At 71.7% G+C, this 180935-nt stretch carries 170 protein-coding genes, 1 tRNA gene and 1 pseudogene (2 of these 172 running past the window's edge); 73 read left to right on the top strand and 99 right to left on the bottom strand.

Annotated elements, in window-relative coordinates:
- The 4 genes from MUY22_RS23730 to MUY22_RS23715 all read right to left on the bottom strand — a co-directional run.
- Positions 1-891, bottom strand: the 5' portion of a protein-coding gene (locus MUY22_RS23730; protein WP_247062633.1) for a low temperature requirement protein A. 303 nt of this gene lie to the left of the window's left edge; 891 of the gene's 1194 nt are visible here — the first part of the coding sequence; it begins with the start codon at positions 889-891; the stop codon falls past the left edge of the window.
- 427 nt (positions 892-1318) lie between these two features.
- On the bottom strand, positions 1319-2803 hold the full coding sequence (locus MUY22_RS23725; protein WP_247064080.1) for an MFS transporter: 1485 nt from the start codon (positions 2801-2803) through the stop codon (positions 1319-1321).
- A gap of 109 nt (positions 2804-2912) precedes the next feature.
- On the bottom strand, positions 2913-6500 hold the full coding sequence (dnaE, locus tag MUY22_RS23720; protein ID WP_247062632.1) for a DNA polymerase III subunit alpha: 3588 nt from the start codon (positions 6498-6500) through the stop codon (positions 2913-2915).
- A gap of 199 nt (positions 6501-6699) precedes the next feature.
- Positions 6700-9174, bottom strand: coding sequence for a GH92 family glycosyl hydrolase (locus tag MUY22_RS23715; protein WP_247062630.1), 2475 nt, complete (start codon positions 9172-9174; stop codon positions 6700-6702).
- A 241-nt stretch (positions 9175-9415) separates the two neighbouring features.
- Here MUY22_RS23715 and MUY22_RS23710 point away from each other — a divergent pair, with 241 nt between their 5' ends.
- The 4 genes from MUY22_RS23710 (at position 9416) to MUY22_RS23695 (ending at position 14126) form a co-directional block, all read left to right on the top strand.
- Positions 9416-10063: a FadR/GntR family transcriptional regulator gene (locus MUY22_RS23710; RefSeq protein WP_247064078.1), complete on the top strand. Its 648-nt coding sequence runs from the start codon at positions 9416-9418 to the stop codon at positions 10061-10063.
- A 4-nt stretch (positions 10064-10067) separates the two neighbouring features.
- Positions 10068-11504: an amino acid permease gene (locus MUY22_RS23705; RefSeq protein ID WP_247062628.1), complete on the top strand. Its 1437-nt coding sequence runs from the start codon at positions 10068-10070 to the stop codon at positions 11502-11504.
- Positions 11501-12415 (top strand): asparaginase, encoded by a 915-nt coding sequence (locus MUY22_RS23700; RefSeq protein ID WP_247062626.1) that lies wholly within the window; start codon positions 11501-11503, stop codon positions 12413-12415. Before MUY22_RS23705 ends, MUY22_RS23700 begins: the two co-directional genes overlap by 4 nt.
- Positions 12416-12500: 85 nt before the next feature.
- The gene (locus MUY22_RS23695; protein WP_247062624.1) at positions 12501-14126 is read left to right on the top strand and encodes a CocE/NonD family hydrolase; all 1626 of its coding nucleotides are present in this window, start codon (positions 12501-12503) and stop codon (positions 14124-14126) included.
- A gap of 86 nt (positions 14127-14212) precedes the next feature.
- Here the strand turns inward: MUY22_RS23695 and MUY22_RS23690 are convergent, their stop codons facing one another.
- Entirely contained in the window at positions 14213-14965 is a 753-nt protein-coding gene (locus MUY22_RS23690; RefSeq protein ID WP_247062618.1) for a metallophosphoesterase, read from the bottom strand.
- Positions 14962-15594: a GntR family transcriptional regulator gene (locus tag MUY22_RS23685; protein WP_247062611.1), complete on the bottom strand. Its 633-nt coding sequence runs from the start codon at positions 15592-15594 to the stop codon at positions 14962-14964. The genes MUY22_RS23690 and MUY22_RS23685 overlap by 4 nt, the downstream gene beginning before the upstream one ends.
- Positions 15595-15639: 45 nt before the next feature.
- On the opposite strand from MUY22_RS23685, the gene MUY22_RS23680 reads away from it, so the two are divergent.
- Positions 15640-16818: an aminotransferase class V-fold PLP-dependent enzyme gene (locus MUY22_RS23680; protein WP_247062609.1), complete on the top strand. Its 1179-nt coding sequence runs from the start codon at positions 15640-15642 to the stop codon at positions 16816-16818.
- Here the strand turns inward: MUY22_RS23680 and MUY22_RS23675 are convergent.
- Together MUY22_RS23675 and MUY22_RS23670 are read right to left on the bottom strand one after the other, a co-directional pair.
- Positions 16815-17765 carry an SDR family NAD(P)-dependent oxidoreductase gene (locus MUY22_RS23675; RefSeq protein WP_247062608.1) on the bottom strand — a complete coding sequence of 317 codons (951 nt, stop codon included), beginning with the start codon at positions 17763-17765 and terminating at the stop codon, positions 16815-16817. The genes MUY22_RS23680 and MUY22_RS23675 overlap by 4 nt on opposite strands.
- A gap of 38 nt (positions 17766-17803) precedes the next feature.
- Complete coding sequence (locus MUY22_RS23670; protein ID WP_247062607.1) at positions 17804-18940, bottom strand: acyl-CoA dehydrogenase family protein; 1137 nt, start codon at positions 18938-18940, stop codon at positions 17804-17806.
- A gap of 31 nt (positions 18941-18971) precedes the next feature.
- Here MUY22_RS23670 and MUY22_RS23665 point away from each other — a divergent pair, with 31 nt between their 5' ends.
- Together MUY22_RS23665 and MUY22_RS23660 are read left to right on the top strand one after the other, a co-directional pair.
- Positions 18972-20465 carry an AMP-binding protein gene (locus MUY22_RS23665; protein ID WP_247062605.1) on the top strand — a complete coding sequence of 498 codons (1494 nt, stop codon included), beginning with the start codon at positions 18972-18974 and terminating at the stop codon, positions 20463-20465.
- Between the two features lie 7 nt (positions 20466-20472).
- Positions 20473-20889 (top strand): cupin domain-containing protein, encoded by a 417-nt coding sequence (locus tag MUY22_RS23660; protein WP_247062603.1) that lies wholly within the window; start codon positions 20473-20475, stop codon positions 20887-20889.
- On the opposite strand, the gene MUY22_RS23655 is transcribed toward MUY22_RS23660, so the two are convergent.
- Entirely contained in the window at positions 20886-21350 is a 465-nt protein-coding gene (locus MUY22_RS23655) for a MarR family winged helix-turn-helix transcriptional regulator (RefSeq protein WP_247062601.1), read from the bottom strand. The genes MUY22_RS23660 and MUY22_RS23655 overlap by 4 nt on opposite strands.
- 125 nt (positions 21351-21475) lie before the next feature.
- Between MUY22_RS23655 and MUY22_RS23650 the strand changes: the two genes are divergently transcribed.
- Positions 21476-21979, top strand: a complete 504-nt coding sequence (locus MUY22_RS23650) for a carboxymuconolactone decarboxylase family protein (protein WP_247064076.1) — start codon at positions 21476-21478, stop codon at positions 21977-21979.
- A 95-nt stretch (positions 21980-22074) separates the two neighbouring features.
- Here MUY22_RS23650 and MUY22_RS23645 read toward each other — a convergent pair whose 3' ends face one another.
- Positions 22075-22290 (bottom strand): hypothetical protein, encoded by a 216-nt coding sequence (locus tag MUY22_RS23645; protein WP_247062600.1) that lies wholly within the window; start codon positions 22288-22290, stop codon positions 22075-22077.
- Positions 22291-22319: 29 nt separating this feature from the next.
- On the bottom strand, positions 22320-22781 hold the full coding sequence (locus MUY22_RS23640) for a hypothetical protein (protein WP_247062598.1): 462 nt from the start codon (positions 22779-22781) through the stop codon (positions 22320-22322).
- A 147-nt stretch (positions 22782-22928) separates the two neighbouring features.
- Here MUY22_RS23640 and MUY22_RS23635 point away from each other — a divergent pair, with 147 nt between their 5' ends.
- On the top strand, positions 22929-24386 hold the full coding sequence (locus MUY22_RS23635; protein ID WP_247062590.1) for an MFS transporter: 1458 nt from the start codon (positions 22929-22931) through the stop codon (positions 24384-24386).
- On the opposite strand, the gene MUY22_RS23630 is transcribed toward MUY22_RS23635, so the two are convergent.
- From MUY22_RS23630 to MUY22_RS23615, 4 genes are all read right to left on the bottom strand, one after another.
- On the bottom strand, positions 24339-25085 hold the full coding sequence (locus MUY22_RS23630) for a hypothetical protein (RefSeq protein WP_247062588.1): 747 nt from the start codon (positions 25083-25085) through the stop codon (positions 24339-24341). The genes MUY22_RS23635 and MUY22_RS23630 overlap by 48 nt on opposite strands.
- 46 nt (positions 25086-25131) lie before the next feature.
- A tRNA-Val gene (locus tag MUY22_RS23625) sits at positions 25132-25203 on the bottom strand.
- Positions 25204-25248: 45 nt separating this feature from the next.
- Complete coding sequence (locus MUY22_RS23620; protein ID WP_247062586.1) at positions 25249-25710, bottom strand: peroxiredoxin; 462 nt, start codon at positions 25708-25710, stop codon at positions 25249-25251.
- A gap of 72 nt (positions 25711-25782) precedes the next feature.
- Complete coding sequence (locus MUY22_RS23615) at positions 25783-26214, bottom strand: DUF3052 domain-containing protein (protein WP_247062584.1); 432 nt, start codon at positions 26212-26214, stop codon at positions 25783-25785.
- A gap of 418 nt (positions 26215-26632) precedes the next feature.
- On the opposite strand from MUY22_RS23615, the gene aceE reads away from it, so the two are divergent.
- Positions 26633-29428, top strand: coding sequence for a pyruvate dehydrogenase (acetyl-transferring), homodimeric type (gene aceE / locus MUY22_RS23610; RefSeq protein WP_247062582.1), 2796 nt, complete (start codon positions 26633-26635; stop codon positions 29426-29428).
- Positions 29429-29499: 71 nt separating this feature from the next.
- Complete coding sequence (locus MUY22_RS23605) at positions 29500-30711, top strand: alpha-hydroxy acid oxidase (protein WP_247062580.1); 1212 nt, start codon at positions 29500-29502, stop codon at positions 30709-30711.
- Positions 30712-30717: 6 nt separating this feature from the next.
- Here the strand turns inward: MUY22_RS23605 and MUY22_RS23600 are convergent, their stop codons facing one another.
- Positions 30718-31467 (bottom strand): SDR family NAD(P)-dependent oxidoreductase, encoded by a 750-nt coding sequence (locus tag MUY22_RS23600; protein ID WP_247062579.1) that lies wholly within the window; start codon positions 31465-31467, stop codon positions 30718-30720.
- 87 nt (positions 31468-31554) lie between these two features.
- On the opposite strand from MUY22_RS23600, the gene MUY22_RS23595 reads away from it, so the two are divergent.
- Both MUY22_RS23595 and MUY22_RS23590 read left to right on the top strand, forming a co-directional pair.
- On the top strand, positions 31555-32145 hold the full coding sequence (locus tag MUY22_RS23595) for a TetR/AcrR family transcriptional regulator (RefSeq protein WP_247062578.1): 591 nt from the start codon (positions 31555-31557) through the stop codon (positions 32143-32145).
- 241 nt (positions 32146-32386) lie between these two features.
- Entirely contained in the window at positions 32387-33997 is a 1611-nt protein-coding gene (locus tag MUY22_RS23590; protein WP_247062577.1) for an L-lactate permease, read from the top strand.
- Here the strand turns inward: MUY22_RS23590 and MUY22_RS23585 are convergent.
- The 5 genes from MUY22_RS23585 to MUY22_RS23565 all read right to left on the bottom strand — a co-directional run bounded on the left by MUY22_RS23585 (position 33978) and on the right by MUY22_RS23565 (position 38513).
- Positions 33978-34622: a nicotinamide mononucleotide transporter family protein gene (locus tag MUY22_RS23585; protein ID WP_247062575.1), complete on the bottom strand. Its 645-nt coding sequence runs from the start codon at positions 34620-34622 to the stop codon at positions 33978-33980. The two genes, MUY22_RS23590 and MUY22_RS23585, sit on opposite strands and share 20 nt — an antisense overlap.
- 163 nt (positions 34623-34785) lie before the next feature.
- Positions 34786-35091 carry a hypothetical protein gene (locus MUY22_RS23580; protein ID WP_247062574.1) on the bottom strand — a complete coding sequence of 102 codons (306 nt, stop codon included), beginning with the start codon at positions 35089-35091 and terminating at the stop codon, positions 34786-34788.
- A gap of 196 nt (positions 35092-35287) precedes the next feature.
- Positions 35288-36064: a hypothetical protein gene (locus MUY22_RS23575; protein WP_247062573.1), complete on the bottom strand. Its 777-nt coding sequence runs from the start codon at positions 36062-36064 to the stop codon at positions 35288-35290.
- 323 nt (positions 36065-36387) lie between these two features.
- Complete coding sequence (locus MUY22_RS23570) at positions 36388-37608, bottom strand: ABC transporter permease (protein WP_247062572.1); 1221 nt, start codon at positions 37606-37608, stop codon at positions 36388-36390.
- Positions 37605-38513, bottom strand: a complete 909-nt coding sequence (locus tag MUY22_RS23565; RefSeq protein ID WP_247062571.1) for an ABC transporter ATP-binding protein — start codon at positions 38511-38513, stop codon at positions 37605-37607. The genes MUY22_RS23570 and MUY22_RS23565 overlap by 4 nt, the downstream gene beginning before the upstream one ends.
- Positions 38514-38634: 121 nt before the next feature.
- Between MUY22_RS23565 and MUY22_RS23560 the strand changes: the two genes are divergently transcribed.
- From MUY22_RS23560 to MUY22_RS23540, 5 genes are all read left to right on the top strand, one after another.
- Positions 38635-39846, top strand: a complete 1212-nt coding sequence (locus MUY22_RS23560; RefSeq protein ID WP_247062570.1) for a CdaR family transcriptional regulator — start codon at positions 38635-38637, stop codon at positions 39844-39846.
- Positions 39847-40052: 206 nt separating this feature from the next.
- Positions 40053-40976: an ACP S-malonyltransferase gene (locus MUY22_RS23555; protein ID WP_256475973.1), complete on the top strand. Its 924-nt coding sequence runs from the start codon at positions 40053-40055 to the stop codon at positions 40974-40976.
- The gene (locus MUY22_RS23550; RefSeq protein WP_247062569.1) at positions 40973-41956 is read left to right on the top strand and encodes a beta-ketoacyl-ACP synthase III; all 984 of its coding nucleotides are present in this window, start codon (positions 40973-40975) and stop codon (positions 41954-41956) included. Before MUY22_RS23555 ends, MUY22_RS23550 begins: the two co-directional genes overlap by 4 nt.
- 71 nt (positions 41957-42027) lie before the next feature.
- Entirely contained in the window at positions 42028-42273 is a 246-nt protein-coding gene (locus tag MUY22_RS23545; protein WP_004559006.1) for an acyl carrier protein, read from the top strand.
- A 28-nt stretch (positions 42274-42301) separates the two neighbouring features.
- Positions 42302-43552, top strand: a complete 1251-nt coding sequence (locus MUY22_RS23540) for a beta-ketoacyl synthase (protein WP_247062568.1) — start codon at positions 42302-42304, stop codon at positions 43550-43552.
- 52 nt (positions 43553-43604) lie between these two features.
- Here MUY22_RS23540 and MUY22_RS23535 read toward each other — a convergent pair whose 3' ends face one another.
- Together MUY22_RS23535 and MUY22_RS23530 are read right to left on the bottom strand one after the other, a co-directional pair.
- Positions 43605-44198 carry a hypothetical protein gene (locus tag MUY22_RS23535; RefSeq protein WP_247062567.1) on the bottom strand — a complete coding sequence of 198 codons (594 nt, stop codon included), beginning with the start codon at positions 44196-44198 and terminating at the stop codon, positions 43605-43607.
- A gap of 52 nt (positions 44199-44250) precedes the next feature.
- The gene (locus MUY22_RS23530) at positions 44251-44754 is read right to left on the bottom strand and encodes a DUF3145 domain-containing protein (protein WP_247062565.1); all 504 of its coding nucleotides are present in this window, start codon (positions 44752-44754) and stop codon (positions 44251-44253) included.
- A 265-nt stretch (positions 44755-45019) separates the two neighbouring features.
- Between MUY22_RS23530 and MUY22_RS23525 the strand changes: the two genes are divergently transcribed.
- Positions 45020-47839 (top strand): hypothetical protein, encoded by a 2820-nt coding sequence (locus MUY22_RS23525; RefSeq protein ID WP_247062563.1) that lies wholly within the window; start codon positions 45020-45022, stop codon positions 47837-47839.
- A 1-nt stretch (position 47840) separates the two neighbouring features.
- Here MUY22_RS23525 and MUY22_RS23520 read toward each other — a convergent pair whose 3' ends face one another.
- Positions 47841-49235, bottom strand: coding sequence for an NAD(P)/FAD-dependent oxidoreductase (locus tag MUY22_RS23520; protein ID WP_247062561.1), 1395 nt, complete (start codon positions 49233-49235; stop codon positions 47841-47843).
- Positions 49236-49336: 101 nt separating this feature from the next.
- On the opposite strand from MUY22_RS23520, the gene MUY22_RS23515 reads away from it, so the two are divergent.
- The gene (locus MUY22_RS23515; protein ID WP_371827637.1) at positions 49337-49864 is read left to right on the top strand and encodes a histone-like nucleoid-structuring protein Lsr2; all 528 of its coding nucleotides are present in this window, start codon (positions 49337-49339) and stop codon (positions 49862-49864) included.
- A gap of 74 nt (positions 49865-49938) precedes the next feature.
- On the opposite strand, the gene MUY22_RS23510 is transcribed toward MUY22_RS23515, so the two are convergent.
- The 5 genes from MUY22_RS23510 to MUY22_RS23490 form a co-directional block, all read right to left on the bottom strand.
- Entirely contained in the window at positions 49939-50670 is a 732-nt protein-coding gene (locus MUY22_RS23510; protein ID WP_247062557.1) for a lipoate--protein ligase family protein, read from the bottom strand.
- Entirely contained in the window at positions 50667-52055 is a 1389-nt protein-coding gene (locus MUY22_RS23505; protein WP_247062555.1) for an NAD(P)(+) transhydrogenase (Re/Si-specific) subunit beta, read from the bottom strand. Before MUY22_RS23505 ends, MUY22_RS23510 begins: the two co-directional genes overlap by 4 nt.
- Entirely contained in the window at positions 52052-52366 is a 315-nt protein-coding gene (locus tag MUY22_RS23500) for an NAD(P) transhydrogenase subunit alpha (RefSeq protein ID WP_247062553.1), read from the bottom strand. Before MUY22_RS23500 ends, MUY22_RS23505 begins: the two co-directional genes overlap by 4 nt.
- On the bottom strand, positions 52363-53475 hold the full coding sequence (locus MUY22_RS23495; protein WP_247062551.1) for a Re/Si-specific NAD(P)(+) transhydrogenase subunit alpha: 1113 nt from the start codon (positions 53473-53475) through the stop codon (positions 52363-52365). The genes MUY22_RS23500 and MUY22_RS23495 overlap by 4 nt, the downstream gene beginning before the upstream one ends.
- A 122-nt stretch (positions 53476-53597) precedes the next feature.
- Positions 53598-54251, bottom strand: a complete 654-nt coding sequence (locus MUY22_RS23490) for a TetR family transcriptional regulator (protein WP_247064072.1) — start codon at positions 54249-54251, stop codon at positions 53598-53600.
- 91 nt (positions 54252-54342) lie between these two features.
- Between MUY22_RS23490 and MUY22_RS23485 the strand changes: the two genes are divergently transcribed.
- The 5 genes from MUY22_RS23485 (at position 54343) to MUY22_RS23465 (ending at position 58930) form a co-directional block, all read left to right on the top strand.
- Entirely contained in the window at positions 54343-55413 is a 1071-nt protein-coding gene (locus MUY22_RS23485; protein WP_247062541.1) for a ferredoxin reductase, read from the top strand.
- 11 nt (positions 55414-55424) lie between these two features.
- Positions 55425-56540 (top strand): acyl-CoA desaturase, encoded by a 1116-nt coding sequence (locus MUY22_RS23480; protein ID WP_247062532.1) that lies wholly within the window; start codon positions 55425-55427, stop codon positions 56538-56540.
- Between the two features lie 13 nt (positions 56541-56553).
- A complete protein-coding gene (locus MUY22_RS23475; protein ID WP_247062530.1) occupies positions 56554-56763 on the top strand; it encodes a hypothetical protein in 210 nt (69 codons plus the stop codon).
- A gap of 201 nt (positions 56764-56964) precedes the next feature.
- Positions 56965-58275 (top strand): sensor domain-containing protein, encoded by a 1311-nt coding sequence (locus MUY22_RS23470; protein WP_247062528.1) that lies wholly within the window; start codon positions 56965-56967, stop codon positions 58273-58275.
- A gap of 10 nt (positions 58276-58285) precedes the next feature.
- Positions 58286-58930 carry a response regulator transcription factor gene (locus tag MUY22_RS23465; protein WP_247062526.1) on the top strand — a complete coding sequence of 215 codons (645 nt, stop codon included), beginning with the start codon at positions 58286-58288 and terminating at the stop codon, positions 58928-58930.
- On the opposite strand, the gene MUY22_RS23460 is transcribed toward MUY22_RS23465, so the two are convergent.
- The gene (locus MUY22_RS23460; RefSeq protein WP_247062524.1) at positions 58915-59565 is read right to left on the bottom strand and encodes a TetR/AcrR family transcriptional regulator; all 651 of its coding nucleotides are present in this window, start codon (positions 59563-59565) and stop codon (positions 58915-58917) included. The two genes, MUY22_RS23465 and MUY22_RS23460, sit on opposite strands and share 16 nt — an antisense overlap.
- 53 nt (positions 59566-59618) lie before the next feature.
- Between MUY22_RS23460 and MUY22_RS23455 the strand changes: the two genes are divergently transcribed.
- Genes MUY22_RS23455 through MUY22_RS23445 form a run of 3 tightly spaced genes read left to right on the top strand, consistent with a single transcriptional unit; the run spans position 59619 to position 61649 of the window.
- Complete coding sequence (locus MUY22_RS23455) at positions 59619-60011, top strand: cupin domain-containing protein (RefSeq protein WP_247062522.1); 393 nt, start codon at positions 59619-59621, stop codon at positions 60009-60011.
- The gene (locus tag MUY22_RS23450) at positions 60008-61228 is read left to right on the top strand and encodes an MFS transporter (protein WP_247062520.1); all 1221 of its coding nucleotides are present in this window, start codon (positions 60008-60010) and stop codon (positions 61226-61228) included. The genes MUY22_RS23455 and MUY22_RS23450 overlap by 4 nt, the downstream gene beginning before the upstream one ends.
- A 10-nt stretch (positions 61229-61238) precedes the next feature.
- Positions 61239-61649, top strand: coding sequence for a secondary thiamine-phosphate synthase enzyme YjbQ (locus MUY22_RS23445; RefSeq protein WP_247064070.1), 411 nt, complete (start codon positions 61239-61241; stop codon positions 61647-61649).
- Here MUY22_RS23445 and MUY22_RS23440 read toward each other — a convergent pair.
- A pseudogene (locus tag MUY22_RS23440) lies at positions 61590-62579 on the bottom strand (ABC transporter permease); the annotation flags it as partial. The gene MUY22_RS23445 and the pseudogene MUY22_RS23440 sit on opposite strands and share 60 nt — an antisense overlap.
- 36 nt (positions 62580-62615) lie before the next feature.
- On the opposite strand from MUY22_RS23440, the gene MUY22_RS23435 reads away from it, so the two are divergent.
- Together MUY22_RS23435 and MUY22_RS23430 are read left to right on the top strand one after the other, a co-directional pair.
- Positions 62616-63311, top strand: a complete 696-nt coding sequence (locus MUY22_RS23435; RefSeq protein WP_247062518.1) for a haloacid dehalogenase-like hydrolase — start codon at positions 62616-62618, stop codon at positions 63309-63311.
- Between the two features lie 123 nt (positions 63312-63434).
- Positions 63435-65561, top strand: a complete 2127-nt coding sequence (locus MUY22_RS23430) for a bifunctional lysylphosphatidylglycerol flippase/synthetase MprF (RefSeq protein WP_247062516.1) — start codon at positions 63435-63437, stop codon at positions 65559-65561.
- Here MUY22_RS23430 and MUY22_RS23425 read toward each other — a convergent pair.
- From MUY22_RS23425 to MUY22_RS23415, 3 genes are read right to left on the bottom strand one after another with little or no spacing between them, the layout of a single operon-like run.
- Positions 65539-66201: a hypothetical protein gene (locus MUY22_RS23425; protein ID WP_247062513.1), complete on the bottom strand. Its 663-nt coding sequence runs from the start codon at positions 66199-66201 to the stop codon at positions 65539-65541. The two genes, MUY22_RS23430 and MUY22_RS23425, sit on opposite strands and share 23 nt — an antisense overlap.
- A 26-nt stretch (positions 66202-66227) precedes the next feature.
- Positions 66228-67226, bottom strand: coding sequence for a hypothetical protein (locus MUY22_RS23420; RefSeq protein WP_247062511.1), 999 nt, complete (start codon positions 67224-67226; stop codon positions 66228-66230).
- A complete protein-coding gene (locus MUY22_RS23415; RefSeq protein ID WP_247062509.1) occupies positions 67226-68974 on the bottom strand; it encodes a proline--tRNA ligase in 1749 nt (582 codons plus the stop codon). The genes MUY22_RS23420 and MUY22_RS23415 overlap by 1 nt, the downstream gene beginning before the upstream one ends.
- A gap of 123 nt (positions 68975-69097) precedes the next feature.
- On the opposite strand from MUY22_RS23415, the gene MUY22_RS23410 reads away from it, so the two are divergent.
- Positions 69098-69454 carry a VOC family protein gene (locus tag MUY22_RS23410; RefSeq protein WP_247062508.1) on the top strand — a complete coding sequence of 119 codons (357 nt, stop codon included), beginning with the start codon at positions 69098-69100 and terminating at the stop codon, positions 69452-69454.
- A 56-nt stretch (positions 69455-69510) separates the two neighbouring features.
- The gene (locus tag MUY22_RS23405) at positions 69511-70416 is read left to right on the top strand and encodes a 2-hydroxyacid dehydrogenase (protein WP_247062507.1); all 906 of its coding nucleotides are present in this window, start codon (positions 69511-69513) and stop codon (positions 70414-70416) included.
- Here MUY22_RS23405 and MUY22_RS23400 read toward each other — a convergent pair.
- Positions 70394-71359, bottom strand: coding sequence for a GNAT family N-acetyltransferase (locus MUY22_RS23400; RefSeq protein WP_247062506.1), 966 nt, complete (start codon positions 71357-71359; stop codon positions 70394-70396). The genes MUY22_RS23405 and MUY22_RS23400 overlap by 23 nt on opposite strands.
- 55 nt (positions 71360-71414) lie before the next feature.
- Here MUY22_RS23400 and yaaA point away from each other — a divergent pair, with 55 nt between their 5' ends.
- The gene (yaaA, locus tag MUY22_RS23395) at positions 71415-72161 is read left to right on the top strand and encodes a peroxide stress protein YaaA (protein WP_247062505.1); all 747 of its coding nucleotides are present in this window, start codon (positions 71415-71417) and stop codon (positions 72159-72161) included.
- 449 nt (positions 72162-72610) lie between these two features.
- Here the strand turns inward: yaaA and MUY22_RS23390 are convergent, their stop codons facing one another.
- Entirely contained in the window at positions 72611-73693 is a 1083-nt protein-coding gene (locus tag MUY22_RS23390) for an FAD-binding oxidoreductase (protein ID WP_247062504.1), read from the bottom strand.
- An 84-nt stretch (positions 73694-73777) separates the two neighbouring features.
- On the opposite strand from MUY22_RS23390, the gene MUY22_RS23385 reads away from it, so the two are divergent.
- Positions 73778-74332 (top strand): suppressor of fused domain protein, encoded by a 555-nt coding sequence (locus tag MUY22_RS23385; RefSeq protein ID WP_247062503.1) that lies wholly within the window; start codon positions 73778-73780, stop codon positions 74330-74332.
- A 30-nt stretch (positions 74333-74362) separates the two neighbouring features.
- Here the strand turns inward: MUY22_RS23385 and MUY22_RS23380 are convergent, their stop codons facing one another.
- Positions 74363-75898 (bottom strand): NAD(P)/FAD-dependent oxidoreductase, encoded by a 1536-nt coding sequence (locus MUY22_RS23380; protein WP_247062500.1) that lies wholly within the window; start codon positions 75896-75898, stop codon positions 74363-74365.
- An 811-nt stretch (positions 75899-76709) separates the two neighbouring features.
- Here MUY22_RS23380 and MUY22_RS23375 point away from each other — a divergent pair.
- The 3 genes from MUY22_RS23375 (at position 76710) to MUY22_RS23365 (ending at position 80768) form a co-directional block, all read left to right on the top strand.
- The gene (locus tag MUY22_RS23375) at positions 76710-77555 is read left to right on the top strand and encodes a serine protein kinase RIO (RefSeq protein WP_247064068.1); all 846 of its coding nucleotides are present in this window, start codon (positions 76710-76712) and stop codon (positions 77553-77555) included.
- Positions 77556-77882: 327 nt separating this feature from the next.
- Positions 77883-79490 (top strand): DEAD/DEAH box helicase, encoded by a 1608-nt coding sequence (locus tag MUY22_RS23370; protein ID WP_247062499.1) that lies wholly within the window; start codon positions 77883-77885, stop codon positions 79488-79490.
- Positions 79491-79592: 102 nt separating this feature from the next.
- Positions 79593-80768, top strand: a complete 1176-nt coding sequence (locus MUY22_RS23365) for an 8-amino-7-oxononanoate synthase (RefSeq protein WP_247062497.1) — start codon at positions 79593-79595, stop codon at positions 80766-80768.
- Between the two features lie 194 nt (positions 80769-80962).
- Here MUY22_RS23365 and MUY22_RS23360 read toward each other — a convergent pair whose 3' ends face one another.
- Together MUY22_RS23360 and MUY22_RS23355 are read right to left on the bottom strand one after the other, a co-directional pair.
- Positions 80963-81394, bottom strand: a complete 432-nt coding sequence (locus tag MUY22_RS23360; protein WP_247062494.1) for a GNAT family N-acetyltransferase — start codon at positions 81392-81394, stop codon at positions 80963-80965.
- Between the two features lie 17 nt (positions 81395-81411).
- A complete protein-coding gene (locus MUY22_RS23355) occupies positions 81412-82227 on the bottom strand; it encodes a trypsin-like serine protease (RefSeq protein ID WP_247062492.1) in 816 nt (271 codons plus the stop codon).
- Between the two features lie 168 nt (positions 82228-82395).
- Between MUY22_RS23355 and MUY22_RS23350 the strand changes: the two genes are divergently transcribed.
- Positions 82396-83268, top strand: coding sequence for a M15 family metallopeptidase (locus MUY22_RS23350; RefSeq protein ID WP_247062491.1), 873 nt, complete (start codon positions 82396-82398; stop codon positions 83266-83268).
- Positions 83269-83363: 95 nt separating this feature from the next.
- Positions 83364-84758: a mycothione reductase gene (locus MUY22_RS23345; protein WP_247062490.1), complete on the top strand. Its 1395-nt coding sequence runs from the start codon at positions 83364-83366 to the stop codon at positions 84756-84758.
- A 61-nt stretch (positions 84759-84819) separates the two neighbouring features.
- On the opposite strand, the gene MUY22_RS23340 is transcribed toward MUY22_RS23345, so the two are convergent.
- From MUY22_RS23340 to MUY22_RS23330, 3 genes are all read right to left on the bottom strand, one after another.
- Complete coding sequence (locus MUY22_RS23340) at positions 84820-86643, bottom strand: proprotein convertase P-domain-containing protein (protein ID WP_247062489.1); 1824 nt, start codon at positions 86641-86643, stop codon at positions 84820-84822.
- 83 nt (positions 86644-86726) lie between these two features.
- On the bottom strand, positions 86727-87635 hold the full coding sequence (locus MUY22_RS23335; RefSeq protein ID WP_247062488.1) for an XRE family transcriptional regulator: 909 nt from the start codon (positions 87633-87635) through the stop codon (positions 86727-86729).
- A gap of 52 nt (positions 87636-87687) precedes the next feature.
- A complete protein-coding gene (locus MUY22_RS23330; RefSeq protein ID WP_247062487.1) occupies positions 87688-88917 on the bottom strand; it encodes an MFS transporter in 1230 nt (409 codons plus the stop codon).
- Between the two features lie 49 nt (positions 88918-88966).
- Between MUY22_RS23330 and MUY22_RS23325 the strand changes: the two genes are divergently transcribed.
- From MUY22_RS23325 to MUY22_RS23305, 5 genes are all read left to right on the top strand, one after another.
- Positions 88967-89650 carry a FadR/GntR family transcriptional regulator gene (locus tag MUY22_RS23325; protein ID WP_247062486.1) on the top strand — a complete coding sequence of 228 codons (684 nt, stop codon included), beginning with the start codon at positions 88967-88969 and terminating at the stop codon, positions 89648-89650.
- A gap of 92 nt (positions 89651-89742) precedes the next feature.
- Positions 89743-90234: a hypothetical protein gene (locus MUY22_RS23320; RefSeq protein WP_247062485.1), complete on the top strand. Its 492-nt coding sequence runs from the start codon at positions 89743-89745 to the stop codon at positions 90232-90234.
- A 68-nt stretch (positions 90235-90302) separates the two neighbouring features.
- Positions 90303-91145 carry a DUF4097 family beta strand repeat-containing protein gene (locus MUY22_RS23315; RefSeq protein ID WP_247062484.1) on the top strand — a complete coding sequence of 281 codons (843 nt, stop codon included), beginning with the start codon at positions 90303-90305 and terminating at the stop codon, positions 91143-91145.
- Positions 91146-91173: 28 nt separating this feature from the next.
- The gene (locus MUY22_RS23310; protein WP_247062482.1) at positions 91174-92130 is read left to right on the top strand and encodes an ATP-binding cassette domain-containing protein; all 957 of its coding nucleotides are present in this window, start codon (positions 91174-91176) and stop codon (positions 92128-92130) included.
- Positions 92130-92933 carry an ABC transporter permease gene (locus MUY22_RS23305; protein WP_247062480.1) on the top strand — a complete coding sequence of 268 codons (804 nt, stop codon included), beginning with the start codon at positions 92130-92132 and terminating at the stop codon, positions 92931-92933. Before MUY22_RS23310 ends, MUY22_RS23305 begins: the two co-directional genes overlap by 1 nt.
- A gap of 519 nt (positions 92934-93452) precedes the next feature.
- Here the strand turns inward: MUY22_RS23305 and map are convergent.
- From map to MUY22_RS23290, 3 genes are all read right to left on the bottom strand, one after another.
- Positions 93453-94310, bottom strand: a complete 858-nt coding sequence (gene map, locus MUY22_RS23300) for a type I methionyl aminopeptidase (protein ID WP_247062477.1) — start codon at positions 94308-94310, stop codon at positions 93453-93455.
- Between the two features lie 23 nt (positions 94311-94333).
- Positions 94334-96130 carry a penicillin-binding transpeptidase domain-containing protein gene (locus MUY22_RS23295; protein ID WP_247062475.1) on the bottom strand — a complete coding sequence of 599 codons (1797 nt, stop codon included), beginning with the start codon at positions 96128-96130 and terminating at the stop codon, positions 94334-94336.
- Between the two features lie 61 nt (positions 96131-96191).
- The gene (locus MUY22_RS23290; protein ID WP_247062473.1) at positions 96192-97046 is read right to left on the bottom strand and encodes a GNAT family N-acetyltransferase; all 855 of its coding nucleotides are present in this window, start codon (positions 97044-97046) and stop codon (positions 96192-96194) included.
- 100 nt (positions 97047-97146) lie between these two features.
- On the opposite strand from MUY22_RS23290, the gene MUY22_RS23285 reads away from it, so the two are divergent.
- On the top strand, positions 97147-97353 hold the full coding sequence (locus MUY22_RS23285; RefSeq protein WP_247062471.1) for a DUF4177 domain-containing protein: 207 nt from the start codon (positions 97147-97149) through the stop codon (positions 97351-97353).
- 738 nt (positions 97354-98091) lie between these two features.
- Here MUY22_RS23285 and MUY22_RS23280 read toward each other — a convergent pair.
- Complete coding sequence (locus tag MUY22_RS23280; RefSeq protein ID WP_247062469.1) at positions 98092-98484, bottom strand: VOC family protein; 393 nt, start codon at positions 98482-98484, stop codon at positions 98092-98094.
- On the bottom strand, positions 98481-99287 hold the full coding sequence (locus MUY22_RS23275; RefSeq protein ID WP_247062467.1) for an AraC family transcriptional regulator: 807 nt from the start codon (positions 99285-99287) through the stop codon (positions 98481-98483). The genes MUY22_RS23280 and MUY22_RS23275 overlap by 4 nt, the downstream gene beginning before the upstream one ends.
- A gap of 83 nt (positions 99288-99370) precedes the next feature.
- On the opposite strand from MUY22_RS23275, the gene MUY22_RS23270 reads away from it, so the two are divergent.
- The gene (locus MUY22_RS23270) at positions 99371-99625 is read left to right on the top strand and encodes a hypothetical protein (RefSeq protein WP_247062465.1); all 255 of its coding nucleotides are present in this window, start codon (positions 99371-99373) and stop codon (positions 99623-99625) included.
- Between the two features lie 6 nt (positions 99626-99631).
- Here the strand turns inward: MUY22_RS23270 and ispG are convergent, their stop codons facing one another.
- From ispG to dxr, 3 genes are all read right to left on the bottom strand, one after another.
- On the bottom strand, positions 99632-100783 hold the full coding sequence (gene ispG / locus MUY22_RS23265) for a flavodoxin-dependent (E)-4-hydroxy-3-methylbut-2-enyl-diphosphate synthase (RefSeq protein ID WP_247062463.1): 1152 nt from the start codon (positions 100781-100783) through the stop codon (positions 99632-99634).
- A gap of 118 nt (positions 100784-100901) precedes the next feature.
- Positions 100902-102116 (bottom strand): RIP metalloprotease, encoded by a 1215-nt coding sequence (locus MUY22_RS23260; RefSeq protein ID WP_247062460.1) that lies wholly within the window; start codon positions 102114-102116, stop codon positions 100902-100904.
- A 3-nt stretch (positions 102117-102119) separates the two neighbouring features.
- Positions 102120-103322: a 1-deoxy-D-xylulose-5-phosphate reductoisomerase gene (gene dxr, locus MUY22_RS23255; protein ID WP_247062458.1), complete on the bottom strand. Its 1203-nt coding sequence runs from the start codon at positions 103320-103322 to the stop codon at positions 102120-102122.
- 95 nt (positions 103323-103417) lie between these two features.
- On the opposite strand from dxr, the gene MUY22_RS23250 reads away from it, so the two are divergent.
- Together MUY22_RS23250 and MUY22_RS23245 are read left to right on the top strand one after the other, a co-directional pair.
- The gene (locus MUY22_RS23250) at positions 103418-103672 is read left to right on the top strand and encodes a DUF2631 domain-containing protein (RefSeq protein ID WP_247062457.1); all 255 of its coding nucleotides are present in this window, start codon (positions 103418-103420) and stop codon (positions 103670-103672) included.
- Between the two features lie 26 nt (positions 103673-103698).
- Positions 103699-104361 carry a peptidylprolyl isomerase gene (locus tag MUY22_RS23245; protein ID WP_247062456.1) on the top strand — a complete coding sequence of 221 codons (663 nt, stop codon included), beginning with the start codon at positions 103699-103701 and terminating at the stop codon, positions 104359-104361.
- Positions 104362-104506: 145 nt separating this feature from the next.
- Here the strand turns inward: MUY22_RS23245 and MUY22_RS23240 are convergent, their stop codons facing one another.
- Both MUY22_RS23240 and MUY22_RS23235 read right to left on the bottom strand, forming a co-directional pair.
- Entirely contained in the window at positions 104507-104674 is a 168-nt protein-coding gene (locus MUY22_RS23240; protein ID WP_247062455.1) for a hypothetical protein, read from the bottom strand.
- Positions 104675-104779: 105 nt separating this feature from the next.
- Positions 104780-105667 carry an SUKH-3 domain-containing protein gene (locus MUY22_RS23235; protein WP_247062454.1) on the bottom strand — a complete coding sequence of 296 codons (888 nt, stop codon included), beginning with the start codon at positions 105665-105667 and terminating at the stop codon, positions 104780-104782.
- A gap of 156 nt (positions 105668-105823) precedes the next feature.
- Here MUY22_RS23235 and MUY22_RS23230 point away from each other — a divergent pair, with 156 nt between their 5' ends.
- Positions 105824-106924: an acyltransferase gene (locus MUY22_RS23230; protein WP_247062451.1), complete on the top strand. Its 1101-nt coding sequence runs from the start codon at positions 105824-105826 to the stop codon at positions 106922-106924.
- 141 nt (positions 106925-107065) lie between these two features.
- Here the strand turns inward: MUY22_RS23230 and MUY22_RS23225 are convergent, their stop codons facing one another.
- Together MUY22_RS23225 and MUY22_RS23220 are read right to left on the bottom strand one after the other, a co-directional pair.
- On the bottom strand, positions 107066-108835 hold the full coding sequence (locus MUY22_RS23225; RefSeq protein WP_247062449.1) for an MFS transporter: 1770 nt from the start codon (positions 108833-108835) through the stop codon (positions 107066-107068).
- Between the two features lie 167 nt (positions 108836-109002).
- Positions 109003-110463 (bottom strand): PLP-dependent aminotransferase family protein, encoded by a 1461-nt coding sequence (locus MUY22_RS23220; RefSeq protein ID WP_247062446.1) that lies wholly within the window; start codon positions 110461-110463, stop codon positions 109003-109005.
- A gap of 28 nt (positions 110464-110491) precedes the next feature.
- Between MUY22_RS23220 and MUY22_RS23215 the strand changes: the two genes are divergently transcribed.
- On the top strand, positions 110492-111292 hold the full coding sequence (locus tag MUY22_RS23215; RefSeq protein ID WP_247062444.1) for a methyltransferase: 801 nt from the start codon (positions 110492-110494) through the stop codon (positions 111290-111292).
- Positions 111289-111516: a hypothetical protein gene (locus MUY22_RS23210; RefSeq protein WP_247062442.1), complete on the top strand. Its 228-nt coding sequence runs from the start codon at positions 111289-111291 to the stop codon at positions 111514-111516. The genes MUY22_RS23215 and MUY22_RS23210 overlap by 4 nt, the downstream gene beginning before the upstream one ends.
- Here the strand turns inward: MUY22_RS23210 and MUY22_RS23205 are convergent.
- Entirely contained in the window at positions 111450-114719 is a 3270-nt protein-coding gene (locus MUY22_RS23205; protein WP_247062440.1) for a tetratricopeptide repeat protein, read from the bottom strand. The two genes, MUY22_RS23210 and MUY22_RS23205, sit on opposite strands and share 67 nt — an antisense overlap.
- A gap of 243 nt (positions 114720-114962) precedes the next feature.
- Positions 114963-115691 (bottom strand): alpha/beta fold hydrolase, encoded by a 729-nt coding sequence (locus MUY22_RS23200; protein WP_247062438.1) that lies wholly within the window; start codon positions 115689-115691, stop codon positions 114963-114965.
- A 46-nt stretch (positions 115692-115737) separates the two neighbouring features.
- Between MUY22_RS23200 and MUY22_RS23195 the strand changes: the two genes are divergently transcribed.
- The 3 genes from MUY22_RS23195 (at position 115738) to MUY22_RS23185 (ending at position 118742) form a co-directional block, all read left to right on the top strand.
- Entirely contained in the window at positions 115738-116997 is a 1260-nt protein-coding gene (locus tag MUY22_RS23195) for a cytochrome P450 (protein WP_247062437.1), read from the top strand.
- Complete coding sequence (locus MUY22_RS23190) at positions 116997-117899, top strand: LysR family transcriptional regulator (RefSeq protein WP_247062436.1); 903 nt, start codon at positions 116997-116999, stop codon at positions 117897-117899. The genes MUY22_RS23195 and MUY22_RS23190 overlap by 1 nt, the downstream gene beginning before the upstream one ends.
- A 96-nt stretch (positions 117900-117995) precedes the next feature.
- On the top strand, positions 117996-118742 hold the full coding sequence (locus MUY22_RS23185) for an SDR family NAD(P)-dependent oxidoreductase (RefSeq protein ID WP_247062435.1): 747 nt from the start codon (positions 117996-117998) through the stop codon (positions 118740-118742).
- A 101-nt stretch (positions 118743-118843) separates the two neighbouring features.
- Here MUY22_RS23185 and MUY22_RS23180 read toward each other — a convergent pair whose 3' ends face one another.
- The gene (locus MUY22_RS23180; protein ID WP_247062434.1) at positions 118844-119638 is read right to left on the bottom strand and encodes a DUF1295 domain-containing protein; all 795 of its coding nucleotides are present in this window, start codon (positions 119636-119638) and stop codon (positions 118844-118846) included.
- A 30-nt stretch (positions 119639-119668) separates the two neighbouring features.
- On the opposite strand from MUY22_RS23180, the gene MUY22_RS23175 reads away from it, so the two are divergent.
- A complete protein-coding gene (locus MUY22_RS23175) occupies positions 119669-120160 on the top strand; it encodes an emopamil-binding family protein (protein ID WP_247062433.1) in 492 nt (163 codons plus the stop codon).
- Between the two features lie 20 nt (positions 120161-120180).
- Positions 120181-121392: a threonine synthase gene (locus MUY22_RS23170; protein ID WP_247062432.1), complete on the top strand. Its 1212-nt coding sequence runs from the start codon at positions 120181-120183 to the stop codon at positions 121390-121392.
- Here the strand turns inward: MUY22_RS23170 and MUY22_RS23165 are convergent.
- On the bottom strand, positions 121389-121742 hold the full coding sequence (locus MUY22_RS23165; RefSeq protein ID WP_247062431.1) for an arsenate reductase family protein: 354 nt from the start codon (positions 121740-121742) through the stop codon (positions 121389-121391). The genes MUY22_RS23170 and MUY22_RS23165 overlap by 4 nt on opposite strands.
- A 53-nt stretch (positions 121743-121795) precedes the next feature.
- On the opposite strand from MUY22_RS23165, the gene MUY22_RS23160 reads away from it, so the two are divergent.
- The 3 genes from MUY22_RS23160 (at position 121796) to MUY22_RS23150 (ending at position 124461) form a co-directional block, all read left to right on the top strand.
- Positions 121796-122389, top strand: a complete 594-nt coding sequence (locus tag MUY22_RS23160) for a TetR/AcrR family transcriptional regulator (RefSeq protein ID WP_247062429.1) — start codon at positions 121796-121798, stop codon at positions 122387-122389.
- Positions 122386-123015, top strand: a complete 630-nt coding sequence (locus MUY22_RS23155) for an enoyl-CoA hydratase/isomerase family protein (RefSeq protein WP_247062427.1) — start codon at positions 122386-122388, stop codon at positions 123013-123015. The genes MUY22_RS23160 and MUY22_RS23155 overlap by 4 nt, the downstream gene beginning before the upstream one ends.
- Before the next feature lie 240 nt (positions 123016-123255).
- Positions 123256-124461 carry an IS110 family transposase gene (locus MUY22_RS23150; protein WP_247064066.1) on the top strand — a complete coding sequence of 402 codons (1206 nt, stop codon included), beginning with the start codon at positions 123256-123258 and terminating at the stop codon, positions 124459-124461.
- Positions 124462-124704: 243 nt separating this feature from the next.
- On the opposite strand, the gene MUY22_RS23145 is transcribed toward MUY22_RS23150, so the two are convergent.
- From MUY22_RS23145 to MUY22_RS23125, 5 genes are all read right to left on the bottom strand, one after another.
- Entirely contained in the window at positions 124705-125913 is a 1209-nt protein-coding gene (locus tag MUY22_RS23145) for an RNA polymerase sigma factor (protein WP_247064064.1), read from the bottom strand.
- Positions 125914-126014: 101 nt separating this feature from the next.
- Complete coding sequence (locus MUY22_RS23140) at positions 126015-126365, bottom strand: YciI family protein (protein WP_247062425.1); 351 nt, start codon at positions 126363-126365, stop codon at positions 126015-126017.
- Between the two features lie 100 nt (positions 126366-126465).
- Positions 126466-127287 carry a M48 family metalloprotease gene (locus tag MUY22_RS23135; protein ID WP_247062423.1) on the bottom strand — a complete coding sequence of 274 codons (822 nt, stop codon included), beginning with the start codon at positions 127285-127287 and terminating at the stop codon, positions 126466-126468.
- 174 nt (positions 127288-127461) lie between these two features.
- Positions 127462-127827: a YciI family protein gene (locus MUY22_RS23130; RefSeq protein ID WP_247062421.1), complete on the bottom strand. Its 366-nt coding sequence runs from the start codon at positions 127825-127827 to the stop codon at positions 127462-127464.
- 122 nt (positions 127828-127949) lie between these two features.
- Complete coding sequence (locus MUY22_RS23125) at positions 127950-129302, bottom strand: MFS transporter (protein WP_247062420.1); 1353 nt, start codon at positions 129300-129302, stop codon at positions 127950-127952.
- A gap of 25 nt (positions 129303-129327) precedes the next feature.
- Here MUY22_RS23125 and MUY22_RS23120 point away from each other — a divergent pair, with 25 nt between their 5' ends.
- Entirely contained in the window at positions 129328-129759 is a 432-nt protein-coding gene (locus tag MUY22_RS23120; protein WP_247062419.1) for a MerR family transcriptional regulator, read from the top strand.
- Here MUY22_RS23120 and MUY22_RS23115 read toward each other — a convergent pair.
- From MUY22_RS23115 to MUY22_RS23095, 5 genes are read right to left on the bottom strand one after another with little or no spacing between them, the layout of a single operon-like run.
- Positions 129749-130483 carry a BPL-N domain-containing protein gene (locus tag MUY22_RS23115; protein WP_247062418.1) on the bottom strand — a complete coding sequence of 245 codons (735 nt, stop codon included), beginning with the start codon at positions 130481-130483 and terminating at the stop codon, positions 129749-129751. The genes MUY22_RS23120 and MUY22_RS23115 overlap by 11 nt on opposite strands.
- Positions 130480-131667: a heparan-alpha-glucosaminide N-acetyltransferase domain-containing protein gene (locus tag MUY22_RS23110; RefSeq protein WP_247062417.1), complete on the bottom strand. Its 1188-nt coding sequence runs from the start codon at positions 131665-131667 to the stop codon at positions 130480-130482. Before MUY22_RS23110 ends, MUY22_RS23115 begins: the two co-directional genes overlap by 4 nt.
- Entirely contained in the window at positions 131664-132329 is a 666-nt protein-coding gene (locus tag MUY22_RS23105; protein ID WP_247062416.1) for a BPL-N domain-containing protein, read from the bottom strand. Before MUY22_RS23105 ends, MUY22_RS23110 begins: the two co-directional genes overlap by 4 nt.
- Positions 132326-133129 (bottom strand): dimethylarginine dimethylaminohydrolase family protein, encoded by an 804-nt coding sequence (locus MUY22_RS23100; protein ID WP_247062414.1) that lies wholly within the window; start codon positions 133127-133129, stop codon positions 132326-132328. The genes MUY22_RS23105 and MUY22_RS23100 overlap by 4 nt, the downstream gene beginning before the upstream one ends.
- Positions 133126-137106 carry a Pls/PosA family non-ribosomal peptide synthetase gene (locus MUY22_RS23095; protein WP_247062411.1) on the bottom strand — a complete coding sequence of 1327 codons (3981 nt, stop codon included), beginning with the start codon at positions 137104-137106 and terminating at the stop codon, positions 133126-133128. Before MUY22_RS23095 ends, MUY22_RS23100 begins: the two co-directional genes overlap by 4 nt.
- Before the next feature lie 350 nt (positions 137107-137456).
- Between MUY22_RS23095 and MUY22_RS23090 the strand changes: the two genes are divergently transcribed.
- Both MUY22_RS23090 and MUY22_RS23085 read left to right on the top strand, forming a co-directional pair.
- Positions 137457-139625, top strand: coding sequence for a hypothetical protein (locus MUY22_RS23090; RefSeq protein WP_247062409.1), 2169 nt, complete (start codon positions 137457-137459; stop codon positions 139623-139625).
- Positions 139626-139723: 98 nt separating this feature from the next.
- Complete coding sequence (locus MUY22_RS23085) at positions 139724-140938, top strand: GNAT family N-acetyltransferase (RefSeq protein ID WP_247062407.1); 1215 nt, start codon at positions 139724-139726, stop codon at positions 140936-140938.
- A gap of 54 nt (positions 140939-140992) precedes the next feature.
- On the opposite strand, the gene MUY22_RS23080 is transcribed toward MUY22_RS23085, so the two are convergent.
- Entirely contained in the window at positions 140993-141268 is a 276-nt protein-coding gene (locus tag MUY22_RS23080) for a hypothetical protein (RefSeq protein ID WP_247062405.1), read from the bottom strand.
- Positions 141269-141304: 36 nt separating this feature from the next.
- Positions 141305-142411, bottom strand: a complete 1107-nt coding sequence (rlmN, locus tag MUY22_RS23075; RefSeq protein WP_247062403.1) for a 23S rRNA (adenine(2503)-C(2))-methyltransferase RlmN — start codon at positions 142409-142411, stop codon at positions 141305-141307.
- A 121-nt stretch (positions 142412-142532) separates the two neighbouring features.
- Between rlmN and MUY22_RS23070 the strand changes: the two genes are divergently transcribed.
- Both MUY22_RS23070 and MUY22_RS23065 read left to right on the top strand, forming a co-directional pair.
- Positions 142533-143726 (top strand): glycosyltransferase, encoded by a 1194-nt coding sequence (locus tag MUY22_RS23070; protein WP_247062402.1) that lies wholly within the window; start codon positions 142533-142535, stop codon positions 143724-143726.
- Between the two features lie 107 nt (positions 143727-143833).
- On the top strand, positions 143834-144454 hold the full coding sequence (locus MUY22_RS23065) for a hypothetical protein (RefSeq protein WP_247062401.1): 621 nt from the start codon (positions 143834-143836) through the stop codon (positions 144452-144454).
- On the opposite strand, the gene MUY22_RS23060 is transcribed toward MUY22_RS23065, so the two are convergent.
- Both MUY22_RS23060 and MUY22_RS23055 read right to left on the bottom strand, forming a co-directional pair.
- Complete coding sequence (locus tag MUY22_RS23060; protein WP_247062400.1) at positions 144451-146760, bottom strand: pyruvate dehydrogenase; 2310 nt, start codon at positions 146758-146760, stop codon at positions 144451-144453. The two genes, MUY22_RS23065 and MUY22_RS23060, sit on opposite strands and share 4 nt — an antisense overlap.
- A 105-nt stretch (positions 146761-146865) precedes the next feature.
- Positions 146866-147351 carry an Lrp/AsnC family transcriptional regulator gene (locus tag MUY22_RS23055; protein WP_247062399.1) on the bottom strand — a complete coding sequence of 162 codons (486 nt, stop codon included), beginning with the start codon at positions 147349-147351 and terminating at the stop codon, positions 146866-146868.
- A 112-nt stretch (positions 147352-147463) separates the two neighbouring features.
- Here MUY22_RS23055 and MUY22_RS23050 point away from each other — a divergent pair, with 112 nt between their 5' ends.
- Positions 147464-148099, top strand: a complete 636-nt coding sequence (locus tag MUY22_RS23050) for a PadR family transcriptional regulator (protein ID WP_247062398.1) — start codon at positions 147464-147466, stop codon at positions 148097-148099.
- Here the strand turns inward: MUY22_RS23050 and MUY22_RS23045 are convergent.
- Complete coding sequence (locus MUY22_RS23045; RefSeq protein ID WP_247062397.1) at positions 148036-148848, bottom strand: class I SAM-dependent methyltransferase; 813 nt, start codon at positions 148846-148848, stop codon at positions 148036-148038. The genes MUY22_RS23050 and MUY22_RS23045 overlap by 64 nt on opposite strands.
- Before the next feature lie 110 nt (positions 148849-148958).
- Between MUY22_RS23045 and MUY22_RS23040 the strand changes: the two genes are divergently transcribed.
- Positions 148959-149804 (top strand): VOC family protein, encoded by an 846-nt coding sequence (locus MUY22_RS23040; RefSeq protein WP_247062396.1) that lies wholly within the window; start codon positions 148959-148961, stop codon positions 149802-149804.
- On the opposite strand, the gene MUY22_RS23035 is transcribed toward MUY22_RS23040, so the two are convergent.
- Positions 149792-151117, bottom strand: a complete 1326-nt coding sequence (locus tag MUY22_RS23035; RefSeq protein WP_247062395.1) for an MFS transporter — start codon at positions 151115-151117, stop codon at positions 149792-149794. The genes MUY22_RS23040 and MUY22_RS23035 overlap by 13 nt on opposite strands.
- A 94-nt stretch (positions 151118-151211) precedes the next feature.
- Between MUY22_RS23035 and MUY22_RS49630 the strand changes: the two genes are divergently transcribed.
- On the top strand, positions 151212-152177 hold the full coding sequence (locus MUY22_RS49630) for a LysR family transcriptional regulator (RefSeq protein ID WP_305879378.1): 966 nt from the start codon (positions 151212-151214) through the stop codon (positions 152175-152177).
- Here the strand turns inward: MUY22_RS49630 and MUY22_RS23025 are convergent.
- The 5 genes from MUY22_RS23025 to rpsB all read right to left on the bottom strand — a co-directional run bounded on the left by MUY22_RS23025 (position 152127) and on the right by rpsB (position 156650).
- Positions 152127-152963, bottom strand: a complete 837-nt coding sequence (locus MUY22_RS23025) for a CDP-archaeol synthase (protein WP_247062393.1) — start codon at positions 152961-152963, stop codon at positions 152127-152129. The genes MUY22_RS49630 and MUY22_RS23025 overlap by 51 nt on opposite strands.
- A gap of 410 nt (positions 152964-153373) precedes the next feature.
- Complete coding sequence (gene frr / locus MUY22_RS23020; protein ID WP_247062391.1) at positions 153374-153931, bottom strand: ribosome recycling factor; 558 nt, start codon at positions 153929-153931, stop codon at positions 153374-153376.
- Positions 153932-153981: 50 nt separating this feature from the next.
- Complete coding sequence (pyrH, locus tag MUY22_RS23015) at positions 153982-154725, bottom strand: UMP kinase (RefSeq protein WP_247062389.1); 744 nt, start codon at positions 154723-154725, stop codon at positions 153982-153984.
- A gap of 118 nt (positions 154726-154843) precedes the next feature.
- A complete protein-coding gene (gene tsf / locus MUY22_RS23010; RefSeq protein WP_247062386.1) occupies positions 154844-155659 on the bottom strand; it encodes a translation elongation factor Ts in 816 nt (271 codons plus the stop codon).
- 100 nt (positions 155660-155759) lie between these two features.
- Positions 155760-156650 carry a 30S ribosomal protein S2 gene (gene rpsB / locus MUY22_RS23005; protein ID WP_247062384.1) on the bottom strand — a complete coding sequence of 297 codons (891 nt, stop codon included), beginning with the start codon at positions 156648-156650 and terminating at the stop codon, positions 155760-155762.
- A 1085-nt stretch (positions 156651-157735) separates the two neighbouring features.
- Between rpsB and MUY22_RS23000 the strand changes: the two genes are divergently transcribed.
- Positions 157736-158410 carry a M23 family metallopeptidase gene (locus tag MUY22_RS23000; protein WP_371827680.1) on the top strand — a complete coding sequence of 225 codons (675 nt, stop codon included), beginning with the start codon at positions 157736-157738 and terminating at the stop codon, positions 158408-158410.
- Here the strand turns inward: MUY22_RS23000 and MUY22_RS22995 are convergent, their stop codons facing one another.
- The 17 genes from MUY22_RS22995 to ffh form a co-directional block, all read right to left on the bottom strand.
- Entirely contained in the window at positions 158411-159259 is an 849-nt protein-coding gene (locus MUY22_RS22995; RefSeq protein WP_247062382.1) for a FliA/WhiG family RNA polymerase sigma factor, read from the bottom strand. It abuts the gene before it with no gap.
- Positions 159260-159368: 109 nt separating this feature from the next.
- Positions 159369-160343, bottom strand: coding sequence for a tyrosine recombinase XerC (locus MUY22_RS22990; RefSeq protein ID WP_247064060.1), 975 nt, complete (start codon positions 160341-160343; stop codon positions 159369-159371).
- A gap of 103 nt (positions 160344-160446) precedes the next feature.
- Positions 160447-161679 carry a DNA-processing protein DprA gene (gene dprA, locus MUY22_RS22985; RefSeq protein WP_247062380.1) on the bottom strand — a complete coding sequence of 411 codons (1233 nt, stop codon included), beginning with the start codon at positions 161677-161679 and terminating at the stop codon, positions 160447-160449.
- Entirely contained in the window at positions 161676-163187 is a 1512-nt protein-coding gene (locus tag MUY22_RS22980; RefSeq protein WP_247062379.1) for a YifB family Mg chelatase-like AAA ATPase, read from the bottom strand. Before MUY22_RS22980 ends, dprA begins: the two co-directional genes overlap by 4 nt.
- Complete coding sequence (locus MUY22_RS22975) at positions 163187-163564, bottom strand: YraN family protein (RefSeq protein WP_247062378.1); 378 nt, start codon at positions 163562-163564, stop codon at positions 163187-163189. The genes MUY22_RS22980 and MUY22_RS22975 overlap by 1 nt, the downstream gene beginning before the upstream one ends.
- Positions 163565-163850: 286 nt before the next feature.
- The gene (locus MUY22_RS22970) at positions 163851-164174 is read right to left on the bottom strand and encodes a DUF2469 domain-containing protein (RefSeq protein ID WP_003096226.1); all 324 of its coding nucleotides are present in this window, start codon (positions 164172-164174) and stop codon (positions 163851-163853) included.
- A complete protein-coding gene (locus MUY22_RS22965; RefSeq protein WP_247064058.1) occupies positions 164171-165013 on the bottom strand; it encodes a ribonuclease HII in 843 nt (280 codons plus the stop codon). Before MUY22_RS22965 ends, MUY22_RS22970 begins: the two co-directional genes overlap by 4 nt.
- Before the next feature lie 90 nt (positions 165014-165103).
- A complete protein-coding gene (lepB, locus tag MUY22_RS22960) occupies positions 165104-166042 on the bottom strand; it encodes a signal peptidase I (RefSeq protein ID WP_247062377.1) in 939 nt (312 codons plus the stop codon).
- 31 nt (positions 166043-166073) lie between these two features.
- A complete protein-coding gene (gene rplS / locus MUY22_RS22955; RefSeq protein ID WP_247062376.1) occupies positions 166074-166436 on the bottom strand; it encodes a 50S ribosomal protein L19 in 363 nt (120 codons plus the stop codon).
- A 176-nt stretch (positions 166437-166612) separates the two neighbouring features.
- A complete protein-coding gene (trmD, locus tag MUY22_RS22950; protein WP_247062375.1) occupies positions 166613-167368 on the bottom strand; it encodes a tRNA (guanosine(37)-N1)-methyltransferase TrmD in 756 nt (251 codons plus the stop codon).
- A gap of 1 nt (position 167369) precedes the next feature.
- Entirely contained in the window at positions 167370-167882 is a 513-nt protein-coding gene (rimM, locus tag MUY22_RS22945; RefSeq protein WP_247062374.1) for a ribosome maturation factor RimM, read from the bottom strand.
- 22 nt (positions 167883-167904) lie between these two features.
- Positions 167905-168144: an RNA-binding protein gene (locus MUY22_RS22940; RefSeq protein WP_003103110.1), complete on the bottom strand. Its 240-nt coding sequence runs from the start codon at positions 168142-168144 to the stop codon at positions 167905-167907.
- Positions 168141-168584 carry a 30S ribosomal protein S16 gene (gene rpsP / locus MUY22_RS22935; protein ID WP_247062372.1) on the bottom strand — a complete coding sequence of 148 codons (444 nt, stop codon included), beginning with the start codon at positions 168582-168584 and terminating at the stop codon, positions 168141-168143. The genes MUY22_RS22940 and rpsP overlap by 4 nt, the downstream gene beginning before the upstream one ends.
- Before the next feature lie 184 nt (positions 168585-168768).
- Positions 168769-169584, bottom strand: coding sequence for a CPBP family intramembrane glutamic endopeptidase (locus MUY22_RS22930; protein WP_247062371.1), 816 nt, complete (start codon positions 169582-169584; stop codon positions 168769-168771).
- A 100-nt stretch (positions 169585-169684) separates the two neighbouring features.
- Positions 169685-170410, bottom strand: a complete 726-nt coding sequence (locus MUY22_RS22925) for a CPBP family intramembrane glutamic endopeptidase (RefSeq protein WP_247062370.1) — start codon at positions 170408-170410, stop codon at positions 169685-169687.
- A 146-nt stretch (positions 170411-170556) separates the two neighbouring features.
- Positions 170557-171633, bottom strand: a complete 1077-nt coding sequence (locus tag MUY22_RS22920) for an amidohydrolase family protein (RefSeq protein ID WP_247062369.1) — start codon at positions 171631-171633, stop codon at positions 170557-170559.
- A complete protein-coding gene (gene ffh / locus MUY22_RS22915; RefSeq protein ID WP_247062368.1) occupies positions 171630-173174 on the bottom strand; it encodes a signal recognition particle protein in 1545 nt (514 codons plus the stop codon). The genes MUY22_RS22920 and ffh overlap by 4 nt, the downstream gene beginning before the upstream one ends.
- A gap of 217 nt (positions 173175-173391) precedes the next feature.
- Between ffh and MUY22_RS22910 the strand changes: the two genes are divergently transcribed.
- Positions 173392-175182, top strand: a complete 1791-nt coding sequence (locus MUY22_RS22910; RefSeq protein ID WP_247062367.1) for an ABC transporter ATP-binding protein — start codon at positions 173392-173394, stop codon at positions 175180-175182.
- Between the two features lie 10 nt (positions 175183-175192).
- A complete protein-coding gene (locus tag MUY22_RS22905; RefSeq protein WP_247062366.1) occupies positions 175193-175657 on the top strand; it encodes a MarR family winged helix-turn-helix transcriptional regulator in 465 nt (154 codons plus the stop codon).
- Between the two features lie 271 nt (positions 175658-175928).
- Here the strand turns inward: MUY22_RS22905 and MUY22_RS22900 are convergent, their stop codons facing one another.
- Both MUY22_RS22900 and MUY22_RS22895 read right to left on the bottom strand, forming a co-directional pair.
- Positions 175929-176807 carry a Ku protein gene (locus MUY22_RS22900; protein ID WP_247062364.1) on the bottom strand — a complete coding sequence of 293 codons (879 nt, stop codon included), beginning with the start codon at positions 176805-176807 and terminating at the stop codon, positions 175929-175931.
- Positions 176808-176859: 52 nt separating this feature from the next.
- The gene (locus tag MUY22_RS22895) at positions 176860-177228 is read right to left on the bottom strand and encodes a hypothetical protein (RefSeq protein ID WP_326951816.1); all 369 of its coding nucleotides are present in this window, start codon (positions 177226-177228) and stop codon (positions 176860-176862) included.
- A gap of 121 nt (positions 177229-177349) precedes the next feature.
- On the opposite strand from MUY22_RS22895, the gene MUY22_RS22890 reads away from it, so the two are divergent.
- From MUY22_RS22890 to MUY22_RS22880, 3 genes are all read left to right on the top strand, one after another.
- Complete coding sequence (locus tag MUY22_RS22890) at positions 177350-177937, top strand: TetR/AcrR family transcriptional regulator (RefSeq protein WP_247062360.1); 588 nt, start codon at positions 177350-177352, stop codon at positions 177935-177937.
- 22 nt (positions 177938-177959) lie between these two features.
- Entirely contained in the window at positions 177960-178712 is a 753-nt protein-coding gene (locus tag MUY22_RS22885; protein ID WP_247062359.1) for a glucose 1-dehydrogenase, read from the top strand.
- Positions 178713-179255: 543 nt separating this feature from the next.
- Positions 179256-180560 (top strand): GGDEF domain-containing protein, encoded by a 1305-nt coding sequence (locus tag MUY22_RS22880; protein ID WP_247062358.1) that lies wholly within the window; start codon positions 179256-179258, stop codon positions 180558-180560.
- On the opposite strand, the gene MUY22_RS22875 is transcribed toward MUY22_RS22880, so the two are convergent.
- Positions 180557-180935 carry the 3' end of a DUF262 domain-containing protein gene (locus MUY22_RS22875; RefSeq protein ID WP_247062357.1) on the bottom strand. 1325 nt of this gene lie beyond the right edge of the window, so the window shows 379 of its 1704 coding nt (coding positions 1326-1704); the start codon falls outside the window, past its right edge; it ends in the stop codon at positions 180557-180559. The two genes, MUY22_RS22880 and MUY22_RS22875, sit on opposite strands and share 4 nt — an antisense overlap.

Genomic DNA, 180935 nt, shown 5'->3' with positions numbered 1-180935 from the left:
CGCGGACGCGAAGATCAGGTAGTGGCCGTAGCCCCAGCTCATCGTCGTGAACAGGGTCGGCCGGCGGACCAGCCGCGCGTGGCCCGGCTGGTCGAAGTACAGCCACCACATGGCGAACACCAGCACCAGGCCGGCCGCGGCGAGCGAGATGAGCCCGCCGACGTGCTCCGCCTCGGCGGCGCCCTCCTTGATCGCGGTGGTCGCGCCGAGGATCACCTCGCCGAGCACGATCAGCGTGAACAGGCCGTACCGCTCGGCGATGTGGTGCGGGTGCCACGTGGTGCTGAAGCGGCGCTCCGCCCACAGCGGGACGGCGAGCTCGAGCACGACGAGCACGAAGAACGCGACGACGGCCGGCGTCCCCGACAGCCACAGCCGGGCGATCCACAGCACCTGGACGGCGGTGATCCCGACGGCGTAGCGCAGGGCGGCGGGCCGGCAGGGCGGGTCCGACCGCGCGGCGCGCAGCCACTGCGTCACCATCGACAGCCGCATCAGCACGTAGCCGGCGACCATCAGCCGGAAGTCGCCCTCGAAGGCGGTCTCCACCCCGGCCGCGACGGTCAGGCCACCGGCGATCTGCACCAGCGTCGCCAGGCGGTACGGAACGTCGTCGGTGTCGAAGGCCGAGGCGAACCAGCTGAAGTTCAGCCAGCCCCACCAGATCGCGAAGAAGACCAGGGCGAAGGAGAACACGCCGTGGCCGATGTGGCCCTCGGCGAAGGCGTGGTGCAACTGCGCGGCCGCCTGGCCGACGGCGACCACGAAACACAGGTCGAACAGCAGTTCCAGCGGCGTCGCGACGCGGTGGCGCTCACTTCGGTCGCGCGCCAGCATCGGCCGGTGCCACAGGCGGATCCGGCTTCCGGGCCGCGGCGGCTGCTCGGTCATGGACCCTCCCGGGCTCGTGCCTGTCGGATCCGGTCATCCCAACATGATCACGAGCAGCGGGAAAGCGCGACACGGGCGAAAAGGACGGGCGGGCCCGGTTCCCCCTCACCCGGGCCCGCCCGCCGCCGTCACGCGCGCTGCGGCCGGCCGATGGGCAGCCCTTCCGCGAGTGCCGGACGGTCCCCCGCGGACGCCGACACTCACTGGACGGAAGGTGACCGAGTGTGTCCACTCCCTCGAACTCCGGACGCTTCGGTCGCTCGGACCGGTCACCCCATCCCCGGGTGGCCGATCGATTGCCACTGTCGGTAGCCGAAGCCGCGCAGTGAAGGCTCCATAAGATCTACCTGGTCGCTCTGCGTAGCACCAGTGCCTTTCCGTGCTCGTCACTCGTTTGGAGCATCGCGAATCTGCGGAAAGTAGTGTCCTAGCCCCGGTGGACGTCCGCGGCGGACGTCTCGGCCTCGCCGGCCGCCCGATCGTCCCCGGAAAGCTGCGCACGGTGTCTCCGCGCCCGCAGTTCGGCCACGGCGAGCCCCAGCGCGCCGCACGTCAGGACGGCCGCGCAGCAGAGGGCGACGGTGAGCGCCACCTGGTAGTCCCCCGCCGCGACGACGACCGCGCCGAAGACCGACGCCAGCACGGCCGTGCCGATCGCCGTGCCGATCCGCTGCCCGGTCTGCAGCGCGCCGCCGGCGACGCCGGCCAGCCGGACCGGGACGCACTCCAGCGTCAACGTCGTGTTCGGCGAGATCACCATGCCGCCGCCGACGCCGGCCAGCACCAGCGGCAACGCGAACGCCCAGCCCGCGGCCGCGGGCGGCACCAGCTGGGCCAGCAGCGCGACGATCAGCAGGCCGAGGGCGACCAGCGCCAGCCCGGTGACGGTGAGCCGGCGGCCGAAGCGCGGCACCAGCCGGCCGGCGACGGCCGCGGCCACCGCCGAGCCGAGCGCGAACGGCGTCACCGACAGCCCGGACTGCAGGGGTGTGTAGCCGAGGCCCTGCTGGAAGAACATCGCGAAGACCAGCCAGATCCCGGCGAACCCGCAGAAGTAGAGCGCACCCACCGCGGCGCCGCTGGCGTACCCCGGGGTGCCGGTGAACAGCCGGGTGTCCAGCAGCGGCGACCGGCCGCGCCGGACCAGCGAGTGCTCCCAGCGCACGAAGCCGGCGCCGAAGACCAGCGCGATGACGAACATCCACCACAGCCGCGCCGGACCGCCGTCGTCGGACTCCACCACCGGGAGCAGCACGCCGAGGACCGCGACGGCGAGCAGCAGGATCCCGACGAAGTCGATCTCCGACCGCAGCCTGAGCCCGCTCTTCTCGCTGCGGGGCAGCAGCCGCAGGGCCAGGGCGAACGCGAGGACGCCGATCGGGACGTTGACGTAGAACACCCAGCGCCAGCCGTCCGGATCGCCGAAGACGGCGAGGATCACGCCACCGAGGATCGGGCCGACCGCCGTCGAGATGCCGACGACGGCGCCGAACACGCCGAACGCGCGGCCGCGCTCGGGCCCGCGGAAGAGGTCCTGGATCAGGCCGGTGTTCTGCGGCGTGAGCATGCCCGCCGCCATGCCCTGGGCGAGCCGCGCGAGCACCAGCGTCGTCTCGTTCGGCGCCGCGCCGGCCAGTGCGCTGGTGGCGACGAACGCCGCGAGCGCGCCAAGGAACATCTTCCGGCGGCCGAACGCGTCGCCGAGGCGGCCGCCGGTGACCAGGACCAGGCCGAACGCCAGCGCGTACCCCGAGACGACCCAGCGGATCCCGCCGGCGCTCGCGCCCAGGTCACGCTGGATCGACGGCAGCGCGACGTTGACGATGCTGACGTCGAGCAGGCCCATGAACCCGGCCGTCAGCGAGACGGCCAGCGCCTTCCAGCGCTTCGGGTCGGGTTCGTAGTCGTCCATCGAGGGGCTGACCTCACCGGTGCTCACGGGGCGGGGATACCCACTCAGCAAACACGAAGGGCCGGATCCGCGCGCGGTGTGCGCGGATCCGGCCCGTTCGAAGCCGTGCTCAGGTCGACGCGGTGATCCCGCGGATGCCCTTCAGCTCGCCGATCAGCATCGAGCTGACCTTCACCGGGTAGTCGTGGAGCGCGAACACCGTCTGGTTCCGCCCGACCAGCTTGAGGTGGACCATCGTCTCGCCCTTGTGCGCGAGCAGCGTGGAGCGCAGCTCGCTCACCACCGACTGGTCGATCTTCTCCGCCGCGGCCAGCAGGACCAGCGGCGGCTCGTCGTCACCGTTGCCGGTGCCGACCTCGGACAGGTCCAGCGTCGCCAGGCCGCCGCCGAAGATCGACATCTTGTCTTCGCGCCAGTTGATCCGGCCCTTCACCAGCACCGCGTTGTCCTCGATCAGCTCGGAGGAGAACAAGGCGTACGACTTGGGGAAGAACAGCACCTCGAGCGAGGCGTCCATGTCCTCGACCGTGCAGATCGCCCAGGGCTCGCCCTTCTTGTTGACCCGCCGTTCGAGCGACGTGATCAGCCCGGAGATGACGAGCTCGCCCTCCCGGGGCGGGTCGGCCAGGATCCCGGCGATCGGCTTCGGGGCGTGCTTGCGCAGGATCCGCTCGGCGCCGTCGAGCGGGTGGGCCGAGACGTACAGGCCGAGCATCTCGCGCTCGTAGGCGAGCAGCTGCTTGCGCGGGTACTCCTCCTCGCCGAACTTCAGGTGCGCGAGCGGCGACGAGGACGGCGCGGCCTCTTCGCCGTCTTCCCCGCCGAAGCCGAACAGGTCGAACTGGCCCATCGCCTCCTGGCGCTTGAGCGGGACGACGGCCTCGACCGCGTCTTCGTGGACCTGGATCATCGACAGCCGCGTGTGGCCGAGCGAATCGAACCCGCCCGCCTTGATCAGCGACTCGATGACCCGCTTGTTGCAGACCACGAGCTCGGACTTGTCGAGGAAGTCGGTGAAGGTGGAGTACTTCCCCTTCTCCGCGCGGGTCTTGATGACCGACTCGACGACGTTCGCGCCGACGTTGCGGACCGCGCCGAGGCCGAAGCGGATGTCCTCGCCGACGGCCGCGAACCGCAGGGCCGACTCGTTGACGTCCGGTGGCAGCACCTTGATGCCGAGGCGGCGGCACTCGGACAGGTAGACCGCCGACTTGTCCTTGTTGTCGCCGACCGACGTCAGCAGGGCGGCCATGTACTCGGCCCGGAAGTTCGCCTTGAGGTAGGCGGTCCAGTACGAGATCAGGCCGTACGCGGCCGCGTGGCTCTTGTTGAACGCGTAGCCGGCGAACGGGAGGATCGTGTCCCAGAGCGCCTTGACGGCCTCGGCGGAGAACCCGCCGTCGAGCAGCGGGCTGGCCTTCATGCCGGCCTCGAAGCCGTCGTACTCGAGGTCGAGGACTTCCTTCTTCTTCTTGCCCATCGCGCGGCGGAGCACGTCCGCGCGCCCCATCGTGTACCCGGCCACCTTCTGGCCGATGTGCATGATCTGCTCTTGGTACACGATCAGGCCGTAGGTGTCGGCCAGGATCTCCCGCAGCGGCTCGTCGAGCTCCGGGTGGATCGGCTTGACCTTCTGCCGGTTGTTCTTGCGGTCGGCGTAGTCGTTGTGCGCGTTCATGCCCATCGGGCCGGGGCGGTAGAGCGCGCCGACCGCGACGATGTCGTCGAACACCGTGGGCTCCATGCGGCGCAGCAGGTCGCGCATGGGCCCGCCGTCCAGCTGGAACACGCCGAGCGTGTCGCCGCGGGCGAGCAGCTTGTAGGTTTCCTTGTCCTCGACGCCCAGGGTGTCGAGGTCGATGTCGATCCCGCGGTTGGTCTTGATGTTGTCGATCGCGTCACCGATGACCGTCAGGTTCCGCAGGCCCAGGAAGTCCATCTTCAGCAGGCCGATGGCCTCGCACGACGGGTAGTCCCAGCCGGTGATGATCGAGCCGTCGTCACGCTGCCAGAGCGGGATCGCGTCGGTCAGCGGGTCGCACGACATGATGACCGCGCAGGCGTGCACGCCCGCGTTGCGGATCAGGCCTTCGAGACCACGGGCGGTGTCGAAGATCGTCTTGCACTCTTCGTCCGTCTCGACCAGGGCGCGGACCTCGGCGGCCTCGCCGAAGCGCTCGTGCTTGTTGTCGACGATGCCCGAGAGCGGGATGTCCTTCGCCATGATCGGCGGCGGCAGCGCCTTGGAGATCTTGTCCGCGATCGCGTAACCGGGCTGGCCGAAGTGGACCCGCGCCGAGTCCTTGATCGCGGCCTTGGTCTTGATGGTGCCGAAGGTGATGACCTGGGCGACCTTGTCGACGCCGTACTTGTCGGTGGCGTACCGGATCATCTCGCCGCGCCGGCGGTCGTCGAAGTCGATGTCGATGTCGGGCATCGAGACGCGCTCGGGGTTCAGGAACCGCTCGAACAGCAGCTTCTGCGGGATCGGGTCCAGGTTGGTGATACCGAGCACGTACGCGACCAGCGAGCCGGCGGCCGAACCACGGCCGGGGCCGACGCGGATGCCGACGCGGCGGGCGTAGCTGATGAGGTCGGCGACGATCAGGAAGTAGGCCGGGAAGCCCTTCCCGATGATGACGTCGAGCTCCTTCTCGATCCGCTCGTCGTAACCCTCGGGCGGACCGGCCGGGAACCGCCAGGCCAGGCCCTTCGCGACCTCTTCGCGCAGCCAGCCGCCCTGGTCGTAGCCCTCGGGCACCTCGAAGAACGGCAGCCGGTCCTTGTGCGAGTAGACGTCTTCGTAGGACTCGACGCGCTCGGCGATCAGCAGCGTGTTGTCCGACGCGCCGGGGACTTCCTTGTCCCAGTACTCGCGCATCTCGGCGGCGGCCTTGAGGTAGTAGCCGTCACCGTCGAACTTGAACCGGGTCGGGTCGTTGAGCGTCTTGCCGGCCTGGACGCACAGCAGCGCCGAGTGCGTGTCGGCCTGGTCCTTGGTGACGTAGTGCGAGTCGTTCGTCGCGATCGGCTTGAGGTCGAGCAGCCGGCCGACCTCGAGCAGGCCCTCGCGGACCGACCGCTCGATCGGCAGGCCGTGGTCCATCAGCTCGAGGAAGAAGTTGCCGGCGCCGAAGATGTCCTTGTAGTCGGACGCGGCCTGGATCGCCGCTTCCTTCTGGCCCAGCCGCAGCCGGGTCTGCACCTCGCCCGACGGGCAGCCGGTGGTCGCGATGATCCCCGAGTGGTTCTCCGAGATCAGCTCGCGGTCCATCCGGGGCTTGCGGTAGTAGCCCTGCATGCTGGCCAGCGAGGACAGCTTGAACAGGTTCCGCAGGCCGGTCGCGTTCTGCGCGAGCATCGTCATGTGGGTGTACGCGCCGGCGCCCGAGACGTCGCCGCCCTCGCCCAGCTCGTCGGACCCGCGCTGGTTCTGCTGCCCCCAGAAGACGGGCTTCTTGTGGAAACGGCTCTCCGGCGCGACGTAGGCCTCGATGCCGATGATCGGCTTGATGCCGTGCTTCTTGGACTGTTGGTAGAACTCGTCGCCGCCGTACATATTGCCGTGGTCGGTCATGCCGACCGCGGGCATGCCGAGGCGCGCCGCCTCCGCGAAGAGGGGAGCGATCTTCGCCGCACCGTCGAGCATCGAGTACTCGGTGTGGACGTGCAAGTGGACGAAGGAATCGTTCGACACCAGCGAAAACCTCCCCTAGGTGAATGGGACCGGCGCGCCCGGATCCCTCACCCTAACCCGTGGCACCGACAGTCCTCGCACGCGCTCTTCGCGCTCGATTCTGCTCCTCGCCGGGACGGTTCCGGCGGTGCGACGCGCCACCGCTTCGAGCGGTGATGATCACTGCGCCGGACCGTGACCGGGTGGTCGCCGGGCGGGGTCAGCCGGCGGGGGTGACGAGGCTCCTCGTGGCCTTCGGCGTCACGGCCGGGGCCGCCACGTTCGGGTGAAATGCCGGGAGCGCGGCCTGCGGCGGGGCGTCCGCGGCCGCCGTGCCCCACGTCGGGTTCGGCGTCGTGGACAGGTCGTAGGTGATCGTGCCGCCGTTCGCGACGAACGACTCCGCCACCCACGGCTTGGACGACGGCGAGCCGTTCACGCGCACGCCCTGGACGTAGTACGTGTCCGCCGAGGCACGCGGGGCTTCGACCGTGATCGTCGCGCCGTTGCCGCGGTGGACGACCGCGCGCGGGAACAGCGGCGACGCGAGCACGAGGTCGGCGCGGCTCGGGACCTGCGGGAACATGCCGAGCGTGGCGAAGACGTACCAGGCCGACATGGTGCCGAGGTCGTCGTTGCCCGGCAGGCCGCCGGTGCCCGGGCCGTAGACCGTGTTCACGATCTGGCGGACCGTCTGCTGCGTCTGCCACGGCCGGCCGAGGTAGTCGTAGAGCCAGGGCGCGTTGATGTCCGGCTCGTTGCCCGGGTTGTAGCGGACGTCGTCGACGCCCGACAGTGCCCAGTTGCCGGCCGCGTCGTGGAAGAAGCCGTCGAGGCGCTTCACCGTCGCGGGCGCGCCGCCCAGGCCGCCGACCACGCCGGCGACGTCGTGCGAGGCCATCCACGTGTACTGCGCGCTGCTGCCCTCGACGAAGCCCGTGTCCGTCGACGGCTGGAACGGCGTCACCCACGAGCCGTCGGCCTTGCGCGCCTGGACGTACGGGCCTTCCGGGCTCGCCTGCGGGTTGACCAGGTTGCGCCAGTAGCCGGAGCGCGTGAGGAACGCGGCCGGGTCACTGCCGATGCGGGACGCCCAGTCCGACAGCGCGAAGTCGGCGACGGAGTCTTCGAGCGTCTCGGCGGCCGAGCCCCAGCAGTGGCAGGCGTCGTCCGGCGCGTAGTGGAGCTTCAGGTAGTCGGCCAGGCCGGGCCGCTGGCCGACGCACTGGATCGGGCAGCCGGCGTCGCGGGTGTCGTTCGCGGTCGGCACGGTGGCCGCGCGGGCCAGCGAGCCGAAGGCGCCCTGGACGTCGAAGCCGCGGGCGCCGAAGGCGTACATCCCGGCCAGCGCGGGCGCCGACGGGTCGCCGGACATCACGTGCGTGCCACCGTTGTTGTGCAGCCACCGGTCCCACTCTCCGCCGTTCTGCCCGGCGAAGTTGTAGAGCGACTGCGCGTAGTCGCTCGCCCGGCCCGGGTCGAGGAACGCGAGCAGCTGGACCTGCCCGCGGTAGACGTCCCAGCCGGAGAACGTGCCGTACTGCGCGTGCTGGCCCTTCGCGAGCCGGTGGACCTTCCGGTCGCTGCCGAGGTACTCCCCCGTGACGTCGCTGGCGAGGCTCGGCTGCTGCAGCGCGTGGTAGAGCGCGGTGTAGAACGTCGTGAGCTGCGCGTGCGTGCCGCCGCCGAGCTCGATCTTCGTCAGCTGGTCCTGCCAGGCCTTCCGGGCCGACGCGCGGACGCCGTCGAACGACCGGCCGGCGGGGATCTCGGCGTCGGCGTTGCGCTGGGCGTTGGCGGCGCTGACGTAGGAGATGCCGATCCGCGCGGTGACCGGCCCCTTGCTCGCGTCGAAGCCGACGTAGCCGCCGGAGCCCTTGCCGGCGCGTGCGGCGTCGGTGTAGCCCTCGCCGCCGGTCGCGCTGCTCGTGCCGGGTCGCAGGGTGCCGTCGACCCAGGTGCCCTGGCCGGTGATCGGCTGGTCGAAGGTGACGCTGAAGTGCAGCGTGTAGTAGGAGCGCTGGTTCTCCTCGCCGCCGGTGGTGCGGCCGCAGAAACCGCCCGAGTCGACCGAGCCGGTCACCCGCCGGTGCGCCGCGTCGATGCTGATCGAGGCGTTCGAGCTGCCCGGCAGCGAGTTCGACACCCGGAAGAGCAGGTTCGCGGGCTTGTCCGCGGGGAAGGTGAACCGGCCGAGCCCGGCCCGGTCGGTGGTGGTGAGGTCCACGCCGACGCCGTTGGCCAGGCCGACGCCGTAGTGGCCCGGCTCGGCGGTCTCGTCGGCGTGCGAGAAGTCGCTGGCGAAGACCTGGTCGGTGCGGTCGGCCGACGGCGAGGACAGGACGGCGCCGGGGAACGGCATGATCGGCACGTCGCCGGACGCGCCCGGCGTGCAGCCGGTGCCGTTGAGGTGGGTGAGGCTGAAGCCGCGCACCCGGGTGACGTCGTACTGGTAACCGCCGGCGGCGCCGGTCCCGTTCTGCAGGCCCTTCGTCGTGGTCGGGCTCCAGGCGATCATCCCGAACGGCGTCGTCGCGCCGGGGTAGGTGTTGCCCGCGTTGGTGCTGCCGATCAGCGGGTCGACGTAGGACGCCGGGTCGGCGACCAGCTCGACGCCGGCCGCGGCGGGCGTCGCGAACGCCGTCGCCGCGAGGGCCACCGCGCCGAGCAGGGTCAGGATCTTCCGCGCGGCCATGGCCCGCCCTTCGCCGGTGAACCCGAAGCGACAACGTTGTCGGAATTGACGCTGCGCAACGCTACGGTCACCCGTTTGCACCCGTCAACGACCCGGTGAACTTCTGTCCGGTTGTCAGGGTGGCCGGTGAAGTGAGCCACAAGCGCGTGGTCCCGCGTTGACACCGCCGCGGCCGGGACCGAGCATCCGATCCATGAACCTGTCCGACAGCCGGACAGCCGGTCCCCGGCGGGTGAGCGCCATGGAGGCCGTGCTGGCCCACCTGCGCCGCCGGATCGAACGCGGCGAGTACGCCGTCGGCGACAAGCTGCCGTCCGAGGCCGCGCTGGGCAAGGAGTTCGAGGTCAGCCGCTCGGTGGTCCGGGAGGCGCTGCGCGGGCTGCAGGCGCTCGGGCTCACCGAGTCGAAGTCCGGCAAGGGCACCTTCGTCACCGCGACCGGGCCTGCCGAGCACCCGGTGTTCGGGCCGTACTCGGCCCGCGACCTGATCGAGGTGCGCCGGCACGTCGAGATCCCCGTCGCCGGGTACGCGGCGCTGCGGCGCTCCGCCGACGACCTCGACCTGCTCGGTCACCTCGTCGAGCGGATGGCCGCCGAGACCGACAACACCGCGTGGGTCGCGCTGGACTCGCTCTTCCACATCACCATCGCCCAGGCGTCGGGCAACCCCGTGTTCGGGAAGGTGATCGAGGAGATCCGGGACGCGCTGGCCCGCCAGTCCGCCTTCCTCAACCAGCTCGGCGACCGCCGGCACCGCTCGAACGTCGAGCACTGGGCGATCGTCACGGCGATCGCCGACGGCTCGGAAGCCGCCGCGGTCGAGGCCATGACGGCCCACCTGCGGCACGTCGAAGCCACCTTGACCAGCATCGTGAACGGGGACGAGTAGCACCTTGACCGAACAGACCCTGGCCCCCGAGGTCACCCCGGAAACCACCGCCGACGCGGGCGACGCCGGTTACCGCAAGGCCCTGAAACCGCGGCACGTCACCATGATCGCGATCGGCGGCGCCATCGGCACCGGCCTGTTCCTCGGCGCGGGCGGCCGGCTCGCCCAGGCCGGACCGGCGCTGGCGATCGTCTACGCCGTCTGCGGGCTCTTCGCGTTCTTCGTGGTCCGCGCGCTCGGCGAGCTCATCCTGTACCGGCCTTCGAGCGGCGCGTTCGTCTCCTACGCGCGGGAGTTCATGGGCGAGAAGGGCGCGTACGTCGCCGGCTGGATGCACTTCCTGAACTGGTCGACCACCGGCATCGCCGACATCACGGCCATCGCGCTCTACGCGCACTTCTGGTCGTTCTTCACGCCGATCCCGCAGTGGGTGCTCGCGCTGATCGCGCTCGCCGTCGTGCTGACGCTGAACTTGGTCTCGGTGAAGCTGTTCGGCGAGATGGAGTTCTGGTTCGCCATCGTCAAGGTCGCCGCGCTGGTGTTGTTCATGGTGATCGGGATCGTGCTGCTGGCGACGCGGACGCCGATCGACGGCGTCGCGGGCGGGCCGCAGCTGATCACCGGCCACGGCGGGATCTTCCCGGCCGGGCTGCTGCCGATGGTCATGATCGTGCAGGGTGTGGTGTTCGCCTACGCGTCCATCGAGCTGGTCGGCGTCGCCGCGGGCGAGACCGAGCACCCGGAGAAGATCATGCCGAAGGCGATCAACTCCATCATGTGGCGCATCGCCGTGTTCTACGTCGGCTCGGTCGTGCTGCTGGCGATGCTGCTGCCGTGGAGCTCCTACACGAAGGAGCAGAGCCCGTTCGTCACCGTGCTGTCGCACCTGGGCGTGCCGGCCGCGGACAGCGTGATGAACCTCGTCGTGCTCACCGCGGCGCTGTCGAGCCTGAACTCGGGGCTGTACTCGACCGGGCGGATCCTGCGGTCGATGGCCGCGGCCGGGTCCGCGCCGAAGTTCACCGGCGTGCTGAACCGCAACCAGGTGCCCTACGGCGGGATCCTGCTGACGGCGTCGGTCTGCGTGCTCGGCGTCGGCCTGAACTACCTGGTGCCGAAGGAGGCCTTCGACATCGTGCTGAACTTCGCCGCGATCGGCATCCTCGCGACCTGGGCCATCATCGTGCTCTGCCACCTCCTGTTCGTCCGCAAGACCGAGCGGGACGGCCTGGAGCGGCCGTCGTTCCGGCTGCCGTTCTCGCCGTACACCGAGATCGTGACGCTGGTGTTCCTCGCCGCCGTCGTGGTGCTGATGGGCTTCGACGAGACCGGCCGGATCACGCTCATGGCGTTGCCGGTGATCGCGCTCGCGCTGGTCGCCGGCTGGTTCGCCGTGCGGAAGCGGATCGACATGAAGGCGTTCGACAAGGCGGGCCTGTGAACCACGAACTCCTGGTCGAGCTGGTGCGCGACGGCATGGTCGAGGGCGGGCACCACGGCTCGGTGATCGTGCTCGCCCCGGACGGCACCACCCTGTTCGACGCCGGCGCGCCGGACGCCCCGATGTACCCGCGGTCGACGGCGAAACCGGTGCAGGCCACGGCGATGGCGCGGCTCGGGCTGCGCCTGCCGCCCGCCGGGTTCGCCATCGCGGCCGCCAGTCACTCCGGCGAGCGGATGCACCTCGACGCCGCGTCCGCGGTGCTCGGCGGGCGCTCCCCCGGCGAGCTGGGCAACCCGGCCGACCTCCCGTACGACCCGGTCGAACGCGACACCTGGGTCGCGGCCGGGCGGGCGCCGAGCAAGCTCGCGCACAACTGCTCCGGCAAGCACGCGGCGATGCTCGCGACCTGCGCGCTCAACGGCTGGGCGGCCGAGGGCTACCTCGGCCCGGCCCACCCGCTGCAGCGCGCGATCGCCGCCACCTTCGAGGACCTGACCGGCCGCGCGATCGACCGGGTCGCGGTCGACGGCTGCGGCGCGCCGCTGTTCGCGACCACGCTGCGCGGGCTCGCCACGGCCGTGTCGAAGATCGCCACCGCCGCGCCGGGAACGCCGGAGCACCTGGTCGCCGACGGGATCCGCCGGCACCCCGAGCTGGTCGGCGGCAGCCGCCGCGACGTCACCGCCGTGCTGCGCGCGGTGCCCGGGCTCATCGCGAAGGACGGCTTCGAAGCCGTCCAGGTCGCGGCCCTGCCCGACGGCACGGCGATCGCGATCAAGATCGCCGACGGCGGCGACCGGGCCCGGCGGCCCGTGCTGGCCGCGGCGCTGGCGCTGTGCGGGGTGCGCGTGCCGCCTGGGCCGGACAACCTGCGCGTCACCGGGGCACTCGCCGTGGGGAGTCGCTGAGCCACGTCGCTCCGGTTGCCAGGCGCACGACCTCGGGTACCGTCGGATCCGGAAGGTGTTACTCCGCTTCGGAAGGCGTGTGCCCGTGCTGGACCGACTTGTCGACAGAGCTCTCGGACTCCCCCGCGCCGAAGGACCGAAACCGGTCATCACGCGCGACCTGCCGGTGCCGATGCCCGACGGCGTCACGCTGCTCGCGGACAGGTACGCCCCGGCGGGTGACACGCCCGCGCCGGTGGTGCTGATCCGCACGCCGTACGGGCGCGCCGGCCTCCTGTCGAAGCTGTTCGGGAACACGTTCTCGCGGCACGGGCTGCAGACGGTCATCCAGAGCACCCGCGGCTCGTTCGGCTCCGGCGGCGAGTTCCGGCCGTTCCACCTCGAGCGGGAGGACGGCGTCGCCACCGCCGAATGGCTGCGCGCGCAGCCGTGGTGCGACGGCAACCTCGCGATGGCGGGCGCCAGCTACCTCGGGCACACACAGTGGGCGCTCGGGCCCTACCTCGACCCGCCGCTGGCCGCGATGTGCCTCGGCATCACGGCGTCGGAGTTCGTCTCGACGTTCTACCCGGGCGGCGTGCTCGCGGCGGACAACATGGTGTCGTGGTCGGCGATGATCGGCCGCCAGGAAGAGCGCTTCGGCGCGTTCCCGAACCCGCTGCAGGCGCGCAAGACGCGCCGCGCGATGGCGCACCTGCCGCTCAGCGGCGCCGACGTCGCCGCGATCGGGAAGCCGGTGCGGTTCCTGCAGGACATCACCGAGCACTTCGTGCCGGACGACACCTACTGGGCGATGTCCGACCACAGCGCCGACGTCGAGAAGCTCGACGTCCCGGTGTCGATGGTCACCGGCTGGTACGACCTGTTCATCCGCGGGCAGCTGCAGGACTTCCGGCGGCTCGCCGAGGCCGGGAAGGCGCCGCGGATCACGATCGGCCCGTGGTCCCACGGCGAGCCGGCCAGCATGCGCCCGATGATCCAGGACCAGCTCGGGTTCCTGCGCGCCCACCTGCTCGGCGACCGCACGTTCCTGCAGCGCGCGCCGGTCCGGATCTTCCTGCAGGGCGCGGACACCTGGCTGGACTTCGAGGCGTGGCCGCCGCCGTCGACCGCGACGGCGTCACACCTGCGCCCGATCGGCGGCCTCGGCGAGGTGGGCGGCGGCGAAGCGCGGCCGACGACGTTCACCTACGACCCGGCGGACCCGACCCCGGCGGTCGGCGGGCCGCTGCTGACGGGCGTGACGAAGCAGCGTGACAACCAGGAGGTCGAGGCCCGGCCGGACGTGCTGGTCTTCACCGGCGAGCCGCTGGCGTCGGACCTGGACGTCATCGGCGAGGTGGCCGCGACCGTGCACGTGCGCACCGAGCTCGGGCACGCCGACGTCTACGTCCGGCTCTGCGACGTCGACGCGGGCGGTGTCTCCCGCAACGTCACCGACGGGATCCTCCGGCTGCGGCCGGGCTTCCCCGAGGCGGACACCGACGGCGTGGTGACGGCGGAGGTCACGCTCGACCCGACGGCCTACCGCTTCCGCCGCGGCCACCGCCTGCGCGTCCAGGTGGCGGGCGGCGCGTTCCCGCGGTTCGCCCGCAACCACGGCACGGACGAGCCGGTCACCGCGGCGGTGGACGGCAAGCCGAACCGCTTCGAGATCTTCCACGACGCGGCCCGGCCGTCCCGGATCACGCTGCCGATCTTCACTCCCTAGGACGCCACTTTCCCCGGGAAAGTGGCGTCTCAAGGGCCTGAGGCGTCACTTTCCCTAGGAAAGATGCGTCGTTTGGGAGGGAAGTCTCAGTATGTGGGCGTGCGGTGGTGCGTGGTCACCCGGCCGTCGTCGTGCAGTGCGTGCAGCAGCAGCGACGGCGGCCGGTCGTGCTCCAGCGGGCCGCCCTCGTCCCAGCCGCGGTCGCCGCCCGGCTCGACCGGCAGCAGCGACGTCGACACGACGCCGGGCGCGATCCGCAGCGGCACGCCGGCGAACGTCGTCGACGCGCCCGTGTGGACGTGGCCGGCCAGCAGCGCCACCACGCGCGGGTGCCGGGCCAGTACCGCGGCCAGCCGCTCCTCCCCCGTCTGGCGGATGCCGTCCACCAGCGGGAGGCCGACCTCGACCGGCGGGTGGTGGAAGGCGACGAACGCCGGGCCGTCGCCGCCGGACAGCACGCCGTCGAGCCAGGTGAGCGTCTCGTCGGCGAGGTAACCCGCGCCGCGGCCGGGGATCGTCGAGTCGCACATCGCGAACAGCACGCCGTCGACCTCCCGGGCGAGATCGATGGGCGCGTCGGACGCGGGCAGGTCGAGCAGGCCGGTCCGGAAAGCCGCGCGGACGTCGTGGTTGCCCGGACAGACCAGCACCGGTGCCGGGTGCTTCAGCAGTTCGGCGGCGCGTGCGTACTCCGCGGCCGCGCCGTGGTCGGCGATGTCGCCGGTGACGACGACGGCGCCGACCGCCAGCCCGTCCAGGTACGCCATCACGGCGGCGACGCGTTCTTCCGCGCGCGGCCCGTCGTCGAGGTGCAGGTCGCTCAGGTGCGCGATGATCATCTTTGGTCCTTCCCCAGGTAGGCCAAGGCTTTCACCCAGTTGCGGACGAGCACCGCGGACGCCGTCGGCAGGTCGCCGTCCCGCAGTGCCGCGGCGATCCGGCGGTGCTCGCCGATGCTCTCCCCGGCGCGGGCCGCCCCGCCGAAGTAGCACGATTCGTACCGCTTGAGCAGCGGCTTGGTCTGCTCGATCAACCGCAGCAGGTGCGGGTTCGGGCAGCGGGACAGCAGCAGCGCGTGCCACCGTTCGTCCACTTCGGACAGATCCTCGCCGCGCTCCAGCGCCGCGGCCATCCCGTCGGCGACGACGTCGAGCGCGTCGGGCAGCCCGGCGAGCTCCAGCGGCGACGTCCAGCGCAGGGCGAGGGCCTCCAGCTCGGCGACCAGCGGGTAGAGCCGGCGGGCCTCGTCCGGGTCGAACGGCGGCACGAGGAAGCCGCGCCCCGGCTCGGAAACGAGCAGGCCGCGGCCGGCGAGCCCGATCAGCGCCTCCCGCAGCGGCGTCCGGCTGACGCCCAGCTCACGGGCCAGGTGCACCTCGTTGACGCGGGCGCCGGCGGCGAGCCGCCCGTCGAGCACGCGGGTGGTGATCTCCTCGATGAGATCGCTGCGCAAAGGGGTGCGGGCCATCCGGGCAGTATTGCATGCAATCGGGTCGTACTGTATTCAGTTTGCATGACCTTTGACGGCTTCGATGTCGACCGCGCCCGCCGTGAGACCCCCGGCTGCGCGGAAGTGGTCCACTTCAACAACGCCGGATCCGCCCTGCCCCCGGCCGTCGTGACGGACACGGTGGTCGGCTACCTGCGCCACGAAGCGCTGATGGGCGGGTACGAAGCGGCCGCCGAAGCCAAGGACAGGCTGGCGGCGGTGTACACGTCGGCGGCGAGGCTGGTCGGCGGCGAACCCGACGACATCGCCATCACCGACAACGCGACGCGGTCCTGGCAGGCCGTCTTCTACGCGCTGCCGTTCGCCGCGGGCGACCGGATCCTCACCTCCACCGCCGAGTACGCCAGCAACGCGATCGCGTACCTGCAGATCGCCCGGCGCACCGGCGCGGTCGTCGAGGTGGTCGGCGACGACGAGTCCGGCCAGCTCGACGTCGAGGACCTGAAGCGCCGGATCGACGGCAGCGTCAAGCTGATCGCCGTCAGCCACGTGCCCACCCAGGGCGGGCTGGTCAACCCGGCCGAGGAGATCGGCGAGGTCGCCGAAGCCGCCGGGATCCCGTTCCTGCTCGACGCGTGCCAGTCCGCGGGCCAGCTCGACCTCGACGTCTCGCGCCTGAAGTGCGACGCGCTGTCGGTGACCGGCCGCAAGTACCTGCGCGGGCCGCGCGGCACCGGTTTCCTGTACGTCCACCCGCGGCTGCGGGAGGGGCTGGAGCCGGCGATGCTCGACCTGCACTCGGCGGTCTGGACGGCGCCCACGGAGTACGTCGTCGACCCGACCGCCAAGCGCTTCGAGGTGTGGGAACGCGACTTCGCCGCGGTCTTCGGCCTCGGCGCGGCGATCGACTACGCGCTCGAGTGGGGCCTGCCGGCCATCGAAGCCCGCGTCGCTGCCCTGGCCGGGACGCTGCGCGGCCGGCTCGCCGACGTCGGCGCCCAGGTGCGCGACGTCGGCGTGAAGAAGTGCGGCATCGTCACGTTCAGCGTCGAGGGCACACCCGCCGCGGACATCAAGGCACGGCTGGCGGAGGCGGGGATCAACACGTCGGTGTCGTCGCGCACGTCCGCGCAGTTCGACTTCACCGCGCGCGAGCTGCCGGACCTCGTCCGGGCGTCGGTGCACTACTACAACACCGAGGACGAGATCGAGCTGCTCGTGAAGGCGGTCGAGAAGCTCTAGAAGGCGTTGACACCGGTCAGTTCGGCCGACACCGTCCACAGGCGCTCGGCGAGCGCCGGGTCGATCGCGTAGTCGCGCACGCCGACGCGCGTGCCGTCGGCCGGGGTGGGCTCGGCGACCTCGCAGTCTTCGAGGCAGACGCCGCCGAGGCCGTCGAGCTGCGGGGACGTCGCCGCCCAGACCTGGGTGGCGGCGCCCTGCTCGGGCGTCTTGGCCCCGATTCCGGTGACCTGCCCAGTGTCGTCGACCATGCCCGCGTCGATCAGCTCCTGACGGCTCAGGTGGCGCACCAGGTCGGTCAGGATCCGGCCCGGGTGCAGGGCGAACGCGCGCACGCCGTGGCCCTGCGCGAGCTTGTCGAGCTGGACCGCGAACAGGACGTTCGCCGTCTTCGCCTGGCCGTAGGCGAGCCACTTGTCGTACCCCTGCTCGAAGTTCAGGTCGTCGAAGCGGACCGGGCCGAAGTGGTGGCCGCGCGAGGACACCGAGACGATACGGGCGCCCGGGTTGAACGCGGGCCAGAGCCGGTTCACCAGGGCGAAGTGGCCGAGGTGGTTGGTCGCGAACTGCGCCTCCCAGCCCGGGCCGACGCGGGTCTCCGGCGCCGCCATGATCCCGGCGCTGCCGATGAAGACGTCGATGCCGCGCCCGGACGCGACGAATCGCTCGGCGAACGCGCGGACGCTGTCGAGGTCACCGAGGTCCAGCTCGACGATCTCGACGTTCTTCAAGTCCCGCAACGCTTCCTCCGCCGTCACGCGGCGGCGGGCCGGGACGACGACGTGCGCGCCCGCCTGCGTCAGCGCGCGCGTCGTCTCGAGCCCGATGCCGGAGTAGCCGCCGGTGACGATCGCGAGCTTGCCGGTCAGGTCGATGCCGGCCAGGACGCCGGACGCCGTGCTGGTGGCGTCGAAGCCCGAGCCGATCTTGTGCTGTGCAGTGGTCATACCCCGACGTTAAGAGCTGGAGTGCACTCCAGCGCAAGTCAGCCCTTGAGCAGCTGCCGCGCGATCACGAGCTTCTGGATCTCGCTGGTGCCCTCGTAGATCCGGAACAGCCGCGCGTCGCGGTAGATCCGCTCGACCGTGACGCCCCGGACGTACCCCATCCCGCCGTGCACCTGCACCGCGCGGTCGGCGACCCGGCCGAGCATCTCGGTGCAGAACAGCTTCGCCGACGACGGCCCGAGCTTGCGGTCCTCGCCCGAGTCGTACTGCGCGGCGGCGTCGTGCACCATCGCGCGGCCGGCCGCGAGCTCGGCGTACGACTCCGCCAGCAGCGCCTGCACCAGCTGGAACTCCCCGATCGGGTGACCGCCCTGGCGGGCCGTGCGCGCGTACTCGACGGCTTCGGCCAGCGCGCGTTCCGCCATGCCGACGCAGAGCGCCGCGATGTGCAGCCGGCCGCGGGCGAGCGAGGCCATCGCGATGCCGAAGCCCTTGCCCGCCTCGCCGACGAGCGCGTCCGCCGGCACCTCGACGTCGTCGAAGACCACCTCCGACGTCCACGCGCCGGCCTGGCCCATCTTGGCGTCGTGCGGGCCGACGGTGACGCCGGGCGCGCCCGCGGGCACCAGCAGCGCGGAGATGCCGCGGCTGCCCGCGCTGTCCGGTTCGGTGCGCGCGAACACGACGAAGACCTCGGCGAGCGGCGCGTTGGTGATGAACCGCTTGGTGCCCGAGAGCCGGTAGCGGTCGCCGTCGCGGACCGCGCGGCTGGTGAGCCTGCTGGGGTCGGAGCCGGCTTCGGCCTCGGTGAGCGCGAACGACGCGATCGCCTGGCCGGCGGCGAGCCGGGGCAGCCAGCGGGTGCGCTGATCCGGCGTCCCGTAGTGCACGATCGCCTGGCCCGCGATGCCGTTGTTGGTGCCGAACAGGGACCGGAACGCGGGCGTCGTCCAGCCGAGCTCGACGGCCAGCCGGACGTCTTCGGCCATGCCGAGGCCGAGGCCGCCGTACTCCTCGGGCAGCGCCCAGCCGAACAGGCCCAGTTCGGCCGCTTTCTCCCGGATCTCGACGGGGATTTCGTCGGTTTCGTCGATTTCCGCCTCGCGCGGGACGACCTCCTTGCGCACGAACTCCCGCACCGCGCCGAGCACCTGCCCGAAAACGTCCACGTCCATGCGTCGCACCGTACCCGGTAGCGTGCGGTGCGTGAGCACCTTCTACGACGTCGCCGCACAGCACCCGGACCGGCTCGCGGTGCTCGCCCCGGACGGGCGGTCCGCGACCTTCGGCGAGCTGGCCGCGCGGGCGAACCGGCTGACGCACGCCCTGCACCGGCTCGGCCTCGGCGCGGGCGACGGCGTCGTCGCGATCGTCCACAACGGACTCCCGTACTTCGAGCTGCTGTTCGCCACCCTGCAGGCGGGGATGTACTTCACGCCGGTCAACTACCGGTCCTCCGCCGAGGAAATCGCCTATGTCGTCGGCAACAGCGGCGCGCGCGTCGTCGTCGCGGACGCGGACATCGCGCGTTCCTGCCCGCCTTTGGACTCCGTAGAACGCTTTTCGGTCGGCGCGGCGGACGGCTGGGCGGACTACGCGTCCTGGGGCGAGGACGAGCCGTCGACCGCGCCGGAACCGCGGACGGCCGGGCAGACGATGCTCTACACGTCGGGCACCACGGGCCGGCCGAAGGGCGTCCGCCGCGCGCTCAGCGGGAAACCGCCGTCCCTGCACGAAATCCACCACGACCTGCTCGCGATGATGGACGTCCACGAGGGCCCGGGCGTGCACTTGGTCGCTTGCCCGCTCTACCACGCCGCGCCGGGCTCGTTCAGCGTCAACGCGATGCACCTCGGGCACTCCGCCGTGCTGATGGACAAGTTCGACGCCGAGGAGACGCTGCGGCTGATCGAACGCCATCAGGTGACGAGCACCCACCTCGTGCCGACCATGTTCCACCGGCTGCTGCGGCTGCCCGACGACGTCCGCGCGCGGTACGACCTGGCGAGCCTGGTGAGCGTGATCCACGGCGCGGCGCCGTGCCCGCCCGAGGTCAAGGAGCGGATGATCGCGTGGCTCGGCCCGGTCGTGCACGAGTACTACGGCGCGTCGGAGGGCCTGATCTGCGGCGTCACCGCGGCGGAGTGGCTGGCGGCGCCGGGCACGGTCGGCCGGCCGCTGACCGGCGTGCGGCTGAAGATCGTCGACGACGACGGCGCCGAGGTGCCGGCCGGCGAGCCCGGCACGATCTACTTCAGCTCGGCGCACACCGCGCTCGACTACCTCGGCGACCCGGCGAAGACAGCGGCCGCCCGATCGGGCGAATTCCTGACGGTGGGCGACTTCGGCCACCGCGACACCGAAGGCCGCGTGTTCCTGCTCGACCGCCGCACCGACCTGATCCTCTCGGGCGGGGTCAACATCTACCCGGCCGAGATCGAGGCGCGGCTGCTCTCCCACCCGGACGTCGCCGACGCGGCGGTGATCGGCGAGCCGGACGACGAGTGGGGCCAGCGGGTGATCGCCGTCGTCCAGCCGATCCCCGGCGTGCCGGGTGACGACGCCCTGGCCGCGCGGCTGGCCGAGCACTGCCGCGCCGCACTGGCCGGGTTCAAGACCCCCAAACGGTTCGACTTCACCGAGCAGCTGCCGCGCACGGAGTCGGGCAAGATGCTGCGGCGCACCCTCCGGAAGGACTGAACGCCCGATGCGCAAGCCGATCGCCGTCACCACCGCCGTACTCGCGGCCTTGCTGGTGCTGCCCGCCACCGCGTCCGCGACGCCGGGCAGCGGGGTCACCGGCACGATCCTGTCGCAGAAAACGATCGGCCACACCGACTACACGCTGCGGGAGATCACCATCCAGCCCGGCGGCTACACCGGCTGGCACTTCCACGACGGCACGCTCTACGCGTACGTGAAGGCGGGAACGCTGACGCACAACCTGGCCGACTGCTCCTTCGACGGCCGCTACCGCACCGGGCAGGCGTTCACCGAGCGGCCCGACCAGGTGCACATCGGCCGCAACCTCGGGACGACGCCGATGGTCCTCGAAGTCCTGTACGTGCTCCCGGCGGGCAGCCCGCTCTCGGAGGACGCGCCGAACCCGGGCTGCGGCTTCTAGCTCGTGAACCAGCCCGCCGCGTCGAGGCGGTAGGCCGCCGGGCCGACGACGGCGCGCAGGTCGGTCTCCAGCGCCGCCATCCGCTCGGTGCCCACCGTGCGTGCCCAGTCGGCGCGCAGCTCGTCGAAGATCTCCGCCGACTTCGTGAGGGCGTCGACGCCGTGCGCGGTGAGCCGCACGATCTTGCGGCGCGCGTCGGCCGGGTCGTCGGCTCGCTCGGCGTACCCCAGCGCCTCGAGCCGCTCGACTGTCTTGCCCGCCGCCTGCTTGGAGACGCCGAGGCGCCGGCCGATCTCGGACGCCGTCGCGCCCTGGACGCCGATGGCCTGCATCGCGAAGCCGTACGACGGCCGGACGCCCGCGTGCCCGCGGCGCGCGAGCTCGGCGTGCAAGCGGTCGATGAGCGTGCGGAAGCCGCCGAAGAGCAGGAACGGCAGCTCGTAGCCGGGTACGTCGGTCATAGCCCCTTGCCAAGTTCGACAACCAGGTTTACGGTTTCGACAACCACGTTGTCGATCCTACGTCTGGAGACGTCTTGTTCCCCGATCACACCCCGAAGTCTGCTCCCCCGGCCGCCCGGCCCGCGATGGCGGCCACGGCGAAGAAGTTCGGCGGCCACGTCCCGGCCGCCGTCGCCCGCCTGGCGACGTCACCCGAACTGCTGAACGGCTTCCTCAAGCTGAACGCGATCTTCGAGTCCACCACCCTGCCGGCGCTGGACCGCGAGGTCCTGATCATGACGGTCGCCGCCCGCAACGGCTGCCACCTCTGCGTCGCCATGCACACGGCTTCCCTGCACGGCCTCGCCGCCGCACCGGAACTGGTCACGGCGCTGCGTGCGGAGTCGGCGCTGCCCTCACCGCGGCTGGAGGCGTTGCGCGGGTTCGTGCACGCGGTCATGGACACGACCGGCGAGGTCCCGCCGTCTGCGCTGGACGCGTTCACCGGCGCGGGTTACACGCCGCGGAACGCGCTGGAAGTGGTGCTGGGTATCGGAACCTACACGCTGTCGACGTTCGCGAACCGCCTGACGGGAGCACCGCTGGACGACGTCTTCGCCGCCCACGCCTGGCACGCTACCGCGGCCTGACGATCGTTCCGTTCGCGTCGCCTTCGACGAGGTCCCGGTAGGCCTCGGCGACGACGGCCACCGGTGTCCCGCGGTGGCCGTCTTCGCCCATGGCTTCAAGGGTTTCGCTGATCCAGCCCGGGCTGACGACGTTGACGCGCAGCCCGCGCGTCAGCTCGGCGGCCGCGCAGGTCGTCGAGCACCTGGTCGTCGGTGAGGTCGGCGCGGACCGGCGACGTCCGTGAGACGGGCACGATCTCGTGGCGCGGCCCGAGAGCGGCGACGACGGCCCGGCCGACGAGCCCGGTAGCGCCCAGCACGACGATCTTCACGTCGTCGACGTTAGCAACCCTTTTCCGGGTCAGAACGGGCGCCAGAAGTGGCCCACGACGTCACACTCGCGCGGGCTGCTGTCCTTGAGGCGGTAGAGGCACCGGGTGATGCGAATCCGGTCGAACCCGCCGACCAGGCCGGGGTCGCCGAGGGTGAAGTGGATGCTCCGCACGCCGTTCGGGTAGTCGTTGAAGGTGACGGTCCGGCTCTCCGAGGCGATCCGCGTGGAGCCCTTCATCGCCTCGAAGACGATCTGGGTCGTCTCGATCGGGTTGTCCTCCCCGGTCATGACCGGGTTCTGGGTGCTGATCGCCCCCTGCACCTCGGTCGTCCGGTTCCACCACGTGAACGAGCCGTCGGCACCGTAGCCGTACCCCACGTCGAACGTCGTCGAGTCGCCGACCTGGCCGGCGCTCGCCGTGCCGGTGGCGGTCATGAGGCCACCCGCCAGCGCCAAGCCCAGGAACAGCGCGCGCAGCTTCCGATTCATCGATGACCCCTTCGCGTCGGTTTCGTCGCCGACTACTCGCCGGAGAAGGCCGGCCGGTTTATGTGACCCAGCTCTCACCGAGCCGTGTCCGGTCTCCCGCCGCGGCTTCGACTCCTTGGTGTTCGCACCCACCGAGAAGGAGTCGAAATGGACAAGCCGGCCGGCCGGCGCGAGTGGCTGGGGCTGCTCGTGCTCGTGCTTCCCACCCTGCTCGTCGCGATGGACATGACCTCGCTGTTCCTCGCCTTGCCGGAACTGAGCGCCGACCTGGGCGCGAGCGGTACCGAGCAGCTCTGGATCACCGACAGCTACGGCTTCCTCGTCGCCGGGTTCGTGATCACCATGGGCACCCTCGGCGACCGGATCGGCCGGCGGCGGCTGCTGCTCATCGGCGGGGCGGCTTTCGCGGCCGTCTCCGTCGTCGCCGCGTTCGCCACCACTCCCGGGCTGCTCATCGCCGCCCGCGGGGCGCTGGGGATCGCCGGGGCGACGCTCATGCCCTCGACGCTCGCCCTGATCACGAACATGTTCCGCGACGAGCGGCAGCGCGGGAAGGCCATCTCGATCTGGGCCACCTGCCAGTTCGCCGGCGGCTCGCTCGGCCCGGTCCTCGCCGGGTTCCTGCTCCAGCACTTCGCGTGGGGCTCGATCTTCCTGATCGCCGTGCCCGCCATGGCCGTGCTGCTGATCGCCGGGCCGATCCTGCTGCCCGAGTTCCGCACACCCGCGCCGGGACGGCTCGACTTCGGCGGCGTCGCGCTCTCGCTCGCCGCGGTCCTGCTGGTCGTGTTCGGCCTCAAGCAGCTGACCACCGGCGCCGGCCTGCTCGTGCCGCTGGGCGCGATCGTCGCCGGGACCGTGCTGGGTGCCGTGTTCGTCCGCCGCCAGCTGAGGCGCCCGGTGCCGCTGCTGGACCTGCGGTTGTTCCGGAACCGTCCGTTCACCGCCGTGCTGGTCGCGCTGGTGTTCGCGGGCGTCGCGATGGCGGGCGTCGGCCTGCTGGTCACCCAGTACCTGCAGGGTGTGCTCGGGTACTCGCCGCTCGCGTCGGCCCTGCTGTTCGCGCCGATGGGCATCGGCGTCGCGGCGGGCACGACGGTGGCGCCCGCGCTGGCCCGGCGGCTGGCCCCGGTGACGGCGATCGCCGGCGGCCTGGTGGTCTCGGCGGCCGGCGGCCTGCTGCTCGCCTTCACCGACGGGCTCCCGCTGGTCGTCGCGGGGATCGCGGTGCTGACGCTGGGTACCGGCCCGCTGTTCGCGCTGGGCATCGGCCTGGTCGTCGGCTCGGTGCCGCCGGAGCGCGCCGGGTCGGCCGCGTCGATGGCCGACACCGGCAACTACCTGGGCGGCTCGCTGGGGCTGGCCTTCATCGGCCTGGTCGCCACGGCCGTCTACCACCACACGTTCCCGGCCGGCACCACCCTCGCCGCCGACGTCGCCCGCGCGGACGTCGCGGACCAGGCGAAGACGGCGTTCACGACCGGCCTGAACGTCACGGGCGTGATCGCGGCGGTGCTCTTCGCGGGCTTGGCGGTCCTGGTGACGCGGATGCGGACCTCAGCCGAGCGCGCCGAGGAACTGCAGGACGCCCAGCAGGCCCGCTAGGGCGCCGAAGAACTGGTAGATCCCGAAGCTGCCGCCCACCCGGCGGACGGACGCCTCGGCGCGCGGGTCGAGCAGCACGGCGACGGTCTTCCCGACGCGCGGCGACACGAAGGTGTACCGCCCGGCCCACGCCGAGCGCGTCCGTCCGTAGACGGTGTATTGGACCTTGGGCTCGCTCGGTGCGCGGTTCAGCCACCGCCGCTCGTCGACGACGTCACCTTCGATCTCGCGGGCTCGCCGTCCGAAGCGCAGGCGGCCCGCCGCGATCCCCGCGGACAACGCCCCGAACAGGGTGAACACCCAGGCCACGAGCAGGTAGGACGCGGTGACGTCGCCGGCCAGGCCCAGCTGCCCGGCGGCCAGGCCGAACGCCACCAGCAGCACCCCGCGCACGACGAAGGCGACGGGCAGCGCGGTCCGGGGCGTGGGCAGCAACCGCACCCGGCCGCTTCCGGCCGGTCCGCACCGAACGACGTCGTCCACCAGCACGGGCACGGTGGTGCGCAGCAGTTCGCGCTCCCCGCCGCTCAGCTCGTCGACGACGGTGCCGGCCGCGAAGGAAACCCGCAGGACCGACGGCAGCGGACGCACCGCCGTCACGCGGTACCGGCGCAGCCCACGCGCGAACCACCACCGGAACGACGACCAGGCCACGCCCGCGATCGCCTCGATCGAGCCGGCCACCAGGAAGACCCACACCGCCGCACCGTGCACGCGTTCAGCCGGGTCCCTTCGAGGATTCAGGTGGGCGCAGCAGGGTTCGAACCTGCGACCGCTCGGGTGTAAACCGAGTGCTCTTCCGCTGAGCTATGCGCCCGGACGGCGGCGGTCCACCCGCAAGGGGGACCGCCGCCGTGGAGCCTCACGCCAGTTCGGCGACGGCCTTCTTCCAGCCCTGCTGGTCGCGTGCCTCGCCCGGGGCGTTCACCTCGGCGAAGCGGACCACGCCCTCCTTGTCGACCAGGAAGGTGCCGCGGACCGCGAGACCCGCCTGCTCGTTGAAGACGCCGTACGCGCGCGCCACGTCACCGTGCGGCCAGAAGTCGGACAGCAGCGGGAACTGGTAGCCCTCCTTCTCGGCCCACGCCTTGAGCGAGAACGGCGTGTCGACCGAGACGCCCAGAACCTGGACGCCCTTGTTGTCGTAGTCGGCGAACTCGTCGCGGAGCTGGCACAGCTCGCCCGTGCAGATGCCGCTGAACGCGAACGGGTAGAAGACCACCAGCACCGGCTTGTCGCCCCGGAAGGACGACAGCTGCACCGGCTGCTTGTTGTAGTCGTTGAGCGTGAAGTCAGGGGCCTCAGAACCGACCTCGACGGTCATACCGCGTTTCCTCTCCCGTACGGACACGTGCCTGCGACGACAACCCTATCGTGTCAGCCGGGCGGGGCCGGTTCAGCGCTGTTTCGACTTCGACTTCGGGGACACCAGCCTCGTGCCGATCCAGTTCGCGCCGACACTGATGTTGGCGGTCTGGGCCAGCCCGACGACGGGCACCGCTTCCGCGATCTCACTCGGCTCGACGTGCCCGGGCTGTCCCGTCTTCGGGGTCAGCACCCAGATCACGCCGGTCTCTTCCAGGGGGCCCCTGGCGTCGATGAGCGCGTCGCCGAGGTCGCCGTCGTCCTGGCGCCACCACAGCAGCACCACGTCGATGACCTCGTCGGCTTCCTCGTCGAGGATGTCCCCGCCGATCTGCTCCTCGATCGCCGCGCGGACGTCGTCGTCGACGTCCTCGTCCCAGCCGATCTCCTGGACCACCATCTCGGGCTTGATGCCGAGCCTCTCGGCGACGCCGGTCTGATCAGCGTCTCCCGCGGCGACCACTGCTTTCACTCCTCCAACTACGACGGAGCGTGGCGCTCGAGCACCCTCGTGGAGGGTACGGCTGCGCCACACTCGGCTACCCGGTTGCCGATAGCGAACACTGGTGTGGCTCTGCGCGCAACCGTCCACACCGGATCCGTGACAACTCGTGTCGCAGGATACGGGCCGCGGGGCCCCCGCCGCGACGGCGTATCGGGTACCTCGGGGACCGGTCTGCCACCCCGCCGGAGCCCGTCCCCTAGGGTGATGAGGAAGAAAACGCGCGCGCGGATACACCGCGCGCGGGGAGCGACTCGATCGGGTCGGCTGATGTTACCGCCTAGTAGCAGTGCGGAAGCCGGGAGGGAAGACGACGATGGAGAGTCGTACACCCCCGAGTACGAGCACCACCGGCTACAACTTTTCGCAAGGAGACCCCTTGGCCCCGCAGAACGACGGCGCCTCCGGCAAGGAGACCCCGGCACGCGTACGCGTAATCCGTGACGGATTGGCTGCGCACCTGCCCGACATCGACCCGGAGGAGACCGCCGAGTGGCTGGACTCCTTCGACGAGGCGCTGGCCAGGGGAGGCCAGCAGCGGGCCCGGTACCTGATGCTGCGCATCCTGGAGCGCGCTCGTGAACGCAACGTCGGTGTGCCCGCGCTGACCTCGACGGACTACGTCAACACCATCCCCACCGAGAACGAGCCGTGGTTCCCCGGTGACGAGGAGATCGAGCGCCGCTACCGGGCCTACATCCGGTGGAACGCCGCGATCATGGTGCACCGGGCGCAGCGCCCCGGCGTCGGCGTCGGCGGCCACATCTCGACCTACGCCTCGTCCGCCGCGCTCTACGAAGTCGGGTTCAACCACTTCTTCCGCGGCAAGGACCACTCCGGCGGCGGCGACCAGATCTACATCCAGGGGCACGCCTCCCCCGGCATCTACGCCCGCGCGTTCCTCGAGGGCCGGCTGTCCGAGCAGCAGCTCGACGGCTTCCGCCAGGAGTACTCGCACGCCGGCGAGGGCGGCGGCCTGCCGTCGTACCCGCACCCGCGGCTGATGCCGGAGTTCTGGGAGAACCCCACGGTGTCGATGGGCCTCGGCCCGATGAACGCGATCTACCAGGCGCGGTTCAACCGCTACCTGCGCGACCGCGGCATCAAGGACACCAACGACCAGCACGTCTGGGCGTTCCTCGGCGACGGCGAGATGGACGAGGCGGAGTCGCGCGGCCTGATCCACATCGCGGCCGGCGAGGGCCTCGACAACCTGACCTTCGTGATCAACTGCAACCTGCAGCGGCTCGACGGCCCGGTGCGCGGCAACGGCAAGATCATCCAGGAGCTGGAGTCGTACTTCCGCGGCGCCGGCTGGAACGTCATCAAGGTCATCTGGGGCCGCGAGTGGGACTCGCTGCTGCACGCCGACCGCGACGGCGCCCTGGTCAACCTGATGAACGTGACACCGGACGGCGACTACCAGACGTACAAGGCCAACGACGGCGCCTTCGTCCGGGAGCACTTCTTCGGCCGCGACCCGCGGACGAAGGACCTGGTCAAGGACCTCTCCGACGCCGACATCTGGAACCTCAAGCGCGGCGGCCACGACTACCGCAAGGTGTACGCGGCCTACAAGTCGGCGCTGGAGCACCACGGCCAGCCGACGGTGATCCTGGCCCACACCATCAAGGGCTACGGCCTGGGCCCGGCGTTCGAGGGCCGCAACGCCACGCACCAGATGAAGAAGCTCACCCTCGACGACCTCAAGCTGTTCCGCGACTCACAGCGGATCCCGATCAGCGACGAGGAGCTCGAGCGCGACCCGAAGCTGCCGCCGTACTACCACCCGGGCAAGGACTCGGCGGAGATCGAGTACCTGATCGGCCGCCGCAAGGCGCTCGGCGGCTTCCTGCCGGAACGCCGCCCGAAGTCGGCGAAGGCGCTCGTGCTGCCCGGCGACAAGGTCTACGAAGGCGTCCGGAAGGGCTCGGGAAAGCAGGAGGTCGCCACGACGATGGCGTTCGTCCGGCTGGTCCGCGAGCTGGCGAAGGACTCCGAGATCGGCAAGCGCGTCGTCCCGATCATCCCGGACGAGGCCCGCACCTTCGGCCTCGACTCGATGTTCCCGACGGCCAAGATCTACAACCCGCACGGCCAGACGTACACGTCGGTCGACGCGAGCCTGATGCTGGCCTACAAGGAGTCCGAAAAGGGCCAGCTGCTGCACGAGGGCATCAACGAGGCGGGCTCGACCGCGTCGTTCACCGCCGTCGGCACGTCGTACGCGACGCACGGCGAGCCGATGATCCCGATCTACATCTTCTACTCGATGTTCGGGTTCCAGCGCACCGGTGACGGCCTCTACGCCGCCGCCGACCAGATGGCCCGCGGGTTCGTCATCGGCGCCACCGCCGGGCGCACCACGCTGACCGGTGAGGGCCTGCAGCACGCCGACGGGCACTCGCTGCTGCTGGCCTCGACCAACCCGGCGGCCGTGGCGTACGACCCGTCGTGGTCGTTCGAGATCGCGCACATCGTGAAGGACGGCCTCCGCCGGATGTACGGCGAGACCGGCCCGGACGGCAACGGCGAGAACGTCTTCTACTACATGACGATCTACAACGAGCCGTACCAGCAGCCCGCCGAGCCGGCGAACCTCGACGTCGACGGCCTGCTGAAGGGCCTGTACAAGTACGCCGACGCCCCCGAGGGCGACGGCGCCGAGGTGCAGATCCTGGTCTCGGGCGTCACGATGCCGGACGCGCTGAAGGCGCAGAAGCTCCTCGCCGAGGAGTGGGGCGTGCGGGCGGCCGTGTGGTCGGCGACGTCGTGGACCGAGCTGCGGCGCGAGGCCGTCGAGATCGACCACGACAACTTGCTCTACCCGGGCAGCGAGCCGCGCGTGCCGTACGTGACCGAAGCGCTTTCGGGCACGAACGGGCCGGTCGTGGCGGTGTCGGACTGGATGCGCTCGGTGCCGGACCTGATCCGCCCGTGGGTCCCGACCGACATGCTCACGCTGGGCACGGACGGCTTCGGCTTCTCCGACACCCGGCCCGCCGCGCGGCGGAAGTTCCTGGTCGACGCCGAGTCGATCACGATCGGCGCCCTCTCGGCGCTGGCCAAGCGCGGCGAGGTCGACCAGGCGAAGGTCCTCGAGGCGGCCACGAAGTACCGGATCGACGACATCTCGGCCGCCGGGCCGCAGACGTCCGATTCCGGCAGCGCGTGACCTGGTGCTAGAAAGGGACCCGGCAGACATCCGATGTCTGCCGGGTCCCGCTTGCTAGGGAGTTGATGAAGGTGACGAAGCGCCGACTGCCGAAGCCGGACGAGCTGAAGCAGCTCCTGCGGCCCAAGCCGATCGTGCTCAACCCGACCGACCGGCGGCTCGGCAACGCGCACACCATCGCCGACCTGCGCACGGCCGCGCGCAAGCGGACCCCGCGGGCGGCCTTCGACTACACCGACGGCGCGGCCGAGCTCGAAGACAGCCTGCTGCGCGCCCGCCAGGCCTACCGGCGGGTCGAGTTCCACCCGAACGTCCTGCGCGGGGTGTCCGATGTGGACACCACGCGCGAGATCCTCGGCAAGACCTCGGCCCTGCCCTTCGCCTTCGCCCCCACCGGTTTCACCCGGATGATGCAGCACGAGGGCGAGAGCGCGGTGGCCCGCGTCGCCGAGCGCAACGGCATCCCGATGGGGCTCTCGACCATGGCGACGACGTCGATCGAGGACCTCGCCGCCGCCGCGCCCGGGGCCCGCAAGTGGTTCCAGCTCTACGTCTGGCGCGACCACGGCGCCGGCGAAGATCTGATGAATCGCGCGTGGGAACACGGCTTCGACACGCTCATGCTGACCGTCGACACCCCGGTCGGCGGCGCCCGGCTGCGCGACGTCCGCAACGGCCTGACCATCCCGCCGGCGCTCACGCTCAAGACGTTCCTCGACGGCGCGACGCACCCCGCGTGGTGGTTCAACCTGCTCACCACCGAGCCGCTGAACTTCGCCTCGCTCAGCCACTTCGACGGCACCGTCGCCGAGCTGCTGAACAAGCTGTTCGACCCGACGCTGAACTACGACGACCTCGACTGGGTGCGCCGCACCTGGCCCGGGAAGCTCGTGGTCAAGGGCGTGCAGAACGTCGACGACGCGCGCGACGTCGTCAAGCACGGCGCCGACGCGGTGCTGATCTCGAACCACGGCGGCCGCCAGCTGGACCGCGCGCCGACGCCCCTGGAGCTGCTCCCGGCGGTGCTCGACGAGATCCAGGGCGGCGCCGAGGTCTGGATCGACACCGGCATCCTGTCCGGCGGCGACATCGTCGCGGCCATCGCCCGCGGGGCCGACGCCGTCCTGGTCGGCCGCGCGTTCCTCTACGGCCTGATGGCCGGCGGCGAGCGCGGCGTCCAGCGCTGCGTGGACATCCTCCGCACGGAGATGGTCCGCACGATGCAGCTGCTGGGCGTCCGCACCCTCGCCGACCTCAAGCCGTCACACGCGACGCTGCGCTGAGCCCGGTCAGACCTGCGCCTGGCCGCCGTCGACGAAGAATTCGACGCCGTTGACGAAGCTGGCGTCGGGTGAGGCCAGGAACAGTGCCGCGCCGGCGATCTCGGACGGGTCGCCGATCCGGCCGAGCGGGACGTCGGCCTCGAACATGTCGAGCATCGCCTGCTGGGCGGCGGGCTCGGCCAGGCCGAGCAGGCCCGGGGTGCGCGTCGGTCCCGGGCTGAGGACGTTCACGCGGACGCCCTTGCCCTTCAGGTCGAGCGCCCAGGTCCGCGCGAAGTTGCGGACGGCGGCCTTCGTCGCGGCGTAGATGCTCATGCCCGGCGCCACGCGCGTCGACGTCGTCGAGCCCGTGATGATGATCGACGCGTTCTCGTTGAGCAGCGGCAAGGCCTTCTGCACGGTGAAGACGACGCCCTTGACGTTCGTGGCGAACGTGCCGTCGACCTGCTCCTCGGTGATCTCGCCGAGCGGGGCGACGGTGCCGCCGCCGGAGTTGGCGACGACGACGTCGAGGCCCTTCCCGCGCTCTTCGACGGCCCGGTAGAGCGCGTCGAGGTCGGCGAGGTTCGAGGAGTCGGCGCGGATCGCCTGCACGCTGCCGCCGATCTCGGCGACGGCGTCGTCGAGGACCTCCTTGCGCCGCCCGGTGATGAACACGTGCGCGCCTTCGGCCGCGAACCGCTTCGCGATGGCGAGCCCGATGCCGGTCCCGGCGCCGGTCACGACGGCCGTCTTGTCCTTCAGTGTGCTGGTCACGATGCTCCCCTGGTCGAGTTCTTGACTGTCTCGTCCAGAACCTACGCCGTTATGGACGAGACAGTCAAGAATGGGTACGCTGAGGCCATGGCACGACCCCGGAGCTTCGACCAGGACGCGGTGCTGCGCGCCGCCAGGGACCAGTTCTGGGCGACCGGTTACGCGGGCACGAAGATCGACGACATCGCCGCCGCGACCGGCCTCGGCAAAGGCAGCCTCTACGGCGCCTTCGGCGACAAGCACGCGCTGTTCCTGCGCGTCTTCGACGACTACTGCACCGAGTCCGCCGAGGCGACGCGCCGCGCGCTCGAAGGTCCCGACAGCGGCGCCCGCCAGCGGATCCGCGACTACGTCGCAGGGATTGCCGAGTCCACAGCGGCCGACCGGGACCGGCGCGGCTGCATGCTCGCGAAGGGCACCGCGGAGTGCGCAGAGCACGACGAAGCCGTCGCGGCCCGCGCCCAGCGCGTCTTCCACGAGCTGCGGGAGCAGCTGACGGCGGCCGTCGCGGCCGCCCAGCGCGCGGGCGACATCGCCGGCGACCAGGACCCGGCCCACCTCGCGAGCCTGCTGCTGGCCGTCACCCGCGGCATCGAAGCCCTCGGCAAAGGCGGTTCGAGCCCCGCCGAACTCCGCGCGATCGCGGACACGGCCCTAGCCGTCCTCCCCCAGCCGTAACCCACGTGATCAGACCCGTGACTCGCGTGATCAGACCCGTCATTGACGTGATTGGGGCCGGAACTCGCGAGTTCCGGCTTCGATCACGTGAGTTCCGGCTTCGATCACACGAGTGACGGGTTCACGACCGGCCAGTTGCGCTGATCGGCCGCAAGTTGTTGACGTAACGCCCGGTTTGTGAGGAGGATCACGGGCACTCGCGGAAAGGCCGTTTTCGCATCGTGGAAAACGGAGGTCGCCCGTGTTCGTGCAAGACGTGACTCCCCTCGGCTCGCTGGGCCTGTCGGCGCTCGTCGCCGTGCTGCCCCTGGCCACCGTGCTCGTCCTCCTCGGCGTCGTCCGGATGAAGGCGCACCACGCCGCCCTGATCGGGCTGCTCGTCGCGCTCGTCGTCGGGATCGCCGCGTTCGGGATGCCGATCGTCCAGGCCGTCTCCGGCGCGCTGTCCGGCGCCGCGTTCGGCCTGTGGCCGATCATGTGGATCGTCGTCAACGCGCTGTGGATCTACCGGCTCACCGTGCGGACCGGGCACTTCGACGTGCTGCGCCGCTCGTTCGGCCGGATCTCCGACGACCCGCGCATCCAGGCGCTGATCATCGCGTTCTGCTTCGGCGCGCTGATGGAGGCCCTCGCGGGCTTCGGCGCGCCCGTCGCGATCAGCGCCGTGATGCTGGTGGCCGTCGGCTTCCACCCGGTGAAAGCCGCGGTCGTCGCGCTGGTCGCGAACACCGCGCCGGTCGCGTTCGGCGCCATGGGCACGCCGGTCGTCACGCTCGCCCAGGTCACCGGGCTGCCGCTGGAGCAGGTGTCGTCGATCGTCGGGCGCCAGACGCCGTTGCTCGCCCTGGTCGTGCCGCTGCTGCTGGTGATCATCGTCGACGGCAAGCGCGGCCTGCGCGACACGTGGCTGCCCGCGCTGGTCTGCGGGGTCGCGTTCGGGCTCGTGCAGTTCCTCGCGTCCAACTACGTCTCGCCGCAGCTGGCCGACATCGGCGCCGCGCTCGCCGGCGCGGCCGCGCTGGTGGCGCTGCCCCAGACCCGCCGTCCGGTGCCCGAAGCCGTCCGCGTCGGGCTGGGCGGGACGACGACCACCGAAGCGCCGCCGGAGGACGCGCGCGGCGACGTCGTGAAGGCGTACCTGCCGTACGCGCTGATCATCGTGATCTTCTCCCTCGCCGTGCTGCCGCCGATCAAGAAGCTGCTCGACAAGGCGACCTGGAAGTTCCGCTGGCCCGGGCTGAACGTGGCCGCGCCGAACGGGAAACCGGTGTCCGGCAACACGTTCTCGCTGCCGTTCCTCAACACCGGCGGCACGCTCGTGCTGATCGCCGGGATCATCACGGCGGCGGTGCTGGCGGTGTCCGCGAGCGGCGCGGTGAGCGAATGGCTGGCGACGGTGAAGGAACTGCGCTTCGCGATCCTCACCGTCACCAGCGTGCTCGCGCTGGCCTACGTGATGAACCTGTCCGGCCAGACCAGCACCATCGGCACGTTCATCGCGGCCGCCGGCGCCGCGCTCGCGTTCCTGTCCCCGGTCCTCGGCTGGTTCGGCGTCGCCGTCTCGGGGTCCGACACGTCGGCCAACGCGCTGTTCGGCGCGCTGCAGGTGACCGCGGCCCACCAGACCGGCCTGCCCGCGGACCTGCTCGCCGCGGCCAACAGCTCCGGCGGGGTGCTCGGCAAGATGGTCTCGCCGCAGAACCTCACCATCGCCTGCGTCGCGGCGAACCTGCCCGGTGAAGAGGGCAAGCTGCTGCGCAAGGTGCTGCCGTGGAGCCTCGGGCTGCTGCTGGTGATGTGCCTGATCGTGTGGGGTCAGAGCACGCCGGTGCTCAGCTGGATGCTGCCATGACGCCGTGGTCGCGGGCCGCGACGCGCTGCTTGGCCGAGCGGTTCCAGGTCCACCAGCCGTGCACGACCAGCCCGGCGAACACGATGTAGATCGCGGCCGAGAAGTAGAGCCCGGACGAGATCTGCAGCGGCACGCCGATCGCGTCGACGACCAGCCAGACCAGCCAGAACTCGACCAGCCCCGCGCCCTGCGCGCCGAAGGCGACGAGGGTGCCGACGAAGATCGCGGCGTCCGGCCACGGCGCCCACGACGCGTGCAGCGCGTCGAGGACCAGGGCCATCACGGTGGTGCCGGCGACGAACGTGCCGAGCATGACGAGCCGTTCGGTGAGCCGGCCCTGGCGCACGACGACGCCGAACACCGGGTCCTTGCGGCGCGTCCAGGCCCACCAGCCGTAGACGGAGATGGCGAGGATGGCGACCTGCCGGGCGGCGAGCCCGCCGAGGTGCGCGGAGGCGTAGACGGCGAACAGCAGCACGGTGGCGCCGACCTGCACCGGCCACGTCCACAGGGTGCGACGTTGCGCGAGGAACACCACGGCCAGCGCGAACACCTGCCCGGCGAACTCGGCGATGGAGATCCACTGTCCGAGCACCCGGAAGCCGTGTTCCAGCAGGTAGTTCACGTGACGCCCCTTTCGTCCTACCGGTCACCAACATGCTCCGGGAGGGGCGCATTCCCCAGGGACTGTGAGGCGCGGAACATCCCACGTCGTGGACGTCGCCGACGCGGACGGTGCCGCCACGGACTTGCCGTCCGGGTCGCGGCCAGGACACCGCGGTCCCGGGTCAGGAGATCGGGATCGAGGTGCAGACGTCGCCACCGACCTGGGTGAACAGACCCGGCCCGTCGTATCGCCAGAACCGCAGGCAGATCAGCGACTTGTCCGGGAAGGTCTTGTGCACCTCGATGGTGCTCTCCAACGCCGTGTTGGTGGGACCGGTCTTCTTGTAGGAGCCCGGACCGAAGACCTCGAAGAACCCGACCGCCCCCGTGCCCTTGCTGCGCTGGGCCACAACGTAGTCGACGCGCGTACCGGCGCCGTAGGTGAGATTGCACAGCGTGTGCTTGCTGTGGCACGCGAATTGCAGCACGGTGACGGCTTGATTCCCATGAGTTCTCCTCCGGCCGGCGGGCCCGGCCGTTCCGAATCCGCCGGCTGGACCACTCCCCCGGGCCCCCGCGGCGTTGATCCCCGAGCCGGCACACCACCCGAACGGACCTCATCCGCACAACGAAACGGGCCCGGCAGCTTCCTCGTCTGCCGGGCCCGTCTCGTCACTCCGCTGCTCAGATCTGCGGGCGCGGGGTCCCGACCGGCGGGGTCGGGGTGTTGTCGGCGCCGACCATCGCGTGGGGGGCCTCACTGCGGCCCATCTCGCCCGTGCGCTGCTGCGGCGTCTCCGCCAGCTGCTGCTGCATGTTCGCCATCCAGCCGCGCCAGCGGTCCTGCGCCGGCTTGATCAGGCCGCCGCCGAAGCCGACGACGATGACGCCGCCGATGGTGGCCAGCACGGCGATCAGCACCGGGCCGGTGATCGCGGTCGCGATGTTGACCTGGCCGAGCGCGGCGATGATGCCGAACGCCATGATCAGCCAGTAGGCGCCGGTGGCCAGGTACCGGCCGGCCGGGCGGCCCGACATCGCCGACGTCACGACGTCACGCACGACCTTCGCGATGGCCGCGGCGACCACGATCAGCACCAGCGCGACCACGATCCGCGGCAGGAACGCGATGATGTCGTTGAGCAGCTGGCTGACCGGGTTGGTCGGTCCGAACACGCCGAACGCCAGCTGCAGCGCGATCAGCAGGATGAAGTAGTAGACCAGTTTCACGAGGATCCCGGCCGCGTCGATCTTCTGCTGGCCGATGCTGGCGGAAAGGCCGGTCTTCTCGATCAGCTTGCCGAACCCCACCTTTCCGAGAACGAGGCTCAGGCCCTTCGAGACGGCCTTCGCGATCAGCCAGCCGATCAGCAGGATGATCAGGAAACCGACGAGTTTCGGGACGAACGTGGCCACGAGGTTCCACGCTTGTCCCAGTCCGTCCTTGAGTTGCTGGCCCATGCCGACTCCCTCTTGATGTTTCGCACCGAATCGCGCCGCGATTCGGGTGGTGCCGCTGTTGTGCACCGGATCGTTGATCAGGTACCCAGCGGCGGCAACTCGTGCGCCCCACGATCGAGTGAGACGACTGGCGCGCAAAGATCGTTGGCAGCCATACTGGTTCTACCGGTGGGGACCGGGGAGACGAGGCCGTCCGGCGCAGCGTAAACCGCAAGCGCCGGGCGGCCTCGAGCATTTGGGGGAATCCCGGTGTCACGGGCCGAGAACAAACCGGCCCCCGGACGCCGAAGCGGTCCGAGGGCCGGATGAACAACCGGGAAACGTCAGGCGGCGCGCAGCGCGTCCCGCAGTTTCACCTTCGCGCCACTGCGCATGACGGCGTTGCGGTAGATCCGCGCGGCGAGCCAGATCAGTACCGGGATCATCAGCACCACCAGCCCCACCGACAACACGGCTTCCCACACCGGCACCCCGCCCATCGCCAGCCGCATCGGCATCAGCGTCGGCGCGAACACCGGGATCACCGAAAGCACTTCGGCGAACGTGTTGCCCGGATCCGACGGCAGCACGGAAATCCCCACCACGTACCCGGCGATCACGAACATCAGCGCCGGCATCACCGCACCGCCGACGTCCTCCTGCCGGGACACCAGCGCACCCAGCGCGGCGAACACGATCGAGTACATGAAGAACCCGAGCAGGTACCAGACGATCAGCCAGACGACCGTGCCGACGGCCGCCGAAACGGACACCGTGAGCACGCCCGTGGCCAAGCCGGCGATCACCCCGCCGGCCCCGATGACGACCATCTGGATCAGCCCGACCACCCCGATGCCGAGCACCTTCCCGGCCATCAGCTGCCACGGCTTGATCGTCGAGAGCAGCAGCTCGACGACGCGGGACGTCTTCTCCTCGACGACACCCTGGGCGACGCTCTGGCCGTTGATCATCAGCGAGAGGTAGATCAGGATGCCGGCGACGATGCCGAGCACCAGCTGCTGGCCGTTGTAGTCGTACGGCTCCTCCAGCGGCGGGTCCTCGACGAACTTCGCGGCCGAGACGGTGGCCTCGAACTGGGCCGGGTTGCCGCCGAGCGTGGTGATCTGCTGGTCGAGCGCGACCTGGCGGGACAGCAGCTGCAGCACGTTCGCGAGCTTGCCGTCGAGGTCCTTCTTCACCTGGACGTGCACGCTCTTGCCGTCGCCGGTGAGCAGCGCGTCGATCGAGCCGTCGGCCAGCTTCGCGCGCCCGGCGGCCTCGTCGGCGACCTGGGTGACGTCGATGCTCTGGTCGACGGCCTTGCCGGTCGCCTGCAGCGGCGCGCTGAACCCGGCGGTGGCCGGGGTGTAGCCGATCGTCGCGTCGGCGCCCCCGCCGCCCGAGATCAGCTTGATCACGACGATGCCGACGACGATCAGCAGCAGCATCACGACGGTGGTGACGCGGTAGGCCTTGGAGCGGACGCGGGTGCCGATCTCGCGCGAGGCGACCAGCCCGACGGCGCCCGCCGCGCTCATCCGGACGTCCGGAACCGGGGTACTCATGCGGGGACCTCCTCGGTCGTCACGACGGAACGGAACAGGTCGGCCAGCGTCGGCTGCTCGCGGGCGAACTCGCGCACCGGCCCGGTGGCCAGCGCGGCCCGGAGCACGGCCTGGTCGTCCGCGCCGTCGGCCAGCTCCAGCTCGGTCGCGGTGCCCTTCCGGCCGAGCACCTTGACGCCGGCGAGGCCGTCGGCCCAGCCGTCACCGGCTCCGGGCACGTCGACGCGCAGCCGCACCGCACCGCCGGAACGCAGCTCTTCGACCGTGCCGACCTCCACCATCTGTCCACTCCGGACGATGCCGACCCGGTCGCAGAGCCGCTCCACCAGGTCGAGCTGGTGGCTGGAGAACACGACCGGCACGCCGTCGCCGGCCTTCTCCTTGAGCACCTGGCTCATCACGTCGACCGCGACCGGGTCGAGGCCGGAGAACGGCTCGTCGAGCACCAGGATCCGCGGCTCGTGCACCAGCGCGGCGGCCAGCTGGACGCGCTGCTGGTTGCCGAGGCTGAGCTTCTGCACCTCGTCGTCGCGGCGCGCGGCCACGCCCAGCCGTTCCGTCCACTTCTCCGCCGACGTCTTGGCGTCGGACGCGGACATCCCGTGCAGCCGGGCCAGGTACGTGAGCTGCTCCCCCACCTTCATCTTCGGGTACAGCCCGCGTTCCTCGGGCATGTAACCGATGTGGCGGCGCGTTTCGTGCGTCACGGGCTCGCCCGCGTAACGCACTTCGCCGGCGTCGGCGGAAAGGACGCCCAGCGCGATGCGCATGGTCGTCGTCTTCCCGGCGCCGTTGCTGCCGACGAAGCCGAACAACTCGCCCGGCCGGACGTCGAACGTCATTTCGCGCAAAGCGACCACGTCGCCGTAGCGTTTGGAGATCGCGTCGATCTCTAGACCGGTCATCCCGGTGCCCCCATTTCCTCCGCTTGGCTGCGATCGTAGGCAGCCGGTAGACGCGCCGCATAGCGACCCGCGTTGCCATCGCGGGCTACGAAAGTTGCGGGCCACGTAGGATCGCGTCGAAATGGCCGAACCCACCACACGGCGTGTGCCGAAGCACCACGGACTGTCCGCGAAGACGCTCCGGCGGCTGGAGCACGCGTCCGGCAGCCTGGCGAGCGCCAGCATCGCCGTCATGGAACAGCGGTTGCCGTGGTTCGCCCGGCTGCCCGCCGACCAGCGCGCGAGCGTCCTGCTGATCACCCAGGCCGGCGCGGCGGGGTTCGTCGGCTGGCTGCGGGACTCCAAAGAGGCCTTGAAGCTCACGACCGAGGCGTTCCGCGACGCGCCGGCGGAGCTGTCGCGGTGGGTCAGCCTGCGCCAGGCCGTCGGCATGGTCCGGCTCGCCATCGAGGTTTTCGAGGAACAGCTGCCGGACTTCGCGGCGAACGAGGCCGAGCGGGCCGCGCTGATCGAGGGAATCCTGCGCTACGGCCGGGAAATCGCCTTCGCCGCGGCCAACTCCTACGCCGCCGCGGCCGAGGCGCGCGGCGCGTGGGACGCCCGGCTGGAGGCCCTGGTCGTCGACGGCATCGTCCGCGGCGACGCCGAAGAGTCCGTTCTCTCGCGCGCGACGGCGCTGGGCTGGGACCCGACCGCCGCGGCGACGGTCCTGGTGGGCAACCCGCCGTCGGAGGACCCGCCGACGGTCGTGTTCGAGGTCCGCAGCCGCGCCGCTCGTGTGGGGCGGCCGGTGCTGCTGTCCGTGCAGGGCTCGCGGCTGGTGGTCGTCATCGGCGGCGCGACCGAGGGCGGGGTGAAGGAACGCGAGATCCTCGGCCGGATGGCGGTGGCCTTCGCCGACGGCCCGGTGGTGGCCGGCCCGACGGTCCCGACGCTCGCGGAGGCGCACCACAGCGCGACGGAGGCGTTGTCCGGCCTGCGGGCGGTGGTCGGCTGGCCGGGCGCGCCCCGCCCGGTGCGCTCGGCGGACCTCCTCCCGGAACGCGCGCTCTCGGGCGACGCCGAAGCCGAGCGGCTGCTGGTCGACACCATCGCCCGCCCGCTGGAGGAGGCCGGCCCGACGCTGCAGCGCACGGTGGAGGCCTACCTCGAGAGCGGCGGCGTGCTGGAGACGTGCGCGAAGACGCTGTTCGTCCACCCGAACACGGTCCGCTACCGCCTCCGCAAGGCGGCGGACCTGACGGGCTGCCAGCCGACCGACCCCCGGGACGCGCTGGTGCTGCGGATCGCGCTGGCGGTGGGCCGGCTGGCCCGCGCCCGCGGCCTCTGGTGACCGGCTCCCCACGCCGTCCGAGACCCTCTCACGAGAGCCCCGTCACGTGATGGACTTAACAGCGAAAGGTGATTGAACCCGACAAGGCTTCCGGGTTACGTGCGAGGTCGCACGGCGCGTCTTTGGAGGTTTCCGACAAAGACGCGCGGCAGACACTGTGAGCGTCAGCATCCCCAGACAGCACCGTCCCCGTGTTGTCTTAGAGGGTGACGTCAGCAGTGCTCGCTCCCGGCCAGGGATCCCAGGCCCCCGGCATGTTCACGCCCTGGCTCGACCTCGACGGCGCGCGCGAGCGCGTCGCCCAGTGGTCCGAGCGCGCGGGGCTCGATCTGCTGCGCCTCGGCACGGAAGCCGGCGCCGAGGAGATCCAGGACACCGCGATCGCGCAGCCGCTGATCGTCGCGCTGTCGCTGCTCACCTTCGAGCACCTCCAGGCCACCGCGCCGGTCCCCGCGGACGCGCCGGTCGCCGGGCACTCGGTGGGTGAGCTGGCCGCCGCCGCGATCGCCGGGGTGCTGAAGCCCGAAGAGGCCGTCGCGCTCGCCGCCGTCCGCGGGGCCGAGATGGCGAAGGCCTGCGCGATCGAACCGACGTCGATGGCCGCGGTGATGCTCGGGGACCCCGAGCAGGTCGTCGCGTGGCTGGGCGAGCAGGGCCTGACCGCGGCGAACCGCAACGGAGCGGGGCAGATCGTCGCCTCCGGCGCGGCCGACGCAATCGCCAAGATCGTCGCCGAGCCCCTGGAAGGCACGAAGATCCGCGCCCTCAAGGTCGCCGGCGCGTTCCACACGCGCTACATGGCGCCCGCCGAAGAGGCGCTGCGCGCCCACGCCGCCGAGCTGACGCCGGCCGATCCCACCCGCCCGCTACTGTCCAACGCGGACGGCGCCGTCGTCACGAGCGGGGCCGAGTACCTGGAGCGGCTCGTCGCGCAGGTCACCCGGTCGGTCCGCTGGGACCTGACGATGGACGGCCTGGTCTCGCTCGGCGTCACCCGCACCGTCGAACTCGCGCCCGCGGGCACGCTGACCGGCCTGGTCAAGCGGCAGCTCAAGGGCGTCGTCACCACTACCACCGCGCTGAAGACGCCGGCCGAACTGGCCGCGCTGCGCCAGGAGGACGCCTCGTGACCGACCGACCGGCCCTGAGCCTCAACCCGGGCTCCCGCGGCAGCCGCGTGCTGGGCGTCGGCAGCTACCAGCCCGAGCGGATCGTCAGCAACGACGACCTCTCGAAGACGATGGACACCAACGACGAGTGGATCCAGACCCGCGTCGGCATCATCGAGCGCCGCTTCGCCGAGAAGGACGAGCTGCTCACCGACATGGCGGTCGCCGCCGGCACCGCCGCGCTGGCCGACGCCGGGGTCGACCCGTCCGAAGTGGACACGGTGATCCTGCCGAACTGCACGATGCCGACGCAGATCCCGAACGCCGCCGCGCAGGTCGCCGCCCGGATCGGCATCCCGAGCCCCGGCGCGTTCGACCTCAACGCCGCGTGCGCCGGGTTCTGCTACGGCCTGGGCGTCGCGTCGGACCTGATCCGCGCGGGCTCCGCCAAGAAGGTCCTCGTGATCGGCGCCGAGAAGCTCACCGACTCGGTGAACCCGACCGACCGCGCCAACGCGATCATCTTCGCCGACGGCGCGGGCGCCGCGGTCGTCGGCGCGTCCGACGAGCCGCTGATCGGCCCGGTCTCCTGGGGCAGCGCCGGCGACCTCGTCGACCTGATCGGGATGACCGAGGACAAGTTCATCTACCAGGAGGGCCAGTCGGTCTTCCGGTGGGCGACCACGCAGATCGCGCCGATCGCGCTGCGCGCGCTCGAGGTCGCCGGGCTGAAGGCGTCCGATGTGGACGTGCTGATCCCGCACCAGGCCAACCTGCGCATCGTCGAGGCGATCGCGAAGAAGCTGCGGGCCAACGGCGCCCGTGACGACATGGTCGTCGCCGACGACATCAAGTACTCCGGCAACACCTCGTCGGCGTCCATCCCCCTCGCGCTGGACCACATGCGCAAGGCCGGGACGGCGAAGTCCGGCGACGTGGTGCTGGCCGTCGGGTTCGGCGCGGGCTTGTCCTACGCCGGGCAGGCGTTCATCTGCCCCTGACCGTTACGCTCCCGGCGGGCACTCGCCCGCCGGACAAGAACCCCAAGTAAGACCGAGAAGGGAACTACCCCATGGCTGACAACGCTGAGATCCTCGCCGGCCTCGCCGAGATCGTCGAAGAGGTGGCCGGTGTGGCTCAGGACGACGTCACCGCCGAGAAGTCGTTCGTGGACGACCTGGACATCGACTCGCTGTCGATGGTCGAGATCGCCGTGCAGGCCGAGGACAAGTTCGGCGTCAAGATTCCGGACGACGAGCTCGCCAACCTGAAGACCGTGGGCGACGCCGTCAACTACGTGTCGGCCAACTCGAAGTAAGTCCTCTTCCCTCCTTGAGGAGACACCCATGAGCAACATCGACGTCGTGATCACCGGTCTCGGCGCCACCACACCGCTCGGCGGGGACGTGACGTCCACCTGGGACGGTCTGCTGGCCGGGCGGAGCGGGGTCCGGACGATCGAAGCCGACTGGGTCGAGGAGCTGCAGCTGCCGGTCAAGATCGGCGGCGTGCTGGCCGTCGATCCCTCGGAAGTCCTGCCGCGGGTCCAGGCCCGCCGGATGGACCGCTGCGAGCAGGTCGCGATGATCGCCGCCCGTCAGGCGTGGGCCGACGCCGGCTTCACCGAACCGACGGACGAGCACACCGACGTCGACCCCGACCGCCTCGGCGTGTCGATCGGTACCGGCGTCGGCGGCCCGGTCACCCTGCTCACCCAGAACGATCTGTTGCACCAGCAGGGTCTCCGCAAGGTGTCGCCGCTGACCGTGCCGATGCTGATGCCGAACGGCCCGGCCGCGCACGTCGGCATCGACCTGAAGGCACGGGCCGGGGTGCACTCCCCGGCCTCGGCCTGTGCCTCCGGTGCCGAGGGCATCGCGAGCGGGGTCGAGATGATCCGCTCCGGGCGTGCCGACGTCGTGGTCGCCGGGGGTGCCGAAGCGTGCATCCACCCGATCACGCTCGCCGGGTTCGCCCAGGCCCGCACGGTGTCCACGCGCAACGACGACCCGGGGGCCGCGTCGCGGCCGTTCGACGCGAACCGGGACGGCTTCGTCCTCGGCGAGGGCTCGGGCGTGGTCATCCTGGAGCGCGCGGACCTGGCGAAGGCCCGCGGGGCGCGCGTCTACGCGACGATCGCCGGGCACGGCATCACCTCGGACGCCTACCACATCACGGGCAACCACCCCGAGGGCATCGGCCAGATCGCCGCGATGCGCGCGGCGATGAAGATGGCCGGCGTCACCCCGGCGGAGGTCGGGCACGTGAACGCGCACGCGACGTCCACTGTGGTCGGTGACATCGGCGAGGCGGCGGCGATCCGCAAGGCGGTCGGCGACCACGCGATCGTCACGGCACCCAAGGGTTCGATGGGTCACCTGGTCGGCGGGGCCGGCGCGGTCGAGGGGATCATCACGATCCTCTCGCTGTACCACGGCATCGTGCCGGCCACGATGAACCTGACCGACCTGGACCCGCGGGTGCAGCTGGACGTCGTGTCGGGCGAGCCGCGCAAGGTCGAGCTGACCGCGGCGATCAGCAACTCGTTCGGGTTCGGCGGGCACAACACCGCTCTGCTGTTCACCCCGGCGGCCTGAGCACGCTGACAAAACGAGAAGGGGCCCGGCTTCGGCCGGGCCCCTTCTCGTTTCAGCACTTCTGGTGTTCGGGGGGCGGGCCGTTGTCGACGGCGGCGATCTTCAGCGCGGACTTCTCGATGACCATCGGCAGCACGAGCCGCCACTGGATGCACGGCTCCGGGAACCAGGCCGGGGCGTCTTCGACCGCTTGGCGGCTCCGGAAGCCGACCAGGACCCGCAGCGACGTGCCGGAGCCGCGCTCGATCCGGTAGACGACGGCGTCGCTGTCCTTTGTGGTCTTGATGCCGTCCTTCCACGTGCCGAGCGGCTGCTGCGCCACCCGCTCCGTGGTGACCACGGTCATCCACCTCGAGTACTGCTGGGTGTTGATGGCCGAGAAGTACGTCTCCAGCACCTTGCGCACCTCGTCGGCCCGCGGGTGCGACTGCGCGTCCGGCGTCATCCCGACGATGTCGGCACCGGTCGGCTGGCTGCCGGTCGCCGACTGGGGCACCGTCACCGGCGCCGAGGTGTCGCCGGCGGGCTGGTCGGGACGGCGGTAGAGCTCGCGCGCGAGCAGGCCGCCGCCCACGGTCACGGACAGCACCACGACCACGACGGGCACCAGCCAGCGCTGGCGGGGGCTGGAGGCGGGGGTCGTCACGCGGAAGAGCGTACCGGCCCCGCCACCGGTCCCGTGCTGCCGGAGTCCGGTGTCAGCCGACCTGGTGCAGCCAGGTCACCGGAGCACCGTCACCGGCGTGACGGTACGGCTCGAGCGCTTCGTCCCAGCTCGCGGCCAGGAGTTCGTCGAGCTTGTGCGCCAGCGACTCGCCGCCGCGGGTCATGCTCACGAGTGCGCGCAGCTGGTCCTCGCCCACCACGATGTCGCCGTTGGCGCTGGTCCGTCCGTGCCACAGGCCGAGCCCGGGCGCGAAGCAGAACCGTTCGCCGTCGACGCCCGCGCTGGGCTCTTCGGTGACTTCGAACCGAATCATCGGCCACGCCTTGAGGGCCGCCGCCAATCTGGCGCCGGTGCCCGCGGGCGCGCGCCAGCCGCATTCGGCGCGAAGCTGACCCGGACTGGCCGGCTGCGCCGTCCACTTCAGGTCGACTCGGGCGTTGAGGGTGCCCGAAATAGCCCACTCGACGTGCGGACACACCGCAGACGGCGACGAGTGGACGTACACCACACCTCGGGTGCTGCCACGGGTGCTCACTGCTACCTCCGCTTGCTCGACGAGGGACGTCTTCCCCTACGCCCTGAAATCGAGCTGCGTGGCCTCAGTGCGGCTCCCGAATACCGCCTCCGATGCGTTGTAGCACATTCTGCACCCCAACCGTGCTGTTTGGCCACATGAACACCACAAGTCACCCGCAGCACCACTTTCGGTGGGACGCGGCCGCGTCGTCCCCGTGTCGCGCCTCGGATACGACCGGGCGCGCTAGCGTGATGCTCCGGAACGACGAGCAGGGGAGATTTCGGTGCGACTGGTGCGCCTCGAGCGGCAGCAGTCCCGGGTGGCGGACGACATCCGGGCGGCACTGGCGTCCCTGGGCCGCGGCAGCACCGTCGTCGGCGGGATCGCGCTGATCGGCGTCGGGACGGTGACGGATCGCCCGGTCGAGGCGGTGGTTCTGCTGCCCCACGGCGTGATCATCGTCATCGGCGTCGACCTGCCGGACCCGGCGCTGCGGCTGGAAGCCCCGCTGGGCGCGGAATGGAAGGCCGACGGCTGGCCCCTGGTGGCCGACGACGACGCGATCAACCCGGCCACGGAGGCCCTGGACCTGTCCCAGGTGTGCGAAAGCCGCATCGCGGAACTGGTCCCCGGCACGGCACCGGTGGGCACGATCGTGGCGGTCGGCCCGTACGTCGAGACGGTCGACCAGCCCGCGAGCGACCTGGCGGGCCCGGTGCGGGTCCTGCACCCCACCCCGACGACGATGCTGGCGGCAGCGGTCTCCCTGGCGACGGCCCACCGCCCCCGGTCGGTCGACCAGGTGCGCGCGCTGATCCGCGGCCTGGCCCCCGACGCGCCCGACTTCTCGGACGAAATCCTGCTGGGTGAGGGATTCAGCCGGTTCAGCGACGACACGCCGCCGGAGTCCCTTTGGGACACTGCGCCGCGGTCGCCCGGAACGGTGGCCACCGCTAGGCCGCCCGCGGGCTGGCGAACCGAGACCCCATCTGCAAGTGGCCGAACGCAACTGGCCGACCCGCCGGCAGCGGTCGCCGAAGCCGATCACGTCCTGGATCACGCGAGTTCCGGCGTGGATCACGCAAGTTCCGGTCTTGAGGCCACGGTTGTCCCGCCGGGGGCCACGGTTGCCGAGCCGGAGCCCGAGAGTTCCGCCCTGGATCACGCGAGTGTCGAGCCCGATCACGCGAGTTCCGGCCCGAATCACGCGAGTTCCGCCCTGGATCACGCGAGTGTCGAGCCTGGTCACACGAGTTCCGCCCCGGGGCACGCGAGTGTCGAGCCTGGTCACACGAGTTCCGCCCTGGGTCACGCGCCAAGCACGAGTCTCGCGGCAGAGACCGACACGGCCACCGACTCCGCCGCAGGCGAAGGCGAAGGCCTTGGTGCGCTTGGCATCCCAAAGCCCGCCGAGCCCAGCGTGCCCGCGGATTCCGCCCCGGTGAAAGCTTCCGCGACGGCTTCGGAATCGGCGATCCGTCCCGACACCACGGAATCCGCGGCCGAGACCGAGACTTCGGCGAGTTCTCCCCCGGCACGGACCCCTGCCGGGGCCCAGAACACAGCCGCGGCGACCAGCACAGCCACTGATCCCGCTCCGACGCAGACCTCCGCGAAGATTCCGGACACCGACGCCGCGAAATCCGTCGCGCTCGGCAATTCCGGCCTGCCGCGAACCTCCGCGATCACTCCGGGCACGGCCGATGCGCCCGGTGCTCCCGCAGATTCCCCCCAGACGCAGACCTCCGCGAAGACTTCTGACGCTCCCGGTGCTCCCAGCGCTTCCCCTCAGACGCAGACCTTCGCGATGGCTTCGGACGCTCCCGGCGTCTCCCCTCAGACACAGTCTTCCGCGATGACGTCGGACGCTCCAGGTGCTTCCCCTCAGACGCAGACCTCCGCGATGGTGTCGGACACCGCCGCCGAGTCTGGCATCCCCGCCTCGGCGCAGACTCCCGCCGCGGCTCTTTACACCGTCGCGGCCGTCGGCGCCACAAAATCTGCCGCTGAGCCCAGCGCCGCCAACGGTTCCGCCTTGGAGCAGTCCGCTACCGCTCAAAACACGACCGTGGCCCCTGGCGCTGCGCAGGCCACGGGAGCGAGCACCGACCTGGCCGCCACGCAAAAGGTGGCCGCGGCTTTTGCCGACGCCACGGACTCCACGGTTTCCATTCCAGCTCCCACCGCGGCGACGAATTCGAACGCCGCAACCCGCGCCAGCGCCACGAAATCCGCTGAACCCGAGACCTCTTCGGATTTTGCGGACTTCGAACGCACCGAGACTCTCGGCAAACCTCCCACGGCGCTGCCCGTCTTCCCCGGGGCCGAACAGATCCCGCCCTACCGTCCGGCCGCGGACACCGAGCGGACCGAATCCCTCGAGCTACCCAGCAGCACCAGCACCGAGACCCTCCCGCGCCCGACGGCTGCCCCGGCGGAGTCCTACCCGCACTCCCAGCCGAACCCCGCCCCGCGGCAGAAACCCCCGGCGCCCACCTCGCGGACCGTCCGGTGGCTGCCGCTGGGGGCGATCGGGTTGCTGGTCGTGCTGGTCGTCGCCGCGGTGGTCGTCGCCACCCGTGGGGACGACACCGCCGCCGCGCCCGTCACCCCGCCGCCCGCTCCCGCCAGCCGGCCGGTCTCGCAGCAGCCGGCCAGTGTCGCTCCTGCGCAGAGCCTGCAGTTCTCGCTGCGCGCCGCAGACGGGGACCAGCGGTGCGCGTCGCACGCTTTCGGGGACGCGCAGGCCAGCCTGCAGCAGACCAGCTGCTCGGGCGTGCGGCGGGCGAGCTACGCCACGACCGTCGACGGGCGGGCCGGCGCGGTGACCGTCGGCATCGTCGCCTTCCCCGATGCCGCGCAGGCCGCCGCCTTCAAGGCCGTCGCCGACACTCCGGGCGGTGGCGGGATCCTCGACCTCGCCGCCGAGACCGGCAAGTGGGGCACGCCGGCGCCGCGGTTCGAGAACGCCGCCTACACCAGCCGGCTCGAAGGCACGTCCGTCCGGGTGGTGCAGGCGGTGTGGGTGCCGGGACCGTCCACTGCGGACGATCCCGGCCTGGTCCGGGCGGCGAAGGCCGCCCTGGACCTGCCCGCGCGGTAGCTCAGAGCCCGTAGGCCTCCAGCAGCCGCAGCCACACCTCGCTGATCGTCGGGAACGCCGGCACCGCGTGCCACAACCGGTCGAGCGGCACCTCGCCGACGATCGCGATCGTCGCCGAGTGCAGCAGCTCCGAGACGTCCTGGCCGACGAACGTCACGCCAAGCAGCACGTTCCGCTCGGTGTCGACGACGATCCGGGCCTTGCCCTGGTACCCGTCGGCGTGCAGCGACGAGCCCGCCACCGCGATGTCGATGTCGACGACGCGGTCGTTCGAGCCCTCACGGGCGTCCGACAGGCCGACGGAGGCGACCTCCGGGTCGGTGAACACCACCTGCGGCACGGCGTGGTGGTCGGCGGTCGCGGTGAACGGGCTCCACGGCGAGGTGTCGACCTTCTCGCCCTTCGCCAGCGCCGCCACGGTGTCGCCCGCCGCGCGGGCGCCGTACTTGCCCTGGTGGGTCAGCGGGGCGCGACCGGTGACGTCGCCGGCGGCGAACAGCCAGTCACCGTCCACTGCGGACACCTTGCCGGTGTCGTCGACGGTCAGCGGGCCGCCGGCTTCGACGCCGAACTTCTCCAGGCCGAGCCCGGCCGTGCCGGGACGCCGTCCGGTCGCCACCAGGAACTCGTCGACGACGAGCACCTCGCCGTCCTTCAGCGTCAGCTCGGTGCCGCTCTCGCCCGCGGCGACGCGCTCGACACCCGACATCGTGTGGACGAACACGCCCACCTCCCGCAGGCCCGCCAGCACGAGGTCGCCGACGAACTCCGCGTTGCGCGGCAGCGGGCGCTCGCCGGTGATCACCAGGTGCACCTCCGCGCCGAGCGTCGCCCAGGCCTGCGCCATCTCGACACCGACCACGCCGCCGCCGAGGACGCCGAGCCGGGCCGGCACGGCCGAGGCCGACGTCGCCTCGCGCGAACCCCACGGCCGGATCGTGTCGATCCCCGGGATCTTCGGGGTGTTCGGGACGCTGCCGGTGCACACGATCACCGCGTGCCGCGCGGTCAGGACGCGGTCGCCGTCCACGGTGACCTCGCGCTCACCGGTGAGGACGCCGTGCCCGCGGACCGGCTCGATGCCCGCGCCGCGGGCCCACTCGACCTGGCCCGCGTCGTCGCCCTTGCCGGTGAACCAGTCCCGGCGGGCGAACACCTGCGCCGGGTCGACCGCGTCGCCGACGGGCACCCCCGGGATCCGTTTGGCCGCGGCGAGGAGATTTCCCGGCCGCAGCAAGGCCTTGCTCGGGATGCAGGCCCAGTAGGAGCACTCGCCCCCGAAGCGTTCGTGCTCGACGAGCGCGACCTTCAGGCCCCCGCGAGCCGCTCGCTCGGCGGCCACTTCGCCCACCGGGCCCGCGCCGATCACCACTACGTCAAAAGTCTGTCCGGACATGGCATCAGCGCACACCACCACGCGGGATCACGCAAGCCAACGGCTATCCTCGTCAGGAAGCCGCAAGCTGTCGGCGGCCCCGGAGTGTCGCCGGATCCCGGGTGCCGCGCATCACACGTTCGAGTAACGGGAGGTTTGTCGTGGCCAGGAACACGGCTGTGCGGGTGCTGGATGACCTGACCGGCGAGGCCGCTGGGGAGACCGTCGGGTTCGCGCTGGACGGCATCGACTACGACATCGACCTCTCCTTCGCCAACGCCGAGGCGCTGCGCGTGCTCTTGCAGCGTTACGCCGACGCCGGCCGCCGCAGTGGTGGCCGCAAGCGCCGGCCGCGGCTCGTCCCGGGCGCGAAGAAGCCGCGTGCGAAGGCCGCCCCGAAGACCGCGAAGCCGGTCGCCGGCCGTCGCACCGCCGTCGCCACCAAGGCCGCCCCGGCGCGCGTCACCAAGGCGACGCCGAAAGCCGCCGCGGCCAAAGCCGCCCCGGTGAAGGCGGCCACCCGCGCGAAGACCACCGCCGCCGAGCCCGCGAAGACCACTCGCGCGCGGAAGACGGCGGAGCCGAAGAAGACGACCCGCGCGTCCGCCCGCAAGGTGCCGACCGTGACGTTCTCGGCGGCCGAGAAGTAAGTCCACAGTAGACAGAAGGTCCGTGAAGGCCTCCTTACCGGCTCTTATGGCCGGGAAGGAGGCCTTCACGGCTTTCAGGCCGCGCGCTGGGCGCCGTCCGCGTGCCAGGACGGGTACCGGTAGCGGGTGTGCAGCAGGGTCCGCTGCACGGTCAGCTCGGCCGCGGACGGCGGGCGCGGCACGAACGTCCCGAGCAGCTGCGACGCCGCCGCGCGCACCGCGGCCTCGACCGCCGGGAAGCCGGGCCGCAGGCCGTGCTCGGCCAGCGACGCGACCGGGCTGCGGTGGGAGTCGAGCGGGCGCGGGTCCGGCGGCGCGCTCGTCAGGTACCGGCCGACGAGGGCGGCGGACGTCTCGACCAGCAGCGTCGAGTGGGCCAGCAGCCCGCCCTTGGTGCGGAACACGGCGAAGCCGCACAGCTTCGCGTCTTCGACGAACAGGCCCCGGTCGCCGATCCGCGGCACCAGCCCGAGCTGGTCGACGGCGGCGCTCATCACCTGGCCGAGCGCTTCGAGGGGCTTCTCGGGCGGGCCGGGCAGGACCAGCGTGACGTTGAGGTTGCCCGGGTCGTGGAACACGGTGCCGCCGCCGCTCGCGCGCCGCAGCACCGGGACTCCGTCACGCTCGCACGCCTCGACGTGCACCTCACGCGCGATCCGCTGGCCGCGCCCGACCACGACGCACACCGGGTTGCGCCAGAGCCACACGACCGGTGACTCCGGCGCGACCCGGAGGAGTGCTTCGTCGAACGCGAGGTTCTCGGCCGGGTCGGTGAACGCCGCACGCACATCCGACCCGCTCGTCATAACGCCTTGAGTTCCTCCACGATCTCGCCCACCGACGTCTTGGCGTCGCCGAAGAGCATGCTGGTCTTCGGATCGTAGAACAGGTCGTTGTCGATCCCGGCGAAGCCCGAGCTCATGCCGCGTTTCAACACGATCACGGACCGGCTCTCGTTGACCTTGAGGATCGGCATCCCGTAGATCGGCGAGGTCGGGTCGGTCTGCGCGGCCGGGTTGGTGACGTCGTTCGCGCCGATCACCAGCGCGACGTCGGTCTGGGCGAACTCGGAGTTGATCTCGTCCATCTCCTTGAGCTGCTCGTACGGCACGTCGGCCTCGGCGAGCAGCACGTTCATGTGCCCGGGCATCCGGCCGGCGACCGGGTGGATCGCGTACTCGACCGTGATGCCCTTCTTCTCCAGCAGCTTCGCCATCTCGCGGACGGTGTGCTGCGCCTGCGCCACGGCCATGCCGTAGCCCGGCACCACGACGACCTTGCTGGCGTACGCCATCTGGATCGCCGTGTCGGCCGCACTCGTCGAGCGCACCGGGCGCTCTTCCTTCGCGCCACCGCCGGACGCCACCGCCGGACCGCCGCCGAAGCCGCCCGCGATGATCGCCGGGATGGACCGGTTCATCGCCTTGGCCATCAGGTTGGTCAGGATCGAGCCGGACGCGCCGACGATCATCCCGGCCACGATCAGCGCGGTGTTGTCCAGCGCCAGGCCCATCGCCGCGGCCGACAGCCCGGTGAACGCGTTGAGCAGCGAGATCACCACCGGCATGTCCGCGCCGCCGATCGGCAGCACCACGGTGAGGCCGAGGATGCCCGCCGCGACGAGCAGCCCGACGATCAGCAGCCAGGAGTCGCCGCCGGCGACGATGACCACCGCGCAGCCCAGCGCGATCAGCAGGAGCAGCGCGTTGATCGGCTGCTGCAGCTTGCCCATGCTGATCGGGCGGCCGCTGATCAGCTCCTGCAGCTTGCCGAACGCGATGTTCGAGCCCCAGAAGGAGATCGACCCGATGATCGCGGCGAACAGCGACGCGATCGCGATGTACGTGGGCTCGTGCGCGTAGCCGTCCGTGGAGTTGAACTCGACCCACGCGATGAGCGCGACCGCGCCGCCGCCGACGCCGTTGAACAGCGCCACCATCTGCGGCATCGCGGTCATCTTGACCTTGCGCGCGGACGGCACGCCGACCAGCGCGCCGATCGCGACGCCGAGGACGATCAGCAGCCAGTTGCCCATGCCCGGGGTGAGCAGGGTGGCGAGCACCGCGACGCCCATGCCGACCGCGGCGATCCAGTTGCCGCGGACCGCGGTGCGCGGGCCGGTGAGGCCCATCAGGCCGTAGATGAAGAGCGCGAACGCGACGATGTAGAGGATCGCGACGAAGTCGGTCACTTCTCGTCCTCCTCGTCGGCGGGTGCGGGCTTCTTGGCCTTGAACATCGAGAGCATCCGGTCGGTGACCAGGAAGCCGCCGACGACGTTGATCGTGCCGAAGGCGATCGCGATCACCAGCAGGATCTTGTTGAACACGCCGTCGACGCCGAGGCCGAGCACGACCAGCCCGCCCAGCAGCACGATCCCGTGGATCGCGTTGGTGCCTGACATCAGCGGCGTGTGCAGGGTGTTGGGCACCTTCGAGATGACGGCGAAGCCGACGAACCCGGCGAGCACGAGCACCGCCAGGTTCTGCACGAGTGGGCTCACGCGACGCTCCCTTCGCGCCCGGCCACGCAGGCACCGGCGACGATCTCGTCCTCGAAGTCCAGCTTCAGCTCGCCTTCCTTCGTCACGAGCAGCTCCAGCAGCTCGGTGACGTTGCGGGCGTAGAGCTCACTGGCGTGCGAAGGCATCTCGGCGGGCAGGTTCAGCGGGGACGAGATGGTGACGTCGTGCTCCACGACGTCCTCCCCCGGCTTGGTCAGCTCGCAGTTGCCGCCGGACTCGCCGGCCAGGTCGACGACGACCGAACCGGCCGGCATGCCCTTGACGGCGTCCGCGGTGACCAGGGTGGGCGCCTTGCGCCCGGGCACCAGCGCCGTGGTGATCACGACGTCGAACCGGGTGATCGCCTCGGTGAGCCGGCGTTGCTGCTCCTCGCGCTCCTCCGCCGTCAGCTCGCGGGCGTACCCGCCTTCGCCGACCGCTTCGATGCCGAGGTCGAGGAACTGCGCGCCGAGCGACTTGACCTGCTCGCCGACCTCGGGCCGGACGTCGTAGCCGGTGGTCTGCGCGCCGAGCCGCTTCGCCGTGGCCAGTGCCTGCAGCCCGGCGACGCCGGCGCCGAGCACCAGCACCTTCGCCGGCGGCACGGTGCCGGCCGCGGTGGTGAGCATCGGGAAGAACCGCGGGAGTTTCTGGGCCGCGAGCAGCACCGCGCGGTAGCCGCCGATGCTGGCCTGGGACGACAGCGCGTCCATCGCCTGGGCGCGGGAGATCCGCGGGACCGCCTCCATCGCGAACGCGCGGAGACCGGCCTCCTCGAGTTTCGCGAGCCCCTCCGGGTTGCCGCGCGGGTCGAGGAAGCCGATGAGCACGGTGCCCCGGCCCAGCTTCGCGACCTCCCCCGGCGCGGGTGGGTTCACCTTGACGACGACGGGTGCGCTCCAGGCGTCGCCGAGTTCGGCGCCGGCCTGGATGAACGCGTCGTCGCTGAGGTGCGCCCCGGCCCCGGCACCCGGCTCGACGAGGACGCGCAGCCCGCGTTGCGCGAGCCTCCCGACGAGTTTCGGCACCATGGCCACCCGGCGCTCCCCGGGGCGTGACTCGGTGACCACACCCACGGTGAGCTGCTGATGCTGTTCGCTGTCCGCCACACGACCTCCTCATCGGCGAGGAACGATCCGTGGGTTGTACCACGCCGGACCGACAGTCCCCACTGACCTGAGTCGGAAGTCTCGCAGTTGTCCGGTAATCCGGGCGTTGTGCGGAAATATGTTCAGCGAGTCTTCCAGTGTGGAACACCCAGAAGGATCAAGCGCAGGCGTTTTTCCGCCATTCCGGTGATTTTCGGATCTTCACCGGGCCGTGCTTCCAGCAGTTCGACAATCGTCGCCAGCATCACGGAAACGATCAAGTCGGCCAGCATGTGCAGGTCGTCGGTCGTCCAGGACCGCAGCGTCGCGAACCGGGCGAGGTCGATCGCGAGGTCGCCGGAGAACATCCGCAGCTCGACGCCGATGGCCCGGGCGAGCGGGCCGCCGCCGTACCGCTCGCGCGTCAGGAACCGGAAATGGTCCTCGTGCGCGCGCACGAATTGGTGCAGCGTGGCCACCGAGGCGCTGATCATCCCGTGGTAGGTGTCCGGGTCGGTGCGCGCGGACCGGATCATGCCGCGCAGCGTGCGCGTCGCCTCTTCGACGAGTGCGACGCCGAGTTCCTCCATCGACGCGAAGTGGCGGTAGAACGCCGTCGGCACCAGGCCCGCGCCTTTCGCGACCTCGCGCAGCGAAAGGCTGGCGAACGGGCGGTCGGCGAGCAGTTCGAGGGCCGCGTCCAGCAACGCCTGGCGCGTGCGCTGCTTGCGCTCTTGACGGCTCACCGGCTCTTCGGACACGGGGTCCAGCGTACGGATGTCCACCGCGTTGCTCACGTCACATCCTCCGCCTCTCGCGTTGACAGGTTGTCCACTCATGCCGTGCACTGTTGAGTGTACAGTCGTTCACTGTAATCGAGGAGGTCCGATGACGGCGCTCTTGCCCAAGCGGGTCCGCCGGCTCGCCTCGCTCGCCGAGGCGCTGCTCACGCCCCACGGAATGGACCGGTATCTCGAGCTCGTCGACCCGATGCTGGTCCGCCGGGAGGTCCGCGGGCTGGTCACGGCCGTGCGGAAGCAGACACCCGACAGCGTCACCCTCACCGTGCAGCCGAGCCGCGCGTGGCCCGGCTTCACCGCCGGCCAGTACGTCCGCCTGCAGGTGGCGATCGACGGCGTCCGCCGGACGCGCTGCTATTCGCCCTGCGGGTCGCAGTACACCGGCGAACTCGAGTTCACGGTCAAGGAGCAGGGCCTGGTCTCCGGGCACCTGAACCGCGAGATCGGCGTCGGCTCCGTGGTCGGACTGTCCACACCGGACGGAACGTTCACCCTGCCCGCCACCCGGCCGGAGCGGCTGCTGCTGATCGGCGGCGGCAGCGGGATCACCCCGGTGCTCGCCATGGCGCGCACCCTCGTCGACGAGGGCCACCCCGGCGAGATCGTGTTCCTGCTCTACTCGAACGGCCCGTCCGACGTCCTCTACCGCACGGAGCTGGCCGAGCTCGCCGCCCGGCACCCCGGGCTGCGGGTCGTGCACGCCTACACCCACGCGAAGTCCGGCGGCGACCTGCGCGGGTTCTTCTCGCCGGCACACCTCGATGAAGCCGCGCCGTGGTACCGCGACGCGGAAACGTTCGTCTGCGGCCCGAAGCCGCTGATGGACGCCGTCCGCGAGCAGCTCGGTGAACGCGTGCACACCGAAGAGTTCACGCCGCCCGCGTTGACCTTCGACACGGGGAACGCCGAGGGCCAGGTGCGCTTCAAGCGCAGCGGCCGCGAGTGCGCCAACTCCGGGAAGCCGTTGCTGGAGCAGGCCGAGGAAGCCGGGCTCTCGCCGGAGCACGGCTGCCGGATGGGCATCTGCTTCTCCTGCACCCAGCTCAAGACCGCCGGCCGCGTCCGCAACGCCAAGACGGGCGAGGTTTCCGGCGAAGAAGACGAAGAGATCCAGCTCTGCATCTCCGTCCCCGTCGGGGACGTCGAGATCGACGCTTAAGGAGTACCGCCATGACCGGTCTGCAGGACCGACTCACCCCGGCCCAGGTCGAGGAGTTCGGCCGCGAGCTCGACGCGCTGCGCCAGCGGGTCGTCGAGGACCTCGGCCAGGAGGACGTCGACTACATCCACAACGTCATCAAGACCCAGCGCGGCCTCGAGGTCGCCGGCCGGGCGCTGCTGTTCGCCGGGTTCTTCCCGCCCGCGTGGCTCGCCGGTGTCGGCGCGCTGTCGCTGGCGAAGGTCCTCGACAACATGGAGATCGGCCACAACGTCATGCACGGCCAGTACGACTGGACGCGCGACCCGGCGCTGAGCTCACAGCGCTTCGAGTGGGACAACGTGGCGCCCGCCGAGAACTGGCGGCACTCGCACAACTACATCCACCACACGTACACGAACATCCTCGACAAGGACCGCGACATCGGTTACGGCGTCCTGCGGATGGATCCCGCCCAGAAGTGGCACCCGTACTACCTGGGCAACCCGGCGTACGCGGTGGCGCTGGCGGTGTTCTTCCAGTGGGGCGTGATGCTGCACGACCTGGAGTTCGACCGGATCGTCAAGGGCGAGCGCACGTGGTCCGACACCACCGGGGTCGTCCGGAAGATGGTCAAGAAGGCGTCCCGGCAGGTCGGCAAGGACTACGTGCTGTTCCCGCTGCTGACCGGCCCGCTCGCGCCGCTGACCTTCGCCGGCAACGCGACCGCGAACCTGGTCCGCAACCTCTGGTCGTTCTCGATCATCTTCTGCGGGCACTTCCCCGCCGACGTCGAGAGCTTCACCGAGGAGGAGACCGAGAACGAGTCGCGCGGCCAGTGGTACCTGCGCCAGATCCTCGGCTCGGCCAACATCACCGGCGGCCCGCTGTTCCACATCATGAGCGGGAACCTGTCGCACCAGATCGAGCACCACCTGTTCCCGGACATCCCGGCCCGCCGGTACCCGGAGATCGCCGGCGAGGTGCGCGCGCTCTGCGAGAAGTACGGCCTGCCGTACCACACGGGCCCGCTGCACAAGCAGCTCTGGTCGGTGGCGAAGAAGCTCACGAAGCTCGCGTTGCCGTGGAACGGCGCCCCGCGCGCACGCGCTACGGTAGAGCGCGACCAGGAACTCCGCGCGGCATAGAAGGACGATGCTCATGGTCGGGCAGTTCGAGAGCGGCAAGGACACGGTCCAGGTGATCACCGAGTCGGCCGCCACCCACATCGGCAACATCGCGACCATCATCACCGGCGCGGTGCGCGACATCGCCCGCGAAACCGGTGACTGGCTCACCGACGTCATCGAGATGCGCGAAGCGGCGCAGAAGGCACGCGAAGACCGCGAAGAGCCGGAACTCGACGTCTGAGAGTTTCCGCGAAAGCCGCTTTGAGGGCTGAAGGGTCCTCGAAGCGGCTTTCGCGCGCTTCCGGCAAAGCCGTGAGGGGCACCTTCAGGGACGCCAGGTCCCTGAAGGTGCCCCTCACGGCTTTGCGGCGACCGGAACCGTCGGTGCCGCCGGGTAGCGTGGAATTCGGGGGCGCCCCCGCCGGGCATGGGGGAAATCCGGATGGGCAGCGCGGTGCGGACCGGTGAGACTGGAGCCGTGACCAGCCTTGAACTGCCTCGTCCCCACCTGCTGCGGCGGGTGTTCGGGCCGCTGGCCGCGCGGGACTTCTGGGCCGAGTACGCGTGGCTGTGGCTCTCCGGTCCGCTGACGCTGTTCTCCCTGGTCAGCGTGCTCGCCGTGCTCGTGCTCGGCCTGTGGCTGACGCCCGTGCTCATCGGGTTCCTCGTGCTCGCCGGCGCCCTGCTCTACGCCCGCGGCCTCGGCGCCGCCCACCGCGGGCTGGCGCGGGTGCTGCTCGGCGTGAGCGTGCCCGCCCCGCGCCGTCCCGAGCTGAAACCCGGGCTCTGGAGCTGGGTGAAGGCGCGCGTCGGCGACCCGGCGGGCTGGCGGACGGCCGGTTACCTGCTGCTGCGGCTCCCGCTGAGCTTCGCCGGGCTGCTCACGGTGTTCTCCGCGACGCTCTTCGGCCTGACCGCGACCAGTTACGCCTTCCTCTGGTTCCCGCTCGGCGAGCAGCACCTGCCGGCCTTCGGCATCCGCGCCGAGGGCTGGGCCGGCGCGCTCGCCTGGTCGGCGTCCGGGCTGCTGGTGCTGGTGGCGCTGCCGTGGGTGGTGCACGCCTTCGTCGCGCTCGACCGGCTGCTCGTGGTCGGGCTGCTCGGTGAGCGCGTGCTGTCCGAACGCGTCCGCGACCTGGAGGCGAGCCGGGCGACGGCGGTCGAGGACTCGGCGTTGCGGCTGCGGCGGATCGAGCGCGACCTGCACGACGGCGCCCAGGCCCAGCTGGTGGCGCTGGCGATGAAACTGGGGCTGGCCAAGGATGAGCTGAAGGCCGACGACCTCGACGTCGCCCAGGTCCGGCAGCTGGTCACCGCGGCGCACGCCAACGCGAAGCAGGCCCTGACCGAGCTGCGGGACCTCGCCCGCGGCATCCACCCGGCGGCCCTGGACGCCGGCCTCGACGTGGCGCTGGCGACGCTCGTCGCGACGTCCGGGATGGACGCGCGGGTCACTGTCACGCTGCCCCGGCGGCCACCGCCGTCGCTGGAGACGATCGTCTACTTCAGCGCCGCCGAGCTGCTGACGAACGCCGCGAAGCACGGCGGCGCGACGCTGGTCGAGATCCGCGAGGAGCGGGACGCGCTGTGGCTGCTGGTGCGCGACGCCGGCGCGGGCGGGGCCCGGGTCGTGCCCGGCGGCGGGCTGGCCGGGGTCGCCGAACGGCTGCGGACGGTCGACGGCGAGCTGGCCGTGACCAGCCCGCCGGGCGGTCCGACCGAAGTGACCGCGCGGGTCCCGCTGCCCCGCTAGGGTCGGCGGCATGCGGATCGTCATCGCGGAGGACTCCACCATCCTGCGCCAGGGCCTCGTGGAGCTGCTGACCTTCCGCGGCCACGAGGTCGTCGCCGCGGTGAAGGACGCCGAGACCCTGCGCGCCGCGGTGACCGGGCACGCGCCCGACGTGTCCATTGTGGACATCCGGATGCCGCCGTCGCACACCGACGAGGGCCTGCGGGCGGCGATCGCGTTGCGCGGCGAACTGCCCGGCTGCGCGATCCTGCTGTTCTCCCAGTACGTCGAGACGAAGTACGCGTCGCAGCTGCTGGCCGACCGCGCGGGCGGCGTCGGTTACCTGCTGAAGGACCGCGTCGCCGAGGTGTCGGACTTCCTGGACGCGCTGCGCCGGGTCGCGGACGGCGAGACCGTCTTGGACCCCGAAGTCGTCCGCCAGCTGTTCGCGGCGACGCGCCAGACGGACGCGCTGAGCGGGCTCACCCCGCGCGAACGCGAGGTGCTGGGCCTGATGGCGGAAGGCCGGTCGAACTCCGCGATCGCGGCGGAGCTGTTCCTCTCGGCCGGTTCGGTGGAGAAGTACGTGACGTCGATCTTCGGCAAGCTGGGGCTGTCACCGTCCGAAGGGGACAATCGCCGGGTGCTGGCCGTGTTGCGCTACTTGGACTCCTGAGCGAGCATCCCGTCGACGAACGCGCGTAGGCCGCGCGCGAAGGTGTCGCGTTCGGCCAGTTCCGGCCAGCGCTCCCCGATCGCCGAGAGGCTGGGGAACCGGGTCGCGTCCAGCTTCTCGAAAACCGTGTCGCGGTAACGTGGCCGGCCCGCTGCGGCGCGGCGCGCGGCGCGCACGCGGACCAGGATCTCCCCCGCCGTGTAGTACCAGATGTTCCGGTACAGCTCCACGGCCTCCTCCGGGGTGCGGCCACAGCCGATCGCCCCGCCGACGATGGCGTCGACCATCCACAGGGCCGACTCGCCGAGCAGGTCGTCGGCCGTCAGGACCTCCACCGCCTCCGGCCAGGCGGCCAGCGCGGTGTGCATCACGGTCGCCGCGACGACGATCCGCTCGCGCGGGTCCGCCGGCATCTCGGGTCGCTTGAGCCGGGAGGCGTAGTAGTCGAGCAGCTGGATCAGCAGGTCGTCCTTGTCGCGGACGTGGTGGTAGAGCGTCGTCGTGCCGACGCCCAGCTCGGTGGCCAGCCGCCGGACCGTCAGCTTGTGCCAGCCCTCGCCATCGAGGATCACCCGCGCCGCTTCGAGGATCTGCGAGCGCGAGGTCGTCGGCGGGCGGCCGATGGGTCGTGGCATGCCGTCCATCATGCCGGTCGACACCTGTCCGGCGCGCGTGCTACTTTCGGAACATGTTCGAAAACTACGACCTGTTCAAGACCATGATCCACCTGCGACCCGGCGGCGTCGTCGAGGCGTCCGGCCCGGGCGGCCGCCGCGAGGCGCTGGCGGGTGACGCGGCGAGCCTGTGGAGCCTCGGCGCGTTCCACGCCGAGAGCGACACCGCCGTGCACGCCGACTATTGGGAGCGGCACCCGAACGGGCACGAGGTGCTCTTCGTCTTCGCCGGCGCGTTGCGCGTCTACCTGAGAGACGAGGGGCCCGAGCCCGTGACCACGCTGAGGGCCGGGCAGTCGTTCATCGTCCCGCCCGGCCGGTGGCACCGGCTGGCTGTCGAAGAGCCCGCCGACCTGCTGTCCATCACGCCGCGGTCGGGCACCGAGCACGAGAGGGCCGCGGCGTGAGCGCGAACCGGCGAGGCATCCTGGTGGTGTGCCTGGCCGTGTTCGGGTTGATGGCGGGGCAGCAGATGCTGAACCCGATCCTGCCGCCGCTGGCCCGCGAGTTCGGGTTCAGCGAGCTGGCGCTGGGCGCCGTGTGGGCCGTCGGCGGGGCGGGCGTCGTGCTGGCGAGCCCGTTCTGGGGGCGCCGCGGTGCGTCATGGGGCCACCGGCCGGTGCTGCTGATCTCCCTGGCCGGCGCGATGATCGCGCTCCTGGCGTTCGCGCTCGTCGCCCGGCTCGGGCTCGGCGGCACCCTGGCGGTGCCGGTGCTGTTCACGCTGGTGCTGCTGACCCGCGGGGTCGTGTTCGGGCTCGCGTGGGCCGCGACACCGGTGACAGCGCAGTCGTACATCGCCGACCTGACGTCGGGGCCCGCCGAGCGGGTGCGGGGGATGTCGATGTTCGGTGCCGCGCAAGGACTCGCGCTCGCGGTCGGGCCGGCGCTCGGCGGCGTGCTGAGCCTCGCCGGGCTGACCGTGCCGATCTACGTCGCGCCGGCCATCCTGGCCGTGATCGCCGTGCTGGTCGCGATCGGCCTGCCGAAGCCACCGGCGCGGGAAGTGCGGGCTCCCCTGGTGAAGGTCAGCCCGGCCGACCGGCGGTTGTGGCCGTTCCTGCTCATCGGGTTCGGCCTGTATCTCGCGCTCGCGATCGTGCTCATGACCGTCGGCTTCCTGGTGCAGGACCGGCTGGGCCTGGCCGCGCAGGACACGAGCCGGGTGACCAGCCTGGTCATGCTGGCCGGTGCCGGGCTGATCATCCTCGTCCAGGTGCTGGCCGTGCCGCGGCTGAAGTGGACACCGGTGCGGCTCATCCGGGTGGGCGCGGTCGTCATGACCGGCGGGATGCTGCTGGTGACCGTCGCTTCCGGCGGGCTCCTGCTCGGCGCGGGCGTCGCCGTGCTCGGGGCGGGGATGGGGTTCGCCACCCCGGGGTTCATGTCCGCGCCGACGCTGCTCGCGACGCGCGAGGAGCAGGGCGCCGTCGCCGGGCTGGTCGGGTCCGCCAGCGCACTGGCGTTCATGGGCGGGCCGTTGCTGGGCACCGGGCTGTACGAGATCTCGCCGACGGTCCCGTACGCCGCCGGCGCGGTGCTGCTGGCGGGGCTGGCCGTCTTCGCCTTCACCCGCCTCGGCTCCTTGACCCGGCAACCCGCGGAACCGGTGGCCGCTCCTTAGGCTGGAGTCCATGTACTCCACCGAGATCGAGGTCCGCACCGGCGCCGAGGCCGTCGTCCACGACCTCACGCACGAGGCCGAGTCGTTCCTGCGCGACGCGGACGCGCACGACGGGCTGCTGCACGTCTGGGTCCCGCACGCCACCGCGGGCCTGGCGATCCTCGAGACGGGCGCGGGCAGCGACGAAGACCTGCTGACCGCGCTCGACGGGATCCTCCCCCGCGACGGCCGCTGGCGGCACCGGCACGGGAGCCCGGGTCACGGCCGTGACCACGTGCTTCCCGCTCTGGTGCCGCCCTACGCGACGGTCCCGGTGCTCGGCGGCGTGCTCGCGCTGGGCACCTGGCAGTCGATCTGCCTGGTGGACACCAACGTCGACAACCCGGTCCGCCGCGTGCGGTTCAGCTTCCTCGCGGGCTGACCGGCCGGGCCGGAGCGCGACCGCGAGCCCGGCGGCCAGCAGCGCGCCGAGCACCCGGACGCCGGTGGTGACGTCAGGCGCGTCCGGTACGCCCTGCAGCAGGCTGCGCAGGCCTTCGGCCGAGAAGCGGAACGGCGTCCACGACCAGAGCAGCGTGCGGTAGGCCGGGTTCAGCAGCTCCGGCACCTGCCCGGCGACCGCGGGCGCGACCAGGTAGAGCGGACCGAGCACGGCCATCGCGCGCAGGCCGAGCAAGCGCAGCAGGCCGGCTTGCACGGCCGCGAACGCCGTCGCGGCGAGGAACACGAAGCCGAGAACTCCGGCGGTCAGCGGCAGCGCGGCGTCCCACAGCGCGAAGAACCCGGCCACCACGGCCGTGATCAGCACGCCGGCCCCGGTGATCTGCAGCAGCCGGGCGCCCGCGCCGAGGGTGCGTCCGGTGCGCTTCGCCAGCTGCGTCACCGCGAGCCCGGCGACGAGCGCGCCGATCCAGGCGAGGGCGCTCGCGGCCGGCGGCGCGGTTCGCCCGGCGAGGCTCACCGGGTGCAGCACCTCCTGCTTCGGCGCGCCGGTCAGCGCCTGCTGCGCGACCTGGGTGCCCGCCGGGTTGACCGCGCCCGAGGTGACGACCGTCGCGGACGGTCCCGGCCCGAGTTCGAGCACGCAGTAGACCTTCTTGTCCTCCAACAGCTTCCGCGCGTCGGCCGGGGTCGCGATGGTCCACGCGAGCCGGCCGCCGCCGTGCGCGGCGATGCGGTGCGCGACCTCCGGCGGGGCGGCGACCGCGACCGGGACGCCGTCCGGCGCGACGGTGGCCTGCGCGCCGAAGGTGAGGAACCCGAGCACCACCGCCACCAGCGCGCCGGCCACGGCGGCGACCAGGGCGAGGGCCCCGGCGCTCGAGGTAGGAGCCGTCGCCGAAGAAGTCAAAACGTGTTGAATAGTGACGCCGGTAACCTCGGACCCGTGACGAAGACGCGGCTGGTGCTCTGGGACATCGACCACACGCTGGTGGACTACACCGGCCTCGGCGCCGCTTGGTACACCGCGGCCCTGGCCGCGACGACCGGCGCCGAGCTGAAGACCTACCCCGACTTCGGGGGCCGCACCGAGCGGGCGATCAGCAGCGACCTGCTCACCGCGCACGGCATCGAGCCGACCGAGGAGCTGCTCCAGGCGCTCTGGAAGGCGCTGATCGCGGAGTCCGAGCGCGCCGTCGTCCACCTGCCCACCAGCGGCCGGGCCCTGCCGGGCGCCGCGGCGGCGCTGACCGCGTTCGCCGGGCACGACGAAGTCGTCCAGTCCCTGGTCACCGGCAACCTGCCGGAGATCTCGCGGCACAAGCTCGCCGCGTTCGGCCTGGACGAGCACCTCGACCTGGAGATCGGCGGTTACGGCACGCTCTCGGCGCACCGCCCGGACCTGGTCCCGCACGCCGTCGCGCAGGCGGTGGCCAAGCACGGGACGCCGTTCGCCGCCGACGCCGTGGTCGTCATCGGCGACACCCCGAGCGACGTCGAAGCCGCGCTGGCCCACGGCGCGATCGCCGTCGCCGTCGCGACCGGGCACTACCCCGCGGCGGAGCTGCGAGCGGCCGGTGCGCACACCGTGCTGCCGGATCTGGCCGACACCGACGCCGTGCGGAGTGCCGTCCTCGGCTGACGACCCCGAAGGTCATCGTCCTCGGGACCGGGATGACCCTCACTCCGGAGGAGGACTCCCCTAAGGGAAATCTCGCTCTGGCGTCGGATGTCCGGAGCGGCCGCGCTCGCCAGACTTCTGAGCATGACTGAAACAGCGTCGGTGGGCCTGCCCGCCGGAGGGGGACGCATCCGCGGCACGGTCGCGGTACTGAGGCGACGACTGCCGTTCACCAGCGGTGTCGTCCTCGCCATGCTCGTGCTGGCCGTCGCGACCGGGGCGCTCTGGAGCGCCGCCGAAGACCGCGCGGCCTACCCGTTCGTCGCCTACGGATTGCCGTCGCTGGAGGTGGGCCGCTGGTGGACGATGCTCACCGGGCCCTTCTTCGCCGTCATCCCCTGGTACTACCTCCCGATGGTCGGCAGCTTCGCGCTCTTCGCGGGCTTCGCCGAGTGGCAGCTGGGGACGCGGCGCGCGATGGCCGTGACGATCGGCGGCCAGTTCGTCTCGGTGCTCGTCGCCACCCAGTTCCTCGCGCTGAGCCGCAACTCCGGCTGGCTGTGGGCCGAGCGGATGGCGGGCAGTCTCGACGTCGGGTTCTCCGGCGGCGCGCTCGCTGCCGTCGCGGTCGCCAGCGCGACGCTGCGGCCGCCGTGGCGCCTGCGGCTGCGGGCCGGGCTGTGCGTGTACGCCGGCGTCGCGATCATCTACGTCGGCACGCTCGCCGACCTCGTGCACTTCTTCGCGCTGGCGCTGGCCATCCCGCTCGGGAAGCGGCTCGTCGGCCCGCGCGGCACGACCGACACCGCGGGACCGAACGTGCGGGAGTGGCGGCTGCTGACCGTCGCCGGCCTGCTGCTGCTCACCGTCGCCGAAGTCGTGATGTTCCTGGTGCCCGGCGACGGCCCCTTCGGTTCCGCGGAAGGCGTTTCGCTGACGGCGCCGGAGCTGGCGATCCTCGTCCTGCTGGTGGTGCCGATGCTCAACGGCCTGCGCAAGGGCGGCCGGGTCGCGTGGCGCTGGGCCGTCGCGCTCTCGGTGTTCGTGACGCTGCAAGGGCTCGCGGCCGCCACCCTGATCGGGCTGGCCGACGTCTTCGGCGGCGACTACGACACCGCCGGCCTGCCGCTGTTCTTCGTGGACAATCTCTTGTGGACGGTCGAGCTGATCGTCCTGATCGCCGGACGTCACGCTTTCCGGGTGCCTTCGCGACGCCGGCTGCGGCGCCACGCCCAGGGCCCGGGGGTGGCACTGGCCCGCACGCTGCTCGGACGGCACGGCGGCAGCACGCTGTCGTGGATGACGACGTGGCCGCGCAACACGTACTTCGTCCGCGAGGACGGCCGCTCCTACCTCGCCTACCGCAAGCACGCGGGCGTCGCCGTCGCGCTCGGCGACCCGATCGCGCCGGACGGCACCGCGGCCGCGACGGTCACCGAGTTCGCCGCCATGTGCGAGAACTCCGGCCTGGTGCCGTGCGTGTTCTCGGCGACCGAGGCCACCGTCGCGGCGACCGGCGAGCTGGGCTGGCAGCACGTCCAGGTGGCCGAGGACAACGTGCTCGACCTCGACGGCCTCGAGTTCCGCGGCAAGGCGTGGCAGGACGTCCGGTCCGCGCTGAACAAGGCGGCCAAGCAGCACATCGACTTCCGGCTGGTCCGCTTGGCCGACCAGCCGGAACCCATCCTCGCCCAGGTCCGGGCGTTGTCGGAGGAGTGGATGTCGGACAAGGCCATGCCGGAGATGGGTTTCACCCTCGGCGGCCTCGACGAGGCGATGGACCCGGCGACCCGCGTCGGCCTCGCGGTGGACGCCGAGGGCGTCGTCCACGGCGTGACGTCCTGGCTCCCGGTCTACACGGGCGCGGGCAAGGTCGGCGGCTGGACGCTGGACGTCATGCGCCGCAGCGCCCACGGCTTCCGGCCGGTGATGGAGTTCCTCATCGCGTCGGCCTGCGTGGCCTTCCGCGAAGAGGGTGCCCGGTTCGTTTCCCTGTCCGGTGCTCCGCTGGCCCGCAGCGCCGACGGGGCGCCCACGCGCACGATCGACCGGACGCTGGAGTCGCTGGGCCGCGTGATGGAGCCGTACTACGGGTTCCGCTCGCTGCACGCGTTCAAGGCGAAGTTCCAGCCGCGGCACGTCCCGCTGTACCTGGCGTTCCGCGACGAAGCCGACCTGCCGCGCATCGGCCTGGCGCTGAGCCGCGCGTACCTGCCGGACGTCCGGCTGCGCGAACTGGCGAAGCTGGTCAGTAGCTCTCGGGGACGCTGATCCGTTGCGGGAAAAGGATCCTCCGGCGGCTGACGACGTTCTGGTCCTTCTCGATCAGGGCGCCGTCGGTCAGCCGGAGCCAGTGCCCGTTGTGCGAGTCGCTGAACGCGACCATCACCCCGGGCGTCAGCTCCGTGCCGAGCCGCGCTTCGGGGACCGCCATGCGCCACTTCCCCGGCGGCAGCACGGCGTAGAGGTATTCGTCGTCTTCGATCTCCGGCCCGCGGTGCAGGGTGGAGCCGGTCATCGGCAGGCTCCGCACGAGGTCGAACGACACGACGACGTGGTTGATCGCCTCGGCATTGGCGTTGGCCACGACCATGCAGGTCCGGTGCTCGACCCGTTCGATCCACGCGGTGACCTTCGCGGCCTGCTCCTGCCGCTCGCGCGCGTCCCGCTGCCGCCGGTCCTTCCGGGCCACCCGCCCGTCCCGGATGGCGATCCACAGCGCGACGGCCACGGCGGCGACGGTCCCGACGGCCCCCGCCCACTGCCCGGCCGCACCCCACCACTCCGGGCTGCGGCTCCGCGTCGTCCAGCTCCAGGCCTTGGCCAGCAGCGGTCCGAAGAGGAGCAGGAACCCGGCGACGCCCAGGACGCCGAACGCACCGGCGCGAAGCCGTGCGAGCCGCTTGTCCATGGGCCCAGCCTGCCGGACCCCGGCGTTCAGCGGTAGGTGGTCGGCGGCGGCGTCATCGTGCCGCGGTCCGCCGCCGGGACGAACCGATAGCTCTGGAGGATCCGCACCAGGTCGTCGCGGATCGTGGGGCCGGAACGGTCGGCGTCCGCGTACGCCACCACGACACCGGACGTCACGGCGTCGGCACCGGTGAAGGCCATGGCCGCGACCACCGCGTGCTTCGCCGCGCATTCCCCGGTGTCCGACGGGATCACGTCGGCGACGACGATCCGGGCCGGCGCCTTGGTGCCGTCGGCCTTCGTGACCTGGGCGTCCGTGCCCGCGTCCGGCGTCACCGCGGCCGGCGGCCCGTTGTCCGGGCTGTACGCGCTGACGCCGAGGTCCGTGACGGCCTTGCGCGCCGCGGCGCCGGGGTCGCCCAGGGGTTCGGTCTTGACGCCCGCACCGCCGAGGTCGCTCTTCCGGCAGAAGTTCCGGCCCAGGAACGCGCTCGTGACGAGCGTGATGCCCGGGGCCGCGCCGGTCTTCTCCCAGCCGTGCACGGTGGTGGGTGCGGGTTCCCAGTTCGGCGGCACGTCGTAGGCGTACGAGCCGTCCTTGCCTGCGACGGACAGCCAGCCGCTCACCGCGGCGGGCACGGTCACCCGCGGCGACGGCGTCACGACCAGCGGCGGCAGCGGCGCCGGCGTCGACGACGGCCGGTGCGGCTTGCCGACGCCGAAAGCGTTCAGCACCCCGGCGATCAGCGCGATCAGGACCAGCCCGACCCACGGCGCCCGCGACGAGCGTCGCCACTTCGGCGGCTTCGCGGCGGGACGGATCCGCTTCGGCTCAGCACGCGGAATCTCAACGTGCGGAGTCTCGATGTGCGGAGTCTCGACGTGGGGCGCTTCGGCCGGTGGAGTCCCGAAGCCGCCGGATGGGAAGCGCGGCGCGTCCGCGGGCTCGTAACCACCGAACCCGCGGAGCGCCGCGTTGTCCTCGTACCCCGGCGTTGTCCCGTCACGCCGCCGGAACCGGCCCATTACGACCGGACGAGCTTGACCAGGTGCTCGACGACGGCGTCGACCGCGATCTCTTCGCGCTCGCCGGTGCGCCGGTCCTTGACCTCGACGACGCCGTTGGCCAGGCCGCGCCCGACCACCAGGATGGTCGGCACGCCGACCAGCTCGGCGTCGGCGAACTTGACACCCGGGGTCGCCTTGCGGTCGTCGAGGATGATCTCGAGACCGGCCGTGTCGAGCTCGGCGGCGAGCTTCTCGGCGCCGGCGCGAACCGCGTCGTCCTTGCCCGCGATGACGATGTGCACGTCGAACGGCGACACCTCGCGCGGCCAGATCAGGCCGAGCTCGTCGTGGTTCTGCTCGGCGAGCACGCCGACCAGCCGCGAGACGCCCACGCCGTAGGAGCCCATCGTGATCCGGATCGGCTTCGAGTCGGGGCCGAGCGCGTCCAGCTCGAAGGCGTCGGCGTACTTGCGGCCGAGCTGGAAGATGTGCCCGATCTCGATGCCGCGCGCGGCGACCAGGGTGCCGTGGCCGTCCGGCGACGCGTCGCCCTCGCGGACCTCGGCGGCCTCGATGGTGCCGTCCGGGGTGAAGTCGCGGCCCGCGAGCAGGTCGACGACGTGGTGGTCGGCCTTGTCGGCCCCGGTGACCCAGGCGGTGCCGGGCGCGATCCGCGGGTCGGCGAGGTAGCGCACGCCGTTGTCCTGCAGCGCCTTCGGGCCGATGTACCCCTTGACCAGGAACGGGTTCGCCTTGAAGTCGGCCTCTTCGAGCAGCTCGACCTCGGCGGGCTCGAGCGACGCTTCGAGGCGCTTCATGTCCACTTCGCGGTCACCGGGGAGCGCGACGCAGACCAGCTCCCACTCCTTCGCACCCGGCTGACGCGCCTTGAGCATGACGTTCTTCAGCGTGTCGGCGGCGGTGAACTCGCGGCCGAGCCCGGCCGCGTTGAGGAAGTTCACCAGCGACTCGATGGTCGGCGTGCCCGGCGTGTGGTGCTCCTGCGCCTCGGGCCGGCCTTCGGTCGGCTGCGCGGCGGGCGCGGGCGTCACGACGGCTTCGACGTTCGCCGCGTAGCCCGACTCGGTGCTGCGGACGTAGGTGTCCTCACCCGTCTCGGCGACCGCGAGGAACTCCTCCGACGCCGAGCCGCCCATCGCCCCCGACGTCGCCTTGACCACGACGTACTCGAGGCCGAGGCGGTCGAACAGCTTGGTGTAGGCGGCGCGGTGCGCCTGGTAGGAGCGCTCGAGGCCCTCGTCGTCGAGGTCGAAGGAGTACGAGTCCTTCATGACGAACTCGCGGCCGCGCAGGATCCCGGCGCGGGGGCGCGCTTCGTCGCGGTACTTCGTCTGGATCTGGTACAGCGTGACGGGGTAGTCGCGGTACGAGCTGAACTCGCCCTTGACCGTTAGGGTGAAGAGCTCTTCGTGGGTCGGGCCGAGCAGGTAGTCGGCGCCTTTGCGGTCCTTCAGGCGGAAGAGGCTGTCGCCGTACTCGGTCCAGCGGCCGGTCGCCTCGTAGGGCTCCTTCGGCAGCAGCGCGGGGAACTGGATCTCCTGCGCGCCGATGGCGTTCATCTCGTCGCGCACGACGGCCTCGACGCGGCGCAGCACGCGCAGGCCCAGGGGCAGCCACGAGTACCCGCCCGGGGCGACCCGGCGGACGTAGCCGGCGCGTACCAGGAGCCGGTGGCTCGGTACCTCGGCGTCCGCCGGATCCTCGCGCAACGTGCGAAGGAACAACGACGAAGTCCTGGTGATCACTGCGGGGCTCCCTGCGCCAGGCGGGTGTGAAAGTCCCGTTCAGGGTAGTCACTCCCCCCGCCGTGACTCCAACGGGTTACTCGACGCCCGTTTTTGTCGGTGGTGATCGCTAGCGTTCCGGTCATGAAACTTCGCATGGCCATGATCACGATCGACTGCGCGGATCCGCGCGGGCTGGCGGAGTTCTGGACAGCGGCGCTCGGCACGACCGTCGCCCAGGACTTCGAGGGCGAGTTCCTGTTCCTCGCCCCACCGGAGGGCGGGCTGTCGCTGGGGCTCCAGCGGGTGCCCGAACCACGCGCGGGCAAGAACAGGGTCCACATCGACCTCGGTGCCGAAGACCGGGAACAGGAGGTGAAACGGCTGGTGGCGCTCGGCGCGACCGAGCAGGCGCAGCACGAGGTGCCGGGCTTCGCGTGGACGGTGCTCTCGGATCCCGAGGGCAACGAGTTCTGCGTGTCCGGTTCGCACGACGGGTAGTTCCCGGCTGCCGGTCCACTCCGCGTCGCCGCGGCGGCGCGGGTAGAACTGGCGGCATGAGCGCTCGCGTACTGCTGCCGTGGACCGATATCGAAGTGCCGGAGGGGATCGAGGCCGCGTATTACGACGGTCTTGGCGCGCCTCCGCCGGCCCTCGACGGTGTCGAGTTCTACGTGCTGCCGTACGACCGCGGACCGGAACCACCCCGGCTGATCAAGGACCTGCCCTCGTTGCGCGTGGTGCAGGCCCTGTCGGCCGGGGTGGAGGCCCTGGTCCCGCTGCTGCCCGCCGGCGTCCGCCTGGCCAACGGACGCGGCCTGCACGACCTGAGCGTCGCCGAGCACACCCTGGCGCTGATCCACGCGAGCCAGCGGGACCTGCCCCGCTGGTTCGCCCAGCAGGAGCGCCGGGAGTGGGTTCGCGAGCACACGCGGTCGCTCGCGGACAGCCGGGTGCTCCTGGTCGGCTACGGCTCGATCGGGCAGGCGATCGAGCGCCAGCTGCTGGCGGCCGAAGCTCTGGTGACCAGGGTGGCGAGCCGCGCGCGTCCGGACGCGGGCGTGCACGGCGTCGCCGAGCTGCCCTCGTTGCTGCCCGAGGCCGACATCGTGGTGCTCGTGCTGCCCGACACCCCCGCGACGCGCGGCCTGTTCGGAGCCCCCGAGCTGGCCACGCTCCCCGAGGGCGCCCTGGTGGTCAACGTCGGCCGCGGCACGGCGATCGATACGGAAGCCCTGCTGGCGCAGACGCGAGCCGGGCGGCTCCGTGCCGCCCTCGACGTCGTGGACCCGGAGCCACTGCCGGCCGGCCATCCACTGTGGACGGTGCCGGGCGTCGTCCTGACGCCGCACATCGCGGGTGGCTCGGCGTCGTTCTACCCGCGCGCCAAGAAGCTGGCCGCGGACCAGCTGCGGCGGTACGCGCGGGGCGAGGAGCTGCTCAACCTCGTGCCACCGGCTTGACGTACACGTGCCATTCGTCTTCGACGCGGAACCCGCACCGTTCGTAGACGCCGAGCGCCCGGTGCGCGTTGTCGACGTCGACGTTCAGCGCCGACCGCTCGAACCCGGCCGCCTTCGCCGCCTGGACGGTGTGACCGAGCAGCCCGGAGGCGACCCCGCGGCCGCGCAGCGCGTCCCGGGTGCCCACCCAGGTCGCGTAGTGCTCGCGGATGCCGGTCGCCTCGGCTTCGGACGCGTAGAAGTGGCTGAGCACGAAGGCCAGGACTTTCTCGCCGTCGAGCACGAGGAACGACAGGTCGGGCCGGAAGTCCTTGGAGCCGGTGACGAGGTGGCGCCAGGCGTCGGGTTCGTAGGCGGTGCTGCCCCAGTGGTCGCCGAAGGTGTCGTTGCGGGCGTCGAGCGTCGCGAGGTCGTACGCGAAGTCGAACGGCACGGGCTCGACGCCGTCCGGCAGCGGTGGCTGCGGCGGCAGGTCGGCGAGGCCGACGCGCATGTCCACCATCGTCCGCTGGTGCTCGTAGCCGGCCGCGGCGAGCACTCCGGCGATCCAGCGCTCGTTCTGGTGGCCGGCGTGGTGCAGTTCGAGCGGCGCGCCCGGGAAGGCGCGCTCGTGGACCTCGCGACTCGTCCGGGTGAACCACTCGGCCAGGTGCGCGCCGACGGCGTCGTCGCGGTGGTCCGGGTGCACGACCGACTGGAGCCGGATCATGTGCACCGGGTTCGCGGCGTCCCGGCGGCGGACGAGGCCGTAGCCGACGAGCCGATCGCCCGCCCAGGCGCCGGTGCTGGCCGTGGCCAGGTCGATGTTGGGGCCTTCGAGCTCCTCGCGGAGGTCTTCGGTGCTGAAGTGCTCACCCGTGCGGTCGACCTCCTCGGCGGCGGCGTAGAGCCGGGCGAGGGCCGCGTCGTCGTCGAGCGTGAGGGGACGCCAGGTCAGGTCCATGCGCCGAGGCTAGGCCGGGCGGCACCGGCCACGCATCCCGATTTACGCTCAGTGCGTGCTGGTGCTCCTCCCCCCTTCCGAGACCAAGGCCGACGGCGGCCGCGGCGCCCCGCTGGACCACGCCGCCCTGTCGTTCCCCGAGCTGAACCCGACGCGCGCGAAGCTCGCCGACGCGCTCGTCGAGCTGGCGGGCGACGTCCCGGCCAGCATCGCGGCCCTGGGCATCACCGAGCGCCAAGCCGGCGAGGTCATCCGCAACGCGCAGCTGTGGACGTCCCCGACGATGCCGGCCCTGCGCCGCTACACCGGCGTCCTCTACGACGCACTGGACGTCAAGAGCTTCACGAGAGCCGGGCTGGCCAAGGCCCACCGCCGCCTGGCGGTGACGTCCTCGCTGTTCGGCGTGGTCTCGGCGACCGACCCGATCCCGGCGTACCGCCTCTCGGGCGGCAACTCCCTGCCCGCGCTCGGCACCATCCGCGCCATGTGGAAGCCGGTGCTCGAGCCGGTGCTGCAGAACATCGACGACCTGGTGGTCGACCTCCGCTCGGGCACGTACTCGGCGTTCGCCAACCTCCGCCCGGACGCCGTGACGGTCCGCGTGGTCACCGAAAACGCCAACGGCGAGCGCGGAACGGTCAGCCACTTCAACAAGGCGTACAAGGGCCGCCTGGCCCACGTGCTGGCGGTCACCCGCGCCGAACCGTCCACTGTGGACCAGCTGGCCAAGGTGATCCGCAAGGCGGGCCTGGTGGTCGAACGCACCGGCGACCACGCCCTGGACCTGATCACCGAAGGCTGACACTCCCCGCCGGCACCGGGGCCACGCTCGGCGCCGATCACGGCACAGCACGGTCGTCTCTGCCGCGACGCCCGCTGGCTCATTCCGGACGTGCCCGCAACCCGGCGCCGCCGACCCGATCCACACCGGAACCGACCGCGACTCGACGCGGCCGTCCCGACCCCCACCAGAACCGGCCGCGACTCGAAGCGGCCGTCCTGACCCGCACCGGAAACGGCCGCGAGTCGGCGCCGCAGACTCGATCCGCACCAGAACCTGCGACTCGGCGTGGCCGATCGCGAGCCGGATCGGATCCGTCGACAGCCGCCCGGTCGGACACCGCCGGCCCGCGGGTGAAGCGTTCAGGACGGCAAGCGGTCCGCGATCTGGCCGTGCCATGGGCTGGAGCCAGTCCGCAGACTGAACCAGCCCGTGAGAGAAAGCAGTCCGCAGGCGGACGCAGTCCAGGGCTAGAAGCGGTCCAAGGCGAACGGGCTCAGGTCGAAGCCCGGGTCCTCGCCCAGCGCTACCGCCGCCACCAGCTTTCCGGCGAACGGGGCGTTCGTCAGGCCGCCTGCGCCGAAGCCCGTCGCGATCGTCAGGCCCGGGCGGATGTGGCCCAGCACCGGGAGGCCGTCCGGGGTGCCCGGGCGGAAGCCCACCCGGGTCTCGGCGAGGGTGGCTTCCGCCAGGCCGGGTGCGATCGTCAGGGCGTTGTCCAGCACCTCACGCTGGCCGGCGGCGGTCACCCGGTAGTCGAAGCCGGACTCCGTCTCGCGTGTCGCGCCCGCGACCACCCGGCCGCCGCCGAAGGCCAGCAGGTAGTGGCTGGTGCGCGGCAGGACCACCGGCCAGGCCGACGTGTCGGTCCCGGGCAGGTCGAGGTGGCTGATCTGGCCGCGGTGGGGCGTCACCGGCACGTCGACGCCCAGTGGCGCCAGCAGCTCGCGGCTCCACGCGCCGGCCGCCACCACCACGCTGTCCGCTTCGAGCGGGCCCGCCTCGCCCGCCACCGTGCCGTCGGCGCGGAAGGCGACCTCGCCCTCGACGAACTTCGCGCCCTTCCGCTCGGCGGCGGCCAGCAGGGCCCGGCGCAGCTGGTGCCCGTCGACGCGGCCGGCGCCGGACAGGTGCACCGCGCTCAGCCCGGGCGCCAGCGCCGGGAACAGCTCCCGGGCCTGGGCCGGGTCGAGTGAGCGGACCTCGCCGATCTCCGGCGCGTCCGCCGCCCGCGCGGCCAGCCGCTCCCGCGCCTCGGCCAGCTCGGACTCCTCGGCCGAGACGATCATCCCGCCGACGACCTCGAACGACGACTGCTCGCCCAGCTCGGCCAGGTCCGCCGTGAACTCGCGGTAGTACCGGCCCGCGGCCGCCGCGAGCGGGTACACCGCGTCCTCCCAGCGTGAGGTCCACGGACTGACGATCCCGGCGCCGGCCTCGGTGGCCGTGCCGGGACGGGCTGCGTCCGCCACGATCACTTCCGCACCCCGGCCCGCCAGGTGGTAGGCCGTGGCGGCACCGCCGATTCCGCTTCCGATCACGAGCACTCGCATGCTCCCCACCCTGCCCGACCGTGCCGCGCCGGGGCGACCCGGATTCCCCCGCGCGGGCACCCGGACCGCCGTATGCTGCGCGCCATGCCGAGCCGTGCCGAGCGGTATGTCGCCCATCTCGACACCCTGACCGGGAGTACCGACCCCCGGCTGCAGCCGATCCCGTCCACCCACGCCGGGCTCGACGACGTCATCTCGCTCGTCTACGCCGACGAACCCGAGCCGCGCTACCTGACGGGCGCGACCTACGGCCTCTCCCTCGCCGACCACGCGGAGTGGCACGGGGTGAAGCCGGAGCTGTGGATCAGCGTCCGCTCCGACGACCCGGTCTGGGCCCTGGCCATCGGTTACCTGGCCGAACACCTGCGCGGCACCTGCCCGTTCGTCTACGGCGACACCATCGACTTCGGCGAGCCGATCGCGCCGGAGTCCGACATGACCGCGTTCGCCGTCTCGGCGCCCGCCGGCCTCGACGCGGACCAGTACACCCTGCTCGACTGCGGTGGCGCGCCCATCAGCATCGCCGGTTGCTTCCCGGTGCACGACATCGAGCGGGAGTACATCCGCGAACACGGCATCGACGCGTTCTGGCAGCTGGACTGGGACCTCTACGACGTCCGCCGCCCGCCGGTGGTCTAGCCCGAACCGACCGCCGGTGCAGGGCGCGGGTCAGGAACCCTTTCCCAGCACGGCCATCGCCGCGTTGTGGCCGGGGATGCCGCTGACACCACCTCCTCGCACCGCTCCCGCGCCGCACAAGAGCACGCGCTCGTGCGGCGTCTCGACGCCCCAGCGGCCGGCCTGCGCCGGGTCCACCGCGAACGGCCACGCCAGGTCCCGGTGGAAGATGTGCCCGGCCGGCAGTCCGAGCTCGGCCTCCAGGTCCAGCGGCGTTTTCGCCTCCACGCACGGTTTCCCGTCCGGCCCGGTCAGCAGGCAGTCCTCAATCGGCTCCGCGAGCACGGTGTTCAGCGACGCCATCGTCGCGCGCGACGCCTCTTCGCGCGCTTCGTCGTTGCGTCCCTCGAACAGCCGCGCGGGCATGTGCAGGCCGAACAACGTCAACGTCTGGGCTCCGGCCGCCCGCTCGGCCGGACCCAGGATCGACGGGTCGGTCAGCGAGTGGCAGTAGATCTCGCACGGCGGCAGCGTGGGGATCTTCCCCGCCGCCGCCTCGCGATATGCCGTCTCGAGCTGGGTGAAAGTCTCGTTGACGTGGAACGTGCCGCCGAACGCCTCGGCCGGGTCGACGCCCGGATCCCGCAGCTTCGGCAGCCGGGACAGCACCATGTTCACCTTCAGCTGCGCCCCCTCCGGCCGGTCGGCGCTCTCCTCCCCCAGCAACCGCGCCAGGGTGGGCGGTGCGACGTTCGCCAGGACGTGCTCACCGCGCACGACGTGCTCGGCGTCGGCGTGCCGGTAGCGCACCTCGCCGCCGGGGTCGATCGCCAGCACCTCGGCGCCGGTGACGAGCTTCGCGCCCGCAGCGGAAGCCACCGCGGCCAGCGAGCCGGTGACCGCGCCCATGCCGCCGACCGGCACGTCCCAGTCGCCCGTCCCGTTGCCGATCACGTGGTAGAGCAGGCAGCGGTTCTGCCGGAGGTCCGCGGCATCCGCGGCGGCGAACGTTCCGATCAGCGCGTCGGTCAGCACCACGCCGCGCACCGTGTCGTCTCCGAACCACGAGGTGAGCGCCTCGCCGATCGGCCGCTCGAACAGCATCGACCACGCTTCGGCGTCGTCGACCCGGGCCCGGAAGTCCACTTCGGACAGAAGAGGCTCGGTGAGCGTGCCGAAGGTGCGTTCGGCGACTCGCCCGGTCAGCTCGTAGAACCGGCGCCACGCCGCGAAGTCCGCGGCGGAGCCGGTGAGCGCCCGGAACGACTCGGCGGTCCGGCCTTCGTCGCCCGTGTCGACAAGGAGACCCGAGTCGCCGGAGGGCGTGTACGACGACATCCGGCGCCGCCGCAGCGCCACGTCCAGACCGAGGTCCGCGATGATCTTCCTGGGCAGCAGGCTGACCAGGTACGAGTAGCGCGACAACCGGACGTCGACGCCGTCGAACGCGCGGAACGACACGGCGGCGCCACCGGTCTCGCCGCGCCGCTCCAGCACGAGGACCGACCGGCCGGCCCGCGCCAGGTAGGCCGCCGCGACCAGCCCGTTGTGCCCGCCACCGACGACCACGACGTCGTACGCATCCATCCCGCTCCTCCTCGTTCGGCCTGCCTGATCATCGTGACCACCGCGGCGGCCGGAATTCAAGGAAAGGGCACGAACGGACCGTTCGCGCAATTCGGTTGCGCGGCGCCGGGGCGGCCGGGCAAGCTGGGAGACGTCCGGCAGGGAGCCGGGGTGTGAGCGAGCGGGGAGGTGCCTGTGGTGATGACTGTGCGGGCCCGTCTGCGCCCAAGCCCACCCGCCCCCCGAGGCTGATCACGCGCCCGGTGGGGCATCCCTGAACCAGGAGAACCCACCAGTGCGCTTGCACGACTTCGAAGATCACGACCGATTCGACGAACGACCTCCGCGCCGCCGCGAGCGGTTCGGCGGCGACGACCACCACCGCACCCCGCTCCTCTCGCGGTTCGCCGACGAAGGCGACCGATCGCCCTCGCGGCTCGACGAGGAGCCCGACTGGCAATCCTCGGACCGCCACACACGGTTCGACGACGAAAACGACCGGCAGCCCTCGCTTCGCGGCGAACACTTCGGCGACGACGAAGACGAGCAACGATCGTCTCGCCGCCACGGACAGTTCGGCGACGAGGACGACCCACAGCCCTCGGACGGCTACACGCCCTTCAAGGACGAAGACGACCTACAGCCCTCGCACCGCCACTCGCCGTTCAGCGACGAGTCCGACCTACAGCCCTCGCACCGCCGCGGGCAGCTCGACGACGAAGACGACCCACAACCCTCACGCCGCCGGGCGCGAGCCGGGGACGAAACTGACCAGCGGGCCTCCCGGCGTGCTCGGTTCGACGACGAACCCGAACCCACCCGGCGCGGGCGGCTGACCGAAGGCGAACGCGTCCGGCTCGCGAAACTGCGGGACGACGCCTACACCGAAAACCAGCTGCCCGACGGCGCCGATCGCTGGTCGACCTGGGACGACGCCGAACACGGCCCGCTGCCCCGGCCGGACTGGGTCGTCACCGAGCTCGCCGCGGTCGACACCGACCTCGGCGTCCTCAAGACCGGCAAGGAGGCCGATGTCCACCTGCTGCGGCGCGGGCTGCCCGGCACTCCCGGCGGGCTGCTCGCCGCGAAGCGGTACCGCAGTGACGAGCACAAGCTGTTCCACCGTGACGCGGGCTACCTCGAAGGGCGGCGGATGCGCCGCTCCCGCGAGACCCGGGCCATGGCGCAGCGCACCGCGTTCGGCCGCAACCTGATCGCCGAGCAGTGGGCCGTCGCGGAGTTCGCCGCGCTGAGTCGCTTGTGGACGATCGGGGCGCCGGTGCCGTACCCCGTCCAGCGCAACGGGACCGAACTGCTGCTCGAGTTCCTGGGCGAAGACGACGGGACCGCGGCTCCCCGGCTGGCCCAGGTCCGGCCGGAACCGGACGAACTGAAGGACCTGTGGTTCCAGGCCACCGCGGCGCTGGAGCTGCTCGCGTCCGAGGGGCTCGCGCACGGTGACCTCTCGGCGTACAACCTGCTCGTGCACCGGGGGCGGCTGGTGGTGATCGACCTGCCCCAGGTCGTCGACGTCGTGGCCAACCCGGGCGGGGTCGACTTCCTGGCGCGGGACGTGCGCAACCTGGCCGGCTGGTTCCACTCGCGGGGGCTCGGCGAGCACGTCACCAGGCCCGATGAGCTGCTGGCGGAACTCGTGTCCGGCGCCGGGATCGGGTGATCGCGGGGCGGCGTCGCGGATGTGGTGTGGAACACGTCTGCGACGCCGCCCACAACAGGTGACCTCAACGAGTAGTCCCGGCCCCACCTCGGGTACAGTAAGTACAGACCGCAACCGGCGGCGTGGATGAGTTGGTGTCCGTCGCCTCCAGAGCCACCGAATGGCTCGCGGTGATCCGTAATCCCAAAGCGGCTCGCAGTGTCGTGAAGCGACAAGACACAGTGCGCCGGGGTCCGTCCCTGTGAACGCCCACCGCACACCATCTTGCCCTGCCTGCGCGCGGGGAGCCCGGGCCTCCTTGTGACGAACCATGTCCGAGAGGCATTTGTGACAGTCACGTTCAACTCTGGTACCACCTCGACGTCCGCGCACGCGGACCGTCCCGACCGCCGGCCGCGTCAGCGCCCCGCCGGTGGGGACACGCTGCGTGATGACGCTGTCGAGACCGTGGAGACCAGGACTTTCGCCGAGCTGGGCCTGCCGGAGCCGCTGCTCCGCGCGCTGGCCGAGGCCGGCATCAACAGCCCGTTCCCGATCCAGTCCGCGACCATCCCGGACGCCCTGGCCGGCCGCGACGTGCTGGGCCGCGCCCAGACCGGTTCCGGCAAGACCCTCGCCTTCGGCCTGGCCATGCTGGCCCGGCTCGCCGACGGCAAGGCCCGCCCGAAGCGCCCCCGCGCGCTGATCCTGGTGCCGACCCGCGAGCTGGCCATGCAGGTGGCCGACTCGCTGACCCCGCTGGCCAAGTCCCTCGGCCTGTGGTGCCGCACCGCCGTCGGCGGGATGGCCTTCGCCCGCCAGGCCGACGCGCTCGCCCGTGGCGTCGACCTGCTGATCGCCACCCCGGGGCGGCTGTCGGACCACGTCCGGCAGGGCACCGCGCACCTGGGCGACTGCAACTTCATCGCCCTCGACGAAGCCGACCAGATGGCCGACATGGGCTTCATGCCGCAGGTCCGCGAGATCATGGACCTCACCCCGCCGGGCGGGCAGCGGCTGCTGTTCTCGGCGACGCTCGACGGTGATGTCAACCGCCTCGTCCGGCAGTACCTGAGCGACCCGGTCACGCACTCGGTCGCGCCGTCGACCGCGAGCGTGACGACCATGGACCACCACGTGCTCCAGGTCTCGCACCAGGACAAGCAGGACGTCATCACCCACATCGGTGCCCGTGAGGGCCGCACGATCATGTTCGTGCGCACCAAGCACCACGTGGACCGCCTCGCCGAGCGCCTGCGTGAGCAGGGTGTCAACGCGGCGGCGCTGCACGGTGGCAAGACCCAGGGTCAGCGCAACCGGGTGCTCGCGGACTTCAAGGAAGGCCACACCCCGGTGCTGGTCGCCACGGACGTCGCCGCGCGCGGCATCCACGTCGACGACATCTCGCTGGTGCTGCACGTCGACCCGGCGGCCGACCACAAGGACTACCTCCACCGCGCGGGCCGCACGGCGCGCGCCGGGGCGTCCGGGGTCGTCGTCACGGTGGTCACCAACGACCAGCGCCGCATGGTCAAGCGGATGACCGACCGGGCCGGCGTCCGCGCCGAGTCCACGATGGTCCGTCCGGGTGACGACGCGCTGACCCGCATCACCGGTGCCCGCGAGCCCAGCGGCGAGCCGGTCATCGAGCGTCGGCGTGAGAGCCCGCGTCGTGGTGGCGGCGGCGGTGGCTTCCGTGGCGACCGCGGCAGCTTCGGCGGTTCGAGCCGTGGCGGTTACCGCGGCGGCAGTGGCGGCGGCAGCAGCAGCCACGCCGGCAGCGGTGGCGGCTACGCCGGCGACCGTGACCGCGGTGGCGACCGTGGCGGCTACAGCCAGGGCTCGCACGAAGGCCGTTCCGGCGGCTTCAGCGGCCGCGGCCGTCAGCCCCGTTCGGGTGGCGGTGGCGGCTACGGCCGGCCGAGCCGTGGCCCGCGTCGCGGCTACGACAGCTGATTTCTCCCGGAAGCCCCGGGCCGGCACTCGCCGGTCCGGGGCTTCCGGCGTTTCCAGGCCCGCTTCACGGCCGCGCGAGGCCCGGGTGGGAGACTGCGGGACGTGACTACGCCGCCGACGCTTCCGCCCGACCAGGTTTTCGACTGGCTCGACGTCGAGGCGGAAAAGCGTGCGGGCGCGGGTCTGGTGCGGCAGTTGCGGCCACGCCCCGCCAAGACCGACGAGCTGGATCTCGCCGGCAACGACTACCTCGGGCTGGCCCACGACAAGCGCGTCGCCGGAGCCGCCGCGGCCGCCGCGCTGCGGTGGGGCGCGGGCTCGACCGGCTCACGGCTGGTGACCGGCTCGACCGAACTGCACACCGAGCTGGAGATGGAGCTCGCCCGGTTCTGCGGCGTGCAGGCCGCGCTCGTGTTCTCGTCGGGCTTCACGGCCAACCTCGGCGCGGTGACGGCGTTGTCCGGCAGCGAAGCCGCGATCGTCACCGACAAGTACATCCACGCGTCGCTCATCGAAGGCTGCCGGCTGTCGCGGGCGGACATCGCCGCCGTCGCGCACGCGACGCCGTCCGCGATCAAGAACGCGCTGGCGACCCGGCGCAAGCCGCGGGCCCTGGTGGTGACCGACTCGGTGTTCTCGGTGGACGGCGACCTCGCCCCGCTCGACGAGCTGGCCGGGATCTGCCGCGAACACAGCGCCGGCCTGCTGGTCGACGACGCGCACGGCTTCGGCGTCCTGGGTGAAGGCGGCCGCGGCGCGGTCCACGCCGCCGGGCTCGCGGGCGCCCCCGACGTCGTCACGACGTTGACGCTTTCGAAGGCCCTCGGCGCGCAGGGCGGTGCCGTGCTCGGGCCGCGTCGCGTGATCAAGCACCTCATCGACACCGCGCGCAGTTTCATCTTCGACACCGCGCTCGCGCCGGCCAGCGCCGCCGCCGCGCTCGCCGCGTTGCACGCGCTGAAAGATGAGCCCGGGCTGGCGGAGAAGGTCCAGGAGAACGCCGGGAACCTCGCGATGCAGCTGAAGGCGGCGGGGCTGAAGGCGAGCGTGCCGGACGCCGCCGTGATCTCGGTGCAGGCGCCGTCCGCGGAGACGGCCGTCGCGTGGGCCGCGGCGTGCGCCGAGCAGGGCATCCGCGTCGGGTGCTTCCGGCCGCCGTCGGTGCCGGACGGCATCTCGCGGCTGCGGCTGACGGTGCGCGCCGACCTCACGGAGTCCGATGTGGACCGTGCCGTGAAGGTGATCACGGCGACCGCGCCGCGCGGTGCGACCGACTGAGCCGTACCGGAACGGTCGGTTCGCGTACCCAGACGGTCGGTTCGCGTACCTGGAGGGTCGGTTCGCGTGCTTCGGCGGGTATCTCGCGTGATTGGAGAGGCATCACGCGTGATTGAAGGGTCGACTCGCGTGTCTGGAGACGACACTCGCGTGTCTGGGGACGGGACTCGCGTGATTCGGGGCGGGAGTCGCCGTTAGGCGGGGCGGCGCATGCGGATGTGGGGGATTCCGTCGTCGTCCGTGTACTCGGGGCCTTCTGCGACGAAGCCGTAGCGCGCGTAGAAACCCTGGACGTACGTCTGGGCGTCCAGGACGTACTCGGCGGGGATCGTGAGGGCCGCGTCCATCAGGCGGGCTGCCAGGCCCTGCCCCCGGGCCTGGGCGGCCGTGACCACCCGGCCGATGCGGCGGATGCCGCCTGGGTCCAGCAGGACTCGCAGGTAGGACATAACCCCGCTGTCGTCCGAGAACCAGAGGTGGCGGGTGTCCGGCAGCAGGTCGCGGCCGTCCAGTTCCGGGTACGCGGCCTTCTGCTCCACCACGAAGACGTCCACCCGCAGGCGCAGGATGTCGTGCAGCTGGGCGGCGGTCAGCTCCGGGCCGGTCGCGTCGTGCAGGGTCGGCATGCCCCTGCTTACCACGCTCAGCCGAGCAGGCGCGGGTTGGCCTGTTGCTGGATGTCGTTGACGTACGCCGAAACCCGCGTGTAGACGCCCGGCTTGCCGGCCTTGCCGCAGCCGTCGCCGAAGGACACCAAACCGATCAGGGTGTCGCCGACGACCAGCGGGCCGCCGGAGTCGCCCTGGCACGCGTCGACGCCGCCGTCGGCGTAACCCGCGCACACCATGGTCTTCGGGTCGTAGACGTCGTAGTCGGAGTTGCAGTCCTTGTCGCCGATCACCGGGACCTGGGCGCTGCGCAGGTAATCGGACCGATCGCCGCCGTCGGCGACGCGGCCCCAGCCGAGCACCGTCGCCTGCGTGCCCTCGCGGTACGACGCCGAGTCGCCGCTGTCCGGCAGCTTCGCCGGCCGGTAGCCGAGCTGGCCGCGCACGGTCAGCACCGCGATGTCGTTGCCCTGCGTCGGGTCGTTGTACCCCTTGCTGATCCAGATCTTCGACACGCTCAGCACCTGGCCGTCACCGGTGCGCTTGTCCTCGCGCCCGGCCACCACGCGGACGTCCTGCTTCGCCACGGCTTTCGCGCAGTGCGCCGCCGTCGCAACCGCCGTGGAGCTGACGATCACCGCGCCGCAGTACTGGTTCCCGCCCGGGTCGGCGAGGTACACCGCGTACGGGTGGTCGTCGAGCGAAGCTTTGTTGCCACCGACGATCCGGGGCTGGTTGGCGGACGCCGGGTCCGCCGAAGCCGTGTTCACCACGACCGGGACGGCGACCGCCGCGACCGCGAGGAGCGCGCCGCTCACGAGCAGCAGGGATCGGCGGGACTTCACGGACATGGGTCGTTCCCCTCTTCGAACACCAGGCAAAGGCACTGCGCACGGCACTCACGCGACTCCACAGCGTGAACAGGTGGCCCTGAATACCCTAATCGGAGTGAGCCCGAAGCGGTGTCACTGAAACGGGTGGACTCCGCGCTCACCGAACGTTTATGTCAAGCTTGCGGAATGCGACGGACAGCGACGGCGGCGCTCGGGGCGGTCATGGCCGTCACGCTGGCCGCCTGCACGTCGGAGGTCCCCTCGGCGCCCCAGCCGGTCGCCGCGGCGCCGGTCACGACGGCCGTGTCCAAACCCCCCTCCCCGGTGAAACCGGCGCCGCCGAAGACGTCGAGCGCGCCCGTTGTCACCTGGCAGGTGGGTGCCCACCCGCTCCCCCTGCGTTCCGACGGCTTCGGCGAGATCGAACCGACGCCACCCGAACTGGTGAATCGGGCACTTCCGACAAAAGACGTTCTTCCCCCACCGGCCGGGAACGCCTACGCCTCGACGATCAGCGTCGTGCCCGCCGCCGTCCTCGCGCGCAGCACCTGGCAGGCCGCCTGCCCGGTCAAGGCCACCGACCTGCGCTACCTCACGATGGCGTTCTGGGGGTTCGACGGCCGCGCGCACACCGGCGAGATGCTGGTGAACGCGTCCGGCGCCGCCGGGATCACGAAGGCGTTCGGGAAGCTCTTCGCCGCGCACTTCCCCCTGGAGGAAATGCGCGTGACCAGCCCGGCCGAGCTGACCCTGGCGCCCACCGGCGACGGCAACTCGACCAGCGCGTTCGTCTGCCGCCCGGCACGCGGCCAGACGACCTGGTCGGCGCACGCCTACGGGCTGGCGGTGGACGTCAACCCGTTCTGCAACCCCTACACCCAGGGCGACCTGGTGCTGCCCGAGCTGGCCTCGGCCTACGTCGACCGCTCGCGGAAACGCCCCGGCATGGTCCTGGCCGGCGACGCCACCGTCCGCGCGTTCTCGGCGATCGGCTGGAGCTGGGGCGGGGCGTGGACCAGCCCGAAGGACCGGATGCACTTCACCGCCAACGGTCACTGATCACGTAATACGACGTTAAGCACACGCGGGAACACCTGCTCCACGCGGCAGGTTGGCTAGGGTGAACCGTTCGGAACGAGCCCGCGGAGGATGAAGTGCCCCACTACGACCTGGTGATCGTCGGGACGGGATCGGGGAACTCGATCCTCGGCCCCGGTTTCGCCGGCAAGAAGACGGCCATCGTGGAGAAGGGCACCTTCGGCGGGACCTGCCTGAACGTCGGCTGCATCCCGACGAAGATGTTCGTCTACGCCGCCGACGTCGCCCACACGCCCGCCGAGAGTGCGAAGTACGGCGTCGACGAAGAGCTCAAGGGCGTGCGCTGGCGCGACATCCGCGACCGCGTCTTCGGCCGCATCGACCCGATCGCCGCGGGCGGCGCGGAGTACCGCCGCAGCCACGAGGACAACAAGAACGTCGACGTCTACGAGGGCACCGGGCGCTTCACCGGCACCAAGGAACTGCGCGTCACGTTCCCCGACGGGCGCCCGGACGAGGTGCTGACCGCCGACCGGTTCGTGCTCGCCGCGGGTGGCCGTCCGGTGATCCCGGACATCCCCGGCATCGAGGACACCGGCTACTACACCTCCGACACGGTGATGCGGCTCGACGAGCTGCCCGAGCGCATCGTCATCCTCGGCGGCGGGTACATCGCGGCCGAGTTCGCGCACGTCTTCGCGTCGTTCGGCGTGCGGGTCACGCTGGTCAACCGGTCCGCGCGGCTGCTGCGCTCGGAGGACGAGGACGTCAGCGCCCGCTTCACCGAGCTGGCGTCGGAACGCTTCGACGTCCGGCTGGAGCGCAAGACCGTGCGGGCGCGCAAGACGGCCGACGGCGTCGCGCTGGACCTCGAAGGGCCGCAGGGCGCCGAGACCGTCGAGGCGGACCTGCTGCTCGTCGCGACCGGCCGCAAGCCGAACTCCGACCTGCTCGACGTCGCCGCCACCGGCGTGACCACAGTGGACAGTGGGCACGTCGTGGTCGACGACTACCAGGAGACCGCCGTCGAGGGCATCTACGCGCTCGGCGACCTCTCCTCGCCGCACGAGCTGAAGCACGTCGCGAACCACGAAGCCCGCGTGGTGCAGCACAACCTGCTGCACCCGGACGAGCGGATCGAGGCCGACCACCGGTTCGTGCCGCACGCCGTGTTCACCCACCCGCAGATCGCGTCGGTCGGGCTCACCGAGCAGAAGGCGCGCGAGCAGGGCGTGTCCTACGTGGTCTCGAAGCAGGACTACGCCGGGATCGCCTACGGCTGGGCCATGGAGGACACCACCGGCTTCGCGAAGCTGCTCGCCGACCCCGCCACCGGGCAGCTGCTCGGCGCGCACATCATCGGGCCGCAGGCGTCGAGCGTCATCCAGCCGCTGATCCAGGCGATGAGCTTCGGCCTGGACGCGCACGCGATGGCGCGCGGGCAGTACTGGATCCACCCGGCCATGCCGGAGCTGATCGAGAACGCCCTGCTCAACCTGCCCCTGGACTGACGAAAAGCCGTGAAGGCCTCCTTACCGGCCGTAAGAGCCGGTAAGGAGGCCTTCACGGACTTCAGAGGGTGATCGACCAGGTGTCGAGGGTGCCGGTGTCGCCGGGGCCGTAGTCGGTCACGCGCAGCTGCCACTTGCCGGCGGCCGGGGACGACGCCGTCGCCGGGATGGTGAACGTCCGGGCGCCGCTCCACGGCGTGCAGGTGCTGCCGCCGCTGTACTTGAGCGCGTACGCCTTGCCCTTCGGGTCCAGCAGCGTGATGCCGAGGTCTTCGGCGCACGTGTGTCGGATGGTCAGCGAGACGCCGATCGAGGCGGCCGCGCTGCCGGTCAGCGTCGAGCTGATCGGGCTGAGCACCTGCTGGTAGTCACGGATCGCGTAGTCCGTGTCGTTGGTCAGCGTGCGGGAGCCGCCGCCACCCGCTTGCGTCCGCGCGCTGACGGCCGCGCTCGCCGCGGACGCGTTCCCGGCGGCGTCCTTCGCCTTGACCGTGAACGAGTACGCCGTGTCCGGGTTGAGCCCGGAGACCGTGGCGCTGGTGCCCGCGACGCTCGTGGCGAGCGTGGAGCCGTTGTAGACGTCGTAGCCGGTGACGCCGGTGTTGTCCGTCGACGCGTCCCAGGCGAGCGAAACGCTGCTCGCCGTCGTGCCGGTGGACCGCGGGTTGCCCGGCGCGCTCGGCGCCGTCGTGTCGCCGGTGCCGCCGCCGGCGACCAGCGAGAGCTGCCACTTGTTCAGCGCCTCGATCACTGGCTGGAACAGCGACATGTCGCCGTCGCTCGGGTTCTGCACGCACTGCGACGGGCCGCCGTCGTGCAGGCCGGCAGCCTTGCTGCCGAGCAGCCAGCCGCCGCCGGAGTCGCCGCCGAGCGAACACGCCGTCGTCCAGGTCAGGTCGCCGATGATGAGGCCGTTGCCGTAGTCGGCGGACTTGTGCGTGTACTTCACTTCGCCGCACTGCCAGTGCGAAGTGTTGCCGGAGTGGCAGACGCTGTCGCCGACCATGGCCTCGGCCGCGCCGGAGAGCGTCACCGCCGGCTGGCCCCAGGTGTTGACCGACGCCGAGAGGTTCCATCCCGCCTCCGTCACCGCGACGAGGCCCATGTCGCCTTCCTGGCCGTTGACGCTGTGCGTGCCGCCGACGTTCGACGTGCCGACCTTGTTCTGCTGGCCGGACGCGCCGTAGGCGGCCTGGTTGCTGTCGTTCGTGCAGTGCCCGGCGGTCAGGAAGTGCTTGGCACCACTGGAATCCGTGACCGGGAAGCCGACCGAGCAGTTCGATTCGCTGCCCGGCCACCACGGGTTGCCGGTCTGGATCGTGCCCGACTGCTGCTTCGGCGACGTCGTCGTCTCGGTGATCCGGACGCCGATTTCCCTGACGCTGGAAAGGAAACTCTCCGTCGCGGCCGTCTTCTTCGTGCGGTCGACGGAGACGCCGACCTCGTTGTTCCGGACGTCGACGCCCCAGCCGTAGACGCCGGGTACGCCCTGGCCGACCAGCGCGCGGACGGCCGCGTCGGTGCGGTCCAGCTCGGCCTGGCCGCGGGCCACGACCCGCACCGCGGCCCCGGTGGCGCGGACCTGGTCCGCGGCGGCCGGCGTGGTGACGGCGACGGTCAGCTTCCCGGCGGCCGCGTCGAACCACTCTCCCGCCGACTGCTGCCGGACCGCGGTCGGCAGCGCCGCGGCCAAGCGGTGGGCGTCGTCCTGGGCGGCGAGGCGGGTCCGGGCCTGGTCCGCGGACAGCCCGAACGCGGCCGCGACGCCGTCGACCTCGGCCTGCGGATGGGCCGGCGGTGCCGGTGGCGCGGCTTGAGCGGGCTGGAAGCCCAGTCCCAATGCGGCGAGCGCGGCGACACCCGCGACGGAAACCAGTCTGCGCATGAGGTTCTCCTCGGATCGGGATTCGGTTCGCCGACGGTAGATCCCGGAGAACACCGAATTGAAGATCCGCAGGGCCTTAACAGTTAACTGGCGTCCCATTCCCAATCGAAACCGTAACGGCCGGGCCCGAAACCGAGCGCGACGCCGTGCACCGCACCGGATTCCGGGACGACGTCGGCGTATTCGGCCGGCCGGCCGTCGTGTTCCACGATCCGCCGGCACACCGCGGGCACCGCCACCGGGTCGAAGCGGATTTCGAGCACGTATTCGCGGACCGGCAGCCGGAACTTGCGTTCGTAGTTGGTCGCGAGTGGATGCGGCGCGCGATTCACGAGCGTGTGCTCGGTGATCACCGTTTCGCCGCGGACGAGCGGCCGGCCGAAGAGCAGTTCGACGACGAGCAGGCCGTCCTCCGGCTTGTGCACGCTGCGCCCGGCCTGGCAGCCGCGCAGGGAACGCACCTCCGGCAGCGGCCGGTCGTGCTCGTCGAGGTGCAGGATGACCACCCAGCGGTCCGGGCCGTCCGCCTCGGCCCGCAGCACCTGCCGCGAATGGAACTCCAGCTCCTCGCGATCCGGGCCGACCGTCACGACGTCGTGCTGGCTGATCCGGGTCAGCCGCTCGTCCCACCGGGTGTCCACATCGGACACCGCGGCGTCGATGCGCCCGCCGTCCGGCCAGAACCGGCCCATCTCGGCGGCCGCGGAGCGGCGTGACCGCGGCGAGCCGAGCAACGCGACGAGCGAGCCCGGCGGCACGTCGAGGACGACTTCGAGCTGCCGCACCCCGCGCACCGAGTCCCGCCGCTGCGGGCGGCTGCGGCCGGACTGCCAGTAGCTCAACGTCGCCGTCGTGACCGAGACGCCGCGGGCGTGCAGGTGTTCGCGCAGGCGATCGAGGCTCAGGCCGCGGGCGCGGATCGCCGCGCGCAGGGCCGCGTCGAACGGGCCGGTGCGCAGCAACGTCCCGAGGGCCGGCGACGGAACCGCCATCGAACGATCTTAAGCCGCCGAACGGCCGCGAACAGGCATTAACTGTTAAGAATCAGACGAACCGGTGGCGTCCCGCGAGAGCGCCGAACCCCATCTGCACCACGAGCAGGCCCAGCAGCATCGCCAGCGGAACGGTCCAGCCACCCGCGAGGTCGTGCAGCAAGCCGAAGAGGAACGGGCCGAGCGCGGCGAACAGGTAGCCGAAGCCCTGGGCCATCCCGGACAGCCGGGCGGTGTCGCCGCCGGTCTTCGCGCGCAACGCGATCACCGTCAGGGCCAGCGAGAAGACGCTCATCCCGAGGCCGATCAGCACGCTCCACAGCAGCGGCGACCACGCCGGGGCGAGCATCAGCCCGGCCGTCCCGGCCAGGCCGAACACGCCGAACGTCACGATCCACGCGCCCTGGCCGCGCTGCCGGGCCGCCATCGGCGCCACGACCAGGCTGATCGGCACGGCGATCAGCGAAACCAGGCCGAACAGCAGGCCCGCGTGGTCGCGCGAGACACCGGCGTCCATCAGCACCTGCGGGAACCAGCCCATCGCCGCGTAGGCGTAGAAGGCCTGCAGGCCGAAGAAGGCCGTGACGATCCAGGCCAGCCGGTTGCGCAGCAGCGAGCGGCCGCCCTCGGCGGCGTCGGCGTGACGCGGTGCCCGGCCGGTGCCGCGGGCTGCGAGAATCCACGCGGCGAGCGCGACGACGGCCACCACCGCCCAGCTGCCCAGCGCCGGGCGCCAGCCGCCGAAGGCGTCGCCCAGCTGCGGGGTCACGGCCGACCCGAGCGCGCCGCCGCCCTGCAGAGCGGCGGTGTAGACGCCGGTCATCAGGCCGATCCGAGCCGGGAAGGAGCCCTTGATGACGACCGGGATGAGCACGTTGATCAGGGCGATCCCGGCGGTCGCGACGAGCGTCCCGCCGAGCACGACGTACGGGCCGTCGAGCACGCGCAGCACGAGCCCGGCGGCGATCGCGGTCAGCGCGACCGCGATGGCGGCGCCGATCCCGGCGCGGCGGGCCAGCAGCGGCGCGGCGAGCCCGGCACCGGCGAAGCAGAGCGTCGGCACCGTCGTCAGCACGCCCGCCCAGAGCACGGACGCGCCCAGGCCGGCGCGCATTTCGGCGAGCATCGGGCCGACCCCGGTGATGGCCGGGCGCAGGTTGAGCGCAGTCAGCACCACGGCGACCGCGAGCAGCGCGCCGCCGGCGACTACGCCGGGCGTGCGCGTCTCGATCGTGCCGTCCAGCTCGGGTTCGAGTGCTGCTTCACGGGATTCGACGGGCATACGAGCTACTATCGCATACGTAGGATGATTGGATGAAGGGATAATTCCTGTGCCTCTGGCCACCACCCGGCGGACAGGCTTGGTCGACCAGGTCATCGAGCAGCTGCGGACCGCCGTCACGCAGGGCGAATGGCCGATCGGCGAGCGCATCCCCACCGAGGTCGAGCTGGGCGACCAGCTCGGCGTCGGCCGCAACACCATCCGCGAGGCCGTGCGCGCCCTCGCGCACACCGGCATCTTCGAGGTCCGCCAGGGCGACGGCACCTACGTGCGCGCGACCAGCGAGGTCTCCGGCGCGATCCGCCGGCTCTGCGGCGACGAGCTGCGCGAGGTGCTGCAGGTCCGGCGCACCCTCGAGGTCGAAGGCGCCCGGCTCGCCGCGGCCGAGCGGACCGACGAGGACGTCGCCGAGCTGCGCGCACTGCTGGCTCGCCGCGAGGTCGAGCTGGCCGAAGGTCGCTGGCCGGACTTCGTGCGCACCGACGCCGAGTTCCACTGCGCGGTCGTCCGCAGCGGCCACAACCGGCTGCTCACCGAGCTGTACCGCGGGCTGACCGAGGTCATCACGGCGAGTGTCGCGGCGACGTCCACCATCACGCCAGGCGCCGGGCACATGCCCGAGATCGGCCACGAAGGCCTCGCGGACGCCATCGCCGAGCGCGACGCGGACCGGGCCGCCGCCGAGGTCTGCGGCTTCCTGGACGAGCTGCTGGAGCGCATCGAAGCGTCCTGAGCTGGTCTTTTGCTCACTCTGGCACCACTTTTGACCCCTAAGGGTGCCAATTCAGGGTTGTCGTGGTGCCACGATGGCGCCATAGTTGTGCCATGGACCTGACGCCCTTCGTAGACGAACTCCGGCGGGAGCTCGCGGTCGCCGCCGAGTCGGCGGGCGAAGAAGCCGTCGCCCTCGCCGAGCGGCTCACCGCGCCGCTCGAGTCGGCGATCCGGCTGACCCTGCTCGACGCCCTGTCGGCCGCGGCCGACGAGATCACCCGCGACCTCGCACCCGGCTCGGTCGAAGTCCGCCTTCGCCGCCGGGACGCCGAATTCGCCGTCTCGCTGCCCACCGCACCCGAGCCGGCGCCCCAGCAGACCCCGCCGCCGCCACCGTCCGAGCCGGACGACGGCACCGTCTCCCGGATCAACCTGCGCCTGCCCAAGCAGCTCAAGCAGCGCGTCGAGGAGGCGGCGAACCGGGACCGGCTCTCCACCAACGCCTGGCTGGTCCGGGCCGCGAACGCCGCGCTCGGTTCCGGGAGCGCCCAGCCCCGGCAGCGGTCGGTCTACGGCGACAAGTACACCGGCTGGGTTCAGTAACCCTTCTTCTTTCTTTCACGGCTCCGACCTGCGGAGACGCCACCCGAACCGCCCAGGAGGGCACAGCCATGCCTGTTTTCGCCACCCCCGAACCGATCACCGCCACGATCGACGTCAGCGTCGCCGACGTCCGGATCGTCGCCGGCGAGCGCACCGAAACCACCGTCGAGGTCGAGCCGGCCGACCCGTCAGACAACGACGACATCAAGGCCGCCGGCCGCACCCGCGTCGAGTTCACCGACGGCGTGCTGCTGGTCAAAGGCCCGAAGTACACCACCAAGCTGTTCGGCAAGGGCGGCGCGCTGCACGTCACGGTCGAACTGCCGGCCGGCTCCCGGGTCCGGGCGGTCTCCGCCATGGGCGACTACCACGTGTCCGGCCGCGTCGGCGACAGCCGCGTCAAGACGTCCGTGGGCAACATCCACGTCGACGAGGCCTCCCGGATCGAGGCGAACACGGCGACCGGCGACATCTTCGTCGGCCGCGCCACCGGGCACGCCGAGCTCGGCACCGGCACCGGCGAGCTGCGGATCCGCGAGATCGACGGCACGGCCGAGCTGAAGAACTCCAACGGCGAGACCCGCGTCGGCGAGGTCACCGGCGACCTGCGGGTCTCCACCGCCAACGGCGACATCCTCGTCGACCTCGCCCACGCCGGGGTGCACGCGAAGACGGCCGCCGGTGACGTCCGGATCGGCGAGGTCATCCGCGACGCCGTCGTGCTCGACACCGCGGTCGGCGAGATCGAGGTCGGCATCCGCGAGGGCAGCGCCGCGTGGCTCGAGCTCAGCTCCCTGACCGGGGCCGTGCGCAACTCGCTCGCCGCGTCCGACGGGCCCAGCGGGACCGCCGAGACGGTCCAGATCAAGGCCCGCAGCTACACCGGCGACATCGTCATCCGGCGCGCCTGAACTTTCGCTGACACAGAAGGGGAATCCGATGCCAGACGCCATCGTGGCCGAAGGACTCGTCAAGAAGTACGGCGGTGTGACCGCGCTCGACGGCATGTCGCTGCGGGTGCCGGAAGGCACCGTGCTCGGGGTGCTGGGGCCGAACGGCGCCGGGAAGACCACGACCGTCCAGATCCTCACGACGCTGCAGAAGCCGGACGCCGGCCACGCGACCGTCGCCGGGTTCGACGTCGTGCGGGACGCGCACGCGCTGCGGTCGCACATCGGCGCGTCCGGGCAGTACGCCGCCGTCGACCTGGAGCTGACCGGGGCGGAGAACCTCGAGATGGTCGGGCGGCTCTACCACCTCGGCACCAAGCGGGCCAAGGCCCGCGGCCGGGAGCTGCTGGCCCGGTTCGACCTCGAAGCCGCCGCCGACCGGCCGGTGAAGGGCTACTCGGGCGGCATGCGGCGCCGGCTCGATCTGGCCGGCGCGCTCGTGGCCAACCCGCCGGTGCTGTTCCTCGACGAGCCCACGACCGGGCTCGACCCGCGGGCCCGCACGGACCTGTGGGACGTCATCACCGAGCTGGTCTCGGGCGGCACAACGCTGCTGCTCACCACGCAGTACCTCGAGGAGGCCGACCGGCTCGCCGACAGCATCGCCGTCGTCGACCACGGCCGCGTGATCGCCCGCGGCACCTCCGACGAGCTCAAGGACCTCGTCGGCGGCGAGCGGATCGAGCTGACCGTCGGCACCCACGACGACGTCGCCCGCGCGCGGGCGACGCTGGCCGGGCTGGGCGGCGGCGAGCCGCAGGCCGACGGGTTCCGGCTCACCGTGCCCGTGACCCACGGCGCGAAAGCGCTTACCGAAGCGCTGGCCCTGCTCTCCGCCGACGGCGTCGACGTCCGCGACGTCGGCCTCCGCCGGCCCACCCTCGACGACGTTTTCCTCACCCTCACCGGTCATGACGTGACCGAACCCGCGAAGGAGGCCGTGTGATGAACGCGGTGCAACTGGCCGTGACCGACGGCGTCACCGTCGCCAAGCGGAACTCGATCAAGATCGTCCGGTCGCTGGACCTGCTCGGGTCCATCGTGTTCCTGCCGGTGATGTTCGTGCTGCTCTTCGGCTACGTGTTCGGCAGCGTGATCGACATCCCCGGCCTGTCCTACCGCGAGTTCATGCTGCCGGGGATCTTCACCCTCGCGGTGGCCATGGGCAGCATCGTCACCGGCTACGGCCTGACCGACGACCTGCAGAAGGGCATCATCGACCGGTTCCGCTCGCTGCCGATGTCCCCCGCCGCGGTGCTGATCGGGCGGACCACCGCCGACCTGATCCTCAACGTGACGAGCCTGCTCATCATGGGCCTGGTCGGGCTGCTGGTCGGCTGGCGCATCCACACCGGCGTCTTCGAGGCGCTGGGCGGCGTGCTCCTGCTGCTCGCCTTCGCCTACGCGCTGTCGTGGGTGATGGGGACGATCGGGCTGGCCGTGCGCAAACCCGAGGTGTTCAACAACGTCTCGAGCATCGCGATCTTCCCGCTGACGTTCCTGGCCAACACGTTCGTCGACAGCGGCCGGCTGCCCACCCCGCTGCGGGTGATCGCCGACTGGAACCCGATCTCGGCGATCACGCAGGCGTCGCGGGACCTGTTCGGCAACACGAGCCCGGCCCTGCCCCCGCACGACGTCTGGCCGATGCAGCACGCGGTGCTGGCGTCGGTGCTGTGGATCGTGGTGCTGCTGGCGGTCTTCGTGCCGCTTTCGGTGCGCTGCTACCAGAAGGCCACGAGCCACTGACCGGACGAGCGCCGTGTCGTCGCTCGAATCACGCGTGTCGACCTTCCGATCACGCGTGCCGGCGCTTCCATCACAGGAACTCACCCGATCGGCCCGGTCTCACCGGGCCGACCGGGTGATCCGGAAGCCGACACACGTGATCAACGGGTCGACACGCGTGATCGCGGAGTCGACACGATGCCATCGGAACCGGTCGAGCGGACCTTCCTCACCCGGAGGACGGGCCTTTCCCGTCAGCGCAAGGCAAGGTCAGGATCTCGGCGAGGTCCTGGGTCACCACGAGGGTGTACTCGAACACCGTGTCGTCGCTCGAATCACGTATGCCGACCTTCCGAACACGCGTGCCGACGCTTCCATCACAGGAACTCACCCGATCGGCCCGGTCTCACCGGGCCGACCGGGTGATCCGGAAGCCGACACACGTGATCAACGGGTCGACACGCGTGATCGCGGAGTCGACACGATGTCGTCGGCCAGCCAAACGGCCTTCCCCGCTTCGCGGGGAAGGCCGTTTCCGCGTCAGGGCAGGGTCAGGATCTCGGCGCCGTCGGCCGTCACCACGAGGGTGTGCTCGAACTGGGCCGTCCACTTCCGGTCCTTCGTGGTGACGGTCCAGTCGTCGGCCCAGATGTCGTAGTCGATGGTGCCGAGGGTGATCATCGGCTCGATCGTGAAGGTCATGCCCTCCTCGATCACCGTCTCCACCGTGGGCTCCTCGTAGTGCAGCACGGTCGGCGCGGTGTGGAACGACGGGCCGACGCCGTGGCCGGTGAAGTCGCGGACCACGCCGTAGCCGAAGCGCTTGGCGTAGGCCTCGATGACCCGGCCGATCACGTTCAGGCGGCGACCCGGGCGGACGGCCTTGATCGAGCGCAGCGTCGCCTCGCGGGTGCGCTCCACCAGCAGGCGGACCTCCTCGGAGACGTCACCCGCCAGGAACGTCGCGTTCGTGTCGCCGTGCACGCCGCCGATGAAGGCGGTGACGTCGATGTTGCAGATGTCGCCGTCCTCGAGCACCGTCGAGTCCGGGATGCCGTGGCAGATGACCTCGTTGAGCGAGGTGCAGCACGACTTCGGGAAGCCGCGGTAGCCCAGCGTCGAGGGGTAGGCGTGGTGGTCGAGCAGGTACTCGTGGACCACCTTGTCGATGTCGTCGGTGGTCGCGCCCGGCTTGACGGCCTTGCCGCCCTCCTCCAGCGCCTGCGCCGCGATCCGGCTCGCGATCCGCATCGCCTCGATCACCTCGGGCGTGCGCACGCCGTTGCCGGTGTCCCGCTTCGGTGCCGGCTTGTCCACGTATTCGGGACGGGCGATGGAAGCGGGGACGTCACGGCGCGGCGTCTGGACGCCGGGAACCAGGGGGGCACGAACGGACATGCCTCCACCTTACGACGGCCGCGTCAGCCGATCGCCGCCAGGAACCGGTGTGCCGCCTGAACCGCCGGTTTGGAGGACCCCGCCTCGGTCAGCAGCACCGCGAACGCCAGGTCGCCGCGGTAGCCGACGAACCAGCCGTGGGAGCGGGAGCCGTCGCCGAACTGGGCGGTGCCGGTCTTGCCCGCGACGTCGGGGATGTCCCGCAGGCCGGTCGCCGTCCCCGACGTGACGACCTCGCGCATCATCCCGCGCAGCGCGTCGAGGACGTCGTCCGACGGCGCGTCGCCGACGTTCTGGGTGGTCGCCGGGCGCCCCTTCACCAGCGACGGCGTCGGCACCTTCCCAGCCTGCACGGTCGCCGCGACCAGGGCCATGCCGAACGGGCTGGTCACCACCGTCCCCTGGCCGAAGCCGTTCTCCGCGCGCTGGACGGCGGAGTCGGTGGCCGGGACCGCGCCGGTGACCGTGGTCAGGCCCGGGACGACGAAGTCGGCGCCGATGCCGAACGACTTCGCCGTGTCGGTCAGCGCCGACCCCGGGAGCCCGGCCGCGAGCCGGGCGAAGGTGGTGTTGCAGGACTTCGCGAACGCCGTCTTCAACGAGACCCGGCCCAGGTCGAAGCGGCCTTCGTTCGGCACGACGCGGTTCTCGACCGTCGTGGTGCCGGGGCAGTCGACCGGACTGCCGGCCTCGACGTCGCCGTCCGCCAGCGCGGCCGCGGCGGTGATGATCTTGAACGTCGAGCCCGGCGGGTAACGCCCGGACAGCGCCAGCGAGCCTTCGGCGTCGGCCGCCTCGTTCTGCGCCACGGCCAGGATGTCCCCGCTCGACGGCTGGATCGCCACCAGCGCGGCCGGGTACTCGGCCGGCGCGAGGGCCTTCTCGGCGGCGTCCTGGATCCGCGCGCTGAGCGTGCTGGTGATCGCCGACCCGGGTTTCGGCGGCTCGGCCCGCAGCTCGGACACCTCGCCACCGGTGACGTCCTGGGTGACGATCCGCCAGCCCGCCGCCCCGGCCAGGTCCTGCTCGACCAGCGCGCGGATGGCCGGCAGCACCTGCGTCCCGGACCCGCGCGTCACCGGCAGCAGCCGTTCCTGGCTGGCGAACCGGACGCCGGGCAGGTCGTAGATCACCGGCTTGACGCGCTGGTAGTCGCCGGCGCGCAGGGTGATCACCGGGAACGTGGCGCCGGGCTTGGTCTTGCCCATCCCGTCGAGCAGCGAGCGGCCGGTCACCGACGGCTCGTAGCGGTGCAGCGCGGCCGCGAGCGACTTGGCCACCGCGCCCGCGTCGCCGGTCTTCGCCGGGTCGACGACCACGCCGATCACGGTCTGCGGGCGCATCAGCGGCACGCCGTCGCGGTCGAGGACCGGCGCGGTCTCCGGCAGCTGCGGCAGCACGCCGAGGGTCTGGCCGACCGCGAGCTGCGGGTGCACGACCGTCGGCTGCCAGTGCACCTGCCAGCCGTTCTCGGCCGCGCGCAGCTGGGCGTCGGCGCGGTAGGTCCAGGTGCGGCCGTGCGGGAGGTGCCAGGTGAGCTGGTAGCCGGCCGTGACGGTGTCGCCGTCCGCCGGCTCCTTCACCTCTTCGTCCTCGACGTCCAGGGACTCCGGGTCGAGGGCCCCGCGGACCTGCGTCAGCACGGTCTTCGCCGCGTCCGGCGAGTCGGTGCCCGCCGCCGCGGCGGCGATGTCCCCGGAAGCGACGGCGTCGAGGAACGCGGAGAGGGCGTCCTCGGGGCCGTCGCCCGAACAGCCGGCCGCGGTCGAGGCGGCGAGCAGCAGCACCGCGAGCACGGCACCGCTTCGACGTGCACTCATGGCCGGATGATGCCCTGGTCAGGGCGGTGCGGCGGGGCCGAAACGCCGCCACGGAAGAGTGCTAGAACAGCACCGTCGCGTACTGGCCGACCTGCTGGAAGCCGACCTTGCGGTAGGCCGCGAGGGCGGGTTTGTTGTAGCCGTTGACGTAGAGGCTCGCGGTGCGGCCGAGGCCGCGGACGAGCCGGTTCACCACGGCGGCCGTGCCCGCGGTGCCCAGGCCGTCACCCCGGCGTTCCGGGTGCACCCAGACGCCCTGGATCTGGCCGACGGACGCCGACATCGCGCCGATCTCGGCCTTGAACACGACCTCGCCGTGCTCGAACCGGGCGAACGCGCGCCCGGCGCCGATCAGCTCGGTGACGCGGGCGCGGTAGCTGGCGCCGCCGTCGCCGCTGCGCGGGTCGACGCCGACCTCTTCGATGAACATCGCGACAGCCGCGGGCAGGTAGCGCTCGATCTCGTCCGGGCGGACCGCGCGGACCCCCGGGTCGGCCTTGATGAGCGGCAGCGTGTCGAGCGCCATCAGCGGCTGGTCGTCACGCACTTCGCGGGCCGGGCCCCACTCGTCGGCCAGCTCGTCCCACAGGCCGAGGACCTGCTCGGCCGGGCCGACCAGCGACGAGCACGTGCGCTGCCGGCGCAGCGCGCGGTCGGCGAAGGAGCGCAACGCGGGCGCGTTGCCGCGCAGGGGGATGAGGTTGGGACCGGAGAAGCACAGCCCTTGGAGCCGCCCGGCGCGCACCGGGCGGTTGTCGGCGGCCCAGAGCTCACCACCGAGCCGCCAGGGATCGAGGCCCGCGGCCTCCACCCTGGCACTGACCATGCAGCTGCCCACCGGGTCGGCGGCGAGCGCCCCACGGACCGCCGGATAGTCCCGATCATCGAGCAGCCGTGCACCTGCAAGCCGCAACACGGGTTCCAGGGTGCCAGATGAACAGCCGAAACGGAACGCGAGCCTCTCGACACGCTCAGATGAACAGCCGGTGTCCGGCGAACCGGGCAGAATCGAAGACATGCAGCGCTACGCGTACAAGGTCGTCGAGGTCCGCGAGAAGCTCCTGGGCGGCAAGATGTCCGGGGACAAGCTCGAGAAGCTGCTCAACGACCACGCCGGGGACGGCTGGCAGCTCAAGGCCATCACGTCGGCCGAGGTCAAGGGCCGGGTCGGCCCGGGCGGGGTCGAAGGCCTGCTGGTCACCTTCGAACGCCCCGTCCAGTAGGGCGGCGGGGGTGCGGGCGCGGCCAAGGTGGCCGCGCCCGATCGCCGTGCTGCGGATCCGGGCCTGGTAGGCCGGGTTCGATCGGCCGCCGCGGCCGCCGTGGGCGCGGCCAAAGCAGCCGCGCACGATCGCCCCACCGCAGATCGGGCCGGGTCGGCCCGGGCGGGTCGAAGGCCTGCTGGTCACCTTCGAACGCCCCATCCAGTAGGGCGGCGGGGGTGCGGGCGCGGCCAAGGTGGCCGCGCCCGATCGCCGTGCCGCGGATCAGGCCCGGTAGGCCGGGTTCGATCGGCCGCGGGGGCGGCCAAAGCAGCCGCGCCCAATCGCCCCGTCGCAGATCCGGACCCGGTGGGCCGGGTTCGACCGGCCGCCGCGGGAGCGGCCGGGTTCAGTCAGGCCGCCATGGGCGCGGCCAGGGGATTCAGCCGGCCGTCACGAGCGCGGCCAGGTCTAGCCCGCCGTCACAAACGCGGCCGGGTTCAGCCGACCGCCGCGGACGCCCGGTGGATTGCCGGCGCCGACACTCGGCGGCGAGGGTGGCGAGCCACCCGGGCAGGCCGTCGCTTCCGGCAGCGGCCACTCTCGCCGGTGTGAGCCGAGGATTCGACCCAGCCCATGGCCTGCCGCGAGCGCGGACCGGCCGAAGCGAGGGCGCCCGGGTCGGCCATCCGCCGTCGACCCGGGCAGCCGCCGCCACCGGGTCGGTCAAGGCGCGCCCGATCGCCGCCGCCGGGTCGGTCAGGGGGCGCCGCGGTAGGTGCCGAACGTCCAGGCGTTGCCCTCCGGGTCGCGCAGGCTGAACGTGTGCGAGCCGTAGTCCGTGTCCGTCAGCTCGGCGGTGATCTCGGCGCCGGCGGCCTTCGCCTTCACGTGGATGTCGTCCACGTGGTCCGACACGACGTAGACCGCGCCGGTGCCGGGCTTCATGGCGTCGTGGACGCCGTCGGGCGGGCGGACGCTGCCCAGCATCACGGCGCCGCCCTCGGGCCAGCGCAGCTCGGCGTGGCTGACGAGGTCGCCGTCGGGGACCACCAGCGTCTCGGTGAAGCCCAGGACGTCGACGAGGAAACGGACCGCGGCCGGGGCGTCGTCGTAACGCAGGGCCGGCCAGACGTTCGGTGCGGGAGTCATGCCGGTGAGTCTTGCCCGGCGGCCACCTCCCCGTCTTGGAGGAACGGGAGCTCCTCGGCGATCCACGTGCCCGGGGTGCACCCGGCCAGCGCCCGCCACTCGTTGCTCAGGTGCGCCTGGTCGTAGAAGCCGCATTCGACGGCGAGCGCGGCCAAGTCGGAGTGGCCACCACGCAACAGCCGCCCGGCCCGTTCGAACCGCAGCACGCGCGCCGCCTGCTTCGGCGCCAGCCCCAGCTCCGCCCGGAAGCGCTCGCCCAGGTGCCGCCGGCTCCAGCCGACCTCGCCGGCGAGGTCCGCGACGCGCACCCGGCCGTCGGCGCCGCGCATCCGGCGCCACGCCTCCCCCAGCTCGGGCGGCGGCCGGCGCGGGTCCACCGCTCGCGCCGCCAGGACGTCGTCGAGCAGCGCGAACCGCTCGGGCCACGTCGGCCGCTCCCGCAGCCGCTCCGGGAGATCGCCGAGGCCGAACTCGGCCAGGTCCACGACAGCACCGCTCAGCTCCGCCGCCGTCACGCCGAGCAGGGTGCGCACGCCCAGCGGGTCGAGCTCGAGCTGGACGCCTTCCTGCGTGCGGTCCTGCTCGATCAGCACCGCGCTCGTGTGCAGCCCGCCGGCCAGCGCCTGCAGCCGGTGCCCGGCCATCCGGACGGGCGCGGCCAGGCTGATGACGAGCGTCACGTACCGGGACGGCAGGCCGCGGTGCACGGCCAGCGTCACGTCGTCCTGCGCGTACCCGATGTAGCGCGTGACCAGGGGCCGCACCACCGGGTGCGGCTCGCCGACGGCCCAGCCCACGCTCACGAACGCCAGCGTAAACGTCACCACCGACAGTTCCGGTTTCTGCTAACACGGAGGTGCGTCCCCCACCGCGGAAGGAACCACCGATGACGATCCAAGAGCAGGCGCAGCAGCTGGAACTGCTCGCCGACCAGGTGCCCACCGGCATCGCGCTCGCGACGAAGAGCGACCTCGAAGACCTGCAGGCCCAGGTCATGGGCCTGCTCGGGGAGACGTCGACCGCGACTGCGATCCAGGGCTCCATCCAGCTGGCGTCCCAGCAGATCGACGAGGTCGCGGCGGCGCTGGAGAACGTCCGCCTGCAAATACGCGACGCCGCCCAGCACCACTTGCAGGGGTGAGAGCCCTCAGCCGGCGGTGACGACCGGGGCACCCTCGCCGAGGCCTTCGCCCGCCTCTTCGGCGATGCGCATGGCCTCCTCGATCAGTGTCTCGACGATCGCGTGCTCCGGCACGGTCTTGATGACCTCGCCCTTGACGAAGATCTGGCCCTTGCCGTTGCCCGACGCGACGCCCAGGTCGGCCTCGCGGGCCTCCCCCGGGCCGTTGACGACGCAGCCCATGACGGCCACCCGCAGCGGGATCTCCATGCCCTCGAGCCCGGCCGTGACCTGCTCGGCGAGCGTGTAGACGTCGACCTGCGCGCGCCCGCACGACGGGCACGACACGATCTCCAGCTTGCGCTGCTTGAGGTTCAGCGACTGCAGGATCTGGATGCCGACCTTGACCTCTTCGACCGGCGGCGCGGACAACGAGACGCGGATCGTGTCGCCGATCCCCTGCCGCAGCAGCGCGCCGAACGCGACGGCCGACTTGATGGTGCCCTGGAACGCCGGGCCGGCCTCGGTGACGCCGAGGTGCAGCGGGTAGTCGCACTGCTCGGCGAGTAGCTCGTAGGCGCGCACCATGACGACCGGGTCGTTGTGCTTGACCGAGATCTTGATGTCGTGGAAGTCGTGCTCGGCGAACAGCGACGCCTCCCACAGCGCCGACTCGGCCAGCGCTTCCGGCGTCGCCTTGCCGTACTTGTCCATGATCCGCTTGTCGAGCGAGCCGGCGTTGACGCCGATCCGGATCGGCGTGCCGTGGTCCTTCGCGGCCTGCGCGATCTCCTTGACCTGGTCGTCGAACTTCCGGATGTTGCCCGGGTTCACGCGCACCGCGGCGCAGCCGGCCTCGATCGCGGCGAAGACGTACTTCGGCTGGAAGTGGATGTCGGCGATCACCGGGATCTGCGACTTGCGCGCGATCGCGGGCAGCGCCTCGGCGTCGTCGGCCGACGGGCAGGCGACGCGGACGATGTCGCAGCCCGCGGCGGTCAGCTCGGCGATCTGCTGCAGGGTCGCGTTGACGTCGGAGGTGAGTGTCGTCGTCATCGACTGGACGGAGATCGGGAAGTCGCTCCCCACACCGACCGAGCCCACCTGGAGCTGGCGGGTCTTGCGGCGCTCGGAGAGGACGGGCGGGGGCAGGGCGGGCATACCGAGTGCGACGGTCACGGTCTTCAGCGTACCTACCCCGAGTGGGCCACCCGCACCATGTCAACCGTCACGGTGAGCAGCATTACGGCGTGTGTGCCACGCCACGGAGGAGCCGCGACCCCTCCGTGGCGTGGCGTTACTGCAAGCGAATCGGATTGACGATGTCGGCCGTCACCGTGAGTAGCGTCACCGCGCCGCCGATGAGGACCAGGACCATCGTGAGCCCGGACAGCTTCGTGTAGTCCACCGGACCGCCCGCGGCCTTGCCCCGCAGGCCGCGGATCCAGTCGCGGATCCGCTCGTACCAGACCACCGCGATGTGCCCGCCGTCCAGCGGGAGCAGCGGCAGCAGGTTGAACACGCCGATGAAGAAGTTGAGGCTGGCCAGCAGGAAGAAGAACAGCACCCAGATGCCCTGCTCGACGGCCTCACCGCCGATCCGGCTCGCGCCGACGACGCTCACCGGGGTGTTCGGGTCGCGTTCACCGCCGAAGATCGCGGAGACCACGGCGGGGATGCGCTCGGGGAACTGGACGAGCCGCTGCGCCGTCTCGGCGAACATCGTGCCGGTGAAGCCGAACGTGGCGCCCACCGCGGCGACCGGGCCGTACTGCGTGGTGATCGCGGGCGTCACCGGCGACGCGCCGATCATGCCGACCTCGCGGACGCCCGCGCTGCTCCACCGCTGCACCTTCGGCACGTCGACCACGAGCGCCAGGTTCTGCCCGTTGCGGACGACGTCGAACTCGGTCGGGCCGCTGGTGGCCTGCACCGCCGCGAGCATCTCCGTCCAGCTCGCGACCGGCTTGCCGCCGACCGAGAGGATCTTGTCGCCGGCCAGCAGCCCGGCCGCCTGCGCCGGGCGCAGCGCACCCGGCGGGCAGGTGGTGTCCTTGGCCTGCTCCTCGGTCGTCGCCGACCGCGCGCAGGACGTCGAGGCCAGCACCGGCGACGGGTCGGCGGCGGTCAGGTTCGGCAGCCCCATCGTGACGGCCATCAGGTAGAGCACCACGAAGCCGAGGATGAAGTGCGTGATCGACCCGGCGCACATCACGACGGTGCGCTTCCAGGTCTTGAACCGCCACATCGCGCGCGGCGCCTCGTCCGGCGTGACCTCGTCGAGCGCCGTCATGCCCGCGATGTCGCAGAACCCGCCGAGCGGGATCCACTTCAGGCCGTATTCGGTCTCCCCGCGACGCCAGGAGAACACCGTGGGCCCGAAGCCCACGAAGTACCGGCGGACCTTCATGCCGAAGGCCTTCGCGGTGACCATGTGACCGGCTTCGTGCAGTGCGACGGAGATGCAGATCCCCAGCGCGAAGAGCACCACACCGATGATGTAGGCGAGCACCCGCTACTTCCCCTCGATGATCGAACCGGCCCGGGCGCGAGCCCAGCGCTCGGCCGCGAGAACGTCCTCGACGTCGCGAGGTTCGCGACGCCATTCGTCGGCGGCTCCCACCACCTCGGAAACAGTGTCCACTATCGACGTGAAGCGGGTGTTCTGCGCCAGGAAGGCGGCGACGAGCTCCTCGTTCGCGGCGTTGTAGACGGCGGGCAGGCAGCCGCCTGCGGTGCCGCAGTGGCGGGCCAGCTCGACGGCCGGGAAGGCCTCGTCGTCCAGCGGCTCGAACGTCCAGGTCGCGGCCGTGTCCCAGGCGCACGCGGCGGCGGCGTCGGGCACCCGGTCGGGCCAGTGCAGCGCGAGCGCGATCGGCAGCCGCATGTCGGGCGGGCTGGCCTGGGCGATCGTCGAGCCGTCGGTGAAGGTCACCATCGAGTGCACGATCGACTGCGGGTGCACGGTGACGTCGATCTTCTCCGGCGGGACGTCGAACAGCAGCGCGGCTTCGATCAGTTCGAGGCCCTTGTTGACCAGGGTGGCCGAGTTGATGGTGATCAGCGGGCCCATCGACCAGGTCGGGTGAGCCATCGCCTGCTCGACGGTGACGTCGGCGAGATCGGCCCGCTTGCGGCCGCGGAACGGCCCCCCGGACGCGGTGAGCACGAGCCGCGCGACCTCGCTCTGGTGCCCCGCGCGCAGCGCCTGCGCGATCGCGGAGTGCTCGGAGTCGACCGGCACGAGCTGCCCGGGCTTGGCCGCCGCGAGCACCAGCGGCCCGCCGGCGATGAGCGACTCCTTGTTGGCCAGCGCGAGGGTGGCGCCGGTGGCGAGCGCTTTGAGGGTCGGTTCGAGGCCACGCGAGCCGGGCAGCGCGTTGAGGACGGTGTCGACGCGGACGGCGTCGATCAGCTCGGTGACGGCGTCGGAGCCGGCGAAGAGCCGCGGGAGCTTGAAGTCACCCCGGGAGTAGCCGCGCTTCTGCGCTTCGGCGTACAGCGCGAGCTGCAGGTCTTCGGCGGCCGTGGCCTTGGTCACGGCGACGGCCTCGACGCCGTGCGCGAGCGCCTGCGCGGCGAGGGCCGCGGGATCGGCGCCGCCCGCGGCGATCCCGGCCACCCGGAACAGGTGCGGGTTGCGCGCCGCGACGTCGAGGGCCTGCACTCCGATGGACCCGGTCGAGCCGAGCACGAGGACGCTTCGCGAGGTAGTCATCGCGGGCCATTGTCGCGCGGGCCGTCTCCGCGGCGCACGCGGAGGTGTGGGATCATCGCGGGGTACGTGGTTCATGGGTCTTGAGGGAGTTCATCGTGGCAGGCAAGGCGGTCGAGAAGCGGCCCGAGGTCGACCCCCGCGACGAGCCGTCCGCGGCCTGGGGCTGGCACGGCTCCTTCCCGAAGGGCACCCGGATCGCCGGCTGGGTCAGCGCGGTCATCCTGCTCGTGATGATCAAGGGCAACCACGAGAACAACACCGAGAACGTCTGGCTGGTCGGCCTGGCGGCGTTCCTCGTCCTGCTGCTGGTCCTCGACATCCGCAAGCGCCGCACGGCCTGGCGCAAGTAGTTGGTGACCCGCTAACCTCCCGGCTCATGAAGCTGCGCTGGGGTTTGGCTCTCGTCGGTGTCCTGGGTGCCCTCGTGGTGCCCGCCGTTCCGGCTTCCGCCGCGTCCGCCCCGGTGGTCCGGTGCACGTTCACACCGACCCCTGACAACCCGGCGGCTCGTCCCGTGGTGCGTCCGCTGCCCTTTGCGTTGACGCGCGGGACCGTCGATGTGACGTTCCGGTTCAACTACGGGCCGGTGACGGTCCGGCTGAACCGCGCGGGGGCGGCGCCGTGCGCGGTGCACAACATGGCTTCCCTGGTCTTGCAGCGGTTCTACGACCACTCCCAGTGCTGGCGCCTGTCGAACTCTTCCCGGTTGGGTGTGCTCCAGTGCGGAGACATCTACGAGGTCGAGAAGGGCGGGCCGGGGTACAAGTTCCCGGACGAGGTGTCGGGCACGGAGACGTACCCTCGCGGGACGATCGCCATGGGGAACCAGGGCCCGGGGACGAACGGGTCGGAGTTCTTCATCGTGCATTCGTTCGCGAACATCCCGGCGAACTACTCGGTGCTGGGGACCGTGGTGCGAGGGATGTCCGCCATTGATCACATGGTGGCGGACGGGATCATCCCGACCGATCCGAACGGGCCGCTGGACGGGGCACCGGCGAAACCGGTGAAGATCCAGCGGGCCACGCTCGGCCGGTAGGTCAGCCGTGCGCAGTTCTTCGCGCACGAAGTCCAGGAACCGCAGGATGTCCGGGGCCACAACCGAGACTTCGCCGTCCACATAGGACTGGCTGCGCGCTGCGAACGCCCGCCGGTCATGCGGTAGACCCCACGCCCGCTCCTGCTCAACGCGAAGAGGGCACCCCGCCGTCGGACGCGAAGACAACGATCTCGTCCGTCACGGATCCGGTCACCCGCGTCGGCCGCTCATCACCGTGCTCGACCAGAACCGACTCCGCGGCGTGGACGAAGTAGCCGTCCCCCACGTCGGGGAGCGAGACCTCGTCGATCACCCCGTAGAGGTCAAGCAGTTCCCGCGGGAGGTCCGCGGACGAGTTCCCGGGCCGGCGCGGACACACTCGCGACCCAGACGCCGGGGCTTTCGTGTCCCTGCGCGGTCACCACGGGTTGGGCGCAAAGCCGTAGGGCCGACGCGGTTCACCGTCACGGACGCCGAAAGCGGGTGGCTTCGGCCGCGGCCGCGCGGGGAGACTCTGGATCTGGACCACGTCACGGTCCACCACCATCGCGACGGGTCTCGGCACCGGGCGGACGCCCAGGATCAGGTTCTCCAGCGCCGTGTCGCCTACTCCGAAGCTCGCCACCCACGTCTCCACCAGGACGACCTCGCCAATCTCGGAAATGCCGAGGAAGGTCCGGCCTCGGTCCAGCTCGCCGAGCGGGAACAGGGAGATCCCGAAGGCCGCGCCCCAGTCGGCGAACCGGCCCTCTTCGCCGTCGAGGTCACCGGGGTTGAACTCGAACGGAACCCGGGCGACGGAGATCCCCGGTCCGGAGATGTCGACCTTCAAGCCGCCGAACTCACCGAGGAACCGCTCGGCCGCCTCGTGCATGCGAACCTCGCCGCTCGCTTCCAGCTGCTCCCGCCAGCCCGCGGTGTCGACCTGCCGGCCCGGGAGCCAGCCCGCGGCACGCAGGTCACGCTCGACCCGCCCGGCGAACCGCGACGGCGGGGCGGCTACGGCGCCGAAGACCGTGCGCAGCTCCACCGGGTGGTCGTCCGCGGCAAGGCTCGCCGCGACGAACTCCAGCACGGCCCTCGCCGGCACGGAGTCCTCCGGGTACCGGGCGGCGAACCGCTCCGCGTCCGGCCAGCGGATTTCCACGCGGGCGGCGCCCAGCCCGCGAAGGCCCGCGTAGAGCGACCTCGACAGCGCGTCCCAGCTGCGCGAGCCCGGCACCGGTGGGTCGAGCGGGAGCGCCGCGCGGACGGCCGCGAAGAACGTGTCATGGCCACCGCCGTCCGGCACCGAAATAGTGAACACTGCGGTCTCCCCCGTCACGATCCCGCGCGCTATCGGGCTGTCGGCGGCCAACTCGACCGGTTTACCGCCCAAATGTCACCCTGACGAGTGAATGCCAGCTTCGTCCAATTACATTGTGCGAGTTCAGTGGGCTGCGCTGCGTGGGGGGATCACGTGATGATGACGCACGACGAGTACCTGGCCACCCGAAGATTCGGCGCCCTCGACGGCGTGCGCGCCATCGCCGCCGTGCTCGTGGTCGTCTTCCACTACGGCGGACCCGGGTGGGTGCGGGCCAACGGCTGGATCGGGGTGCACCTGTTCTTCGTGCTCTCCGGCTTCCTGATCACCACCCTGGCACTGCGCGAAGAGGACCGCGCCGGCCGGGTGTCGCTGGCGGAGTTCTACATCCGCCGCGCGTTCCGCATCCTGCCCGTCTACTACGTCGTCATCGGCGTGGTCGTCGTCTTCGCGTACTTCCGCGGCCTCGGCCTGCGGCACAGCGGCATCGTGGCGGCGCTGCCGTGGAACGTCGCGTTCGTCGGCGAGTACCACCAGATGACCATGTTCGGCCAGGCCTGGACGCTCGGCGTGGAGCAGAAGTTCTACCTGGTGTGGCCACTGCTCGCCTTCGGCGTCGCCGCGCTCGGCTTCGCGAAGCGCCTGAGCCTCTCGCTGGGCCTCGTGGCGGTCATGCTCGCGCTGATCCCCTTCATGCCCTACGCGGGCGCGTACTCGCCGATCCTCATCGGCTGCACGCTGGCGATCGTGCTGCACCACCGCAAGGGCTTCGCCGCCCTGCGGTTCTTCACCCACCCGGTCGTCGGGCTCGTGGTCGCCGCCGCGCTGATCGCGGTCCAGACCATGTTCGGCGAGATCACCGCGTTGCTGCACGACGACGGCGGGTCGATCACCGGCACCCTCTACGTCCTGCTCGCCGCGCTGCTCGTGCCGTCGCTGGTCGCCGGCGGCCCGCTGGCCTGGGTGCTGTCGCTCGCACCGCTGCGGTTCATCGGCGAGCGGTCCTACTCGCTGTACCTCATGCAGGGCGTCGTCGCCGTGGCGCTCGCGGGTGCGATCCCCCAGTTCGCGCCGCACCGGACGCTCACCGCGGTCGCCGTGACGATCGTCGGGCTGCTGGCCGCCGACCTGCTCTACCGCTGGGTGGAGGTCCCGATGATCGACGTCGGGCGCCGGATCATCGCGCGCCGCCGGGCGAAGAAGGCCGAAGCCGCGCCGGTGGCCGAGGTTGCGGAGCCCGCCATGGCCGTGGCCTGAGTCAGCAGAATCGTTCCGGATCCGCAGCGTCCTCCTCGGTCGACGTTCGCGGCACCGGAGACGCCGGCCGAGCCAGGACCGGCGACCTCAACGACAAAGCCGGGTACCGCAGGTGCGGTACCCGGCTTCCGGAACCTACCGTCAGCGCTCGACGGCCGGTGCCACCAGTTCGCTCGGGCCGGTGCCCGACTCGCCGGCCACCGCGGCCAGTTCCTCGCCCACCGACTGGCCCTTCGGCTTCTTCACGTCCTTCGTCAGCAACGACGCCACCGCGCCGATCAGGCAGACCACGATGGCGAAACCGAACGCCACCGCCAAGCCCGACTGGAACGGGCCCGAGATCAGGTTGGGGAAGAAGCTGCGGCCCGTGAGGAACTGGGCCTGGTCCGGCGGCAGCGACGAGAGCTGGCCGCCCAGGAGCTGCTGGATCGGGTTGTAGCCCAGGAATGCCGCGAACAGCACCGCGACCGCCGGGAGGTGGGCGACCTGGGTGGCCGCCGCCTCGGGGACGCCGTGGGCGATCAGGCCGTCGTGCATCGTCGACGGGAGGCTGCTCGACAGGCCCGAGATGATCAGGCTGAAGAAGAAGCCGATCGACAGGACCATCGCCGCGTTCTGGAACGTCGTCATCATCCCGGCGCCCGAACCGCGGGAGTCGGCCGGGAGGCTGTTCATCACCTCGGCGCGGTTGGGCGAGGAGAACATGCCCATGCCGATGCCGTTGATCAGCAGGATCGCGGCGAACGCCCAGTAGTCGAAGTTCACCGGCAGGATGATCAGCAGCAGGAACGTCAGCGCCGTGATCGCCAGGCCGGTGGAGGCCAGCATGCGGCTGCCGATCCGGTCGGCGAGGATGCCCGACGTCGGCGCGGCCAGCAGGAACCCGACCGTCATCGGCAGCATGTAGATGCCCGCCCACAACGGCGTCTGCTCGAACGTGTAGCCGTGCTGCGGGAGCCAGATGCCCTGCAGCCAGATGATCAGGATGAACTGGAGCCCACCGCGGCCGAGCGACGCGGTCAGGTTCGCGATGTTGCCCCAGGTGAACGACCGGATCTTGAACAGCGACAGCCGGAACAGCGGGTTGTCGACCTTGGTCTCGATGACCACGAAGCCGATCAGCACCGCGACGCCGCCGATCAGGCACGAGAGCACCATCGGGCTGCCCCAGCCGGTCGCCGAGGTGCCGTAGGGCTGGATGCCGTAGGTGATGCCGACCAGCACCGAGATCAGGCCGACGGCGAAGGTGATGTTGCCCCACCAGTCCATCCGCGCGTGCTTGCGGACGCCGGTGTCGTGCAGCTTGAGGTAGGCCCAGATCGTGCCGATCACGCCGAAGGGCACCGAGACCAGGAAGATCAGGTTCCAGTCGATCGGCGCGAGCACGCCGCCGACGACCAGGCCGAGGAACGAGCCCGCGATGGCCGCGACGCCGTTCATGCCGAGCGCGAGGCCGCGCTGGTTGGCCGGGAAGGCGTCGGTGAGGATCGCCGAGGAGTTCGCCATCAGGAAGGCGCCGCCGACGCCCTGCACGATCCGCCAGCCGATCAGCCACAGCGCGGCCGCGTCACCGTCGAACCAGGTGATGGCCAGCATGACGGAAGAAACCGTGAAGACGGCGAAGCCCAGGTTGTACATCCGGGCACGGCCGTACATGTCGCCGAGCCGCCCGAAGCTCACCACCAGCACGGCGGTGACCACGAGGAAGCCCATGATCATCCACAGCAGGTAGCTGGTGTTGGCGGGTTCCAGGGGGTTGATCCCGATGCCCTTGAAGATGTCGGGCAGCGCGATGAGCACGATCGACGAGTTGATCGTGGCGATCAGCATGCCCAGCGTCGTGTTGGACAGCGCGATCCACTTGTACCGAGGCCCCAGTTCCTCGATCGAATACGTCCGGCTTTTCGCCACTGTGTGCAAACCTTCCACTCGCAAGTCCCTTAGCTAGGCTAAGCAACTTGCTTGCGTATGGCAACCATCACGGGGGATCGCCTGCGAGAGCATGATCACATCGCCATGAATATCCTTTGTGGACTCTTTAAGGTGACGCCGCGACGTGACGCCGCCGTAACCCCGCGCTAACGGAGAAGCCGCCCCAGCACGCCCACGCCGTCGGCGATCTCCCCCGCCGTGCGGGCCGCGTAGCCCATGACCAGGCCCGGCCGCCCGGGCCGCTGCCGGTGCCACGACAACGGCTGGACCTTCACCCCGTCCGCCAGCGCGGCCGCCGCCAGCGCGACGTCGTCGAAGCCCTGCTCGAACGTGATCGTCAGGTGCAGGCCCGCCGCCGCGCCGTGCACCCGCGCGGCCGGGAGCGACGCCGTCACCGCGCGGATCATCGCGTCGCGACGACGGCGGTGCCGCGCCCGCACCGAGCGCAGCTGACGCTCCAGCTCGCCCGTCTCCATCAACCGGGCCAGCACCAGCTGGGCCAGCACCGCGTTGCCCAGGTCAGCGAACCGCTTGGCCGCGACGAGGTCCTCGCGCAACGCCGGCGGCGGGAGCAGCCAGCCGACGCGCAGGGCAGGGGCCAGCAGCTTCGAGACGCTGCCCGTGTAGCAGACCTCCGGCAGCATCGACCGGACCGCGGGCACCGGCGCGCGGTCGTAGCGGTGCTCGGCGTCGTAGTCGTCCTCGACGACCAGGCCGCCCTCGCCCGCCCAGCGCATCAGCTCGCGACGGCGTTCGCCGCCCAGGACCACGCCCGTCGGGAACTGGTGGGCCGGCGTCAGCAGCACCGCCCGCGCGCCGCTCGCCCGCAGCTCGTCGACGCGCAGGCCGTCGTCGTCGACCGTGATCGGCGGGGTCGCCAGGCCGTTGTGGTGCAGGTGCTGCCGCGCGCCGAGCGAGCCGGGGTCCTCGACGGCGATCTCGTCGACGCCCCGCTGCCGCAGCACCTCGCCGAGCAGCGTCAGGCCCTGCGCCACCCCCGACACCACGATGATCTCGCCCGGATCCGCGCGGATCCCGCGGCTGCGCGCGAGCCAGCGCGACACCGCCAGCCGCATCGCCGGCGCCCCGCGCGGGTCGCCGTAGCCGAAGTGGGCCGGCTCGAGCTCGTCCAGCACCGCGCGCTCCGCCCGCAGCCACGCCGCGCGCGGGAACGCCGTCAGGTCCGGCACGCCCGGCGTGAGGTCGATCCGGGCCGGGGTGGCGCGGACCTCGTCGAAGACGTCGGCGCCGGGCAACGCCGTGATGACCTTCGCGGGCAGTGGACGCCGCACCGGCGCGGGCGCGAGCACCGGCGCCGCGACGACGACCGTGCCGGCCCGGCCGCGGCCCGCCGCGTGGCCGTCGTCGACGAGCCGCTGGTAGGCCTCGGTGACCACACCCCGCGACACGCGCAGCTCGGCCGCCAGCACCCGCGACGCGGGGAGACGGCCGCCGACCGAGAGCCGGCCGTCGGCGACCGCGGCCCGCAGCTGCCCGGCGAGCCAGTCCGCGAGCCCGCCCGGCGGCGCGGCCCGGACGTCGAGCTGCAGGAAGTCGGAGCCGGCGGTTATGGTCCCTTCCGCCGGGTCCGGTTTGGCCCTGTCCATCGGGCCATTGTCGCAGCACGCTGGGTTCATGGACACCAGTTACGTGCACGGATACGCCGAGCCCGAGGCCCGCCGCCTCGGCGACCAGGCCGACACCCTGGCCGAGCTGCTGCACGCCGGGACGACCTACCCCGCGGGCAGCCGCGTCCTGGAGGTCGGCTGCGGCGTCGGCGCCCAGACCGGCCACCTCGTCGCCCGCAGCCCGGGCGCGCACCTGACCGCGATCGACGTCTCGGCGGCGTCGTTGGCGCAAGCGAAAGCGAAGGTCGGCGCCGACGTCGACTGGCGGCGGGCCGACCTGTTCGACGTCGACGAGACCTTCGACCACATCTTCGTCTGCTTCGTGCTCGAACACCTCCCCGAACCCGGGAAAGCGTTGGCGCACCTGAAAACCCTGCTCCGCCCGGGCGGCACCATCACGGTGGTCGAAGGCGACCACGGCTCGGCGTTCTTCCACCCGCGCAGCGAGCACGCCCAAGCCGCCATCGACTGCCTCGTCCGGCTGCAGGCCGACGCCGGCGGTGACGCGCTCCTCGGCCGCCGCCTCTACCCGCTGCTCGCCGGCGCCGGGTTCGACGACGTCGCCGTCGAACCCCGGACCGTCTACGTCGACGCGTCCCGGCCCGGCCTGGTCGCCGGGTTCACCCGGGACACGTTCATCGCGATGGTCGAAGGCGTCGAGGAGGACGCCATCGCGCGCGGGCTCACTACGGCATCCGAGTGGAACCGCGGCGTAGCCGATCTTTACCGCACCACAAGGGAATACGGGACGTTCCATTACGCGTTCTACAAGGCAACAGCACATCGAACTCCGGGAGGAGCGTCATGATCATCGCCGTTCTCGTCGCCGCCGGACTCCTCGTCTGGGCACTGGATCACGCTTACCGCCGCCGTCCGTACCCGCGCAACCGGCTGGCCGGCAGCATGGACGTCTACGACCGCGACGCCCAGCGCCTCGAAGGCGACCTGGTCGCCGAAGAGCGGCACTACTCCGCGACGCGGGCCAGCCGTTCCCGGACCAGGATCGCGCCGGGAACCCGTTCCGCGGCGTAACAATCCAAGGCGCGGGCCCAGTGTTCGCGCGCGGCGTCCGGATCACTCAGTCCACAGTGGACGTCGCCGAGCCCGCGGTGAGCCCGGCCCTGCTCCGGCAGGCAGCCCGTTTCCTTCGCCGCGGCAAGGGCTTCACGGTGGTACGTCAGCGCCTGGTCGTCGCGGCCACGCGCGATGGCGACGAAGCCGAGACTGTTCAGCACGCGGGACTGCACGCCGAGATCCCCGCATTCACGAGCGATGCCCAGTGCCTCTTCGAGGTGCTGGGCCGCTTCGTCGTGCCGGTCTTGCCCGAGCCGGACGTCGCCCAGGTGCTTGAGCGCGACACTGCGGTTGGTCGGGCTGCCGGTCTCCTGCGCGAGTTCCAGCGCCCGCTCCAGGTGCGCCTCGGCTTCGGCGTACCGGCCGCGCGCGTGCTCGATGTCGCCGAGGATGCCCAGCGCGTACCCCTCGCTGACGCGCACGCCCATCGCGCGGAAGTGCTCCAGTCCCGCCGAAATCGAGGCGACGGCCTCGTCGTAACGCCCCAGCGCCGACAGCGCGTCGCCGATGTTCACCAGCGCGTAGCCCTCGCTCGTGCGGTCGGCGATCTCCCGCGCGAGGTCCAGGGCTTCACCCAGGTAGCCGATCGCTTCGCCGTAGCGGCCGATGCCGCGGCAGGTGCAGCCGAGCACCACCAGCACCAGGCCTTCGCTCGTCTGATCGCCGGATTTCCGGGCCAGGGCCAGGGCTTCCGTCGAGTAGCCGATGCCCTCGGCGAACCGGCCCAGCGCGCGGCAGGCCAGGCCGAGGGTGTTGAGCACGTGGACCTCCGTCACCCGGTTGCCGGACTCGCGGACGATGACGAGCGCTTCTTCCAGGTACCGCACGGCTTCCCGGGACCGGCCGACCCGCCAGTGGCCCAGCGCGATGAGCGTCAGCGGGTCGGCTTCGGCCGCCCGGTCGCCGGAGTCCTGGGCCAGCACGGACGCGTGGGTGTGCAGTACCAGCGATTCCTCGTGGTAGCCGCCGACGTCGAGGTAGTGCCACAGGATCCCGGACAGCAGCCGCAGGTGCTCCGGGCGGCCGTGCCGGGTCGCGTGCGCCGCGACGGCCAGCAGGTTGCGGCGCTCGGCCTCCAGCCACGCCGGCGCGTCGAGCACCTTGACGTCCGGGTCCGGCACCTGCGGGCGCAGGTGGCGTTCCAGCGGCAGGACGACGTCCATGGCCTGCGCGGCCGATCGGACGTAGAAGTCGAACAGCCGCTCCTGGGCGTCGTGGCTCTCGCCCGGCTCCTCGGCCGCCAGCTCGGCGGCGTAGACGCGCAGCAAGTCGTGCAGCTGGACGCGGTCGTGGCCGGTCTCCTGCGCGAGGTGGGCCCGCACGAGCGAGCCGGTCAGCCGCTCGGCCTCCGGCAGCGGGAGCCGCGCGAGCGCGGCGATCGCGGCGGGGGTCAGGTCGCGGCCCGGGTGCAGGCCGCAGAGCCGGAACACGCGCGCGGCGTCGGCCGCCAGGTGCCGGTAGGACCACGAGAACACCGCGCGGACCGCCGTCAGCGGGTCACCGCCGCCGTCGAGCAGGTCCAGGCGCCGCCGCTCGTCGGCCAGCTCGGCTTCCAGCGCCGTCAGCCGCTCCCCCGGGCGGCTCAGCGCCAGCTCCGCGACCAGCCGCAACGCCAGCGGCAGCCGGGCCGAGTAGCCGATCAGCGCCGAGGTGGCCGCCTGTTCGTCGTCGACGCGCCGCCCGACCAGGGTCCGCAGCAGGTCCCGGGCCTCGGTGTCGGTCAGCAGGTCGACGAGCACGCGGCGAGCGCCGTCGCGGGCGACCAGCCCCGGCAGCGCGTCCCGGCTGGTCACGAGCACCAGGCAGGACGGCGAGCCGGGCAGCAGCGGGCGGACCTGGCCGACCGACCCGGCGTTGTCCAGCAGCAGCACCATCCGCCGGCCGTCGAGCACCGTGCGGAACTTGGCGGCCCGTTCGTCGGGCTCGGCGGGGATGTCCGCGCCGTCGACGCCGAGCGCGCGCAGGAAGCCGGACAGCGCGTCGCCGGGCTCCACCGGCCGGACCGTGCCGTAGCCCCGCAGGTCGACGTACAGCTGGCCGTCGGGGAACTCCGCCCGCGCCCGCCGCGCCCAGCGCACGGCCAGCGCCGTCTTGCCGACGCCCGCCGTCCCGGACAGCACGGCGATGCGCGCGCCGGTGTCGGCCTCGCCGCGGCGCAGGAGCGCGTCCAGCTCGCCGAGCTGGGCCGTGCGCCCGCGGAACCCGTGGACGTCCGCGGGCAGCTGCGCGGGCACCGAGGCCGGCTGCTCCGGGGCGCCGAAGTCCTGCCGCAGCACCTGGCGCTGCGCCTCGCGCAGCTCCGGGCCGGGTTCGATGCCCAGCTCGTCGGCCAGCCGCCGCCGGACCTCGTCGAAGACGCCCAGCGCGGCGGCCTGCCGCCCGGACGCGGCCAGCGCCAGCATCAGCCGGGCGTGCGCCGACTCGTTCAGCGGCTCCTCCGCGGTCAGCGCCCGCAGCTGCACGGCCGCGTCCTCGGGGTGCGCCGCCGCGGCTCCGGCGTAGGCCAGCACGGCCTGCGCCCGCCGCATCGCGAGCGCCAGCCGGACCGGGTGCTGGCGGAGCCGTTCGACGTCGGCGAGTGCCGGGCCGCGCCACAGCGCCAGCGCGTCGCGGTAGGCCTCTTCGGCCGCCTCGGGCTCCCGTTCGGCCCGCTCCACCAGCGCGTCGAAGCGCAGGAGGTCGAGCTCGTCCGCGCCGACGGACAGCCGGTAGCCGCCCTTGTCGGTGGTGATCAGGCCGGCCGGGCGCAGCGCCCGCCGCAGCCGCGCGACGTAGGTGTGGACCAGCTCCAGGCACGACGGCGGCGGCTCGTCCCAGATGACGTCGACGAGGTCCTCGCGCCGCACGGTCCGGTTCGGCTGCAGGGCGAGCAGCGCGAGCAGCAGGCGTTGCTTCTCCGCGCCGATCTCGACGGGACGGTCACCGAAGCGGACGGCCAGCGGCCCGAGCACGTCGATCCGCACCGGCTCCGGCGGCGCCTCGGCCAGCGCTTCCCGCAGCCGCCGCTCGGTCTCCGGCCGGGGCCGCCGAACGCTGCCGCGCTCGGCGTTGCGGATCGCGCGCAGGCTCAGCCCGGCGCGTCCGGCGAGCTCCGCCTGGGTCAGCCCGGCGCGCACCCGCTCGTCGCGCAGCCATCCGGCGAACGGCAGGCCATCGTCCACAAGCGTCCTTCCCCGCGTGCCCCTCGCGCCGAACGTACCCCTCCAGCATCGCCAACGTGCCGGTTCCGCTGTACCACCGAACGGCGAAGATCCCTGTTTTCGCAGGTGACAGGGGGTGACCGCGCATTCGGGTCGAGTACAGCCGTTCGTCCACCGAGCCTTTCTAGGCTGTGCGGGTCCGGTGGTGGCGAGGGGTTCGCGGTTCAGCCGTCGCGTGGGGTACGACGGCTGCACCCGCGGGCTTCAGACGCCGAGGCGCTCGAGCAGAGCGCGCACGGCGGCCGGGTCCTCGACGTGGGCGTTGTGCCCCAGACCGGCGAGGGTGACCGAGTCCGGGGCCAGGACGCGCAGCTGCTCCCGGCGGCTCATCGGGTCGTGCTCGCCCGCCGCCAGCACGACCGGGCACCGCGCCGCGGCGAGCAGGGCAGGCATGTCCGGAGCGCCCACGCCGAACGCGGCCGGGTCCATCGCGAGACGCCAACCTCCCTCCGTCTCGCGGAGCCCGGCCGGGTCGGCGGGCGCGATCCCGAGCAGCCCCGAGACCTTCAGGTACGCCTGGTCGGCGTCGGCCTGGGTCTCGAACACCCGCGGCGGCCGCACGGCGAACGACGCCGCCCGCCCCAGGTCGTCCTGGCTCCACTCGACCTTCACGCCCAGCGCCAGCACCCCGGCGACCTCGACGTCGTACTTACCCGAGGCGAGCTCGAGCGCGAGCACCCCGCCGAGCGAGTGGCCGACGACGACCAGCGGCTTCTTGTCCGGCAGCGCCCGCGCGACGGCGGCCGTGAGCGTCTCGAAGCTGTAGTGCGGCAGCGGGGCCGACAGGCCGTGGCCGGGCAGGTCGGGCACCAGCACGCGCCGCGGGACCGCTTCGGTCAGGTGGGCCCACACGGCGCCGGTCGCGCCGAGCCCGTGCAGGAAGAGGATGGCCGGTTCGCCCTCGCCGCCGGTGCGCATGTTCAGCGTGTCCATCGCAGCAGCCTCCCCTACGTCGTGGCGCCGGGCTAGGGTCGGGCGCGTGGGGATCACCGATCCGGACGGCTACGTGCGGGGCGTCCCGTACGACGAGCTGGCGCGGCTGCGGCGCGAGACGCCGGTGGTGCGCGTCGACGACTTCTGGGCCGTGCTGGGCCACGCCGACGTCCGCACGGTGCTGCGCGACCCGGGCCGGTTCTCTTCCCAGCTCGGCGGCACGCAGATCCGCGACCCGGCGGGCGCCGACCTCGCGTACGTGCGCCGGATGATGCTCAACATGGACCCGCCGGAGCACGGCCGGCTGCGCGGGCTGCTGACCAAGGCGTTCACGGCGCGCGCGATCGCGAAGCTGACCGAGCAGATAGAGACGTCGGCGCGGGAGCTCGTCGCCGACGTCGCCGGCCAGGGCGGGTGCGACTTCGCGAAGGTCGCGGCCGACCTGCCGCTGCGCACGCTGGCCGCGGTGTTCGGCGTGCCGGAGCGCGACCGGCGGCTGATGTACGACTGGAGCAACCGCGTGATCGGCTACCAGGACGCCGAGTACGCGGCCAGCTCGACGGTCGACCCGGCGGAGGTGACCGACCTGGCGCGGGCCGCGCTGGCCGTCCGGCCGGCACCGGGCCCGGACGGCGTGATGCCGGACCCGCGCACGCGCGCCGGGATGCCGGACCTCTACGCGTACGCGAACGCCCTCGGCGAGCACAAGCGCGAGCACCCGGGCGACGACGTCATGAGCACCCTGATGCGGCACGTCGGCGACGACGGCGGCCGCGTCTCGCTGGCCGAGTTCGAGAACCTGTTCTGGCTGTTTTCCGTGGCGGGCAACGAAACCCTGCGCAACGGCCTGCCGGGCGGGATGCTCGCGCTGCTGTCGCACCCGGTGCAGTACCGGCGGCTGCTGGCCGATCGGTCGCTGCTGCCGTCCGCGGTGGAGGAGATGCTGCGGTGGTGGACGCCGGTGATGAACTTCCGGCGCACGGCCACTTCCGACGTCCGGCTGTCCGGTGTGGACATCCGGGCCGGGGACAAGGTCGTGGTGTGGTTCTCCTCGGCCAACCGTGATCCGGCGGTGTTCGACGATCCGGACGCGTTCGACATCGCGCGGACGCCCAACGACCACCTGGCCTTCGGCCACGGCCCGCACTTCTGCCTCGGCGCGCAGCTGGCCCGGGTGCAGCTGCGGGCGATGTTCACGGCGGTGCTGGACCTGCTGGGCGAGGTGTCGCCGGCCGGCGAACCGGTGCGGCTGCGCTCGAACTTCCAGAACGGGCTGAAGTCCCTGCCGATCGTCTGGACGCGCTGATGGAGCTGCGCGAGATGCGGGCGTTCGTCGCCGTCGCCGAGGCGGGCACGCTGTCGAAGGCGGCGCGCGAGCTGCACGTCAGCCAGCCCGCGCTGTCCCAGACGATCACCGCGCTCGAGCGGCGGCTCGGGGTGCAGCTGCTGGTGCGGGCCAGCACCGGCGTGCGGGCCACCGAAGCCGGGACGACGTTGCTGACCGAGGCCCGCGCGGTGCTGGCGCGGCACGACCAGGCCCTGGCCGCGCTCGCCCGCCACACCACGGCCGGCGGCGGCGTGCTGCGGGTCGGCGTCCCGCTGGAGCTGCCGTCCGAGCTGCTGCCGACCGCGCTCGCGGCGTTGGCGGCTGCCTGCCCGGACACGCGCGTGCGGGCCCGGCACCTCTCGACCGCGGCGCAGGTGGCCGCGCTGCGGGCGGACGAACTGGACGTCGGGCTGGTGCGCGAGCGCCCGATCGGCCCGGACCTGGACGCCGTGCCGGTCGTCTCGGAGAACCTGGGCGTGCTGCTGGCCGCGGACCTGGCGGAGAAGCTGGGTGAGCCGGTCCGGCTGGAGGCCCTCGCCGGGCTGGACTGGTTCGGCTTCGCGCGGTCGGGCAGCCCGGCGTGGTTCGACGAGCTGACCGCGATCCTGCGCAGCCACGGCCTCGACCTCGGCCCGGACGTCCCCGACGGGCAGGCCATCATCGTCGAGCTGAAGCTCCCGGCGGTCGCGGCCGGCGGCGCGTTCGCGCTGGCGCCGCCGGAATGGCCGTACCCGCTGCCGGAGACGGTGACGTGGGTGCCGCTGGCGGGGCACCCGATCGTCCGGCGCACCTGGGCGGTCTGGCCCGCCGCGTCGCACCGGCGCGACCTCGGGAAGTTCGTGGCGGCCCTGGAAGACGCCGGGCATCGAACCGGCCGATAGCCGCCATAAGCAGTGCCGAACGCCGATCCGGAAGGCCGCGCGGCCGCTCCCGCTTGAACCCGGGGAATCACCCGAACGAGAGCAGGAGACGAGAACATGACTGCACAACTGTCCGGTACCACGGCTTTGGTGACCGGCGGAACCAGCGGGATCGGCCGGGCGACGGCGGTCGCGCTGGCCGGGCTCGGCGCCCACGTCGTGCTGTCGGGCCGGGACGCCACGCGCGGCGCCCAAGTCGTCGAGCGCATCCGCGCGGCGGGCGGCAAGGCCGACTTCGTCGCGGCCGACCTGACGGACGCCACGTCGGCGCGGGCCCTGGCGGCGCGGGCGCGGGAGGTGGGCGGGCAGGTGGACGTGCTGGTGAACAACGCCGGCGTCTTTCCCTTCGGCCCCACCGGATCCGCGACGGAGGCGGAGTTCGACGGCGTCTTCGCGACCAACGTGAAGGCGGCGTTCTTCCTGGTGGCCGAGCTGGCCCCGGAGATGGCCGAGCGCGGGCACGGCTCGATCGTCAACGTGACCACGATGGTCGCGAAGATCGGCCTGGCGGGCATGGCGCTCTACGGCGCGTCGAAGGCTTCGCTGGAGCTGCTGACGAAAGCGTGGGCGGCGGAGTTCGGCCCGTCCGGGGTCCGCGTGAACGCGGTCAGCCCCGGCCCGACCCGCACCGAGGGCACAGCCGCGATGGGCGACGCCCTGGACCAGCTGGCGTCGGCGGCGCCGGCGGGCCGGGCGGCGTCCCCGGAGGAGATCGCGTCGGCGATCGCCTTCCTGGCGGCGGAGGGCTCGAGCTTCGTCCACGGCGCGATCCTCCCGGTGGACGGCGGCCGGGTGGCGGTGTGAGCCCGGCGGGACGGCGTCACCGCCGGAAGTGACGCCGTCCCGCGGCCATCGGGGCACACCGGAACCGACTGGTGACGTTCCGGGCGGAAACGGCTCTGCCGCTACGGGCGGACCGGCTCGCGCTTGGGCGGCCACGGCACCACCGCGGACGTGCGGCGCTGGTAGTCCGCGTACTCCGGGTAGCGTCCCAGCGTGATGCTCTCCGTGAACTTCGTCGACCCGACGAACAGCAGCGTCAGCAGGATCGCGCCCAGGACCGTCCACGTGAGACCCGCCGCGACCACGCCGAACGCCGCGATCACCCACCACTGGGCCTGCTCGAAGAAGAAGTTCGGATGCCGCGAGTAGCGGAACAGGCCGTCCTGGCGGAAGCGCGTCGACGCCCGGCCCGCGTGCTTCTCGCGGTGGAACGTCCACTGCTGCTGGTCCGCGACCGTTTCGCCGGCCAGGAACGCCGCGAAGATCACCGCGACGACGACGTCCCACACGCCGAACGCGCCCTGGTGGTCCAGCGCCGTCATCGCGGGCAGCGTGATCAGCAGCAGGATCGCGTTCTGGTAGAGCGAGATGAAGAAGAAGTTGAACACCTGGAACTGCCAGGGCGCGAGCTTCTCGCGCAGCACCGCCCACCGGTAGTCCTCGCCCCCGCGGGCGTAACCACCCTTCCGGGCGAAGTTGAACGTCAGCCGGACGCCCCACGCCAGGACCAGCGCGAACATCACGTCCAGGCGGGCGTCGGCGAACCCGGCGGCGCCGGCGAAGATGCCCAGGTAGGCCACCGGGACGATCGACCAGATCCGGTCGACCCAGGAGTACTCCCTGGTCAGCACCGACAGCAGCCACGTGCCGAGCGTCACTCCGGCGAAGACGTAGAGGCAGACCCGCAGCGCGTCCATGCCCTCACAATAGGACTTAGGATCGATCACATGAACCTGCCGCTGCGGGACCGGAAGATCGACATCTTCTTCGCGGTGCTGTTCTCGGCCTTCACGATCACCTCGCTGATCAGTGACCTGCTGCCGACCGTGGGCGTGGACTTCTCGCAGCCGTCCAGCAACTTCTTCGTCAACTCGAACTGGTGGTACGCCCACGACGCGGACCCGCTGTTCATGCACCCGCCGGACTGGATGCGGATCGTCACCGGGCTCTCGGCGTTCGTCTACATGCCGTTCTACGTCGTGCTCGTGTTCGCGCTGCTCAGCGGCAAGAACTGGATCCAGCTGCCCGCGGTGGTCTACGCGACGATGATCGTCACGCTCACCGGGGTCGTCGTGTTCGGCGTCGAGTTCTTCGGCGACCCGGCCACGCGCACCGGCAACCCGGTGAAGTTCCTCGCGTTCAACCTGCCCTACGTCCTGGTGCCGCTCCTGCTGCTGATCCGGATGCGCGCGCCGAAGCCGTTCACCCGCCGCTTCTGACGCTTCAGACCGGAGACGCCGTGCCGTACTCGTTCCTCAGCCACCTCGAATGCTCCCGGACCGGCGAGCGCCTCGACGCCGACGTCGTCCAGGGCGTGTCCCCGGCCGGCGCGCCGCTGCTCGCGCGCTACGACCTCGACGGCGTCCGCGAAGGCGTGACGCCGAAGGAGATCTCCGGGCGCGAGCCGACGCTGTGGCGCTACCACGAGGTGCTGCCGGTGCGCTCGGCCGAGCACGTCGTGAGCCTCGGCGAGGGCATGACGCCGTTGCTGCGCCTGCCGCGCTACGGCCGTGAGCTGGGCCTGTCCCGGCTGTGGATGAAGGACGAGGGGCTGGTGCCGACCGGCTCGTTCAAGGCGCGGGGCGCCGCGGTCGGCGTCTCACGGGCGGCCGAGCTGGGCGTGCGCGGGATCGCGATGCCGACGAACGGCAACGCGGGCGCGGCGTGGGCGTTGTACGCGGCCCGCGCCGGGCTGACGAGCCTGGTCGCGATGCCGGACGACGCGCCGTCGATCACCATGCGCGAGTGCGTCGCGGCCGGCGCCGAGCTGTACCGGGTGGACGGGCTCATCGGCGACGCGGGAAAGCTCGTCGCCGCGGCGGTCCAGCGACGTCCGGACGTGCAGGAGGTCTCGACGCTGAAGGAGCCGTACCGCATCGAGGGCAAGAAGACGATGGGCTACGAGATCGCCGAGCAGTTCGGCTGGCGGCTGCCCGACGTGATCCTGTACCCGACCGGCGGCGGCGTCGGGATCATCGGGATCTACAAGGCGCTGCTGGAAATGCGGGAAATGGGCTGGGTTTCCGGCGCGCTGCCGCGCCTCGTCGCCGTCCAGGCCACCGGCTGTGCCCCGATCGTCGAAGCGTTCTCGCGCGGCGACCGGGAGAGCGTGCCGTTCCCGGACGCGCGGACCGTCGCGTTCGGCATCACCGTGCCCAAGGCCCTGGGCGACTTCCTCGTGCTCGACGCCGTCTACGCGACCGGCGGCAGCGCGGTGGCCGTCACCGACGAGGAACTGCTTGCGGCGCAACGGGAACTCTCCGAGCGCGAAGGCACCTTCGTCTGCCCTGAGGGCGGAGCGTGCTTCGCCGCGTTGCGGCACCTTCGCGAGTCCGGCTGGCTCGAAGGCGACGAGGACGTCGTCGTGCTCAACACCGGCGCCGGGATCAAGTACCCGGAGACGGTGCCGCTCGACGTGCCGCTGCTGGCGAAGACCGACTCGATCCCCTAGAGGACCGACTGCACCGCTTCGGGGGTGCGGGCGACGACGGTCGTGCCGTCGTCCGCGGTGATGATCGGGCGCTGGATCAGCTTCGGGTGCGCGGCCAGGGCGTCGATCCAGCGCGTGCGGTCGGCCGGGGTGCGGCCCCACGTCTTGAGGCCGAGTTCCTTCGCGACCGGCTCGGTGGTGCGCGTGATGTCCCACGGCTCCAGGCCGAGCCGCTTCAGGACGGCCTTCAGCTCCTTCGCGGTCGGCGGGTCGTCGAGGTAGCGGCGCACGGTGTACTCCGCGCCGGCTTCGTCGAGCATCGACACCGCTGACCGGCACTTCGCGCACGCCGGGTTGACCCAGATCTCCACCGGCGCAGCCTACCGCGATGATTTTGGAGCACGCGTTCTGTTACGGTCGCGGTATGCCCCGCCCCCGCGTCCACGACCTCGACGCGCTGCTCGACGTCGCCGAACGGCTCGTCGCGTCGTCGGGCGAGGTCACCGTGCGTGGCCTGGCCGCCGAAGCAGGCGTCCCGAACGGGACGATCTACCACGCTTTCGGGTCACTCAGCGCGTTGCTCGCGCAGGTCTGGCTGCGCGCGGCGACCGCGTTCCTCGACCTGCAGACCGCACGGGTGGACGCCGCTTCCTCGCCGGTGGCAGCGGTCGTCGCGGCGGCCGACACGCCCGCGGTGTTCGCTTCGGTGCGCCCCGACGGAGCCCGGATGCTGCTGCGGGTCAAGGCGGACCGGCTGTTCGGGCCCGAGCTCCCGGACGAGCCGGCGGACGCCCTGCACGCGCTGGACAAGCGGCTGATCGCGCTGCTGGTCCGGCTCGCGCGGCTGGTGTGGGACCGCGGTGACGGCCTGGCCGTCGAGGTGATCACCACCTGCGTCGTCGACCTGCCGACCGCGTTCTTCCGCCGTGACATCACCGATCCCCTGGTGCGGGAGCGGCTCGCCGCCGCCGTGCGGGCCGTGCTGACCGTACCCCCTCGAAAGAAGGCTCAACCGTGACCGACCCCGTTTCCGTGCTGGACCTCGGCAGCGACGAAAACCGCTTCTCGCCGGACTGGCTGCAGCGCGTGCACTCCTTTGTGGACGGTGTCGAGGGTCCGCTGGTGACCACCGGCAGCGGCAAGTTCTACTCGAACGGCCTCGACCTCGACTGGCTGATGGCGAACGGCGACCAGGCCGCGAAGTACGTCGCCGAGGTGCAGGAGCTGCTCGCCCGGATCCTGACGCTGCCGGTGCCGACGGTCGCCGCGGTCAACGGCCACGCGTTCGGCGCCGGCGCGATGTTCGCCATGGCGCACGACTTCCGCGTGATGCGCGCCGACCGGGGGTACTTCTGCTTCCCGGAGGCCGACATCAACATCCCGTTCACGCCGGGGATGGCGGCGTTGATCCAGGGCAAGCTGACCCCGGCCGCGGCGATCGCGTCGATGACCACCGGCCGCCGGTTCGGCGGCCCGGACGCGCTCGCTTTGGGCTTGGTGGACGAAACCGCACCGGAGGCCGACTTGGTGACGGTGGCTTCTTCGCGCGTCGCGGCCTTGGCGGGCAAGGACCGCGGCACGCTGGGCGCGATCAAGGCGACGATGTTCGCCCCGGCCGCCACGGCGCTGCGCACCCCGGCTTAGGGCGCCGCCCCCCGGTACCTTTTTCGTGGCTCCCGACCAGGGAGTTGTGGTCACTAGGCCCGGCATGACTTACGCCCCCAGTCGCACGCATGATCCGGGGGGTGGTGTCACCGGGTCTGGTGGCATCGACCGACCGCTGATAGGGACACGGCCACCACCAGGTAGGTCTCGTCGTAACGTGGGTGCCGGCGCTCGATGCCCAACCAGGTGACCACTCGCGACGATCGAACGGCATGGTGGATGAGCAGCACTTTCGGGGTGTTCCTCGGCCTGGATGTCGGCAAGGAAGCCCATCACGCGGTCGGCCTCGACCCGACGGGCAAGCGTCTGCATGACGGGCCGCTGCCCAACAGTGAACCGAAACTGCGGGCCTTGTTCGACAAGCTGGCCCAGCACGGGCCGCTGCTGGTCGTGGTGGACCAGCCGGCCACGATCGGGGCGTTGCCGGTCACGGTCGCCCGCGCGGTCGGCCATGAGGTGGCCTATCTGCCAGGTCTGGCGATGCGCCGCATCGCCGACCTCTACCCCGGCCGAGCGAAAACCGATGCCCGGGACGCGTTCATCATCGCCGACGCGGCCCGCTCGCTGCCGCATACGCTGCGGCCGGTCGACGTCGGCGACGAGGCGTTGGCCGAGCTGGAGGTGCTGGTCGGGTTCGATGACGACCTGGTCGGCGAAGCCACTCGCATCGCCAACCGGATCAGGGGCCTGCTCACCGGCATCCACCCGGCCCTTGAACACGCCATCGGACCGCGGATCAGTCATCCCGCGGTGCTGGAGATCCTCTCGCGTTGCGGCGGCCCGACCGGCATCGCCAAGGCCGAGCCGCCGCAAACTCACCGCGATCGCGAAAGTCCACGCCCCCGCATGAGCGACAAACTCGTCGAGGCGATCATGGTCGCCCTGGACGAGCAGACGGTCACCGTCCCGGGCACCGCAGCCGCGGACACGGTCTTGCCGCGGCTGGCTGACAGCCTTAAAACCGTGCTCCAGCAACGCAAAACCGTCGCTGATCAGGTTGAGAGGATACTTGATGCGCACCCTCTTGCCGGGGTCCTGACCTCGATGCCCGGCATCGGAGTCAGGACCGCAGCCCGCATCCTGCTCGAGGTCGGCGACGCCTCGAACTTCGCCAGCTCCGGCCATCTGGCGGCCTACGCGGGCATCGCTCCGGTCACCCGCAGCTCTGGATCCTCGATCAGAGGCGAGCATCCGGCTCGGACCGGCAACCGGAAGCTGAAACGGGCGTTCTTCCTGGCCGCGTTCGCGGCCTTGCACGACCCGACCAGCAGGACCTACTACGACCGCAAACGAGCCGAGGGCAAGAAGCACAACGCCGCCCTGATCTGCCTGGCCCGCCGCCGCTGCGACGTCCTCTACGCCATGCTCCGCAACGGCACCCACTACCGCCACCCCGAACCAGCTCCCGTCCCCGCTGCGGCTTGACAACCACATAGGGACACCCCCCCCGGTATCCAGCCTACGGGGGACCACCGACAGTTCGGCCGGCTTGAAAGCCGTGAAGGCCTCCTTCCCGGCTCTTATGGCCGGTAAGGGGGCCTTCACGGCTTTTGGCACTCGGTGAGGCGGCGGCGCAGGTGGGCGTGCGCGTCCCGGCCGTCGTCCTGCGCGCCCCGGCTGATGTCCTGAAGGGCACCCTCAGGGACATGAGATCCCTGAGGGTGCCCTTCACGGCTTTTGGCACTCGGCGAGGCGGCGGCGCAGGTGGGTGCGTTCTGGTTCGGTGCCCGCCAGGGCCAGGGCGTCGCGGTAGGCCGATGCCGCCTCCGGCAGGCGGCCCAGGCGGCTGAGCAGCTCCGCCCGCGCCGCCGGGAACGGGGCGTAGAACCGCAGGCGGGGTTCCTCGGTGAGGGCGTCGAGGAGGGCCAGGCCCGCGGCCGGGCCGTCGCGCATCGCCACCGCCACCGCGCGGTTCAGCTCGACCACCGGGGACGGCGCCAGGCCGCGCAGGACGTCGTAGAGCGCGACGATCTGCGGCCAGTCCGTGCCCGCCACGTCCGGCGCCTCGTCGTGCAGTGCCGCGATCGCCGCCTGGACGCCGTAGAGGCCGGGCGGGCCGCCGGTCAACGCCACCTCCACCAGCGAGGTGCCTTCCGAGATCAGTGCGTGGTCCCAGCGGCCGCGGTCCTGGTCGTCGAGCAGGACTACGTCGCCGTCGCCGCCGGTCCGGGCGTCGCGTCGTGCGTGGACCAGCAGCATCAGCGCGAGCAGGCCCGCGACCTCGCGCTCCGCCGGCAGCAGCCGGCGCAGGATCCGGCCCAGCCGGATCGCCTCCTCGGCCAGGTCGAGCCGCTGCAGGTCCGGGCCCGAACTGGCCGCGTACCCCTCGGTGAAGATCGAGTAGACGACCTGGAGCACACCCGGCAGCCGGCCGGGCAGCTCGGCGGCGTCCGGCACCCGGAACGGGATCCGGGCCGTGCGGATCCGGTTCTTCGCCCGCACGATCCGCTTGCCCATCGTCGCGCTGGGCACCAGGAACGCACGCGCCACCTCCGGCGTCGTCAGCCCGGCGAGGCAGCGCAGCGTCAGCGCCGTGCGGTCCTCCGCCGGCAACGCCGGGTGGGCGCAGGTGAAGAACAGCTGGAGCCGCTCGTCCGGCAGCTCGCCGCCGGGCGCCGGGGCGGGCGCCGCGCGGTCGGCCTCGACCTGCAGCACCGCGAGCCGGGCCGCGTAGGCCTGGTCGCGGCGCAGCCGGTCGACGGCCTTGCGCCGCGCCGTCGTCATCAGCCACGCGCCCGGCTTCGGCGGCACGCCGTCGACGGGCCAGCGCACCAGCGCCGCCTCGATCGCCTCCGACGTCACCTCTTCGGCCAGGTCGAGGTCACCGAACCGGCGGACGAGCGCGGCGAGCAGCAGCCCGCGCTCCTCCCGGAACACCGCCTCCAGCGTCAGCCGGGACTTCGCCCCGGGCCGGGGGCTCCGCCACCCGGAACCCCCGAAAGCATCGCTCGACGCGTCCGCCTGCTCCGGCACCTTCGTCAGTCCCCGTAGGACGCGAGCGGCCGGACGACGATCGACCCGCCGTCGCGGGCGCCGGGGCAGCGCGCCGCCCACTCGAGCGCGACGTCGAAGTCCGGCACGTCGACGACGAAGTAGCCGCCGAGCACCTCCCGCGACTCGGCGAACGGCCCGTCGGTGACGACGCGCTCGCCGCGCTCGTCGACGCGGACCGCGGCGGCGGTGGTGAAGTCGGCGAGCGAGTTCCCGTGGACGTGGACACCGGCGTCCTTCATGGACTTGTCGAACAGCATCCAGTCTTCGGGGGTGCTGCAGCCGGTGGGCGCGCCGTCGGCGTCGAGCGAAGCGTTGATCAGCATCAGGTACTTCACGGTGTTCCTCCGTCGTGTCGTGGCGTGGTTGCCGTACGCCACCACTACGAACGGCCCGCGGCGCCTTGGACACCCTCGCCGGAGATTCTGCCTCTCGTGCTCAAAATCCGCCGCGGTGCTCCTTCAGCCGCTTGATCCGGTCGATGTGGGCCGGGTGCCCGGCCAGCAGCCGGGCCCACAGCCGCCGCTCGTCGCCGCGGTGCAGCGCGATCCACTGCTTGAGCAGGGCGATCAGCTCCGGGCCGTAACCCAGCCGCGCCGCCATCCGGTCAGCGCGGTACTCGCCGAGCCGTTTCGACCAGGCGAGCACCGGGCCGAGCAGGGGCGCCAGCAGCAGCCACGGGTCGAGGAACGCGAGCGCCGTGAGGATCCCCAAGCTCAGCAGCACGGTGACGAGCACGGCGACCGCCCGCCCGAAGGCCGCGAACGCGCGTCCGACGTACGGCACGGCCAGGGCGAGCAGCCGGACCAGCCGGGTCAGGATCCGGGCCGGGAGCTCCAGCCACCAGATCAGCAGGGAGATCCGCGTGTGCCCGGCGAGGTGGTGGCCGAGCTCGTGCGCCAGGATCGCTTCGAGGCCGGCCCGCGGCAGGTCGAGCGCGGTCCGCGTCACCGCGACGGTCCGGCCGCCGGCGGCGAAGGCGTTCAGTTCGCGGGAGCGTTCGACCCACAACCGGTACCGGCCGCCATCGACGCCCGCGGCCGCGCACACCGCCTGCCAGCAGGGCGTCAGCCGGGCCAGCTCACGCGCGGTCGGCGAGCGCATCCCGAACATCAGCGGCAGCAGGAAGTGCTCGAACGCGGGCACGAAGGTGATCCCGCCGGCGACCACCCACCCGGCGGGCGCGACCCAGAAGTACGCGGGCCAGGCGAGCTTGCCGAGCAGGACCAGCACGAGCCCGCTGCTGGCGACGACGGGCACGGAAAGCACGACACTCACGACGGCGGACAGGTCCGGCCGTGTCCTGGATCGCTCGCCCTCGCCCACGTCCGCTCCCCCGTCCCGGCCGACCGCGAACCCACCTTGGCGTGCCGCCGGACGAAGCACAACGGCCGTCCGGCGGCGGGCGGAAATCGCCCGCCGCCGGGCACGGTGTCAGCCGGGGATGTCGTCGAACTCGGCGACCTGGCGCACCTCGACCTCGATCTCGGCCTCGAACAGCTCGACGTAGGACTTCGCGAACACGACGGCGTCCGCCAGGTCCTCGGCGTTGATCAGCGCGAACCCGCCGATGACCTCCTTGGCCTCGGCGAACGGGCCGTCCGTGACGCGGATCGCCGCGCCGCGCGGCTTGCGGACGAGCGCGCCCTTCTCCGACGGGAGGACGCCCTCCGCCGTGATCAGCCGGCCGTTCTCCGCCGACTCCTGGATGAACGCGCCCATCTTCTCGATGAACTCCGGGCTGGGGTTCCAGGCCTCGGGGACGCTCTCGTCGAGGCGGTGCATCATGAGGAAACGCATGGCTGACTCCCTGGTGTTCTCGGCCGTGGTCCGGTTCGCTCCCGGACGCGATGAGCGGCCTTCACCCCCGCGTCGATCGGCCGCTCGCGGCGTTCGACATTTCCCGGGAGGGTTTCCGCAGACTATCGTGTGACCTGAGTCACATTCATCGGTACACGGTTCGCGGCCGTGCTGACCAGGGCCAACCCGACCAGACCGGCCCCGAGACCGGCCACCACCCAGCCCACGCCGGGCACCGCGCCGGCGATCGCGACGCCCAGCGTGGTGCCGGTCTGCCGCCCGGTGGAGGCCAGCGAGGCGGCCACCCCGGCCATCGACCCCGGCATCCCGGCCATCGCCGTGGTCGTGATCGGCGGGTTGACGGTGCCGAGGAAGACGCCGAAGAGCAGCGAGACCGCGAGCACGGCGACCAGCGGGGTCGCCGGCCCGAACCACACCGACGCGGCGCCGCCCAGCGCGAGCGCGCTCCCGGCCACGACCAGCGGCAGCCGCGGCCCGCGCGTGCCGACCAGCCGGCCGGTGACCGGCGACAGCACCAGGACCAGCGCCCCGACCGGGAGCAGGCACAACCCGGCGTCCAGCGCCGACAGCCCGCGGACGTCCTGCAGGTACTGCGTCGTCACGAACAGGAACGCGCCGAAGCCGCACAGCGCGAAGACCGCCATCACGATCGCCGCGCTGAACGAGACGCTGCGGAACAGCCGCAGTTCGAGCAGCGGATCCGCGCGTCGCGGCTCGTAAACGAGGATCCCGGTGACGCCGAGCGCGGCCACGGCGAGCAGGCCGAGGACCACCGGTGACGACCAGCCGAGCCCCCGGGACCCGATGATCGCGGCGACGACGCTGCCGAGCACGAGCACCACCAGGACTTGCCCGACCGGGTCGAACCGGCGGGTGCGGGCGGCGCGGGACTCGGGCACGAACCGCGCGGTGGCCACGATCGCGGCGGCGACGATCGGGACGTTGACCCAGAAGACCGCGCGCCAGCCGAAGCCGTCGACGAGGAGGCCGCCGAGGATCGGCCCGAGCACCAGCGCCAGCCCGGACATGGCGCCGAAGACGCCGATGGCGCGGGCCCGCTCGGCCGGGGCGGGGTAGGCGGTGGCGACGATGGCCATCGCGACGGGGTTGAGCATCGTGCCGCCGGCCGCCTGCAACGCGCGTGCGGCGATCAGCCACCCGATGCCCGGCGCGAGCCCGCACAGCAGTGACCCGGCACCGAAGACGGCGAGCCCGGTCAGGAAGACCCGCTTGCGGCCGACGCGGTCGGCGGTGGACCCGGCGAGCACGAGGAACCCGGCCAGCACGAGCGTGTAGGCGTCGATCGTCCACTGCTGCCCGGCCGGGGAGGCGTGCAGGTCGCGGCGGATCGACGGGAGGGCGACGTTGACGACGGAGATGTCCATCACCACGACGACGATGCTGACGCAGCAGATCGCCAGCACGAGCCGGCGGTTGACGGTCGGAGCGTTCATGGGTTCCGACGCTAGGATTTAGAGTGTGCTCGAAGTCAAATCACCGCCCATCCCGGCGGCGGGGCTGTCGATCGCCGACGCCGCCCGCCGCACCGGGGTCAGCGCGCACACACTGCGCTACTACGAACGCGCCGGCCTCGTGGTCACCCGCGTCGACCGCACCGCCGGCGGCCGGCGCCGCTACCGCAAGCTGGACCTGGACTGGATCACGGTCTGCACCCGCCTGCGCGCCACCGGCATGCCCATCAAGACGATCCGCGAGTACGCCGAACTGGTGGCGGCCGGACGCGGCAACGAGCAGGACCGGCTGGCGCTGATGGAAGCCCACCGCGCCGAGGTGCTCGCGAAGCTGGCCGAGCTGCAGGAGAACCTGCAGCTGATCGACCACAAGATCGACGTCTACCGGGGCCGCCTGGAAGCCGGGGACGCGGACCGGTTGTGGGCGCCTAGGGGGTGAGCGTCCGGTCCACCAGCTCGAGCCCGAGGTCCGGCGTCACGCCATCAGGGTTCGTCAGGCGCAGGTCTCGGTACCAGGACTCCGGCGCCTCCGGGTGCGGGCCGACCACGCCGACGCGGCCTTTTCCGTACGGCGCAACCAAAGCGGCGATCTTGTCGTTCGTGTACCGGGCGAGCACCGTCGCCTGCGCACCGGACCGCAAGACGAAGTCCGGGCCGTCCTGGAAGTACATCCGACGGCGCTTTCCCTGCCAGTCCACCGGGATCACCGTGTCCCGGGTCGAGCGCACCTCGGCGCCCGACGTGCCGATGTACTGCTCGGTGTCGCCGGGCAGCAGGGTGAACCCCGGCGTCGCACCCGCCAGGTAACCGCCCAGGCAGAACCCGAGGTAACGCCCGCCGCCGCGGACGTAGCCGGTGATCACGTCGGCGTAGCGGCGCATCGCGCGCCAGCCGTCGTCGAGGGAACCGCCGCCCGGCTGGGCGTACACCGCCGCCGTCGCGAGCGCCGCGGCCGTCAGCGGGGTCTTCTCGTCCGGGCCGCAGAACTCGACGCGCATGCGCGTGCGCAGCAGGTCCGCGACGGCGTCCGAGCAGGCGCCGGTCGACGCCTTCCCGCGGTAGACCAGCGCCAGCGGCCGGGTGTCCGGCGTGGGCGCGCCGCACGCCGCGAGCAGCCCGGCCGCGACGGCGCCCGTCAGGACCAGCCGGCGGGAGACCGTCACGTCGCGACCCGCAACCGGGGCGCGGCCGCCACCCGCCGTTTCGCGCGGGTGGCCAACGCCGTGACCAGGGCTTCCAGCGGGCCCTTCCCGGCCGTCGCCCGCCAGGCCAGGCCCACCACGAGGACACCGGCGACCTGCAGCGCGTAGCCGACGCCGGAGGTGTAGACGTCGTAGTCGGAGTTCAGGAACATGATGTGCGCCGTGTAGAAGGTGAGCGTCATGCTCCCAGCCGCGGCCAGCGGCGCGAAGACGATCTTCGCCACCCGCAGGCGGCCGAGCAGGAGCAGCAGCCCGAGCAGGCCCATCGCCGCGCCCGTCGTGCCGATCAGGTCGGGCGCGGTGCCGGTGTGCGGCCCGTCGACCGCGAGCCACCAGGCGGTCGACGTCGGGGTGGTGCCGTCGCCGCCCAGGTTGAGCAGTTCGGTGGTCTCCGGCGCGGTCAGGACGCTGCCCGGCTGCGCGGCCCAGATCGCCGCCAGCCCGCCGAAGCGGTTCAGCAGCACCCACGACACCGCGGCGGCGCCGACGGCCATCGTGACCCCGGTGACCAGCAGTGTGACCGCCACTTTGACGCGGCTGAGCGTCAGCCGGCCGATCACGATCCCCGCGCACAGGTACGCCGTCCACGAGAGCGCCGGGTACTCCCCCGTCAGCGACAGCTCGGTCAGCAGCCGCACGGGATGCTCCGCGGCGTAAGCGAAACCGTTGTTCAGCAGGGTCGGCTCGGCCAGGTGCGGCTGCAGCAGGTGGGTCAGCGGCGGGACGCCGGCCACCACCGCCACGCCCACCCCGGCGACCGCCCAGCTCGGCAGGAGCACCAGCGGGATCGCGAGCAGGAACAGGATCGCGTAGTACGGCAGGATGACGACGGCGAGCTCGGCGTCGGTGTACCCGAGCGCGAGGCCGATCGCGCCGATCGCCAGCCCGCGCACGGCCAGCATCGCCGCGGTGGGCCCGAAATCCGCCCCCCGCACGCGACGGCGCCCGGTCATGAAGGCGATCCCGAGCCCGGCCAGCACGGCGAACGTCGCCGCCGCGCGGCCGCCGAAGATGGCGAACGACACCGACGGATGACCCGGTGAGCTTTCCTCGATCAGCGAGTGCACGGCCATCATGCCGAGCAGCGCGATCCCGCGGGTGGCGTCGACCGCCGTCAACCGGACCTTGGGCGCCGGGGCGGTCATCGGGCCATCACCGTGTCGACGAGGTCGAGCCCGAGGTCGTGGCCGTAGCGCAGCAGCGGCGGCCGCAGACCGCCGTCGGCGTACCAGTCGCGGGTGGCCTCCGGGTGCGGTCCGACGACGCCGACCCGCCCGGCGCCGAACGGCGCGACGAGCGCGGCGACCGTGCCGTTCGGGTAGGTGGCCAGCACGTCGGCGGAGTCGGGCTTCTCAAGCAGGAACACCGGGCCGTCCTGGAAGTAGAGCTTCCGCCGGTGGCCGCGCCAGCGGACCTTGACGACGGCGTCCTCGTCGTGGTCGACGGTCGCGTCCTCGGTGTCGATGTAGCGGTCGGTGTCGCCGGGCAGCAGGCCGAACCCCGGCGTCGCGCCGGCGAGGTAGCCGCCCAGGCAGAACCCGAGGTACCGCCCGCCGCCTTCGACGAACGCGCGGACGTCGTCGCGGTGACGGCGTAGTTTCCGGTACGCGCTCCCGAGCGTGCCGCCGCCGGGCTGGGCGTACAGCGCCGCACCGGCCAGGGCGGCCTCGCCGAGCTTGAACTTCTCGTCGGGACCGGTGAACCGGACGTCGAAGCCGTGCTTGCTCGACTTCAGCAGGTCGGCGACGGCTTCCGGGCAGCCCGGCAGCGAAGCGGGACCGCGGTAGACGAGGGCGAGCGGCCTCACGCCGTCCGCTCCGGGTTGTCGAGCGTCAACGCGGTGCACCGCACGCCGCCCCCGCCCTTGCGCAGCTGCGTCGTCTCGAGTTCGACGACGCTCAGCCCGCGCTCGCGCAGGGTCGCGGCCAGCTCCGGGACGCCGCTGGTCATCGTGACGGTGCTGCCGTCGCTGACGAGGTTCAGCGCGAACCGCTCGGCCTCGGCCTCGGTGACCTCGATGAGCGTGCCGCCCAGCTCCCGCAGCCGGGCCTGGCTCGGCTCGTCGAGCGCGGCCGGGCAGAACGCGAGGACGTCGGGTGTGACGACGGCGACCGCGAGGTCCAGGTCGTACCAGCGCGGCCCGGTCGTGCGCAGCGGCACGATGTCGTAGCCGAGCGCGTCGGCGACGACGTCGTGCGCGCGGCGGTCGGTGCGCTGCCCGTAGCCGGCCAGCAGCAGGTCGCCGTACGCCAGCGCGTCACCCTGCCCGCTGAACGCGTACGGGCTCTCGACGACTTCGAAACCCTTGGCGCGGAACCACTCCCGGTGGTACGGCGTCTCGTCGCGACGCTCCGGCGGCAGGTTCGCCAGCACGGCCCGGCCGCCGCGCGCGACGGCGGCGTTGGCCGTGTAGACCATGTCCGGGCACTCCGGCGCCGGGTCGAGGAACTCGACCTTGCGCCCGGCGGCCAGGTGTGCGGCCACGAGCGCGTCGTGCTCGGCCACGGCGGCCGCGACGTCCGGCTGGACCGCCGTGTCCATGTACGGGTTGATCTCGTAGTCGACGCGGAAGTGGTGGGCGCCCGACATCAGCAGTGCGGTGTTCACGCCGGAAGTCCTTTCAGCGTAAGGAGTTGCGCGGGGATGCCGCGCCAGGAGGTGCGCGAGCCGAGGTGCTCGCCCTTCATCAGCAGCGACAGCGACCCGAGGGAGACGCCGTCGCCGACGACCGCGTCGTAGAGCACGATCGCGCGGGTGCCCACGGTCGCGCCGTCGCCGACGGTCACGACGGACATCTTCATCACCCGGTCCTCGAACAGATGAGTCTGCAACGAAACCTCGGTGCCGATCGTGGCGTCGTCGCCGACGTGGACCAGGTCGAACTCGGTGAGGTAGGTCGTGCCGAGCCACGTCCGCCGCCCGATCCGGGCGCCGAACCAGCGCAGCAGCGGCGGCAGCATCGGCGTCCCGACGAGCATGCCGAGCCCGGCCGGGACGGCGGCCGACTCGTACAGGCCGGTGACGAACTCGCTGCGCCGCACGAACGGGCTCCACAGCGGCTCGACGCGCGCGGTGTACTCCCCGATGACGTTGCGCTTCGTCGCCGCGCAGAACCCGATCACGCCGAGCCCCGACGCCATCGCGACCAGCGGCGACACCAGGGCCGGCACCGGCAGGTCCCGGCCGAACGCGAGCCCGGACAACGTCAGCAGGAACAGGTAGAAGCTCAGCGCCAGCAGGGACGCGGGCAGCGTGGCGCGCGCGAACTCGATGGCGAGCCGCTGCCGGACCACGCGACGCGGCGGGCGGAACGTCTGCTCCTCCGGGAAGTCGCCGCTGTCCTGCCGCCGCGGCAGGTGCATCGCGGGCGAGCCGAGCCACGACGAGTCGCCCGGCACGTGCTGCCCCGGCGGCACCGTGCCGACGCCGACCAGGGAGCCGTCACCCAGCTCCGTCCCGGCCGGGACGACCGACGCGTTGCCGACGAACGCGCGCCGGCCGACGTCGGTGGTGAGGAACGCGACGCGGCCGCGGGCGAAGGTCGCCGCGCCGACGGTCGCCATGTCCGCGACGAAGCTTTCGCTGCCCAGGGTGAGCAGGTCCGGGTCGAGGTGCCCGGCGGTCGACACCTCGGCGCCGCGGCCGACCCGGGCGCCCAGCAGCCGCAGCCACGGGACGGTGTAGAGCGTGGCGTACAGCGAGTTCGTGAAGGTCAGGCTGAACTCGAGGAGCTTGTCCGCGACCCACTTGCGCACGCCGAGCCCGGACCGGACCGGGTGGACCCCGATCGGCGTCGCCGGCAGCACAAGACGTCGGCCGAGGGCGACGACCACGCAGACCGTCAGCACGAAGACCGGGCCGGCCAGCAGCGTGGCCACCACGCCGGCGAGCACGCCCCAGCCGAGCAGCGCCCACCACACCAGCGCCACGCTCGGCAGGATCAGGCAGATCGCGCCGACCTCGAGCGCGCCGAGCCCCAGCAGCGTCAGCAGGATCTGGTGGACGTGCCAGCCGCGCGCCACCGGCGGCTCGCCCAGCATGTCCTCGACGGCGGGGGAAAGCGCGTCGACGCGTTCCGGCGGCGAACCCGACCAGCGCTGGCCGTCGGGCACGGACTCGCCGCGCCCGAGCATCGACTGCTCGGCCAGCGCGGCGTCCGCCCCGACCGAGGAACCGGGCTCCAGCACGGCGTTCGCCCCGACGAACGCGCGGTCGCCGACGGTGATCTCGCCGACGGTGACCCAGCCGTCCTCGACCCGCCACGGCCGCAGCACGGCGCCGTAGCCGATGGCCGCGTCGTCGCCGATGCGCACGAGCGAAGGCAGCGAGACGGAGCTGGTGGCGATCACTGCGCGCTTGCCGACGCGCGCGCCGAGCAGCCGCAGGTACAGCGGCATCAGCCCGGACCCGCTCACCACCGGCAGCGGGCCGACGCTCAGCAGCAGGTCGAGCGTCCACAGCCGCAGGTAAGTCGGGCCCCACAGGCGGTAGCGGCCGGGCCGGATGCCCGCGGACAGCGGCCGGACCACCAGCAGCGGCACCAGCCAGCGGACGCCGAGGTAGCTGACCAGGATCGCGACCAGCAGCTGGGCGAGGACCGGGACCGAGACGTCGCCGTTGTTCCAGGTGTAGACGTAGGCGACCGGCAGCGTGATCACCAGCAGCAGCAGGTAGATCACCGCGGTCTGCGCCGCACCGGCGGCCGCGATCCGGCGCGCACCGTGCCGCAATGGCTCATACCGCGGCTCGCCGGCCGGCGCCGCCGCGGGTTTTCCGATGTGCGCGGCGAGATCCCGGACCTGCGGGTGGGCGTAGAGGTCGCGGACGGCGATGCCGGCGCCCGCGTCGTGCTCGCGCAGCCGGGACACGACCGTCGCGGCGAGCAGCGAATGACCGCCCAGGTCCGTGAAGAAGTCCGCGGTGACCGAAAGGTCCTCCGGCGCCATGGCGAACGCCTCGGCCCACACCCGCGCGAGCAGCTCCTCGGCGTCGCCCTCCGGCGCGACGACCGGGCCGTCCGTCGTCCGCTTGCGCCCCTCGGGCACGGGCAGCTCGCGGCGATCGACCTTGCCGCTCGGCATCATCGGCAGCTGCGGCAGCGTCACGAAGAAGCCCGGCACCATGTAGGCGGGCACCTGCTCGCGCAGGGTTTCCCGCAGCCGCCGGAACAGCTCGGTCTCGTCTCCGGCCGAAGCTTCGTCCGAAGTGGACACGACGTAGCCGACCAGCTCGGGCGCGCCGGGCGTCACCTCGACCATCGCCGCGGCGGCCGCGGCCACGTGCGCGTCGGCCAGCAGCACGCTCTCGATCTCGCCGAGGTCGACGCGGTGACCGCGGATCTTGACCTCGGCGTCGGCGCGGCCCAGGTACTCGATTTCCCCGTTGTCCCAGCGCTTTCCGAGGTCGCCGGTGCGGTAGACGCGCTCGCCGCGGTAGTCGAAGAACTTGTCCGCGGTCAGCTCCGGGCGCCCGACGTACCCCTTCGCGACGCCGGGGCCGCCGATGCAGATCTCGCCGACCTCGCCGTCCGGGACCGGGCGGCGGTCGTCGTCGAGCAGGACCACGGTGTAGGTCGGCACGGGCACGCCGATGGTGACCGGGCGGCCCGGGAGCAGCTCGCACCAGGTGGCGGTGACGGTGGCTTCGGTGGGGCCGTAGGTGTTGAGGATGCGACGCCCGGGTCCCGCCCAGCGGTCGACCAGCTGCCGCGGGCAGGCTTCCCCGCCGACGAGCAGGTTGCGCAGCAACGGAAGCTCGTGCGGGATGGTCGCCAGCAGCGTCGGCACGCAGTAGAGGACGGTGATCCGCCGCTCGGTGAGGAACTCGGCCAGCTCGGCGCCGAGCCGCCGGGAGTCCTCGGGCCCGGCCACGAGCGTCGCCCCGACCGCCCAGGTCGGCCAGATCTCCTCGATCGAGAAGTCGAAGGAGATCGTCATGCCCTGGTAGACGCGGTCGTCCGGGCGCACGTCGTAAAGATCCGGCACGACGTCGAGGAAGTTGCGGATGCTGCGCTGCGCGACCTCGACGCCCTTCGGCCGGCCGCTGGAGCCGGAGGTGTAGATGATGTACGCGCTCGGGTCCGGGTCGAGCAGGTCGTCTTCACGCAGGTCCGGCCGGTCGTCGCGGCCGCCGCCGGGCACGTCGGCGAGGTCGAGCACCGGGCAGGCGGCGTCCCCGGTGCGCCCGGCGAGCGTGGCCGTCGTCAGGAGCAGGTCGGCCCGGGAGTCCTCGGTGATGTAGGCGATCCGGTCCGCGGGCGAGGCCGGGTCGATCGGCACGAAGACCCCGCCGGCCTTGCCGATGCCGAGCAGGCAGACGTAGGTGTGCGCGCTGCGTTCGACGAGGATCGCGACCCGGGATCCGCGCCGGACGCCGGACGCACGCAGGTGGTGCGCGAGCCGGTTGGCCCGCCGGTCCAATTCCGCGTAACTCAGCGACTCGCCGCCGGTTTCGACGGCGATCGCGTCCGGAACGACGTCGGCGGTCCGTTCGAAAACGTGGTGCATCCGCCGGATCGGTTTCCGCACCCGCGTGGGCGTCTTGGTCCCGACCGCGAAATCGGACGTGAAGTCCGTGAACACCACCGAAGATCCTCCAAGTCCTGGTCTCACCCGAAAGGTGCGAACCACCTGCGACATTGGCGACGTACTGCGACATACGGCGCAGCCCGTTCACCCATTGGCGTGGCACCCATGTTTCATGGAGATCAACGGAGTTGGCAACTCACCAACAGTGACATATCCCACAGCGCTTCGACCAATCCGTGGTGAAGGGTGTTCATTTCGGCCGAAGTGCGCTATTCGTCCTCGCGGAATTCGCCGCCGGCCACCGGTCGTTCGCCCGCCATTCACCTGACGCCCGCCGCTCGCGAAATGACCGGGGACGTCCCGAAAACCCTTTTCACCCGCGCGGGGGAATAGCCGAAGATGGGCCCATGGACGTGTCGACGATCATCCGGAAGACGCTGCGTGTGCCGCGGAGCACCGCACCCGCCGGGGACGGTGCCGTCGTGGCCCGGCAGATGGACGCCGTCCTGGCCACCGCCGGGTACAAGGCCACGCGCGAGCTCCTGGAGCACGTCGCCGGCCTGGAACCGGGGGCGGCGACGGACCTGGCCGCCGACGTCGTCGGCGCCGCCCGCGCGCTGGTCGGCGACCACGTGCGGCACAACGCGTACTTCATCGACTTCCCGCGCGGCGTGCCGGACACCGTCGAGTTCTGGGTGAGCTGCCTGCGCTCGGCCTTCGTCCCGGACAAGAGGCGCAAGGCCACCGACAAGGAGCTGCTCGCGCTCCTCGGCGACGGTCTGGTCGGGCTGCTCGACCTGCCGCGCTACGGCCGCTACCAGCACACCTACGCCGAACTGCTGGCCGCCCACGACGAGCTGATCGCGTCCGTCAAGGACCGCGTCACCCTCCTGCGGCTCGGCGGCAGCCTCGAAGAGGAGACCCGCGCGCTGTACCGGACGCTGGCCGAGTCGGCCACGCCGCTGGGGGAGGCTGACCTGGGGCTGCTCGCCGACCTGGCCGACGGCTGCGGCGACGTCGAGCTCGCGGCCGTGCCGGTGCGGGAGAACCGCGCCGTGCTCAACGCCGCCCGGCTGACCGCGGGCCGGCCGCTGGTCGCCGTCGACACCGTGCTCGACGTGCTGCGCACCGCGTGCGCGGCCAGCGGTGGCGACGTCACCCTGGCCGAACCGACGCGGTTCCGCAGCTTCTCCCGCCGTGAACGGCGGGTCCTGCTCGCCGCGCTGGACCGCGTCGTCGCCGGCAACGAAGGCAAGCTCGGTGACGTCAACCGCTTCTCGCGCCGGTTCAAGCGCCTCGGCGAGTACCTGCACCCGCACGAGTACCCGCGGTTCCCGAACGCGCGTGACGTGTTCGCGGTCGCCCGCGGCGAGAAGACGGCGCAGTCGACGGCGGGCCGCGCGGAGGCGGCCTTCGCGGCCGACGACGTCGCCGGGGCCGCGGCGATCCTCACGGCCGCGCCGGGCATGCTGCTGCGCTCACTGGATCGGTTGCTGCGCAACGCTTCCGAGGCCGAGCAGGACGACGTCCTCGACGCGGCGGCGAAGGTCCTCGGCTCGGTGTCCGGGCGCGTGCTGTGCTCGGTGCGCGAGCACCTCGGCAACCGCGCCGAGCCGGACGCCGCCCGGGTGTTCACCACCCGCGGCCGCCGCGCGTGGGTCACCGAGGACACGCGGCCGCCGCTGCCCGGCGACGTCGTCGTCCGCGCCTGCGCGCTGATCGACGCCGAGCTGACCACCCGGCTCCCCCGCTACGGGCACCTGGTCGTCGACCCGGCCGTGCTGGACGTCGCGCTGCCGCTGTCGGGGAAGGCGAGCGAAGACGGCTTCGCCGTACTGCCGCGTGGTTCCCGCAGTCACGTCGACGGGGAGGTGCTGCGGTTCTTCACGCACTGGCGCCAGACCGGCCGCAGCACCGACTTCGACCTGTCCGCGCTGCTGCTGGACGCCGACTTCCACTACGCCGGGCACGTCTCGTGGACGAACCTCCGCGACGGCGGCGCGGTGTACTCCGGCGACGTGACCGACGCGCGGGACGGGGCGAGCGAGTTCATCGACATCCCGCGGGACTCGGTCTCCGCCGCGTACGTCGTGCCGCAGGTCAACGTCTACTACGGCGAAGGCTTCGACGAAGTCGCGGAGTCGGTGTTCGGCTGGATGACGGGCGATCGGGAGCAGGCCGGGGCGCCGTTCGAGGCCCGCACCGTGCGGACCCGCTCGGACATGCGCGGCGGCGGCCGCGTCGCGCTCCCGATCGTCTTCGCCCGCTGCCACGACGGATCGTGGACCGCGACGTGGCTGCACCTGTACCTGACCGGCTCGCCGAACTTCAACCGCGTCGAGGCCAACCAGGCCGGCACCGCCGGGCTGGTGCGCGGCATGCTGCGGCGCCGGTACCTGACCGTCGCGCACCTGGTCGGCCTGATGCGCGCGGCGGGCACGAAGGTCACCGAGTGGGAGCCCGGCGTCGAACTCGACGGCCCGGTCACGTTCCTCGGCGTGCACCAGCCCGACGGCCTGCCGGACGCGGCCGAGGTGATCACCCTGGACCGGCTAAACCGGTTGGTCCCGAGCTGAGCTGACCGCTAGCCTGGTCGTGCGAGGCCATGAGAGGACTTCCTTCTACTCCTTGTAATGGTTCTTAGTCCCCTCCCTCTCCTCGTAAAGGCAGTTCGATGGCCGAGATCCGTTCCACGACCGACGAGGATCTCGACGTCTTCCTCGAGACGCTCCACGCCGCGTTCGCGCGCTTCCGCGAGACCCCGGCCGAAGGCACCGGGTTCTGGTGGTCGGCGCTCGAAATGGACCGCGGCCTGCTCGCCGTCACGGCGGACGGGCGGCCGGTCGGCACCGCCGCCGCGCACTCCTTCGAACTCACGCTGCCCGGCGGCACCCTCGCGCCGGTCGCGGGCGTGACCGCCGTCGGCGTCGTCCCCACGCACCGGCGTCAAGGCGTGCTCACTGCGATGATGCGGCACCAGCTCGCCGAGGTGCGGGCCCGCGGGGAGTTCCTCTCGGTGCTGCTGTCGTCGGAAGCCGTGATCTACCGCCGGTTCGGCTACGGCCCGGCGACCTACACGGGCCGGCTGACGGTGCCGCGCCACCGGGCCACCTTCGCCGTCCCCCGGGCGGGCGAACCGGCCGCGACGGGCTCGATCGAGCTGCGGCAGCGTGCCGAATGCGGCGACCTCCTGGAAGAGATCTACGACCGCTACCGCCGCACGCAGCCGGGCGCGCTGTCCCGGCCGCACCACTGGTGGACGTCCGGCGCGGGCCAGCCCCCGGTTTCCCTGGCGCAGCGCCACATCGCCATCCACCGCGGCGCGGACGGCGTCCCGGACGGCTACGCCGCCTACTCCCTCAGCGAACCCACGACGTTGACGGCGGACGAGATCATCACCTCCGACGACGCCGTGTTCACGGCCCTGGCCCGGTTCCTGCTCGCCCATGACCTGGTCACCCAGGTGGTGCTGAAGCAGGTCCCGCCAGGACACCCGCTGCGCTGGCAGCTGACGGACTTCCGCGCCGCCGAGGCGAGCGACGAGGGCGACTGGCTCTGGGTGCGGCTACTGGACATCCCGCGCGCGCTGACCGCCCGAGGCTGGTTCACGGACGGCGAACTGGTCCTCGACGTCACCGACCCGTTCCGCACCGAGCAGGGCCGCTACCTGCTGAGCGTCAGGGCGGGAAAGGCAACGTGCGTCCGGACGGACCGAGAGCCGGACCTGTCCCTGGACGTGAGCGACCTGGGCTCGATCTACCTGGGCGGCACGGCCCCGAGCACGCTGGTAAGAGCCGGCCACATCCGAGCACACAACCCTTCGGCGGCAACCCTGGCCGACAACCTCTTCCGAGCCGAACGCGACCCGCACTGCCTGCAGTGGTTCTGACCGTCCACTATGGACGAGCCCGGCTGGGCACGTACCCCAGCCGCCGCTTCGGGATCAGCGTGCGGGCAGCCAGGGCGCCAGCAACGCCTCGAGGTCCGCGTCCGACAGGGCGCGCGGGCCGCCGTGGAACTCGTGCCAGCGCGAGGCGTCCCGTGCCGCGTGGAACTCGACCTCGAACGCGCGCATCAGCACGTACATGAAGCTCATCGAACTGAACTGCTCGCCCAGCAGGGTCCGGGCCGTGCGGGCGACCTCGGTCGCGCTGCGACCGGTGACGTCGGTGAGCATGAGCTCCTCGGCGGCCGGGTCGAACAGGCTCGGGGCAGACATCACAACAAACTCTCCATCACAGAACAGAACCGGAACTCAGCCTTCGGCCGCGAGCTGCCCGCAAGCAGCGGCGATCTCCTGGCCGCGCGTGTCACGCACCGTGCAGGCTACGCCGCCGGCGTTCACCAGCCGCACGAACTCCCGCTCCACCGGCTTCGGCGACGCGTCCCACTTCGAACCCGGCGTCGGGTTCAGCGGAATGACGTTCACGTGGACCAGCTGACCCAGGTGCTTGCGCAGCCGCTTCGCCAGCAGCTCCGCCCGCCACGGCTGGTCGTTGATGTCCCGGATCAACGCGTACTCGATCGACACCCGCCGACCCGACGTGTCCGCGTAATACCGAGCCGCCGTCAGCACCTCGTCGACCGACCAGCGCTCGTTCACCGGCACCAGCGTGTCCCGCAGTTCGTCGTCCGGCGTGTGCAGCGACACGGCGAGGCGGACCTGCATCTTCTCGTCAGCCAGCTTCCGGATCGCCGGCGCCAACCCCACCGTCGACACCGTCACCGAACGCTGACCGATCCCCAAACCACCCGGCGCAGGATCCGTGATCCGCCGGACCGCGGCCACCACACGCTTGTAGTTCGCGAGGGGCTCGCCCATGCCCATGAAGACGATGTTCGACAGCCGCCCGGGGCCGCCCGGCATCTTGCCGTCGCGCATGACCGCCGCGGCCGAGCGGACCTGGTCCACGATCTCCGCCGTCGACAGGTTGCGGTCGAGGCCGCCCTGGCCGGTCGCGCAGAAGGGGCACGCCATGCCGCAGCCGGCCTGGCTCGAAATGCACAGCGTGGCGCGGTCCGGGTAGCGCATCAGGACGCTCTCCAGCAGCGTGCCGTCGTGCGCTCGCCACAGCGTCTTGCGGGTCGCGCCGTCGTCGGCCGACAGCGCGCGGACCTCCGTCAGCAGCGTCGGCATCAGCTCTTCGACCAAGCGAGAGCGCGACGCCGCCGGGATGTCCGTCATCTCCGCCGGGTCGACCGTCAGGCGCGAGAAGTAGTGGTTCGACAGCTGCTTCGCGCGGAACGGCTTCTCCCCCAGCTCGGCTACCGCGGCGGCGCGGTCGGCCACCGAAAGGTCGGCGAGGTGGCGCGGCGGCAGGCCGCGCTTGGGGGCGTCGAAGACGAGCGGAAGGGCAGTCATAACTCCCCCAGTGTCCCACGCGGCATCCGGCGCCACCCAGGCCACCCGGACGGCTGTTCCCCAGGTCACGGCGGAGCGGAAACCGGCTGCGGTGACCGGCGGGTTCTGCCAGGCTCGCCGGGTGAAGATCCTGTTCGCGACCGCCCCCGGCTACGGGCTGACGCTGCCGCTCATCCCCCTGGTCTGGGCCGCGCGGGCCGCCGGGCACGAGGTCCTGCTCGCGACGTCCGCCGAGATGGTCGACGCCGGCGCGCGGGCCGGGCTGCCCGCCTTCGACGTCTTCCCGCAGCGGGACGTCTGGGACGACCTGATGGGCACGGTGGCGGGGAAGTCCGAGGACGAGTTCCCCGAGGAGTACCGGCTGGCCCGGCGGGCGGGCAACCCCTTCGGGTTGTTCACCGTGACCATGACCGAAGGCACGATCGAGGCCGGCCGGCTGTTCGGCGCCGACCTCGTCGTCCACACCTCCGACCACGCCGCCGGGATGCTCGCGGCCGTCGCACTCGGCGTGCCCGCGCTCGAGGTCGGCAACCGGATCTCGTGGTCGGTGCGCGACGCGGACTGGCGGGCGGAGCACCACGTCTTCGGCGAGGACGAGGTCAGCGACCTGATGCGGGCCAAGCTCGGGATCGGCGACGCGAAACCCGCCGTGCTCGCCAGGGTCGACCCGCGCGCGCCCAGCATGGGCGGGCTGGCCGCCGGCGCGGAGCACCCCGACGAGCGCGACGGCGTCCCGTGGTGGGGGATGCGGTTCGTGCCCTTCAACGGCGGCGCCGTCGTCCCGGACTGGGCGTTGCGCCGCCCGGACCGCCCGCGGATCGCCGTCACGCTCGGCACAGTGGTGCCGGCGATGTCCGGGGTCAGCAGCCTGGCCGTCGTCCTGGAGGGGCTCGGCGCCTTGGACGTCGAGGTCGTGCTCGCCGCCGGGACCGCGGACCTGACGGAGCTGGGCGAGCTGCCGCCGAACGTCCGCTCGGTCGGTTACCTCGCGCTGTCGGCGTTCCTGCCGTCCTGCTCGGCGATCGTGCACCACGGCGGGTCGGGCACCACGGCCGCGCCGTTGTCCTATGGCGTCCCGCAGCTCGTGCTGCCGTCGTTCGCGGACAACCCGCTCTCGGCGCAGCGCGTCGCCGACCGGGGCGTCGGCCTCAGCCACGACCCGGCCACCGTGGACGCCGCCACCGTGCGGGCGATGGTCGAGCGGTTGCTCACCGAAGACGGGTTCCGGACGGCGGCCCGGGAGGTCGCCGCGGAGATGGCGACGCAGCCCAGCCCGGCCGACGTCCTCGCCCGGGCGGTCGCCGCTCTGGGCTGACCCGGGTGGGTGAACACACCTGAACGCACCGCCCTAATCTGACCGGGATTCACAGCGAACCGGACGGGCCGTTCGTGAGTCCAAGGGCGGACGAAAGAGGTGAGCCCGTGCGGAGCCGTTCCTTCCGGCGCAGCGTCCTGGCCATTGTCGTGGGCGCAGTGGTGGTGCTGAGCGCCGCCGCCTGCACGACATCGACGGACGGCAGGCCCCAGCCGGTGCCGACCGTGACCGCGGCCCCCACAGGTGACCGGATCGACGTCGGGACCATGCACGTCACGCTGCCGGCGGGCGCGAAGTACACCGCGCACAGCCAGGACGGGCTGCTCGACGGCTGCATCACCGAAGGCACCGTCGTCTGCGAAGCGCGGCTCCTGGACCTGCGCGAAGCCACGTCGGACCCCAACGCGCCCCTCAACCTGCCGAGCGCGAAGCGGCCCTTCGGCTGGTACACCGGCACGGACGTGCCGACGTGCATCACCGCCGCGTCGCCGCCCGGGGAGGCCGCGACGGCCACCGGCAGCACCCTCGTCGAGTCCGGGTTCAAGCCGGTCGGGACCAAGAACGCCGAGTACGGCCGCTGGCAGGTCAGCTGCGAGGACGCCACGCAGAACAACGAGGTCCGCATGTGGTGGCTGCCGACGAGCAAGATCCTCGTCGTCGAGTACGGCGCCTTCGCCGGCTGGGACGCCAAGATGGACACCCTGCTGACGGGCGCCACCTTCTCTTAGCCCACGACGTCCAGCACCGCGCGGATGATCGCGTCGGTGTCGATGCCGTGGTAGCGGTAGACCTCCTCCAGCGACCCGGACTGGCCGAAGCCGGTGACGCCCAGCGTCGCCGCCGGCACGCGGTTGATCCCGGCGAGGAACGCCAGCGTGTGCGGGTGCCCGTCGAGGACCGTGACCAGCGGGCACGCCCGGGACGCCGGGAAGACCTGGTCGAGGATCCAGCTCTCGCCGCTCCCCTGCCCGGTCCGCGCGCGCGTCGCCTCGAACAGCAGGCCCGGGCTCGTCACGCAGACGACGTCCGCCTCGACGCCGACCTGCGCGAGCCGCTCGGCCGCCGCCAGGGTGTCGGGCACCAGCGCGCCCATCGCCGCGAGCGTGACCACCGGCGCTTCGGCCCGGCGCAGCAGGTACGCGCCCGCCACGACCTGGCGGCGACGGCGTTCGCGCGCGGCCGGGTCGGCCGGGACGCCGGCCAGCGTCTGGTCGACCGGCCGGGTCGAGAGCCGGAAGTAGGACGACGTGCCGCCCGGCTTGCCCAGCCGGCCCAGCGCGGCCAGCAGCGTCCACTCGGTGTCGATCGCGAACGCCGGTTCGTAGCTGACGCAGCCGGGCTGCTCGATGCCGATCGACGGCGTGGTGATCGACTGGTGCGCGCCGCCTTCGGGGGCGAGCGTGACGCCGGACGGCGTGCCGATCAGGATCGACTGGCCGCCCGCGTAGATGCCGAACGACCACGGCTCCAGCGCGCGTTCGACGAACGGGTCGTACATCACGCCGATCGGCAGCAGCGGCTCACCCCAGCGGCTCCAGGTGGCGCCCAGCTCGCCCAGCAGGCCGACCAGGTTCGTCTCGGCGATGCCCAGCTCGACGTGCTGGCCGGTGGGCTTCTCGCGCCAGTGCATGATCGTCTCGGGGTCGTCGTCGAACCAGTCGCGGCGCTCGATCGCCGACCAGACGCCGACCTTGTTGACCCAGCCGCCGAGGTTGGTCGTCGAGCTGACGTCCGGGCTGACCGTCACCACGCGCTTCGCCGCTTCGGGCGCTTCGCGCGTCAGGTCGAGCAGGACGCGGCCCAGCGCCGCCTGCGTCGTCGCGGTCCCGGACGGCGTGCGCCCGATGTCGACCGGCAGGTCCACCGGAGGCACGGCAGGGACGTCCGGACGGCGAAGGCGCGAAGCGACGTCGGCGCACAACGCGGCTTCGGATGTCCCGTCCGCGAAGCCCTGCCACGGCGCTGAAAGATCCGTGCCCAGCGAAGCAGCGAGCTCTTCCATCTGCTCGACGGTCAGCAGCGACGAGTGGTTCTGCGGGTGCCCCTGCGTCGGCAGGCCGCGGCCCTTGACGGTGTAGGCGAAGATCACTGTCGGCCGGCTGTCCGAGATGGACGCGAAGACCTCGTCGAGCGAGCCGAGGTCGTGGCCGCCCAGGTTGCGGATCGCGGCCAGCAGCGTCTCGTCGTCGAGCGACGCCACCAGCCCCGCCAGTGCCTGATCGCCCGCGGGCAGCCGGTCGCGCAGCTGAGCGGCGTCGCAGCGCAGCAGCCGCTGGTACTCCGGGTTCGGCATCGCGTCGATCCGCGCGCGCAGCTCGGCCCCGCCGGGCCGGGTGAACAGCTCTTCCAGCAGCCGGCCGTACTTGAGCGTCAGGACCTGCCAGCCGGCCGCGTCGAACATGCCCTGCAGCCGCCCGGCCGCGATGTTCGGCACCACGCGGTCGAGGGACTGGCGGTTGAGGTCGACGATCCAGACGATCTCGCCCAGCTCGGCCACCGCCGGGTCGAGGATCGCCTCCCAGATCGCGCCCTCGTCCAGCTCGGCGTCGCCGACCAGCGAGTACTGCCGTCCGGTGCCCGCGTCACGCCCGCGCGTCGTCAGGTAGCGGCGGGCCAGCGCGCCCCAGATCGGCGCGGTGGCGCCGATGCCGACCGAGCCGGTCGAGTAGTCCACCGGGTCGGGGTCCTTGGCGCGGCTGGGGTAGCTCTGCAGCCCGCCGAACTCGCGCAGCGTCGGCAGCCAGTCCTCGTCCAGCTCGCCGAGCAGGTAGTTGATCGCGTGGAGCACGGGCGACGCGTGCGGCTTGACCGAGACGCGGTCCTCGGGACGCAGGTGCCGGAACCACAGCGACGTCATGATCGAGACCAGCGACGCGCAGGACGCCTGGTGCCCGCCGACCTTGAGCCCGGACGGGTTGGGCCGCACCCGGTTGGCCTGGTGCACGATCGCGGTGGCGAGCCACAGCACCCGCCGTTCGATCGCGGCGAGCTCGGCCGAGCCGGTCGCCGGAGCGGTCGGGGAGGTCTGGGTCATCGTCGACACCTTTCGTGCAGGAAGCGTCACCAGGACAGCACTGGTGGACGCATCGCACAACCGATGCCGCGCGAGCTGCGCAGAATGCACTCCCCCGAGGGGGACTCACGCCTCCGGCTGGGCAGAATGCACGCGCTCCAGCAGCGGCTTCAGCCGGTACGGGACGAGCTCCCGCATGACGAGCGAGATGTTCGTCCGCTCGACACCCGGCGAGGCCAGGATGTGCCCGGCGATGCGGTAGAGGTCGTCCGCGTCGACGGCGACGACCTGCACCATCAGGTCGCTCGCCCCGGTCAGCCCGCAGACCTCGGTCACCTCGGGGATGCCGGCGAGGGCGTCGGCGATCGCGGCGAGGCGCCGCTGGTCGACCTGCGCGTTGACGAACGCGCGCAGCGGGTAGCCCAGCCGCGCCGGGTCGATGCGGCGCTCGAACGACTCGAGCACGCCGCGCTGTTCCAGCCGGGCGAGCCGGGCCTGCACCGTGTTGCGGGACAGGCCGAGGCGTTCGGCCAGCGCGACCGCCGTCGAGCGCGGGTCCGCGCCCAGGGCCAGCAGGAGCCGCGCGTCGATGTCGTCGATGGTGTCGGGCACGCCGCCGATCTTCGCAGGCCGTCGTGAGCGGTGTCACGACGAGGCAGTTGCCATCCGACTGTTTCCGATATATCGTGAACGTGTCGCAACAGTTCGAGAAAGGAACACCGACATGCGTAGGCAACGACACCCCTTCACCCAGGAACACCCCTTCGCCCGTGAACGCGGGCGCACTCCCTTCGGTGGCTTCGGCGACTTCCCCCCGGGCTTCGGTCCCGGTGGCGGACGCGGCCGGGGTCACGGTCCGGGCCGGCGAGGCCACGGCGGTCGTCGCAGCCGGCGCGGTGACGTCCGCGCCGCGATCCTGGCGCTGCTCGCCGAGCAGCCCCGGCACGGCTACGAGATCATCCGCGAAATCGGCGAACGCTCCGGCGGCTTCTGGCGGCCGAGCCCCGGCTCGGTCTACCCGACGCTGCAGCTGCTGGCCGACGAAGGCCTGGTCGTCAGCAAGGACGAGCACGGCAAGAAGCTGTTCGAGCTGACCGACGACGGCCGGACCGCCGCGGAGCAGCAGGACAGCACCCCGCCGTGGGAGCAGATCGCGCAGGACGTCGACCCGTCCGAGATCGGGCTGGCCAAGGCGGGCAAGAACCTGGCCGCCGCCGTCGTGCAGATCATGCGCGCGGGCTCCGAGAGCCAGCAGGCCCGCGCGGCCGAGGTGCTCAACGACGCCCGGCGCTCGCTCTACGGCATCCTCGGCGAGGACGAGGACGAATCCTCGGCTCCGTCCGAAGAGACCGCGGAGTGACCAGGCAGGACGAGGCCGGTGGGCTTGACCCGCGTGTGCACGCGGTAGCCCACCGGCAGCGTCAGGTCGGTCTCGCGATTCCCGTTACGCTGCAAGGACTTCGCGATCGCCTGTTCGGCGATCGGTTTGCTGAACTCGATCTTCAGCACGGCTTCGAGGTCCGCGGCGGTCGCGAAACGCCACTCGGTGGCGACCCGGCGGCACGCGAACCCGGCGCGGGCGAAGAACCGTTCGACCGCGACCGGGTCGTAACGCGGTAGGTCGGCACGCATCCAGCCGCCGTAGGGCTCACTGGTCGCGTCGAGGTCGACGATCAGCAGCACGCCACCCGGCCGCAGCACCCGCTCGGCCTCCGCCAGCCCGGGCTCGCACCCGGGCCCGAAGAAGTACGCGGTGCGCGCGTGCACGACGTCGACGCTCGCGCTGCGGACCGGCAGCCGCTGGGCCCGGCCCAGCCGGACATCCACGTTCGCCAGCTCCCGCACGCGCCCCAGCGCGTCCCGCACCAGCGGCTCGTGCGGCTCGATCCCCAGCACCGACCGCGCGTCGCGCGCGAACCGCGGCAGGTGGTAGCCGTCACCGCAGCCGACGTCCAGCACGTCCCGGCCGGCCCAATCGTACTCCTCCCGCAGCACGCGCCAGATCTCGCCCCCGCTGTCCTGCGCCCGGTTCTCCAGCTCGTAGTCGGCCTGGTAGTACCAGATGTTCGGACTCGGCACGACCTCCGCGCGCCGGGACGACCACCGCACCGCTGCTCCTTCCGGGGCCCGCTCCGCCGACAGTGATTCTTCCGGCGCGGATTCTTGCCGGAAACCTTACGGATCACGCCTAGAATTCGGTGGTCTCGGGAGGAGCACTCATGACGATCGGCCCGCCCAGTACCCCGTCCCCGGTTCCGGCCGGAATTCCGTGCTGGATCGAGCTCGCCTGCCGGGAGCAGGCCGTCGTGGAGAGATTCTACGGCGACCTCTTCGGCTGGATGTACGCCACTCAACGCGATCCCGCGACGTCCGACGGACGTTATGCGATCGCGACGCTGAACGAGCTCCCGGTCGGCGGGCTCTACCGCGCCGCCCAAGGTGCGCCACTGGGCTGGATGCCGCACATCTCCGTGCCGCACACGGCGAGTGCGGCCGAATGGGTGGAGCACCTCGGCGGGCGACTGACGCTCGGCCCGATGCCGATCCCGCAGCGGGGAACGATCCTGCACGCCTACGACGCGTGCGGCGCGCCGGTGGTGTTCTGGGAGGTCCCGCCGGACTGGGAGTTCGTCACCGGGATCCCCAACACCTTCAGCGGCGCCGACCTCAACACCCACGACGGCGTCGCGGCGGATCACTTCTACACCAAGCTGTTCAACTACTCGAGCCACCAGATCGGCGACGGCGAGTCGCTCGACTACGCCGAATGGCTCATCGAGCACCAGCCGGTGCTGTACCGCTACGTGATGGGTTCGGAGTACAGCCTCGACACCCCGCCGCACTGGCTCGTGTACTTCGACATCGACCCGGCGCGCGGTGTGGACGCCGTCGCGGGCGAGGCGCTCATGCACGGCGGCACCGTCGTGATCCAGCCGTACGACACCCCGTTCGGCCGGATGGCGATCCTCGCCGACCCGGAGGGCGCGGTGTTCGCCGTGATCGACCACTCGCGCATCGCCGAAGGCTGGGGCCGCGCCGAGGTCGACGACCCCTACGACGACTGACGCCCGAGCAGCGCCAGCACCACCACCAGCGCGTAGCCGCCCGCCACCAGCCACATCCCGGTGGCGGGCAGCAACGCGCCGACGAGCGCGACCCCGATCGCGCCGCCGGTCTGCCGGGACGCGTTGAGCACCCCGGCGGCGAGACCTGCCTTGTCCGGCAAGGAGTTCATCGCCAGCGACGTCATCGCGGGCATCGCCAGCGAGCAGCAGCCGAAGACCACCGAGACCAGCACGAACGCCACGAGCGACCGGTCCGCGGGCAGCAGCGCGAAGCCGGCCGAGCCGGCGAACCCGGCCAGCGCACCCGCGATCATCGGGACGCGCGCGCCGAAGCGCCCGGTGAGGCGGCCGCTGAAGAACGCGTTGAGCCCCACCGCCATCGTCAGCGGCACCAGTGCGAGACCGGCGGCGAGCGCACCCAGTGACCAGGCGCGTTGCAGGTACAGCGCGAGCGAGAACAGGGTGCCGTAGAGGCAGAAGTTGAACAGGCCGCCGATGCCGGTCGCCACCGCGAAGTTCCGGATCCGCAGGACGCCCAGCGGCAGCACGGGATCCGGCACCCGCCGTTCGACGGTCACGAACACCGCGCCGGCCACCACGCCCCCGGCCAGCAACGTGAGCGTCAGCGGGGCGAGCCAGCCCGCGTGACCCGACTCGATGAACCCCGCGACGAGGCAGGCGAGCGAGGCCGTGCCGGTCAGCTGCCCGGCCAGGTCCAGCCGGGTCGACGCGTGCCGCGGCGGTTCGGCGACGGCGCGGCGCGTCAGGACGATCGCGACGATCCCGACCGGCACGTTCACCGCGAACACCAGCCGCCAGTCGGCCAGGCCCACGGCCAGCCCGCCGAGCACCGGCCCGGCGGCGAGACCGGCCCCGCTCATCCCGCCCCACACACCGAGCGCGCGGGCCCGCTCCCGCGGGTCCGGGAACTGGTGGACGATCAGCGCCAGCGACGACGGCAGCAGCGCGGCGGCGCCCGCACCCTGCACCGCCCGCGCGGCGATGAGCCAGGCGGCCGAGCCCGCGAGCGCGCAGGCGATGCTCGCGAGCACGAAGACCGCGACGCCGACCTCGAAGACGCGACGCGAACCCCACCGGTCGCCGGCGGCGCCCCAGGTGAGCAGGAACGCGGCGAGCGTCACGGTGTAGGCGTCGACCACCCACTGCAGCGCGGCGGTCGACGGCTCGCCGAAGTCGGCGCCGATCGCCGGGAGCGCGAGGTTCACGATGGTCGCGTCGAGGGTGATCATCAGGAAGCCCAGACAGACGGCGGTGAGCGCGAGCTTGGCCGGGGCGCGGGTTTCGGCGGGCATGCCCCGAGTCAAACCCCTGGACGCTTCGGTGGTCCACGAACCATCGCCTACGTCTGGTAGGCGGAACCTCTTACCGCAGGTCTACCGTGCCGTCATGGAACTACGGCAGCTCCGGTACTTCCTGGCGGTCGCGGAGGAACTGCACTTCGGACGGGCGGCCGAGCGGCTGCACATCGCGAGCCCGTCGCTGTCACAGCAGATCAAGAAGCTCGAACGGGACCTGGGCGCGGCGCTGTTCGTCCGCGACCGGCGGCACGTCGAGCTGACCCGGGCCGGGGCCGCGCTGGTCGGCGACGCGCGGCAGATCCTGGAGCTGGCCGACGCCGCTGCGCGCCGGGTTCGCGGCACCGCGCGGACGAAGCTCCGCCTCGGGCACGTGAGCTGGCTGCCGGCCGAGCTGACGCGGCTGCTCGGCGACGTCGTCCGGCTGGACGAGTGGGTGCTGCCGTCGCACACCCAGGTCGTCCGGGTCGCCGAAGGCACCCTGGATCTCGCGCTGGCCTGGGTGGACACCGGGCGGCTTTCTTCCCTCGGCCTCGTGGCGCACCTGGTGCGGATCGAGACGCTGCCCGCGATCGTGCCCGGTGATCAGCCTGCGGCCCGGTTGGACACGGTGCCCGCGCCGTCGGTGTCGGTGCTGGTCGACTCGGACCAGTCGTCGTGGCTGGCGTGGAACGAGTTCGCGCTGGACTACGCGGCGGCGAGCGGCGCCCGGGTCGTCCACATCGACGACGGCGGCGTTACCGGCCAGGCGTTCTTCGACCACGTGACACGGCTGCGGGTACCGGTGCTGCAGTCACCGAAGCGGCACACGGCGCCGTTCCCGCCGAGCCTGGTGCGGCGCCCGATCGGCGCTCCGGGCCCGGGCTGGACGTGGTCGCTGGTGCACCGGCGCGACGACGACCGGCCGGAGGTCGCGCAGGTCGTCGAGCGGGTACTGGGCCTGCGGGCGACGATGCGCTGGGACGAGCCGGGCGCCTGGTTACCGGCGACCGACCCGCACCGCGCGTCAGCCCAGCGGCACGAACGCCGAGAGCAGCAGCCAGGACACCACGGCTGAGGGCAGCAGCGAGTCGAGGCGGTCCATGATCCCGCCGTGCCCGGGCAGCAGCGTGCCCATGTCCTTGACGCCCAGGTCGCGCTTGATCAGCGACTCGACGAGGTCGCCGAGGGTAGCAGTGAGCACGATCGCGACGCCGAAGATCACGCCCTGCCAGACGTGGCCGTCGAGCAGCAGGCTGAGCGTCAGCGCTCCGGCCACGACGCCACCGACCACCGACCCCGCGAAGCCTTCCCAGGTCTTCTTCGGGCTGATGCTGGGCGCCATCGGGTGCTTCCCGCCGAGAACGCCGGCGATGTACCCACCGGTGTCCGAGGCGACAACGCCGATCAGGAAGGTGAGAACGCGCCCGACGCCGTCCGACGGCGGCACGAGCATCGCCGCGAACGCGCCGAACAGCGGCAGGTAGGCCGCGGCGAACGCCGACGCGCTGATGTCGCGCAGGTAGCCCTTCGCACCGCCGGGCAGCCGCCAGAGCAGACAGGCGAGCACGGTGAGGACGAACGCCGTCAGCGCGCCTTCCCGGCCGAACGGCCAGGCCAGCCAGATCATCGCCTGCCCGCCGACCAGCACCGGGATCACGGCGATCCGGGTGTCGGCGACCCGGCGCAGCACGCCGGCGAACTCGAAGGTGCCGACCGCGATGGCGACCGCGATGATCCCGATGAAGATGAAGCGCACGGTGAGCAGGGAAACGATGATCGCGGCCCCGAGCAGCAACCCGACACCGATGGCCGCGGGCAGGTTACGCCCGGCCTTGGAGCCCTTCTTGGCTTCAGGCGCCACAGCACCCTCAGCCGACGCCGTCGCCTCAGTCGCCTGAGCCGACGCGTCGGTCTCGGTCACCTCAGCCTCGGCAGCGCCGCTCGGCTGCGCCGAAGCCGGCGCAGCAGCACCGTTCGTCCGGGCGGAGCCTCGGGAGGTAGCAGCGGCCGGTCGCGCCGATGCCGACCCGGCCCCGGTCGGTTCAGCCGATTCCGGCGAAGCAGCCTCGGTCGGCTGAGCCGATCCCGACGAAGTGACCTCGGTCGGCACAGCAGCACCATTCGGCCGGGCCGATCCCGGCGTGGCCGCGTCGGCCGGCCGGGTCGATGCCGGCTCGCCGGATGTGGCCGGTTCCGGCGTCCCGGGACCGGCCGCCGGTTCTTCGCCGGTGGCGTCCACCCGGTCTTCGCGTTCCTCGCTCACCTGTGCCATCAGACCTCGAGCAGCTCGGCTTCCTTGTGCTTGACCAGCTCGTCGACCTTGTGCGAGTACGTGTCGGTGAGGTTCTGCAGTTCCTTCTCCGCGCGCACGACCTCGTCTTCGCCCGCTTCGCCGTCCTTGCCGATGCGGTCGAGCTCTTCCTTGGCCTTGCGGCGGATGCTGCGGATGGTCACCCGCGCGTCCTCGCCCTTGCCCTTGGCGACCTTCACCATCTCCTTGCGCCGCTCCTCGGTGAGCTGCGGGATGACGATGCGGATGACCTGGCCGTCGTTGCTCGGGTTGACCCCGAGGTCGGACTCGCGGATGGCCTTCTCGATGGCGTTGAGCTGGGTCTGGTCGTAGGGCTTGATCAGCGCCATCCGGGCTTCCGGCACGTTCACGCTGGCCAGCTGGTTCAGCGGGGTCGGCGCACCGTAGTACTCGACCACGATGCGCGAGAACATCGACGAGGTGGCCCGGCCGGTGCGCACCGACGTCAGGTCGTCCTTCGCGACGGACACCGCTTTTTCCATCTTCTCCTCGGCATCGAGGAGGGTCTCGTCGATCACGGCTACTCCCGTTGTTGTGATGGTGTGGCGCCTGGCTGATCCCAGCAGGTCTAGGCAGGTACCCCGTCGGCGGGGGTACAGACCAGGGTCCCAATTCTTTCACCACTCACCGCGCGGGCGATGTTCCCCTCGGTGAGCAGGTTGAACACGATGATCGGCATGTTGTTGTCCATGCAGAGGCTGAACGCCGTCGCGTCGGCGACCTTGAGGTCCCGCTCCAGCACCTCGCGGTGGGTGATCTCGCGGAACATCTCGGCGGTCGGGTCGCTCTTCGGGTCCGCGGTGTAGACGCCGTCGACGGCCTTCGCCATCAGCACGGCCTCGCAGCCCAGCTCGAGCGCCCGCTGCGCGGCCGCGGTGTCGGTGGAGAAATACGGCATGCCGACCCCGGCGCCGAAGATCACGACGCGGCCCTTCTCCAGGTGCCGCTCGGCGCGGCGCGGGATGTACGGCTCGGCGACCTGGCCCATCGTGATCGCGGTCTGCACCCGGGTGGGCAGGCCCTCCTTCTCCAGGAAGTCCTGCAGCGCCAGGCAGTTCATCACGGTGCCCAGCATCGCCATGTAGTCGGCGCGGTCGCGGTCCATGCCGCGCTGCGACAGCTCGGCGCCGCGGAAGTAGTTGCCGCCGCCGATCACGACGGCGACCTGGACGCCGGTGCGGGCGACGTCGGCGATCTGCTGCGCGACCGAGTGGACGACATCCGGATCGACGCCGATCGAACCGCCACCGAACATCTCGCCGCCCAGCTTCAGCAGCACCCGGCGGTAGCCACCTTCGACCCGGTCACCCATCTATGTCGCCTCCTAGGCGCTTCGACCTTCGAAAAATCTTCTTCTGGACCCGGCAGTGCCCCGTCCCCGATGGACGGAGACGGGGCACTGGGGGTGAAACCTACGCCCGGACCTGACCTCAGGCCTGGCCGACCTCGAAACGGGCGAACTTCGTGATCGTCACGCCCGCCGCGTCGAGCAGAGCCTTGACGGTCTTCTTGTTGTCCTTGACCGACGGCTGCTCGAGCAGCACGTTGTCCTTGTAGTACGCGTTGACCTTGCCTTCGACGATCTTCGCCATCGCCTGCTCCGGCTTGCCCTCTTCACGGGCGGTCTTCTCCGCGATGGAGCGCTCGTTCTCGACGATCTCGGCGGGCACCTCGTCGCGGGTCAGGTACTTCGCGCGCAGCGCGGCGACCTGCATGGCGGCGGCGCGGGCGGCCTCGGTGTCGTCACCGGTGAACTCGACGAGCACGCCGACGGCCGGCGGCAGGTCCGAGCCGCGGCGGTGCAGGTAGCTCGTGGTCTGGCCCTCGAAGGACACGACGCGGCGCAGCTCGAGCTTCTCGCCGATGCGGGCGGACAGCTCCTGCACGACCTCGTTGACCGTCTTGCCGTCCAGCTCGGCGCCCTTGAGGGCGTCCACGTCGCTGGACTTGAGGGTCTTCGCGACCTCGACGATCTTCGCGGCGAGCGCCTGGAACTCGGCGTTCTTCGCGACGAAGTCGGTCTCGGAGTCGAGCTCGATCAGGACGCCGCCGGCGCCGGCGACGAGGCCTTCGGCGGTGGCGCGCTCGGCGCGCTTGCCGACGTCCTTGGCGCCCTTGATGCGGAGGAACTCGACGGCCTTGTCGAAGTCGCCGTCGTTCTCCTCCATCGCCTTCTTGCAGTCCATGAAGCCGGCGCCGGTCATCTCGCGCAGGCGCTTCACGTCAGCGGCGGTGTAGTTCGCCATTCTGCTAAATCCGTCCTTTTCAGGTACGTGAAATCCTTGGGGGGAGCGACATCCGTGCGGCCGGGCCGGGATCCGGCCCGGCCGCACGGACAGCGGTGGATCAGGAGGAGGCGGTCGCCTGCTCGGCCTCGGCGGGGGCCTCGGCCGGCGTCTCGACCGGAGCGTCGACGGCCGCGGCCGCCTCGGTCGCGTCGGCGGCGGCGGTCTCGGAGCCGGCGAGCAGCTCCTTCTCCCACTCGGCCAGCGGCTCGTCGGTGGCGACACCCGGCTCCGGCTTGGAGTCGGCCGAAGCACCGTTGCGGCTGGAGCGCTGCATCAGACCGGCGGCCGCGGCCTCGGCGACGACCTTGGTCAGCAGCGCGGCCGACCGGATGGCGTCGTCGTTGCCCGGGATCGGGTAGTCGACCTCGTCCGGGTCGCAGTTGGTGTCCAGGATCGCGACGACCGGGATGTTCAGCTTGCGAGCCTCGCCGACGGCGATGTGCTCCTTCTTCGTGTCGACGATCCACACGATGCTCGGCACCTTGGCCATGTCGCGGATACCGCCGAGGGTCTTCTCGAGCTTGTCCTTCTCGCGGGTCAGCGTCAGGATCTCGCGCTTGGTGAGACCCTCGAAGCCGCCGGTCTGCTCCCGCGACTCGAGCTCCTTCAGGCGGAGGAGACGCTTGTGCACGGTCTGGAAGTTGGTCAGCATGCCGCCGAGCCAGCGCTGGTTCACGTAGGGCATGCCCACGCGCAGGGCTTCGGCCGCGATGGCTTCCTGAGCCTGCTTCTTCGTGCCGACGAACATGATCGTGCCGCCGTGCGCGACGGTTTCCTTGATGAACTCGTACGCACGGTCGATGTAGGTCAGCGTCTGCTGCAGGTCGATGATGTAGATGCCGTTGCGCTCGGTGAAGATGTAGCGCTTCATCTTCGGGTTCCACCGACGGGTCTGGTGCCCGAAGTGGACGCCGCTGTCGAGCAGCTGCTTCATGGTGACGACGGCCATTGCCGGAATCGACCTCTTCTGTGTCGTGCGCGCCGGAGCCCTTGAGGACCCTGCCGCGCTACTCGGTTTTGTCGCTCGCGGCCGGGAGGCCGCTCGCCCTGGTGCCCGTGCCGGTGTCCGGACCCTGAGGCGAAGGACCACAGGGACCGCCGAACACCGTGCGACTCGCCCCGGCCGGTGATCCACTGGCGGGGGAACGCGCACGTGCACGCGAAGTCAGTCCGCTCACACGGACCGCGGAAAAGATTCTACCCCCTGCCACCAGCCCCTCCCCCACCGGCGGCCACCGCCGGGCCGGGTTGTCCACAACGGGGTGAGTTGTCCACAGATCCGGGCATCGGACCCCAAGAGGTTCGAAGGTGCCGCAGGCTGGACGGGTGGAGTCGATCAAGGGGTTCAAAGGTGGGGTGCCGGGTCGTGGCAAGGGGCTGATTGCCCTGGTCACGGCCGCTTTCGCGGGCGTTGTGGTGCTGGTGGCTTGGTCGTTGGGCCCGCCCGTCGCCGGGCCGACGGCGGCCAGGGCGCCTTCGGCAGGCGTCGCGGCGCTCACCAGGGCGAGCGGCTCCGGCATCGCGGACGCTGCGGCGCTCGCAGCGACGAGCAGCCCCAGCGCCCGCGATGCTGCGGCGCTCGCGGCGGGTGCGCTCAGCCGCCGCCCCGCAGCTGCTGCGGAGCTTGGAAGGACGAGCAGCTCGGGCATCGTGGATGCCGCGGCGCTCGCAGCAGGCATGCCCAGTCGTCGCCCCGCAGACGCAGCGGCACCCGAAGCAGCGAACAGCCCCGGCGTCGCAGACGCCGCGACGCTCGCAGCGGCGACCCGCCTTCAGGCCGCGGACACCGCGGCACTTGCAGGCGCTGCGACGCTCGCAGCGGCGACCCGCCTGCAGCTCGCGGACACCGCGGCACTCGCAGGCGCGACCGGACCCGGCTTCGCGGACGCCGCGGAGACTGCGAGGGCGACCGGCTCTGCCTTCTCGGGCGCTGCAGCCACCGTGCCCTGGGCAACCAGCCCACCTGTCGCCGATGCCATAGCGCTCGCAGCGGGCGTACCCGGCCCGCGCTACCAGAGCGCGCCGGCCAGCACCCTGAGGCCGGTCGATCCGGCTTCGGCCGGGCCGTGGGTAACCGCGCAGGGAGCACCCGCACCGGGCGCCGCCGGATCGGCCGGACTGGCACGTGCTGCACCGGTCCTCGCGGATCGGGATGGCATCTGGGCATGGTCTCCAGGTGCAGCGTCCTGGGCTGCCGTGCGCGAGTCACCCGAACCGGTTGACCCGCCGTCGCCCGGTGCCGGATGGGGTCTCCCCGCGGTGGCTGATGCGTGGGCTGTGCCTCAGCCGCGGCTTTCCTGGCCTCTCTCACCCGATCCGGTGGTTACCAAGTACTTCGACGCGCCGGAAACGCCCTACGGGCCCGGGCACCGCGGGGTCGACCTGGCCGCCGTGCCCGGGCAGGAGGTTCTGGCGGCCGATGCGGGGGTGGTCGTGTTCGCCGGGCTCGTGGCCGGGCGGCCGGTGATCTCCGTGGACCACGACGGTGGGCTGCGCACCACCTATGAGCCCATCGCGCCGAAGGTGGCCGCCGGTGAGCAGGTGTTTCGCGGTCAGGTTCTCGGCACCGTCCTCGCCGGGCACCCCGGCTGCGCGGTCGCCGCATGTCTGCACTGGGGTGTGCGGCGGGGTGAGGAGTACGTCGATCCACTGTCCCTGACCGGTGAGGTGGGCGCTTACCGGCTCAAGCCGTGGGGCGGTGAACCGTGATCAGCTGCCGGTCTGCTCGACCAGCTTGGCGCGCAGCCGCATGACGGCGCGGGTGTGCAGCTGGCTGACCCGCGACTCGGTGACGCCGAGGACCTTCCCGATCTCCGCGAGGGTCAGGCTCTCGAAGTAGTAGAGGCTGACCACGATCTTGTCGCGCTCGGACAGCTGCCCGATCGCCTGCGCAAGCTGGCGGCGGTTGTCCTGGTCGACCAGGACCGCGACCGGGTCGACCGCGTCGTCGTCGGGGATCGTGTCGACCAGGGAGCCGCTGTCCTTGCCCGCGGCCACCAGGTCCTCCAGCGCGACGACGCTGGTGAGCTGCAGCTGGCCGTAGAAGTCGCGCAGGTCGTCGAGGCCGATGCCGAGCTCGACGGCCAGCTCGGCGTCGGTCGGGGTGCGATGCAGGCGGGCGCCCAGGCGCTCCATCGCGCGCTCGGCTTCCTTCGCCTTGCTGCGGACCGCGCGTGGGACCCAGTCCTGCGAACGCAGGTCGTCGAGGATCGCGCCGCGGATGCGCTGCATCGCGTAGGTCTCGAAGCGCAGGCCGCGTTCGGGGTCGAACTTCTCGATCGCGTCGACGAGCCCGAAGATGCCGGACTGCACGAGGTCCCCGACGTCGACGTGGGTGGGCAGGCCGGTGCCGACCCGGCCGGCGACGTACTTGACCAGCGGGGCGTAGTGCAGCACGAGCCGATCGCGCGACGCCTGGTCCGGGCTGTCGGCGAACTGCTGCCACAGCGCCGCGATACCGGCGTCGACGTCGTAGGCGGCCCGAGATTCCGCGGGCACGGCGGCGGCACCGCGAGTGTTCACTCCGGTGGCGTCGGTGACGTGCGGTCCTGCGGTCATTGCACCGTCGTTCTCGGCATGCGGCTCAGTGTCGTCTCCGTGCTCGTGCGGATGCGCGTGCGCCGCCAGGCCCGCTGGTGACGACCCCGGCGAGGCTCCCCGGGGCACTTCACGCCCTGGGATGCGCTCGGTCATGGATCGCTTTCAACCGGTCGACGGTCACATGAGTGTAGAGCTGCGTCGTGACAAGCGTAGCGTGACCAAGCAGTTCCTGAACGCTCCTGAGATCGGCGCCCCCTTCCAGCAGATGCGTCGCCGCCGAATGGCGCAGGCCGTGCGGGCCCATGTCCTGCGCTCCGGGCACCGCCGTGACGGCGTCGTGGACCACGCGGCGCACCGCCCGCGGGTCGAGGCGTTTCCCCCGGACACCGAGGAAGAGCGCGGGCTCGACGCTCCCACCGGCACTTTCGCCGACGATCTTCGGACGGCCCTCCTCGATCCAGTCGCCCAGCGCCCCGGCCGCGGGAACGCCGAACGGGACCACCCGCTCCTTGCTGCCCTTGCCGAGCACGGTCACGACACGCCGGGAGAAATCCGCGCCGCCGAGGTCCAAGCCGCACAACTCGGACACCCGGATGCCCGTGGCGTAGAGCAGTTCGACGATCGCGCGATCACGCAGGGCGATCGGATCACGTTCCGCCGCGCCGGCCGCCGAGGCCCGCATGACCTCCCCCGCCTGAGCGGCCCGCAGCACCCCCGGCAGGGTGCGGTGCGCCCGCGGGGCGGCGAGCCGGCCTCCGGGGTCGGTGGCGAGGACCTCGGTGCGGTGCGCCCAAGCGGTGAACGTCCGGGCCGAGGCCGCCCGCCGGGCGAGCGTCGTGCGGCTGGCCCCACCGGTCTGCTGCGCCGCGAGCCACGCCCGCAGCCGGGCGAGGTCCACGTCCGCGAGCCCACCCCCGGCCTCGGCGACGAAGCCCAGGAGCGACACCGCGTCACCGACGTACGCGCGGACGGTGTGTGCGGAAAGGCCCCGTTCGAGCCCGAGGTGCCGCTCGTAACCGGTGATCACGGCCCGGACCGGCTCGGGCAGGGTGTCCCGGAGCCCGCGCAGGTCCGGCCGGCGGGATCGAGGTGGCGGCGGCATGGATGTCACGCTGCGCGAACATCCGCCGCCGGTCAAGGATCGCCACGCGGGCCCACCGGTCCGGCCGAACATATTCGACGATTTCGCCGGGAATCCGTGGTGTTCACGCGCTTTCCTTCCGCCGTCGCCAGCCCGCCTCGCCGCGGACGGCGAATCCGTCGATCTCCAGCTCCGGTAGCAGGGCCCGCACGGTCCGCAGCGGAACGCCGGACTCGGCCGCGATCTCGGCGTCGGACCGGTCCGCGCGCACGGCCAGCGCCTCGTACGCCCGCAGCGCGTCGGGGCCCAGCCGGTCGGTGCGCCGTTTCGGCCGGGCCGCGGTGCCGGCTTCCACGACGCCGAAGAGGCCCACGGTCTCGAGGACCTCGTCGACCGTCGAGACCAGCGTGGCCCGGGCGTCCCGGATCAGCTCGTGGCAGCCGACCGACATGGCCGACGTGATCGGCCCGGGTACGGCCATCACCACCTTGCCCAGCGCGCCGGCGGTGCTCGCGGTGTTGCGCGCACCGCTGCGCCGCCCGGCCTCAACCACCAGGGTGCCTTCGGTGAGGGCGGCGATGAGCCGGTTGCGGACCAGGAACCGGTGCCGCGCCGGCGGGGTGCCGGGCGGGTATTCGCTGACCACCGCGCCACCGCTGCCGGCGATGCGGGTGAGCAGCGCGACGTGCCCAGCGGGATAGCCAGCGTCGATGGCGCACCCCAGCACCGCGACGGTGACCCCGGCCGCGGCGAGCGCGGCGTGGTGGGCTTTGCCGTCGATGCCGTAGGCCGCCCCGGAAAAGACCGGCACGCCTCGGGTGGCGAGCCCGTGGGCAATATCGGTGGCGTGCTGGTTGCCGTAGTCGGTCGAGGCCCGGGCGCCGACCACCGCCACGGCACGATCGGCCGCGGTGCCGAGCGGGATGTCGCCGGCGACCCAGAGCGCCAGTGGTGGCACGGCTTCCGTGACCCCGCGCTGGGCGGCGAGGTCGAGGGAGAGGAGTGGCCAGGCCGGCCATTCGTCGTCCTCGGGCACGACCAGCCGGGCGCCGACCGCCGCGGCCCGTTCGAAGTCCTGGCCGACGAGGTTGTACGCCCGCCGGGCCTCGGTCGCCTTCAGCACGTCGGGCGGGCAGTCGCCACGCCACACGCGAGCGGCGGCCTCCACAGGCCCGTGCCGGGCCACGAAGGCGACGAGTGCGGGGGCCGGTGGCTCGGCGACCCGCAGCAGGTAGGCGCGGGCCCGGTGCAGTTCGTCGGCGCGCTCCTCGACGGTGGGTGCGGAGCCGGCCGGTTCGGAGCCGGGCTCGGACTCACCGGGCAGGCATCCGGCGGGCGGGCATCCGGGAGTGCTCATGCCGCGACCCGCTCTCGGAAGGCCAGCGCCGAGCCGACCTGTTCGGGACCCGGGCGGGGTTCGGCGTCCAGGTCGGCCAGGGTCCAGGCGATGCGGAGGCAGCGATCCGCTCCCCGGCCGCTCAGGATTCCGCGGTCCATGGCCCGGTCCAGGAGGACCGTCGACGACGGCGGGAGGGCGAACTCGCGCCGGAGGGCCGGACCGGGGACCTCCGAGTTCGCGCGCCAGCCGTGGTCCTGCCAGCGGTGGGCCGCACGGGCGCGGGCTTCCAGCACCCGGGCGCGAACCGTCTCCGAGGACTCCGCCGTATCCGTGTCGTGGACGCTGATCGCGCTCAGCGGACGCAGGCGGACCCGGAGGTCCACCCGATCCAGCAACGGACCCGACAAGCGGCCGAGGTAACGGCGGCGGGCCATCGGGGAACAGACGCAGTCCACGTCCTTCGGCGGGGCGCACGCGCACGGGTTCGACGCCAGCACGAGCTGGAACCGCGCCGGGTAGGTGATCGAGCCCTTGACGCGGGCGATGCGGACCTCGCCCTCCTCCAGGATCGTCCGCAGGGATTCCAGGCGCTGGCTGCCGAACTCGCAGACCTCGTCGAGGAACAGGACTCCGCGATGGGCACGGCTGATCGCGCCGGGGGACGCGAGTCCGCTGCCGCCGCCGATCAGGGCCGACACCGAGATCGAGTGGTGCGGGGCGACGAACGGCGGGATCGTCACCAGTGGCGACGACTTCGACAGCGAACCGTCGACCGAGTGCACCGCCGTGACTTCCAGGGACTCCTCGGACGACAGCGGCGGGAGCAGGCCGGGCAGCCGCTTCGCGAGCATCGTCTTGCCCACGCCCGGCGGCCCGGTGAGCAGCAGGTGGTGCCCACCCGCCGCGGCCACCTCCAGGGCCCAGCGCGCCTCCGGCTGGCCGACGACGTCGGCGAGGTCCGGAACCTGCGGTGGCACGACCGGCGCGGGCGGTTCCGGGGCGACCAGGCCGGCTTCGCCCTTCAGCCAGCCCACCAGGTCACGCAGGTGGGTCGCGCCCGCCACCTCGATGCCGTCGACCAACGCCGCCTCGACGAGGGAATCCGCCGGGACGACGGCTCGCTCGTAACCGGCCGCGCGCGCCGCCAGCAGGCCCGGGAGGACGCCGCGGACCGCGCGGACCCGGCCGTCCAAGGCGAGTTCGCCGAGCAGGACCGTGCCGAGCAAGCGCGTCGCCGGGACGGCGCCCGTCGCCGCGAGCACGGCCACCGCGATGCCGAGGTCGTAGGCCGAGCCGACCTTCGGTAGGTTCGCCGGGGACAGGCCGAGCGTCACCTTGCCGTCGGGCCAGGGCTGCCCGGAGTTGCGCACGGCGGAGCGGACGCGGTCCTTCGCCTCGCGCAGACCGGCGTCCGGCAGGCCGACGAGGGTGACGCGGCTCAGGCCGCCGCCGAGGTCGGCTTCGATCTCGATGACGCGGCCGTCGATGCCCAGCAGGGCGACCGACCAGGACTTGGCGATCGGCATCAGAATGCCGCCTCGATGTGCTGCAGCCGCGGGCGGGCGCCGGCTTCGGCGAGGATCGTGACGACGTCGTAGCGCACGGGGCACCAGCCGATGCGGAACTCGCGCAGCCAGCGTTGCGCCGCGCGGCGGACCCGGCCGGCCTTCTCCTCGGTGACGGTCTCCGACGGCAGGCCGAACTCGGTTCCGGACCGGGTTTTGACCTCGCAGAAGACGACCCGGGTGCGGTCGGTGAGGACGAGGTCGAGCTCGCCCTCGCGGCAGCGCCAGTTGCGGGCGAGCAGGACCAGGCCGCGGTCCTGCAGGTGCCGCGCGGCCACGTCCTCGCCCCAGGTGCCGAAGTCGCGGCGGTGTCTCGCGAGCTGATCGGTGCCCGTCATCGTGTTTCGTCCCCTCGCCGCGCCGCGGCGGTCACCGGGGCGGTCCCGGTGATCACGGTGCGTGCGTGAACGACGTTGCCAGGGCGCGTGGCGGGGAGACCAGACCCGGATCGCCGGGTTGTGGACAACCGGGGGGATGTGGACAACTGCCCCGCCCGGCGACGGCGTGGGACCGGAAATGTCGGTGCGGCGTGCTAAGGGCACGGACCCCGGCAAGGGGCCCGGAGACGACAAAACCGGCGAAACCGCGCCTGGTAGCGCGGTTTCGCCGGTGTGACGGGGAAGCTCAGCCCGAGAACGGGCCGTCTTCGGGAAGCCGGAGGTCCGGCTTGTCCAGCTCCTCGACGTTGACGTCCTTGAAGGTGATCACCCGCACGTGCTTGACGAACCGGGCGGGGCGGTACATGTCCCAGACCCACGCGTCGGACATGCGGACCTCGAAGTACACCTCGCCACCGCCGTCGCGGACCTGGACGTCCACCGCGTTGGCCAGGTAGAACCGCCGCTCGGTCTCCACCACGTACGAGAACTGGCCGACGATGTCGCGGTACTCGCGGTACAGCGAGAGCTCCATCTCGGTCTCGTACTTCTCGAGATCCTCTGCGCTCATGAAATCCGCGCCCCTCCTCGGGATCGTGCTCCTGCTCCGCCGGCGGAGCGTTCATTGTGACCTACGCCGGCGCTCGGGGCATGCAACGGCAGGCTGAGTTGTGGGTCCAAAGCTTCGTCGAGGACGGCGGCCAGGCTCGCACCGGCGTCCTTCTCCATGGCTTTCTCCAGTGCCGCGTAGGTCAGGACGACCGGGCGCTCGGGCCGCATGCCGTGCGCGATCGCCGCCGTGGCGACGTTCGTGTACGACCAGCGGTGGACGTCGCTGGGCCCGTGTTCGCGCAGCGCCGACAGGTGGTCCGCCGTGCTGTATCCCTTGTGCACGTCGAAACCGTAGTGCGGCAGGTCGTCGTGGTGACCGGCCATGATGCGGTCCCGGGTCACCTTCGCCAGCACCGACGCGGCCGCGATGGCGGCCACCGTCCGGTCGCCCTTGATCACCGCGGCGTTCGGGGCGGTGAGGCCCGGGACGCGGAACCCGTCGGTGAGGATGTAGCCCGGTGCCACGCGCAACGCCGCCGCGGCGCGGCGCATGCCTTCGAGGTTCATCACCCGGATGCCGTAGAGGTCGACCTCGGCGGTCGGGACGACGATCACCGAGTAGTCGACGGCCCGGGCGAGGACCAGGTCGTAGACCCGGTCACGCGCCTTGGCCGTCATCAGCTTGGAGTCCGTCAGCTCGGTGAGCCGCGCCGCGTCGCCTTGTTTGAGCACGCACGCCGCGATCACGAGCGGGCCCGCGCACGCGCCGGCCCCGGCTTCGTCCACACCGGCGACCGGGCCGAGGCCACGGCGGTCGAGTGCGCCCTGCAGACCCCAGAAGAGGTCGCCGCGCACCACGGCTCGCGGCGGCCGGATCGGCTCGGCCGCGGTGAGGGGAACGGGAAGTGTCAAGGCTGCATCACCCGTCTGCCGGCACGGTCCGGGTGGCTAGCTTTTCCGCCCGGCCGTCCGGCGCAGTCCGGACTTGAGCTTGCGCCCGAGGAACAGCGCCGGCCAGGCCGCCGCGATCCCGGCTCCGAGCGGGAGCCCGCTCTGATACGCCGGCGCGCCGAGCGCCACCGGCTGAGCCGATTCCTGGGGGTTGTGGTCGGTGATCCCGCCCCATCGGCCCGGCGGCAGGACGATGATCCGCGCCTTGCCGATGATGTTGTCGACCGGGACCGCACCGTTCACGCCGCCGCCGCCCTGGAACCGCGAGTCGTCGGAGTTGTTGCGGTTGTCGCCCATCACCCAGACCATCCCCGCGGGAACCTTGACCGGTTCGAAGGGCTTCTCGTTCGGGTTGGACGGGTCTTCCCAGTAGACGTACGGCTCGTCGAGCGCCTTGCCGTCCACGATCACGCGGCCCTGCGGGTCGCAGCACTGGACGGTCTGGCCGCCGACCGCGATCACCCGCTTGACGAAGTCGCGCTCGTCCGGCGGGGCGAACCCGACCAGCGAGCCGAGGCCGCGGAGCCCGCGGACCACGATGTTGCTCGACTCCTGCGGCGGGATCTCGTTGTTGATCCACGCCTGCGGGCCCTTGAACACGACCACGTCGCCCGGGCCGGGCTCGGTGAAGTCGTAAGTGACCCGATCGACGAGGATCCGGTCACCGGTGCATCCGGGGCACCCGTGGAGGGTGGCCTCCATCGACCCCGAGGGGATCATGAAGACCTTCGCCAGGAATGTCTGGATCAGGATCGTGAGCACCAGGGCGATCACGAGCAGGATCGGCAGTTCCTTCCAGAACGACCGTTTCTTGGCGGGCTTTGCTCGCCTGCGGCGGGCGCCCCCGCGCTCCTCGGAGCGGGACAGCCGGGGCTGGTTCTCCTCGGAGCGATCGGGGTCATCCTCAGGAGCGTTCTGGGACACGGGTTCGGCCACGTCGTCAGGCTACCGGTAACCGGGTTGTGACTCAGTTAGCCGTCTCGCGGTTCTCGCGACGCTCCTTGATCTTGGCCTTCTTGCCGCGCAGGTCGCGCAGGTAGTACAGCTTCGCGCGCCGCACGTCGCCGCGCTTGTGGACCTCGACCTCGGCCACGTTCGGCGAGTGCACCGGGAAGGTGCGCTCCACGCCGACACCGAAGGAGACCTTGCGAACGGTGAAGGTCTCCCGGATGCCGCCGCCCTGACGGCGGATCACGACGCCCTGGAAGACCTGGTTGCGCTCGCGGTTGCCCTCGATGACGCGGACGTGCACCTTGAGCGTGTCGCCCGGGCGGAAGGCCGGGATGTCGGAACGCAGTGACTGCTTGTCCAGCGCGTCCAGGGTGTTCATCGGTGGTCCGTCCTCGTCTTCGTATGGCTTGCGTACACATCCCCGAGATGCACACCGCGCGCAACGATGCTGCTGCGGGCGACCCAGGGGGCTGATGGCGGGCTCGTGAACGAGGAAGTCCACTCACGCCAACCTGTCAAGTATTACAGACCGGGGTTCCGGCGGGAGAACCGCCCCTAAGCCCGCTCGGGGTCGGCGGCGCTCAAGCCCTCCAGGACCCCGCGATCGTGCTTGTCCAGACTGCCTTCCGGCAACGCGGCCAAGAGGTCGGGGCGGCGGCGGGCGGTGCGATCAAGGGCCTGGTCACGGCGCCAGCGGTCGATCAGGGCATGGTTCCCGGACCGCAGCACCTCGGGCACCGGCAGCTCCCGCCACACCTCGGGCCGCGTGTAGCTGGGCCCTTCGAGCAGGCCGTCGGAGAAGGAGTCCTCGGCGGCCGAGCGGGCGTTGCCGAGCACGCCGGGCAGCAGCCGGACGACGGCCTCGACCATGACGAGCACCGCCGCCTCGCCGCCGACCAGGACGTAGTCGCCGATCGACACCTCGTCGACCGGCATCCGGCGGGCGGCGTCGTCGACGACGCGCTGGTCGATGCCCTCGTAGCGGCCGCACGCGAAGACGAGGTGCTTCTCCTCGGCGTACGCGTGCGCGAGCTCCTGCGTGAAGGGGCGCCCGGCCGGCGTCGGCACGACCAGCCGGGTCTCCGGACGGCAGACGTCGTCCAGCGCCGGGCCCCAGATCTGCGGCTTCATGACCATGCCGGGGCCGCCGCCGTACGGCGCGTCGTCGACGGCGCGGTGGACGTCGTGGGTCCATTCGCGCAGGTCGTGCACGCCGACCTCGATGAGGCCACGGTCGATGGCCCGGCCCAGCAGCGCGGCACGCAGCGGGTCGAGGTATTCGGGGAAGATGGTGACGACGTCGATCCGCATCTCAGGCGTCCAGCAGCCCTTCCGGCGGGTCGAGCACGACCCGGCCGCCGGCGACGTCCACGGTGGGGACGATCGCCCGCACGAAGGGCACCAGCACTTCGCGGCCTTCGACGTCGAGCTCCAGCAGCTCGCCCGCGGGCGAGTGGACGACCTCGACGACCTTGCCGAGGACGGTGCCGTCGAGCAGCTCGGCCCGCAGGCCGGCCAGCTCGTGGTCGTAGAACTCGTCGGGGTCGGTGGTCGGCGGCAGCGCGTCGGTGTCGACGAGCAGCAGCGCGCCCCGCAGCGTCTCGGCGACGTCGCGGGTCAGGACCTCCTCGAAACGCACCAGCAGCCGCCCGCTGTGTTCGCGGGCGGCTGCGATGGTGAGTTCCCTTTTGCTGCCGTCACGCAGCTTCGTCGTGACGGCCGCACCGACCTTGAACCGCTCTTCCGGCGAATCCGTGCGCACGTCGACCGCGAGTTCCCCGCGGATTCCGTGCGCCTTGGCGATGCGGCCTGCTACGACGTCCATCTGACCGTTCTCTGTGCCTGGATCAGCGGTCGGTGTCGACGACGTCCACGCGGACGCCGCGGCCACCGATGCCGCCCATGACGGTGCGCAAGGCGGTCGCGGTGCGTCCGCCCCGGCCGATCACCTTGCCGAGGTCGTCGGGGTGCACGTGCACCTCGAGCGTGCGGCCACGTCGCGTGGTCAGCAGCTCGACCCGGACCTCGTCCGGGTTGTCGACGATCCCGCGCACCAGGTGCTCGAGGGAATCAGCCAGAAAGCTCACTCGGCCTTCTCACCCTCGGTGGCTTCGGCCTTCTCGGCCTCGGCCTTCTTGGGGGCCGACTTCTTCTTCGGCGTGGTGGCCTCGGTGGTGGGCTCCTCGCCCGCCGCGGCCAGGGCCGCGTTGAACAGGTCCTGCTTGGACGGCTTCGGCTCGGCCACCTTCAGGGTGCCCTCGGCGCCCGGCAGGCCCTTGAACTTCTGCCAGTCACCGGTGATCTCGAGGAGACGCTGGACCGGCTCGGTCGGCAGCGCGCCGACACCCAGCCAGTACTGGGCGCGCTCGGAGACGACCTCGATGAGGCTCGGCTCCTCCTTCGGGTGGTACTTGCCGATCGTCTCGATGGCCTTGCCATCCCGGCGGGTGCGCGCGTCGGCGACGATGATGCGGTAGTACGGCGCACGGATCTTGCCGAGGCGCTGCAGCTTGATCTTGACGGCCACGGGTGTGGGTACTCCTCAAATCTCTCTGGTGCTGGGGTGGGCGCACGCGGTCCGAGTGGGGACACGGACGCGGGCACCCGAAGGTCACAGCTTTCGCGCGGTGAGAGGGTCCGGCGGAAGCAGGCAGTGCACCATTCTGCCAGATGGGGTCCGGGCCCCCTGAAAGCGGCCTGGGAAAACGGCCTCAGAAAGAGGCCACGCCGAGCGCGCCGAGCAGGATGGTGAGCGCCGGCAGGAAGTTGTTCACCTGGTGCGCGACGATGCTCGCCGGCAGCCGTCCGGTGACGAGCCGCGCCAGCCCGATCGGCACCGCGATGACCAGCAGCAACGTGGTCCGCAACGGTTCCAGGTGACTGGCCGCGAACACCGCCGTGCACAGCAGGAACGCGGCGAAGCGGCCCCAGCGTTCACTGCGCCACTGCAGCCGCTCGGCGGCGCCCCAGAGCAGGCCGCGGTAGATGATCTCCTCGCAGATCGGGCCGAGCAGCCAGAGGTAGACGAACATCACGACGGCCGCCGACACGGACATCCGCCGGTCCTCGACCAGCGAGCTGATCGCCGACGTCGCGTTGGCGTCGCCGACCAGCTGCGTCCAGAGGTACGCGGCGACGGTCGTGAAGACGAGGCCGATGCAGCCGTACTTGAACCCGACCCGCACGTCGGACCAGCGCCACTGCAGCCGCAGGTCGGTGAAGGGCCCGTTGCCGCGCACGTAGGTGACCAGCACGGCGACGCCGGCCGCGATCATCGTCGGCAGCATGGTGCCCAGCAGCACGACGCGGATCGGCAGCGGACCGGGCCCGGTGTCACCGACCAGCACGGACACGAACGCGGCCGACGCGAGCAGGACGACCTCGACGAGCAGGAACGCCCCGAACCCCCAGCGGTGCGCGGGCGCGGGCTCCAGGAACGCCGCGGCGGCGGGCTCCGGGGGGACCGGCGGGTCTTCGGGGGGCGGCAGCGCGTCCGGAAGGGGTTCCCGAGGCTGGGAAGTGGTCACGCCTGCCCTCCGCGGTCGCTCGGCTCCTCCCCCGAGCCTAGCGGCCGGAAAGTGATCGCACAGTATCCGTCCAACTACTGTCCACGATCTTCGCAAGCGCTCAGTGCGCGACGAACAGCAGCACGGCGGGCGGCAGGTTGTTGGCGGCGTGCGCGATCACGCCGGCGCTCACCCGGCCGGACAGGTGCCGGGCCAGCCCGATCGCGATGCCCTGCCCGAAGAGCGCGATCGTGCGGGTTGGCTCCCCGTGCAGCTGGGCGAACACGAGCGCGGTGAGCACGAGCACCGCCCACGCCGGGATCCGGTGGAACGACAGCGCCTTCCAGAGCGTGCCGCGGACCAGCAGCTCCTCGGTGAGCGGGGCGCCGATGATGACGATCACCGCGGCCAGCACGAGCCAGACCGTGTCGCCGTCGAAGGTGTCGGCGAGGTCGGTGAGCGGGCTGTCGGAGACGTCGTCGGCGCCGTAGACCGCGATCAGCACCAGGTTGAGCAGGTAGCCGACGACCAGCGCGAGCGCGCCGCAGGCGAGGCCGATCCGGACGTCGCGCCAGGTCGGCGTGAGCCCGAAGTCGGCGCGCAGCCCGTGGCCCCAGAGCCAGGAGCCGACGGCCGGGCCGAGGCCGAGCAGCAGGTTGGGCACGAACGCCAGCAGCAGGAGCGGGCCGATGTCACGCAGCTCGAGCGGGTCGAACCCGCCGACGTTGCGGTTGACCCCGGCGGCGATGGCGAGGTTGATCAGGTAGTAGCCGGCGATCCCGGCGAAGAACGCCACGAAACACCAGTGCGCCCCCAGTACGCGCCGTGCGCCGTCGTCGTCCGTCACGCGCCCAACGCTACTGTGCCGTTCTTCACCGATCCGACCGCAGTCACGGCGGAAACCGGCGCCTTGCGCTGATCTGCTGCGGAACGTTCCGCCTGCTTTCGGTCGGATCGGTAAAGGGCCGGTCCCGCAAGGAAAACAGCGGGGGTCTACCCGTGGACGACGCCGCCGAGCACGATCTGCGCCGGATGCCGCAGGACGCCGAGGTCGTCGCGCGGGTCGCTCGCGTAGACGAGCAGGTCGGCGGGCGCGCCGTCGGTGATGCCGGGGTGGCCGAGCCAGTCGCGGGCGGCCCAGGACGCGCTCGCGAGGGCCTGCTCGCGGGTCATGCCCGCGCGGTGCAGGGCCTCGATCTCGTCGACGAGCCTGCCGTGCTCGACCAGACCGCCGGCGTCGCTCCCGGCGAAGACGCGCACGCCCGCTTCGATCGCCGTGGCGACCATCTCGCCGACACCGGCGTGCAGCGCCCGCATGTGATTCGCGTACACCGGGTACCGGTCCGCCTTGTCCGCGATGCCCGGGAAGTTCTCGATGTTGATCAGGGTCGGCACCAGCGCGACGTCATTGCGAGCCAGCTCCGCCAGCTGGTCGGCGCTCAGGCCGGTGCCGTGTTCGAGGCAGTCGATGCCGGCCGCGATCAGGCCGGGCAAGGCGGCTTCGCCGAACACGTGCGCGGTGACGCGGGCGCCGTGGTCGTGCGCGACCCGCACGGCGTCGGCCAGGACGTCGTCCGGCCACAGCGGCGCCAGGTCGCCGACGCTGCGGTCGATCCAGTCGCCCACCAGCTTGACCCAGCCGTCGCCGTCCTTCGCCTGCTCGGCGACGGCGGCGGGCAGCTGGGCCGGGTCGTCCAGCTCGATGCCGAGACCCGGGATGTAGCGCTTGGTCAAGGCCAGGTGCTGCCCGGCACGGATGATCGTCGGCAGGTCGGCCCGGCGCTGCAGCGGCCGGACGTCGATCGGGAGGCCGCAGTCGCGGATCAGCAGCGTGCCCGCGTCGCGGTCGGTGCGGGCCTGCTCGGCCGCCTCGTCGAGCGAGACGGGCCCGCCGATGCCGATGCCGGGGTGGCAGTGCGCGTCGACCAGCCCGGGCACCAGGAAGACGTCACGGCCCAGGGTCTCGGCGCCGGGGACCGGCTCGAGCGAGATCCGGCCGCCGGTGATCCAGAGCTCCCCGGACTCGCCGCCGGGCAGGATCACCCCGGCGGCGTGGAGCGCGGTGCTCACTTGTCCTTGGGGTTCTTCGGCAGCTTGAACTTCGTCGGGTCGAAGCCGGGGGCGTCGTTCAGGCCGCCGAGCTTGGACAGGTCGGGCATGCCGCCCGGCATGCCGCCGCCACCACCCGGAGGCAGCATCGGCATGCCGCCGGGGAAGCCGCCGCGGACCTTGGGCTGCGTTGGGCCGCGGCCCTTCTTGCCCTTCTTGCCCTTGCGCGTCTTGGAGCCGCCGCCCCCGCCGCCGAAGCCGAACCGGCCGGCCATCTGGGCCATCATCTTGCGGGCCTCGAAGAACCGGTTGACCAGGTCGTTGACCTCGCGCACGGTGACGCCGGAGCCGTTGGCGATGCGCAGCCGGCGCGAGCCGTTGATCATCTTCGGGTCGTCGCGCTCGGCCGGGGTCATGCCGCGGATGATCGCCTGCAGCTTGTCCAGGTGCTTGTCGTCGACCTGGGCCAGCTGGTCCTTCATCTGGCCGGCGCCGGGCAGCATGCCCAGCAGGTTGCCGATCGGGCCCATCTTGCGGACGGCGAGCATCTGCTCGAGGAAGTCCTCCAGCGTCAGCTGGCCGCTGGACAGCTTCGCGGCGGCCTTCTCGGCCTGGTCCTGGTCGAAGGCCTGCTCGGCGTGCTCGATCAGGGTCAGCACGTCGCCCATGCCGAGGATCCGCGACGCCATCCGGTCCGGGTGGAAGGTGTCGAAGTCCTCGAGCTTCTCGCCGTTGGAGGCGAAGAGGATCGGCTGGCCCGTGACCTCGCGGACCGACAGCGCGGCACCACCGCGGGCGTCACCGTCGAGCTTGGTGAGCACGACGCCGGAGAAGCCGACGCCGTCGCGGAACGCCTCGGCCGTGGTCACGGCGTCCTGGCCGATCATCGCGTCGACGACGAACAGGGTCTCGTCCGGCTTGACGGCGTCGCGGATGTCCGCGGCCTGCTTCATCAGCTCTTCGTCGACACCGAGGCGGCCCGCGGTGTCGACGACGACGACGTCGTACTGCGCGTGCTTCGCCTCGGCGATGGCGCGGCGGGCGACGTCGACCGGGTCGCCGACGCCGTTGCCGGGCTCGGGCGCGAACGTCGTGACGCCGGCGCGCTCGCCGACCACCTGCAGCTGCGTGACGGCGTTGGGGCGCTGGAGGTCGCAGGCGACCAGCAGCGGCGCGTGGCCCTGCTTCTTCAGCCACAGCGCGAGCTTGCCGGCCAGCGTCGTCTTGCCGGCGCCCTGGAGGCCGGCGAGCATGATCACCGTCGGCGGGGTCTTCGCCAGGTTGAGCCGGCGGGTCTCGCCGCCGAGGATCCCGACGAGCTCCTCGTTGACGATCTTGACGACCTGCTGCGCGGGGTTGAGCGCCTGGGAGACCTCGGCGCCCTTCGCCCGTTCCTTGATCCTCGCGATGAAGGTCTTGACCACGCCGAGGGCGACGTCGGCCTCCAGCAGCGCGATGCGGATCTCGCGCGCGGTGGCGTCGATGTCGGCGTCGGACAGCCGGCCCTTGCGCGTGAGCGTCTGAAGGGCGGCGGTGAGCCGATCGGACAGGGTGTCGAACACGGGTGTGCACGCTCCAGCTGGGTCGAGAGTGGCGCGCCGGACCAGGCCGGCCACTCCAGAGTAGTCGCTGCGGCTTCCCAGCCTCACGGGTACGCGAAAGTCGCCTACGCGATTAGTACACCTAGGTGTACTAATGTTCGCGCGAGCTCTCCCCTGATTTGGCTTCGAATTGCGAAATTCACTGGTGAGCCGAGCGAGATTCGGTAAACATGTGCGTATGACTTCAGCGACCAGAGCCCGGCCGTCGCTCGCCGAACCGACGTCCGACACCGACGAACCGGTCCCGCTCCGGCGGATCGCCGGCCTGTTCCGCCCGCACCGCGGGCCCCTCGCCGCGCTGTTCGCGCTGATCGTCCTGCAGGCCGGGCTCGGCGTCGTCTCGCCGTTCCTGCTGCGCGAGATCCTCGACGACGCCCTCCCCCACCGCGACACGCTGCTGATCAGCGTCCTGGCGGCCGGGATGATCGCCTGCGCGGTCGGCAGCGCGTCGCTCGGCGTCGCGACCACGGGGCTGTCCAACACCATCGGCCAGCACGTGATGAACGAGCTGCGCGTGTCGGTCTACGGCCACCTGCAGCGGATGTCGCTCGGCTTCTTCACCCGGACGAAGAGCGGCGAAGTGCTCTCGCGGGTCTTCAACGACATCGGCGGCGTCGACAACGTCATCACCACGACCGCCGGGTCGATGGTGCAGAACGCCACCACGACGATCGCCATCACGGTGGCGCTGATCCTGCTCGACTGGCAGCTCGCGCTGCTGTCGCTGATCGTCGTGCCGCTGTTCCTCCTGTTCACGCTCCGGCTGGGCAAGAAGCGGCGGACGCTGGCCCGCGGCCGGACCCGGCGGATGGCGCGGCTGACGACGATGGTCGAGGAGTCCCTGTCGGTCACCGGCGTGCTGCTCGCCAAGACGATGGGCAACGAACGGGCGATGCGGGAGCGCTTCGGCGCGGAGTCACGGGAGATCGCGTCGCTGGAGCGCGCGGCCGCGCTGGCCGGGCGCTGGCAGATCGCGTCGCGGGCGATGAGCCTGACGGTGATCCCGGCCCTGGTCTACTGGATCGCCGGGCTGGCGCTCGCGAACGGCGCGTCGCCGATCTCGCTCGGCACCGTCGTGGCGTTCACCAGCATGCTCAACCGGCTGGTCGCGCCGGCCAGCGCGATGCAGACGATCGGGCAGAACGTGGCGACGTCGAAGGCGCTGTTCGGCCGGATCTTCGAGGTGCTCGACCTGCGCGTGGAGATCAGCGACAAGCCCGGCGCCGGCACCCTGGACGTGCGGCGCGGCGACGTCTCGATGCGCGGCGTCGCGTTCCGGTACGACGAAGACGGCCCGCTCACGCTGGCGGACATCGACCTCGACGTCCCGGCGGGGACGACCACGGCGCTCGTCGGGTCGACCGGCTCGGGCAAGACGACGCTCGCCTACCTCGTCGCGCGGCTGTACGAGGTGAGCGCCGGGTCCGTGGAGATCGACGGCACCGACGTCCGCGACGTCACCCTGGCCTCGCTCGCCGCGGGTGTCGGGATGGTGTCGCAGGAGACCTACCTGTTCCACGACACCGTGCGGGAGAACCTGCGCTTCGCGAAGCCGGGCGCGACCGACGAGGAGGTCGAGGCGGCCGCGAAGGCCGCGCACATCCACGACACGCTCGCCGGGCTGCCCGAGGGCTACGACACGGTCGTCGGCCAGCGCGGCTACCGCTTCTCCGGCGGCGAGAAGCAGCGGATGGCGATCGCCCGGATCCTGCTGCGCAACCCGCCGGTGCTCGTCCTCGACGAGGCGACCAGCGCCCTCGACACCCGCACCGAACGCTCGGTGCAGGCCGAGCTGGACCGCCTGGCCGCGGGCCGCACGACGCTGACGATCGCGCACCGGCTGTCCACTGTGGAGCACGCGGACCAGATCGTGGTGCTCCACGAAGGGCGGATCGTGGAACGCGGGACGCACGAAGAGCTGCTGGCGCTCGACGGGCGTTATGCCCGGCTGGTGCGCGGAACCGCCTAATGTGAGGCCCATGCACCCCGATTCCGACGTCACCTCGCGGGTCAGCGCGGATCCCGAGCTGGCCGACCTGGCGGGGCGGGTGCGCGAAGGCGTCGGGCGGCTGAACTGGCGGATGCGCGCCGAGCGCGACCCGAACGGCCCGGGCCCGGCGGTGCTGGCGGTGCTGAGCCGGCTCTACCGGGCGGGCACGCACACGCCGTCGGAGCTGGCCGCGGCGGAACGGCTGCAGCCGCAGTCGCTGACCCGCATCCTGGCCGGGCTGACCGAGCGCGGGCTGGTGACCCGCACGCCGGACCCCGACGACGGCCGCCGGTCGCTGATCCGCATCACCCCGGACGGGCTGGCGGTGCTGCGGGAGTACAGCATCCAGCGGGAACGCTGGCTGGCCACGGCTTTGGAGTCGACGTTGTCCCCGACCGAGCGGCAGCTGCTGAGGCTCGCGTCGGAGCTGCTGATGCGGGTGGCGGACGCCTGAAGGCTGCCGCGGAGACCCTCGCTCCTCCGCGGCAGCCTTCAGAACTCCCCCTCGTGCGCACCACCTCCCCGCGATGCGCCGCGGGTTCCGGGAACGGACCGCTCCTCCGTCGGCCCGCCCCGGAACCCCGGTGTCTGGACGGCACACCTCCCCAGGGGCCGTCCCGACCCCCTCACCAGCGGTTCCGGCATCCGCTGGCAGGACGAAGTCTGCCGCGCCCCGGCGGCCACCAGCAGTGGGAGAACCCTCAATTACCCGTGGGTAGTACTACTCAGGACGTCTTCGTGCGTCCCGGGCTGCGCGACGCGGCCCGCTTCGCCGTCGTACGCGCCTTCGCCGCTCGCGCCGCGGCAGCCTTGGCCTTCGTGACGGCCGCGTTGCGCGCGTCCTCGGCTTCGGCCGCGCTCTCCTGCAGCGCCGCCAGCAGCCGCGTGACGCCCTCGGACTGCTCGGCCGCCGTCGGCTGGACGACTTCGGCGCCTTCGATCTTCGCCCGGATCAACGCGTCGAGGGCCTCGCGGTAACGGTCGGGATAGCGGCCGGGGTCGAACTCGCCGGTCAGCTCCTCGACGAGGGTCACCGCGCGGCGCAGCTCGCCGGGCCGGATGTCGACGTCGGCGTGCCGGAACGGGAAGTCCGGCGTGCGAACCTCGTCCGGCCACAGCATCGTCTCCAGGACGAGGACCTGGTCGCGCACCCGCAGCGCGCCGAGCACCTCGCGCCGGCGCAGCGCGACGGTGACCAGCGCGATCCGGCCGGACTGCTGCAGGGCCTCGCTGAACAGCACGTACGCCTTCGTCCCGGCCGGCTCGGGCTCGAGGAAGTAGGTCTTCACGAACCAGATCGGGTCGACGTCGGCCAGCGGCGCGAAGCCGCGGATGTCGATCGTGCGGCCGGGCGTCGGGAGCGACGCGAGCTCGTGGTCCGACAGCAGCACGACGTCGCCGCCGGGGACCGGGTAGCCGCGGACCATCTCCTCGGGCGGCACCTCTTCGCCGTCGACCTCGCAGACCCGCTTCACCCGGACGCGGCCGCCGTCGGCGCCGTGCACCTGGTGCAGCGGGATCTCGTGCTCCTCGGTCGCGCTGTACGCCTTCACCGGAATGGCGTAACTGCCGAACCCGATCGTGCCCGTCCACACAGCGCGCATACGAGTCACCTCCGCAGCTCCAGGCTAGGCGGGCGGGCTTGCGGGACGACAGCTACAAACGGGTGTCGGGCGCGACGGATTCGCTCACGCATTCGAACGACGGCGTGACCTCGTCGAGCGCCTCGGCCGCGCAGCGGGCCGCGATGGCCGCTTCGCGCAGCACCTCGGTGACCACCTCGACGTCCAGCGGCGGAGCGGCGGCGAGGGCGTCCGTGCCGGCTTCGACGCGGCGGGCGAGCCCGGCGAGCGCGTGGGAGATGGCCTCCTGGCCGGCGACCAGCTGGGCGACGACGTCGATGAGCTCGGTCGTGGTGGCGCCCGGGCCGCCGCCGCGCAGGCCCGCGGCGAGCTCCTCGGCGCACGAACGCAGGTGCGTGGCGACGACCGTCGGCGGCAGCGTCAGCCGCGGCGAGTCCTGCATCACGCACCCCCTCAGGCCGGTCAGAGCAGCCATAGTGCCACCGCACCCGGCGTCACCGGACACGACACACCGCCGCTCGCATATTTGACCGACCGTTCTCGATGCGGCTAGAGTTTTGATCATGTCCCGGGTCAAGGAGTTCGACGTCGACGAGGCGTGTGACGCCGCGCTCGCGCTCTTCCGGCGTCAAGGCTACGAAGCGACGTCGGTCAGCGACCTCGTCGCACACCTCGGCGTCGCGAAGGCGAGTCTGTACGCGACCTTCGGCACGAAGCACGACCTGTACGTCGCCGCACTGAAGCGGTATGCGGAGCGGACGGACGCCCAGGTCGTGGCGAGCTTGTCGCGGCCGGGCTCCGGAGTGGCCGCGGTGCGCGGACTGCTGGAGGGCTACGTCGCCGACATCGCGGGTGACGCCGGGCCCATCGGCTGCTTCGTGGTCAACGCGGCCATCGAACTGCTCCCCCGCGACCCGGCGGTCGCGCGGCTGGTGGAACGCAGCTGGGACACCCTCGAAGTCGCGCTCACCATGACGCTGGAACGCGCGAAGGCGCAGGACGAACTGCCCGAGAGCAGCGACCCGGCCACTCTCGCCCGGTTCCTGCTCACCGTCCTCCAGGGCCTGCGGGTCCTGGGCAAGGGTGCGGACGCGGCGGGCCGGCTGGACGCGGCCGTCTCGCAGGCGATGCGCGTCCTCATTCGAGACTGATCAGACCAGAAAGAAGGCAGACATGGGGGCACGGTTCGCGAGCAAGATCGTCCTGGTGACGGGCGGCAGCTCGGGCATCGGCCGGGCGACGGCGAAGGCGTTCGCCGCGGAAGGCGCGACGGTGGTCGTCGCCGGACGCGACGAGCAGCGGCTCGCCTCGGCGGTGCGGGAGATCGGCGGCTCGGCGAGCGCGATCGTCGCGGACGTCACCGACTCCGCGGACGTCGCGCGCATGGTCGAGACGGTCGTCGCGCGGCACGGCGGCCTGGACGTCGCATTCAACAACGCGGGCATCCTCGGCGAGCCGGCGCCCGCCGGGGATCTGCGCGAGGACGTCTTCGACGCCGTGATCGGCACCAACCTCACCGGCACCTGGCTGTGCATGAAGCACGAGATCGCGCACATGCGGGCGCACGGCGGTGGCGCCATCGTCAACATGGCGTCGAACATCGGCGCGCACGGCCGGATCCCAGGCATGGCCGCCTACGCGGCGTCGAAGGCCGCGGTGAGCGTGCTGACCCGCACGGCGGCGCGCGATCACGTCCGCGACGGCGTGCGCATCAACGCCGTCAGCCCGGGTCCGACCGACACGGAGATGTCGTTGCGGCCCGGCGAGACGGACGCCGACCGCGCTGCGCGGCTCGAGGCCGCGATTCCGCTGGGCCGGGTGGGTGCCACCGCCGAAGTGGCCGCAGCGGTGCTGTGGCTGGCTTCGGCCGAGGCGGGGTTCACGGTCGGCCACGACCTGGTGGTCGACGGCGGCGCGACCGCCTGAGCGGCCCCACCCGGGCCCGCGTCGCTTCAGGATTCACGGTTGCGCATGGTGACGATCCCCTTTCGTGCCAGGACGGACGGTGGGCGGACGGCTTCAGGACTCGCGGTTGCGCACGACGGCTCTCCTCTCACGCGGGGTGGACGGCGGACTCGACATCAGGACTCGCGGTTACGCACAGCGGCTCTCCCTTCCAGCGCGGTGACGGACGAAAGCGGGGGTTCAGGACTCGCGGTTGCGCACGACGGCTCTCCTCTCACGCGGGGTGGACGGCGGGCTCGGCTTCAGGACTCGCGATTACGCACAGCGGCACTCCTTTCCTGCGCGGTGACGGACGGGAGCGGGGTTCAGGACTCGCGATTGCGCACGACGGCTCTCCTCTCGCGCGGCACGGACTGCGGGCGGAGGGTCAGGATTCGCGGTTGCGCATGACGGCGGCCTCCCTTCACTGGTCCGATCGTGTGGCACCCATCGATCGCGGCCGCCCGGTGTGATGGGGTGGACGCTGATCGTCGGATCACCCACGGGAGTTGCACCGCCTTGAGTATGGACGGCGCCCATCCGGCCCAGCCCCGCGCGGGCCGTGATCGTGGCGTGCTCCATCCGGGTCAATGGACCCTCTGGCGGCAACGCGGGTCGCTGATCGTCTACGTCTTCCTGGTCGAGTCGGTGGCCCTCGTCGCCACCGTCTGGACCGCCGTGAGCGTGCCCGTGCGGCTCTGGGACCTGATCGTCTTCGCGGTCCTGGGCGTCCTCGGCGTGCTGCAGGCGGAGCTGGGCCGGCAGATCGAGCGCGTCCGGCGGCTGGTGTCGGACACCCCGCACATCAACCTGACGTCGGTCTGGACGTTCGCCGGGGTCCTGCTCCTGCCGCCCGCGCTCGTCGCCGCCCTGGTCGTCGTCCTCTACGTGCACCTGGCGACGCGCAGCCTCACGCGGATGAAGCGCGTCCCGCCGTTCCGGACCGCGCTGAACGCGACGCTGGTCGTCATCACCTGCTACTCGGCCGAGTTCGCGCTGAACCGGCTCGGCGTCCCCGACATGTACGCGGCGCTGACGTCGGGCTGGCGCGGCGTCACGGCGATCACGCTGGCCGCCGTGACGTACTTCCTGTTCGCCGCGATCACGATCGTCCCGGCGCTGACGATCACCAAGCGCTCGGTGAAGGCGTTCTTCGGCGGCCTCGGCGACAACCTCCTCGAGGTCGCGACGCTCTGCCTCGGCCTGCTCACGGCGTTGACGCTGGCGACGCTGCCCGCGCTGGCCATCGCGATCGTGCCGCCGCTGCTGGTGCTGCACCGCGCGGTGCTGATCAAGCAGCTCGAGATCGCGGCGACCACCGACGAGAAGACGGGCCTGTTCAACACGACCGGCTGGCACCTGCTCGCCTCGCGCGAGCTGGCCCGGGCGCAGCGGAGCACGCAGAGCAGCTTCGGCGTGCTGATGATCGACCTGGACCACTTCAAGCTGATCAACGACGCGCACGGGCACCTCGCGGGCGACGCGGTGCTGCGATCGATCGCGACGACGATCAAGAACGCGGTCCGCGACTACGACTCGGTCGGCCGCTTCGGCGGCGAGGAGTTCGTCGTCCTGCTCCCGGACATCGGCCCGGCGGCGGTGCTCGCGGTGGCCGAGCGCATCCGCGCGGCGATCGCGGCCCTCGAGGTCGAGTACGAGGACGGCACCCACGTCCGCGTCATTGACGCCCTGTCGGCGTCGATCGGCGTGGCGACCTACCCCGACGGCGGCACGGCCGTCGAGCGCCTGCTGCAGGCCGCGGACAAGGCCCTCTACCGGGCCAAGGACGCCGGCCGCAACAAGGTCGTCGACGGCACCGCCACCGCCTAGGAAGCCGTCGAGCTATCGGGATCCAGCCGCCAGAGATCGCCGAGGACCTCCAGCAGAGTCTCCTGTCGCTCTTCGAGGACGGCCGGAGTCCACTTGGGGCTGTCGAGCACCTGAGCGGTCAGGACGAACGGCGGCCAGCTCGTCTTCTCGAAGTACCTGGTCTTCTTCACTTCGAACTCGAGGTTGCCGGCCTGAGAATTCTTCCGCTTCGAAAGCAGGACGAGGTTCGCCAGGCGGTGAACCCAATGCGAACGCTCCAGCGGAGTGAACTCCGTGGTCCACGCGCTCTCCGCCGCGGGCGATTGGGGCAACACGTGTTCCACGGTGATAAGCGGGGAGTGTTCGTAGCTCTTCCCACCGTCCGACAGCGCAGAA

It is taken from the genome of Amycolatopsis sp. WQ 127309, assembly GCF_023023025.1.
Lineage (GTDB): Bacteria > Actinomycetota > Actinomycetes > Mycobacteriales > Pseudonocardiaceae > Amycolatopsis.
This window is presented reverse-complemented; position numbering and strand designations above follow the sequence as displayed.

Bases quoted from the DNA above. Each gene is read 5' to 3' on its own strand.
- MUY22_RS23725 (WP_247064080.1), bottom strand. From the start codon at position 2,803: ATGGACGACTACGAACCCGACCCGAAGCGCTGGAAGGCGCTGGCCGTC.
- MUY22_RS23715 (WP_247062630.1), bottom strand. From the start codon at position 9,174: ATGGCCGCGCGGAAGATCCTGACCCTGCTCGGCGCGGTGGCCCTCGCG.
- MUY22_RS23710 (WP_247064078.1), top strand. From the start codon at position 9,416: ATGGAGGCCGTGCTGGCCCACCTGCGCCGCCGGATCGAACGCGGCGAG.
- MUY22_RS23690 (WP_247062618.1), bottom strand. From the start codon at position 14,965: ATGATCATCGCGCACCTGAGCGACCTGCACCTCGACGACGGGCCGCGC.
- MUY22_RS23685 (WP_247062611.1), bottom strand. From the start codon at position 15,594: ATGGCCCGCACCCCTTTGCGCAGCGATCTCATCGAGGAGATCACCACC.
- MUY22_RS23680 (WP_247062609.1), top strand. From the start codon at position 15,640: ATGACCTTTGACGGCTTCGATGTCGACCGCGCCCGCCGTGAGACCCCC.
- MUY22_RS23675 (WP_247062608.1), bottom strand. From the start codon at position 17,765: ATGACCACTGCACAGCACAAGATCGGCTCGGGCTTCGACGCCACCAGC.
- MUY22_RS23670 (WP_247062607.1), bottom strand. From the start codon at position 18,940: ATGGACGTGGACGTTTTCGGGCAGGTGCTCGGCGCGGTGCGGGAGTTC.
- MUY22_RS23660 (WP_247062603.1), top strand. From the start codon at position 20,473: ATGCGCAAGCCGATCGCCGTCACCACCGCCGTACTCGCGGCCTTGCTG.
- MUY22_RS23655 (WP_247062601.1), bottom strand. From the start codon at position 21,350: ATGACCGACGTACCCGGCTACGAGCTGCCGTTCCTGCTCTTCGGCGGC.
- MUY22_RS23650 (WP_247064076.1), top strand. From the start codon at position 21,476: ATGGCGGCCACGGCGAAGAAGTTCGGCGGCCACGTCCCGGCCGCCGTC.
- MUY22_RS23640 (WP_247062598.1), bottom strand. From the start codon at position 22,781: ATGAATCGGAAGCTGCGCGCGCTGTTCCTGGGCTTGGCGCTGGCGGGT.
- MUY22_RS23635 (WP_247062590.1), top strand. From the start codon at position 22,929: ATGGACAAGCCGGCCGGCCGGCGCGAGTGGCTGGGGCTGCTCGTGCTC.
- MUY22_RS23620 (WP_247062586.1), bottom strand. From the start codon at position 25,710: ATGACCGTCGAGGTCGGTTCTGAGGCCCCTGACTTCACGCTCAACGAC.
- MUY22_RS23595 (WP_247062578.1), top strand. From the start codon at position 31,555: ATGGCACGACCCCGGAGCTTCGACCAGGACGCGGTGCTGCGCGCCGCC.
- MUY22_RS23575 (WP_247062573.1), bottom strand. From the start codon at position 36,064: ATGGGCCAGCAACTCAAGGACGGACTGGGACAAGCGTGGAACCTCGTG.
- MUY22_RS23570 (WP_247062572.1), bottom strand. From the start codon at position 37,608: ATGAGTACCCCGGTTCCGGACGTCCGGATGAGCGCGGCGGGCGCCGTC.
- MUY22_RS23565 (WP_247062571.1), bottom strand. From the start codon at position 38,513: ATGACCGGTCTAGAGATCGACGCGATCTCCAAACGCTACGGCGACGTG.
- MUY22_RS23560 (WP_247062570.1), top strand. From the start codon at position 38,635: ATGGCCGAACCCACCACACGGCGTGTGCCGAAGCACCACGGACTGTCC.
- MUY22_RS23545 (WP_004559006.1), top strand. From the start codon at position 42,028: ATGGCTGACAACGCTGAGATCCTCGCCGGCCTCGCCGAGATCGTCGAA.
- MUY22_RS23540 (WP_247062568.1), top strand. From the start codon at position 42,302: ATGAGCAACATCGACGTCGTGATCACCGGTCTCGGCGCCACCACACCG.
- MUY22_RS23520 (WP_247062561.1), bottom strand. From the start codon at position 49,235: ATGTCCGGACAGACTTTTGACGTAGTGGTGATCGGCGCGGGCCCGGTG.
- MUY22_RS23510 (WP_247062557.1), bottom strand. From the start codon at position 50,670: ATGACGAGCGGGTCGGATGTGCGTGCGGCGTTCACCGACCCGGCCGAG.
- MUY22_RS23485 (WP_247062541.1), top strand. From the start codon at position 54,343: ATGACGGCGCTCTTGCCCAAGCGGGTCCGCCGGCTCGCCTCGCTCGCC.
- MUY22_RS23480 (WP_247062532.1), top strand. From the start codon at position 55,425: ATGACCGGTCTGCAGGACCGACTCACCCCGGCCCAGGTCGAGGAGTTC.
- MUY22_RS23475 (WP_247062530.1), top strand. From the start codon at position 56,554: ATGGTCGGGCAGTTCGAGAGCGGCAAGGACACGGTCCAGGTGATCACC.
- MUY22_RS23470 (WP_247062528.1), top strand. From the start codon at position 56,965: ATGGGCAGCGCGGTGCGGACCGGTGAGACTGGAGCCGTGACCAGCCTT.
- MUY22_RS23465 (WP_247062526.1), top strand. From the start codon at position 58,286: ATGCGGATCGTCATCGCGGAGGACTCCACCATCCTGCGCCAGGGCCTC.
- MUY22_RS23460 (WP_247062524.1), bottom strand. From the start codon at position 59,565: ATGCCACGACCCATCGGCCGCCCGCCGACGACCTCGCGCTCGCAGATC.
- MUY22_RS23455 (WP_247062522.1), top strand. From the start codon at position 59,619: ATGTTCGAAAACTACGACCTGTTCAAGACCATGATCCACCTGCGACCC.
- MUY22_RS23445 (WP_247064070.1), top strand. From the start codon at position 61,239: ATGTACTCCACCGAGATCGAGGTCCGCACCGGCGCCGAGGCCGTCGTC.
- MUY22_RS23430 (WP_247062516.1), top strand. From the start codon at position 63,435: ATGACTGAAACAGCGTCGGTGGGCCTGCCCGCCGGAGGGGGACGCATC.
- MUY22_RS23425 (WP_247062513.1), bottom strand. From the start codon at position 66,201: ATGGACAAGCGGCTCGCACGGCTTCGCGCCGGTGCGTTCGGCGTCCTG.
- MUY22_RS23420 (WP_247062511.1), bottom strand. From the start codon at position 67,226: ATGGGCCGGTTCCGGCGGCGTGACGGGACAACGCCGGGGTACGAGGAC.
- MUY22_RS23410 (WP_247062508.1), top strand. From the start codon at position 69,098: ATGAAACTTCGCATGGCCATGATCACGATCGACTGCGCGGATCCGCGC.
- MUY22_RS23405 (WP_247062507.1), top strand. From the start codon at position 69,511: ATGAGCGCTCGCGTACTGCTGCCGTGGACCGATATCGAAGTGCCGGAG.
- MUY22_RS23400 (WP_247062506.1), bottom strand. From the start codon at position 71,359: ATGGACCTGACCTGGCGTCCCCTCACGCTCGACGACGACGCGGCCCTC.
- MUY22_RS23390 (WP_247062504.1), bottom strand. From the start codon at position 73,693: ATGCGAGTGCTCGTGATCGGAAGCGGAATCGGCGGTGCCGCCACGGCC.
- MUY22_RS23385 (WP_247062503.1), top strand. From the start codon at position 73,778: ATGCCGAGCCGTGCCGAGCGGTATGTCGCCCATCTCGACACCCTGACC.
- MUY22_RS23380 (WP_247062500.1), bottom strand. From the start codon at position 75,898: ATGGATGCGTACGACGTCGTGGTCGTCGGTGGCGGGCACAACGGGCTG.
- MUY22_RS23360 (WP_247062494.1), bottom strand. From the start codon at position 81,394: ATGCCGACCCTGCACGACGCGACCGGCCCGGAGCTGACCGCCGCCCAG.
- MUY22_RS23355 (WP_247062492.1), bottom strand. From the start codon at position 82,227: ATGTCCGTGAAGTCCCGCCGATCCCTGCTGCTCGTGAGCGGCGCGCTC.
- MUY22_RS23350 (WP_247062491.1), top strand. From the start codon at position 82,396: ATGCGACGGACAGCGACGGCGGCGCTCGGGGCGGTCATGGCCGTCACG.
- MUY22_RS23340 (WP_247062489.1), bottom strand. From the start codon at position 86,643: ATGCGCAGACTGGTTTCCGTCGCGGGTGTCGCCGCGCTCGCCGCATTG.
- MUY22_RS23335 (WP_247062488.1), bottom strand. From the start codon at position 87,635: ATGGCGGTTCCGTCGCCGGCCCTCGGGACGTTGCTGCGCACCGGCCCG.
- MUY22_RS23330 (WP_247062487.1), bottom strand. From the start codon at position 88,917: ATGCCCGTCGAATCCCGTGAAGCAGCACTCGAACCCGAGCTGGACGGC.
- MUY22_RS23320 (WP_247062485.1), top strand. From the start codon at position 89,743: ATGGACCTGACGCCCTTCGTAGACGAACTCCGGCGGGAGCTCGCGGTC.
- MUY22_RS23315 (WP_247062484.1), top strand. From the start codon at position 90,303: ATGCCTGTTTTCGCCACCCCCGAACCGATCACCGCCACGATCGACGTC.
- MUY22_RS23310 (WP_247062482.1), top strand. From the start codon at position 91,174: ATGCCAGACGCCATCGTGGCCGAAGGACTCGTCAAGAAGTACGGCGGT.
- MUY22_RS23305 (WP_247062480.1), top strand. From the start codon at position 92,130: ATGAACGCGGTGCAACTGGCCGTGACCGACGGCGTCACCGTCGCCAAG.
- map (WP_247062477.1), bottom strand. From the start codon at position 94,310: ATGTCCGTTCGTGCCCCCCTGGTTCCCGGCGTCCAGACGCCGCGCCGT.
- MUY22_RS23295 (WP_247062475.1), bottom strand. From the start codon at position 96,130: ATGAGTGCACGTCGAAGCGGTGCCGTGCTCGCGGTGCTGCTGCTCGCC.
- MUY22_RS23285 (WP_247062471.1), top strand. From the start codon at position 97,147: ATGCAGCGCTACGCGTACAAGGTCGTCGAGGTCCGCGAGAAGCTCCTG.
- MUY22_RS23280 (WP_247062469.1), bottom strand. From the start codon at position 98,484: ATGACTCCCGCACCGAACGTCTGGCCGGCCCTGCGTTACGACGACGCC.
- MUY22_RS23270 (WP_247062465.1), top strand. From the start codon at position 99,371: ATGACGATCCAAGAGCAGGCGCAGCAGCTGGAACTGCTCGCCGACCAG.
- dxr (WP_247062458.1), bottom strand. From the start codon at position 103,322: ATGACTACCTCGCGAAGCGTCCTCGTGCTCGGCTCGACCGGGTCCATC.
- MUY22_RS23245 (WP_247062456.1), top strand. From the start codon at position 103,699: ATGAAGCTGCGCTGGGGTTTGGCTCTCGTCGGTGTCCTGGGTGCCCTC.
- MUY22_RS23230 (WP_247062451.1), top strand. From the start codon at position 105,824: ATGATGACGCACGACGAGTACCTGGCCACCCGAAGATTCGGCGCCCTC.
- MUY22_RS23220 (WP_247062446.1), bottom strand. From the start codon at position 110,463: ATGGACAGGGCCAAACCGGACCCGGCGGAAGGGACCATAACCGCCGGC.
- MUY22_RS23215 (WP_247062444.1), top strand. From the start codon at position 110,492: ATGGACACCAGTTACGTGCACGGATACGCCGAGCCCGAGGCCCGCCGC.
- MUY22_RS23210 (WP_247062442.1), top strand. From the start codon at position 111,289: ATGATCATCGCCGTTCTCGTCGCCGCCGGACTCCTCGTCTGGGCACTG.
- MUY22_RS23200 (WP_247062438.1), bottom strand. From the start codon at position 115,691: ATGGACACGCTGAACATGCGCACCGGCGGCGAGGGCGAACCGGCCATC.
- MUY22_RS23190 (WP_247062436.1), top strand. From the start codon at position 116,997: ATGGAGCTGCGCGAGATGCGGGCGTTCGTCGCCGTCGCCGAGGCGGGC.
- MUY22_RS23185 (WP_247062435.1), top strand. From the start codon at position 117,996: ATGACTGCACAACTGTCCGGTACCACGGCTTTGGTGACCGGCGGAACC.
- MUY22_RS23180 (WP_247062434.1), bottom strand. From the start codon at position 119,638: ATGGACGCGCTGCGGGTCTGCCTCTACGTCTTCGCCGGAGTGACGCTC.
- MUY22_RS23175 (WP_247062433.1), top strand. From the start codon at position 119,669: ATGAACCTGCCGCTGCGGGACCGGAAGATCGACATCTTCTTCGCGGTG.
- MUY22_RS23160 (WP_247062429.1), top strand. From the start codon at position 121,796: ATGCCCCGCCCCCGCGTCCACGACCTCGACGCGCTGCTCGACGTCGCC.
- MUY22_RS23150 (WP_247064066.1), top strand. From the start codon at position 123,256: ATGAGCAGCACTTTCGGGGTGTTCCTCGGCCTGGATGTCGGCAAGGAA.
- MUY22_RS23130 (WP_247062421.1), bottom strand. From the start codon at position 127,827: ATGCGTTTCCTCATGATGCACCGCCTCGACGAGAGCGTCCCCGAGGCC.
- MUY22_RS23125 (WP_247062420.1), bottom strand. From the start codon at position 129,302: ATGAACGCTCCGACCGTCAACCGCCGGCTCGTGCTGGCGATCTGCTGC.
- MUY22_RS23110 (WP_247062417.1), bottom strand. From the start codon at position 131,667: ATGACCGCCCCGGCGCCCAAGGTCCGGTTGACGGCGGTCGACGCCACC.
- MUY22_RS23090 (WP_247062409.1), top strand. From the start codon at position 137,457: ATGGACGTGTCGACGATCATCCGGAAGACGCTGCGTGTGCCGCGGAGC.
- MUY22_RS23085 (WP_247062407.1), top strand. From the start codon at position 139,724: ATGGCCGAGATCCGTTCCACGACCGACGAGGATCTCGACGTCTTCCTC.
- MUY22_RS23080 (WP_247062405.1), bottom strand. From the start codon at position 141,268: ATGTCTGCCCCGAGCCTGTTCGACCCGGCCGCCGAGGAGCTCATGCTC.
- rlmN (WP_247062403.1), bottom strand. From the start codon at position 142,411: ATGACTGCCCTTCCGCTCGTCTTCGACGCCCCCAAGCGCGGCCTGCCG.
- MUY22_RS23060 (WP_247062400.1), bottom strand. From the start codon at position 146,760: ATGACCCAGACCTCCCCGACCGCTCCGGCGACCGGCTCGGCCGAGCTC.
- MUY22_RS23050 (WP_247062398.1), top strand. From the start codon at position 147,464: ATGCGTAGGCAACGACACCCCTTCACCCAGGAACACCCCTTCGCCCGT.
- MUY22_RS23040 (WP_247062396.1), top strand. From the start codon at position 148,959: ATGACGATCGGCCCGCCCAGTACCCCGTCCCCGGTTCCGGCCGGAATT.
- MUY22_RS23035 (WP_247062395.1), bottom strand. From the start codon at position 151,117: ATGCCCGCCGAAACCCGCGCCCCGGCCAAGCTCGCGCTCACCGCCGTC.
- MUY22_RS49630 (WP_305879378.1), top strand. From the start codon at position 151,212: ATGGAACTACGGCAGCTCCGGTACTTCCTGGCGGTCGCGGAGGAACTG.
- pyrH (WP_247062389.1), bottom strand. From the start codon at position 154,725: ATGGGTGACCGGGTCGAAGGTGGCTACCGCCGGGTGCTGCTGAAGCTG.
- tsf (WP_247062386.1), bottom strand. From the start codon at position 155,659: ATGGCGAACTACACCGCCGCTGACGTGAAGCGCCTGCGCGAGATGACC.
- rpsB (WP_247062384.1), bottom strand. From the start codon at position 156,650: ATGGCCGTCGTCACCATGAAGCAGCTGCTCGACAGCGGCGTCCACTTC.
- MUY22_RS22995 (WP_247062382.1), bottom strand. From the start codon at position 159,259: ATGACCGCAGGACCGCACGTCACCGACGCCACCGGAGTGAACACTCGC.
- MUY22_RS22990 (WP_247064060.1), bottom strand. From the start codon at position 160,343: ATGCCGCCGCCACCTCGATCCCGCCGGCCGGACCTGCGCGGGCTCCGG.
- dprA (WP_247062380.1), bottom strand. From the start codon at position 161,679: ATGAGCACTCCCGGATGCCCGCCCGCCGGATGCCTGCCCGGTGAGTCC.
- MUY22_RS22980 (WP_247062379.1), bottom strand. From the start codon at position 163,187: ATGCCGATCGCCAAGTCCTGGTCGGTCGCCCTGCTGGGCATCGACGGC.
- MUY22_RS22975 (WP_247062378.1), bottom strand. From the start codon at position 163,564: ATGACGGGCACCGATCAGCTCGCGAGACACCGCCGCGACTTCGGCACC.
- MUY22_RS22970 (WP_003096226.1), bottom strand. From the start codon at position 164,174: ATGAGCGCAGAGGATCTCGAGAAGTACGAGACCGAGATGGAGCTCTCG.
- rplS (WP_247062376.1), bottom strand. From the start codon at position 166,436: ATGAACACCCTGGACGCGCTGGACAAGCAGTCACTGCGTTCCGACATC.
- trmD (WP_247062375.1), bottom strand. From the start codon at position 167,368: ATGCGGATCGACGTCGTCACCATCTTCCCCGAATACCTCGACCCGCTG.
- rimM (WP_247062374.1), bottom strand. From the start codon at position 167,882: ATGGACGTCGTAGCAGGCCGCATCGCCAAGGCGCACGGAATCCGCGGG.
- MUY22_RS22910 (WP_247062367.1), top strand. From the start codon at position 173,392: ATGACTTCAGCGACCAGAGCCCGGCCGTCGCTCGCCGAACCGACGTCC.
- MUY22_RS22905 (WP_247062366.1), top strand. From the start codon at position 175,193: ATGCACCCCGATTCCGACGTCACCTCGCGGGTCAGCGCGGATCCCGAG.
- MUY22_RS22900 (WP_247062364.1), bottom strand. From the start codon at position 176,807: ATGCGCGCTGTGTGGACGGGCACGATCGGGTTCGGCAGTTACGCCATT.
- MUY22_RS22895 (WP_326951816.1), bottom strand. From the start codon at position 177,228: ATGCAGGACTCGCCGCGGCTGACGCTGCCGCCGACGGTCGTCGCCACG.
- MUY22_RS22890 (WP_247062360.1), top strand. From the start codon at position 177,350: ATGTCCCGGGTCAAGGAGTTCGACGTCGACGAGGCGTGTGACGCCGCG.
- MUY22_RS22885 (WP_247062359.1), top strand. From the start codon at position 177,960: ATGGGGGCACGGTTCGCGAGCAAGATCGTCCTGGTGACGGGCGGCAGC.
- MUY22_RS22880 (WP_247062358.1), top strand. From the start codon at position 179,256: ATGGACGGCGCCCATCCGGCCCAGCCCCGCGCGGGCCGTGATCGTGGC.